This window comes from Serratia sp. 2723 (genome assembly GCF_050434425.1).
Taxonomy (GTDB): domain Bacteria; phylum Pseudomonadota; class Gammaproteobacteria; order Enterobacterales; family Enterobacteriaceae; genus Chania.
Genome location: NZ_JBNDIN010000006.1, coordinates 115343 through 334128 on the forward strand (window position 1 = coordinate 115343; position 218786 = coordinate 334128).

Annotated in this window: 207 protein-coding genes, 1 tRNA gene, 3 pseudogenes and 1 riboswitch (1 of these 212 cut by a window edge); of the genes and pseudogenes, 95 read left to right on the plus strand and 116 right to left on the minus strand. The window is 54.7% G+C overall.

Going from position 1 to position 218786, the window contains the following annotated elements:
• The 7 genes from ABIE29_RS11195 to sanA form a co-directional block, all read left to right on the plus strand.
• A protein-coding gene (locus ABIE29_RS11195) for a sugar ABC transporter substrate-binding protein (protein WP_429618784.1) crosses the window boundary here: on the plus strand, positions 1 to 508 show its final stretch. The gene continues 566 nt to the left of window position 1, outside the view; 508 of the gene's 1074 nt are visible here — the last part of the coding sequence; its start codon lies off the left edge, out of view; its stop codon occupies positions 506 to 508.
• Positions 509 to 643: 135 nt separating this feature from the next.
• The gene (locus ABIE29_RS11200; RefSeq protein ID WP_429618786.1) at positions 644 to 1867 is read left to right on the plus strand and encodes an MFS transporter; all 1224 of its coding nucleotides are present in this window, start codon (positions 644 to 646) and stop codon (positions 1865 to 1867) included.
• 139 nt (positions 1868 to 2006) lie between these two features.
• Positions 2007 to 2414, plus strand: a complete 408-nt coding sequence (locus tag ABIE29_RS11205) for a CidA/LrgA family protein (RefSeq protein ID WP_429618789.1) — start codon at positions 2007 to 2009, stop codon at positions 2412 to 2414.
• On the plus strand, positions 2411 to 3106 hold the full coding sequence (locus ABIE29_RS11210) for a CidB/LrgB family autolysis modulator (RefSeq protein WP_429618792.1): 696 nt from the start codon (positions 2411 to 2413) through the stop codon (positions 3104 to 3106). The genes ABIE29_RS11205 and ABIE29_RS11210 overlap by 4 nt, the downstream gene beginning before the upstream one ends.
• A gap of 137 nt (positions 3107 to 3243) precedes the next feature.
• Positions 3244 to 4128, plus strand: a complete 885-nt coding sequence (cdd, locus tag ABIE29_RS11215; protein WP_429618794.1) for a cytidine deaminase — start codon at positions 3244 to 3246, stop codon at positions 4126 to 4128.
• Positions 4129 to 4284: 156 nt separating this feature from the next.
• On the plus strand, positions 4285 to 5982 hold the full coding sequence (locus tag ABIE29_RS11220) for an NAD-dependent malic enzyme (protein WP_429618797.1): 1698 nt from the start codon (positions 4285 to 4287) through the stop codon (positions 5980 to 5982).
• Between the two features lie 166 nt (positions 5983 to 6148).
• Positions 6149 to 6901 (plus strand): outer membrane permeability protein SanA, encoded by a 753-nt coding sequence (gene sanA, locus ABIE29_RS11225; RefSeq protein WP_429618800.1) that lies wholly within the window; start codon positions 6149 to 6151, stop codon positions 6899 to 6901.
• A gap of 633 nt (positions 6902 to 7534) precedes the next feature.
• Here sanA and mglC read toward each other — a convergent pair.
• The 7 genes from mglC to ABIE29_RS11260 all read right to left on the minus strand — a co-directional run bounded on the left by mglC (position 7535) and on the right by ABIE29_RS11260 (position 16304).
• Positions 7535 to 8545 carry a galactose/methyl galactoside ABC transporter permease MglC gene (gene mglC / locus ABIE29_RS11230; protein WP_429618802.1) on the minus strand — a complete coding sequence of 337 codons (1011 nt, stop codon included), beginning with the start codon at positions 8543 to 8545 and terminating at the stop codon, positions 7535 to 7537.
• 11 nt (positions 8546 to 8556) lie between these two features.
• The gene (gene mglA, locus ABIE29_RS11235) at positions 8557 to 10065 is read right to left on the minus strand and encodes a galactose/methyl galactoside ABC transporter ATP-binding protein MglA (protein ID WP_429618805.1); all 1509 of its coding nucleotides are present in this window, start codon (positions 10063 to 10065) and stop codon (positions 8557 to 8559) included.
• Between the two features lie 127 nt (positions 10066 to 10192).
• Positions 10193 to 11185 (minus strand): galactose/glucose ABC transporter substrate-binding protein MglB, encoded by a 993-nt coding sequence (mglB, locus tag ABIE29_RS11240; RefSeq protein WP_429618808.1) that lies wholly within the window; start codon positions 11183 to 11185, stop codon positions 10193 to 10195.
• Positions 11186 to 11437: 252 nt separating this feature from the next.
• A complete protein-coding gene (galS, locus tag ABIE29_RS11245) occupies positions 11438 to 12475 on the minus strand; it encodes an HTH-type transcriptional regulator GalS (RefSeq protein WP_429618810.1) in 1038 nt (345 codons plus the stop codon).
• A gap of 129 nt (positions 12476 to 12604) precedes the next feature.
• On the minus strand, positions 12605 to 13786 hold the full coding sequence (gene yeiB / locus ABIE29_RS11250; protein WP_429618813.1) for a DUF418 domain-containing protein YeiB: 1182 nt from the start codon (positions 13784 to 13786) through the stop codon (positions 12605 to 12607).
• A 377-nt stretch (positions 13787 to 14163) separates the two neighbouring features.
• Complete coding sequence (gene folE / locus ABIE29_RS11255) at positions 14164 to 14829, minus strand: GTP cyclohydrolase I FolE (protein WP_021180574.1); 666 nt, start codon at positions 14827 to 14829, stop codon at positions 14164 to 14166.
• A 323-nt stretch (positions 14830 to 15152) separates the two neighbouring features.
• Positions 15153 to 16304, minus strand: a complete 1152-nt coding sequence (locus ABIE29_RS11260; protein ID WP_429618815.1) for a YbfB/YjiJ family MFS transporter — start codon at positions 16302 to 16304, stop codon at positions 15153 to 15155.
• Between the two features lie 105 nt (positions 16305 to 16409).
• Here ABIE29_RS11260 and ptrR point away from each other — a divergent pair, with 105 nt between their 5' ends.
• Genes ptrR through fghA form a run of 3 tightly spaced genes read left to right on the plus strand, consistent with a single transcriptional unit; the run spans position 16410 to position 19334 of the window.
• Positions 16410 to 17312 carry a putrescine utilization regulator PtrR gene (gene ptrR / locus ABIE29_RS11265; RefSeq protein WP_429618818.1) on the plus strand — a complete coding sequence of 301 codons (903 nt, stop codon included), beginning with the start codon at positions 16410 to 16412 and terminating at the stop codon, positions 17310 to 17312.
• 39 nt (positions 17313 to 17351) lie between these two features.
• Positions 17352 to 18476: an S-(hydroxymethyl)glutathione dehydrogenase/class III alcohol dehydrogenase gene (locus ABIE29_RS11270; RefSeq protein WP_429618821.1), complete on the plus strand. Its 1125-nt coding sequence runs from the start codon at positions 17352 to 17354 to the stop codon at positions 18474 to 18476.
• A gap of 15 nt (positions 18477 to 18491) precedes the next feature.
• Complete coding sequence (fghA, locus tag ABIE29_RS11275; protein ID WP_429618823.1) at positions 18492 to 19334, plus strand: S-formylglutathione hydrolase; 843 nt, start codon at positions 18492 to 18494, stop codon at positions 19332 to 19334.
• 162 nt (positions 19335 to 19496) lie between these two features.
• On the opposite strand, the gene gsiD is transcribed toward fghA, so the two are convergent.
• The 6 genes from gsiD to ABIE29_RS11305 form a co-directional block, all read right to left on the minus strand.
• On the minus strand, positions 19497 to 20402 hold the full coding sequence (gsiD, locus tag ABIE29_RS11280; RefSeq protein ID WP_429619062.1) for a glutathione ABC transporter permease GsiD: 906 nt from the start codon (positions 20400 to 20402) through the stop codon (positions 19497 to 19499).
• A 12-nt stretch (positions 20403 to 20414) separates the two neighbouring features.
• The gene (gsiC, locus tag ABIE29_RS11285; protein ID WP_429618825.1) at positions 20415 to 21335 is read right to left on the minus strand and encodes a glutathione ABC transporter permease GsiC; all 921 of its coding nucleotides are present in this window, start codon (positions 21333 to 21335) and stop codon (positions 20415 to 20417) included.
• A gap of 165 nt (positions 21336 to 21500) precedes the next feature.
• Positions 21501 to 23036 carry a glutathione ABC transporter substrate-binding protein GsiB gene (gene gsiB, locus ABIE29_RS11290; RefSeq protein WP_429618827.1) on the minus strand — a complete coding sequence of 512 codons (1536 nt, stop codon included), beginning with the start codon at positions 23034 to 23036 and terminating at the stop codon, positions 21501 to 21503.
• A 25-nt stretch (positions 23037 to 23061) separates the two neighbouring features.
• The gene (locus ABIE29_RS11295) at positions 23062 to 24939 is read right to left on the minus strand and encodes a dipeptide ABC transporter ATP-binding protein (RefSeq protein ID WP_429618829.1); all 1878 of its coding nucleotides are present in this window, start codon (positions 24937 to 24939) and stop codon (positions 23062 to 23064) included.
• Between the two features lie 19 nt (positions 24940 to 24958).
• Positions 24959 to 25933 carry an isoaspartyl peptidase/L-asparaginase family protein gene (locus ABIE29_RS11300; RefSeq protein ID WP_429618832.1) on the minus strand — a complete coding sequence of 325 codons (975 nt, stop codon included), beginning with the start codon at positions 25931 to 25933 and terminating at the stop codon, positions 24959 to 24961.
• 340 nt (positions 25934 to 26273) lie between these two features.
• Positions 26274 to 26810 carry a DUF924 family protein gene (locus ABIE29_RS11305; RefSeq protein ID WP_429618834.1) on the minus strand — a complete coding sequence of 179 codons (537 nt, stop codon included), beginning with the start codon at positions 26808 to 26810 and terminating at the stop codon, positions 26274 to 26276.
• A gap of 107 nt (positions 26811 to 26917) precedes the next feature.
• Between ABIE29_RS11305 and moeA the strand changes: the two genes are divergently transcribed.
• A complete protein-coding gene (gene moeA, locus ABIE29_RS11310) occupies positions 26918 to 28156 on the plus strand; it encodes a molybdopterin molybdotransferase MoeA (RefSeq protein ID WP_429618837.1) in 1239 nt (412 codons plus the stop codon).
• 2 nt (positions 28157 to 28158) lie between these two features.
• Positions 28159 to 28968, plus strand: coding sequence for a molybdopterin-synthase adenylyltransferase MoeB (moeB, locus tag ABIE29_RS11315; protein WP_429618839.1), 810 nt, complete (start codon positions 28159 to 28161; stop codon positions 28966 to 28968).
• 245 nt (positions 28969 to 29213) lie between these two features.
• On the opposite strand, the gene ABIE29_RS11320 is transcribed toward moeB, so the two are convergent.
• Together ABIE29_RS11320 and cynR are read right to left on the minus strand one after the other, a co-directional pair.
• Positions 29214 to 30806: an ABC-F family ATPase gene (locus tag ABIE29_RS11320; protein WP_429618841.1), complete on the minus strand. Its 1593-nt coding sequence runs from the start codon at positions 30804 to 30806 to the stop codon at positions 29214 to 29216.
• A gap of 176 nt (positions 30807 to 30982) precedes the next feature.
• On the minus strand, positions 30983 to 31870 hold the full coding sequence (cynR, locus tag ABIE29_RS11325) for a transcriptional regulator CynR (protein WP_429618844.1): 888 nt from the start codon (positions 31868 to 31870) through the stop codon (positions 30983 to 30985).
• A 118-nt stretch (positions 31871 to 31988) separates the two neighbouring features.
• Here cynR and ABIE29_RS11330 point away from each other — a divergent pair, with 118 nt between their 5' ends.
• The gene (locus ABIE29_RS11330) at positions 31989 to 32642 is read left to right on the plus strand and encodes a carbonic anhydrase (protein WP_429618846.1); all 654 of its coding nucleotides are present in this window, start codon (positions 31989 to 31991) and stop codon (positions 32640 to 32642) included.
• Positions 32643 to 32667: 25 nt separating this feature from the next.
• Complete coding sequence (gene cynS / locus ABIE29_RS11335) at positions 32668 to 33138, plus strand: cyanase (RefSeq protein WP_429618848.1); 471 nt, start codon at positions 32668 to 32670, stop codon at positions 33136 to 33138.
• A 63-nt stretch (positions 33139 to 33201) separates the two neighbouring features.
• Here cynS and ABIE29_RS11340 read toward each other — a convergent pair whose 3' ends face one another.
• Both ABIE29_RS11340 and ABIE29_RS11345 read right to left on the minus strand, forming a co-directional pair.
• On the minus strand, positions 33202 to 33546 hold the full coding sequence (locus tag ABIE29_RS11340) for an antibiotic biosynthesis monooxygenase family protein (protein WP_098928001.1): 345 nt from the start codon (positions 33544 to 33546) through the stop codon (positions 33202 to 33204).
• The gene (locus tag ABIE29_RS11345; RefSeq protein ID WP_429618851.1) at positions 33527 to 34411 is read right to left on the minus strand and encodes a cytochrome P450; all 885 of its coding nucleotides are present in this window, start codon (positions 34409 to 34411) and stop codon (positions 33527 to 33529) included. Before ABIE29_RS11345 ends, ABIE29_RS11340 begins: the two co-directional genes overlap by 20 nt.
• Before the next feature lie 172 nt (positions 34412 to 34583).
• Between ABIE29_RS11345 and ABIE29_RS11350 the strand changes: the two genes are divergently transcribed.
• From ABIE29_RS11350 to ABIE29_RS11365, 4 genes are all read left to right on the plus strand, one after another.
• Positions 34584 to 35267: an ArsR/SmtB family transcription factor gene (locus ABIE29_RS11350; RefSeq protein ID WP_429618853.1), complete on the plus strand. Its 684-nt coding sequence runs from the start codon at positions 34584 to 34586 to the stop codon at positions 35265 to 35267.
• Positions 35268 to 35344: 77 nt separating this feature from the next.
• Positions 35345 to 36052 carry a glutathione S-transferase N-terminal domain-containing protein gene (locus ABIE29_RS11355; RefSeq protein ID WP_429618856.1) on the plus strand — a complete coding sequence of 236 codons (708 nt, stop codon included), beginning with the start codon at positions 35345 to 35347 and terminating at the stop codon, positions 36050 to 36052.
• A gap of 139 nt (positions 36053 to 36191) precedes the next feature.
• Entirely contained in the window at positions 36192 to 37604 is a 1413-nt protein-coding gene (gene phoA / locus ABIE29_RS11360) for an alkaline phosphatase (RefSeq protein ID WP_429618858.1), read from the plus strand.
• A 336-nt stretch (positions 37605 to 37940) separates the two neighbouring features.
• Positions 37941 to 38384 carry a helix-turn-helix domain-containing protein gene (locus ABIE29_RS11365; RefSeq protein ID WP_429618860.1) on the plus strand — a complete coding sequence of 148 codons (444 nt, stop codon included), beginning with the start codon at positions 37941 to 37943 and terminating at the stop codon, positions 38382 to 38384.
• Positions 38385 to 38476: 92 nt separating this feature from the next.
• Here ABIE29_RS11365 and ABIE29_RS11370 read toward each other — a convergent pair whose 3' ends face one another.
• The 4 genes from ABIE29_RS11370 to ABIE29_RS11385 form a co-directional block, all read right to left on the minus strand.
• Complete coding sequence (locus ABIE29_RS11370; protein WP_429618862.1) at positions 38477 to 39508, minus strand: fimbrial protein; 1032 nt, start codon at positions 39506 to 39508, stop codon at positions 38477 to 38479.
• Positions 39505 to 42063 carry a fimbria/pilus outer membrane usher protein gene (locus ABIE29_RS11375; RefSeq protein ID WP_429618863.1) on the minus strand — a complete coding sequence of 853 codons (2559 nt, stop codon included), beginning with the start codon at positions 42061 to 42063 and terminating at the stop codon, positions 39505 to 39507. Before ABIE29_RS11375 ends, ABIE29_RS11370 begins: the two co-directional genes overlap by 4 nt.
• A 74-nt stretch (positions 42064 to 42137) precedes the next feature.
• Positions 42138 to 42869 (minus strand): fimbrial biogenesis chaperone, encoded by a 732-nt coding sequence (locus ABIE29_RS11380; RefSeq protein WP_429618865.1) that lies wholly within the window; start codon positions 42867 to 42869, stop codon positions 42138 to 42140.
• Positions 42870 to 43038: 169 nt separating this feature from the next.
• Positions 43039 to 43596 (minus strand): fimbrial protein, encoded by a 558-nt coding sequence (locus tag ABIE29_RS11385; protein ID WP_037412058.1) that lies wholly within the window; start codon positions 43594 to 43596, stop codon positions 43039 to 43041.
• 471 nt (positions 43597 to 44067) lie between these two features.
• On the opposite strand from ABIE29_RS11385, the gene ABIE29_RS11390 reads away from it, so the two are divergent.
• Together ABIE29_RS11390 and ABIE29_RS11395 are read left to right on the plus strand one after the other, a co-directional pair.
• On the plus strand, positions 44068 to 44784 hold the full coding sequence (locus tag ABIE29_RS11390) for an EAL domain-containing protein (RefSeq protein ID WP_429618866.1): 717 nt from the start codon (positions 44068 to 44070) through the stop codon (positions 44782 to 44784).
• Between the two features lie 21 nt (positions 44785 to 44805).
• Positions 44806 to 45396 carry a helix-turn-helix transcriptional regulator gene (locus ABIE29_RS11395; protein ID WP_429618867.1) on the plus strand — a complete coding sequence of 197 codons (591 nt, stop codon included), beginning with the start codon at positions 44806 to 44808 and terminating at the stop codon, positions 45394 to 45396.
• 89 nt (positions 45397 to 45485) lie between these two features.
• Here ABIE29_RS11395 and ABIE29_RS11400 read toward each other — a convergent pair whose 3' ends face one another.
• From ABIE29_RS11400 to ABIE29_RS11410, 3 genes are read right to left on the minus strand one after another with little or no spacing between them, the layout of a single operon-like run.
• Positions 45486 to 45776 (minus strand): pentapeptide MXKDX repeat protein, encoded by a 291-nt coding sequence (locus tag ABIE29_RS11400; RefSeq protein WP_429618868.1) that lies wholly within the window; start codon positions 45774 to 45776, stop codon positions 45486 to 45488.
• Positions 45777 to 45835: 59 nt separating this feature from the next.
• Positions 45836 to 46624 (minus strand): molybdopterin-dependent oxidoreductase, encoded by a 789-nt coding sequence (locus ABIE29_RS11405; RefSeq protein WP_429618870.1) that lies wholly within the window; start codon positions 46622 to 46624, stop codon positions 45836 to 45838.
• A gap of 10 nt (positions 46625 to 46634) precedes the next feature.
• Positions 46635 to 47234, minus strand: a complete 600-nt coding sequence (locus tag ABIE29_RS11410) for a cytochrome b/b6 domain-containing protein (protein WP_429618871.1) — start codon at positions 47232 to 47234, stop codon at positions 46635 to 46637.
• Positions 47235 to 47384: 150 nt separating this feature from the next.
• Here ABIE29_RS11410 and ABIE29_RS11415 point away from each other — a divergent pair, with 150 nt between their 5' ends.
• On the plus strand, positions 47385 to 48098 hold the full coding sequence (locus ABIE29_RS11415) for a winged helix-turn-helix domain-containing protein (protein WP_429618872.1): 714 nt from the start codon (positions 47385 to 47387) through the stop codon (positions 48096 to 48098).
• A 3-nt stretch (positions 48099 to 48101) separates the two neighbouring features.
• Positions 48102 to 49568 (plus strand): ATP-binding protein, encoded by a 1467-nt coding sequence (locus tag ABIE29_RS11420; protein WP_429619063.1) that lies wholly within the window; start codon positions 48102 to 48104, stop codon positions 49566 to 49568.
• A 74-nt stretch (positions 49569 to 49642) separates the two neighbouring features.
• Here ABIE29_RS11420 and ABIE29_RS11425 read toward each other — a convergent pair whose 3' ends face one another.
• From ABIE29_RS11425 to ygbI, 10 genes are all read right to left on the minus strand, one after another.
• Positions 49643 to 51775 (minus strand): fimbria/pilus outer membrane usher protein, encoded by a 2133-nt coding sequence (locus ABIE29_RS11425; protein WP_429618874.1) that lies wholly within the window; start codon positions 51773 to 51775, stop codon positions 49643 to 49645.
• 51 nt (positions 51776 to 51826) lie between these two features.
• Positions 51827 to 52324: a hypothetical protein gene (locus tag ABIE29_RS11430; RefSeq protein ID WP_429618876.1), complete on the minus strand. Its 498-nt coding sequence runs from the start codon at positions 52322 to 52324 to the stop codon at positions 51827 to 51829.
• Positions 52325 to 52738: 414 nt separating this feature from the next.
• Positions 52739 to 53404 carry a LuxR C-terminal-related transcriptional regulator gene (locus tag ABIE29_RS11435; protein WP_429618878.1) on the minus strand — a complete coding sequence of 222 codons (666 nt, stop codon included), beginning with the start codon at positions 53402 to 53404 and terminating at the stop codon, positions 52739 to 52741.
• A gap of 160 nt (positions 53405 to 53564) precedes the next feature.
• Positions 53565 to 54200, minus strand: a complete 636-nt coding sequence (locus tag ABIE29_RS11440; protein ID WP_429619064.1) for a hypothetical protein — start codon at positions 54198 to 54200, stop codon at positions 53565 to 53567.
• A 33-nt stretch (positions 54201 to 54233) separates the two neighbouring features.
• The gene (gene ecpD / locus ABIE29_RS11445) at positions 54234 to 55877 is read right to left on the minus strand and encodes a fimbrial adhesin EcpD (RefSeq protein ID WP_429618879.1); all 1644 of its coding nucleotides are present in this window, start codon (positions 55875 to 55877) and stop codon (positions 54234 to 54236) included.
• Positions 55867 to 58350, minus strand: a complete 2484-nt coding sequence (locus ABIE29_RS11450) for a CS1-pili formation C-terminal domain-containing protein (RefSeq protein ID WP_429619065.1) — start codon at positions 58348 to 58350, stop codon at positions 55867 to 55869. The genes ecpD and ABIE29_RS11450 overlap by 11 nt, the downstream gene beginning before the upstream one ends.
• A gap of 115 nt (positions 58351 to 58465) precedes the next feature.
• A complete protein-coding gene (locus ABIE29_RS11455) occupies positions 58466 to 59134 on the minus strand; it encodes a hypothetical protein (protein ID WP_429618881.1) in 669 nt (222 codons plus the stop codon).
• Positions 59135 to 59211: 77 nt separating this feature from the next.
• Positions 59212 to 59802 (minus strand): common pilus major fimbrillin subunit EcpA, encoded by a 591-nt coding sequence (gene ecpA, locus ABIE29_RS11460; RefSeq protein ID WP_429618883.1) that lies wholly within the window; start codon positions 59800 to 59802, stop codon positions 59212 to 59214.
• 586 nt (positions 59803 to 60388) lie between these two features.
• A complete protein-coding gene (locus ABIE29_RS11465) occupies positions 60389 to 61177 on the minus strand; it encodes a winged helix-turn-helix domain-containing protein (protein ID WP_429618884.1) in 789 nt (262 codons plus the stop codon).
• Positions 61178 to 61899: 722 nt separating this feature from the next.
• Positions 61900 to 62664 carry a DNA-binding transcriptional repressor YgbI gene (gene ygbI, locus ABIE29_RS11470; protein WP_429618886.1) on the minus strand — a complete coding sequence of 255 codons (765 nt, stop codon included), beginning with the start codon at positions 62662 to 62664 and terminating at the stop codon, positions 61900 to 61902.
• Between the two features lie 260 nt (positions 62665 to 62924).
• Between ygbI and ltnD the strand changes: the two genes are divergently transcribed.
• The 6 genes from ltnD to ABIE29_RS11500 all read left to right on the plus strand — a co-directional run bounded on the left by ltnD (position 62925) and on the right by ABIE29_RS11500 (position 68628).
• Entirely contained in the window at positions 62925 to 63839 is a 915-nt protein-coding gene (gene ltnD, locus ABIE29_RS11475; RefSeq protein ID WP_429618888.1) for an L-threonate dehydrogenase, read from the plus strand.
• A complete protein-coding gene (gene otnK / locus ABIE29_RS11480) occupies positions 63839 to 65101 on the plus strand; it encodes a 3-oxo-tetronate kinase (RefSeq protein WP_429618889.1) in 1263 nt (420 codons plus the stop codon). The genes ltnD and otnK overlap by 1 nt, the downstream gene beginning before the upstream one ends.
• A gap of 2 nt (positions 65102 to 65103) precedes the next feature.
• The gene (gene otnC, locus ABIE29_RS11485) at positions 65104 to 65736 is read left to right on the plus strand and encodes a 3-oxo-tetronate 4-phosphate decarboxylase (protein WP_429619066.1); all 633 of its coding nucleotides are present in this window, start codon (positions 65104 to 65106) and stop codon (positions 65734 to 65736) included.
• Between the two features lie 3 nt (positions 65737 to 65739).
• The gene (locus ABIE29_RS11490) at positions 65740 to 66516 is read left to right on the plus strand and encodes an HPr family phosphocarrier protein (protein ID WP_429618890.1); all 777 of its coding nucleotides are present in this window, start codon (positions 65740 to 65742) and stop codon (positions 66514 to 66516) included.
• Positions 66517 to 66627: 111 nt separating this feature from the next.
• Complete coding sequence (locus tag ABIE29_RS11495; RefSeq protein ID WP_429618892.1) at positions 66628 to 67998, plus strand: GntP family transporter; 1371 nt, start codon at positions 66628 to 66630, stop codon at positions 67996 to 67998.
• Positions 67999 to 68097: 99 nt separating this feature from the next.
• A complete protein-coding gene (locus tag ABIE29_RS11500; RefSeq protein ID WP_429618893.1) occupies positions 68098 to 68628 on the plus strand; it encodes a GNAT family N-acetyltransferase in 531 nt (176 codons plus the stop codon).
• Here the strand turns inward: ABIE29_RS11500 and ABIE29_RS11505 are convergent.
• On the minus strand, positions 68611 to 69486 hold the full coding sequence (locus ABIE29_RS11505; protein WP_429618894.1) for a LysR family transcriptional regulator: 876 nt from the start codon (positions 69484 to 69486) through the stop codon (positions 68611 to 68613). The two genes, ABIE29_RS11500 and ABIE29_RS11505, sit on opposite strands and share 18 nt — an antisense overlap.
• Before the next feature lie 93 nt (positions 69487 to 69579).
• Here ABIE29_RS11505 and ABIE29_RS11510 point away from each other — a divergent pair, with 93 nt between their 5' ends.
• Complete coding sequence (locus ABIE29_RS11510; protein WP_429618896.1) at positions 69580 to 70581, plus strand: nitrilase family protein; 1002 nt, start codon at positions 69580 to 69582, stop codon at positions 70579 to 70581.
• A gap of 112 nt (positions 70582 to 70693) precedes the next feature.
• Here ABIE29_RS11510 and ompX read toward each other — a convergent pair whose 3' ends face one another.
• Positions 70694 to 71218 carry an outer membrane protein OmpX gene (gene ompX / locus ABIE29_RS11515; RefSeq protein ID WP_429618897.1) on the minus strand — a complete coding sequence of 175 codons (525 nt, stop codon included), beginning with the start codon at positions 71216 to 71218 and terminating at the stop codon, positions 70694 to 70696.
• A 393-nt stretch (positions 71219 to 71611) separates the two neighbouring features.
• Between ompX and rhtA the strand changes: the two genes are divergently transcribed.
• Both rhtA and nanQ read left to right on the plus strand, forming a co-directional pair.
• On the plus strand, positions 71612 to 72499 hold the full coding sequence (gene rhtA, locus ABIE29_RS11520; RefSeq protein WP_429618898.1) for a threonine/homoserine exporter RhtA: 888 nt from the start codon (positions 71612 to 71614) through the stop codon (positions 72497 to 72499).
• Positions 72500 to 72630: 131 nt separating this feature from the next.
• The gene (gene nanQ / locus ABIE29_RS11525) at positions 72631 to 73098 is read left to right on the plus strand and encodes an N-acetylneuraminate anomerase (protein ID WP_429618899.1); all 468 of its coding nucleotides are present in this window, start codon (positions 72631 to 72633) and stop codon (positions 73096 to 73098) included.
• A gap of 36 nt (positions 73099 to 73134) precedes the next feature.
• Here nanQ and ABIE29_RS11530 read toward each other — a convergent pair whose 3' ends face one another.
• Positions 73135 to 73683 carry a (d)CMP kinase gene (locus ABIE29_RS11530; protein ID WP_429618901.1) on the minus strand — a complete coding sequence of 183 codons (549 nt, stop codon included), beginning with the start codon at positions 73681 to 73683 and terminating at the stop codon, positions 73135 to 73137.
• A gap of 89 nt (positions 73684 to 73772) precedes the next feature.
• On the opposite strand from ABIE29_RS11530, the pseudogene ABIE29_RS11535 reads away from it, so the two are divergent.
• From ABIE29_RS11535 to glnQ, 6 genes and pseudogenes are all read left to right on the plus strand, one after another.
• Positions 73773 to 74024: pseudogene (locus ABIE29_RS11535) on the plus strand (substrate-binding domain-containing protein); the annotation flags it as partial.
• A 364-nt stretch (positions 74025 to 74388) separates the two neighbouring features.
• Positions 74389 to 74892, plus strand: a complete 504-nt coding sequence (dps, locus tag ABIE29_RS11540; RefSeq protein WP_429618902.1) for a DNA starvation/stationary phase protection protein Dps — start codon at positions 74389 to 74391, stop codon at positions 74890 to 74892.
• 153 nt (positions 74893 to 75045) lie between these two features.
• On the plus strand, positions 75046 to 75312 hold the full coding sequence (locus ABIE29_RS11545; RefSeq protein ID WP_429618903.1) for a DksA/TraR family C4-type zinc finger protein: 267 nt from the start codon (positions 75046 to 75048) through the stop codon (positions 75310 to 75312).
• A 337-nt stretch (positions 75313 to 75649) separates the two neighbouring features.
• Positions 75650 to 76393 (plus strand): glutamine ABC transporter substrate-binding protein GlnH, encoded by a 744-nt coding sequence (gene glnH / locus ABIE29_RS11550; protein WP_429618905.1) that lies wholly within the window; start codon positions 75650 to 75652, stop codon positions 76391 to 76393.
• A gap of 114 nt (positions 76394 to 76507) precedes the next feature.
• Positions 76508 to 77167, plus strand: coding sequence for a glutamine ABC transporter permease GlnP (gene glnP, locus ABIE29_RS11555; protein ID WP_021805129.1), 660 nt, complete (start codon positions 76508 to 76510; stop codon positions 77165 to 77167).
• The gene (glnQ, locus tag ABIE29_RS11560) at positions 77164 to 77886 is read left to right on the plus strand and encodes a glutamine ABC transporter ATP-binding protein GlnQ (protein ID WP_429618906.1); all 723 of its coding nucleotides are present in this window, start codon (positions 77164 to 77166) and stop codon (positions 77884 to 77886) included. Before glnP ends, glnQ begins: the two co-directional genes overlap by 4 nt.
• Before the next feature lie 104 nt (positions 77887 to 77990).
• On the opposite strand, the gene ABIE29_RS11565 is transcribed toward glnQ, so the two are convergent.
• From ABIE29_RS11565 to ybiB, 10 genes are all read right to left on the minus strand, one after another.
• Complete coding sequence (locus ABIE29_RS11565) at positions 77991 to 79295, minus strand: methyl-accepting chemotaxis protein (protein ID WP_429618908.1); 1305 nt, start codon at positions 79293 to 79295, stop codon at positions 77991 to 77993.
• 284 nt (positions 79296 to 79579) lie between these two features.
• Positions 79580 to 80545, minus strand: coding sequence for a 23S rRNA (adenine(1618)-N(6))-methyltransferase RlmF (rlmF, locus tag ABIE29_RS11570; protein WP_429618909.1), 966 nt, complete (start codon positions 80543 to 80545; stop codon positions 79580 to 79582).
• Between the two features lie 250 nt (positions 80546 to 80795).
• A complete protein-coding gene (locus tag ABIE29_RS11575; RefSeq protein ID WP_429619067.1) occupies positions 80796 to 81851 on the minus strand; it encodes a glycosyl hydrolase family 8 in 1056 nt (351 codons plus the stop codon).
• A 5-nt stretch (positions 81852 to 81856) separates the two neighbouring features.
• On the minus strand, positions 81857 to 82342 hold the full coding sequence (bcsD, locus tag ABIE29_RS11580; protein WP_429618910.1) for a cellulose biosynthesis protein BcsD: 486 nt from the start codon (positions 82340 to 82342) through the stop codon (positions 81857 to 81859).
• 2 nt (positions 82343 to 82344) lie between these two features.
• Entirely contained in the window at positions 82345 to 86334 is a 3990-nt protein-coding gene (locus ABIE29_RS11585; RefSeq protein ID WP_429618911.1) for a cellulose synthase subunit BcsC-related outer membrane protein, read from the minus strand.
• Between the two features lie 36 nt (positions 86335 to 86370).
• Positions 86371 to 88809, minus strand: coding sequence for a cellulose biosynthesis cyclic di-GMP-binding regulatory protein BcsB (bcsB, locus tag ABIE29_RS11590; protein ID WP_429618912.1), 2439 nt, complete (start codon positions 88807 to 88809; stop codon positions 86371 to 86373).
• Entirely contained in the window at positions 88806 to 90917 is a 2112-nt protein-coding gene (gene bcsA / locus ABIE29_RS11595) for a UDP-forming cellulose synthase catalytic subunit (protein ID WP_429618913.1), read from the minus strand. The genes bcsB and bcsA overlap by 4 nt, the downstream gene beginning before the upstream one ends.
• Positions 90918 to 90934: 17 nt before the next feature.
• Positions 90935 to 91741, minus strand: coding sequence for a cellulose biosynthesis protein BcsQ (gene bcsQ, locus ABIE29_RS11600; RefSeq protein WP_429618914.1), 807 nt, complete (start codon positions 91739 to 91741; stop codon positions 90935 to 90937).
• Positions 91732 to 92265 carry a hypothetical protein gene (locus ABIE29_RS11605; protein WP_429618916.1) on the minus strand — a complete coding sequence of 178 codons (534 nt, stop codon included), beginning with the start codon at positions 92263 to 92265 and terminating at the stop codon, positions 91732 to 91734. The genes bcsQ and ABIE29_RS11605 overlap by 10 nt, the downstream gene beginning before the upstream one ends.
• A 444-nt stretch (positions 92266 to 92709) precedes the next feature.
• The gene (gene ybiB / locus ABIE29_RS11610) at positions 92710 to 93663 is read right to left on the minus strand and encodes a DNA-binding protein YbiB (protein WP_429618918.1); all 954 of its coding nucleotides are present in this window, start codon (positions 93661 to 93663) and stop codon (positions 92710 to 92712) included.
• Between the two features lie 182 nt (positions 93664 to 93845).
• Between ybiB and ABIE29_RS11615 the strand changes: the two genes are divergently transcribed.
• Both ABIE29_RS11615 and ABIE29_RS11620 read left to right on the plus strand, forming a co-directional pair.
• Positions 93846 to 94388, plus strand: a complete 543-nt coding sequence (locus tag ABIE29_RS11615; protein WP_429618920.1) for a LemA family protein — start codon at positions 93846 to 93848, stop codon at positions 94386 to 94388.
• A 4-nt stretch (positions 94389 to 94392) separates the two neighbouring features.
• Positions 94393 to 96486: a DUF2207 domain-containing protein gene (locus ABIE29_RS11620; RefSeq protein WP_429618922.1), complete on the plus strand. Its 2094-nt coding sequence runs from the start codon at positions 94393 to 94395 to the stop codon at positions 96484 to 96486.
• Positions 96487 to 96503: 17 nt separating this feature from the next.
• Here ABIE29_RS11620 and ABIE29_RS11625 read toward each other — a convergent pair whose 3' ends face one another.
• Positions 96504 to 97922, minus strand: coding sequence for an MFS transporter (locus ABIE29_RS11625; protein ID WP_429618923.1), 1419 nt, complete (start codon positions 97920 to 97922; stop codon positions 96504 to 96506).
• Positions 97923 to 98021: 99 nt separating this feature from the next.
• On the opposite strand from ABIE29_RS11625, the gene ABIE29_RS11630 reads away from it, so the two are divergent.
• The gene (locus ABIE29_RS11630) at positions 98022 to 98852 is read left to right on the plus strand and encodes a helix-turn-helix transcriptional regulator (protein WP_429618925.1); all 831 of its coding nucleotides are present in this window, start codon (positions 98022 to 98024) and stop codon (positions 98850 to 98852) included.
• Here the strand turns inward: ABIE29_RS11630 and dinG are convergent, their stop codons facing one another.
• Positions 98853 to 101054: an ATP-dependent DNA helicase DinG gene (dinG, locus tag ABIE29_RS11635; protein ID WP_429618926.1), complete on the minus strand. Its 2202-nt coding sequence runs from the start codon at positions 101052 to 101054 to the stop codon at positions 98853 to 98855.
• Positions 101055 to 101547: 493 nt separating this feature from the next.
• Here dinG and ompC point away from each other — a divergent pair, with 493 nt between their 5' ends.
• Both ompC and ABIE29_RS11645 read left to right on the plus strand, forming a co-directional pair.
• Positions 101548 to 102642, plus strand: a complete 1095-nt coding sequence (ompC, locus tag ABIE29_RS11640) for a porin OmpC (protein ID WP_429618928.1) — start codon at positions 101548 to 101550, stop codon at positions 102640 to 102642.
• Positions 102643 to 102834: 192 nt separating this feature from the next.
• Positions 102835 to 103671, plus strand: coding sequence for a GNAT family N-acetyltransferase (locus tag ABIE29_RS11645; RefSeq protein WP_429618930.1), 837 nt, complete (start codon positions 102835 to 102837; stop codon positions 103669 to 103671).
• 45 nt (positions 103672 to 103716) lie between these two features.
• On the opposite strand, the gene ABIE29_RS11650 is transcribed toward ABIE29_RS11645, so the two are convergent.
• The 4 genes from ABIE29_RS11650 to ABIE29_RS11665 form a co-directional block, all read right to left on the minus strand.
• Positions 103717 to 104028, minus strand: a complete 312-nt coding sequence (locus ABIE29_RS11650) for an AzlD domain-containing protein (RefSeq protein WP_429618931.1) — start codon at positions 104026 to 104028, stop codon at positions 103717 to 103719.
• Complete coding sequence (locus ABIE29_RS11655; protein WP_429618933.1) at positions 104025 to 104732, minus strand: AzlC family ABC transporter permease; 708 nt, start codon at positions 104730 to 104732, stop codon at positions 104025 to 104027. The genes ABIE29_RS11650 and ABIE29_RS11655 overlap by 4 nt, the downstream gene beginning before the upstream one ends.
• 74 nt (positions 104733 to 104806) lie before the next feature.
• Positions 104807 to 104956 (minus strand): hypothetical protein, encoded by a 150-nt coding sequence (locus ABIE29_RS11660; protein WP_429618934.1) that lies wholly within the window; start codon positions 104954 to 104956, stop codon positions 104807 to 104809.
• Positions 104957 to 104986: 30 nt separating this feature from the next.
• Entirely contained in the window at positions 104987 to 106441 is a 1455-nt protein-coding gene (locus ABIE29_RS11665; RefSeq protein ID WP_429618936.1) for an MFS transporter, read from the minus strand.
• Positions 106442 to 106544: 103 nt separating this feature from the next.
• Between ABIE29_RS11665 and ABIE29_RS11670 the strand changes: the two genes are divergently transcribed.
• Together ABIE29_RS11670 and yedA are read left to right on the plus strand one after the other, a co-directional pair.
• A complete protein-coding gene (locus tag ABIE29_RS11670) occupies positions 106545 to 107198 on the plus strand; it encodes a helix-turn-helix transcriptional regulator (RefSeq protein WP_429618938.1) in 654 nt (217 codons plus the stop codon).
• 140 nt (positions 107199 to 107338) lie between these two features.
• Positions 107339 to 108253 (plus strand): drug/metabolite exporter YedA, encoded by a 915-nt coding sequence (yedA, locus tag ABIE29_RS11675; RefSeq protein WP_024527478.1) that lies wholly within the window; start codon positions 107339 to 107341, stop codon positions 108251 to 108253.
• Between the two features lie 99 nt (positions 108254 to 108352).
• Here the strand turns inward: yedA and ABIE29_RS11680 are convergent, their stop codons facing one another.
• A complete protein-coding gene (locus ABIE29_RS11680) occupies positions 108353 to 109276 on the minus strand; it encodes an Rpn family recombination-promoting nuclease/putative transposase (protein WP_429618940.1) in 924 nt (307 codons plus the stop codon).
• 231 nt (positions 109277 to 109507) lie between these two features.
• On the opposite strand from ABIE29_RS11680, the gene ABIE29_RS11685 reads away from it, so the two are divergent.
• On the plus strand, positions 109508 to 109684 hold the full coding sequence (locus ABIE29_RS11685; protein ID WP_166734524.1) for a hypothetical protein: 177 nt from the start codon (positions 109508 to 109510) through the stop codon (positions 109682 to 109684).
• A gap of 6 nt (positions 109685 to 109690) precedes the next feature.
• Here the strand turns inward: ABIE29_RS11685 and ABIE29_RS11690 are convergent, their stop codons facing one another.
• The 6 genes from ABIE29_RS11690 to ABIE29_RS11715 form a co-directional block, all read right to left on the minus strand.
• The gene (locus ABIE29_RS11690) at positions 109691 to 110473 is read right to left on the minus strand and encodes a phosphate/phosphite/phosphonate ABC transporter substrate-binding protein (protein ID WP_429618941.1); all 783 of its coding nucleotides are present in this window, start codon (positions 110471 to 110473) and stop codon (positions 109691 to 109693) included.
• A gap of 5 nt (positions 110474 to 110478) precedes the next feature.
• Positions 110479 to 111249, minus strand: coding sequence for an ABC transporter permease (locus tag ABIE29_RS11695; protein ID WP_429618943.1), 771 nt, complete (start codon positions 111247 to 111249; stop codon positions 110479 to 110481).
• Complete coding sequence (locus ABIE29_RS11700; protein WP_429618944.1) at positions 111246 to 112181, minus strand: ABC transporter ATP-binding protein; 936 nt, start codon at positions 112179 to 112181, stop codon at positions 111246 to 111248. The genes ABIE29_RS11695 and ABIE29_RS11700 overlap by 4 nt, the downstream gene beginning before the upstream one ends.
• Positions 112178 to 113332, minus strand: a complete 1155-nt coding sequence (locus tag ABIE29_RS11705; RefSeq protein ID WP_429619068.1) for an ABC transporter permease — start codon at positions 113330 to 113332, stop codon at positions 112178 to 112180. The genes ABIE29_RS11700 and ABIE29_RS11705 overlap by 4 nt, the downstream gene beginning before the upstream one ends.
• A 291-nt stretch (positions 113333 to 113623) precedes the next feature.
• On the minus strand, positions 113624 to 114553 hold the full coding sequence (osmF, locus tag ABIE29_RS11710) for a glycine betaine ABC transporter substrate-binding protein OsmF (protein ID WP_429618945.1): 930 nt from the start codon (positions 114551 to 114553) through the stop codon (positions 113624 to 113626).
• 29 nt (positions 114554 to 114582) lie between these two features.
• A complete protein-coding gene (locus tag ABIE29_RS11715; RefSeq protein WP_429618946.1) occupies positions 114583 to 115614 on the minus strand; it encodes a fatty acid desaturase in 1032 nt (343 codons plus the stop codon).
• Between the two features lie 288 nt (positions 115615 to 115902).
• On the opposite strand from ABIE29_RS11715, the gene ABIE29_RS11720 reads away from it, so the two are divergent.
• The 3 genes from ABIE29_RS11720 to ABIE29_RS11730 all read left to right on the plus strand — a co-directional run bounded on the left by ABIE29_RS11720 (position 115903) and on the right by ABIE29_RS11730 (position 119050).
• Positions 115903 to 116547 carry a hydrolase gene (locus ABIE29_RS11720; protein WP_429618948.1) on the plus strand — a complete coding sequence of 215 codons (645 nt, stop codon included), beginning with the start codon at positions 115903 to 115905 and terminating at the stop codon, positions 116545 to 116547.
• Positions 116548 to 116622: 75 nt separating this feature from the next.
• Positions 116623 to 117168 (plus strand): antibiotic biosynthesis monooxygenase, encoded by a 546-nt coding sequence (locus ABIE29_RS11725; protein ID WP_065686817.1) that lies wholly within the window; start codon positions 116623 to 116625, stop codon positions 117166 to 117168.
• A 10-nt stretch (positions 117169 to 117178) separates the two neighbouring features.
• The gene (locus ABIE29_RS11730) at positions 117179 to 119050 is read left to right on the plus strand and encodes an amidohydrolase (protein WP_429618950.1); all 1872 of its coding nucleotides are present in this window, start codon (positions 117179 to 117181) and stop codon (positions 119048 to 119050) included.
• Between the two features lie 87 nt (positions 119051 to 119137).
• On the opposite strand, the gene ABIE29_RS11735 is transcribed toward ABIE29_RS11730, so the two are convergent.
• Entirely contained in the window at positions 119138 to 120268 is a 1131-nt protein-coding gene (locus ABIE29_RS11735) for a Gfo/Idh/MocA family protein (protein ID WP_429618951.1), read from the minus strand.
• 245 nt (positions 120269 to 120513) lie between these two features.
• Positions 120514 to 120954, minus strand: a complete 441-nt coding sequence (locus ABIE29_RS11740; protein WP_429618953.1) for an NUDIX domain-containing protein — start codon at positions 120952 to 120954, stop codon at positions 120514 to 120516.
• A gap of 94 nt (positions 120955 to 121048) precedes the next feature.
• Between ABIE29_RS11740 and sseA the strand changes: the two are divergent.
• A pseudogene (sseA, locus tag ABIE29_RS11745) lies at positions 121049 to 121861 on the plus strand (3-mercaptopyruvate sulfurtransferase); the annotation flags it as partial.
• A gap of 102 nt (positions 121862 to 121963) precedes the next feature.
• Entirely contained in the window at positions 121964 to 122434 is a 471-nt protein-coding gene (locus tag ABIE29_RS11750) for a GNAT family N-acetyltransferase (RefSeq protein WP_429619069.1), read from the plus strand.
• Here the strand turns inward: ABIE29_RS11750 and ABIE29_RS11755 are convergent.
• The 10 genes from ABIE29_RS11755 to ABIE29_RS11800 all read right to left on the minus strand — a co-directional run bounded on the left by ABIE29_RS11755 (position 122429) and on the right by ABIE29_RS11800 (position 131379).
• Entirely contained in the window at positions 122429 to 123367 is a 939-nt protein-coding gene (locus ABIE29_RS11755) for a cation diffusion facilitator family transporter (RefSeq protein ID WP_429618954.1), read from the minus strand. The two genes, ABIE29_RS11750 and ABIE29_RS11755, sit on opposite strands and share 6 nt — an antisense overlap.
• Positions 123368 to 123503: 136 nt before the next feature.
• Positions 123504 to 123968: a DUF1456 family protein gene (locus ABIE29_RS11760; RefSeq protein ID WP_429618955.1), complete on the minus strand. Its 465-nt coding sequence runs from the start codon at positions 123966 to 123968 to the stop codon at positions 123504 to 123506.
• Between the two features lie 129 nt (positions 123969 to 124097).
• Positions 124098 to 124985, minus strand: a complete 888-nt coding sequence (gene phnE, locus ABIE29_RS11765; protein ID WP_429618956.1) for a phosphonate ABC transporter, permease protein PhnE — start codon at positions 124983 to 124985, stop codon at positions 124098 to 124100.
• Positions 124985 to 125848: a phosphonate ABC transporter, permease protein PhnE gene (phnE, locus tag ABIE29_RS11770; RefSeq protein ID WP_429618957.1), complete on the minus strand. Its 864-nt coding sequence runs from the start codon at positions 125846 to 125848 to the stop codon at positions 124985 to 124987. The genes phnE (ABIE29_RS11765) and phnE (ABIE29_RS11770) overlap by 1 nt, the downstream gene beginning before the upstream one ends.
• A 460-nt stretch (positions 125849 to 126308) precedes the next feature.
• Positions 126309 to 127241, minus strand: coding sequence for a phosphonate ABC transporter substrate-binding protein (gene phnD / locus ABIE29_RS11775; protein ID WP_429618958.1), 933 nt, complete (start codon positions 127239 to 127241; stop codon positions 126309 to 126311).
• 43 nt (positions 127242 to 127284) lie between these two features.
• Positions 127285 to 128118 carry a phosphonate ABC transporter ATP-binding protein gene (gene phnC / locus ABIE29_RS11780; protein ID WP_021805168.1) on the minus strand — a complete coding sequence of 278 codons (834 nt, stop codon included), beginning with the start codon at positions 128116 to 128118 and terminating at the stop codon, positions 127285 to 127287.
• 208 nt (positions 128119 to 128326) lie between these two features.
• Positions 128327 to 129334 carry a tryptophan--tRNA ligase gene (gene trpS, locus ABIE29_RS11785; protein ID WP_429618960.1) on the minus strand — a complete coding sequence of 336 codons (1008 nt, stop codon included), beginning with the start codon at positions 129332 to 129334 and terminating at the stop codon, positions 128327 to 128329.
• A gap of 203 nt (positions 129335 to 129537) precedes the next feature.
• The gene (locus ABIE29_RS11790; protein WP_429618961.1) at positions 129538 to 130065 is read right to left on the minus strand and encodes a cysteine hydrolase family protein; all 528 of its coding nucleotides are present in this window, start codon (positions 130063 to 130065) and stop codon (positions 129538 to 129540) included.
• A gap of 42 nt (positions 130066 to 130107) precedes the next feature.
• Entirely contained in the window at positions 130108 to 131211 is a 1104-nt protein-coding gene (locus ABIE29_RS11795; protein WP_429618962.1) for a suppressor of fused domain protein, read from the minus strand.
• Positions 131212 to 131217: 6 nt separating this feature from the next.
• Entirely contained in the window at positions 131218 to 131379 is a 162-nt protein-coding gene (locus ABIE29_RS11800; protein ID WP_429618964.1) for a hypothetical protein, read from the minus strand.
• Between the two features lie 194 nt (positions 131380 to 131573).
• Here ABIE29_RS11800 and ABIE29_RS11805 point away from each other — a divergent pair, with 194 nt between their 5' ends.
• Positions 131574 to 132017: an acetyltransferase gene (locus tag ABIE29_RS11805; protein ID WP_429618966.1), complete on the plus strand. Its 444-nt coding sequence runs from the start codon at positions 131574 to 131576 to the stop codon at positions 132015 to 132017.
• A gap of 47 nt (positions 132018 to 132064) precedes the next feature.
• Here the strand turns inward: ABIE29_RS11805 and ABIE29_RS11810 are convergent, their stop codons facing one another.
• Entirely contained in the window at positions 132065 to 132712 is a 648-nt protein-coding gene (locus ABIE29_RS11810; protein ID WP_429618968.1) for a TetR/AcrR family transcriptional regulator, read from the minus strand.
• Between the two features lie 432 nt (positions 132713 to 133144).
• On the opposite strand from ABIE29_RS11810, the gene bhsA reads away from it, so the two are divergent.
• From bhsA to ABIE29_RS11825, 3 genes are all read left to right on the plus strand, one after another.
• Positions 133145 to 133402 (plus strand): multiple stress resistance protein BhsA, encoded by a 258-nt coding sequence (gene bhsA, locus ABIE29_RS11815; protein WP_429618969.1) that lies wholly within the window; start codon positions 133145 to 133147, stop codon positions 133400 to 133402.
• Between the two features lie 496 nt (positions 133403 to 133898).
• Positions 133899 to 135389 carry an alpha-amylase gene (gene amyA / locus ABIE29_RS11820; RefSeq protein ID WP_429618970.1) on the plus strand — a complete coding sequence of 497 codons (1491 nt, stop codon included), beginning with the start codon at positions 133899 to 133901 and terminating at the stop codon, positions 135387 to 135389.
• Between the two features lie 123 nt (positions 135390 to 135512).
• Positions 135513 to 136364, plus strand: coding sequence for a PA4780 family RIO1-like protein kinase (locus ABIE29_RS11825; protein ID WP_021805181.1), 852 nt, complete (start codon positions 135513 to 135515; stop codon positions 136362 to 136364).
• A 354-nt stretch (positions 136365 to 136718) separates the two neighbouring features.
• On the opposite strand, the gene ABIE29_RS11830 is transcribed toward ABIE29_RS11825, so the two are convergent.
• Positions 136719 to 137183, minus strand: a complete 465-nt coding sequence (locus ABIE29_RS11830; protein ID WP_429618972.1) for a methyltransferase family protein — start codon at positions 137181 to 137183, stop codon at positions 136719 to 136721.
• 78 nt (positions 137184 to 137261) lie between these two features.
• Here ABIE29_RS11830 and ABIE29_RS11835 point away from each other — a divergent pair, with 78 nt between their 5' ends.
• On the plus strand, positions 137262 to 138077 hold the full coding sequence (locus tag ABIE29_RS11835) for an AraC family transcriptional regulator (RefSeq protein ID WP_429618973.1): 816 nt from the start codon (positions 137262 to 137264) through the stop codon (positions 138075 to 138077).
• Here ABIE29_RS11835 and ABIE29_RS11840 read toward each other — a convergent pair.
• Positions 138053 to 138646, minus strand: coding sequence for a LysE family translocator (locus tag ABIE29_RS11840; RefSeq protein ID WP_429618974.1), 594 nt, complete (start codon positions 138644 to 138646; stop codon positions 138053 to 138055). The genes ABIE29_RS11835 and ABIE29_RS11840 overlap by 25 nt on opposite strands.
• 291 nt (positions 138647 to 138937) lie before the next feature.
• Here ABIE29_RS11840 and ABIE29_RS11845 point away from each other — a divergent pair, with 291 nt between their 5' ends.
• From ABIE29_RS11845 to ABIE29_RS11865, 5 genes are all read left to right on the plus strand, one after another.
• On the plus strand, positions 138938 to 140122 hold the full coding sequence (locus tag ABIE29_RS11845) for an MFS transporter (RefSeq protein WP_429618976.1): 1185 nt from the start codon (positions 138938 to 138940) through the stop codon (positions 140120 to 140122).
• A 61-nt stretch (positions 140123 to 140183) separates the two neighbouring features.
• On the plus strand, positions 140184 to 141077 hold the full coding sequence (locus ABIE29_RS11850; protein ID WP_429618978.1) for a LysR family transcriptional regulator: 894 nt from the start codon (positions 140184 to 140186) through the stop codon (positions 141075 to 141077).
• A 64-nt stretch (positions 141078 to 141141) separates the two neighbouring features.
• Complete coding sequence (gene yajD, locus ABIE29_RS11855) at positions 141142 to 141483, plus strand: HNH nuclease YajD (protein ID WP_429618980.1); 342 nt, start codon at positions 141142 to 141144, stop codon at positions 141481 to 141483.
• Between the two features lie 283 nt (positions 141484 to 141766).
• Positions 141767 to 142402 (plus strand): division plane positioning ATPase MipZ, encoded by a 636-nt coding sequence (locus ABIE29_RS11860; RefSeq protein WP_429618982.1) that lies wholly within the window; start codon positions 141767 to 141769, stop codon positions 142400 to 142402.
• Positions 142399 to 142704, plus strand: coding sequence for a hypothetical protein (locus tag ABIE29_RS11865; protein ID WP_429618984.1), 306 nt, complete (start codon positions 142399 to 142401; stop codon positions 142702 to 142704). The genes ABIE29_RS11860 and ABIE29_RS11865 overlap by 4 nt, the downstream gene beginning before the upstream one ends.
• Positions 142705 to 142944: 240 nt before the next feature.
• Here the strand turns inward: ABIE29_RS11865 and ABIE29_RS11870 are convergent, their stop codons facing one another.
• The 3 genes from ABIE29_RS11870 to ABIE29_RS11880 form a co-directional block, all read right to left on the minus strand.
• Complete coding sequence (locus ABIE29_RS11870) at positions 142945 to 143868, minus strand: haloacid dehalogenase-like hydrolase (RefSeq protein ID WP_429618986.1); 924 nt, start codon at positions 143866 to 143868, stop codon at positions 142945 to 142947.
• Positions 143869 to 144127: 259 nt separating this feature from the next.
• Positions 144128 to 146425, minus strand: coding sequence for a beta-glucosidase BglX (gene bglX, locus ABIE29_RS11875; RefSeq protein WP_429618987.1), 2298 nt, complete (start codon positions 146423 to 146425; stop codon positions 144128 to 144130).
• 96 nt (positions 146426 to 146521) lie between these two features.
• The gene (locus tag ABIE29_RS11880) at positions 146522 to 147448 is read right to left on the minus strand and encodes a LysR substrate-binding domain-containing protein (protein ID WP_429618988.1); all 927 of its coding nucleotides are present in this window, start codon (positions 147446 to 147448) and stop codon (positions 146522 to 146524) included.
• 140 nt (positions 147449 to 147588) lie between these two features.
• On the opposite strand from ABIE29_RS11880, the gene ABIE29_RS11885 reads away from it, so the two are divergent.
• Both ABIE29_RS11885 and ABIE29_RS11890 read left to right on the plus strand, forming a co-directional pair.
• Positions 147589 to 148743, plus strand: a complete 1155-nt coding sequence (locus ABIE29_RS11885) for a pyridoxal phosphate-dependent aminotransferase (RefSeq protein ID WP_429618990.1) — start codon at positions 147589 to 147591, stop codon at positions 148741 to 148743.
• A 33-nt stretch (positions 148744 to 148776) separates the two neighbouring features.
• Positions 148777 to 149559: an ABC transporter substrate-binding protein gene (locus tag ABIE29_RS11890; RefSeq protein ID WP_429618992.1), complete on the plus strand. Its 783-nt coding sequence runs from the start codon at positions 148777 to 148779 to the stop codon at positions 149557 to 149559.
• 51 nt (positions 149560 to 149610) lie between these two features.
• Here the strand turns inward: ABIE29_RS11890 and ddlA are convergent, their stop codons facing one another.
• On the minus strand, positions 149611 to 150717 hold the full coding sequence (gene ddlA / locus ABIE29_RS11895) for a D-alanine--D-alanine ligase (protein WP_429618994.1): 1107 nt from the start codon (positions 150715 to 150717) through the stop codon (positions 149611 to 149613).
• Between the two features lie 171 nt (positions 150718 to 150888).
• Between ddlA and ABIE29_RS11900 the strand changes: the two genes are divergently transcribed.
• From ABIE29_RS11900 to ABIE29_RS11915, 4 genes are all read left to right on the plus strand, one after another.
• Positions 150889 to 151092, plus strand: coding sequence for a ParD-like family protein (locus ABIE29_RS11900; RefSeq protein WP_429618995.1), 204 nt, complete (start codon positions 150889 to 150891; stop codon positions 151090 to 151092).
• Positions 151089 to 151883: a type I methionyl aminopeptidase gene (map, locus tag ABIE29_RS11905; protein ID WP_429618996.1), complete on the plus strand. Its 795-nt coding sequence runs from the start codon at positions 151089 to 151091 to the stop codon at positions 151881 to 151883. The genes ABIE29_RS11900 and map overlap by 4 nt, the downstream gene beginning before the upstream one ends.
• Before the next feature lie 44 nt (positions 151884 to 151927).
• Positions 151928 to 153625: a D-lactate dehydrogenase gene (gene dld / locus ABIE29_RS11910; protein ID WP_429618998.1), complete on the plus strand. Its 1698-nt coding sequence runs from the start codon at positions 151928 to 151930 to the stop codon at positions 153623 to 153625.
• Between the two features lie 221 nt (positions 153626 to 153846).
• Positions 153847 to 155220: an NAD-dependent succinate-semialdehyde dehydrogenase gene (locus ABIE29_RS11915; RefSeq protein ID WP_429619000.1), complete on the plus strand. Its 1374-nt coding sequence runs from the start codon at positions 153847 to 153849 to the stop codon at positions 155218 to 155220.
• Between the two features lie 58 nt (positions 155221 to 155278).
• On the opposite strand, the gene ABIE29_RS11920 is transcribed toward ABIE29_RS11915, so the two are convergent.
• Positions 155279 to 155869 (minus strand): Yip1 family protein, encoded by a 591-nt coding sequence (locus tag ABIE29_RS11920; protein WP_429619002.1) that lies wholly within the window; start codon positions 155867 to 155869, stop codon positions 155279 to 155281.
• A 207-nt stretch (positions 155870 to 156076) separates the two neighbouring features.
• Between ABIE29_RS11920 and ABIE29_RS11925 the strand changes: the two genes are divergently transcribed.
• From ABIE29_RS11925 to ABIE29_RS11940, 4 genes are all read left to right on the plus strand, one after another.
• On the plus strand, positions 156077 to 156544 hold the full coding sequence (locus tag ABIE29_RS11925) for an acyltransferase (protein WP_024527419.1): 468 nt from the start codon (positions 156077 to 156079) through the stop codon (positions 156542 to 156544).
• Positions 156545 to 157087 (plus strand): GNAT family N-acetyltransferase, encoded by a 543-nt coding sequence (locus ABIE29_RS11930; RefSeq protein WP_429619004.1) that lies wholly within the window; start codon positions 156545 to 156547, stop codon positions 157085 to 157087.
• A 79-nt stretch (positions 157088 to 157166) separates the two neighbouring features.
• Complete coding sequence (locus tag ABIE29_RS11935) at positions 157167 to 158000, plus strand: DUF1460 domain-containing protein (RefSeq protein ID WP_429619006.1); 834 nt, start codon at positions 157167 to 157169, stop codon at positions 157998 to 158000.
• Between the two features lie 117 nt (positions 158001 to 158117).
• Positions 158118 to 158930 (plus strand): MetQ/NlpA family lipoprotein, encoded by an 813-nt coding sequence (locus ABIE29_RS11940; protein WP_429619007.1) that lies wholly within the window; start codon positions 158118 to 158120, stop codon positions 158928 to 158930.
• A gap of 352 nt (positions 158931 to 159282) precedes the next feature.
• Here ABIE29_RS11940 and ABIE29_RS11945 read toward each other — a convergent pair whose 3' ends face one another.
• The 6 genes from ABIE29_RS11945 to ABIE29_RS11970 form a co-directional block, all read right to left on the minus strand.
• A complete protein-coding gene (locus ABIE29_RS11945) occupies positions 159283 to 160203 on the minus strand; it encodes a DUF808 domain-containing protein (protein ID WP_429619009.1) in 921 nt (306 codons plus the stop codon).
• A gap of 172 nt (positions 160204 to 160375) precedes the next feature.
• Positions 160376 to 161305: a D-alanyl-D-alanine endopeptidase gene (gene pbpG, locus ABIE29_RS11950; protein WP_429619070.1), complete on the minus strand. Its 930-nt coding sequence runs from the start codon at positions 161303 to 161305 to the stop codon at positions 160376 to 160378.
• A 156-nt stretch (positions 161306 to 161461) separates the two neighbouring features.
• On the minus strand, positions 161462 to 162565 hold the full coding sequence (locus ABIE29_RS11955) for an adenosylhomocysteinase (RefSeq protein WP_429619010.1): 1104 nt from the start codon (positions 162563 to 162565) through the stop codon (positions 161462 to 161464).
• Positions 162566 to 162793: 228 nt separating this feature from the next.
• On the minus strand, positions 162794 to 163477 hold the full coding sequence (locus ABIE29_RS11960) for an outer membrane protein (protein WP_429619011.1): 684 nt from the start codon (positions 163475 to 163477) through the stop codon (positions 162794 to 162796).
• 109 nt (positions 163478 to 163586) lie between these two features.
• Positions 163587 to 164210, minus strand: coding sequence for a response regulator transcription factor (locus ABIE29_RS11965; protein ID WP_429619012.1), 624 nt, complete (start codon positions 164208 to 164210; stop codon positions 163587 to 163589).
• Positions 164210 to 165529 (minus strand): sensor histidine kinase, encoded by a 1320-nt coding sequence (locus tag ABIE29_RS11970; protein ID WP_429619014.1) that lies wholly within the window; start codon positions 165527 to 165529, stop codon positions 164210 to 164212. Before ABIE29_RS11970 ends, ABIE29_RS11965 begins: the two co-directional genes overlap by 1 nt.
• 155 nt (positions 165530 to 165684) lie before the next feature.
• Here ABIE29_RS11970 and ABIE29_RS11975 point away from each other — a divergent pair.
• Positions 165685 to 166247: pseudogene (locus ABIE29_RS11975) on the plus strand (DedA family protein).
• Between the two features lie 2 nt (positions 166248 to 166249).
• Here the strand turns inward: ABIE29_RS11975 and ABIE29_RS11980 are convergent.
• Positions 166250 to 166876: a LysE family translocator gene (locus tag ABIE29_RS11980; protein WP_429619016.1), complete on the minus strand. Its 627-nt coding sequence runs from the start codon at positions 166874 to 166876 to the stop codon at positions 166250 to 166252.
• Positions 166877 to 167229: 353 nt separating this feature from the next.
• Positions 167230 to 168117 (minus strand): LysR family transcriptional regulator, encoded by an 888-nt coding sequence (locus ABIE29_RS11985; protein ID WP_429619017.1) that lies wholly within the window; start codon positions 168115 to 168117, stop codon positions 167230 to 167232.
• Positions 168118 to 168236: 119 nt separating this feature from the next.
• Here ABIE29_RS11985 and ABIE29_RS11990 point away from each other — a divergent pair, with 119 nt between their 5' ends.
• Positions 168237 to 168674, plus strand: coding sequence for a PACE efflux transporter (locus ABIE29_RS11990; RefSeq protein ID WP_429619018.1), 438 nt, complete (start codon positions 168237 to 168239; stop codon positions 168672 to 168674).
• Positions 168675 to 168911: 237 nt separating this feature from the next.
• Here ABIE29_RS11990 and ABIE29_RS11995 read toward each other — a convergent pair whose 3' ends face one another.
• Positions 168912 to 169664: an SDR family NAD(P)-dependent oxidoreductase gene (locus tag ABIE29_RS11995; protein WP_429619019.1), complete on the minus strand. Its 753-nt coding sequence runs from the start codon at positions 169662 to 169664 to the stop codon at positions 168912 to 168914.
• Positions 169665 to 170649: 985 nt separating this feature from the next.
• Here ABIE29_RS11995 and ABIE29_RS12000 point away from each other — a divergent pair.
• Positions 170650 to 171411: an arylamine N-acetyltransferase family protein gene (locus tag ABIE29_RS12000; RefSeq protein WP_429619020.1), complete on the plus strand. Its 762-nt coding sequence runs from the start codon at positions 170650 to 170652 to the stop codon at positions 171409 to 171411.
• Here the strand turns inward: ABIE29_RS12000 and dusC are convergent.
• The 3 genes from dusC to rhlE form a co-directional block, all read right to left on the minus strand.
• On the minus strand, positions 171408 to 172337 hold the full coding sequence (gene dusC, locus ABIE29_RS12005; RefSeq protein ID WP_429619021.1) for a tRNA dihydrouridine(16) synthase DusC: 930 nt from the start codon (positions 172335 to 172337) through the stop codon (positions 171408 to 171410). The two genes, ABIE29_RS12000 and dusC, sit on opposite strands and share 4 nt — an antisense overlap.
• A gap of 74 nt (positions 172338 to 172411) precedes the next feature.
• Positions 172412 to 173371, minus strand: coding sequence for a D-2-hydroxyacid dehydrogenase family protein (locus ABIE29_RS12010; RefSeq protein WP_429619022.1), 960 nt, complete (start codon positions 173369 to 173371; stop codon positions 172412 to 172414).
• 71 nt (positions 173372 to 173442) lie between these two features.
• The gene (gene rhlE, locus ABIE29_RS12015; protein WP_024530562.1) at positions 173443 to 174816 is read right to left on the minus strand and encodes an ATP-dependent RNA helicase RhlE; all 1374 of its coding nucleotides are present in this window, start codon (positions 174814 to 174816) and stop codon (positions 173443 to 173445) included.
• Between the two features lie 324 nt (positions 174817 to 175140).
• Here rhlE and cecR point away from each other — a divergent pair, with 324 nt between their 5' ends.
• The 6 genes from cecR to ABIE29_RS12045 all read left to right on the plus strand — a co-directional run bounded on the left by cecR (position 175141) and on the right by ABIE29_RS12045 (position 181406).
• A complete protein-coding gene (cecR, locus tag ABIE29_RS12020; RefSeq protein WP_429619023.1) occupies positions 175141 to 175839 on the plus strand; it encodes a transcriptional regulator CecR in 699 nt (232 codons plus the stop codon).
• A 24-nt stretch (positions 175840 to 175863) separates the two neighbouring features.
• Positions 175864 to 176850 (plus strand): secretion protein HlyD, encoded by a 987-nt coding sequence (hlyD, locus tag ABIE29_RS12025; protein ID WP_429619024.1) that lies wholly within the window; start codon positions 175864 to 175866, stop codon positions 176848 to 176850.
• A 9-nt stretch (positions 176851 to 176859) separates the two neighbouring features.
• The gene (locus ABIE29_RS12030; protein WP_429619025.1) at positions 176860 to 178596 is read left to right on the plus strand and encodes an ATP-binding cassette domain-containing protein; all 1737 of its coding nucleotides are present in this window, start codon (positions 176860 to 176862) and stop codon (positions 178594 to 178596) included.
• Positions 178593 to 179729 (plus strand): ABC transporter permease, encoded by a 1137-nt coding sequence (locus tag ABIE29_RS12035; RefSeq protein ID WP_429619026.1) that lies wholly within the window; start codon positions 178593 to 178595, stop codon positions 179727 to 179729. The genes ABIE29_RS12030 and ABIE29_RS12035 overlap by 4 nt, the downstream gene beginning before the upstream one ends.
• A gap of 9 nt (positions 179730 to 179738) precedes the next feature.
• Positions 179739 to 180845: an ABC transporter permease gene (locus ABIE29_RS12040; protein ID WP_429619027.1), complete on the plus strand. Its 1107-nt coding sequence runs from the start codon at positions 179739 to 179741 to the stop codon at positions 180843 to 180845.
• A 228-nt stretch (positions 180846 to 181073) separates the two neighbouring features.
• Positions 181074 to 181406 (plus strand): hypothetical protein, encoded by a 333-nt coding sequence (locus ABIE29_RS12045; RefSeq protein WP_429619028.1) that lies wholly within the window; start codon positions 181074 to 181076, stop codon positions 181404 to 181406.
• A gap of 77 nt (positions 181407 to 181483) precedes the next feature.
• On the opposite strand, the gene ABIE29_RS12050 is transcribed toward ABIE29_RS12045, so the two are convergent.
• The 7 genes from ABIE29_RS12050 to moaA form a co-directional block, all read right to left on the minus strand.
• Positions 181484 to 181915: a DUF2628 domain-containing protein gene (locus ABIE29_RS12050; protein WP_429619029.1), complete on the minus strand. Its 432-nt coding sequence runs from the start codon at positions 181913 to 181915 to the stop codon at positions 181484 to 181486.
• Between the two features lie 197 nt (positions 181916 to 182112).
• Complete coding sequence (locus ABIE29_RS12055; protein ID WP_248946152.1) at positions 182113 to 182820, minus strand: Bax inhibitor-1/YccA family protein; 708 nt, start codon at positions 182818 to 182820, stop codon at positions 182113 to 182115.
• 125 nt (positions 182821 to 182945) lie between these two features.
• Positions 182946 to 183398 carry a molybdopterin synthase catalytic subunit MoaE gene (gene moaE / locus ABIE29_RS12060; RefSeq protein WP_024530556.1) on the minus strand — a complete coding sequence of 151 codons (453 nt, stop codon included), beginning with the start codon at positions 183396 to 183398 and terminating at the stop codon, positions 182946 to 182948.
• 2 nt (positions 183399 to 183400) lie between these two features.
• A complete protein-coding gene (moaD, locus tag ABIE29_RS12065; protein WP_429619030.1) occupies positions 183401 to 183646 on the minus strand; it encodes a molybdopterin synthase sulfur carrier subunit in 246 nt (81 codons plus the stop codon).
• Positions 183643 to 184122 (minus strand): cyclic pyranopterin monophosphate synthase MoaC, encoded by a 480-nt coding sequence (gene moaC / locus ABIE29_RS12070; protein WP_429619031.1) that lies wholly within the window; start codon positions 184120 to 184122, stop codon positions 183643 to 183645. Before moaC ends, moaD begins: the two co-directional genes overlap by 4 nt.
• A 3-nt stretch (positions 184123 to 184125) precedes the next feature.
• The gene (gene moaB / locus ABIE29_RS12075; RefSeq protein ID WP_429619032.1) at positions 184126 to 184638 is read right to left on the minus strand and encodes a molybdenum cofactor biosynthesis protein B; all 513 of its coding nucleotides are present in this window, start codon (positions 184636 to 184638) and stop codon (positions 184126 to 184128) included.
• 67 nt (positions 184639 to 184705) lie between these two features.
• On the minus strand, positions 184706 to 185689 hold the full coding sequence (gene moaA / locus ABIE29_RS12080; protein ID WP_021180395.1) for a GTP 3',8-cyclase MoaA: 984 nt from the start codon (positions 185687 to 185689) through the stop codon (positions 184706 to 184708).
• Positions 185680 to 185822: riboswitch (molybdenum cofactor riboswitch) on the minus strand. (Overlaps the previous gene by 10 nt.)
• A 263-nt stretch (positions 185823 to 186085) precedes the next feature.
• On the opposite strand from moaA, the gene yvcK reads away from it, so the two are divergent.
• Positions 186086 to 187003, plus strand: coding sequence for a uridine diphosphate-N-acetylglucosamine-binding protein YvcK (gene yvcK, locus ABIE29_RS12085; protein ID WP_429619033.1), 918 nt, complete (start codon positions 186086 to 186088; stop codon positions 187001 to 187003).
• Here the strand turns inward: yvcK and ABIE29_RS12090 are convergent.
• Together ABIE29_RS12090 and uvrB are read right to left on the minus strand one after the other, a co-directional pair.
• The gene (locus ABIE29_RS12090; protein ID WP_021180393.1) at positions 187000 to 187245 is read right to left on the minus strand and encodes a VF530 family DNA-binding protein; all 246 of its coding nucleotides are present in this window, start codon (positions 187243 to 187245) and stop codon (positions 187000 to 187002) included. The two genes, yvcK and ABIE29_RS12090, sit on opposite strands and share 4 nt — an antisense overlap.
• A gap of 103 nt (positions 187246 to 187348) precedes the next feature.
• Complete coding sequence (uvrB, locus tag ABIE29_RS12095; protein WP_429619034.1) at positions 187349 to 189361, minus strand: excinuclease ABC subunit UvrB; 2013 nt, start codon at positions 189359 to 189361, stop codon at positions 187349 to 187351.
• 1051 nt (positions 189362 to 190412) lie between these two features.
• Between uvrB and ABIE29_RS12100 the strand changes: the two genes are divergently transcribed.
• Positions 190413 to 191123, plus strand: a complete 711-nt coding sequence (locus ABIE29_RS12100) for an ABC transporter ATP-binding protein (RefSeq protein ID WP_429619035.1) — start codon at positions 190413 to 190415, stop codon at positions 191121 to 191123.
• Between the two features lie 26 nt (positions 191124 to 191149).
• Here ABIE29_RS12100 and bioD read toward each other — a convergent pair whose 3' ends face one another.
• From bioD to bioB, 4 genes are read right to left on the minus strand one after another with little or no spacing between them, the layout of a single operon-like run.
• Positions 191150 to 191830: a dethiobiotin synthase gene (gene bioD / locus ABIE29_RS12105; RefSeq protein WP_429619036.1), complete on the minus strand. Its 681-nt coding sequence runs from the start codon at positions 191828 to 191830 to the stop codon at positions 191150 to 191152.
• Positions 191823 to 192590 carry a malonyl-ACP O-methyltransferase BioC gene (bioC, locus tag ABIE29_RS12110; RefSeq protein ID WP_429619037.1) on the minus strand — a complete coding sequence of 256 codons (768 nt, stop codon included), beginning with the start codon at positions 192588 to 192590 and terminating at the stop codon, positions 191823 to 191825. Before bioC ends, bioD begins: the two co-directional genes overlap by 8 nt.
• Positions 192574 to 193725 carry an 8-amino-7-oxononanoate synthase gene (gene bioF, locus ABIE29_RS12115; protein ID WP_429619038.1) on the minus strand — a complete coding sequence of 384 codons (1152 nt, stop codon included), beginning with the start codon at positions 193723 to 193725 and terminating at the stop codon, positions 192574 to 192576. The genes bioC and bioF overlap by 17 nt, the downstream gene beginning before the upstream one ends.
• The gene (bioB, locus tag ABIE29_RS12120) at positions 193725 to 194762 is read right to left on the minus strand and encodes a biotin synthase BioB (RefSeq protein WP_024530545.1); all 1038 of its coding nucleotides are present in this window, start codon (positions 194760 to 194762) and stop codon (positions 193725 to 193727) included. Before bioB ends, bioF begins: the two co-directional genes overlap by 1 nt.
• 91 nt (positions 194763 to 194853) lie before the next feature.
• On the opposite strand from bioB, the gene bioA reads away from it, so the two are divergent.
• Positions 194854 to 196128, plus strand: coding sequence for an adenosylmethionine--8-amino-7-oxononanoate transaminase (bioA, locus tag ABIE29_RS12125; protein WP_429619039.1), 1275 nt, complete (start codon positions 194854 to 194856; stop codon positions 196126 to 196128).
• Between the two features lie 75 nt (positions 196129 to 196203).
• Entirely contained in the window at positions 196204 to 196686 is a 483-nt protein-coding gene (locus ABIE29_RS12130; RefSeq protein WP_024530543.1) for a kinase inhibitor, read from the plus strand.
• 43 nt (positions 196687 to 196729) lie between these two features.
• Here ABIE29_RS12130 and pgl read toward each other — a convergent pair whose 3' ends face one another.
• Entirely contained in the window at positions 196730 to 197725 is a 996-nt protein-coding gene (pgl, locus tag ABIE29_RS12135) for a 6-phosphogluconolactonase (RefSeq protein ID WP_429619040.1), read from the minus strand.
• A gap of 155 nt (positions 197726 to 197880) precedes the next feature.
• On the opposite strand from pgl, the gene ABIE29_RS12140 reads away from it, so the two are divergent.
• Together ABIE29_RS12140 and ABIE29_RS12145 are read left to right on the plus strand one after the other, a co-directional pair.
• Positions 197881 to 198702 (plus strand): pyridoxal phosphatase, encoded by an 822-nt coding sequence (locus ABIE29_RS12140; RefSeq protein ID WP_429619041.1) that lies wholly within the window; start codon positions 197881 to 197883, stop codon positions 198700 to 198702.
• A gap of 79 nt (positions 198703 to 198781) precedes the next feature.
• On the plus strand, positions 198782 to 199111 hold the full coding sequence (locus ABIE29_RS12145; RefSeq protein WP_429619042.1) for a hypothetical protein: 330 nt from the start codon (positions 198782 to 198784) through the stop codon (positions 199109 to 199111).
• A 126-nt stretch (positions 199112 to 199237) separates the two neighbouring features.
• Here ABIE29_RS12145 and modC read toward each other — a convergent pair whose 3' ends face one another.
• The 4 genes from modC to ABIE29_RS12165 all read right to left on the minus strand — a co-directional run bounded on the left by modC (position 199238) and on the right by ABIE29_RS12165 (position 202094).
• Entirely contained in the window at positions 199238 to 200341 is a 1104-nt protein-coding gene (gene modC, locus ABIE29_RS12150; protein ID WP_429619043.1) for a molybdenum ABC transporter ATP-binding protein ModC, read from the minus strand.
• Positions 200342 to 201031 (minus strand): molybdate ABC transporter permease subunit, encoded by a 690-nt coding sequence (gene modB / locus ABIE29_RS12155; RefSeq protein ID WP_024483123.1) that lies wholly within the window; start codon positions 201029 to 201031, stop codon positions 200342 to 200344.
• Positions 201028 to 201801, minus strand: coding sequence for a molybdate ABC transporter substrate-binding protein (modA, locus tag ABIE29_RS12160; protein WP_429619044.1), 774 nt, complete (start codon positions 201799 to 201801; stop codon positions 201028 to 201030). Before modA ends, modB begins: the two co-directional genes overlap by 4 nt.
• 149 nt (positions 201802 to 201950) lie before the next feature.
• On the minus strand, positions 201951 to 202094 hold the full coding sequence (locus ABIE29_RS12165; RefSeq protein ID WP_024483125.1) for an AcrZ family multidrug efflux pump-associated protein: 144 nt from the start codon (positions 202092 to 202094) through the stop codon (positions 201951 to 201953).
• Between the two features lie 179 nt (positions 202095 to 202273).
• Here ABIE29_RS12165 and modE point away from each other — a divergent pair, with 179 nt between their 5' ends.
• The 9 genes from modE to gpmA all read left to right on the plus strand — a co-directional run bounded on the left by modE (position 202274) and on the right by gpmA (position 211396).
• On the plus strand, positions 202274 to 203065 hold the full coding sequence (gene modE / locus ABIE29_RS12170; protein ID WP_429619045.1) for a molybdenum-dependent transcriptional regulator: 792 nt from the start codon (positions 202274 to 202276) through the stop codon (positions 203063 to 203065).
• 90 nt (positions 203066 to 203155) lie between these two features.
• A complete protein-coding gene (gene modF / locus ABIE29_RS12175) occupies positions 203156 to 204625 on the plus strand; it encodes a molybdate ABC transporter ATP-binding protein ModF (RefSeq protein ID WP_429619046.1) in 1470 nt (489 codons plus the stop codon).
• A 120-nt stretch (positions 204626 to 204745) separates the two neighbouring features.
• Entirely contained in the window at positions 204746 to 205318 is a 573-nt protein-coding gene (locus ABIE29_RS12180) for a cysteine hydrolase family protein (RefSeq protein WP_429619047.1), read from the plus strand.
• A gap of 152 nt (positions 205319 to 205470) precedes the next feature.
• Positions 205471 to 206289: a CPBP family intramembrane glutamic endopeptidase gene (locus tag ABIE29_RS12185; protein ID WP_429619048.1), complete on the plus strand. Its 819-nt coding sequence runs from the start codon at positions 205471 to 205473 to the stop codon at positions 206287 to 206289.
• A 264-nt stretch (positions 206290 to 206553) separates the two neighbouring features.
• Positions 206554 to 207606 carry a galactose-1-phosphate uridylyltransferase gene (galT, locus tag ABIE29_RS12190; protein ID WP_429619049.1) on the plus strand — a complete coding sequence of 351 codons (1053 nt, stop codon included), beginning with the start codon at positions 206554 to 206556 and terminating at the stop codon, positions 207604 to 207606.
• The gene (gene galK, locus ABIE29_RS12195; protein ID WP_429619050.1) at positions 207603 to 208754 is read left to right on the plus strand and encodes a galactokinase; all 1152 of its coding nucleotides are present in this window, start codon (positions 207603 to 207605) and stop codon (positions 208752 to 208754) included. Before galT ends, galK begins: the two co-directional genes overlap by 4 nt.
• Positions 208748 to 209791, plus strand: coding sequence for a galactose-1-epimerase (galM, locus tag ABIE29_RS12200; RefSeq protein WP_429619051.1), 1044 nt, complete (start codon positions 208748 to 208750; stop codon positions 209789 to 209791). Before galK ends, galM begins: the two co-directional genes overlap by 7 nt.
• Before the next feature lie 187 nt (positions 209792 to 209978).
• Positions 209979 to 210317 (plus strand): PsiF family protein, encoded by a 339-nt coding sequence (locus ABIE29_RS12205; protein ID WP_429619052.1) that lies wholly within the window; start codon positions 209979 to 209981, stop codon positions 210315 to 210317.
• Positions 210318 to 210643: 326 nt separating this feature from the next.
• Entirely contained in the window at positions 210644 to 211396 is a 753-nt protein-coding gene (gene gpmA, locus ABIE29_RS12210) for a 2,3-diphosphoglycerate-dependent phosphoglycerate mutase (RefSeq protein WP_429619053.1), read from the plus strand.
• 52 nt (positions 211397 to 211448) lie between these two features.
• Here gpmA and ABIE29_RS12215 read toward each other — a convergent pair whose 3' ends face one another.
• The 3 genes from ABIE29_RS12215 to aroG form a co-directional block, all read right to left on the minus strand.
• Positions 211449 to 212486 carry a M48 family metallopeptidase gene (locus tag ABIE29_RS12215; RefSeq protein WP_429619054.1) on the minus strand — a complete coding sequence of 346 codons (1038 nt, stop codon included), beginning with the start codon at positions 212484 to 212486 and terminating at the stop codon, positions 211449 to 211451.
• Positions 212487 to 212496: 10 nt separating this feature from the next.
• Positions 212497 to 213675 carry a YjgN family protein gene (locus ABIE29_RS12220; protein ID WP_429619055.1) on the minus strand — a complete coding sequence of 393 codons (1179 nt, stop codon included), beginning with the start codon at positions 213673 to 213675 and terminating at the stop codon, positions 212497 to 212499.
• A 363-nt stretch (positions 213676 to 214038) separates the two neighbouring features.
• Positions 214039 to 215094: a 3-deoxy-7-phosphoheptulonate synthase AroG gene (gene aroG / locus ABIE29_RS12225; protein ID WP_429619056.1), complete on the minus strand. Its 1056-nt coding sequence runs from the start codon at positions 215092 to 215094 to the stop codon at positions 214039 to 214041.
• 208 nt (positions 215095 to 215302) lie between these two features.
• On the opposite strand from aroG, the gene zitB reads away from it, so the two are divergent.
• The gene (gene zitB / locus ABIE29_RS12230) at positions 215303 to 216241 is read left to right on the plus strand and encodes a CDF family zinc transporter ZitB (protein WP_429619057.1); all 939 of its coding nucleotides are present in this window, start codon (positions 215303 to 215305) and stop codon (positions 216239 to 216241) included.
• A 32-nt stretch (positions 216242 to 216273) separates the two neighbouring features.
• Here zitB and pnuC read toward each other — a convergent pair whose 3' ends face one another.
• The 3 genes from pnuC to ABIE29_RS12245 all read right to left on the minus strand — a co-directional run bounded on the left by pnuC (position 216274) and on the right by ABIE29_RS12245 (position 218525).
• Complete coding sequence (gene pnuC / locus ABIE29_RS12235) at positions 216274 to 216999, minus strand: nicotinamide riboside transporter PnuC (RefSeq protein ID WP_429619058.1); 726 nt, start codon at positions 216997 to 216999, stop codon at positions 216274 to 216276.
• A 30-nt stretch (positions 217000 to 217029) separates the two neighbouring features.
• Positions 217030 to 218091, minus strand: a complete 1062-nt coding sequence (gene nadA, locus ABIE29_RS12240; RefSeq protein WP_429619059.1) for a quinolinate synthase NadA — start codon at positions 218089 to 218091, stop codon at positions 217030 to 217032.
• A gap of 358 nt (positions 218092 to 218449) precedes the next feature.
• Positions 218450 to 218525 (minus strand) — tRNA-Lys (locus ABIE29_RS12245).
• Between the last annotated feature and the right edge of the window lie 261 nt (positions 218526 to 218786).

The window sequence follows — 218786 nt, forward strand, 5'->3', positions numbered from 1 at the left end:
AAATCCGGGTATTCATGAGTTGGAGTCGATCGGGGCAGTTTCCTCCGACGTCCAGGGCGATACCGCCAATAAAGTCGGCGCTGTGCTGGCCAAATACCCGAAAGGTAAAGTCGATGCCATCTGGGGCACCTGGGATGCCTTCAGCCAGGGAGCCTATAAGGCGCTGCAAGAAAATGGCCGCACCGAAATCAAGCTCTACAGCATCGATATCTCCAACCTGGATCTCCAGTTGATGCGCGAAGCCGGTAGCCCATGGAAGGTCAGCGTCGCGGTGGATACCAAGCTGATCGGCGCCGTCAACCTACGGCTGATTGCCAACAAGCTGGCGGGTGAGCCAACTCCCGCCACCTATCAGTTTAAAGCCGCCGCTATCCCGCAGGCCCTGCTGGTCAGCCAGACCGCTCCGATCAATGTCGCCTCACTGGGCAAAATTATTCCAGGCTGGGGCAGTAGCGAAGATTTCATCCAACCCTGGTTTGCCACCCTGCAGGCCAAATCCGGTAAATAATGCTGTTTTATCGAGGGGCTACAGACGTAGCCTCTTTTTTTTAAACAATTTTTCCGCTCCCCCCTTCTCAGCACCACAAAATAAGCTACTGTAGTTGCATGGGCGTAATAACTGTATGCATCAACAGGTTTGGCTATGAAGGGATTCCCCCCACTGATTAAGATATTGCTGGCTAGTTCGCTGGTGCTGACCATAGGCCGTGGCGTCACGCTGCCCTTTATCACCATTTACCTGACCGAACACTTCCACCTGCTACCCAAAAGCGTGGGTATTATCCTTGGTATCAGCCTGACTATCGGCATCATCAGCAGCTTTTATGGCGGCTATCTGGTCGATCGCTTTAATAAAAATCCGCTGATCCTGCTCGCCATCCTGCTATTTTCGCTGAGCTTTTTTGCTATCCCGTCGGTCTCCCAACCCGCTGGCGTCATCCTGGTGCTGGCCATCTTACATACCGCCTATGCGGTGCTCAACATAGCCATCAAAGCCTGCTTTGCCAGTTGGCTGCCGGTAAATCAGCGTATCAAAGCCTTCTCAATCAACTATACGTTGATCAATGTTGGCTGGGCCGTCGGTTCATCAACGGGCGTGATGGTAGCCGGATACAGCCCATTGCTGCCGTTCTACCTTTCCGGGGGATTAGCGTTATTGACGGTGATAGTCCTGAGCTTCCGCCTGCGTAGCTATCCATCGCCACCGGCAGAAGAAAGCAGCAACACCCCACCGTCAGTACTCAACTTCCGCCAGACGGTGAATGTGCTGCGTGGCGATCGGCGGCTGATTTATTTCACCCTCGGCAGTACGTTAGGCGCGGTGGTGTTTGGCCAATTTACCGGCTACCTGTCGCAGTATCTGATCATCGTTAGCGATGCCGAATTCGCCTACAAGGTGATTGGCGTGGTGATGATCGTCAACGCCTGCATCGTGATCGCCCTGCAGTATCTGCTAAGCCGAGGTATGCGCCAGGACAACATGCTGCGCTGGTTGATGCTGGGCACACTATTTTTCGTCCTGGGGCTGATCGGCTTTATGCTGGCAGGGCAATCGATATGGCTATGGGTGCTGGCCATGGCGATTTTCACCCTGGGGGAAATCATCGTCATTCCGGTCGAATATATGTTTATCGACTTTATCGCCCCGCCGCACCTGAAAGGCAGCTATTACGGCGTGCAAAGCCTGAGTAATCTGGGGGGAGCCATCAACCCGGTGATGTGCGGCTTCCTACTGAGCTATACGCCACCGCCGGTGATGTTCCTGGTGTTGATCGCCGCCGCGTTGTTCAGCCTGCTGTTCTTCTTCCTCGGCCATCGGTTGGCGGAACAGCAAAAGCCGCTTGCCAGCCTAAGCAACGCGGAATAGCCTGGCCCGCTACACTTCAGGCGAGCCGCAATCTTGCCAAAATGGCATGACAGGCATAGCGAGAATTCATGATGCGTTTTGTGGCGTAGCTCACGGTTTAATTGTATGATGAATACGTCAACATCAACGAGAATGCACTATGGGCAACCTATTTAACCTGTGTTGGAAATATGTCAGGGCGATCGTGCTGATCTACCTCAGCCTGTTCGCCGGTAACGCCATTGCGGCGCTACTGCCGATCGCCATCCCCGGCAGCATTATCGGGATGTTGATCCTGTTTGCCCTGCTCTCCTCACAAATTCTACCGGCCAAATGGGTCAAGCCTGGCTGCCATCTGTTTATTCGCTATATGGTGCTGCTGTTCGTACCAATCGGCGTCGGCATCATGAAGTATTACGACCAGATAGTTGACGATCTGGCTCCGCTGATCGTGTCTTGCCTGATCAGTACGCTGCTGGTGTTTGTGGTGGTCGGCTATACTTCACATTACTTCCACCGCGAGCGTCCTATCCTCGGCAAGACAAAAGATGTGGGAGATAAGCAATGATGCAAAATATCTGGTGGTCCTTGCCGCTGACCCTGGTGGTGTTCTACGCGGCACGCAAGCTGGCGCAAAAGCTCAACATGCCGTTGCTGAACCCATTATTGGTCTCGATGGCGGTGATTATCCCACTGCTGTTACTGACCGGTATTCCTTATGAACGCTATTTTCAAGGCAGCAAAATCCTCAACGATCTGCTGCAACCGGCGGTGGTCGCCCTTGCCTTTCCGCTATACGAGCAGATCCATCAGATCCGCGCGCGTTGGAGATCCATCATTACCGTCTGCTTTATTGGCAGCATGACCGCGATGATCAGCGGCGGTGCCATTGCCCTGCTGATGGGGGCCAAACCCGAGATTGCCGCCTCGATCTTGCCAAAATCGGTGACGACGCCGATAGCCATGGCGGTAGCCGAGTCGATTGGTGGCATCCCGGCCATCAGTGCGGTGTGCGTAATTTTTGTCGGTATTCTGGGGGCGGTTTTTGGCCATTCGTTGCTTGGCCTGTTGCGGATCAACACCAATTCATCGCGCGGTTTGGCAATGGGTACCGCCTCGCACGCGTTGGGAACCGCGCGCTGCGTAGAAATTGATTACCAACAGGGCGCATTCAGCTCGCTCGCTCTGGTTATCTGCGGGATTATTACCTCGCTGACCGCGCCGTTCGTGTTCCCGATACTGCTGCGGCTATTTGGTTAACGGCTAAAAACCTGCGATACATCTCGCATTTACCTATTTCATTGCATTAGTTTCATTAAAAAAGAAGACATAAATCACACTTTATTATGGGCCGGTTGCCTAGAATGTTAACCCGTTAACTTGTAGAGAGACTTCTTATGCACTCGCGCTTTCAAACTGCCTACGGCGAATTGCCAACGGCCTTGCAATCTGCCCTGCTGCCTTATTTAGATGCGCCTGATTTCGCAGCCATGTTCAAGGCCGAGCAGATTGCGGCGATCAAGCAACAGTGTGGGTTGGATGACGATGCCCTGGCGTTTGCTCTGCTGCCATTGGCGGCCGCCTGCTCGTTAACGCCGATTTCGCATTTCCACGTGGGGGCGGTGGCGCGTGGCGTCAGCGGCAACTGGTATTTTGGTGGCAACATGGAATTCCTGGGTGCCCCCATGCAGCAAACCGTGCACGCGGAGCAGTGCGCAGTCACGCATGCCTGGCTGCGCGGCGAAGCCAAACTGGTTGCAGTCACCGTCAACTACTCGCCCTGCGGCCACTGCCGCCAGTTTATGAATGAGCTTAACAGCGGCACCGAGTTGGAGATCCACCTGCCTGCACGGGCAACCGCCACGCTGGGTGATTACCTGCCTTACTCCTTCGGCCCTAAAGATCTGCAAATCAGCGAGTTGCTGATGGATCCGGTCGACCACGGTTTCCAACTGACGCTGGATGATGAACTGGCGAAAGCTGCCCTGGATGCCGCCAACCGCAGCCATGCCCCTTATAGCACGTCCCATAGCGGCGTAGCGCTGGAAGCCGAAGACGGCAAGGTTTACGCTGGCCGCTATGCAGAAAACGCCGCGTTCAACCCTAGCCTGCCGCCATTGCAGGCCGCACTGATCCTGATGAATGTCTCCGGTGGTGATTGCCAGAAAATTCGCCGTGCCGTATTGGCCGAAGCAGCAGGCGCAATCCTGACCCAATGGGATGCCACAGCAGCTACCCTGGCGGCCTTGGGCTGCCAAGACGTCCAACGCGTCACCTTCTGATCCCCCAGGCGGAGTCACCGCGCTCCGCCACCATCCGGCTAAAAAAGCAGCAGCAAACGACAATTCCTCATTATTTACTAACAAATGCTGTACATATTTTGCCGATATCTTAGGATCGGCAGTAATAAAGCTTACCCTAGGCAAAGAGTAAAACTGATGGAACTGGAATACGAAAGCAAACGCCCTCTCTACATCCCCTACGCTGGCCCCATTCTGTTGGAGTTCCCGTTGCTGAACAAAGGCAGCGCCTTTTCCGAAGAAGAGCGCAGTAACTTCAACCTGCACGGCCTGCTGCCGGAAGCGATAGAAACCATCGAAGAACAGGTGGAACGCGCTTACCGTCAGTATCAGGATTTCAAGAACGATAATGACAAGCACATCTACCTGCGTAATATCCAGGACACCAACGAAACGCTGTTCTATCGCCTGCTGGATTCGCACCTGAGCGAGATGATGCCCATCATCTACACGCCAACCGTAGGTGAAGCCTGTGAGCATTTCTCCGATATCTATCGCCGCGCACGTGGGCTGTTTATTTCCTACCCGAACCGCGATCGCATCGACGATATGCTGCAAAACGCCACCAAGCAGAACGTTAAGGTGATTGTGGTCACCGACGGGGAACGCATCCTTGGGCTGGGCGATCAGGGTATCGGGGGCATGGGTATTCCGATCGGTAAACTCTCCCTGTACACCGCCTGCGGCGGCATCAGCCCGGCTTATACCTTGCCGGTAGTGCTGGACGTGGGCACCAACAACCCGCAACGTCTGAACGATCCGCTCTATATGGGGTGGCGTCATCCGCGTATTTCTGGCGATGAGTATCACGCCTTTGTGGAAGAGTTCATCCAGGCGGTGAAACGCCGTTGGCCGAACGTGCTGTTGCAGTTTGAAGATTTCGCCCAGAACAACGCCACACCGCTGCTTAATCGCTATCGTGACGAACTGTGCTGCTTTAACGACGATATCCAAGGCACCGCTGCCGTGACGCTGGGCAGCCTGATTGCCGCCAGCCGTGCCGCAGGCAGCCAACTGCGCGATCAAACCGTTGCCTTCCTGGGGGCTGGTTCCGCGGGTTGTGGGATTGCCGAGCAGATCATCGCCCAGATGAAATCCGAAGGTCTGAGTGAAGAAGAAGCCCGCGCCCGTGTGTTTATGGTTGACCGTTTTGGCCTGCTAACCGATAAACTGCCGAACCTGCTCGATTTCCAGAGCAAACTGGTGCAGAAAAGTGCCAGTCTGGAACAATGGCAGGTGGAAAGCGATGCCATTTCCCTGCTGGAAGTGGTGCGTAACGCCAAGCCGACCGTGCTGATCGGTGTCTCTGGCCAGCCGGGACTGTTTACCGAAGAACTGATCCGCGAGATGCACCAGCATTGCCCGCGCCCGATCGTGATGCCACTGTCCAACCCAACCTCCCGCGTGGAAGCCCGGCCAGAAGATATCATCAACTGGACCGACGGTGCCGCACTGGTCGCCACCGGTAGCCCATTCTCACCGGTCACCTATAAAGACCAACTGTTCCCAATTGCCCAGTGCAACAACTCCTATATCTTCCCGGGGATTGGCCTTGGCGTATTGGCTGCAGGGGCAAAACGGGTCACCGATGCCATGCTGATGGCCGCCAGCCGTGCCTTGGCCGACTGTTCTCCACTGGCTACCGACGGCCATGGCGCACTGCTGCCGAATATTGATGATATTCAGGGCGTATCCAAATGCATCGCGATGGAAGTAGGCAAAGCCGCTCAGTTGCAGGGGGTGGCAGTGGTGACGTCGGAAGAGGCGTTGTCCAAAGCCATTGAGCATAACTTCTGGCGCCCGCAATACCGTATCTACAAGCGTACCTCGTTCTAAGTTCCTCACCGGGCCTGTTAGTCAGGCCCGGTTATCACACCAAGACAGGAATATGCTGAAAAATGCAGCGTAACACCTGCGGTAAACGGCTCATTGCTTGCGTCTGCCGGGCAGGTAAAGTAGCCTTGAGGTCTTACTTTAGCCCTCGTTCGCGCAAGGCATCAACATGTGGAAACGCCTGATAATTAGCCTGTCCATCATCATTTCGCTGCTGATGCTGTCGGCTATCGCGCTCGATCGCTGGATAAGTTGGAAAACAGCGCCTTACATCTACGAAGAACTGCAAACGCTACCACACCGTCAGGTGGGAGTAGTGCTTGGCACCTCCAAATATTACCGTACCGGAGTGCTTAACCAATATTACCGCTACCGTATTCAGGGAGCGATCAACGCCTATAACAGCGGCAAGGTGAAGTACCTGCTACTGAGCGGCGATAATGCACAGCAAAGCTACAACGAACCGATGACGATGCGCCGCGATCTGCTGGCCGCTGGCGTTGCGCCAAGCGATATCGCGCTCGACTATGCCGGTTTCCGTACCCTCGACTCCATCGTCCGTACGCGTAAGGTGTTCGATACCAACGACTTCATCATCATCACCCAGCGTTTCCATTGCGAGCGCGCCCTGTTTATCGCCCTGCATATGGGCATCCAGGCGCAATGCTATGCGGTACCTTCGCCAAAAAATATGATGACGGTGCGCGTACGCGAGATCTTTGCCCGCCTGGGTGCCTTGACCGATCTGTATATCCTCAAGCGTGAGCCTCGTTTCCTTGGCCCGCTGCTCCCGATATCTGCCATGCACAAGGTGCCGGAAGATGCACCGGGTTATCCGGCTGTGTCACCGGAACAGGTGGTGGAATTGGAGCACAAGCTGGCGGCAGAGAAAGTTAAAGCTCAGCAGCAGAAGAAGAGCTGAGTTTCACCTCAAGCTTAAGCGATTGCCCCTCACCCTAACCCTCTCCCACAGGGAGAGGGGACAGATCGAACTCGTTGATTTTTCTGTGTAATACCTTGTCTTTAACCACTCGCGTTGACTGACTCACCTTGGTTGAAGGAGTGAGCAAGGTTGCTGAAATTACCCCCCTTCTCCCAACAGAGCTGGGGCTATCAGCTCCCTCTCCCTATGGAATACCTTGTCTTTCTCTTTAATCCCTACTTGCCGTAATCACACAAGCCAACCACACACCTTGACTGACTCACCTTGGTTGAAGGAGTGAGCAAGGTTGCTGAAATTACTTCCCTTCTCCCAACAGAGCTGGAGCTATCAGCTCCCTCTCCCTATGGAATACCTTGTCTTTCTCTTTAATCCCTACTTGCCGTAATCACACAAGCCAACCACACACCTTGACTGACTCACCTTGGTTGAAGGAGTGAGCAAGGTTGCTGAAATTATCTCCCTTCTCCCAACAGAGCTGGGGCTATCAGCTCCCTCTCCCTGTGGGAGAGGGTTGGGGTGAGGGGGTTGTACTGCTCCCCTGGGATGTGAGATCGGCGAGGAAAAATAAACGGCCAGCAGATGCTGGCCGTTAGCGTAAAGCGCAAAACAAACTTATTTTTTCTTGGCGTACTTCAGGGAGTCCAGCGCTACCGCGAAGATGATAATGCTACCCTTGATGATGTACTGCCAGTAAGGATTCACGCCGATATAGGTCAGGCCGTAGTTGATGACGGTAAAGATGATCACCCCGGTCACTACTCCCAGCACCGTACCTACCCCACCGGCAAACGACACCCCGCCGACCACACAGGCCGCGATAGCATCCAGTTCATACATAAAGCCGAGGTTGTTGGTGGCGCTACCGATACGGCCCGCTTCCAGTAAACCGCCAAAGGCATAGAACACCCCGGACAGCGCATAGACCATGATCAGGTTCAGCGGGACGTTGACGCCAGAGACTTTCGCCGCCTCCGGGTTACCACCGATGGCGAAGATATTCTTGCCAAAGCGGGTTTTATTCCACAGCACCCAGACAAAGATAATCGCAATAATCGCATAGAAGGTGATGTACGACAGCTTGAAGTCGCCGAATCGCAAGAACCCTTGGGCAAAGGTGGAAAATTTCGGATCGAAACCGGCCACCGGTGAGGCCCCCACGTAATCGTAATACAGGGAGTTAATCCCATAAACGATGATCATGGTGCCCAAGGTGGTGATAAACGGCGTCACGTTGAGGTAAGCGATAATCAAGCCGTTAACCAGGCCAATCACCGCTCCCACGGCGCAAACCAGCAAGATCACCATTGGGATCGACCAGGTTTCCATTTGTGGGAACACTTTGTTGACGTTATCCATCGATTGCAACAGGGTTGCGGCAATCACCGCGGCCAGCCCCACCTGACGCCCGGCGGAAAGGTCGGTCCCCTGCGTGACGATCAGCCCGGCCACGCCCAGCGCAATGATAATACGCACCGAGGATTGGGTCAGGATATTACTCAGGTTCATCAGGCTTAAGAAGGTCGGATCCTGGATAATAATAATCGCCAGTAACACCAGCAGGACCAGATAAATGCCACCCTCTTTAAAATAGGTGAACAAGGTTTTTTTATTCAGTGCGCTCATAATTACGATCCTTAAAGATGCAAGGAGGCTAGCCGCAATATTTCATTTTGCGAGGTCTGTTTGGTATTCACAATGCCCGCAACCTGACCATTACTCATCACCAATATTCTGTCGGTAATTCCCAAAAGCTCCGGCATTTCGGAAGAGATTATAATGATCCCCTTGCCCTTCTTCGCCAACTCGGTCATTAACTGGTAAATTTCAAATTTGGCCCCCACGTCGATACCGCGCGTTGGCTCATCCATCATCAGGATTTCCGGCTGTGTCAGCAGCCAGCGGCCAATAATCACCTTTTGCTGATTACCGCCGGAAAGCGAACCGATATTGGTATGGTGGCCCGGTGTTTTCACCCGCATGGCATCGATCACCCATTGGGTGTCGCTTTTCATCCGGCGGTTATCCAGCAGGCCCATTTTGTTTTTGTATTGACGGATATTGGAGATCAACGAGTTAAAGCCAATATCCAGATAGGCATAAATACCGGTGGAACGACGTTCCTCCGTCACCAGGGCAAAACCGTGGTTGATGGCTTCGTTAGCACTGTCGTTGTTGATATTTTTACCGTGCAGTTTGATGGTGCCAGCCACCTTCTCGCGGATGCCAAACAGGGTTTCGACAATGTCGGTGCGTTTGGCCCCCACCAGCCCGGCAATGCCCAGGATCTCCCCCTGATGCAGATCGAAAGAGATATCGCGGATGGAAGGCTGGCGTAAAGAGGTCAAGCCTTTCACCTCTAAAATCACCTCACCCGGCGTATTCTGACGATCGGGGAAACGCTGGCTCAGCGAACGCCCAACCATCATCGAGATAATCTTGTCCATATCCAGCCCTTCCAGCGGCTGGGTGGCGATCCATTGGCCGTCGCGCAGAATGGTGATCTCATCGCATAGCTGGAAGATCTCTTCCATCTTGTGCGAGATATACACGATGCCACAGCCACGCTCTTTCAGCTTACGGATAATGGTGAACAGATGATTAACCTCTTTCTCGGTCAGAGAAGACGTTGGCTCATCCATAATCACAATTTTAGCGTTATAAGAGAACGCCTTGGCAATTTCGATCATCTGCATCTGGGATACCGAAAGTGTACCGACTTTAGCGCGGGGATCGATATCGATATCCAGTTCGTCGAAAATTTCCCTGGTGTCTTTGTACATCTTGTCCTGATCGACAAACAGCCCTTTGGTGGGGTAGCGCCCCAACCACATGTTGTCCATCACGGTACGTTGCAACACCAGGTTCAGCTCCTGGTGCACCATCGAAACACCCTGCTCTAGTGCTTCTTTGGAACTCTTGTAATCAACTTCTTGCCCCTGAAACAGAATACTGCCGGAGTCTTTTTTATAAATGCCAAACAGACATTTTAATAAGGTGGATTTTCCAGCGCCGTTCTCCCCCATTAATGCATGAATGGAGTTTGGACGTACGCGTAAATTCACTTTATCTAATGCCTTTACGCCGGGAAATGACTTACTGATATCCGTCATTTCCAGTAGCCACTCACGAGAGTTTTCGGCCATAAATAGTCCTGGCTAATTCTGGAACCAGCCTCCCCCTAGCCAGATAAACAGCACAGGGGAATTAACAGGTTCTTCTAATAAGTTCCCCCATCGAAATACCGATGGGGGCATTTCTGCCTATTTCGGTTTATTTCACAAACTGAGACAGGTTATCCTTATCTACGCCCACGTAAGGAATACGCACGATTTTATCGACGATCTTGTATTGGGTACCTTCAGCGGCAGGTTTGCCCGCGGCCAGGTTCTTCGCCAGATCGAAGGTTGCCTTCGCCTGATTGTCGGCATCGTTCAGCACGGTACCGGCCATCGCCCCGGATTTCACCAACGCCAGTGCTTCTGGCAGGGCATCGACACCAAAGACCGGAATGCTGCTCTTGTTGTGCGCTTTCAGGGCTTCGACTGCGCCCATGGCCATCGCGTCGTTGTTGGCGATCACCACTTCGATTTTGTTGGCGTTAGGGCCAGACAGCCAGGCATCCATCTTGTCTTTAGCCTGAGCGGTATCCCACATCGCGGTGTCCATCTGCAGTTGCTGAGTTTTGTAACCTTTTTCATTCAGCGTTTTGATCACGTAGGTGGTACGCGCTTCCGCATCCGGGTGGCCCGGCTCGCCTTTCAACAGCACATATTGGATCTGGCCGTCTTTGTTCAGATCCCAGGCCGGGCTGGCTTTCCAGTGTTTGGCAATCAGTTCACCCTGGATCACGCCAGACTCTTTCGAATCGGTACCGACGTAATAAGCTTTGTCGTAGCTATCCAACGCCTTACGAGAAGGTTCTTTGTTGTAGAACACCACCGGGATATCGTTGGCACGTGCCTTGTCAATCACCACCGGAGCAGCGGCCGGGTCCACCAGGTTGATCGCCAGCGCTTTTACGCCTTTGGCAATCAGCACGTCGATCTGGTCATTCTGCTTGGACTGGTCATTTTGCGAGTCATTCATCAACAGAGTGACATCCGGAGAGGCCTTGGCATCTTTCTCGATCGCCTTACGCACCACCGACATAAAGTTGTCGTCATACTTGTAAATCGTGACGCCAATACGGGTATCTGCATGCGCAGCAGCGCCAAACATCATGCTGGCGGCCAGCGCGGCCAGGGTGAAAACCTTCTTGTTCATTGTCTGTCTCCGGTTTGTAGAGGGTCGAACTCGGTATTAAGCCCCACAATGCACACAGTTGGGCCTGGCAGTTTCAAATGAATTCCTGTCATCCGTGTTGCTTGTTATTCCTGTGATGCTGTGTCAGCGCCAGATTAAAAGCTTGGCTGGCAAGAGCCTTTGCGCTGGAAAACGACTAGAGCATAGACGGCACTATGTTAATAATCTGTGAATTTTCTCACAGATTGAAAACGGTTACACAATAATAAATGTTCAGAGAGTGACCGAAGCCTCACTTTGCCACGGCGCAACAGAGTGGCGGCGTACCAGCGTCGGCATGAACAGGTGTGAAGCCTGAAGTTCGAGCTGCCCGGCAGCGCCCTTCAGCGCCAGCTCGGTAGCCAGGGTGGCCATTGAAACGATCGGGTAACGGATAGTGGTCAGCTTGGGGCTGGTATAGCGGGCAATGGGGATATCATCAAACCCCACCAACGAGAACTGCTGCGGCACCGTGATACCGTTTTCTTTCAGTACCGCCATCGCACCGGCTGCCATGGCGTCATTATAGGCAAACACCGCACTCAGGTGCAGGTTGCGACCCAGCAGTTCAACCATCGCCGCTTCACCGCCTTGCAGGTCCGGTGAGCCATAGGCCCGCCAGCTATCCGGCGGGGATAAACCTGCTGCGGCCATCGCCTGACTATAGCCTTGCTGGCGCAGCGGACCGTCTTCGATGGGGTGATCGGAGCCCAGATAACCAATCCGCTGATGCCCCTGCGAGAGCAACAGGCGCATGGCAACTTCTGCACCAAACACATTGTTCAGGCCAACGCAACGGTGCTCATAGCCTGTTATAATTCTGTTAATTAACACCATGCCTGGCACCTGATCCATAAAGGCGATCAGCTCCGCGTCACCTAACGCTTTTGCATGAACAATCAAGGCATTGCAGCGTTGACGGAGCAACACCTCGATGGCATGGCGCTCTTTGTCCGCCTGATGGTAACTGTTGCCGATCAGCAGGTATTTGTGGTTTTGCTGCGCCACCGTGTCTACCGCTTTCACTAACGCGCCAAAGAACGGGTCGGAGACATCCATCACCACCACGCCAAGCGTTTCACTGCTCTGGGTAGCCAATGCCTGCGCGTTGGCGTTTGGCCGGTAGCCCAGTTCCGCCACCGCCTTCAGCACCTGTTCGCGAGTCTCTTTGCTAGTCAGGGCACTGTTATTCAGCACTCGCGAGACGGTAGCAACGGACACGCCCGCACGCTTCGCCACATCGCGAATGGTGGTTGAATGCACAGAATTCATGAAACGTCCCGAGGTCGGCAGAGTTGACAGTGGCGCTATCCTACCCCGTTTGTCATCCTCCTCAGCGTGAATTCCGTCACAGGAAAGAAAACGTTTACATACAATTTTTTAACCTACCTGCGCCAGATCTCATTTTGTCGGCTGAGGTTGACTTTCGCCCGCAGCCAGTGAAGTCAGCTTACGCCACAACCATTCCATCGGGCCCTGCGCGAAGTAACGCAGCCACAGTGTGGAAAACAGCAGGTTGGCCAGCCACACCAGGGGAACGACCGCCAATAGCTGCAAACGGTCGAGCTGTTGATAAAGGCCAAAACGGAAGAACAGCGTGCTGCAAATCAGGGTTTGTAGCAGGTAGTTACTTAACGCCATCCGCCCCACCTGGGTTAACCAGTGGCTGATACGCAGGCGGGAAAGCGTTGGCCAAAAACCGTAGACCAGAGCCAGGTATCCAATGGCCTGCAGCGGCGAACCCAACTCACGCGGCACCTGCAGCAGAAAACCACTCCAGCGATAATCCCAACTCAGTTGCCACTGTAGCAGCACACCGGGCAACTGGATCAGCAATGAAAGCGGTATCAGCCAGGCGGCCTGGCGGCGGTAGTCAGCGGGTGAATAGCTGTTACGCAGCCAGCCGCTGCGCATCATGCCAGCGCCAAACAGCATCAGCCCGGCCAGTTGCCAGCCATACTGTGCACCGATGGCTATCAGGCTGGAAGAAAGCAGATCCAGGCGGCTGCGCCAGGCTTCCGGCCCGCCTTGCTGCTTCCAGAACTTCTCATATTGCAATTCGGCCACGCTCGGCTGCCAGAAACTGCCCGGTTCACCGGGAGAGATAAACCCTAGCAGCAGCAACACCGCCACGCCGATCAGATACAGCACCGCACCGGTTTTCAACAGGGTGAAGGTATTCTGTGCGTCACGGATCATGCGCCAACACACCAGGCCGATCAGCCCGTAGGCCAGCAGGATGTCCCCATCCCATAAGAAAATGGCGTGCCCCAGGCCAATCAGTACCAACCAGGATAACCGGGCGCGGATCCAGACTTTGCCCCGCCGTAGCAGCAGTTGCAGACCGGCACCAAACAGCAGAGCGAACATGGCCAGGAACTTGACCTGAGCGAACAGATCCAACAGCGCCCAGGTCCAGACATCACGTGTGGAGGGCATACCAAGATAGGCGGGGTTAAGGTAGGTGGCCTTCGGCAGGCCAAACGCGCTGATATTCAGCAACAGAATGCCAAGGATGGCGATACCGCGTACGCAGTCTAGCGTATCTATGCGTGGTAGCCGGGGTGTTTCGTTAGCGTTCATGTTATTCCGCTGTATTTCAATCAGTAACAAGACCCCTCACCCTAACCCTCTCCTTTAGTGAGAGGGGACCGATCGAGTGTGCTTGAAATTATGGTGATTCACTTTCGATGAGAAGGTTGATTGAGTTTGTATTCTAGTCTAGTAAAAGTAGAAACCCCATTAAGCAGCAGCCCCGTATTCATTTGCTGATATGACCCTTTTGCTTCCAAAAAGAGCAGGGACTATCAGCTCCCTCACCCTGTGGGAGATCGGTCGGGTTCGCTGATTTTTCTACGTAATACTCTACCCATCTTCACGTTCCGAAGTAGCACAGCCTCAACAAAGACGCCGGGCAGCTCCCTCTCCCTGTGGGAGAGGGTTGGGGTGAGGGGTAGCCATCAACCGTGATGGTGACGCACCGCACGCAAGAACTCCTGGCGCGTATTCTGGCTGGACTTGAACAGCCCGCCCAACGACGTGGTAGTGGTGGCACTGGTAGCATCACGAATACCACGCGCCTTGACGCAGTAATGCACCGCATCAATCGATACCGCCACATTGTTGGTGCCTAACAGCGTTTGCAACGCCACCAGGATCTGCTGAGTCAGCCGCTCCTGTACCTGTGGGCGGCGGGCAAAGAACTGCACGATGCGGTTGATTTTCGACAGGCCAATCACCGAGTCTTTAGGGATATATGCCACGGTGGCTTTACCATCAATGGTGACAAAGTGATGTTCACAGGTACTGGTCAGGGTAATATCACGCACCGTCACCATTTCGTCCACTTTCATCTTGTTTTCGATGACGGTGATCTTCGGGAAGTTGGCGTAATCCAGGCCGGAAAAAATCTCATCGACATACATTTTCGCAATACGGTGTGGCGTTTCTGCCAGGCTGTCGTCGGATAGATCGAGGTTCAACAGCTGCATGATTTCCGTCATGTGCTCTTTGATACGGCGCTTGCGCGTCTCACGATCCAACACCTCCCCACATAACGGGGTTTCCAGGCCGCGCGCTTCAAGCGCCGCGTGCACCAGTGCAGCTTCATTACTTAACGATGTCATGGCGATGTATCTCCAGCAGGCTGGCCCCAACAATATACCCGTCGTCTTTCAAATTACAGCGTTGTTATCTGCTGTTGGTTACTCGCACCGATTGATAAGGGCGCAGTATACAGCCCCCCGGCAAATCCAGGGGGAGGAGCTAACTGCAGCTTGAAAGACGACGGATAGATAACGTGAACCCGATCAATATTTTCCCCCACTCTAGATGAGAGTGAGACGTTTATCCAGTGATTGTGTTTCATCCTGGTATGAAAAATCCGCATCCAGCCCGTAGCAGGCTGGCTGCGGCTATTCCACATTTTTTGTACGTATTTTACTCAAGATTACGTTGGCTTGCTGGCCGTGGCCCGAGCTGGGGTATTGATCACCAGCACGCCAGCGATCAACAGCCCAAGCACCGCCACATACAGCGCGGGTTCAAGGCGATGCGTCAGCGCCGTTGACACCGCCGAGAGCATCGGGCCAACCAACTGGCCGATGGCATACCCCGTGGTCAACAGCCCGGCCATATAGCGTGCGTGATTCGGAGCCAACTCCCTACCGTGCTGGATAGATAGTTGGACCACGCTGAGGAATCCACCGCCGGTTAGCATGGCCCCGAGTGCCAGGCCGGTAACGCCGGGCACCACTTCGGCACAAAGCACGCCCAGTGCCTGTACCCACAGCGTGATTGCCAGGCGGGTCTGCGTGGTGAGCCGATGACGGGTTGCAATCCCGATGATAATCCCCAGCACCGCCGCACCGCCAAAAATCGGCCAGACAAACTGGGCGAACAGGCTGGCAGGGAAACGGGTCGCCGCCATCTGTGACAGGAAGGTCGCAGGCAGGATATAGCCAAAGCCCGCCAGGCTGTAGCTCCACACCAGACGCTTTAATGCCGGGGTGAGCACCAGCGGTTCAGGCTTCACATCGGGACGATGCAGCTCCCCTGCCCTTGGCAAATTAATGCTGATCGCGGCAATTAACACCAACGCTAATGCGCCATATACCAGCCAGGCCTGCGAAGCGCTCAAGCCCCAGCTATTGATGGCTACCGCCAGCATGCCGCTGATAAAAATCCCGGCCCCAGGCCCGGCAAAGACCGCTGCACTCAACGCGGGACGGCCATAATGCGCCAACCGCTCGTTAGTCCAGGCCGCCACCAGCACCATCGACCAACCGCTGGCCCAGCCAATCGCAAAGCGCAGCGCACCGTGCAGCCACTCCCCCGACACCAAGGCAGACAGCAGCGTCAGCGCTACCGCTCCCCATACGCCAAACCACAGGCGGCGCTCCACATGGCGGCTGGCACGCATAGCATCATAGGCACCGCACAGGTAGCCCAGGTAGTTGACTGCCGCCACCAGCCCGGCCCCCGTCAGGGTGAACTGGTGTTCAGCAATCATCAGCGGCACCTGCGGGGTAAAGGCAAACCGGCCAATCCCCATCGCCACGATCAAAGCAATAAAACCACTCAAGGCTATTTTTAGCGCCATCGCTGTATCCAACCTGTTAAAAGAAAGTTGCGGCTAGCATGCCGCAGTATTACACTCACAAAAACTGAATAATACTCATCAAGTTCATCACGAAAAGAGAAGGTTATGGATCTCACCCAACTGCGCATGTTCTGCTGCGTGGCCGAAACCGGCTCCGTCGCCCGTGCCGCCGAGCAACTGCACCGCGTGCCGTCAAACTTGACCACGCGCCTGCGCCAGCTTGAGCAGGAGCTGGGCACCGATCTGTTTATCCGTGAGAAGCAGCGTCTGCGCCTCTCGCCGATGGGCCATAATTTTCTCTGCTACGCCCACCGCATTCTGGCGCTCAGTGAAGAAGCCATGAGCATCACCCATGCCGGGGAACCAGCCGGTAACTTTGCTCTTGGCTCGATGGAAAGCACTGCAGCCACCCGGCTACCTACCTTGCTGGCAGCTTATCATCAGCGATTTCCGCAGGTCTCCCTTTCGCTGGCTACTGGCACCTCAGGAGAAATCATCGAACGTGTACGCGCGGGAACCCTGGCTGCCGCCCTGGTAGATGGCCCGTTGCAGCATGATGAACTGAACGGTTGCGTCGCTTTTCCCGAGCGCATGGTGGTGATCACCTGCCTGGATCACCCGCCCATTCACAGCGCCCAGGATGTCAAAGGGGAAACCCTGTTTGCCTTCCGCGCCAACTGCTCTTATCGCCTGCGCCTGGAGTCCTGGTTCAAGCGTGACGGTTCAGTGCCAGGCACCATCATGGAGATCCAGTCTTATCACTCCATGCTGGCCTGCGTGGCCAGCGGTGCCGGGCTGGCGATGATCCCGTATTCGGTGCTCAACCTGCTGCCCGGCTACAAACGGGTCAAAGTTCATTCACTCCCTGCCGACATTGCCGAAACTGCCACCTGGCTGTTATGGCGGCGTGATGCGTTTGGGCCAAACGTCCGCGCGTTAAAACAACTGATTATAGAACAGGCTGAAAGTACGGAGATGGATGCCGAGTCCATCCTCCTGACAGAGTAGCCAAAATCTGCACCACTAGAATTTAATGAGGAGAGAGTCATGGAATTTATCAAAACCCGTGCTGCCGTAGCTTGGGGCCCGAACCAGCCGCTGAAGATTGAAGAAGTCGATCTGATGCCGCCACAGAAAGGTGAAGTGCTGGTGCGCATCGTCGCTACCGGCGTTTGTCATACCGATGCTTATACCCTGTCAGGCAAAGATCCGGAAGGCGTGTTCCCGGCGATCCTGGGCCACGAAGGCGGCGGCATAGTCGAAGCGATTGGCGAAGGCGTGACTAGCGTGGCCGTCGGCGACCACGTGATCCCGCTGTACACCCCAGAATGCGGCGAGTGCAAATTCTGTAAATCCGGCAAAACCAACCTGTGTCAGGCCATCCGCGCCACCCAGGGCAAGGGCCTGATGCCAGACGGCACTACCCGCTTCTTTAAAGACGGCAAGCCGATTTTCCACTACATGGGCACCTCCACCTTTGCTGAACGCACCGTAGTACCAGAAATCTCACTGGCAAAAATCAGCAAAGAAGCGCCGTTGGAAGAAGTTTGTCTGCTTGGTTGTGGTGTCACCACCGGCATGGGTGCGGTGATCAACACCGCCAAGGTCAAGGCTGGCGATACTGTGGCGATTTTCGGCCTGGGCGGCATCGGGCTATCGGCGATTATCGGTGCTCAGATGGCCGGTGCCAGCCGCATCATCGGTATCGATCTCAACACCAGCAAGTTTGAGCTGGCTCGCAAGCTGGGCGCGACCGATCTGATCAATCCAAAAGATTACGATAAACCAATTCAAGACGTTATCGTCGAGCTGACCGACGGCGGCGTCGATTTCTCCTTTGAATGTATCGGCAACGTCAACGTGATGCGTTCTGCACTGGAGTGCTGCCACAAAGGTTGGGGTGAGTCGGTCATTATCGGCGTTGCCGGTGCCGGTGAAGAGATCGCGACCCGTCCGTTCCAACTGGTGACTGGCCGCGTCTGGCGCGGTTCCGCCTTTGGTGGCGTGAAAGGCCGCAGCCAACTGCCGGGGATCGTGCAGCGTTATCTGGATGGCGAGTTCGCACTGAACGACTTTATCACTCATACCATGGGGCTGGATCAGATCAACGAAGCGTTCGATCTGATGCATGAAGGCAAATCGATTCGTTCCGTGATCCATTTTGATAAATAAGCCAGGAGGCAGAGGATGACGATGTCATTAGAACTTCTCGAAGAGCACCGCATGTTCGGTGGTTGGCAACAACGTTACCGTCACGCGGCGCAGAGCCTGAATTGCAACATGACGTTCAGTATCTATCTGCCACCACCGCGCGACGATAACCCGCCGCCGGTGCTGTATTGGCTGTCGGGGCTGACCTGCAATGATGAAAACTTCACGTTGAAGGCCGGTGCCCAGCGCGTTGCCGCAGAATTAGGGCTGGTGCTGGTAATGGCGGATACCAGCCCGCGCGGCGATGAGGTGCCGAATGACGAAGGCTACGATCTGGGCCAGGGGGCGGGGTTCTACCTCAATGCCACTCAGGCACCTTGGGATCACCACTTTCGTATGTATGACTACATCAGCGATGAGCTGCCAGCGCTGATCAAGCAGCATTTCAGCGTCAGCGATCGGCAATCCATTGCGGGCCACTCGATGGGCGGCCACGGCGCATTAATGATGGCAATGCGTAACCCGCAGCGTTTTCGTTCGGCGTCGGCCTTTGCGCCGATCGTCAACCCTTGCCAGGTGCCTTGGGGCCGTAAAGCCTTTGCAGCCTATCTGGGGGATGACGAAACGCAGTGGCTGCAATATGACAGTTGCCATTTGCTGGCCAGCGGGGCGGAGCAGTTGCCGATGTTGATTGACCAAGGAGATGGGGATCAGTTTCTGGCGGATCAGCTGCAACCGGCCAAGCTGGCGGAGTTGGCACGCCAGCGTGACTGGCCGTTAACCCTGCGCATTCAACCGGGTTACGACCACAGCTACTTCACCATCGCTACCTTTATCGAAGATCATCTGCGTTTTCATGCCGAGCATCTGTTCCGCTGATTGAGTTGCCCCCTCACCCTAACCCTCTCCCAAAGGGAGAGGGAACCGCTCGAGCGAGTTTGAAAATGGGGTGACGCAGGAGTGATCGAATTTGCCGAGATAGCCTCTTTAACTTCCAAAAGAGCAGGGACTTTCAGCTCCCTCTCCCTGTGGGGTGAGAGGCTACCCTTTCAGTTTCGGATCCAATGCATCACGTAACCCATCGCCTAGCAGGTTAAAGGCCAATACGGTGAAAAAGATTGCCAGGCTGGGGAAGATCGCCACATGCGGGGCTATCACCATATCCGCCCGCGCTTCATTGAGCATCGCACCCCATTCGGGCGTTGGTGGCTGCGCCCCCAATCCCAAGAACGACAGGCTGGCAGCGGTAATGATTGAAGTACCGATACGCATGGTGAAATAGACCACGATCGACGAGATGGTGCCCGGCAAAATATGCCGCAGAATGATGGTCCAGTCCGAAGCGCCGATGCTGCGCGCCGATTCAATGTAGGTCAGATGCTTCAGCACCAGAGTATTGCCACGCACCAGGCGAGCAAACGCCGGAATGCTGAAGATGGCCACGGCGACAATCACGTTGGCCATGCCGCTGCCCATGATCGCCACCACGCCAATCGCCAGCAGAATACCGGGGAAGGCAAACAGCACGTCGCTGATGCGCATTACGATGCGATCCCACCAGCCTTCGTAATAGCCCGCCAGGAGCCCGAGTACCGTGCCAATCACGCTGCCAACCAGCACCGAGAACACCCCGGCGGCCAAAGAGATCCGCGCGCCCATCAGAATACGGCTGAAAATATCCCGGCCCAGCGGATCCACGCCGAGCCAGTGCACCAGCGAAGGCCCTTCATTGAGCCGATCGTAATCAAAGAAGTTTTCCGCGTCATAGGGTATCAGGTGCGGTGCCAGCAACGCTGCGGCCACCAGCAGCAACACAAACACGCCAGCCACCATTGCGACCTGCTGGCGACGAAAGCGCCGCCAGAACTCATGCCAAGGCGTACGCACCGCGTTGGGATTAATCACCGGCATTGCCTTGAGCGCGGCATTACGCCGCCAATACTTCATCATTGGGTCTGCCTATTGGTAACGAATCGAAGGGTTGATGGCCGCATACAGCATATCCACCAACAGATTAATCAGAATAAATTCCAGCGAGAACAGCAGCACTTCGGCCTGGATCACCGGGTAATCGCGCATTTCTACCGAATCCACCAGCAAGCGTCCCAACCCCGGCCAGTTAAACACCTTCTCGACCACGATCGAGCCACCGAGCAGGAAACCAAACTGTAGGCCCATCATGGTGATCACCGGGATCATGGCGTTGCGTAGCCCGTGTTTGACGATCACCAGTGACTCCGGCACGCCCTTGGCGCGGGCGGTGCGCATGTAATCTTCCTGCATCACCTCAACGAACGAGGCGCGGGTGAAGCGCGCCATCACCGCCGCTACCGCAGCGCCAAGCGTGATTGAGGGCAGGATGTAGTGTTGCCAAGTATCCGCTCCGACCGTCGGCAGCCAGCCGAGATTGACCGAGAACACCTGCATCAGCAGCATCCCCAACGCAAAGGCCGGGAAAGAGATACCCGACACGGCCAGCGTCATTCCCAGCCGGTCCGGCCAGCGGTTGCGCCACACGGCGGAAATCATGCCGATCGCCATGCCAAAAATCACCGCCCACACCATGCTGGCGATGGTCAGCCAGAAGGTCGGCATAAAGCGCGAGGCGATCTCTTCACTGACCGGGCGTTTGGACACTATCGACGTGCCGAAATCACCCTGCAAAATATTGACAAAGAAATGCACAAACTGCTGTGGCAACGGCTTGTCCAGCCCCAGATCCTGACGCACCAACTGGACAACGGCTTCGTCAGCCTCCGGCCCCGCGGCCAAGCGCGCCGGATCGCCCGGCAGCATATGGACAAACAAGAACACCAGCACGGCCACGATCAGCAGCGTCGGGATCAGGCCCAGCAGGCGTTTTAGAAAATAATTAAGCATACCCCTCACCCTAACCCTCTCCCACAGGGAGAGGGGACTGAATGTGCTACTGATTAAGTTCCGTTGTTAACCTCACCACCGGAACAGTGCCATAAATTAACGCCTGTAACTGTTCACAACACCCATCTGCTCCCTCTCCCTGTGGGAGAGGGTTGGGGTGAGGGCTTATTTCAAATCCGCGTTATCAAAGTTAAACGAGGTGTCCGGCATCACATAGAAGCCGCTCAGCTGTTTGTTGTTGGCAGACAGCAGGCGCTCGGTCACCAGGAAAATCCATGGTGCATCGGCCCAAATGCGATCTTGTGCATCTTTGTACAGAGCCTGCTTCTGGGCACGATCGGTGGTGGCCAGCGCGTCGGCCAGATCCTTATCCACCTGCGGATTGCTGTAGAATGCGGTGTTGAACTGCTTAGGCGGTGCGGATTGGGTGGCGAATAACGGCGTCAGCGCCCAATCGGCTTCCCCGGTCGAGGCAGACCAACCGGTATAGAACATCCGCACGCCGGTTTCCTTCACGCCTACGCTCTCAACCTGCGCCGCACGTTGCCCCGCATCCATCGCGGTGACGGTCACTTTAACCCCAACCTGCGCCAGCTGCTGCTGAGCAAACTGCAACACTTTCTGCGCGGTACTGTGGTTATGGGAAGACCACAGCGTGGTAGTAAAGCCGTTCGGATAGCCCGCTTCTTTCAGCAGTTCACGCGCTTTGGCCGGATCGTATGGCCACGGGTTGTAACGGGTGGCAAAATCAATGGCCGGAGGCACCGGGCCTTCCGCCGGCACGGCAAAGCCAGAGAACGCCACCTTGATCAGCGCGTCCTTGTTGATCGCATAGTTCAGAGCCTGACGCACCTTCGGGTTGTCGAACGGTTTCTGCGTCACGTTCATGCTGATGTAGCGTTGCAGGATCGACGGCGCGGCCACCAGATCCAGCTTGCTGTTTTTCTCCAGTACCTTGGCTTGCTCATAAGGGATTGGGAAAGCAAAAGTCGCTTCACCGGTTTGCAGCATCGCCGCACGGGTGTTGTTATCCACTACCGGCCGCCAGGTGATGCTGTCCAGCTTCGGTAAGCCCGCTTTCCAGTAACCGTCGAATTTCTTCACTTTCACATAGTCGGTCTGGTTCCAGGTTTCAAACTGGTAAGGGCCGGTCCCCACCGGATGGAAACCGATCTCCTTGCCATACTGCTTGAGGGCCGCCGGGGAAATCATCGCCGCCGCCGGGTGCGCCAGGTTGTTGATAAACGCCGAGAATGGCGCTTTCAGCACGATCCTGACCGTGGTGGGATCGACCACGTCGGTTTTATCGATCATCTTGAACAGGTTGTAGCGTTTCAGGCGATTATCCGGGTTACTGGCGCGATCCAGGTTAACCTTGACCGCTTCGGCGTCGAACGCGCTGCCGTCGTGGAATTTAACCCCCGGCTGGAGCTTGATGGTGTAGGTCAGCCCGTCTTTGCTGACTTCGTAACTGTCCGCCAATACGTTCACCAGCTTCATATCCTTATCAAAACCAAACAGCCCCTGATAGAAGGATTTGGCGACAGCCTGCGACAAAGTGTCGTTGGCATCGTACGGGTCGAGCGTGGTGAAATTGGACGCTACGGCAATCACCGCATCCTTGGCAGCCCAAGCCGGGCCAGCAGCGGCAGCCAGCAATACGGCGGCCAAAACATTACGCTTGAATGTGTGCTTAGTCATAGTGCTTAACTCTCCTGAGGCAAGACTAAAAGGCACCGGCAATAGGGTGGCGGGCCACAAAGTGCCCTGGCCCTACCTGCACTAAAGGTGCGGTAACGGGTTCATCATCCAGCCCATGGATCGGGCTGGGTATTTCATCCATCAGCAACGGCCGGCGTTTATGCGCATGGGTTGGGTCGGCCACCGGCACGGCGGCCATCAGCTTACGGGTATAGGCATGCTGCGGGTTTTCAAACACCGCACGGCGTGGGCCGATCTCCACAATCTGGCCCAGGTACATCACCGCGACGCGATGGCAGACTCGTTCCACTACCGCCATATCGTGGGAAATAAACAGAAACGCAATGCCCAATTCACGCTGTAAATCGAGCAACAGATTGACAATTTGCGCCTGGATCGACACGTCCAGCGCGGAAACCGCCTCATCGGCAATCACCACTTTCGGGTTGAGTGCCAGCGCGCGGGCAATACAGATACGCTGGCGTTGGCCACCGGAGAACTCATGCGGATAACGCCGCGCATGTTCCGGCTTCAGCCCTACCCGCTCCAATAGCCAGGCGACCCGTTTTTCGGCCTCCGCCCCGCGAGCAACGTTGTGCACCAGCAACGGTTCCATGATGGAGAAACCAACGGTGAGCCGTGGGTCCAGGGAAGCGTAGGGATCTTGAAAGATAAACTGAATATCACGGCGTAAATGCTGCAAGGCAGAGCCTTTCAAGCGGTTGATCTGTTGGCCGTTGAAGGTAATGGTGCCACGTTGGCTGTCTACCAGCTTTAACAGTGAGCGGCCAGTGGTGGATTTGCCACAGCCGGATTCGCCTACCAACCCCAGCGTTTCGCCGGGATAGAGATCGAAGCTGATATTTTCCACCGCGTGCACACGGCGCGTGACGCGGTTGAGAATGCCGCTGCGCAGATCGAAACGCGTAACCAGATTTGCTACCTGCAAGATCGGCGTCGCTCCTGCGGGTATGGTGTCTTGTGGCTGGTCGTTATCGTCAACGCCAGCTAACGGAAATTTTGCCGGGAAGTCTTTCTCTGCCATCGCGCCCAGCTGTGGTACGGCGGCCAACAATGCCTGAGTGTAAGGCTGCTGAGGAGCGGCGAACAACGAGCGCACCTCCCCCTGTTCCACCTTTTCGCCTTGGTGCATCACCAGTACCCGATCGGCAATCTCCGCCACCACGCCCATATCGTGGGTTATGAAGATCACCCCCATGCGCATTTCCTGCTGTAACACGCGGATCAGTTGCAGGATTTGCGCCTGAATGGTGACGTCCAGCGCGGTGGTGGGTTCATCGGCAATCAACAGCGCCGGTTTGCACGACAGCGCCATGGCAATCATCACCCGCTGGCGCATCCCGCCAGACAGTTGATGCGGATAGCGGCCAAGGACGTTTTTGGCCTCGGGAATACGCACCAGGTCGAGCATACGCAGCGCTTCGCGTTTGGCGCTGCGGTGATCCATCCCCTGATGTAGACGCAAGGATTCGGCGATCTGCTCCCCCACCGGAAACACCGGGTTGAGCGAGGTCATCGGTTCTTGAAAAATCATCGCCATATCGGCACCGCGTAAGGTTCGCAAAGTACTCTGTTTCGCCTTGGCCAGATCGAGCACCTGGCCGTTACGCCGACGAAAATGCATCGCGCCGCGGGTTAACTCACCGCCGCCCTGCTCTACCAGGCGCATCAATGCCAGTGAGGTAACCGATTTACCCGAGCCGGACTCTCCAACGATCGCCAGTGTTTCGCCACGGTCGACGTCGAAGTCCAGATGGCGTACCGCCTCGACGATGTCGCCCTCTTGGCGAAATTGCACGCACAGATCTCTCACCGCCAGTACGCGCTCGGGCGGTAATATCAGCCCACTTTCTGCCTGTGGCTGGATGGCCGTATCGGTCATTTGCCCTCCCGGCAAGCGTTCAGCGGTAGATACCTACGGACGGGGCATCGCCGACATAGCCGAAACCGCGATACATTCCTTCACTGTTAAACGGCAGTGCGACGTTGCCAAAACGATCGATAGCAATCAGCCCGCCGCTACCGCCCAGTGCCAACAGCTTTTCCATCACCACTTTATCGCAGGCCTGTTGCAGGGTTAGACCGGCATATTCAATCAGTGCAGACACGTCGTAGGCCGCGACGGTGCGCATAAAGATTTCGCCGGTACCGGTGCTTGAGACCGCCACCGTGGCGTTGTTGGCATAGCAACCTGCGCCAATAATCGGCGTATCGCCAATGCGCCCTGCCGCCTTATTGGTCATGCCGCCGGTTGAGGTGGCCGCTGCCAGATTGCCCAGGGCATCCAGCGCTACCGCACCCACGGTGCCAAATTTACGATCGGGATCCAGTGGGTCACCGCTGAGTGGGTCACCGCTGAGCGCCGCCGCACCGTCGTGATCGAGCAACACCCGGCCCTGCTCTGCCTGAGCGCGGTGCAGTTGGTCAAAACGTTCCTGGGTAAAGAAGAAATCGGGCTCGACCATTTCCAGGCCGTGATGGGCGGCAAATCTTTCTGCCCCTTCCCCGCCAAACAGCACATGAGTGCTGTTTTCCAGCACCGTACGCGCGGCAAGTACCGGGTTACGTATCCGGCTGACCCCGGCGACCGCCCCGGCATCACAGGTACGGCCATCCATCACGCAGGCATCCAGCTCATGAGTGCCTTGGTGGGTAAATACCGAGCCTTTACCTGCGTTGAACAGCGGGCACTCTTCCAGCAGCCTGACTGCCTCCGTTACCGCGTCCAGTGCGCTGCCGCCTGCGGCCAAAATAACCTGCCCGGCAGCCACAATGTCGGAAAGCGCCTGGATATATTCTTGTTCTTTCTCTGCACTCAATGCCGCACGGGTAATTGCGCCCGCACCACCATGAATGGCAATCACTGGTTTGCTCATTGGCCTGACACCTGTATCTATCCGCGGCAATTCAAGCAGGTACCGCATGAAAATGGAGAGAGAATTATTATTTGGTCTTTTTCGACTATATTTAGCCCGGCAATCGATGTAAAGCACAAAGTCGTCGCCAAGCATTAAGCGTAGCCTGCTTAGACTATTTTGTGCATTGAAAGAGCCAAATGTTATAAAAACAGTGGGTTATCTGGATTTTCATTTACCGCTGACAGATTTAACCGGCCTATTGGCGGCAGCAGGAAATAACCCGGTTTGGTTCATGTTTAATAAGCGTTATCCCATGCCCCTCTCCGCTATTCCCCGCTTGCACGCCAATGAAAAATATTTAGAAACCCGATCCCGGTTGTTGCAGAAATTCCTGCTCCTCAAACGTAGATTCCCGACCTAATATCTCGTTGCGATGGGGATAACGTCCAAAACGATCGATTATGGCTTTATGACGTATTTCAAACTCCAACTGATCACCATTATTTAATTGGCGAAACAACGCCAACGCCTGCTGGTGGATCACGGCGGATTCGGAATGCATAAACGGCAAATAGAGGAAGCCGCGCTGCTCAACCGTCAGGTTTTCACATAGCCCAGTGGCGATCGCTTCCTGAGCCAGTACCAGCGCCATTCCGTCACAAGCAAAGGAGCGTGGCGTGTTGCGGAACAGATTACGGCTGAACTGATCGAGCACGATGATTTCCGCCAGTCTTCCCTGGATGGTTGCACGCCAATGCGCCAGTTCCCCTTGGGACGCCGCCTGCCACAGTTGGCCAAAGCGGGTATGCAGCAAACGGTCGAACTCATCGTCCTTCTTAAACCACATGACTGGGTCGATCTCTTCGAACCAAAAATTCAGTACGTGTTGGTGCATGGCTGTCTCCTATAGGTGATTACCAGGGGCCGCTGGCATTTCTCCCCTTCGGCGTTATCTGCCATAATAGCGAAAAATTCGCGCACGCCGATTACGGAGTTTTGTTTATGGATCACTGTCATACTTCTGACCTCATTTCTCTTGAGCAGGCACTGGAGAAAATGCTCTCCCAGATCGCGCCACTGCAACAGAGCGAATCCATCCCCCTGACCAGCGCCGCCGGGCGCATTACCGCCGCCCCGGTGGTTTCCCCTATCGATGTCCCGCCCTTCGCCAACTCGGCGATGGACGGCTATGCGGTACGTCTAAGTGACCTGAACGGCAACTCTCCGTTACCGGTAGCGGGTAAAGCCTTTGCCGGTGCTCCGTTTACGGATACCTGGCCTGCCAACACCTGCGTACGCATCATGACCGGAGCGCCAATTCCAGCCGGTACGGATGCGGTGATCATGCAGGAGCAGGCGGAAGTGAGTGAAGCGGGAGTGCGTTTCAGCACCCAGGTAACCGCCGGGCAAAATATCCGCTTGGCGGGTGAAGATATCCTGCGTGGGGCGAGCGTGCTGCCCGCCGGGATCACGCTGGGGGCCGCGCAACTGCCCCTGCTGGCCTCATTGGGCGTGGCCGATGTCCAGGTGATGCGTAAATTGAAGGTGGCGGTATTCTCTACCGGTGACGAACTACAGCCAGTCGGCCAGCCGCTGCAAGCCGGGCAGATCTACGATACCAACCGCTTTGCCGTACGCCTGATGCTGGAACAGCTCGGCTGCACGGTGATCGATCTGGGGATTATTCGTGATAATCAGGAAGCATTACGTGCGGCCTTTATCCAGGCGGATAGCGAAGCGGACGTGGTGATCAGCAGCGGCGGCGTTTCCGTCGGTGAAGCCGATTACACCAAGCAGATGCTGGATGAACTGGGTAAAGTCAGCTTCTGGAAGCTGGCCATCAAACCGGGCAAACCTTTTGCTTTTGGCAAGCTCCAGCACGCCTGGTTCTGTGGCCTGCCAGGCAACCCGGTCTCTGCGGCTTTGACTTTCTATCAACTGGTGCAACCGCTGCTGGCCAAGCTGGCCGGTCACACCGAATGGCAACTGCCACCCCGCCTGAAAGCTCGCGCCCTGACACCACTGAAAAAGTCGCCGGGTCGCCTCGATTTCCAGCGCGGCATCTTCACCAGCAATGCCCAAGGCGAGCTGGAAGTGAGCACCACCGGCCATCAGGGTTCCCATGTGTTCAGCTCATTCAGCCAGGGTAACTGCTTTATCGTGCTGGAACGCGAACGTGGCTCGGTGGCCGCAGGAGAGATGGTGGAGATCGAACCTTTCAATGCGTTGCTGAGGAACTGAACATGCTGCCGGAATTAACCGATGCACAAGCGCTGCGCTACAACCGCCAGATCGTACTGCGGGGTTTCGACTTCGACGGTCAGGAAAAGCTGCAGGCGGCGCACGTGCTGATCGTTGGGCTTGGTGGGCTGGGCTGTGCGGCGGCACCTTATTTGGCTGCCGCTGGCGTCGGCCATCTGACGCTGGTTGATTTCGACACGGTTTCCCTCTCCAATCTACAGCGCCAAATCCTGCACCGGGATGATCGCATTGGTATGGAGAAGGTCGAATCCGCCCGCATTGAGCTGAGCGCCATCAATCCTCATATCCGTATTGATACCCTAGACACACAGCTGGATGACGAGCAAATGGCGGCGCAGATTGCCGCTTGCGACGTGGTGCTGGACTGTACCGATAACGTAGCGACCCGCGATCTGCTCAACCGCCTGTGCCATGCACAGCGTAAACCACTGGTATCAGGGGCCGCCATCCGCATGGAGGGCCAGCTCAGCGTCTTTACCTATCAGCCGGAACAGCCCTGTTATCGCTGCCTGAGCAGGCTGTTTGGAGAAAACGCGCTGACCTGCGTTGAAGCGGGCGTGATGGCACCTTTAGTCGGCACTATCGGTACGTTACAGGCGATGGAAGCCATCAAGCTGTTGGCAAACTATGGCCAGCCTTTGGTGGGGAAGTTGTTGATGTTTGATGCGATGAGCATGCAGTTTCGCGAGATGAAGCTGCCGAAGGATCCGCGGTGTGAGGTGTGTGGTAAAGATGCTGCCCCTCACCCTAGCCCTCTCCCACAGGGAGAGGGGACAGATCGAGTTCGTTAATTCTTCTGCGTAATACCTATCGTTCTCTTACTCATCACGTTCCGAAGCAGCACGGGCTAACCAAGCACTCTGGACTGCTCCCTTTCCTTATGGGAGAGGGAACGGATTGAGTTCGTTAATTCTGCTGCGTAATACCTATCGTTCTCTTACTCACCACGTTCCGAAGCAGCACGGGCTAACCAAGCACTCTGGACTGCTCCCTCTCCCTGTGGGAGAGGGTTGGGGTGAGGGGCGACTCGAAGGGATCAGTTGATACCCTGGCTACGCAGATAGTCTTCGTAGTTGCCGGTAAAGTCGATCACCTTGTTCGGTGTCATTTCCAGAATACGAGTGGCCAACGAGCTAACGAACTCACGGTCGTGGGAAACGAAGATCAAAGTCCCTTCGTACATTTCCAGCGCCATGTTCAGTGACTCGATGGACTCCATATCCATGTGGTTGGTTGGTTCATCCATGATCAGGATGTTCGGGCGCTGCATCATGATCTTGCCGAACAGCATACGACCCTTCTCACCACCGGACAGCACTTTTACGCGCTTCTTGATATCGTCCTGGCTGAACAACAGGCGGCCAAGAATGCTGCGTACCGCCTGCTCATCGTCCTTTTCCTGCTTCCATTGGCTCATCCAGTCGAACACGCTCAAGGTTTCATCGAACTCGTATTCGTGATCCTGTGCGTAGTAACCGATCTTGGCGTTTTCCGACCATTTCACGCTGCCGTTATCCGGCTGCAGGTCACCCACTAGCGTTTTCAGCAGGGTAGATTTACCGATACCGTTGGCACCCAGGATCGCCACCTTCTCGCCCACTTCAACCATCAGGTTGAGTTTGCTGAACAGTGGGCCAATGTCGAAGCCTTTGGCCAACGCTTCCACTTCCAGCGCGTTACGGAACAGCTTCTTGTCCTGCTCAAAACGGATGAACGGGTTCTGACGGCTCGAGGCTTTCACCTCTTCCAGCTGGATCTTGTCAATCTGGCGGGCACGAGAGGTAGCCTGCTTGGATTTTGAGGCGTTGGCGCTGAAGCGGCTAACGAAGGACTGCAATTCGTTAATCTGCGCCTTCTTCTTGGCGTTGTCAGACATCAGGCGTTCACGAGCCTGGGTAGCCGCGGTCATGTATTCGTCGTAGTTGCCCGGATAGACACGCAGTTCGCCGTAGTCCAGATCCGCCATGTGGGTACAAACCATGTTCAGGAAGTGACGGTCGTGCGAAATGATGATCATGGTGCTGTTACGTTCGTTCAGCACCTGCTCCAGCCAGCGAATGGTATCGATGTCCAGGTTGTTCGTTGGTTCGTCGAGCAGCAGGATTTCCGGATCGGAGAACAGGGCCTGAGCCAACAGGACACGCAGTTTGAAGCCGGGAGCGATCTCGCTCATCGGGCCATAATGCTGTTCTACCGGAATACCTACGCCGAGCAGCAACTCACCGGCACGTGCTTCTGCGGTATAGCCGTCCATCTCCCCATAGGCCACTTCCAGATCGGCCACTTTATAGCCGTCTTCTTCGCTCATCTCCGCCATGGCGTAGATACGGTCACGCTCTTCCTTCACCGCCCACAGTTCGGTGTGGCCCATGATCACGGTGTCCAGCACGCTGAACTGTTCAAAAGCGAACTGATCCTGGCGCAGTTTACCCAGGCGCTCATTCGGATCCAGGAACACGTTACCGCCGCTCGGCGCCAGATCGCCACCGAGAATTTTCATGAACGTCGATTTACCGCAGCCGTTGGCTCCGATCAGACCATAGCGGTTACCGCCGCCAAATTTGACAGAGATGTTTTCAAACAACGGCTTACTGCCGAACTGCATAGTGATGTTGTTAGTGCTTAACACAGCGCTCGCTCTTAATTTGATTGGGAATGTGATTTGGCGCGCATTATGCCATAACGCAACCCAGAGATCGTGGGAAGTTTTGGTGAAGATTTGCTCGGCGCACGGGGAACGGAGATATTCGCCAGCTAAATATCTTCTGCAGAACGAATTAACGGATAACCAAACCAGTCACTTTTTTAGCCCATTTCCTTGACCTGAACTTGCAACATCGCAATCAACGCCCGTGAAGCGGCGCTGCGATATCCCTCTTTGCGTTGCAGCACCACGGCGTGGCGCTCGGGCATGGGAACCGACAGCTTGATAGGCAGCAACAACGGGTTACTCCGTGCGATGGCCTGCGGCAGAATGGTCGCGAGCTGACCGTGGCGCACAATCTCGACGATGGCGCTAATCGCGTTGGCCTCCATGGCTACCAGTGGATGGATAGCGTGTTGCTGGCAATATTCATCCACGTAATGACGCGTGGCGAAGTCGCCGTTGAGTAGCACCAGCGGCACCTGACGCACCTCCGCTACGCTCAAGGCAGTGCGGCGCTTGGCAAGCGGATGCCCCTTCCCCACCATCAGTTGCAGCCGCTCCGTGAACAGCCGGGTAGCGGCTATATCCGCAGAGTGAACCGGCTCGAAGGCAATCCCCAGATCCAATTGGTCATCGCACAATAACGCCTCCATCTTGTCCTGTGTCATCTCCCGGATATTCAGCGTAATACCAGGATAGCGCCGGAAGAAACCGTCCACCAGCGGGCCGATCAGGTAGGAGGTAAAAGTCGGCGTCATCGCCAAACGCAGGTTACCGCGCTCCAAGGTCGCGACATCCTGAATGGCCCGCTTGCCAGCATCCAGATCCTGTAATGCCAGCCGGGCATAGCGCATCCATGCCTGACCCGCATCGGTGAGTTGCACCCTGCGCCCGGAACGGTCGAATAGCTCTACCTGCAACGTCTCTTCCAACTGTTTGATCTGCTGTGACAAGGTGGGCTGTGATACATGCAGCACCTCCGCCGCCCGGGTGAAGTTCCCCTGCTCCGCCACCGCCAGAAAGTAACGAATGTGCCGCAGTAACATAATGCTCCAACTATTGGTTATACCTATTGCGGTAATTATAAATGAGTCTTGGAACCTATAGCTAGAAAAGTCCATTCTTGCCTCCATTGAAAGCAAGCAACACATTGATGGAGTCACCATGCAAGAGGTTATTGACGGTTTTCTGAAGTTCCAGCGCGAGGCTTTTGTAGAGCGCACAGAGCTGTTCAAACGTCTGGCTACCAGCCAGAACCCACGCACCCTATTTATCTCATGTTCCGATAGCCGATTGGTGCCGGAGCTGATCACTCAACGCGAACCGGGCGACCTGTTCGTCATCCGCAACGCAGGCAATATCGTGCCCTCTTTCGGGCCTGAGCCAGGTGGCGTTTCAGCCTCGGTGGAATATGCGGTTGCCGCGCTGGGCGTAGAGGATATCGTGATTTGTGGCCACTCCGATTGCGGCGCCATGACCGCCATCGCCACCTGCCAATGCCTGGATCACATGCCAACCGTGGCCAACTGGCTGCGCTATGCCGATGCCGCCAAGGCGGTCAATCAGGCCAATGAACACGCCAGCGAGCACGACCGCATTAACTCGATGGTGCGTGAAAACGTCATTGCGCAACTCACCAACCTGAAAACTCACCCTTCGGTCGCGCTGGCGCTCGATCGAGGCAATCTGCGGCTGCATGGCTGGATCTACGATATCGCCACCGGCTGTATCGATGCATTAGATGGCAATACCCGCCGTTTCGTCCCGCTGGCAAGCAACCCGAGCGTCACCGCCAGCCCTGCAATCCAACGTTTCTAACCCTTTTACGACCATAGGAGTCAACATGACACAATCACTACATAGCGTTTCAGCACGCCAAAACCTGACCGACATCATCATGGATGCCAAAGTCCGCCAGGGCCTGACCTTTGAGGCGATTAATCAAGGTACTGGCTTAAGCCTGGCGTTTGTTACCGCTGCCCTGCTTGGCCAGCATCCGTTACCGGAACAGGCCGCCCGTGTGGTGGCAGCTAAACTGGATCTGGATGAAGACGCGGTGCGCCTGCTGCAAACCATCCCGGTACGCGGCAGTATCCCCGGCGGCGTACCGACCGACCCGACCATTTATCGTTTCTATGAAATGGTACAGATCTACGGTTCTACCCTGCGGGCGCTGGTGCATGAACAATTTGGTGACGGAGTGATCAGCGCGATCAACTTCAAGCTGGATATCAAAAAGGTCCAGGATCCCGATGGCGGGGAACGCGCGGTGATCACGCTGGATGGTAAATACCTGCCGACCAAGCCATTTTAATCATTAAGTTATCAAATTATTAAGTTAATATAATCCAGCGCCGAAACCTCGGCGCTGGATCATTCAACCATGAAAATGGCGGCTATCCGCCGGGGCCTGCTCACGCGGTTCTAACCCATAATCCCGCACCACCTCTGCCACCCGCAGCCGGTAATATTCCAACACCTCATGCCTGCCACGCGCCTGGGCCTGACGGTGTTGCTCCAGGTTGCGCCACTGCTGTACCGCCGCCTCATCACGCCAGAACGACAGCGATAACAACTTGTCCGGCTCGCTCAGGCTCTGAAAACGTTCGATAGAGATAAAGCCGTCAATTTCTGCCAGCAACGGTTTCAGCTCCGCCGCCAACTCTAGATAGGTTTCCCTCTGCCCAGCGGCAGCCCGTAGTTCAAAAATCACCGCGATCATCATCGTTCTCCTCGGCAGTATAAAATTCAGGTACACGCGCATTTTGCGAAACACGCCAGCGAAAATGGCTTAACAGCTCGGGCTTAAGGTTGAGTTTGGATAAATGGCCGATCCCCACCAAGGCGATCAACCGTGCCCAACGTTCTCCTGGGCAACGATGAGCACCGTGACCAAAGGCAAAACTCTCCTGCGGCGTTTTCAACTGCACCAATACGCTCTGCCCCACCGCCAGCGTTTGACCGTCAAGCAACGTAGCCTGTCGCGCAAACCTCCGGGTAGTATGGATCGGCGGAGTTTGCTGCAACACCGCCTGGATCAACGCCTCTGCCGGTTGATGGCACTGACTTGTCAACAACAGAGTCTGGCCGATTAATCCGGCGGTCCCCTCACAGGCTTGGAACAGTAGCCCGATGGCATTGGCTATCGCCAGAGCACGATCGCCAATGTATTGGCACAATTGACAGAACAGCGGCCCATCGGCCTGCTGCATACGAGTTTGCAATTTTCCGGCGGCAATGGCCCCGGCAGCCATCTGCTCTGCGCTACCGCCAGGAGCAATACAGCGCACAAAGTCCAACACCTCATCCACCAAGGCAGATCGATCCTGATGGGCCACGCCCAATAAGTCAGCCAGCACGCAAATCGGCAAAGCGTAGTTAAACCGGGTGAGTTGCTCTGCCGCTGTCAAATTGGCCGCTAACCGTTGAGCCACGCAAGCCGTAGTCTGGCAGATCTCATCGTCTGTGAACGCGGCCAGAGCCACCTCGATCGCCTCCTTTAATTCACGCTGCCCGGCACCATCATTCATACGTACCAGAGAGGCGAAAATCGATTGAGCGGGCGTCCCAATTAAAGCTGTGGGCACCGGCTCATTCCTGGGGCGAACGCCGAGGTGAGGATGGATTAAGGCTTCACGCACCGCTTGCCGCGATGCAACTGAAAAGGGGCAGGCCGTCATGGCAATTTCCTTCTGATGGTAATAGAGAGTAGCCATTGTCGGGTTAGACGAGCAGCAATACTTCGGTTATTATCGAAGTATGAATGACAATACGCTTGAAGACCGCCTGGCCGCATTGACGGCCGCTATCGCCGATCGCACCCGAGCACGCATGCTGTGCCTGCTGATGGATGGGCGTGCCTATACCGCAACGGAACTGAGTGCAGCGGTGGACGTCGCGGCCTCCACCGCCAGCAGTCATCTGGCACGTTTGCAGGAGCAGAATCTGATCGGCTGTGTCAAACAGGGCCGCAATCGCTTTTACCGTCTGGCGGGCAAACCGGTGGCCGACCTGCTGGAAAGCCTGATGGCGTTGGCCGGTGTAGAACGCCCGACGGTCAAAAGTAGCACTCCGGCCTCATTACGTTATGCACGCACCTGCTATGACCACATGGCAGGCGAGATCGCGGTCCAATTACATCATCAGTTGCTGGCACGGGCCTGGCTACTCGGGGATAACGACTATCAGCTCAGTGAGGCTGGGCAGGCTGCCTTGACACAGTTGGGTATCGATTGCTCCCCAGCCCCGACCCGGCGGCGCTTTGCCTGCGATTGTCTGGACTGGAGCGAACGCAAGGCTCATCTCGGTGGCGCACTGGGCGCTGCCATATTGGTCGCATTTGAAAAGCGCGGATGGGTTAAGCGCCAGCTGGACAGCCGTGAGCTGCAACTGACCAGCGCCGGTAGAAAAGCGCTGAGCGCACATTTTGGCCTGGCGCTTTGAATGCCTGGCGCGCTAGCTTAGCTGCCATACTCAATGGGTTTACCTGTTGACGATCCCGTCATATCCGAGGAGTTATCATGTCCGATATTAACCAATTCCCGATCGCCAAACGTTGGCCCGCCAAGCATCCAGAACGGTTACAACTCTACTCGCTGCCGACCCCTAACGGGGTGAAAGTCTCCATCATGCTCGAAGAGATCGGCCTGCCCTACGAGGCACACCTGATCGACATCGGCAAAAATGAAACCTGGACGCCGGAGTTCCTGTCGCTCAATCCTAACGGCAAAATACCGGCGATCCTCGATCCCGCAGGCCCAGGCGGTAAGCCGTTAGCGCTGTTCGAGTCCGGGGCAATCCTGCTGTACCTGGCAGAGAAATGCGGTAAGTTGTTACCCAGGGACCCCGCCCAACGTTATGAAACCATCCAGTGGGTGTTTTTCCAGATGGCGTCCGTCGGGCCGATGTTCGGCCAGCTAGGCTTCTTCCACAAATTCGCCGGGCGCGAATATGAAGACAAACGGCCATTTGAACGCTACCAGAAAGAGTCCAAACGGCTGCTTGGCGTACTGGAAGAGCGGCTACAAGGACGTGATTGGATCATGGGCTCGGAATACACCATTGCCGATATCTCCCTGCTCGGCTGGGTCCGCAACCTGATCGGATTTTATCAGGCCCGTGAAGTAGTGGAATTCGATAATTTCCCCGTCGTTGGCCAATGGCTGGAGCGCGGATTGGCTCGGCCAGCCGTACAGCGCGGCGTCAATATTCCTGCCCGCCAAGCCTGATAAACCTATTGGGGTAGCCAGCAAAGGCTATCCCTTTCCCCACTTCTCTCGTCATAAAATTGTCACTTTCCTGCTCTACTCTCCCGTGTAACAAAATAATGCCGACCGTATTTTTGTATTACGACAAGGAGCCCTACCCATGCAGCAGTCCGTTTCCCTGATCGCCGGTGCCATATTATCCGCGCTGTTATGTTCCACCGCCCTGGCTGACAACAATCAACTCAACAATCGCGCGGCTCATGGCGATATTACCGAACCCGGCGGTGCGCGCCGCTTGGCAGGCGATCAAACCGCCGCACTGCAAGCGTCGCTGTCGAATAAAACCGCCAAAAACGTGATCCTGCTGATCGGCGACGGCATGGGCGATTCGGAAATCACCGGCGCACGCAACTATGCCGAAGGCGCAGGCGGTTACTTCAAGGGGATCGATGCCCTGCCGCTGACCGGCCAATACACTCACTACTCGCTGGATAAGAAAAGCCATAAACCGGACTATGTCACCGACTCTGCCGCCTCGGCCACCGCTTGGGCTACCGGCGTCAAGACCTACAACGGCGCGTTGGGCGTGGATGTGAACGGCAAAGATCAACCGACGATTTTGGAACTGGCCAAGGCCGCAGGAAAAGCCACTGGCAATGTCTCTACGGCAGAACTGCAAGATGCCACACCGGCCGCGCTGGTTTCGCACGTAACCTCTCGCAAGTGCTATGGCCCGGAAGAAACCAGTGAGCAGTGCGCAGGCAACGCGTTGGAAAACGGCGGGCACGGCTCCATCACCGAGCAACTGATTAAAACCCGCGCCGACGTCACGCTGGGCGGTGGGGCAAAATCCTTCGCTCAGTTGGCGAAAAGCGGTGAATGGCAGGGGAAAACGCTGAAAGCACAGGCTGCAGCATTGGGTTACCAATGGGTGGAGGATACCGAAAGTCTGAACACGATTAACCTCGCCAATCAGCAAAAGCCGCTGCTGGGCCTGTTCGCGCCAGGTAATATGCCGGTACGCTGGAAAGGGCCGAAAGCTTCCTTCCATGGCAATATCGATCAACCTGCAGTGACCTGCGAAACCAACCCAGAGCGCGGTGCCAATGTGCCAACGCTGGCGGCAATGACCGAGAAAGCCATCGAGCTGCTGAAGAACAACCCGAACGGTTTCTTCCTGCAGGTGGAAGGGGCGTCCATCGACAAACAGGACCATGATGCCAACCCATGCGGCCAGTTTGGCGAAACGGTCGATCTGGATGAGGCGGTGCAAAAAGCGCTGGAGTTCGCCCGTGCCGACGGTAATACCCTGGTGATCGTCACCGCTGACCACGCCCACTCCAGCCAGATTATTGCCGCCAAGGCCAAGGCACCGGGGCTGACCCAGGCATTAACCACCAAAGACGGCGCGGTGATGACTATCAGCTATGGCAACTCGGAAGAAGGCTCCCAGGGCCATACCGGTACTCAGTTGCGCGTTGCCGCTTATGGTCCGCATGCCGCCAACATTGTGGGGCTGACCGATCAGACCGACCTGTTCTTCACTATGCGCGACGCCATGAACATCAAGTGAACCAGAGGGGCGTGTTCCCCTCACCCTAACCCTCTCCCAAAAGGAGAGGGGACCGATCGAGTTCGCTGATTTTTCTGCGTAATACTTCACCCATCTTCTTTCTCATCACGTTCCGGAACAGCCCTGCCTCATCAGAGACGCAGGGCAACTCCCTCTCCCTGTGGGTAGAGGAGAAGCTAAACCCCTACCCCTGGCGGAGCATTTTTCGCCACCTCTATTATCCAAGTTTACCCTTGCGTAACTGCCAATGCGCGCCTATTATCAAAGAATAAACTTGGATTATTAAGTCCCATTTGACTGTGACCCGAATGTCGTCGCTGCAGGAGAATTAAACCAATGGATCGCGCCAATATCATTCACGACTTGCTGAACTGGATCGAAAACCACCTGGATCAACCACTGCTACTGGACAACGTGGCGGCAAAATCAGGCTACTCCAAATGGCATCTGCAACGTATGTTCCGCAGTACCACTGGCCATGCGCTCGGCAGCTATATCCGCGAGCGCCGTTTGTCGAAGGCGGCACAAGCACTACGCGCCACGCCGCGTCCCATCCTGGATATCGCCCTGCAGTTCCATTTTGATTCCCAGCCTTCATTTTCCCGGGCCTTTAAAAAGCAGTTTGGTGAAACGCCAGCGGTCTATCGCCGCACGCCGCAGCAAGATGAAGTGGCCCTCACCTCAGAACACGGCTATCGGCACAGCTCACCGAGCCTGCATTCACTGTACAAGCGCCAATGCGTAGATGAAGGCTGCACCAACTGGGTCGGCCAGCGTTAAAAGCAAAAAGGCCAACGGGGTATCAACCCATTGGCCTTTTCAGATCGCGCTAAACGGGCGCAACGCCCCGTACTGAACTGGGTGATGTCTTATCAGTTATATTCGAGGGTAAAGGTAGCAATCGATTTGATGGTGCCGCCCTTCATTTTCGCTGCAGTCTGGTAGTAACGCGCCTTAAGTGGCAAGGTGATGGTATTGGTCTGGTTGGCAATGGTATGCCCGGCATACACCGCCGTACCGCTATTGATTGGCGTTGAGTTATTGCCGGTCAGCAGTTGAACACCGACGCCGCTGGCGGCATTGCTATCCTGTACCGGCTGGAGTACACCCGGCGCATTCGAGGTATCGCGGGTATAGTCAAAACGTACGTTCACCAGCCCTTCCCCTGTGCCACCAGGCAACAGCTCCGTCCCAGTACCACCTACACAATTGATATTAATAGAAAAGTCCTGCTCTGCGGCAGTACTGCCGACGCCTTTAAACGCCGCAGTAGCCACCGTGCTCAGGTTGATCACCTTGTTTTTTGAACCCGCGTCCACCGAGCAGGACGAAGTGACAATAGTGATACTATTAGCTAATACGTGGGAGATCAGGATCGGTCTTGAAGGACCCGTCCCATCCGCATAGTAAGAAGAATACTGCCCGGGAGCCAACGCTCCGGTGCCGGTATTCTGGGCAATTTTGATTACCTCAACCACAAAATACCCCTCACCCAGATACACCCCACCGTTACGGTAGATCTCGTGCGGGTAATAGGCCCCTTCCTGCGTGCCGATCTGGCGATAAAGCCGCAGCCCTACCCCAGGCACGTTGGTGGTCCAGATTTTGTCACTGATGGAGCTCGGACCACCTTGCAAAATTCGGCCATATAACGTGCTGTTACCCCAACAGGAGATATTGTCATCACGACGGATATCGAACTTACCGGTGGCCAGAATATCGCCCACCTTGGTGGTCGGCGTGATCAACACCCGGCCGACGTTCATAATGATATCCTGTGGGCGATTGGTGGTCACCTGGCATTGGGCATAGGCCAACTGCGTCGCCGACATCAGTAACAAAAACAGCATGGCTTGTTTAGGGCGCTGGCGCATGGCAGTGAATTTATGAATAACGTTGATCATTTGCAGCTCGCCTCGATAATTTCGTAATCAGTGCTGTTATGTGTTTTCGCGTGGTAGTTCACGGAACACTGTTGTGTCGGCTGAGTACCCCATTTCACCAACAGCAGCCCCTGTAACGCTTCGGTACGCAGATAGATGCGGCTGCCCTGACCGACGATGCCGATCACCTGGTTACGGGTATCCAATACTTCGGCACCAAAAGGTAACGCCGTGTCATTCGGGCCCAGCGCATGGATAATCAGCGCCTGACCTTTGATGGTCTTGAACTCCAGCTTGGCAATCGCACCGGCATAAGGCGCAACCTGCTGGCTGCTGCTTTCCAGCTCGACATCGTGTGACATGCCGTTAGGATCCAGCGTGACGTTGGTCATGCGGTATGGGGCAACATAAGGCACCACCGCATAGCCGTTCTCATCGATTCGCACCCCAGGAGAGTTGGTGACGATCGCCCCTGCGGCATCCGGCGCTTCAACCAGCACCATGGTTTGGCCACGCTGAGGTGTCATGGTCACGCCACCGCCATGTGCCACCACGCTGCCGGAAGCCCCGATGGACGACTGGCGGAAATCGCGGCCATAGCTGTAAGAACCGTTCATGGTGGCAAAACGACTGCGGTATTCCCCACTCACGCTGGTATTGGTTCCGCCGGTCTGGTCGTTGGCCAAGGTGGCGCTGTAGCTGATGTTGTTATCCTCCCCGGTGGAGCCGTTAATCCCGATGCGGCTGCTGTCGTAGCCTTGGTCGTTGTAGGCCAATGCGCTATTCAGACTGATGTTTTGCGAGCCAATGTTGAACGGGATCGAGAAGTTCAGGAAGTAACGGGTTTCATCATGGTTATAAGTATCGGTGGTACGCATGGCGGACAAACCGTAGGTAACTCGACCAATGAAGTTGTTGTAGCCCACCTGATACTGTTTGGAGGTACCACCACGGTTCCAGTAATCGCGCACCGAACCGGTGATATACAGCGATCCCAGATTGGCACCCAGCCCCTGGTTCAGCGTGAGCTGATATTCACTGCGCTGGCGGTTAACCGCATCGGCACTTAAGCCCCGGCTCTCGTTATCACGGGCATACACCGCATCACGCAGTGACAGGTAGCCGGAAGTCGAGTAGCGATAGGCCGCGATGGTGAAGTTGGTATTGGTTTCCGACATCAGCTTGCTGTAGCTGATCTTGTAGCTCTGGCCGGACATATCCCCCTGTTTCAAGCGGGTGTTGGCCTGAGTCACGTCGACGGCAAAAGCCCCCAACGGTGTTGCCAGCGCACTCCCCAGCAGCACCGCGCTGTAACCATCGCTGATGGTCGCCCCGGTATAGCCGGTCAGAATATTGGTAAACCCGCGCTGATAAGTCGCCTGGAACATCTCGGGCAAGGTATGTAAATTATCATCGCGAACTTGGCCAGCGGTTAACGCATAGCGCTGGATCCCCGGGCGCAGCATCTGTGCCACCGAAGCATAGGGAACGCTGAACTGGCGCACGGAACCATCGGCCTCATTGACCGTGACGTCCAGATCGCCGCCGTAGCCGGTAGGGAACAGATCGTTAATCACGAACTCGCCCGGCGCTACCGTCGTTTGATAGATCAGCTGGTTGTTCTGGCGAATTTCCACCAGGGCGTTGCTTTGTGCCACGCCGCGCACCACTGGCGCATAACCGTTAAGAGAGTCCGGCAACATGCGATCGTCGGTACTCAGTTGCGCACCGCGAAAACCGATCGAATCAAAGAAATCCCCGCTGGTAAACGCATCCCCCAAGGTCAGCATACCGCGCACACCTGGAATGGCACGTTGCGCATAGGTGGCCGTGTTCTGCCAATGGGTACTTTCCTGGCTACGCCAGTTTACGTTAGAGTCATGGCGCAGCTGCCAACCGGCAATGTTTATCCCGGCGTTCATCGTCAGATAAGCGTTGGTCGAATCCGAATTGCCGCCGCTATTGGAGCTGTGCGAATTGAAGGCGTTGAAGTTATAGGACAGAAAACCGGCGGTGATGCCGCGATCCCAGAATTTCGGGTCAACATAACCGCGCGCAGTACGGCGCAGCGCGGCCTGCGGAATGCTGACATCCATACGTAAGGTGCTGGTATTGAGGCGGTAAGACGCTTCCGGCACCCATTCACCCAGCGGCTTGCAACTGCTGGTCGTCACCGCCGGATCGCTGCCCATTGCCGCAGTATCGACGCCAAACTCTTCCAGAGACAGCAGGCTAAAGCAGGTATCGGCACTGTCTTTACCCGGCACACTCTTGAACTCGATGTTCTTTTTACCCTTCCATTCCCCATTGACATAGACATCCAGAGAATATTTCCCAGCCAATATCGGGTTGCCATCACGAAAACGTGAAAGATCCACGCCCTGCGCCTGGCCAACCAGGAAATTGCTGTTGAAAGTGGCTTCGACCGGTGTAGCGGCCTGTTTGGCATCGTTTGGAGCCGCTGCCTGAGAAAATGCCGGCGTGGTCAGGCAAAGGGCACTACCGGTCAACAGCAGGATGGATCTGTAATTGAAAAGTGCCGACTTTACGGCGGCAGAGATAGGTAACTCTTTCATATCCATGCATTCCTTTACCAAATTAAGCGTCCCCGTCGGCTGACTTCACATCGCGGCATGGGGCTTTCCAGGAGTTACTTTTGCTGATTTTTGCTGCGTTTAACCCGGCCACCAAAATCATTGATGGTGGTGTACTCAATATCAGCAATCCGCGAACTGTCACCGGAAAAGGCCAGCGTTTTTTCCTGACCAGGGGCCAGCATGTCGCCATGCGGTGCCAGCATGACTTTCTTGCGGTTGGCAACGGCATTGATTTCGGTGAAGGAAACATAAAACGGCGTGGGATTTTTCACACTTACGCCGCCCGCCACGAAGCTCCATTGCAGTTTTTCTGGCGCGTCATTGGCTACACCGCTCAGACCTTCCGGGCGATAGAACACTTTCACACGGGTTCTGAATGCCACCTGCAGGAAGTTTTCTGGCGTGGTGTCGGTGGCTGTTCCGGTTGGTGCAGGGGGAATTTCCAGCACGTTCAACCAGAACAGAGATTCTTTGTCCTGCGTCAACGCCGTAGTGGTCAGCGAAACACGCAGAGCCTGACCGCCGTTTGGCTCAATACGGCTGATAGGAGGCGAAATAATAAAGGGAGCCTTGCTGTTTTCTGGCGTCGTTTCCGCGTTACCCTCATCGATCCAGGCTTGGATCAGCGCCGGGGAGGTCCCATTATTGGATAATTGGACAGTCACTTCCCGCTGTTTGGCCGGATAAATAACGCGTGTGCCGTTAACAATAACGCTGGCAAAAGCGCTGCTGCTGAAAAGCACGGCCATCAGCAATACGCTGTATTTCTTAAACGATGTTTTCATTTTAATATCACTACTATAGAAATACAGCGGGGGAAACGTTTCCACCCGCCAGAATAAATACCCGATGATGTTCACCCCCTGAAATTAGAGACCATCAGGGCGAAGCTATTCGCCCCGAAAGGTTACAGGGAGGAAACAACATTTAACTAGAAAAGGGACGGGTAATAACTTATTGGTAGATGATGGTGTATTGTACGTTTGAGGTCACATCACCAGCACCCGCCGCTGCGGTTGCGAAATATTCCGCATAGTAGTTCAGGTCAGCTGAATCACCTTCATTGGCAACGGTAACCCACTGGGAGTTAGCCTGCGCGCCGTTGTTGGTGGCAGCCAGAATTGGCAGGAACTGGTTGTTGCTACCCAACAGCTGAATTTGCACGTTGGTAGCAGCATTGGTTTTGGTTTGGTTATTCAAACGACCCGTTTTGAAATCAACGGTTGAACCTGGTTCGAAATAGGTTGCTACCTGGCCTTTAGAGCATTTGGTCAGGTTAATCGCGAATGGAGTACGGCCCGCAGTAGCGCTAACTGCATTCAGGGTAGAAGAAGATACGGTCGGCAGAGTAACGGTAAAATCTTTACCGCCCGGGGTGCTGATAGTACAGGTCTGGTCGGTCACTTTACCGTTAAAAGTAATAGTACCATCGGCAGCCTGTGCTGAAAGTGAAGGAATGGCGGTGGCGCATACAGTCAGTGCTAATACAGCAGACAGCTTAGAGATTTTCATATTTTTGACTCTCGGTGAATTAATACAGCCATTAAGTATATTCAACGATGCTACTCCCTGTCAGGAATGAAGCCCGATGAATCCATTTCTCGGCGAAATATAGACCAAGATCATTCTTATTGATAAATCGTTTAAAACATTCATAACGCCACTCATGATAGGAAAAAACTATCAACAAATACCTATCGATCGATGTTGACGATTTACCAGGTTCGTAATAATCTTAATTCGTCAAGATGAGCAGTCAAAAAATTCAATGAAATGCCGAAAAACCAGTATATAACTCTGTTATTGCGTGTTCGGCCATCTTGAGAGCGACCGTGTTCCCTCTGAAATTTCAATCTTTTAGAGGAATTTACCACCGAATAAGATGATTCTCTTTTTAATAAGATTATTACCAATAAACATCCATTTATTTCTTTGTTTATTGTTTAAAATCATAAAGATAAATTTCAATCAAAGGATTGAGGAATGCGCAGCTCTTTTAACGATAAGAATAACGGCATTAATTATGTTTTTCAGCCCATGTTCGCCAAATCGGGACAGTTGCTGGCCGTTGAATGTTTATCGCGCTTTGCTTTCGATAGTGAATTTGCACATTTCTCTCCTGAACAATTTTTTCAGCAGGCCGACAGGGAAACCCGTGTAGAGATCCTGCATCAACAAATTGAATTGATAGAAAAATACCGTGACTGGTTTCAGCAACACCAGATCATTGCCACCATCAATGTCGACGATCATTCGCTACAGGCACTGGCAAACGGTGCATTAGCCGATAAAATCCGCGCAATGAACTGCCTGCATTTCGAAATCAACGAGAATTCCAGCAGGTTGGTAAAAAACCGCGTCCATAACGATCCCTCTCTGAATAATTATTCATTTTGGCTCGATGATTTTGGTTCTGGCTATGCCGGGTTTTCCGCCTTGTATAACAGCCGTTTCCGTTTCGTTAAACTCGATCGACAGCTGCTGTGGGATTTTATGAAAAAGTCCGGCGGTGAGGGGTTGATGCGCGCCTTGTTGCGTTTTTTTCACCTGAATCATTACCGGGTGATTATCGAAGGGGTTGAAACGCGCGAACAAAAAAAATGGTTAGACGAAATGCCCTATTATGCACTGCAGGGGAAGCTGTGGCAGGAATCCAACATCAAAGATTTAAATCAGCTGCTTACTGCTGAATACTTTTAACTCATTATGGGTGTCCCCAATATGTCTAAAAACAATGTCCTGGTGATTAGTGAGTGTAAGTACAGCTATGTCGGGCTTTCAATGCTGTTGAAAAAGCATTATGGCAAGTACGATATCAAGTTGTTTTCGGACTTTATGCACAGTGGTGCGAAGGCGGAGAAAATTATCAAGCATGATATTGCGCTGATCTTCACCTCGCAAAATCTGGAACAAAGCGTCAACGTGATCGAAAGTCTGGTGTCTATGCATCAGCAACACATGAGCTCAACGCGTATTCTGGTGTTTTATGATGATGAGCGGGTGGCCAAACTTTTGGCGATCCTGGGTATCTCGGTGGAGCTGGTATCGGCACGCATACCGCTTTATCTCTTGCAGGAAAAAGTGGAAAACCTGTTGGCGAGTGAAGAATCGGGACAATTGAAGGTGCAGAAAACCCGTGAACTCAGCCCGGCAGAAAGCGATGTGATCTTCAACCTGTTGCGCGGCGATAGCCTGCTGAACATTGCGGCCAAGCGCGGCACCCATCCGAAAACTATTTTTTCACAGAAATACAGCGCATTAAAGAAGTTGCGCCTGCGAAATATGAGCACCATTTTCGTCGCTGGCAATTGAGCAAAAGGGGCGGACTCAGCCGATTGAGCGCGCCCCTTGCCATAGCAGAGACAGAATAATTAGCGCTCACCGGCGCCGGATGGACATCTTTATTGACTCATTGCGTCCTTCTTCATGCCATCTTTAGCCATGGAGTCTTTCTTCATGCTGTCTTTGGCCATGTGATCCTTCTTCATTCCCTCTTTGGCCATAGAGTCCTTCTTCATGCAGTCTTTATCCATACACTCCTTTTTCATGCCCTGCTTAGCCATCCCGTCGTGAGACATCTGGCTCATACCGTCCTTTTTCATCGCGTCCTTGCCCATGCTATCGGCCGCATTGGCTCCGGTAATACCCAGCATCAGTGCGCTACACATCATCATGGCAAATAACTTTTTCATGGTATTTCCTTTTCTTGTTTATCGGCACACGTCGTGCCATGAAACTGCACTGGCAGTAATCAGCTACCGCCAAACCAGTTGTAGCCTTGGTCTTCCCAATAACCGCCAGGAAAGTGGTTGGTGACTTCGATCGCTTGAATATGTTTGGGATTCTTGTAACCCAGCTTGGTAGGCATCCGCAGTTTCATCGGATAGCCGTATTTACGCGGCAAAATCTGCCCGTCGTAGGTCAGCGCCATCAGCGTTTGCGGATGCAACGCCGTGGCCATATCGATGCTGGTGTAATAGTCATCGGCACATTTAAAACCGATATAGCGGGCGTTAAGATCTGCGCCAATCGCTTTCAGGAAGGTAGCAAACGGCACCCCACCCCATTTGCCGATGGCGCTCCAGCCTTCCACACAGATATGCCGTGTGATCTGGCTGATTTGCGTCATCTGATACAATTGTGCCAACGTCCAGGGCTGCTTGTGCAGCACCAATCCCGCCACTTCCAGCCGATAGTCATCGCCGTTGATATCCGGCGCCTGATCCTCGCTATAGAAAGCATTGAACGGGAATGGCCGAGTGATCATCGATTCGGCATACTCTGGTGCCAGATGATTGGCGTTGAACAGCCAGCCCTGAACCCGATCGTTAAAGCGTGAGATGCGGCTCAAAGCCTGCTCCACCTGAGCGTTATCGCTGAGATCGCAGCCGGTCAGCATCGCCACGCCCCCCAGGGTCAAGCCGTTGCGCAGAAAACGGCGGCGCGACGACGATGCCAACTGGCGTGCTAACAGGCGTTGCGCCTCTTTAACGATATCCTGGCCTTCGCTCAGGCTGAGAGGGGGTTTTTCAATTTTCATCGGTGTCTCCTTAGCGTCCACGCAACATGGCCAGCAACGTACGTGGCACCAGGGCCACCATCACCAGATGGATCACCACAAAGCCAACCAGCGCCGTCATGGCAAAAAAGTGCACATAGCGAGCCGCGTCGTAACCCCCAAGCAAGGTACGTAACAGAGGAAATTGCACCGACTTCCACAGCACCAGCCCGGAAAGCACCATCAGGACGCTGACCACGATGGCCACCAGATAGGCCACACGCTGCACCATGTTGTAGTGGCGCAGATCGGCGTGTGACAACTTGCCGCGCAGTGCGGCCCATAGATCGGCCACAAACTGCCTGGGGCTGAGCGGCCAGAATTGGCGTTTAAAGCGGCCACTGAACAGATTGATCAGCAGATAGCACAGGCCGTTTATGCCAAACAGCCACATGCCAGCAAAATGCCATTGCAGCGCTCCCCCCAGCCAACCGCCTAGCGTCAGCTCGTTGATAAAACTGAAGTTAAACAACGGGGAAGCGTTATAAATGCGCCAACCGCTGGTGACCATAATCAGCATGGCAAGTGCGTTCAGCCAATGTGTCAGCCTTAGCCACAGCGGGTGGATAAGGGTCTGTTTCGCCGTGATCATCGCTTCTCTCCTGCCCCGTCTGGGTTCGTTGCCAGCAGTATTCAACGGATTTGTTCCCCAAGACCTCACGCAAAGTTAAATAAAATGTGATCACTTCCAAGGTGGGGGTTGTGTAGACTTCAGGTAGGCCAGTTAACTGCGGTAGAGAAAATGGAAAAGGCAAAACGAATTTTGATCGTCGAAGACGACGGCCATATCGCCGAACTGTTGCAACTGCATCTGCGCGATGAAGGCTATGACATCAGCCACGCGGCCGATGGCAATCAGGGCATGGCAATGCTGGAACAAGGGGGTTGGGACGCGCTGATCCTCGATCTCATGCTGCCGGGCATCGACGGCCTGGAAATCTGCCGCCGCGCCCGTAATATGACGCGCTATACGCCAATCATTATCACCAGCGCCCGCTCTAGTGAAGTCCACCGGGTTCTGGGGTTGGAACTGGGTGCAGACGATTATTTGGCCAAACCCTTTTCCATGCTGGAACTGGTCGCCCGCGTTAAAGCCCTGTTCCGCCGCCAAGAGGCGATGACCCGTAATCTCCGGATGGAAGCGGGAACGTTAAGCGTGAACGGGCTGGTGATCGATCCCATCGCCCGCGAAGTTTTTCTGAACCAGCAAACGGTGGAACTGACACCGCGCGAGTTCGACCTGCTGTATTTTTTCGCCCGCCACCCCGGCAAAGTGTTTTCCCGCCTCAGCCTGCTCAATCAGGTCTGGGGCTATCAACATGAAGGGTATGAACACACGGTGAATACCCACATTAACCGGCTACGGATCAAGATTGAGCGCAACCCGGCAGAACCCGAGCACATCCTTACCGTGTGGGGCATGGGCTATAAATTCGCGGCTTCGCCGCAAGGGTAAATGATGAAGAATCTCACGCTGACACAACGCCTGACTCTGGTTTTCGCCCTGCTGCTGCTCATCTGCTGTTCGATCTCCGGTTGGTTACAGGTGCGCAGTAGCACACAATATAGCCAGGCGGTGATCCAACGGCTTTCCACCAATCTGGCGCAGCATATCGCCACCAGTAACCCACTATTGAGTTCGCAGGGTTGGAACGATCGGTCGGTGCATACCCTGTTCGATAAACTGATGGCGGTTAATCCGAGCGTTGAGGTTTATCTGCTGGATAAACAAGGCAATATCGTCGGCAACGCGGCACCTGCCGGGCACATGAAGCGCCAAAAGGTCAATCTGTTGCCGATACAGACACTGCTGAACGGGGCCGAAATGCCCCTCTATGGTGACGACCCGCGTAATCTCAATAACCAAAAAGTCTTCAGCGCCGCGCCGCTGCGGGTAAATGGTGAGATTGAAGGCTATCTCTACGTAGTGCTGCTGGGGGAGGATTATGATGCGCTGGCCAATAGCGCCCAGATCAACTCTGCCATTTATACCGCGCTGTGGTCAATGGGGCTGGTGGCGCTATTCGGGCTGCTGGCTGGTGGCTTTGCCTTCCACTGGGTGACACGCCCGATCCGCCGTCTGACCCAGCAGGTTAGTGCGCTGGATAGCGACGGCATCGCAGCACTGCAAACCTATGCCAATACCCCTGCGGAGAGTCACAGCCGTGATGAGGTCAGCCAATTACAACAAGCATTCCGCCGTATGGCGCAACGCATTACCGAGCAGTGGCAAACACTGTCGCAACAGGACCAGCAACGGCGCGAGTTTATCGCCAATATCTCTCACGATCTGCGCACTCCATTGACCTCGCTGCATGGTTATCTGGAAACGCTGTCGGTGAAATCCGCCAGCCTGACCCCCACCGATCGTCAACGCTATCTGGAGATCGCCCTGGCGCAGAGCCGCAAAGTCGGGCGGCTGGCGCAAGAGCTATTTGAGCTGGCAAGGCTGGAATACGGCGTAGTGAAACCTCAGAAAGAGCCCTTCTCCCTCAGTGAGTTGGTGCAGGACGTGTTCCAGAAGTTCGAACTGGCCGCCGAGGCTCGCCAACAGCGCCTGCTTGCCGATATTCAGCCGGGGATCCCACTGGTGTTTGCCGATCTGAGCATGATGGAACGGGTGCTGACCAACCTGCTGGATAACGCGATCCGCCATACGCCAAGCGGTGGAGAGATCGAAGTGCGCCTGTGGCCGCAGGGTAATAAGGTGATGGTTCAGGTCAATGACAGTGGGCCTGGCATTCCCTTGGAGCTGCGCTCGGATCTGTTTATCCGCCCGTCAATTCTCAACCATGCCCGCCGCCATGCGGGGGGTTTGGGGCTGATGATTGTCAAACGCATTCTGCAGTTACACGACAGTGACATTACGTTAGTGGATCAGCAGCATGTTGGAGCCTGCTTTCGTTTCTCCGTGTCGGTACTTTAACTAAGTGCCGACAACCGGTCCCCAGGGAAGGGCTTAAGGCTTGTCGTCATCCTGTACCTCTTCGGCACAGCGATTTAATTGAGCAACTCATAATAGGATAAGGCCCCTAATGTCGGTACCTTAACGACTTCATTTACTGGCTCACCAAACTCTATCTCTTGGCCTATCTCATCATTGACCACGTTGACCTGATAGGGGATGAGATTGGGGATAATGGCATAACCGCGACTGTCGGTAACCACATCAACCTGCTCAGGGATCGCCGCATTGGGATGCTTTTTGCTATAAACCAATGCGTTAGTGTCACCTAACGCTGGTCCTAACGTGATCCCCGCCTGATGGGCAACCAATGAACCTGAGCTGTTCGCCGAGTAGAGCGCATAGTTTCTTCCAGACTGGTATCTGATAGCCGATTCACCAGCAGAATAACGATAATTGGCATTCGCCTGATAACTTGCCTTGTTCTGTTTGCCCCTGCGGCCAGTCACCCGGTAGTTAAGGTTATTATTTAAATGCCTACCACTAACGCCAAGCTCAGTTTGATAGTGATCATAGGGGTTATAGCTGTATCCCAGACTCAGGCTGGTGTTATCAATCCCCATTCTCTTTAAGGGTATCCTGAACGTAATACCAAAGAGTATTTCATTTTTTTGCGTATGATATTGATAGTATGACAGATCAAGATCATAGGATAAGTTGACGGTGTTTTGCATATACTTCAACGAGTAGAACGTCCGCTTGCCTTGATCTTCTTTGTATTTTTCCTGGTTAATATTTAACGACAAGCTTTGTGAAGTACCGATCAATGCATTTACCGAAAAATCAAATCCATATTCTTTTTTATAATAATCACAGCAATAATAATCTGTTTTAGCATTATAGGAGTAATTATTGAAATCATTAAAGTGGGGCTGTAGATAATACTCGCCATTTAACCTGATGCTGGCATTCGCCTTGTTGAAATTAGCCACATATTGTAAACGCAGCTTCTCACCATTTACCTTTCCCTGCTCTGCTGATGTTATACTGCTGTACTGATGATTAAAGGTGACATCACCGTATTGATTGAGTCGTTGACCAATACCTAGTGAATGGCTATAGTAGTTCGGCGATATCAACGCGCCACCAAATAAAGAGCTTTGTGCCGTGAGGCCATATCCAGCGCCCCCCTGAAAGAAAATGGGATTAGATTCTTCCATTCTCTCACTACTCATAAAATTGCCGAATGAGATATCATATTTCCACATATTCTTATCAAGGATATTGTCCAGTCGACTCCAGGGCACGTCATAATAAGCGATGCTACCGTCGCTTTCTCTTACCGTCATGGTAATAGAACCCGATTTGTCAAACAGTTTGATATTTCTCAGCACGAAATCCCCGGCTTGAACCATCGTGCGGTAAACCGGTTTGCCGTTCTGCCGAATCTCAACTTCAGCATCACTGGTAGCCACACCATATACCCATGGCAACACCGGCCCCTGTGACGAAGGAAACATATTATCGTCCGAGGACAGTTTTATCCCGCGATAGGGGAAAGGATCCAGATAGAAAGTATTATTGTAGCCCTCACCAAAATGCAGACGAGAGTTTATCACGGGGATGTCTCTTTCAGCGTAGAGATCGGAAAACCTTACCCGTTTCTGTGGCATATCCTCATTATCATGAAACTGCCGTGATCTTAATCGCCAGTGTTGATAGTTGATGCCAGACTCTAGCTCAACGACCAAGTTATCTTTTCTTTTCCTCCTGACATAACGCTCTCCCTGATATTTTTTATAGTTAACATCATAGTTTATCAGAATCGCTGGAATACCCTCATCTCTATACTCGATAGCCAGGCGAGGATCGACCTTTACCTCTGTCGACTCTAAGAATGTAAAAATGAGAAAATTCACCTTGTCAATTAAGGTGACTGAAATATTTAATGGATAGAGATCTTTAACTTTGATACAGCCGGTTTCTTTTACCTCAGACATGTTTGCTTGTGAGAGGATTTCCCATTCTATAAGCTTTTGTCTATCAAAACACGGAAAACCGTCGTCCGCCACCTCCAATTCAAGATGACCGATATCCCGCTCCCCTTGGGATATATAAAAATACTCCCCTGCATTGGCAAAGCAGGCTGCCATTAATAGAATAGGAGAAACGAATAAACTTTTATTCATATTGCGCGGGTGGAAGTAATCGAATTTATAAAAATGCACCGGCAGTCATAATATAAATATGCCGGTACATTATTATTTAATTAAACAGTTTTACTGACCTTCGACAGAAGGCAGAATCGCATCCAATTTATCCAGTTCACGCATCATAGCACGATAAACATAGAGTTTGGACTGAGCATGGCGCCCATCCAATTTATTGGTTGCGGCAAGGTCACGAAGCTTTTTAACCAATTTAATGGTATTTGGTTTGTTGGCATCAGCCTTAGGAATGGCGCTATATTCTGCAAATAGATCCTGCCACTCTGCTTCCCAGGTCTCTTGCTGGTTATAGCCTGCCGTGATTGCACTTCTGGTTTTAACAGCAACTGAACTACAATACTTATGTGCGCCACCGCGTGTACCATAGATAACGTCAAGAGGCGTTCTATTGCCATTAACAGATTCATTATTGGCATAAGACTGGATATCACTGAGGCACTTGGTGACTTCATTACGCATCTTTTGCTCTTGACTGCTGATACCAGCAAAAGAATTCGCTGAGAACATCAGGGCGCCGAGCATCAAAAGGCCAATTTTACCTTTATTCATCTATATAGATCCTTCTAGTATAATTAATAAAAAATATGAATGCGCCTTTTAAAGGCAGAAGGACCTTAATTTATAGCGTTTATTAAAACAAGAAAATTCATCTATAAAATTTTAATTTAGGATATTTCATGACTAATTCTTTATCTAAATCAGTAAATTCTCAGATAAATATAAGAAATGATAGTATTATCACGCTATTAATAATATCCATGACTGGTTGTTTTATGATCAATCGTAATGCAAAACAGCTACCTACTTCGTTCACAAGTGAAACCCATTCATCAGTAATAAAAACCAAAAAATTAAGAATTCACTCAAAATAAAAAAAGAACAAGCTTATTTAAATCAGTCAAACTACAGAGGAATTGTTTGAACTGGCGCTGCTGGCGTAACCTCAGAAAGAACCCTTCTCTCTTAGTGAGGTGGTGCAGGATACATTCCAGCAATGGCCGTTTGATCCCAGTAACGGGTTCTGAACGCCAGCACCAGCTGCATAAAGCCAACCTGATTCAGCCCCAGTTTGCGCATGATATTCAGCTTATGGGTACAGACGGTCTTATAACTGCGTCCGATAACCTGAGCGGCATGCTGCGCATTGGCTCCGGCGACCATCAACCCCAGGATGCGCCATTCGCAACCAGATAATGGCCGCTGTCTCTGCAACAGCAGCTGCCGCATCGCTGGGCTGCGATAACTGGTTGTGGGGTAGGCCGCCGAAATGGCTGCCAGCAAATAATTCACATTATCGCGCTTGGCCACTAATGAGAGGTGGTTTTGCGCGGCAAGCAGCGACAAAATATCGGGGTTGATAAGGTCGGTGAAAACCACCAAAGATGCCTTTGGCCAAAGTTTACCGGCGGTCAACACGAATCGCACTACCTGATAAATGTCTTCGGTATGATGGTAGAGCTCCATAATAACCGTTTGCTGTTCATTATCATTGAGTGACGAGATAATATCTTTCAGTCTACTTAGACGGCTGATTTTTTTATTGCTCGGGTCAATCAATGCCTGCAGGCCGATATTCACTAAAGGATGGGGATCAAAGAGAATATAACTCTTGTTATAAAAGGCATGCATAATTAATTATCCTATTGAAAATGTTATATTTTTTAAAATCCAGAAACACCCCCAATCAGCCTTCCCTGCCGAACGGTCAATGAAATCCAATATGGCTAATGGCTGTTTTTAAAACCGCCACACCCTAATAAGCTGTGGCAGGTGAGTCACAGCTATTTGGCTAATGACAACTTTTATCCACGTTGATAAACCTATCGTTATAAATAATAAACTTCTGGCCTTGCAGTTTGATACCCGGATGCGACAGCGTATCCCCCGGGCGTAAATACTCGGTGATCCCCTGTTCATCGGTGCTATCACAACCCGGTTTCAGCAGAAATTTAAAAAAGGTATTACCGGTGTTTTTGAGCGTACCGTGCTGCTTGTCGAGCTGGTAGGCAAACTGGGTCACGCGCGGTCTGACCACCAGAATGGTATCCATCACTACGATCGGCTCCAGGTTGGCGCCGGCTTTCTTGCTCTGCCCGGTGGTCAGCAGGTCAGTCGGTACCTCGCGAAATGAGACGCGATAATAACGCTCTTTATTATCCTTCGGCCCATGGTAATAGAACTTGTAATATTCCCCCTGCCCCGCCCGCAGCGTCAGTTGCTTGGGAGCAAACAGCAATTCCCCCTCTGCCGGGCTAGTACGCACCTCCTGCTCTCCTGGCCGATCGATGGCACGAATGGCAACCTGATAAAACCGGGCGCTGGCGTTATTGTTCAGCACCCGCTTGGCGACAAAGGACTGATCCTGATCCATTGCAAACGTCATGGTACCCACGTTGATCGCCCCAGCGGTAAAGGGCAGGCACATAAGCCAAAGCAGCAGAGTTTTCACATCATCCCCTTAATTGATATTGCGCCAGGTTGCCTCAACGTGTATTTCACCGGCGGCATGCACATCGCCATACCAGGCATTACCTTCCACCGTTCTCAACGAGATCGGAGCGTTCATCGGGATCCTGAACTTGACCTTGGTTTTGTTCATCACCCCGACGTCGCCGGAAATATCATTCCAAGGCGTGCTGCTCCACAGGGCGTTGGTCATATCGTGCCACTGGCTGTCACAACCGGCATCAAACACCTGCTCCGTCCCCGTGCTGGTGGTGATACTGAGCTGGGCCGGAAATGGAACTTGCGTGGTATTGTCAGGCGAGGAGAAAATACAATAGTTGATCCCCCGCAGTGACTGCGTTGGGCCACTCGCCATCACCCTGACCTGATCGGCATTGGTCTTGGCACTGGTGGTAACAATATAGCCAAACTCCAACGGTGGCTCTGAGGGGCCAACATACCCTTCCCGATGCGGGTTGTTATCATAATCTTCGGAAATAATGCTGATACTGAAATCACGAGGCTTGATGATCAGCTGGTTAGAGGTCGAGAACTCATACCAACCCGATTCCGGCGAAGTGGTGTTCTGGAAACGGAAGTTAATCAGATCGTGCGTGCCACCGTCGGTGATCCCCAGTTTGACCATCTGTTTGAAGAAGTTACTGGCAAAAAACACGTAAACGGCATTACTGCTCTTCAACTCATTAAACGTATAGTAACTGCCGGTACCCGAGGTATTTTTCCAACTGTTGCCATTCAAACTGAATTGCAGATCGGCCGCATTAACCGCCGATGCCAGCGCGGCATGGTTAATCGACGGGAAAATATGGATCGAGGTGTTACTGACGCTGCCATCCGTTTGCAGGTCATAGCTGACCATCTTGCACATGATACCGCTGCGGGCACCGACGGTTTGGTTCTTGCAGTCCGCATTGCCTTCACCGATGATCGGTATCCCATCGCTGTTGACGAACACTTCCGACACCGCATTGGTATTGATAAAACGCAGGTGCGCCGCCTTGCTATGGGTGACGGTACGGCGATACCAGGTGCCACGAGCCTGATCCTGGCAACGTTCACCGTTGCTGGCATTGTAGACAACGTTGGTCTGACAACCGTTGATCTGCATGCTGAACGAATTGCCCGCTCCCATCTGTTTCAGATACTGATAAAAACTCGGTGACATCATGCCATGCATCCATTTGGCCCCACCGGAGGTGACAACGGCACCGTAAAACCCTTTCTCATCGGTGGTTTCTGGCAAGATCAGGCTGGTATCCATATTGCAGCCGGCGTACCAGTTAATGCAGCGCAGGCCAAGGAACGGATTTTTAATAGGCGCATTTTCCAGCCACATATCAAAGCGGTTGTTAGCCGTCAGCCCATAGTTATAGCCATTATCGACATAGCCCAGGCTCTGTTGATAAATAGTGCCGGAACCACCATATTTCAGGCCGGTCCATTTATTGGCACCGGTCATACGCGGATCTAGCCCCCCTGCCGGGGTCACAAAGAAGTTATCGTCCGCGTTGTTCTCAACAAAGACAAACTTCATCGTTGCGGCATCTCCCAGGTTGGTCGGGTTCACCGCCTGCGCCGGGGCGATGCTCAGCAGGCCGCCGACCAACAACGCCAAACGTATGCTATTAGCCTTCATTGCTCATATCTCCTGGTTGGCCCACTTTGGCGTAGGACTTCAAGCCGCGGCAAACCACGTCGCCGACCCAGATGGCACCCTGTGCCTTGCTCAAATCCAGCGCCACCTCACAGCTTTGATTGTGACGATAGGTAAAATCGATCACCGGGAATTTCTTATCCACATCCATCACGAACTCCCCTTTTTCATCCGTACGGGTACGCCCGATATGGTTATTGATATTGGCGTTGGCCAGCAGCGTGCCGTCCTCGGCCTTGATGCGGCCAAATACCGTGACCATCTGTTTGATTTGCGGTTCGATGACCGCCACGTTGCCCGGGTACAACGTCAGGCTGCTCTTACGGTTGGTGACGATGTCGAAGCTTTCCGCCGAGTTTTTGTTGTTCATCAACTCCACCACATACTGACCATAAGGCGACAGTGGCAGATAGTTCTTGTCGCCGGTCAGCTTGACGACGCGGCCATCCACGCGCGCGGTCAGCATGCCTTCATTTTCCAGGCCGGTATTGATAATGATCCCTGAGTTGCCTTCACTGCGCCCACTTGCCGCGATGTGACGCCCCTGCCAACCGACGCTGCCGTTCGCGGTCAGGCTGGTATTCACGTAGCCGTCTGCGGAGCTGCTAACGTTGACGGTGCCGGTAGAATACTTGGTGTCAAAACGCGCGTAGGCACCACCGTTAAAGCTGTTATCCCCGTTGGTGTCCCCTGAGACAGCACGCGACAGGTTTGCCCCTACGGTACGGATCGGTCCATCGGCGATCTCTTTACGTGCCGCAATATTGGCCGTGGTGTAGCCATTCTGATTAGAAACCCCGGCGCTGAACCAGTTGCCCAGCGGCAAGGAGAAATCGAGCGCAATGTACTTACCGGTATTGCCGCCGGAATGGCCATTATTGTAGCGCTGTACCCCAGCACGCACGCCCAGCGTGCCGTAACGGCCGGTGAACAGATTCTGGTAGTAATCCACGTTGTAGTAATGGCTGCTATTTTTCTGGTCATCGTTATAACTGACGCTAAGCGTGCCGAGGTGAGGCACGATCGCCCCCAAGTTCAGCGAACCGCCAATAGCTCGGTTATGGGCATCGTTTTGGCGCAGTTTGTTGCCGATCACCGTTTTTTCTTCGTTGGCCCACAGCGTACTGAAACCACCGGGCAGTGTGGCGCTCACGGTGTTGATCAACGTCCAGGATCGGTCGGTAGCCACCATACTCTGCGAGCTAACCTGCACAGCATCGATGATCGGTATGCTTAAACGGGCCTCCGCCACTGAAGTGCTGTCCAGGGAATAACCGGACAGCGCCCAGTTAAAACGAGACAGATAGCCAGAGGCAGAAGCCCCCAACAGGTAGCTATCTTTAGCCTCAGCGTAGCGATCGTTGTCGCCACGCCACTCATCCATGCGCACCATGCCGCCCCAATACTGCCAGAACATCGGTGCACCCGCGGCGTGCAGCGGACTATAAAGTTTGTTAACCCGCTGCATACGGCGGTTGATCACCTGACCATTGACGACCACCTCAACCTGCACATCGTAAATACCAAAAGGCAGCGTGCCGGTATCCACTTCATGGTTACCCATGGCGAAATTCTGTACGCTGAGCAGGCGGCCATCACGCGACAGATGAACCTCACCCGCCGAGGGGAAGAAGGCGACAATCGGCGTTAACGACTGGGTATTATCAAACACCGTCGAATTGGCCCGGCTGCCATAGGACATGCCGTAGATTTTGCTCGAATTGATGGTGGTCACTGGCCCCAGCGATTGCAGGTTCCAGCTGTCGAGCATGCCTGCGGCAAAGCGTCGGCCAGCGAAGTCACGCTCATACATCACCTTATACAGCGTCGAATCCTGGTTGCTGCTGCCAATCCCATAGACAGAACCGTTCACTTCCACATGATGTTCACGCAGAGAAGTGACGTTATTCAGCGATAAATAGCTGGAGGTAAAACCTTCACTGGCTTTGGTGCGATTGTCGTAAACGCCCAGGTTATAGGTCAGCGTACTGCTTATCGCATCCACACTCGACACACCAATATCGCTGGCGCGCTCACGCAATACCGTCCCCAGGGCCGATTGCTTCACCACCAATTGCAGGTTCAACTGGCGGAAATCCAGCGCCAGCCAGGCATCATCCGACAGCGCAATGCGTTGCTTATCGTCAAAGTTGGCGTCATTGAGCGCATTGAGCTGCTTGGCGATCGCGGCCGTTAGCTGCGCGCCACCCTCGTTATCTTCCAGGGTAATTTCGCCGATTTTCAGATGGTTATTATCAAGCACCAACAATGCTCGCCCAATGCGTTGATCGTCTTTCAGGGTGCTGTTTTGTTCAAAATGCAGCAATAACGGGATGCTCATCCCCTCACGCAGTGCCATGCTGAACGTCTGAGGGATCAGTACACCGTCAATCTGGGTTAACCCGGCAGCCACTGCGGACTGCTCAGGGAGCATAACTGCCGGGATTACGCTCATCCCCACCGCCACTGATATCTTGAGTAATGCACTATCCAGTGCTAGTTTCACGTCTAACTCCTTGAACTATTATGCATCCCTTTACTGCAACATCCCGTGGCAGCCCAGCTCGGTGTTATTTGACTTGAATAAATTGCTCTCCATACCAAAGCGCAACGTGGCTTTTCTTATCAAGGATATCCACTTTGGACAGGCCACGATCTTTACCTGGCATGACGAAATAGTTTTCTTTGCAGTCACTGCCTTCTTGCTTGTTCTTGCAGGGGCCGTAGGCCACCATTTTGAAGGTGGCATTGCCGGTATTGGCGACTTTGTTATTGGCAAACTGATGATTAAAATTAACCTGGCGTGGCGTAACCACTAAAATAGTGCCAATACGCGCCGAGGTGGTGGCCACGCCATTGCGTTTGGCGGTATTCTGCCCCGCATCCGTTAATGCCTGATCGAACCAGACAATCCGGTAATAGCGTTCTTGATTATCTTCTGGCCCTTTATAATAAAAACGGATCACGTCCCTGGCATTAGCGGGCATCATCAGGCTGGCCGGTGACAAAAGCATTTCGTCTTTCATCGCCATCGGGATCACCACGCCGGATCCCGTCGGGTCGGAAATCCTTTCTATTTTGATATTCACCAGTCGGCCGCTATCCGTCGTATTTTTAATTTCTTTACTTAGCGTCGCGCTATTACTTGGCATAAAGGAACTGACCGCGCCAACATCCAGCGCTAATGCGCTTTGGCATAAGGACAGCAACAGGGGAATAGAAAAATAGAAACGATTCATAGCGGTATTCCAAACTCTTTAGCTGACAAAAACAGGGGGTTTCCCCCCTGTTAAGACGCGTTACTCTGGGGAAACGATTATGCGGTAGTCCAGGTAGCGTTGAACTCTACGCTCACGTCGCCACTCCAGATACCTTCAGGCAGGGTGCTGAAGTCAGTCACCGCAGTCGCGCCATCAGCAGTTGCGCCAATGATGCTGAAGGTGAACTGGTCTTGCGCACTGGTACGAACAGCTTTGTCGTAGGCGCCAGACAGTGCGCTCAGGTTGCCACCCAGAATACCGCCATTAACGTCAATCATGGTGGTTTCAGCGGTTTTCTCTACTGCTGCGCCGTTGAAGTTAACGCCCACTTCCAGGGTAGAACCGGAGGTGTCGAGCTGAGTCAGAGTATTAGCCACCAGCTTGGAGGTCAGTTTAAAATCGGTGGCGGTTCCTTCGCCCTCGATGGTCACGTCGAACAGACCCTTCTGGCTGTTGAAGCCTTTGATGCCTTCAGCATATTGGAAAGACAGGCTGCCGATTGGCGTCACAACCAACTTGCTGGTGGTATCTTTCTTGGCAGTAGCTGACCAGGTAGCCAAGGCTTGTGCGGTAACGTCTGCTGCCTGAGCGGTGCCCACTACTGCGAATGCTGAAACGATTGCCAGAGCAAGTGTGATCTTTTTCATGGTAAAACTCCCTAAGTTATAGATTTCTATTGTCCGTTAAATGTACCGATCTTTGTCATCTCCACTCACTCCGGTATTGCCAGTTGCTAGCGGGATAACGCCAAGTGTTGATAAGCAACGTGAGTATGCCTCTCGTCCTACCTGGCGAGAAAAATCTTAACCCAAATAAATATCAAGATAATCATTAACTGCTAAATGTGAAATATTTAGATTTAAATCCTGCACTTAATCTTTTTAATACTCAATTAAGGATAAAAATCCCATCCATGCAGGGCGGGCAGCAGAATTATCCTAGATTAATTTGATCAAACATCGACCACCTTATGACTACCGTTATTCAGCGACCTTTCAGGTAAAAAAATCAGGCTATACAGGTCATGAGCGGTTTAAAAATCGTGTAAAAACCCTCTAAGCCAAACAGGCGCAACCGCGGTATACATTGCGAACCGTTTGAATGTGAGCTGGCGGAATAATGAGGGGGATAAATCATTGCAACGATCGTACTAAAGGGGGGAGTAGTTTAATCTAAAGTCACGATGCTCTGGCTGTCGGTCGTCTATCCCGCCAGCCAATCAGCATCATTCAATTAAAGGGAGGATTCGCTTTCCAGGCCAGAGCAAAGTTCAATCTTATGCTCACGCAAAATCTTGCAGCGGAGAAAAAATAGCCGTGAGATGCCAGAAATATACGACTTGACATGATTGCCACGCACCAGCAACAGGTATTCATCCGGCTGGCATGGGATTTTTTGCCTTGCCACCTGCGCCAACACATCATCGCTGAAGGCCGGATCTGCCCGAACCGTGGAGGTCGACATAAATACCGCGCAGTTACCCGATTTGCCCAGATAGCTCTCTTGCCGGATGCTTGGATTGAAAATATAGGCCGCAATACTGGCCAACACCACACACACAAAGCCCACCATCCCCCAACCATAGCGAAAGGTAGCGCGGGAGAACATTTTTCCGGCCACCACGGGTACAGGTTCAGCGGTTGATGCAGGTGGTTCGGCATCAAGGATCGGCGTATCCTTTTTATCCTCACAAGACACGACCTGGATTTCGCTGTGCAGCATAAAACCCACCTTGGGAACCGTGACGATCACCTCCTCATCAATTCCCAGCGCTTTGATCACCCGACGTAACTTGCTCACGCACTGGTTAAGATTATTGTTGCTGGAAATCATCCCATAATCATCCCACACCTTTTTGAAGATCACTTCACGGCTCACGGCATCGCCCTGGTGGACAATCAGTAACTGGAGCAAACGCTTGGCTGGGTTAGAGATGGTGACAGTATCGTCAAACAGATCGCTCAAACTCAGCGTTCCGCTATCGACATCGAAGATAATACGGTCATTAAATTTATATTTCATTATATTCACGACTTTCACTATAAAAACAGACAGCCCAGGCATTAATCGTTAATAAAATCATTTAATTAAAAAAAAGCCTTCGTGAACGTTTTTATCGCTAGCAAATAGACCGCGGGTAATTGTCATTAACTGTGGCATTTTTCCTTCTCCCTGGAATAAGAATTTTCTCATGACCAAAACAAAGATTATCGAAACACGCTGATTATTGATATATTGATTCGTTAAATTTCACAAGGTTAGATTTTTATGTTGATAAAAATTAATTTTAAGAGAAAAACACCACAAAAACATCTTGCAGATCCTGTTTTAATGTAAAAATATCGCAGATTTAATCCTCACCAAAAGCTTACATGACTGGTAATGCAGGTATTTTCGGCTTGCGTTGATAATCTTCATCATTTAAATCAATGGATTTAACCTGTCACACTGCCAGATAACCGCCTTAGCATGACACTGACTTTACATAGCGATATGACCTGGTATTACCCATACTAGTTAGGATGTACGCCAACCCCCATTGAGGTTAATCCTTAAAAATAACTCATTAACTTTTTATAGGTAAATATTATGTGGTAGCAGGCTGACGGTGCCACCGGTTGGCACCTGGACGTGATGGAATTATTGTGGCTCAATGCCTGGTATTATCTGCTGTGGAGTCTGTGGCCACGATCTTGGGGCAGCGATAACCGCCCCGGTGTTTATCAGATTAGCGGGATTGAAGGTCACTGCACCGCAGTAAGCAACGTAATATTTGCCTGCATAATCGCCTCACGCGCCGCTTCCGGCAGGTGGTCGTCGGTGATGATCATCTCAAAGACCGAAATCGGCAACGCCAGATAGGTGGCTACCTTGCCATATTTGGAAGTATCACTCAGCAAAATGCAGCGGCGGCTGGCCTCAACGATGGCGTTTTTCACCACCACCTTATCCTCGTTCGGGGTAGACAAGCCACGCATACTCCATGAAGAAGCAGAGATAAACGCCAGATCGATAAACAGATTACGTAAAGCCTCCGCCGCAGCGGCCCCCACGCAGGAACGGTTTTCCCGGCATACCGTACCGCCAGTGTGGATCAGCTTGCACTGGCTATGTTCGAGCAGATAGGCGGCGATAACAAAATCGTTGGTCACCACGGTGATATCGTCACGCTCGCCGAGCTGGCGAGCCAGAGCCAACGTGGTGGTGCCTGCGTCCAGATAGATGCAGCTGTTGGCCGGGATCTGCCGCGCGGCCAGTTGCCCAATGGCGGCTTTCTGCTGGCTGAACATCCCTTCCTTATCCTGATGCGAAGGCTCAATCGCCACCCGTTCGGCCGACTGCACGCCACCGGAAACGGCCAGTACGCTGCCCTGCTCTTCCAGTTTTTGCAGATCGCGCCGGATGGTCATGTGCGAGACCCCCAGCCTTTCGGTCAGTTCAGCTATGCTGACTGCGCCGCGCTCGGACACCAGCGCCAAAATTTTTTGGTGGCGTTCAACAGGTATCACGGTTCCCCCTCTGTGACTACGATGATAATAATTGTGATTTTACGTCAATTTTCGTGCGACGGTAGTAAAGCTTTTCAGGCTGTGAAGCCGGTCATAATCATAAAAAACATTTAAAAGCATTGTGTTAGCAAGAGTAACCGTTTTTTCTACCGTACGTTTCATTGTTAATAATTGTGAAGACGATCACCGATATCCGCGCCGATAACGCTTACATTTAACACATCAAAACAAATAATCACTAAAATTAACAGAGGTGCATTATGGCACAACCAGGAAACTACGCGGTTTGTATCGTCGGTTTGGGCTCTATGGGCATGGGTGCGGCAACATCCTGCATCAATGCCGGGCTGACCACCTATGGCGTCGATCTCAACCCACAGGCATTGGCGGCGCTACAGCAGGCCGGTGCCAAACAGGCCGCCACCAGTGCCGCAGGCTTTGCTGGCGAACTGGATGCGGTGCTGCTGCTGGTGGTCAACGCCAACCAGGTGAAACAGATCCTGTTCGGGGATAACGGTCTGGCGGCACAGTTGAAACCGAATACGCCGGTGATGGTGTCCTCCACCATTGCGGCTGCGGATGCCAAAGAGATCGAACAGAAACTGTTGACGTATAACCTGCCGATGCTGGATGCCCCGGTTTCCGGCGGTGCAGCCAAGGCAGCGGCTGGCCAAATGACCGTGATGGCCTCGGGCAGTGAGAGCACCTTTGCTCAGTTGCAACCGGTGCTGGATGCCGTAGCCGGGAAAGTGTACCGCATCGGCGACGAGATCGGCCTAGGTGCGACGGTCAAGATCATCCATCAATTATTGGCGGGCGTACATATTGCCGCCGGTGCCGAAGCGATGGCGCTGGCCGCACGCGCCGGTATCCCGCTGGACGTAATGTACGATGTGGTCACCAACGCCGCAGGTAACTCCTGGATGTTTGAGAACCGTATGCGCCACGTGGTGGATGGTGATTACTCGCCAAAATCTGCAGTAGATATCTTCGTCAAGGATCTGGGACTGGTGGCCGATACCGCCAAAGCGCTGCACTTCCCGCTGCCATTGGCCTCCACGGCGCTCAACATGTTCACCTCCGCCAGCAATGCGGGTTTCGGCAAGGAAGATGACAGCGCAGTGATCAAGATCTTCGCCGGGATCGAACTGCCGAAGAATAAGGAGAACTCATAATGTTACTCGGAGTGATTGCAGACGACTTTACCGGCGCTACCGATATCGCCAGCTTCCTGGTGGAAAACGGTTTGCCTACGGTCCAGCTCAATGGCGTGCCGCAGGATGATACCCCTGTCGACTCGCAGGCAGTGGTGATCAGCCTGAAATCGCGCTCTTGCCCGGTTGACCAGGCGGTCGAGCAGTCGTTGCAGGCTTTAGCCTGGTTACAGCGCCAGGGTTGCCGCCAGTTCTACTTTAAATATTGCTCCACCTTCGACAGCACCGCACAAGGCAATATCGGGCCGGTAACCGATGCTTTGCTCGACGCACTTGGCGAACAGCAAACGGTAATTTCCCCTGCGCTGCCGGTGAATGGCCGTACGGTGTATCAAGGCTACCTGTTCGTCATGGACCAGTTGCTGTCGGAATCCGGTATGCGCAACCATCCAGTGACGCCAATGACCGACAGTAATCTGATGCGGCTGATGGAGGCTCAGGCCAGCGGGCGCTGCGGGCTGGTCAACGCGGCAGAGATGGATCGTGGAGCCGGTGCGGTGCAGGACAAATTGCAACAGTTGGCACAGCTGGGCGTGCGCTACGCGGTATTGGATACCCTGAACGAACAGCATCTACTGACGCAGGGCGAAGCGCTGAAAACCATGAAGTTGGTTACCGGCGGTTCAGGGTTGGCGATCGGCATTGCCCGCCAATGGGCGCAGCCGGGTCAGGAAAAGGCCCAATCCGCCGGAGCGCCGCAGGGGCAGAAAGCCGTGGTACTTTCCGGCTCCTGCTCCACCATGACCAACAAGCAGGTAGCACGCTATCGCCAACAGGCTCCGGCACAGAGTATTGATGTCTCGCGCTGCATCACCGCAGGCGATCGCACCGCTTACGCTGCCGAGCTAAGCGCCTGGATTGAACAACAGGCCGCACAGCCACTGGCACCGCTGCTGTACGCCACCGCCGAGCCAGAACAACTGCAACAAACTCAGCAGCAATACGGCACCGAAGCCGCCAGCCAGGCGGTAGAAGCGCTGTTTGCCGAGGTGGTTAAACGCCTGCAACAACAGGGTTTCAGCCGCTTTATCGTTGCCGGTGGTGAAACCTCTGGCGTGGTCACCCAGGCGTTGGGGATCCGTGGCTTCCATATCGGCCCTTGCATTTCTCCAGGCGTGCCTTGGGTACGCGCCATTGAACAACCCGTATCACTGGCCCTGAAATCGGGCAATTTCGGCGATGAAAACTTTTTCGCCAGAGCACAAACGGAGTTTCCACTATGACGATGACCGTTGACGCTGAACGGCTGGCAAGGGAAGAAATAGTGCGCCTGGGAGCTTCGTTCTTCCAGCGCGGTTACGCTACCGGTTCAGCAGGCAACCTTTCGCTGTTGTTGCCAGACGGAAACCTGCTGGCCACCCCCACCGGATCTTGCCTCGGGGAATTGCAGGCAGACAAACTGTCGAAAGTCAGCCTGAGCGGTGAATGGATCTCCGGCGACAAACCCTCGAAAGAGATCAGCTTTCACCGCGCGCTGTACCAGAACAACCCGGCGTGCAAGGCGGTGGTACATCTGCATTGCACCTATCTGACCGCGCTTTCCTGCCTGCAAGGGCTGGATACGGCAAACGCCATCAGGCCGTTCACCCCTTATGTGGTGATGCGCGTCGGCCAGGTGCCGGTGGTGCCTTACTACCGCCCCGGCGATCTGCGGCTGGCGGAAGATCTGGGCAGGCTGGCCCCAAGCTACAAGGCTTTCCTGTTGGCGAACCACGGCCCCGTGGTCACCGGCGAGAGCCTGCGGGAAGCCGCGAACAATACCGAAGAAATGGAAGATGCGGCCAAGCTGATTTTCACCCTCGGCAACCGCCCAATTCGCTATTTAACCGATGATGAGATTGCCGAGTTACGGAGCTGAACCATGCCAAAATTTGCTGCCAATTTATCGATGATGTTTACCGAGCACTCGTTTCTGGATCGTTTTGATGCCGCTGCAGCGGCCGGATTTAAAGCGGTAGAGTTCCTGTTCCCTTATGATTATCCCGCCGATCTCCTGGCGGAGAAACTGCAACAGAATGGTTTACAGCAGGTGCTGTTCAACACCGCGCCGGGCGATGTGGGCGCAGGCGAATGGGGGCTGGCGGCGTTGCCGGGCCGCGAGCAGGATGCCCGTGCGGATATCGATCGCGCGCTGGAATATGCCATCGCCCTTAAGTGCCCTAGCGTTCACGTGATGGCTGGCGTAGTGCCACCAGGGGAAGATATTGCCCGCTATCGGGAAACCTTTATCAGCAATATCCGTTACGCCGCCGACGCCTTTGTCCCTCACGGCATCAAGGTGCTGATCGAAGCGCTCAGCCCACCGATCAAGCCTAACTACCTGTTCTCCAGCCAGCATCAGGCGGCGGAGCTGGTGGCCACCATCGATCGCCCGAACGTGTTTATTCAGTTCGACTTCTTCCACGCGCAGTTGGTGGACGGCAATATCGGCAATCTGATCGCGTCGCTGGCCGGGCGCTATGCCCATATCCAGATCGCCTCGGTGCCAGATCGTAATGAACCCGATGACGGTGAACTGAATTATCCCTGGCTATTCGCCCAACTGGACAAGGTGGGCTACCAAGGCTGGATCGGTTGTGAATATAAACCTCGTGGAGAAACGACAGCGGGTCTGGGTTGGGTGAAACCTTACCTGTAATCAAGAACTCGTAGCGCCAACACCAGTTTCAATAATATAAAAAATAAACGCACCCGTATCGCCCCAGGGCGATCGCGGTGCCGGACTCTTACCTGAATTAAAGGCTATGCTATGTCTCCAACTATGCTACTGATCATTGCCGTACTGGGTGTCGTACTGCTGCTATTGATGGTCATCAAGGCGAAGGTTCAGCCGTTTGTCGCCCTATTGGTCGTTAGTCTACTAGTCGCACTTGCCAGCGGGATCCCAACCGGCGAAGTCATGAAAGTGATGACCGCCGGTATGGGCGGTGTACTCGGCTCGGTGACCATTATCATCGGCCTGGGTGCCATGCTGGGTAGAATGATCGAACATTCGGGCGGCGCTGAATCTCTGGCGCAGCGTTTCAGCAAAGCGCTGGGGCCAAAGCGCACCATTGCTGCGCTAACCAGTGCCGCATTCGTCTTGGGCATTCCGGTGTTTTTCGACGTCGGCTTTATCATCCTGGCGCCGATCATCTATGGCTTTGCCAAAGTGGCAAAAGTCTCACCGTTGAAGTTTGGCTTGCCGATGGCCGGCGTGATGCTGACGGTCCACGTAGCTCTGCCACCACACCCAGGCCCGGTCGCGGCTGCGGGGCTGTTGAATGCCGATATCGGTTGGCTGACCATTATCGGCCTGGTCATCTGTATCCCGGTGGGCGTTATCGGTTACTTCGCGGCAAAATATCTCAACCGTAAAGCCTACCCCCTCTCCATTGAGGTGTTGGAACAGCTGCAACTGGCAGCCCCTGAGCCAGCACCTGAGGGCAAAGCCCCACTCAGCGATCGAATCAATCCTCCGAGTGCCGGGTTGATTACCGCGCTGATCGTTATTCCTATCGCCATCATTATGCTGGGCACCGTTTCTGCCACCTTGCTGCCACCAGGTTCAGCGCTGCGTGATGCCTTATCATTAATCGGCTCACCGGGCGTAGCGTTAATGATCGCCCTGGCGTTGGCCTTCTATCTGCTGGCAATCCGTCGTGGCTGGAGTCTGCAACACACCAGCGATGTGATGGGAGGGGCATTACCGACAGCGGCAGTGGTCATCATGGTTACCGGTGCAGGCGGGGTGTTTGGCAAGGTACTGGTTGAGTCTGGCGTGGGTAAAGCGCTGGCAGATGTGCTGACCACCATTGGTCTGCCATTGATCCCGGCGGCATTTATCATCTCGCTGGCACTGCGTGCCTCGCAGGGGTCGGCTACCGTTGCCATCCTGACGACCGGCGGGTTGCTGTCTGAAGCGGTTATCGGGCTTAACCCGCTGCAACTGGTGTTAGTCACGCTCGCCACCTGCTTTGGCGGCCTGGGGTTATCCCACGTTAACGACTCCGGCTTCTGGATCGTCACCAAATACCTTGGCCTGTCAGTGGCCGATGGTCTGAAAACCTGGACGGTATTAACCACCCTGCTTGGCCTCAGTGGTTTTGCGTTTACCTGGTTACTGTGGCTAGCGGTTTAATTGGCCGGTATTGCTAGAGCCAAAGCAGTTCGGCTACAGTGGTTATCTTTTGAGGCGTTGCTCCGGCAGCGCCTTTTCCCTTGTTCAGGAGGCTGAGCCATGACCACTCACACCGTTGCCCCCACCTTGATCACCGAGCGTCTGATCCTGGATGCCCACCGGCTGGAAGATTTTGATGATTTGGCCGCCATGTGGGCCGATCCTGCGGTAGTGCGCTATATCGGCAGCACGCCACGCGACAGGGAGGACAGCTGGGGACGCCTGCTGCGCTACATCGGCCACTGGCAATTGCTGGGTTATGGCTACTGGGCGGTGCGGGAGAAAAGCAGCGGCAGGTATATTGGCGGGATTGGCTTCGCGGATTTTCACCGTGATATCCAACCCGCACTCGACGTACCGGAAATGGGCTGGACGCTGGTCACCTCCGCGCATGGCAAAGGCTATGCCACCGAAGCCTTGAACGCCGCGCTGGTCTGGGCCAAAGAAAATTTCTCACAGGACAAAGTCGTGTGTATCATCTCGCCGGATAATCGCCCTTCGCTTGGCCTGGCGAAGAAAGTCGGCTTTGTGGCAAGCCACCGCAGCGAATACCACCAGTTGCCAACGGTGGTGTTATACCGACCGCTCTGAGTTCAAGATACCCTGGATAAAATTATCCCGTAGCGCATCAGGCCGCTGCGGGTTCCACGCCAGCCCAACCTGCCACTGCGTCTGCTCGCCGCTTAACGGCAGAATATCGACCCCGGCCGGGGCAATAAACGCAATGCTTTGCGGCAACAGCGCCACGCCTATCCCCGCGGCCACCAGCGCCAGCAAGGTCTGGATGTCCTCTGCCTGCTGCACCACGTTGGCCCGCAGCCCCTGAGCGGCAATAAAACGCAGCGCCTGCTCACTCAACCCTCGGCCACGCGAAGGTTCCAGCTGCAACAGAGGATAACGGTGGAAATCCGCCAGCAGGTTCTCCTCCTGCAATGCCATCGTTCGCGGCGCGGCCAGCACCAGCCGATCGTTCAACAAAGGCTGTACCTGCAAGGGAGCAACAACGGGCAAGCGTACAAATCCAGCCTGTAGATCGCCGCTTAGCAACAATTGGCATTGCCGTTCCGAAGGAAGATCCTCCAGGCCAACCACCACCGCCGGAAAGCGCTGACGAAATGCCGCCACCCACTGTGGTGCCAGATGAAAACTGGAAAGCCCAAAACCTAAGGCCAGACGCCCGGTTTCCCCCTTCACCACCTGCAACGCATACAGATGAAACTGCTCGTGTTGGCTCAATAATTCCCGCGCTCTGGGGAGCAGAGCTGCACCGTTGGCCGTCAGTTGAGCACCTTGGCGGCCCCGTTCAAACAGGCGGGTGCCCAGGTGTAGTTCGATGGCTTGAATTTGCTTACTCAGCGCTGGCTGAGTGATGCACAGCCGCTCGGCAGCCAGGTGATAGCGCCCCAGTTCGGCCAATGCGACAAAGGCGCGTAGTTGACGATTATCCATTCCAATAGGTTATCAAAAGAGGATTTTAATTGATTATACAGTAATCGATGCGGCTGCTGTAATTAGCGAACAAAAACCCCACAGGAGCTTGCTATGACCACGACCCTTCGTGCTGCGTCGGTACAATTTCAACACCGCGCCAACGACAAGAACTACAATCTCGGCGTTATGGAAAACTTTATCGTCCAGGCCGCCGCCGACAACGTACAGGTCCTCGCCTTCCCGGAAATGTGCATTACCGGTTATTGGCACGTACGCCATCTGGCCGACAGCGAAATTACCGCGCTGGCTGAGCCTATCGCCACCAGCCCCTCGCTGGCACGCATCCGCCCGCTGGCTGAACGGTATCGGATGGCCATCGGCGTTGGGTTGATTGAGCTGGGTGAAGACGGCCAACTGTACAACGCTTATGCGGTTTGCCTGCCGGATGGCCAAACCCATGTTCACCGCAAACTCCATCCTTTTGAACATCCACTCATCGTTAAAGGCGATAGTTATACCGTGTTTGATACCCCTTGGGGCGTACGCATGGGGATCCTGATCTGCTGGGACAACAACCTGGTGGAGAACGCCCGTGCCACCACGCTGTTGGGTGCCGATATCCTGTTCGCCCCTCACCAGACCGGGGGGACAAATTCACGCAGCCCGCACGGCATGAAGCCGATACCGCTGGCGCTATGGCAACAACGTAAAGAAAATCCGGCGGCGATCGAAGAGGCTTTTCGCGGCGAAACTGGCCGCGGTTGGCTGCTGCGTTGGCTACCCTCCCGCGCCCATGATAATGGCCTGTTTATTTTGTTCAGCAACGGCGTGGGACGCGACGATGATGAGGTGCGCACCGGCAATGCGATGCTGCTGGACCCTTATGGCCGTATCCTGTCAGAGACCTGGACGGCGCAGGATGCCATGGTCACCGCCGATCTGGATCTGGGCTTAATCCCCATGAGCAGCGGGCGGCGTTGGATCCATGGCCGTCGGCCAGAGCTCTATGGGCTGCTTACCGAGCCACAGGGATATGAGCGCGCTCCCCGTACGGCGCGTTTTTCATTGCAACCGACCACGGTTTTGGGCAAGCCAAATAAATCAATGGATTAATTACGCAGTCGGATGTCGGTTACCGGCAAAAAAAATCCGCCCCTAAAAGGCGGATTTTCATTGGGCATGACCAACCAGGCCACACGCTCATGCCCGAAGGCATGGGGAAATCTTAGAAGCGGTAACCTACGCCCACGTTCCAGGTGCCAACGTCAACGCTGCGGATACGGCTCTGCTCGTAACCCACGTCCAGAGCAACCTGTTGCATTGGGTTGAACTGCAGACCAGCACCGTAGCTGAAACCGTAGTCGCTGGTGTTGTTGTTGTTGTTGTTGTTACCGTTTTGAGCGTTGGAAGTGAATTTACCATAGCCCACACCGATCACACCGTAGATGCTCGCCCAATCGTTGAAACGATAAGCCGGGCCAGCAGTGATGGAGTTGTATTGTGCTTTGTTGTAGAAGCCGTCTTCAGAACCGTTCTTTTCCAGGTGGGTGAAAGAACCGATCACACCCAGTGGATTGTTGTCGAACTCGTAACGGTACTTCAGGTTGAAACCGTCGGCCTTGTTGGCAACGCCTTGGAGATCGCCCTGGGCATAGCCAGCTGACACGGTGCTCTCACCAGCAAATGCGGTACCTGCTGTTACGGCCAGTACACAAGCTGCTACTGCGGAAAGACATGCAATTTTTTTCATAACCACCTCAAACGCGTTTTATTATTAAAGTGCTTCAATTTCTCATACATTGAAAATATAGCAAAAATTAGCGTGAAACTCTGCCTTTAAATGAGTGTCTAAATCTTTGTATCGTGTAACAGAAGATTTCAAGAACACTATAGCACACTAATTTTACTGCATTTTTCGCGGATTTTACTCCTTTTTGTGACGTTAATCACCTACCCAAGTTACAGAATACTCTTAAAAAAAGCGCACTTATTGGTTGTTTGCACCCGGTTGGCGCATATTTTTGACCGATTCATCCCAGCCCCTCGTTTTTCGCCAACACCTTGCTGCCAATTCCTTTACACTGTGCAACACCTGTTCTCAATACCTTCCCAGGCGCTGGGGAGTTCCATAAGGCCAGAAAGGATGTCTTCGTCTGTAACCACTAAAGCGTCTTCCGCGCTGGTGCCCGTGTGTTTACTGATCATTGCAATGATCTCGATCCAGAGCGGGGCTTCATTAGCCAAAAGCCTGTTCCCGCTGGTGGGTGCCGAAGGCATCACCACCCTGCGCCTGAGCATCGGTACGCTGATCCTGTTTATCATTTTCCGCCCGTGGCGCATGCGCTTCGCCGCCGGTAGTCGGTTGCCATTGCTGATCTATGGTCTGTCACTGGGGGCGATGAACTACCTGTTTTATCTTTCATTACGCACGGTGCCGCTGGGCATTGCGGTGGCGTTGGAATTTACCGGCCCGCTGGCGGTAGCGATGTTCTCTTCCCGCCGCCCGATCGATTTTATCTGGGTGGCGCTGGCCATTGCCGGTTTGTGGTTCCTGCTGCCGCTTGGCCACGATATGGGCAGTATCGATCCCGTGGGGGCCGCCTGTGCGTTGGGTGCCGGTGCCTGCTGGGCGGTATACATTATTTTCGGCCAGAAGGCCGGGGGAGATCACGGGCCGGGCACGGTAGCCGTGGGATCGTTGATCGCCGCCATCGTGTTCTGCCCGATCGGTGCCTGGCAAGCCGGCAGCACGCTGTTGAACGTGGATATTCTACCGCTGGCATTGGCCGTCGCGGTGCTGTCTACCGCGTTGCCTTACTCGTTGGAAATTATCGCATTACCCAAGATCCCTGCCCGTACCTTTGGCACCCTGATGAGCCTGGAACCGGCAATGGCCGCCCTTTCCGGCATGATCTTCCTCAACGAACATCTTAACCAAACGCAATGGTTGGCATTGGCCGCCATCATTACCGCCTCCATGGGGGCCACGTTAACCATCAAACCCAAGCCACAGGTTGAAAGCCTCTCGTGATCCCGCTGGCGTCTGGTGGCAAATCCCCGGCGCCGCGTTCAAAAGATTGCATGATTGCAAGCCAGTTAACTTTTTTCCTGAACAATAATAGACATACTCAAAGCAGGTCTATTATATTTGGGAGAATCAGGATGATCTATGGCAGTTTGTACAACCCCCGCTTCGGACGCGGCCTCTCACCCGCTTTAGCCAATATCCTCAATACCGTGCGTCAGTATGATTTGCCTGGCCTGCCGTTAGGGCGGCATGAAATCGATGGCGATAGGGTGTTTATGAACGTGATGGAGCTGACGACGGAACCGGCGGAAAGCAAACGCGCCGAGCTCCACCAGGAGTATCTGGATATCCAGATCCTGATCGGCGGCGAAGAGCGGATCGATTTTGGCCTGCCAGACAGTTGGGACAGCAGCGATCCTTATGATGAAAGCAAAGATCTGCAATGGCTGGATATCAAACGTAACCCGCAAACCCTGAACCTGACGCCGGGCATGTATGTGATCTTCTTCCCGCTAGAGCCACACAAACCCGGCTGCCAGATAGCGGAGCCAAAAAACATCAAGAAAGTGGTGGTGAAAGTCCACTACGAACTGCTGTTGTAACCTTCCTGGAGCCGGTCTGCCGATCGGCTCAATAGCCTATTTTCCAGCCACCTCTGGCAAACTGGCCAAGAAAGCGGCCGTTTCTGCCGGAGAACGCAGTTGGATAAAACGGATATGGCGATTGGCTGCATCTTGCTGGTCTGCAAGATACCGCATACGATTCTTGCGGTAGGTTTTGATGGTCCACAGGATGATCGACTCACGGCTAAAGAAAGAGCGGCGAAAGCTCTCGCAATTGCCGGTGTCGGACCAAAGCTCAGTCTTGTGCCAAGCCCGCACCGATGCACGGCGAACCGCCTGCCACAGTGTGCGACAGAATCCGTAGTCAACCCAGACAACCCAGTCAACGTCCCGCCACTTCACGGCTTTGGTCCGGGTATAGTTGCCATCCAATACCCATCCCGTACGCGCTGATATCAACGCCTGTTCGACCAGTTGCAAGAACTCGTCATCTGAAGCATTTTGCCAGTTTGGCCGCCAGTAAAGCTTATCCATCTCGATATAGGGTACGGCCAGCTTTTGCGCCAATTGGCGGGCAACGGTGCTTTTACCGCTGCCGCTGGTGCCCACCACATTAATTTTCATGCTTTCCGTCGATATCCATTTTAACTGACTGATAGACACCTGATATTACAATAGGTCTGCTAAATTTCACTCATGAAGGTTTATAGAATATCGCCTTTATGGTCTATCAGACGCTACTGGCGCAGGGCCTGCGCATCCCGCAAGATGTGGCCGTCGTGGGTTACGACAATATGGTCGGCATTGGCGAGCTATTCTTACCGCCGCTCTCGACGGTACAACTACCGCATTACGAAATAGGTCGTCATGCTGCGCTGCATATTATCCAGGGCAAGACGCAGACCGATACGGTCAAAATACCCGCGCCCTTGCTCAACAGAGACTCGATCCATAGCAACCTGTGATTGTACAAAAAATAGTTCCGGCGCATACCCTGGAAATAATTGGCTATCAATATGAATTAATGGAAAAAACAAGCCCTATTTTAACGCCAAGAAACACCCTGCAATAATTGCACACTGAAATATCCCTCCAATCGGTGTTTATTATAAACCGGGGGTTCTTAACCTCCCCTCTAACATCTTGAAAAACGTTTATTATCAACACCTCATAAATCATAAAATATGCCAAACACCTTTCTGCGCAAAATAGCCAGTGGTTATTACCTATTTATTTAATCGCCCTTTTCGCCCTGAAAAATAAAATTAATCTGCTATAATTTCTCCCGTAACAAAATAGGATTACACCCATCAAGAAGAGGATATCTATATGAGTACCGCTAAACTGGTGAAAACGAAATCTTCTGACCTGTTGTACACCCGTAATGACGTGGATGAGCAAACCAAGCAGGCCGCAATCAAGGCGCTAAACCATCAGGTTGTGCAGTTTATCGATCTGTCGTTGATCACCAAGCAGGCGCATTGGAACATGCGTGGTGCCAATTTTATTGCCGTACATGAAATGCTCGATGGCTTCCGCACCGCCATCAACGACCATCAAGATACATTTGCCGAACGTATCGTACAGCTCGGTGGCGTAGCGCTGGGTACGGTACAGGTGGTGAATGACAAAACCCCGCTGAAAAGCTATCCGACCAATATTCACAGCGTGCAGGATCACCTGAAAGCGCTGGCCGATCGTTATGCAGCCGTCGCCAACGACATCCGCCAAGCCATCACGGAAGTTCCGGATGAAGACACCGCAGACATGTTCACCGCCGCATCGCGCGATCTGGACAAATTCTTGTGGTTTATCGAATCCAATATCGAATAACACCAGGCATCTTTGCGCGAAACAACGGGTTGTGGGCCTTGCCCCAGCCTGTTTTTTTATCTGCAAGCCGAGTTGTATAAAAAACAGGCTGGATTACACTGAAGATGATCCAATCGGAGTTGCAAACATTCACAGGTTAATAGTGAGGTGAGCATGGCAGGCGGATGGACAGCGGACGGCGCGGTGCAGGATCAAATTGACTCAACGGTAGATGATGCCGTGCAACGTGCTCGTCAGGCACTCGGCCACGGCGAAAGCGAACGCTATTGCCAGGAATGTGGCACAGAGATCCCCGAAGCCCGGCGTCTGGCGCTGCAAGGGGTGCGTTACTGTGTCAACTGTCAGGCGGAGATGGATAAAAAACAGGCTAGCAGCAGCCTGTTCAATCGTCGGGGCAGCAAAGACAGCCAGCTGCGTTAACCCTACTTCCCTTCCAAACACCTCAGTTTGCACCAAATGAAATCGGACTATGGCTATAAAGTTAGAGTTAGTTATCATTATTGATCGATAATTGTTAATTATCGGTTGTTTCCCGGCTATTGTTTAGTTGATGATAGCGCAGTTGCACCACCACGGGCGCGATGCACCATTTTGGTGCCCACCAATGGTGCATAAAAATTATAATTGGCTATGCAAACCCAACATCACAACACAACCCCTTGTTTTTATAATGATTGCAAACTTGGCACGATTCTTCCATAGCACAAAATGCAACATAAAAAATGGGTAATCCGCAACCTGTACAGGAATTCCTCTCATGAAGTCTATTTTTAAAGTTTCCCTGGCCGCACTTTCCCTGGCCTTCGCCGTTAGCTCTCACGCTGCTGACAAGCTGGTTGTCGCCACGGACACCGCTTTCGTGCCGTTTGAATTCAAACAAGGTGACCAATACGTCGGTTTCGATATCGACTTGTGGGCGGCGATTGCCAAAGAGCTGAAGCTGGATTACACCCTGAAGCCAATGGACTTTAGCGGCATCATTCCTGCGCTGCAAACCAAGAACGTCGATCTGGCGCTGGCCGGTATCACCATTACCGACGAACGCAAAAAAGCGATCGACTTCTCCGATGGCTACTACAAAAGCGGTCTGCTGGTGATGGTCAACGCTAACAACGACAGCGTGAAAGGCATTCAGGATCTGGATGGCAAAGTGGTGGCAGTGAAGAGTGGCACCGGCTCGGTGGATTACGCCAAGCAGCACATCAAAACCAAAGATCTGCGCCAGTTCCCGAACATCGACAACGCCTATATGGAACTGGGCACCAAGCGTGCTGACGCCGTGCTGCACGATACGCCAAACATCCTGTACTTCATCAAAACCGCAGGTGCTGGCAAGTTCAAAACCGTAGGCGAATCCCTAGAAGCCCAGCAGTATGGCATCGCCTTCCCGAAAGGCAGCGACGAGCTGCGTGAAAAGGTCAACGGCGCGCTGAAAACGCTGCGCGACAACGGGACTTACAACGAAATCTACAAAAAATGGTTTGGTACCGAACCTAAGTAATTGATGAAGTTAATAAGCCAATAAGTTATTAATTGAGCACAGGGGAGGTGTACCCGCCCCCTGTGCTTTGTTGTTTATTGATCCCCTTGCTTGGGATCACCGGGAGATAACACTATGCAATTCGACTGGAGCGCCATTTGGCCCGCCATCCCAATTTTGTTAGAAGGCGCCAAGATGACCCTGTGGATTTCGGTCCTCGGTCTGATTGGTGGCCTGATCATCGGCCTGGTTGCCGGTTTCGCCCGCACCTATGGCGGCTGGATCGCCAACCATGTGGCACTGGTATTCATTGAAGTGATCCGCGGTACGCCGATTGTGGTACAGGTGATGTTTATCTACTTCGCCCTGCCCATGGCCTTTAGCGATTTCCGCATCGATCCTTTCACCGCCGCCGTGGTCACCATCATGATCAACTCGGGCGCCTACATTGCGGAAATTACCCGTGGTGCGGTGTTGTCGATCCACAGCGGTTTCCGTGAGGCCGGGCTGGCGCTGGGGCTGTCACGCCGCGAGACCATCCGCTATGTGATCATGCCGCTGGCACTGCGCCGTATGCTGCCGCCACTGGGTAACCAATGGATCATCAGCATCAAGGATACTTCGCTGTTCATCGTGATCGGGGTAGCGGAACTGACCCGACAGGGGCAGGAAATCATTGCCGGTAACTTCCGCGCGCTGGAAATCTGGAGCGCCGTTGCGGTGGTGTACCTGATTATTACCCTGATGCTTAGCTTCGTGCTGCGTCGTCTGGAAAGAAGGATGAAAATCCTGTGATTGAATTTAACAACGTCTCCAAGCACTTCGGCCAGACCCAGGTGCTGCACAATATCGACCTGAACATCAAACAAGGTGAAGTGGTGGTGATCATCGGGCCTTCTGGTTCCGGTAAATCAACCCTGCTGCGCTGCATCAACAAGCTGGAAGAGATCACCAGCGGTGAACTGGTAGTCGACGGCCTGAGGGTGAACGATCCGAAGGTGGACGACCGCCTGATCCGTCAGGAAGCCGGTATGGTGTTCCAACAGTTCTACCTGTTCCCGCACCTGACGGCGCTGGAAAACGTCGCCTTTGGCCCGATCCGCGTACGGGGTATGAAGAAGGCAGAAGCCGAGAAGCATGCGCGCGTGCTGTTAGCCAAGGTGGGCCTGGCCGAACGTGCTCACCACTACCCTTCCGAGCTTTCGGGTGGGCAGCAGCAACGTGTAGCTATTGCCCGGGCGTTGGCGGTGAAGCCTAAAATGATGCTGTTCGATGAGCCAACCTCGGCGCTCGATCCGGAATTGCGTCACGAGGTGCTGAAGGTCATGCAGGATTTGGCCGAAGAAGGCATGACGATGGTAATCGTGACTCACGAAGTCGGCTTTGCCGAAAAAGTGGCCTCACGCCTGATCTTTATCGACAAAGGCCGGATCGCCGAAGATGGCAACCCTCATGACCTGATCAACAACCCGCCAAGCCCACGCCTGCGCGAGTTCTTGCAGCACGTTTCCTGAAGCAACATAAAAAGCCCCGTAAGGGGCTTTTTATTGATGGCAATGTTGCTCAATCACATGCTCGCTCGCTGCGCCCGTTTAACAGTATGCAACTTTACAGGGCCTCAGTGGATCACATCGCTCTGTTTTACCGAGGTAAACGCCTGCATCAGCTTGACCACGTCCTGCATACCCACATTGACCTGATTGATCACCTCACCGGCATCCTTGGCCAGCGCCACGCCGCCGCCCGCCTGCTCCACACAGGTCACCATCTTGTTGATCGCCGCCGTTACCCCTTGCTGAATGGTTTTGGTGACTTGCTCAATCTCGCTGGCGGCTTTACGGGACTGCTCGGCCAAGGTACGCACCTCATTAGCCACTACCGAGAAACCGCGCCCATGCTCACCCGCATGCGCCGCTTCGATCGAGGCGTTAATCGCCAGTAGATTGGTCTGGGCGGCAATTTTGCGGATCGCCTCAACCATATTGCCAATCTGTTGCGAACAGCGCCCCAGGTCGCTGACCACGTCCGAGGTCTGCCGCGCGGCCACCTCTACCTGCTGCATGCCCTGCACCGCCTGCTGAACAATGATCGCCCCTTGAGCAGCGGTTTTATCGGTCCCCATGGAGAGATGGTGGACATTTCGCACCATTTCCTCTTCATGCTGCTGTTGGAAAGTCTGGCGGGTGATGTCCTGGGCGATTTTCACCACCTTTAATACCCGCCCTTCATTGTCGATGATTGGGTTATAGCTGGCCTCCAGCCATACTCGCTCCCCACGCCGGTTGATGCGCTCGAAACGCCCGGTCAAAAACTCCCCCTGGGCCAGCCGTTGCCAATGCTGATGATATTCGTCAGAGTCGGCGAACTCCGGCGTACAAAGTATGCTGTGCGCCTGGCCGCGTGCCTCTTCCAGCCGATAGCCCATCAGATCGAGCATATTGTCGTTGGCATCCAGAATAATGCCGGTTGGCGAGAAGGTGATCATCGCCATTGAGCGATTCAGCGCCGTTAACAGACTCTGATGCTCCTGGGCCTGAGTGATACGGCTGGTCACCTCGCTGGCGATCTTGATGATCTCCACCACCTCACCGTGCTTATTTAACACCGGGGTATAAGTTCCCTGCAGCCAGACCACTTCACCGTCCTTGCGAATACGCCTGATATTATCGGTAATGGACTCGCCGCTATTTAACCTTTGCCAATGCCGCTGATAGGCCGGGCTGGCGACATAGCTTTGATCGCAGAAAATACGATGATGCTGACCAATGACTTCCTGGCGCTCAAACCCCATAGTTTGCAAGAACAGATCGTTGGCACGTAATACAGTGCCGTCGGGTTTAAATACGATCATCGCTACCGCATCTTCAATGGCGTCCAATTCGGCACGCCACGGGCTGCTTGTCTGACGGAGGTTTAAAAACATCGGGTGAATCCTTCTGGCAGATGGAGTTAACGGCAAGCACTCTCTATTTTTTCTGCATCTATTGCTCGCCAGTAAGCGCGCTATCGCCCTGAACATTGCGCACGACAATGCTCCAGATTAACTGGATAAAAACGGTTGTTAAGCTAGGTAATTATTGTTTTTTTAACTAATTATAAACTTGGGATTTTATTAACAGTATTGAGGATAACGCAAGCCAGACAGAATGAAAGGAATGACAGAATAAATAATCGTTGCCAGCCCGATCGCTGGCAACGGTCGGGCAATTACTGCCAGCGCTCTGCCGCCCAGGCGGCTTGCTGTTCGGCATCAAGGAAGGTCCAGGCCACAAAGCGGCTAATCTTCTGCCCCTGTGCCATTTCGATGGTGCGCACCTCCGCGGCCCCGGCCTGCTTGAGCGCATAGTAAATGGCAGGCAGCGTGGTGTTTTTCGAGATCAGCGAGGTGAACCACAGGCAGTTCTTCGCTTTGCCGACGCTCTCTTCCACCATCTTGCGCACAAAGGCCTCTTCACCTCCTTCGCACCACAGTTCGTTGTTCTTGCCACCGAAGTTCTGTACCGGCTTTTCTGCTACATTCCCTTTGCCCAACTTATGCAACTTGAGGCGGGTGCTGGCGCGCGCTTCCTGCTCGGAACCGTGGAACGGTGGGTTACATAAGGTGGCATCGAAGCGCTCGGCAACGCCGATAATGCCGTTGAAGATACACTCCAGCTGTTTCTGCTGGCGCAGGCGCACGGTATTTTTTAACGTCGGGTTCATGGCCACAATCATCTTGGCAGCCCCCAGCGAGACCGGATCGGTTTCCGAGCCGGTAAAGCGCCAGCCATATTCGCGCTGGCCGATGATCGGGTAAATACAGTTGGCCCCCACGCCGATATCCAGGATCGCCACGCCTTTACCACGCGGGATCTCACCGCCGTTGCTGGTCGCCAGCAGATCGGCCAGGTGATGCAGATAATCGGCACGACCCGGGATCGGTGGGCAAAGATAGTCGGCCGGGATATCCCAATGTTCGATGCCGTAAAAGTGCATCAGCAAGGCACGGTTGAGCATTTTCACCGCGGCAGGATCGGCGAAATCCACCGAGATATCGCCCCAGGCGTTGGGCTTCACAAAGGGTTCCAATCCCGGGCAGGTGGCGATCAAGGTAGGGAAATCATAGCGTGAGCGATGGCGATTGCGCGGATGCAGGCCGCTTTTCTGCTGCGGGAAACTTTTCTTTTTTTCCACCGTGACGGGCTCTCTGAAAGGGTTTTCTGGCGCGTAAGATAGCATAAAGCCCGGCGAGGCGCTTGCCGCTGAGGTGAAATGCGCCAAAATGGTAGGATTACGGGAGCGGTGCAACGCCCCTCACCCTAACCCTCTCCCCAAGGAGAGGGGACCGATCGAGTTGGCTTGAAGTTAGAGTGACTCACCTTAGATGAGGGGGGAGATCGAGTTTGCTGAGGCTACTTCTTTACTTCCAAACGAGCAGGGGCTATCAGCTCCCTCTCCCTGTGGGAGAGAGTTGGGGTGAGGGGACAAGCTGGCTGCGCTGTGCCCAGTAGGCCAGCAGGTGCAGGCTGGCAGAGTAGTAATCCTCATCGGGTGCCAGGCGATCTTTCAGCGGCCCCCGATCTCCCACCGTCAGATCCCTGACCGCCCTCATTCCCGGGCTTTGATTATACTCGGAGCGCTGGCCGCTAAGCACATCCAGCCAGGCCGGTGTCGCCCGGCGATCAAAGCCGCGCCAAAAGCTGGCAAAGGGACTCAGTGACAGGCTGTCGGCCTTGTCCCAATAGAGATAGAGCGGAACCCGCACCGCATCAAACCCAAATCGCGGCGCCCAGTCGCTGGCCGGAGCCATTTGCCCATTGGCCTGTAGCGTGACCCAGTCGCTGGGCAGATGCTGTTTGCCAAAGCGCATTCTGCTGACCATGGTCATGCTATCGTCGATGAGCTTTTTCCACACCGGCAAATGGCTTTCCTGGTAAAATGCGTGCCAGGCGGGAAAGATAAAATAGGAAGGATTAACGATCACCGAACCGCTCTGCCTGAAACCGCTAGCACCAGGCAACATCACTCGATAACCGGCGTAGTCGATCACGGTATGTTTGAGCAGGGCTTGCTGTATCTGCGCCGAGGAGGCTAGGTAGGCAGGCACATTCCAGCGTTTCCCCGCCTCCAACAAGGCCCAGGCGATTAGGATATCGCCATCGGTGGCATTGTTTTTATCGGCTATCGGCACGGTCTTCTCCGGCTCATAGCGCCAGGAAAACAGGCCGAGATCCTGGCGATACAGGGTGTTGCGGGTCCATTGCCAGAGGTTGTCAAATGCGGGACGGTCGTTATTGTGGACCGCCAACAGCATGGCAAAACCTTGCCCTTCGGTATGGCTGACGTTGTTATTGCCGGTATCGACAATCCGCCCGTCAGCTAATAGAAAACGCTGTTTGTATTGCGCCCAACCGCTGTCGGCAGCTTCGGCACCAAGGGACAGCACCAACCCCAGCCAAAGCAGGAATACGCGGAGCCTACCAAACCTGCTTTTCATCATCATATTTACCTTCGCTGCTCGGTTCTATAGCAAAAGACCAGGGTGTTATCCTTGGCCGGGCTGCGCCAGCGCAGGGAAACATGCGGTTCACCGCCCTGAGCCAGCAACCAGGCGTCATATGCCCCCTCGAGTACCGTGGCAAAAGAGAGTGCCCAGACGTCCTCGTTGGCCGGATCGGCACTGTGCGGGTAAGCATAATGGGTCAGGATCATCTGTTCGCCACTCGCCTCAATCTGCACCCTGCCCCAGTCAAACTGACGTAGCAGGGTATTGAGGGCATCCTCCAACTCGCCCAGCGTTTCCACCTCCGGCAACGGCTGCTTCTTCGCCAGGTTGCTGCCCATCAAGCGCAGAAAATCCCGGCTGTCCGTATCATCGGCAGAAGCCAGAATGCCGGAGAACACCACTTCGATCAGATCCTGCCAACCCGCCTTAAACTGACGCTGGCGATAATAATCAAGCTCATACCAGGTAGTGTTAATATCTTGCATGGTTATTTTCCATCTAACAGATATTTAAAATAGAGCAAAGCCGTGCTCTCGGAATAGCTGCCGAAAGTGTCATAACCCAACTGCCCCCCAACCAACACGCTTGGCGTGACCTTATAGGTTCCCCCCGCCTTCAGGCTGTAGCCAATGCCACTCTTGTCTTCGCTGGCATATCTGGCCTCTTTGCCGTAACCCTGGCCGACCAGACTTTCCAACTGAGACTGGAGATCCGGATCGTTCGGGTAATACAGGCTTTCCTGATTGTTATAGGTCTGATAGCCGACGTTGCCGCCCAGAATATAGGTGAAGTTATCCTGTGTTTTGGTGTATTCCACCGGCAGCGAGATGCTGAGATAGTCCTGCGGGCTGAAGTAACCCCCTTGGCCGTAGCTGAAGTAGCTGAGGTTTTTGTCAAAATCCATATAGTTGACGTTAACGCCCACCTTCAGCTCGCTATCATCATCCTTATAAGGGCGGATGTAGGCTCCCAGGATACCGGTTACGCTATGGTTATCGGCCACGTTATCACCCATGTAGCTGTAATACCCCGCGCCACCGTAAGCTCCGAGCACGCCATCATCGTAGCCAAGATTGACGCCACCGCCGTTTTTGGTCACCGCCCCCCATTTCTTGCCGGTGATGGTATCTTCGGTCCCGACATAAGAGAGCAGGCTATCTTTTACCGCGCGGCGTTCAAGCGTCACATCCAGCGTTGAATGCTCGGTCAGCCTGGGCGACCATTTCACCCCACCCACTACCGAGCTGATGCTGCTGCCCATCGGCGTACTGCCCACGTCCAGCTTATAGCTGTCACCGCTTAATGCTAACGCCAGCTCTACTCCGGTATCTTGCTGCTGACCCGGTGAATCGGCATAGATATCGTTCGGGCCAAAGGTCTTCGGCTGTGTCACCAGGCCAGCCAGCGTCTGCCTTTCGGCAAAGGCCTGATCCTGCGCCACCGTTGCGGCAGCACACTCTGGCGAGGTGGCGTCAATCGAACACAGGCTATCGCGGGTAGCATGCAGTTGCTGATAACGCAGATCGGCGGCCTGCGCGGCAGCAATCGAGGTCTGTGAAGCAACGACGGAGGCCTGAGTCGCGGCCTCGATAGCCCTGGCCTGTTGCAACGCCCCGGTACCAAAGCGGCTGTTGGCACTGTCGGATGGCGTACCGGATTTCAGCATCACCGGCGTCACATCAACACTGAGCCTGCCATTATCGAACGGCATGCCTGACAGGGTGATCGGGCTTCTCACTTCCGTGATGTTACTCAGGCCGTTTTCACCACTGCTGTTATCGCGTAGCGAAATATTCCCCTGAACCCAGGTGGCGGTCTTGCCCTGCACCTCGTCCATCAACTTATCAATCTGCTGCAAGGTCGGGTCTTTCACCACCGCAGCTGGAGCGCGGGCGTAACCCGGGGCGGCAACCTGCCAAGGCAGCACCTCACCGTAAGCCGAGGAAGAGGTATTCACGCTCGACGACGCCGTGCTCTGCGCGGCAAACGGGTTATCTGCCAGCCGCAAACCGCCAATCACTGCCGGCCCCCCGCCTGGCGCACCGGTTACGCCATTGACCCGGTTTTTCGCCTCGCGCAAAAACACCATCGCCTGTGGATAGTTACCGTCCGCTTGAGCCACGCGCGCCGCCAGCAGCAACTGATCCGGCGTTTTAAGCGCAGGCAAGCCGCGCAGCAACTGTTTGGCTCGATCAACATCGCCATCGGACAATGCGACCCCAACGGCGCCTTCGCGCGCCCCCTGGTTCAGGCTGTCACGGCTGAGCAGGTAGTTGTAAACCTGCCCGGCCTCTTTGTTCATATTGCCAGACTGATAGAGACGCCCCATCGCCAGCATGATATCGGTATTTTGCGGATCGTTTTGCAGCGCGCCGATCAGCTTGTCATACGCGGCGCTGTACTGCCCCTGTAAACGCAGTTTATCCGCCTCATTGATCACGCTGCCGTTGCGCAGTTGGCCAATCTCGCGGGTTGAACTGCGCGCCCGCAACGCCGGGTTATTCAGCCAAGCATCGGCTTCCAGGCTTAATCCGGCCTGATTGAGCACCGCGATCTGGGCCGCGTAATCACCCGCATTGCCTTTAACCCCCAGGCGCATGTTGTCACGCACCAGTTGCACCGCCGTTGAGGTATCCCCCACCGTCATCAAATCTTTCGCCAGTTCCCCAAGGGCTGCGGGTTCCGTAGGCGGTTTTTGCGCCAACTGCCGCAAGATAACTGCCGCGCTGGCCGTATTGCCCTGACGAAGATAGTTCTCTGCGCTGGCTCGCTGCCGGTTGGCCGACGCGGTGGCCGCCAATGTCCGCATGCTGCTGTTCTGCCTCCCTTGCGGGATACGCGCCATCAGGGTGGAAACGTTCAGCCAGTCATTGCGTTCTGAGGCAAACAGCGCTGCCGCGTACAGGCTGTCTGGCGAAGCGCCAACCTGCATCAGCGGAGAGATCAGGGTTTGCGCCTGCAACTCTTGGCCCTGTTTGTTCAGGATGCGCGCCATATCCAGCCGCACCCAAACGTTGGAGGGCTGCTTTTCCAGGGCCTGTTGCAGGATCATCATCGCACGCTGCGGATCGCCATTCTGCATGGCGGCCTCAGCCTGCCGGCGCTGGGGATCGACATTCACCCCTACCACCGCCTGCGGGACTTTAGGCCGTTGATCGGCGGGAATTGTTTGCAGTATCTGCGCAGCTTGCGGGCCTTTGTCACGCTGTTGCTGCAACAGATAATACAGCCCCAGCCTGGCATCATTATTCTGCGGATTTTGCGTCAGCAAGCCGCGATACATCTGCTCGGAAGCGGTGAAATCTCCTTTCTTACGAGCCAGATCGGCCCGGAACAGCGTCGCCGCGTTGCCTTTATCCCCTGTGGCACGGCTCAGGGGCGCACTGATCGCCAGGGCTTCATCCAATTGCCCTGCGTTGGCAGCCTGCTTGGCTTTGTCCAGTGTCGCGTAAAACGCCGCTTCCTGAGCCAACGCTCCCCACTGCGCACTCTGTGGGCCGCCCTGTTTTGCCGCCTGGGTGAGGTAGTTTTCTGCCTGCGCAAAATCGCCACTGCGCATCGCCGTAAATCCCATCCCTGCCAGAGCATCCGCATCGTTCGGGTTGCTGGCCAGGATAGCGGCAAACTGATCCTTGGCGCCGCCCAGATCCCCTTTATTCAGTTCGGAGAACCCAATGCCTTTGGCCGAGCCGGCAATATTCTGCTGATAATAGGCCGCCACAGCCTTGTCCGCCGGGTGACGTTGCTGATAGGCATCATACAGCGGCTTGTCCGCCGGTTGCGGTGCCAGCCACAGCAGCGCCTGTTTCAACGCCTGATCCGCCTCATTATTGCTTGGGGCCATTGCTGCCAACATATCGATCCCCTCGCGGCGGGTCGATTCCTGATAGGTCAGCACCTTGCCCAGCACCACGCGGGTTTGTGTGTCATTGGGCTGAATGGCCAGCCTCTGTTTGAGGCCGTCAATCGCCTCCTGCCTGCCCGCCGGTGACCCCGCCAGGGTGAGGTAATACTCATTGGCAAGGTTATCGATCGGTGTCTTGCCGTTGAACACCGTCTGATAGGCCGCAGCCGCCTGGGCAAACTCCCCCTTGGCCGCCAACTGCCGAGCCTGTGCTAACAGATTCTTGGAAACCGACGGAGCGGCTTCGGTGTTACTCAACGCCTGGAGACGAGGATCGTTAGGCGCGACGGCGCTCAGTTTTTTGCGCCAGATTTCGGCCTTGGCCTTATCCCCGCCCTGCATGGCATACAGGGATAGCAGATACATTGCCTCGGCGTTGTTCTCGTCGATCAGCAGGACTTTCTGCAACGCCCCCTGGGCCAGCTCGTCATGCGATTTGTCATGCCAGTAAGCCGCCTGTTGAAACAGGGCTTTCAGCGCCGGGTTATTGTCATCCGCCAACGCTGACACCGAAAAAATCGTCAGCCCGGCCAGAGAGACCCAATACAGTTTCTTTTTCAGCAATAGGTTCATTGGTGGCTCCTGTCTAGCTTCTGGTCGAGACGTGTTTTACCTTTCATCTTCTGCATCTCTCCCCAGGCGTTTGGTGGCGTGCTTGCGTAGCAAAATATACAACCCCAGCCCCAACACCACGGAAATCCCCAACCCGGTCAGGGATAGAAGCACCACATGTTTACTGGCATACCAGATAAAGATCAGATACCAGGGCAGCTCCCCGCTCGGGAACTGTTCGCCAACCTGGAAACTGCGCACACCGTTCTGATCGGTGATCACCGCCAGATCGCCACGCACCCCGGCGTTGATCCGGGCCAATTTCAGATCGCCATAGATCTTGTTCAGGCCATCGTCGGAAGAGGCGCTGGCCACCACCACCACCCGTTGCGGATCCCAACCGGAACGGAAGCTGAAAAATCCACGCCAGTCCGACAATGAGGAGAGATAACGATCGGCGTCAATGCCCTGGGTCCGCCAGTTGCCTCTCAGGTAGGACTGCAGTTTTTCCAGCGTAGACTGCGCCTTCACCACCAGCCCACCACTATCGTTTAGCGCAAAAGGCACCTGTTGCAGCAGCCGCTGATAGAAGGCGCTCTGAGCCAGTGAGGCGACCACCAGCACGTCCTTGCCCTTGAAGTCGTCCAACTCGCTCTCGTTGCCCCGCAGGCCAAAGCGGATATCCACATTGCCAATCGAGCTGCCGGTAGCCGCGCCTGAGCGAGCGGTTAGGTTCAACAGCGCGCGCACTTCGTTGGCCGTGGGTTTTTCCGCCATCAGCATCACGGTTTGCGAGAAATCCGCCAGCTTGGAGAATGGGAAAGAGGCCCCGACGTAATAAGAGAGATTGGGCAACTCGGTGAAATGGTAGGTATCGCTCAGATCAATATACGAGTTGGGCCCGATATGGCTCTTGAGAGTGTTGCTATCCGCCGGATCGCAGGAGGTGCCATTTTTCGGCACGATAGAGAAATAAAGCTCCAGCATGTTGTCGCCGTAAATCAGATACGGTGGCAGAGCCAAGGGGTAACTTTCCTGGCGAATATCGCCGCCAAACTGGTGCCACAGCAGCTCCAGCAATCCGCGTTTGTTCACAGAAAGGTTACGCAGGAAGGTGCCGTTCAGCGTGGCACTGAGCTGGGATTTATTCTCATCGATCCAGTTGTCGGTGGGGAAACGGTAGTTGATTTGCAGCGGGACGTTTCTGCCATCCCACATAAACAGGTCCGGGGCGGCACGGAAAGCAATGCGCACCGCGTCATGATAAACGCCGGTGACGGTCAGTTCCTCATTACTGGCCACCAGCTTATCAAAGCTGACCGGTTTGCTGGTATCGATCCAGCGCGGTGCATCGTAGGGCTGACGCAGCGGAATAGTCACCGGCTTCACCGCCAGCAATGCGGTTTTCTCCGGCAACGGTTGGCTGACCAGACGATAGGCGGCCTGGCGCATCTCGGTGGCGTTATGTCCCATCACCAGCAGCAGCTTGTAAACCGGGTTCAGCGGGTTATCAATCATCTGAATGGTCGGACCATCGGCCTGCGGCAGCGTCAACTGGCCAACCTGCTCGCCGGGGCGCGCAAAGATAATGCCGTTCTGCTCGGGCAAGCTATCCTGCAATACCTGAAAGGCCAGGTTATTATGGCGCGTGACTTTCCCCAGATATGAGCTGACGATGGCGGCTGCGGCCACCTCTTCAGGCCGTTTTTCCTGGCCGAAGATCACGTCCACCTGGGTGGGCTGCATGGCCTGAGGATCGAAGAACGGATTGGGGAAACGGCCAAGGTTCGGGCTGATATTCAGCACCTGGTTTTCCAGATGCAACTGGCTGGTTGGCAGCACCTTGAGCCAATATTTATTAGCCGCCCCCTTTTCGCACAGCATGGCTGCATTGCTGCCGTTGCCAATGCTGAAGCTCAGGTTGTTACGCGCCACAATCATGGCGGCCGGGATCGGCACCTGTAAACTCACCTTGGCTTCCTGCAATTGGTTAAGCTTCTGGCTGCTCAAGGGTTGCCCATTGAGCATCAGTTGCAGTTCGGTATCAGTCCCCATCAGGGCCGGTGAGACTTCGATATCCAGCACCAGATTACCCTCCGTTACCACCCAATCCGAGGGTAAGGTAAAGGTGAAGCCGGACTGCTGCTGCCAGTTGCTCAACGTCAAGCCAGTGGTCTGCCCCATCTCGCCCACGCTGAGCGTGGAAGCGAGCGACTGGTTGAAAACGGTAACCGGCGGCATAGCGATATCAAGTGGAGCTGTTTGCGTAGCAGGTTGCTCAGTACTGCTCGGCACCGAATCCGAAGGTGGTGCATCTGTTGGCCGTGGCAAGGTAGGAAAACCTGGCATCTCGGCACCATCGCTGGCAAAGGACGGTGCGGGCTGCGGATCGGCCGCAATCGCGAGACCAGAAAGCCCCATCCCCAACAGCAGGCCGCTAATCAGGGCAATGAGCGTAGATCTGCCTGTTGGTAATTTGGTTATCACCCGGCTCATAGGGCCTGTTCCTTATCCCGCTTTAGCTCAGGCATTTTCTGCTGCTTCTTGGCCCGACGATCGCGCCAGGAAAAATAGAACAGCTCGAAAATGCAGCGCAGGACGCCCAGCAACGAACGCAGTGGCCGATCCTGTGGGAAAGGTTTGGTACGGATCCAGGCATCGGCTCGCGCCAATACCACCCGCACCAGTTCCCGCCGTTTTTCAATCGGCATCTCTTTGAACATTAAGCGGGTCACCGACTTGTCGGCCTCGATCAACTCTACCGGGAAACTGACGGCACCGGACTTGAGCGCTATTTCCACCTCTTCGATCGGATCGTTGAGGAAACGTTCGTCCGGCGTTTGCAATTTGACCCCGCCCATCGAAAGATCCAGGGTTTCGGTACGCATCGCCGCGCCGCTGGCAAAATACAGCACCGCAGGCAAAGTGGCATCGATACGGATGGTTTTTCGGACCTGACGCGTTTCCCGCGCCACCGCAATGGCAGCCAGCAGGATAATCATGCTGAAACTGGCCCAGGCGATGTTCAGCATAATAACCTGCGGGTTGGCGCCGTAGTGATCCGGCATCAACAGGCGGATCACGCCCCAGGCAGTACCGAGTAGCAGCAAGGACACGGCGATAATATGCGGCCGTACGATATGGGAATCGAAATAGTTAACGTCCAGCAACGCACCCTTATCCGTCACGTTGAACTTGCCGTGTTTTGGCGAGATCATCGTCAGCAGGGTCGGTATCACCAGATGGAAACACATCACCGTTTCATAGATTTCACCCCAGAACGAATAGCGATAACGCCCGTTGGCTCTGGAGTTGATATAGATCGACATCACCAGATGCGGTAACACATAGGCGAAAATCAGCCCGGCAGAGGAGGCGATGATATTGAGGTTGAACAGCAGATACACCAGCGGTGCCACGCAGAATATCACTCTGGGTAAGCCATATTGGAAATGCAGCATGGCGTTCAGGTAGCATAAACGCTGCTGCCAGGTCAGGCCGCGCCCCAGCAAGGGGTTATCCACCCGGAAGATCTGCGTCATGCCACGCGCCCAGCGGGTACGTTGGATCACGTGTAGCCCCAGCCGTTCGGTGGCCAGCCCGGCTGCCAATGGCAACGCCAGGAATGCCGTATTCCAACCCCGGCGCTGCATCTTCAAGGCGGTGTGGGCATCTTCGGTCACGGTTTCTACCGCAAAGCCGCCCACCTCTTCCAACGCAGAACGGCGGATCACGGCACAGGATCCGCAGAAGAAGGTGGCGTTCCAGTTATCATTACCCTGCTGCACCGGCCCATAGAACAGCGCGCCTTCGTTAGGAACTTTGCTCGCCTCTGACAGGTTGCGTTCAAATGGATCCTGGGAATAGAAATAGTGCGGGGTCTGGATCAACGCCAGGCGCTCATCCACCAGAAAGCTGCCGACCGTCGCCTGCAAGAAGACACGGGTTGCCACGTGATCGCAGTCAAACACGGTGATCAATTCACCCTGAGTCACTTTCATTGCATTATTCAGATTGCCCGCTTTGGCATGGTGGTTATTATTGCGGGTAATATAGCCCACGCCCGCATCGGCACAGAATACGGCAAATTCATTGCGCTTGCCGTCATCCAGCACGTAGATTTTCATCTTGTCTTTTGGGTAGTCAATGCACTGTGCCGCCAGAATGGTGTCGCGCACCACGTCCATACTTTCGTTGTAGGTAGGAATATAAACATCTACCGTTGGCCATAGCGAAGTGTCGTCGGGCAACGGTTCAATAGTGCGTTTTAATGACCAGGTAGTCTGAATATAACCAAACAGTAATATCACCAGGGCATACAGCTCGGTGATAAACAGGGCAATACCCAGCACCGCCTCCAGGGTACTGTTGAAATGCAGGGTTTCTGTCGCGCGCCAATAGATATAACGTAATGACATCAGGGTCGACATGACAATCATTATCAGGGTAACTTTTTTGCTTTTACTTACCCCTAAAATAAACACGATCGCAATACAGATCAGACCAAAGATATACTGGTTATCACTGCTCATCGGGGCAATGATAATCAACAGGATAAAAGGTAAGGCCAACAGCAGTAAGAAATAAAAGAGTATTTTATTCATAACTATCCAGACAATCCTTACGAAGAGCCATAAATAGACGTAGTATGATGATACGTACCATCTCCAACACTAAGCCCTAAAATTACTGCGACCTTTTTACTGATCTGCTCAATATCAAATGCAGCAGCCGACACCGGGCTTATATCCATGATCGCCCGTTGCGATGCGTTGGCCTCTGGAACACACTCATCGCGGTGAATGGTACCCAGCAGTTTGTCTTGCAAACGCTGCTCGAAGAATTGCGTCACGTCCCTGCTCAACGTGCGCCGCATGTCACTCTGGTTTACCACGTAATACTCGCCGACTTCATTGCTGGCGGGCGCAGTCATAAACTTATGCTGCTCGATAGTGGGCAATAAACTGAGCGATGCGGTATCGGCCAGCAATACCATAATGCGCATGTCCGCCGCGGTCTGCATGGCCTGTACTGCCGCGTTGCGCCCCGGCGGCATATCGGCGATCACCACCATGCCGGGGATCTTCAGCACCGCACTCAGGCCGCGTTGAATGAACATTGGCTCATTGAGCAGATTGTCATCGAACTGAATGCGCTGCTCATCGGTGACGTCACCGAAAGGTAAAACGAACAGGTTCGGCCCGACCTTGAGAATAAACTGACTCCAATCGGATAAACTTGCCGACTGGGCAACAAAACCTCGGTTATCGGAAATAGGAACGCCAAAATGCAGCCGCAGCGCATTCTGCGTGTCGAAGTCGACCACCAATACCTTACTGCCGCTACGGGCCAGTGCATAAGCCAGATTAGCGGTAACCGTGGTTTTCCCTACCCCTCCTTTCGGAGAACAAACACAGACTAACGGCATGAGGCAATAGACTCTAAAAGTGGTTTGAGTAATGTATTGCGACCGGCGTCCATCACTTCACCGGCAGAGGACGTTTTCCTGCTGAACATTTGCTTAAAACGTTGGTTCTCTGGCTGCGGAGCGGGCGGCGGAACGCTGGCAGGGGAATGAAAAGGATTACCCTGAGCAGGAGCGGCACGCGGGCTTTCCGGCTGGGTGGTTTTGGTGAGTTTAGGCCCCACCGGCGGAGCGAAACGATCAAAATCATGAGGAATGTGGCCAGGCAAGGCGGTATTTTCGGCTATCACCGTCTTGGGTTGTGCAGGCGGCTCGGATCCTAAAGGCGCACTGGAAGAGAGATCCGAACTAGTGATCGGCCTTGGCTGCGAGCTGCTGGCAAGGATACTGTCATTGCCAGCCACCTGATCAACAATAGACCAGCGTTGCGTGGCCGATGCCACATCTTCACGAGGAAATTCTTTATAATCAAGCTCTTTAAGATTTGTCTTGTCTTTAAATCCTTGGACATCATCATATTTACTCATAATCCAGACCTATAAGATTACACTTGGCACTGTATGAATACATACAAATCACGAATGCAAAATAACGTGATCTATAACCCAAATACATAATGGAAAACCGTCTATGTATTTTAAGCGCTTCTCTTCTTATGGTTTAGATAGAGTAGCTTACAAGTCCTTTTTTACAACCAAGACGGAGCAAACCTCCGACATCGATGGAAAATCATGCAAGACCCCAAAGCTGATGGGCTGAGTGTAATCTACTTCTTTAAAGTTATACACTGAGTTTTAAACGCTTTTACCTCGTCTTATGACATACCCCACCTGTTTATGTCATAATTTATATAGTTAACAATATATAGTCTGGCATTTGGGATTTTTTTTTACTAAAAATAACCAATACAACAGTGATAAATACTCGGGGCAAAGGTATTCGCCCCTGGTAATAGAAGGTAATAAGGCAGATTATCGCAACCTGACCAACCCCTGCTCCAATGTCTCCACCAGGCCGGTAGCGACCAGACAGCAGGCAACCTGCCGGGCGATAGGCTCGGGAATGGCAACCTCGCCAGCCAGACAACGTTCCGTCCAACGTGCCGTGGTTGCAGCATCCTTGGCGGCGGGCACCTCAGCTAACGCATCCTGTTCTGGCCGTTCCAGCAAAATCTGCTGCTCACCACCGACGATATAGTGGATTTTTGGACAGCGTTGCGGATTGGCGTAAGCCTCCCCTTCGGTGCCATGCATCAGTAATCCCCGCGCACCGATCTGGCAGAAAAATGAGGCAACGCGCTCGACGTATTCCGGATGAGAAACGCTGGCAATGCGCAACACGTCCTGCTCACCAAACGGCGTCGCCAATTTTGCCAACGTGTGGGCGCTGTTACGCACGCCCATCTTCCAGCGCAGGCCAAGCTGGCTTTCCAACGCTGGCGCAAGCGCCGACACCGGGATAAACACCGCATCTCCGCCGTCCAAACGCCGTTGGGCAGCCTGAGGATCTTCAGACCACGGCACCCCAAGCTCACGGAAAATCTCTGCGCTGGTGACGCGCGTGCTGTCATTCACCACGCCGTGAACCACGACCGGCAAGCCCACCCTGGCCAGTAATAGCGCCAGTAACGGCGTCAGATTAGCCTGTTTACGAGCGCCATTGTAACTGGGTAGCACCACCGGCATCGGGTGGCCCTGCGGGGGTTGCAGCCGCATCACCTGCTGTTGCATCGCCTGATAGAAGCCAAGCATTTCCTCCTCGGCCTCTCCCTTGATACGCATGGCGATCAGGATGGCTCCCAACTCCAGAGGCGGCACGGCATCGGCCAGCATTGCCTGATAGAGCTCAAAAGCCGTTTGCCGATCCAGATCGCGCGCATGGTTCTTGCCACGGCCTATTTCTTTGATAATTTTACTGTAATCCATCGCTCGCTCCGCGGATAAGGTTTGCGATAAGCATACCTTATCCGCGACGGCGCTCAACCCCGGTAGATTGGCCCGCGCCAAGGCTGTCAGACATAGCAAGATTTACCCGCCATAGCGGAATAAGGTAGTATGCGTAAACATACAATGGAATGATGTATTCCCCGTCAAACATGGAATGAAAAATGGAGATCTATCTCGTTCTGGCCGCGATCGCCGTGGTGCTGATCTGGGCCGTGATGACTTATAACCGCTTTATCTCACTGCGCCGTTTCAAAGACGAAGCCTGGAGCGGTATAGCGGTGCAGCTCAAACGCCGCCACGATCTGATCCCCAACCTGTTAAGCCTGGTGAAGCGCTACGCCCTGCACGAAAAAGAGCTGTTTGAAGCCCTCTCACACCAGCGCAGCGATCTGGTTGGCAACACTCGGCAGGTTGCCGAGAATGAAAGGGAACTCTCAGGAGCCTTGGGCCGCATTTTTGCGCTGGCAGAAGCCTACCCGGAGCTGAAAGCCAACGAGAACTTCCTCTCCTTGCAACAATCCCTGGCAGAGATCGAAGAACAGCTGCAAATGGCACGCCGCTATTTCAACGGTACGGTGCGCGATTTCAATATTCTGGCGGAGTCGTTCCCCAGTTTAATCCTTGCTCGCCTGTTTAATTTTAAAGCGGATGCGTTCTTCGAACTCGAAGATCCCGAGGAAGCTAAAGTTCCACGGATGGACTAGCACTATGGCTGCATTATCTGGTTGTGTACTACGCGTTGTATGGGTGTTATCGCTATTGATGACGGGAGCCGCGCAGGCTGAGGCCGATGTGGTCCCTGTTGGTGCAGCCCCCGTTGCCGAGGTACCCGACAGAGAGGTGGCTCCAGCAAGTGCTCCCCGTTGGGTGCGCGCCTATGAGCATATTCTCTCATTCGATACCCATGCGCACTTTAACCCGGACGGTAGCATGGAGATGCGGGAAAACCTCAAGGTGCTGGCTTTAGGGCAAGAGATACGCCGTGGAATTTTCCGCACCCTGCCGCTCACCTGGAACCGCCAGGACGGCAAGATTTTCAGCGTCGATTATCAGGTCAAAGAGGTGTTGCGCGACGGGATCGCCGAGCCCTATAGCCTGGATAAAACATCGAAGACGCTGACCGTGCGTATTGGCAGCGCCAAACACACCCTGCAACCGGCGATCTATAACTATCAGATCCGCTATCAGGTCAGTAACCACTTCAGCCGCTTCCCCAAGTGGGACGAGCTCTACTGGAACGTCACGGGTAACGATTGGGCCTACCCGATCACCAAGGCCAGCTTCCAGCTGGAACTGCCAGACGCCAGCAACTCTGTGGATCGCGAAGGCAGAGATACCCGGCTGCGCTCTATTGATGTCTATACAGGAGTACGGGGAGCGAAAGAGCACCACGCCAGGATACTTCCCAACGGCGGAGTGCAAACCACACAACCACTCCGCCAAGGCGAAGGGCTGACCGTTGTCTATACCTGGCCACGCGATATTCTGGCTGATGCCGCCGCCCCGCAAGCCTCTTCACCGTTGGTTCACCTGCTCTTGCCCTCGCTGGCAACCAGCACAATCTGGCTACCGGTACTACTGCTCGTGATTTATTGCCTGTGGTGGTGGCGTAAAAACGTCACCGCCATCGGGTTGCAGATGCCAACGGTTGTACCGCTGTATGAGATGCCCGCCAACATGTCGCCAGGTTACCTGCGGTTTATTACCCAGCGTAAGTACGACGATGTGGCCTTCAGCAGCGATCTGCTGGGTCTGGTCGCCAAACGCGGCGCGGCGATCACACCCAAAGCGAGCAAATCCAAAGGCTCGTGGTTTGCCAGGTTTCAGTCAGCGGATGAGCTGTGGCTCTCGTACCGGGCGGATGACAAAAACAAGCGGTTGACTATCAGCGATAAGCAGGTGCTAGGTCTGTTGTTCAGCAACAATCGCAAAAACATCAACCTCGGCCTGGCCCATCAGCGGCCAATGCAGAATGCGCGTAAACGGTTGGAAAAACGCAGTGAAGACCAGCGAAAGCGATTATTCAGCAAATGGGGTAAACCAGTACGCCGCGCAGTCTATATAACACTCATTATCCCATTGATTTGCGGTGTGTTTTTCAACTTCAGCGCGGCAATGGTCACCATTCCTGCCCTGATTTTCCTGCTGTTCGGGATCTCGCTGCTCTCTTTACCGCTGAGATTTTTATTTAGCCCAAGAAAAACCTGGAATACTTTTGGGTTCATCCCCTTGGTTATTGCGCTACTATTTGGCCCGTTAATCACCTTTGGCGGTGGCTCTTTCTTATTTGACATATTGCCCCTGACTCAGTTTCCAGCCGGGTATATTGGCGCGCTGCTGGTCGCCATTCTGCTATGCATAGCTTTTGGCTGGATGATCCCGCGATACACCCAACGGGGGCTGAATGATTTAGCCACAGCGTTTGGGCTGAAACTGTACCTGGGTACGGCCGAAAGAAATCGCTATCAGGCACTTTACCCACCCGATCAACTGGTTGCCCATTTTGAGAGCTTGCTGCCGGCGGCGCTCGCGCTCGGTGTAGGCAAGACCTGGGCCAATACCTTTGCCGAATATCTCAATAAATCCGGGGCTATGTCGGATGTCTTCATCGACGCAGACTGGAAGCGCGTGAATCGCTTTAGTCATTCCTGTATTGCATCGTCTATGGCGACATCCAGCAGCAGTTTGGGTTTGGGTTCTTCTGGCTCCAGCTCATCAGGTTCCAGCTATAGCGGCTCAGGCTCGTCCGGCGGTGGCTCATCCGGAGGGGGTTCCGGCGGCGGAGGCGGCGGTGGCTGGTAAATCGGCGCGATGATGCCTTAACCGCCCCTGCCTAGCTTCCTGTGGGTGCAGAGCAGCAGGACCAAGGCAACCAGCATCGCCAGCAGGTTGTAGCTCATAGCGCCAGCAAAGGCCCTGGCATAGTGCTGTGACTCTGCGCCCCCGGCCAGCAGCGGAACAAAGAACATGCCGCTGGCCGCTATCCCCAGAGCACCCCCTACCTGCTGAACCGTTGACACCAAGCCGGCCGCCATACCGGCTTGATGCTCCCTTGCCAGGCCAAGCACCCAATTAAGCAAAGGCGTCATACTCAACGCCTGACCAAACCCCAAAATCATCAGGCCGGGTAAAAGTTGTAACGGATGACTGAACGCGCCTCCCCATAGCACCTGCACCACCAGCAATACCATGCCACCGGCGTAGACCACCACCCCGCCAGCCAACACAATATTCCCCCAGCGTTGCACCCAGCCCGGAGCCAAAAAGGAGGCTAGCATAAAGGCGGCGCTGGCCGGAGCGAACAGGCAACCTGCCTGGAACGGCGTCAGCCCTATTCCGGCCTGTAACAGCAGGGCAAAACAGAGGAAGAATGAGGATGCGGTGGAGTAAATCGCCAGCACAATCACCGTGCCGCGGGCAAAATGACCTTGGCGAAATAGCGCCGGATCCAGCACCGCATCACCGGAGTGACGGGCAAGTTGCCGTTCCCAACGCACAAACCAACCTAACAGCACCACCGCTAGCACCATCATCGGCACAATCCACCAAGGCCAGTGGCGCGCTGGGCCTTCCAGTAACGGGAACAGTACCAGCAGCAAACCGCCAGCGGCCAGCAGCAGACCTTTAGCATCCAGCCGCTGCGCCTGCGCCAGTCTGGACTCAGGAATACGTCGCGCCGCCATGACCGCCAGCACGCCAATCGGCAGGTTGATCAGAAATATCATCCGCCAACTGCTGCCCAGAATGTTGACCTCAATAATAAAACCGCCCAACACCTGGCCACAAATCGCCGCCAGCCCCAGCGTCATCCCCAAACGAGCAAAGGCTCGCCGCCGCTGCTCTTCGCCATACAGTACGCGCAATAAGGCATAAATTTGCGGGAACAACAGTGCCGCCGCTGCACCTTGCAAAAAGCGGGCAATAATCAACACCCACAGCGAACCCGCCAGGCCGCAAAGCATCGAGGTCAGCGCAAAAGCCAACATACCGTAGCTAAACATACGCCGCCGACCGAAACGATCCCCCAACCGTCCACCGGCAATCAGCAAGATGCCGAAGGCCAGTTCATAACCGGCGACAATCAGCCCAACCCCGGCAAAGCTGGCGTTGAACTGCTGCTGGATCACCGGCACCGCCACGTTAACCACAAACAAATCGAACATGGTGACGAACCCACCGAGTAGCAACACCGGCAGCCCCGGTAATCCAGCCTTGCTGTTAGACAAACTCTGTTCCATAACGCCCCCTGATATCATTGATGACGGCAGTATGGAACATGCTTTAAACTGTTACTATATAGCCAGTTATACTATTACTAAAAGTAACAGGACCCGCCGATGCCACCACGTACCCTTAACCGCACTCGCCAAGAGTTGGCAGACTTTCTGCGTATGAAGCGTGAAAAACTCTCTCCCCAGGCCGTTGGCCTGCCGAGCGGTACAAGGCGGCGTACGCCTGGGCTAAGGCGTGAAGAGGTTGCCGCATTAGCTGGCGTGGGCCTGACCTGGTACACCTGGCTGGAACAGGGGCGGGAAATTAACGCTTCGGTGGAGTTTCTGGAGGATCTGGCGCGGGTCCTGAAGCTGGATGCGACCGAACGCTATCATCTGTTTTTACTGGCGCATCAGCGGCCACCGGTGGTAGCAGGCCATCAATGGTGCCAGGTTACGCCATTGGTACGCCGCTTGCTGGACGATCTCACCCTGCGCCCGGCCTATGTGATGAACCTGAGCTGGGATATTATCGCCTGGAACACGGCGGCAGACCGCCTGTTTGCCATCGCAGAGCGCCAGCCGCAACAGCGCAATATGCTGTGGATGCTGTTTGCCGATCCCGAACTTAATCAACGGTTGATGGGGTGGCAGGAGCAGGCCCCGCAAATCCTGGCCAGCTTTCGTCGTGATTACGCCCGTGCCCCGCAAGATGCCACCATGTTGCAACGCATTCAGGCTCTGAGCGATGTCTCCCCCCAATTTCGCCAACTGTGGCAACAGCACGATATTCATGGCCGCTGCCAGGGGCAACGCACTTTCCTGGTTGAGGGGGCTGGCGAGGTGACGTTTGAGCACGCCTCGTTTATTGTCGATGAAGACAACCACCTGCGGCTGGTCATGTACAGCGCACAGCCTGATTGCCCTGCCAGCGCCGCCTTTGAGACAATGCTGTAATCAGCGGGTACGGCGGCGAGCAAACGGATTTTTGCGCTTTTTCTCTTTTTTGGTGGCCTCTGCCGCAGATTTTAACGCCGCCTTATGGGCTTTGTCCGCTTCCGGCACCTCGCGCTGTTCAATCGGGAACACCGGCAGCGCCGCCAACAACCGTGAACCGTAGCTCTTGGTCAACAGGCGGCGGTCATAAATCACGATCTCACCGTGGCACTCGTTGCTCCGGATCAGGCGGCCCACCTGTTGGATCAGGTTAAACGATGCGCTTGGCAGGCTCTGCACCTCAAACGGATAACGATTGAGGGATTTAAGCCATTCGCCCTCGGTGAGGATCACCGGGCTGTCGATCGGCGGGAAGGCGATCTTGTGGATATGCACCTGAGTCAGCAGCTCACCTTTCAGATCCAAACCTTCAGCAAATGACTGTAACCCGACCAACACGCTGGCTGTGCCCTTCTCTACCCGTTTACGGTGCTCTTCCACCAGCCGGTAACGTGGCTGATCGCCCTGCACCAGCAACATCAGACGCAGATCGGTGACATAGCTGAGGAAGGTCTGCATCGCACGGTAGCTGCTGAACAGGATCAGCATCCCTTTATGCTGGCCGCTGGCCTGCTCGCCACGGAAAAAGCGCGCCATCTCTTCCAGATGCTCGGCCTCGTTGGCCATCGCCGGTTCAAAACGCATCTTGGGAATGACGATTTTACCCTGTTCGACGTGATTAAACGGCGAAGACAGCGTTTCGAAGCGATCGCCCGCCTTTTCGCTCAGCCCGCTCATCTCTTGCAGCCGTGAAAAGCTATTCAATGAACGTAACGTTGCCGAGGTGATCACCACGTGCGGCACCTTGCGCCACAGCAGTTTTTCCAACTGATCGCTGACGCGGATGCCCACGCAATGCAGATAAAGATGGGTGACGTTATCGCGTAGCTCACGCGCAATCCATTTGGAGATCGGCGCATTGGAGGATTTATCCATTGCCGCCAGCCGCCACAGTTTGCTCATCGCCTCCAGATAGCCTAGCGTGCGGCTCATCTGGATGATGGTGCGATGCAGCCGCACAATATCGTGCTTGCCGGTCTGCTCGGTGAGATCGTTAAGAATAAATTCGGCCAGGCCGCGCAGGCCGTCCGTCAGTTTGAACAGGCGCGCGCAGATCTCGACCATCTCCGCAGGCAGTTCGCCCATTTCGAAGCGATATTCGGCGTTGCCGCTGTCTGGCGGCAGATAGGCGTTGGCCTGATGCTCAACAATCTGGATCAGCTCGCGCAATTCTTCGCAGTGGTTTTTTAGCCGTTCGCTATTGGCCAACCCTGGCGGGTTCTTTGGCCGATACTGCGTCATGCACTGTTCTACCTGGCGCACGATCATATCGAGCTGGAGGTTGGTTGACAGCGCGGTGATCTCACCGTCAATCTCCAGCGCATCCCGCGCCACCTCCGGCAGATGATGGCCTTCGTCCAGCACCAGCAGCAGCTCTTTCGGGTTCGGCAATACCGACTCGGTTTCCAACGCCGCCATCACCAACGCGTGGTTGGCTACCACCACATCGGCGGTTTCAATTTCTTTACGGGCGATATAGAACGGGCATTCACGAATATAGTGGCAGTTGCGCCCCAGGCAGTTGGCCTTGTCGGTACTCAGCTTGCCCCATAGAGGGTCATCGATCGATAGCTGGTAGTGATCGCGCAGGCCATCCCATTCATGGCGCGCCAGGGCTTTCGCCAGCTTTTGGCACAGCGCCTGCTCTTCGCCGCTGGACGGTGCCAGCTCGTCTTCGTCCAGGTACAGCATCAGATCGCCCTGTTCGACCACGTCGGTGCTCATCGCCGCCAGATTGCGCGGACAAACATAGCGCCCACGGCCAAACGCACCGGTGAATTTCAGATCGGGAATGATCTTTTTCAACAGCGGTAAATCTTTGCTGTAAATCTGATCCTGCAACGCCACGTTGGCGGTACTGACCACCAGCGGTTTGCTTTCGGCACGGCCAACGGCAATACCCGGTATCAGGTACGAGAGCGTTTTACCCACGCCGGTTGGCGCTTCGATCGCCAGATGGCGCGGGTAATCCCCGGCCAGGGTCTTCGCCACTTCGGCAATCATCTGCCGCTGAGGGGCACGCGAAATAAAATCCGGTATTTGCTGCTGCAGGGCTTTGTACCACTGGCCGATTTGATCTTTAACTGCGGGGGAAAGCGCCATTCAACTCTTATCTAAACGAAATGATGGCGCTATTGTCCCACAGACCGCCCGCGGCGTCAGCCCGAGTTACGGTTGGCTGGCCAACATTGCGAAACGCACCACAAGGCCCCCCCCTTCTCTCACTGTGTGACACCAGATTTTTTGCGTATAGCCTCGCATGTTTACACAACAACACCCCGCCCATCTGCAACAAAAAACGCGCCACCTGGGTTATTTTTCACCATTCGATATCCATTCACCTGATCTGTCATAAATACATCACACAACTGCGGTAAAAAATCTGCGCTGCGCTAACTCTGGCAGCAAAGTAAAACAGTGATACAACTGATGATAAGCGTCTTTCAATCGTATACCCGTCATCTTTCAAACTGCCGCGTTGTTACCGGCACTATCTCACCCCGGTCACTTACTATAAGTAAGCTCCTGGGGAGGAGATAGATTGGCGCCTAGCCGCAGTTTGAAATCTATAGGGTATATTAAATAAGGGAACACCATGAAACCTAATCTTCTTGCCGTTATTGCGGCACTTTTCATTGCCCAGACCGCACAGGCAGCAGAGATCTACAATAAAGATGGCAATAAGCTTGATTTTTATGGTCGGGTCAAAGCAATGCACTATTTCTCTGACGATACCAGCAATGATGGTGATAAAACCTACGTGCGTATCGGCTTTAAAGGGGCAACCCAGATTAACGATATGCTCACCGGCTATGGCCAGTGGGAATATCAGATCGCCGCCAACCATAGCGAATCGGATGGCACTAAAGACACTAAAACCCGTCTTGGTTTTGCTGGCCTGAAAGTGAAAAACTTTGGTTCATTCGACTATGGCCGTAACTACGGTGTTATTTACGACGTTGCAGCCTGGACGGATATGCTGCCGGAATTCGGCGATGACACCTATATCAAAACCGACAACTTTATGACCGGGCGCGCCAACGGCGTGGCTACCTACCGTAACAACGACTTCTTCGGCCTGGTCGATGGCCTGAAGTTCGCGTTGCAGTACCAGGGCAAGAACGAAAACGATGCCCGCGCCAACAGCAAAGCTAACGGCGACGGCTTCGGTCTGTCTTCCAGCTACGAAATCATCGATGGCGTCAGCGTTACGGCCGCCTATGCCTCTTCTAATCGGACTTCCGGCCAGAAACAGAGCAGCTATGGCAAGGGCGATAAAGCCGACGTGTGGGCAACCGGCCTGAAATACGACGCCAACAGCGTGTATCTGGCCGCCACCTATGCCGAAACCCATAACCTGACGCCAATTTCCGGCACCGCGACCATTAATAATGCCCCTACCTCCGTAAGCGGCTTTGCCAATAAAACTCAGAACGTGGAAGTGGTTGCACAGTATCAATTCGACTTTGGCCTGCGCCCGTCACTGGCTTATGTCCAGTCCAAGGCCAAAGACATTGAAAATATCGGTGATACCGACCTGGTAAAATATATTGATGTGGGTACCTACTATTACTTCAATAAAAACATGTCCACCTATGTGGATTATAAAATCAACCAGCTTGATGACAACAATAAGCTAGGTCTGAAAACCGACAATGTAATTGCCGTGGCTCTGACCTACCAGTTCTGATTTACGCTGTGACACATAACCACTACTGCAATTTATAGCTCCGGCTATTTCTGAAGTGACTTCGCCGGGCGAGTTCGCCCGGTTTTTTCATCACCACTTTTGCTCACAAATCCGGCACAAACGGCTTAATACTTGCCTGATTGGCCGATCGCAGCTAGATATAGAGGTCTCATCGCTGCCTTTGGAACCGCCATGTCTATCGATAGCCAGTTCGAGTTTCACACCGCCTTGTCCTACAGCAGTATGCAGCTGGCACAAATACTCAGCCACTGTTTTGAGAACTACATTGTTCCCTTTGTGATCGACGGCGAAACGTTTAGCAGCCGCTTTGCCGCCGAAGACCTCAGCCTGAATCACAGCATTATCGTCAGCCACCAGCAACACCCGGTGGCGCTGGCCCTGATCGCGCGCCGGGGCCAACATAGCCGTGTAGCGGCCTTATCTATCCGCCCGGAAATGCGTGGCAGAGGGTTAGGCAGGACGTTGATGCAACGCATTATCGCGGATACCCATACGCGAGGCGATCGCCGGCTGTCGCTGGAGGTGATCGCCGGTAACCAAGCGGCCCTGGCACTGTATCAACAGGCTGGCTTGGCCATCACCCGTACGCTGTTGGGATTTCACGCCCCCTTGGCAACCCCGGAACCCTCGGCAGCCTTGCAACAGCTCGACCCGTTGGCACTTGCCCAGCGGATGACCGCCGACGGCCAACGTGGTTTGCCGTGGTTGATCGCCCCAGAATCGCTGTACAAGCTGCCCGGCACCCCGCGCGCCTTCACTCTGGATCAGCAGGCTTTTGCTTTGGTGATGCCGGGCGCACAGCAGTGCCATCTGCGCATGATTTATGTGCCGCCAGCGCTTCGTGGCCAAGGCCAGGCGCGCCGTCTGTTGCAAGCGCTGCAAGCACGGTTTGCCCCACTGGCGCTATCGGCCAATGTGTTTGTTCCGGACGATGTCGCTCCCTTCTTCCAGCACCTTGGCTGGCGTGAAGATCCTTTGCGTCAGTTTGAAATGACAATGGCGATGTGATGTTCTCCCCCTGAATGATTCAGGGGGAATATTTTGCGGCGCGGGTTAAAGCAGTGTGCGCAGCAGAATAAATATCAGCATACTCAGCACCACAACCGCCAACGTATTGCGCAGGAAAACGGCCAGAACAATGGCGAACACGGCCCCCCACAGATAAGGGTTTTCAGGCAGTGCGCGCCACTCATCCCCGTTGAAGGCGATGATTGGCCCGCAAATGGCGGTCAGTACCGCAGGTACCGAGAAGCTCAACAATGCCCTCATCCGCTGCGATAGGCGCACCGGCAGGCCAGGTGCCAGGAAACAGTAACGGTTGAAGAAGACGATCACGCCCATCAACACAATGGTCAGCCAGATCATTCTTTCCCCCTACTGCACAGCAGCCCAACCAGCATCGCCAGCACGGTGGTAATAATCAAAGCGCCCGGCACCTGATAATGGTGCAAACCAATCGACAACACCAAGGATGTCAACACACAGGCCAGCACCGGCAGATTACGTACCAACGGCACAATGATGGCGATAAAGGTCGCGGCGATCGAGAAATCAAGCCCGTAACGATCAAGATCAATGCTGCTGGCCGCCACTACGCCAAGCAAGGTGGCAAAGAACCAGCTCAGATAAAACGCCAGCCCGGCCCCCAGAGCATACCAGCGGTTGAAACGCGCCGGACCATGATCCCCCGTCAGGGCAAACAGCTCATCGGTCAGCAAAAACGCCAGCGCGACACGCCACCTCAGCGGTAGCGGAGCGATACATTCCCGCAGGCGCAGGCCGTAGAGGAAGTGTTGGGCGGTGACAAAAAAGGTGGAGACCAGGATCGCCAGCATACCGGCACCGGTCTTGATCATCCCCATTGCCACCAGTTGGGAGGCCCCGGCAAAAACTATCGCCGACATCCCCAGCCCCTCTGCCGCCGTCAGGCCACTCTGGATCGCCATTGAACCCGCCAGGATCCCCCAGGGCAATACCGCCAGGCACAGCGGCAGGATCGCCAGCGCACCTTGCAAGGCCGGGCGCAGGCGCAACGTTGGCGGCTCCGTGAGTGTTGATTGGTAAGTCATTATTTTCTCCTTCGAACGAGGGAGTAGAATAGCGCAGGTAAAGAGGGCGAGTATTGTATTCGCTTACGTATTTATCAGGTGCGTCGTAAAACCCCGACCTTCAGGGCGGGGATATAAGGCGCGGTTTTCCGACTAATCTGCAACACTTCCAGCCCACCGAGATCGTTGACGTGCATGAAATTAGCCTGTTCCTGACGCCCTTTCCTGCTCACGCTCTCTGCCATACCTACCTTCCCCGCTGAATGAAAAGCATTCTAGCACTCACCTGAACCCGGCGTTTGTACAAAATTGCTCGACTCCCCGGCTGGCTGGTTAATGGCCGCACTGCGCCAGGCGCTGTAGATCGCCAACAGCGGGGCCAAGGCGAACAGCAGGAACAGCCAATGGGCAGCGGAGGCCGCGCCCTCAATGCCACCCGGCGTGGTAAATCCGGCCAGATTGGTAACCATCCCCGCCAACGCCGCGCCAAACGCCGTGGCGAACAACTGCACCGTGGTAATGGAAGCCCCGGCGATATCTTTATCGGCCTGAGGGGCCACCTGCAAAATGCGCGTCAGCAGGTGCGGCCAACCAAAACCGATCCCAAAACCGACCAACGTCAAAGCCAGCACGATCGGCCCCAGTGCCTGCCAGTGGCCATTAGAGGGAATAGGCATCAGCACTGCCAACCCCAGCAAACCAAGCAGCACCAAAATCGGCCCGCTGATAATCGCCAAACGGATCCCCACGCCGCGCCAACCGGAGCTGAGGATTTCCGACAGAGTCCAACCCGCCGCCATAGTGGCAGCAATATAGCCGGAAATCAGCGGTGACTGACCATGCAGAGTTTGCAGGAAGTAAGGCACAAAGATCTCGCTGGTCATGCCGATCACCAACAGAGTTACCGTAGCGTACAGCGAGGCCAGAGCCGAACCACGACGCAGTGCCTGGTGTGGCAGCAGGCGGGCGCGTGAATGTCCCTCACGCCGGATTAACCCAATCAGCAACAACAACGCCAGCACGATGCCGCCCACGTTTAACCAACCGCTATCTGCCAGACTGCCAGCCGACACCACCAATACCGCGCCAGCCAGCAGCAGTAACTGCATCAGCGGTAATGGCGTTGGCCGCTGCTGTGATTTGCCCTTCGGCAGAATACGGAACGTAAAGGCAGCGTACAGCACCATGATCGGCAGCAGGATCCCGAACGCCCAGCGCCAGGCGTTCAATTCGGCAAAAATCCCGCCGACGGCAGGCCCCACCAACGTAGCAATTCCCCACATTGCGGAGATCAACGCCATGGCGCGTGGCCAGAGTTTCTGTTCAAACACCAGGTTGATCATCGCGTAGGACAGTGCAAAAATCAGGCCGCCGCCAAACCCCTGTACCGTGCGGCCAATCAACATCACCGACATGGTAGGGGCCAGTGCGCACAGCATCGCGCCCACGATGAAGAACAGCGACGCCACCAGATAAGCACTACGTGCCCCGTAGCCACTCAGCAAACGTGCCGACAGCGCCGAGCCTAGTATCGAGGCCACCACAAACAGGGTGGTGTTCCAGGCATAGAGATCCAACCCACCGATGTCCTGCACCACCGAAGGCAAAATGGTGGTCGCCACCAGAATATTGATCGCATGTAAAGCGACGCCGAGCGAGAGTGCGATAGCACTGGCGGCATTTTTGCCGGAAAAAAGATCGCTCCAACGGCTGTTATCATCGGTTATCACGGTTATCGTCCTGTTTTCAGAGGAATGGCATTGAGTTGATCTGACTATTAGGCTAAATTTAACAAGCAATATCTTGGAATAATTAAGGGCGAGGCGCTGTAATATGTCAAGAATTAACTTGGAAAATGGCGAATGCACCGCACATTCGGTCAGTGACCGCTTGCTGAAGCTGTTGAAAACCCAGGGTCCGCAGCAAGCCTCTGAGGCGGGAAAAGTGCTCGGCACCACCGGTGAAGCCGCCCGTCAGCAATTCGTCAAGCTGGCAAAAGAAGGTCTGGTGGAAGCCAAGGCTGAAACCCGCGGCGTTGGTCGCCCGGTGCAGCTTTGGCAGTTGACCGCCGCAGGTAACGCCCACTTTCCCGACGCCCATGCCGAATTAACCGCCCAACTGCTGCGCACGGTGCGTGACAAACTGGGTGAACAGGCGATGGGCCTGCTGATCGACAGCCGAGAGCAGGAGACCCGAATTAATTACCAACAGGCAATGATCGGTGCAGCCGATCTGCGTGAACGTGTTGCTCGTCTGGCGGCCATCCGTTGCCGTGAAGGGTATATGGCCGAATGGAGCGAAGGGAAAGATGGCGAGTTTCTACTGGTGGAAAATCACTGCCCCATCTGCAGCGCCGCAGCGGTTTGCCAGGGATTTTGCCGTGCCGAACTGAACGTATTTACCGAGGTGCTGCAAGCCAAGGTTGAGCGCAGCGAACATATTCTTACCGGTGCCCGCCGCTGCGCCTATCAGATCTCCCAATCATAATCCCTTGATTTTGGCCAGGGACTGGCAGCCTCCCCCGGAACCACAACACCATTCAGCGGGCAAAAAAGCATTGCTTATCGGCCATGCCTTAAGGTTTACTGAGGGTCCTAACGATTTTTCACCCTACCGAATAAAAACCCATGCTGAGCCAACAAAATCGTCATCTGCTGCCGTTAATCGGGGCGCTGTTTACGTTATATATTGTCTGGGGATCGACCTACTTCGCTATCCGAGTGGGGGTGGCAAGCTGGCCCCCTTTGATGATGGCGGGCATTCGTTTTCTGATTGCCGGTATCATCCTGTTCGTTTTCCTGTTGCTGCGGGGTCATGCCCTGCCCACGCTGAAACAGTGGGTCGCCGCTGGCACCATCGGCATTCTGTTGCTGGCCGTGGGTAACGGCCTGGTCACGGTAGCCGAGCATCAGGATGTGCCTTCCGGCATTGCTGCGGTGATGGTCGCCACGGTTCCGCTGTTCACCCTATGCTTCAGCATGTTTTGGGGTATCCGCAATACCAAACTGGAGTGGACCGGCATCGCCCTTGGCCTGGTGGGCATTGTGTTGCTCAATACCGGCAATAACCTGGTGGGTAACCCGACCGGCGCGCTGCTGATCCTGTTGGCTTCCGCCAGTTGGGCTTTTGGTTCGGTACTCGGCTCACGCATTTCGCTCCCTGCCGGGCCGATGGCCGGTGCCGCAGAAATGCTGGTGGCCGGCGTGGTGCTGACCATCGCCAGCCAACTGAGCGGTGAGCATTTGGATAAAATGCCCACCTTCAGCGGCTTTATGGCGCTCGGTTATCTGATTGTTTTCGGCTCGATGCTGGCGATCAGCGCCTATATGTTCCTGCTGAAAAACGTACGCCCGGCGGTAGCGACCAGCTATGCCTACGTCAATCCGGTGGTGGCGGTACTGCTCGGCGTCGGTTTTGCTGGCGAATCCCTGGGCCCGCGCGAGTGGCTGGCGTTGGTGATTATCGTCTCGGCGGTGGTGTTGGTGACGCTGGGTAAATATCTGTTTGCCCGCCCGGCCAAGGTGCAACCCGCCGTGAAGTAAGGCATTTGTACCACACAAGGAAAGGGAAGCAGGCATTCTTCCCTTAGCCTGTCTGCTGGGGAATAAAAAACTGGTGTCACTATGTCACCAGCCCGGCCGTCAATGTGAGTGGTGAATTTGTGCCAAATCGTTTTCCGAAAGACCGGTCAACTTCATCACCATGGCACGTTCAAAGCCTTCAGCCAGCATAGAACTCGCTATTTCCAACACGGTTTCCCGCCCTTTTTCCATGCCTTGCTTTATCCCTTTCTCGAAACCTTTTTGCTCAAGATATTCTGCAATAGTCATCAATTCCTCCTCATGCCGCGGCGCGCGTCTGGCCAACTCACGGAGCAACGTCTCCGGTTCGGTTGCCTTCCCCACCAACAGTATATAGTTCACCAATGATATGAGTTGCTCTTTGGTAGTGTATCCGGCCAACAACAATGTGACCAGTTGTTCTAACAGCTCAACCAGGTCACGCTGGCGTACATGCTTTTGCAACAACTCAAGAATGGCCATGCGGCGGTGCTGCATGATTTCATCGTCCGGAATGACGGTAACGTCAACCAACGGAAAATGCCCCGCATAGAGCTGCCTCGCTAGTTCAGGCTCACTGAATTCCTCTAACCAACTCATTGAGTAGGGATAAGGCGCCACCTGGCCGTGATAAAAGAGCACAGGAATAACCAGAGGAAGCTGGTCGTGTCCTGCCTCAAGGTGGCGTTGCATTGCCGCAATGGCATAGCGTATTAAACGAAATGCCATATGTTTGTCGGGCGAGCTTTGATGTTCGATCAAAACGTACACATAACCATCCCCTCTCTCGGTTCGCAACGAGTAAAGTACGTCAGAGTAATGGGCACGCAGGTCGCTCTCGATAAAACTACCGGGTTCCAGCTTTAGCGTGTTCAGATCGCAATACTGCAGTAAGGCAGGCGGCACATGTAATTCCAAGAAATCACGGGCCGTGTCTGGATGGGTGAGGAACTGCTTAAATACCGCATCATGCGGGGTGGAGGTGGCTTTTTTCATGTCGGTCATCCTTGGACTTAACATAAAAAACCTACCATAGGCTGTCATCGGCGCACATTATGAACGAATGGGTTCTGAACCCGCCTCGCAAAACCTTTGAACATCAGTTGCGAACCAGATCCCGCCCCAAAAGACGAGAGGATCGGTGCAGCCCGCATACCCCCAATTAAACGAGTGTTGTTTCACCCGGTGAAGGGGCTATAATTCCCGCTGTTCTGGACAACCTGCGAAATCATCATTATGCGGAAAAAAGCGTTCCTCATCGTCATCGCCTTATGCGCCTTCGGCTCTCTGGGCGGCGTGTTCCTGGCCGGGCTGAATATGTACACCCGTTCCACCACGCCACAAGAAGAAACCACAACCACCAACGATGCCGCAGCCGATAGCGCCCCAACGGCCACTATCCAAGCGAAATAACCCGCTTTATAACGCCGTTACGCCAGCGTTGGCCGCCAGCCTTTCAAGCTCGACCACCCGCTGATAAGCGGCACGCGGCACCAGACTGAAATCGCCGATCAGCAGGCTTTCACTGGCCGTATGGTTGACCATGGCGCTGGCCGCAGTGCGCAGGATTGCCAATTGTGAGTCTGGCGTTCCCGCCGCCGTGATCAACGGCAAGCCCGGTACCGCAGCGGTACGGCCAATAATCTTCAGACCAGCAACGGCCTGTGGCCGTGCCCGTTTCAATAGGGCAAAGCTGATGCAGTCGATAGCCGCAATATCCGCCTGCCCCTCCAGGATCATCTCCAGTGAGCGATAGTGGCCGCCAGAGGCGAGCGCCTGGCGGAAAAAACGCCCTTCCCGCGCCAGCGGTGCAATCAACGCCCGCAGGCTGTTATAGCCCGACTGTGAATCCCGGCTGTTATACGCCACCACGCGATCGCGGAAATCTTCCAGCCGTTCAGCCGGTTCATCCTCTCGCACCACCAGCCAACTGCTGTAGTTCGCTCCGCTGCAACCTTCCACGCGGTAATGGTAAGTGCCCACCAGCTGTACCTGTGGTAGCACCGTCACCAATGGATAACCGCAGGTTTGGCTAAGTAGCAGATCCGGCCGCTGCCAGTGTTGCGGCAAATCCTGCGGCCAACTCAGCTCCTGGGGAACCTCCGCCATACCCAGTTGCCGCAGCTTATCGCGTAGCGCCTGCCAGAACGGTTCCACCTGTTGGTGGCTAACGCCGTACATCGGTAAAGAGATTATTGCCATAATCGTTACCCCGCAGAAGATGAGACAGTCAGCCGCTGCTGACGCCAGGCGGTGAGGTAGCATACCCAGCGTTCGAACAGCATGTCGGTAATGATCGCCAACAACGCCACTACCACCGCTCCCTGGATCACATACGCCGTATTGAAGCCACTCAGGCCAATAATGATCGGCGTTCCCAACGTTTTGGTGCCCACCGTCGAGGCTATCGCCGCCGTGCCGATATTGATAATCACCGAAGTACGGATCCCCGCAACGATCACCGGGGCCGCCAACGGCAACTCAACGCGCCACAAAACTTGCCAGCGGTTCATCCCCACCCCTTGAGCCACTTCACGCGTCCCCGCCGGAACCGACTCTATCCCGGTCAAGGTGCCTTGCAGGATCGGTAATAACCCATACAGCACCAGCGCAATAATCGCTGGCTGCTCACTAAAGCCCATTACCGGTACCGCCACCGCCAATACCGCGACCGGTGGAAAAGTCTGCCCAACGGCAACCACGGTTTCCACCAATGAGCGAAACTCCCGCCCGGCATCGCGCGTCACCGCAATGCCAGCGGTTACGCCAATCATTACCGCAATCAGGCTCGATACGGCTACTAGCGATAAATGCGCAACAACCAGCGAGAAGAAGCTGTCCTGCTGATACACCGGCCTGTCCAACTGTGGGAACCAAGCGGCAAACAGGCCGTGCAAATGGTTCATGCCGAAGACCAACGCCACTAGCAGAGCAAAAGTCCAGGGTAGCGGATCGCGCCACCAACGCGTGATGTTCATGATAGCGCCTTATGTGCGATCAAATCGCTGAAATGCAAAACGCCAAGCGCTTGCCCCTGATCGCCGACCACCGGTAAACGTTCGCTGCCTCGGGCAACAAACACCGACAGCGCCTCACGCAGGCTCATCATGGCCTGGATCGGTTCCCCTTCCGCCTCGCCCGGCCGCACCCTTTCGGCTACCGTGCCCAACGCCAACAGCTTGATCCCCCGATCGCTGCGGCCAAAGAAGTCACGCACAAAATCATTCACCGGGTTGGTTAACAGCTCCAACGGAGTGCCCTGCTGCACCACTCGCCCCTGATCGAGCAGCACGATCCGATCGGCTAGCCCCAGCGCCTCATCGATATCGTGCGTCACCAATACGATGGTGCGGCCAGAAAGTTGATGAATGCGGGCAATCTCAGCCTGCAACGAGGCCCGGGTCACCGGATCGAGCGCTCCAAAGGGTTCGTCCATCAGCAACACCTCAGGATCGGCGGCCAGCGCCCGTGCCACCCCAACCCGCTGCTGCTGTCCGCCGGAAAGCTGATGCGGATAGCGCTGGCGGAACTGTTCCGGCTCCAGTTGCAGCAGCTCCATCAGCTCAGTCACCCGATCGCGGATCCGTGCCCGTGGCCACTTCAGCAACTGCGGCACCGTGGCGATATTCTCTTCTACCGTCCAATGGGGAAACAGGCCGATCGACTGGATGGCGTAGCCCATTCGGCGGCGCAAATCCTGCGGCTTGAACTTATGGATCTCCTCACCGGCAAACCTGATCTTGCCTTTATCATGCTCGATCAGGCGGTTGATCATCTTCAAAGTGGTGGATTTGCCAGAGCCGGAAGTGCCGATCAGCACGGTAAACTCCCCTTCCGCCATGCTCAACGAGAGATCGTCCACCGCCGGTTTCCCCTGAAAAATCTTGCTTACCCGGTCAAAGTTAATCATCTGGCAGTCACTTCCAACATTGAAATTATGAATTTAAACAGCGAATCGACGATCACCGCCATGGCAATCACCGGGATCACCCCGAGCAGCACCAGATCCAGCGCACTGCTGAGTAATCCTTGAAACACGATCGCACCAAAACCCCCGGCCCCGATCAGCGCGGCCACCACAGCCATTCCCACTGTTTGTACCGCCAGGATCCGCACGCCGGTCAGGAACAGTGGCAATGCCAGTGGCAGCTGTACGCCAAAGAAAATCTGCCCGCGCGTCATTCCCATGCCGCAGGCGGACTCAATCACGCTGGCGGGCACGCTTTGCAAACCGGCGACCACGCTACGCACCAGTGGCAACAGGGCATAGAGCACCAACGCCACAATCGCCGGGGCCATACCGATACCGCTGATGCCTAAGTTAGCCAGCCAAGGTAGCGCCGCTGCCAACCCGGCCAACGGGGCGATCAACAGGCCAAACAGCGCAATGGAAGGTACGGTCTGGATGATATTCAACGTAGAAAAGATCGGGGCCTGCCAGCGGGTTGAACGAAAGCACAACACGCCCAACGGCACACCAAGCAGCAATGCCGGTACCAGGGTGGCCAGCAAGATGGTCAGATGCTGTAGCAACGCGGCGTCAAATACCTCTTGCCGGTTGTGGTACTCCTTCAGCAGGGAAAGCTGGTCCAACTGATGGGTAAACAGCAACAACGCGGTAGGTAGCATCACCAAGGTGTTACCCAGAATGCGCCACAGATGCGAGGGAGTGATCCGCGTCATGGCATCTGCGGCGATCAGGCCGCTCAATGCCACCATTAGTGCACAACCGCTGCTCCAGGAAGTCCGTGCCAACGGTGAGCCCTGCAATGCCAGTTGCTGAGCGGTATAGCCGCTCAACCAAAAGATCATCGCCAATAGAACAGCGGCAACGCAGGCGGTCAGCCGCGCCCGATTGCGCGTGGGGGTCAACAGGCTGAGCACGGCCAACACCAGTAACGGCAACAGCAGCCATAGCGCTGGACCATGCAATAGTGAAATCAGAGAGATACTCTTGCCAGACAGCAGGCGATTTGGGGCATAACTGAGAAACGGCAGGCCAAAGGCCGCAAGCAACAGCAAAATAAACAAGGTCAGTAATACGCGGTTTTTCAAGACAATAATCAAAATCACTCCCAGGGTCTAATCAGCCAGTTAAGCGCAGAATGCAAAGCTACGCGTAAGCTGCCTCCCTCACCCTAACCCTCTCCCACAGGGAGAGGGGACTGAACGTGCCACAAATGGGCTCCTGCACCTAACCCCAATGCCGCTCCGTTCCATCTCCTGCGGGGAGGGGATTAAACGTTCTAAAGCTTGAATCCTGCCCTTAATGGCTACTCCATATCCGCTCCCTCTCCCTATGGGAGAGGGTTGGGGTGAGGGGCAATATCAGATTCAGTCGTCGAATCAAGGTTACTTAATCAACCCTTTCTGTTTCAGGTAATTGACCGCCACCTGTTTGGCATCCTGGCCTTCTACGGCGATCTGCGCGTTCAACTGCTGCAAGGTTGGGCCGTCGAGCGTGGCGAATACCGGCTTGAGCAGTTCGGCGATATTGGCGTGCTGGTGCAGCGTTGCCTCACGAATAATCGGTGCTGGTGCGTAGATCGGCTGTACGCCCTGTGGGTCTGCCAACGTTTGCAGGCCCAGCGCGGCTACCGGGCCATCGGTGCCATAGGCCATTGCCGCATTCACCCCAGAGGTTTGTTCCGCCGCCGCTTTGATGGTCACCGCCGTATCACCGCCAGCCAGTGACAGCAACTGATCCTGATTCAGCTTGAAGCCATAAGCATTCTGGAAGGCCGGTAGCGCGTCTGGACGTTCGATAAACTCTGCCGATGCCGCCAGTTTGAACTTACCGCCGCCGTTGATCCACTTGGCCAGATCTGCCAGCGTTTTCAGCTGGTTGGCCTGCGCCACATCCTGACGAACGGCGATCGTCCAGGTGTTGTTTGCCGGGGCGGCATCCAGCCAGACGATCTTATTCTGGTCATAGTCGAGCTTTTTCACCTTCTCAAACCCGGCCTGAGCGTTTTTCCACGCCGGATCTTTTTCATCTGAGAAGAAAAAGGCACCGTTACCGGTGTATTCCGGGTAGATATCAATCTCGCCGGAAGTGATGGCACCACGCAGTACCTTGGTGGTACCCAATTGCAGTTTGTTGGTGGTTTTGATGCCGTTGGCTTCCAGCACCTGCACAATGATATTGCCAAGCAACGAGCCTTCGGTATCAATTTTAGAACCCACGCGTACCGTATCGGCCGCCTGTGCAACACCGCTGGCTCCCGCCAGAACGGTCAAAGCCAATGCCAAAAAACGTGCGCGTAATGGGGTAATAGCCATGCTTTATCCTCTTTGATGATGCTTTCCGGCTATTTCGCCAGATCGATTGGAAAATCCTGCGCGGTATGAGTCCAGCCTATCACATGCTGCTTCCCGACACTCTCCTGTTCAAACGGGTGTACTTCAACGGTAATCGGCGTCACGGCATAGTCGACAAACCAGTTACCATAGCCCTGCACCACAAACCCCTGGCTGCGTTGCCGATAGGCCAGTTGCTCTGCCAAATAGACTTTTCGCAGCCCATACCATGGCAAACCGGGTAAATCATGATGGACTAAATGATAGTTCAGATTGAGAAACAGCAGCCGCCACGGCCAAGAGGCCTCATTAATAATAGAACGTGCCTGTGGAGCGTCCACCGCGCGATGCTCATAAAACGAACGGATCTTGGTCAGCCCCAGCGCCGGGTAGCTGACCGCCAGCAGATAAAAGGCGGCAGAAATGCCCCGGGTTTGCAGCCACGCCAGCAGCACCACCAGCAGCGCTCCCTGAACCAGCCACATTGCCAAGGTCCGCAGATCACCAGCCAGTATGGCTTTCAGGGCGTTGGACAGCGTAGCGATAATATCCCATGCCGGGCCAAGCGTGACTCGCCCAATCAGGGTATTACGTACCTTGGCCAACAGAGGCAGCAAAACAGGAAACCGTTGCCACTGCGCCTGGCTGAAATAGTAACTTTCCGGATCTTCGGCAGGTTGGGTCAGATGATCGTCACGGTGATGCTGAATATGGCTGTCGCGGTACAGCCCGTAGGGATACCACACCGCCAGGGGAAGCAGGCCGAACAGTTGGTTGAGCCGTGGCCAGCGGGTAGGATGGCCGTGGATCAGCTCATGCTGCAACGAGAGATACCAGGTAGTCGCCAGCGTCAGCAGTGGTGCGCCCAGCCAGGGGCCAAGCTGCTGCCAGTAATGCACCACACCGAACCAACTGCCGTAAACCAGCAGCATAATGCCCCAGGTCGGCAGCTCCAGCCGCCAGACCCAATGCCGGTTAAGCTGTTGGATCCAGGCACGTTGTTCGCCGTGCAGATAGTGGCTATGGGGTTTGGCTGAGGGCATTTTTCGGCTCGCTGAGGCTATTTTTCTCAGTATCGGCGAAGCGTATCGGCGCTCAAAATAACAAAAGTGGTAAAGCAAAGTTAAAAATCAGCATCATGACGTTAGCTGCATGGATAACGATCCTGGCAGTCTTCCAGGTTTAGTCTCACCCCTTTCTCCCATAGATAAAAAAACTTAACAAGAAGGTAAAAATTCTACGCTATCTTTGAAAACGGCACCTACCTACCATTCACTCCATTGATACAGTGCATCTATCTTATTCACGGTAATTCTATTGGAAGGTACATTATGTCTAAGTTTCAACTGCTTGATCCGAAAAACTCCGCACTCATCTTTATCGATCATCAACCGCAAATGGCTTTTGGCGTAGCCAATATCGATCGCCAACAGCTGAAAAACAACGTGGTAGCGCTGGCCAAAGCCGGCAGCATCTTTAATGTTCCCACTATTTTTACCTCGGTCGAAAGCGAAAGTTTCAGCGGCTATATCTGGCCGGAACTGCTGGCGGTGCATCCAGAACTCACCCCGATTGAGCGTACCTCGATGAATTCCTGGGAAGATGCGGCATTCGTTAAAGCCGTGGAGGCCATCGGCCGTAAAAAACTGGTGATCTCCGCCCTGTGGACCGAGGTCTGCCTGACCTTTCCGGCATTGATGGCACTGGAAGCCGGGTATGAGGTTTATGTGGTCACAGACACCTCTGGCGGCACCTCGGTGGATGCCCATGAGCGCGCTATCGATCGCATGGTGCAGGCTGGGGCCATTCCGGTAACCTGGCAACAGGTGCTACTCGAATACCAACGCGATTGGGCACGTAAAGAAACCTACGATGCGGTGATGGATCTGGTACGTGAACACAGCGGTGCCTACGGAATGGGCGTTGACTATGCTTACACTCTGGTGCATCACGCCCCGGCTCGCAGCGGCAAGTAAAACCGCGCAAGGCTCACCTTGACTGACCGCATTACCCTCCCGGCCGCGCGCCGGGGTTTTTCAGGAGCTGGATCCATGTCCCATCAGCAACACGTTACGCTGGTGATCACTCACCATCTGGCTCCAGGCCAGGAACCAGCCTATGAAGCCTGGTTAAAACGCATCATGCCCGATGCCGCCCAGTTTGACGGCCATCTAGGCGTTAACGTCATCCGCCCCTCCGGTAATCAGCAGGCTTATACGGTGCTGGTACGCTTCGATAATCTGGACAATTTATACCGCTGGATCCACTCGCCACAGCGACTGAAATATATCGAAGAAGTCACACCACTGCTGCAGGGGAGCGATCATATTGAGATCCGCCCCGGAGCCGAGTTCTGGTTCACACCTGCCAGCGCCAACGTACGGCCACCGGCCAAGTGGAAACAGTTTTTAATCACCCTGCTGGTGATATTCCCTTCGACCAATCTGGTGCCCTGGTTTTGGGGCAAGCTGCTGCCGGAACTGAGCGGCACACTGGCTGGGCATTTACTCAATGATGCCAGCGTTGTCGCCCTGGTGGTATTCCTGTGGATGCCGTTGGTTACCCGTCTGTTTCATCAATGGCTCACCCGCCATTAAGGAAAACGCTATGAGTCACACCGCTTCATTGATCATCCGCAACGGTAAATTCCATACCGTCGATCGCGAGAATCCCACCGCTCAGGCCGTGGCGATCAAGGACGGCAAGTTTCTGGCCGTCGGTAGTGAGAATGACGTCATGCAACACGTCGGGCCGGAAACCCAGATCATCGACTTACACGGCCATACGGCGGTGCCCGGCCTGAATGATTCACACCTGCACCTGATCCGGGGGGGATTGAATTACAACCTGGAACTACGCTGGGAAGGCGTACCTTCGCTGGCCGACGCCTTGCGTATGCTCAAGGAACAGGCACTGCGCACGCCTAGCCCACAGTGGGTCAGAGTAGTCGGCGGTTGGACCGAGTTCCAATTCGCCGAGCGCCGTATGCCTACGTTGGATGAAATCAACGCCGCCGCCCCAGACACGCCGGTCTTTATTCTGCATCTGTACGATCGCGCCCTGCTTAACCGCGCTGCGCTGAAAGTAGTGGGCTACACCAAAGACACGCCAAACCCGCCGGGAGGTGAAATCCAGCGCGACGGCAACGGCAACCCAACCGGGATGTTGATCGCCAAGCCCAATGCCATGATCCTCTATGCAACCTTAGCCAAGGGGCCGAAGCTGCCGCTGGAACAACAGGTGAACTCCACCCGCCAGTTTATGCGCGAACTCAACCGTCTGGGCCTGACCAGCGCGATTGACGCAGGCGGCGGTTTCCAGAACTATCCCGAGGACTATCAGGTCATCGCGGAACTGCACGATAAAAAACAGCTGACCTTGCGTATCGCCTACAACCTGTTTACCCAAAGGCCAAAACAGGAGCTGGAAGACTTCCAGCTATGGACGGATATGCTCAAACCCGGCCAGGGAACGGACTTTTACCGCCATAACGGCGCGGGGGAAATGCTGGTGTTCTCGGCGGCCGACTTCGAAGACTTTCTGCAACCTCGCCCGGATTTGCCTGAAGGTACCGAGGATGAGCTGGAACGCGTAGTACGCCATCTGGTGGAACACCGCTGGCCGTTCCGTTTGCATGCCACTTACGATGAATCCATCAGCCGAATGCTGAACGTGTTTGAGAAGGTCAACCGCGAAATCCCCTTTGCTGGTCTGCACTGGATTTTTGACCATGCGGAAACCATTTCTGAGCGTAATATCGAGCGAGTGAAAGCCCTCGGGGGCGGTATCGCCGTACAGCACCGCATGGCGTTTCAAGGGGAATACTTTGCCGAACGCTATGGCATCGAAGCCACCAAACAGACTCCACCGGTCGCCAAAATGTTGGCGGCAGAACTGCCGGTTGGACTAGGCACCGACGCCACCCGCGTCGCCAGTTACAACCCTTGGACAGCGCTGTACTGGCTGGTTTCTGGCCGCACGGTCGGCGGTATGGCAATGTATGACGATCAGGCTCGTCTGGATCGCGAAACGGCATTAATGCTTTGGACACAGGGCAGTGCCTGGTTCTCTACCGAACAAGGGAAAAAGGGCCAGATCAAGGTGGGACAGCTGGCGGATATGGCCGTGTTGTCACAGGATTACTTCAGCGTACCGGAGGAGCAGATCAAGGGAATTGAGTCGGTCATGACCGTGGTGGATGGTAAAGTTGTCTATGCTGCGGACAGTTTCTCGCCGTTCTCTCCGCCGCCGTTACCGGTACTGCCTGAATGGTCACCGGTGGCCAATGTACCGGGGCATTATCGCTCAGCACCGCCCGCAACCACCGGCAAGGTAGGTGCATTAAGCCAGCCGCACCAGTGTTGCGGCCCTTGTGGCGTTCATGCTCACCAGCATGATATTGCCCGCCGTTCCAGCATTCCCATCGCCAACGAGAATGCCTTTTGGGGTGCCTTCGGCTGTTCTTGCTTTGCGTTTTAAGCGTCCAAGGGCCTTGCATGCTGCCAAATGGGCGCAGCATGCAAGGCCCTACGGGACAGCACAGTTAGCGGCCTCCCGGTAACAGGGTCAATCGCAGTTGATGTCTAACCAGCGGCGCTGTTCGGCAGAGGCGGCAATCGCATCCAGCACGCAGGATACCTTCCAGCCTTCCTCAAAATCTGGCCACAGCCGATCACCTGCGGCAATGCCATTGACCAAATCACGGATCTCCACCGTTTTCTGATCGTTAAAGCCGATGCCATGGCCGGCACTGACGCAGAATGCGGCGTAATCCGGGTGCTTTGGCCCTACCATGATGGTTTTGAAGCCCTGCCGCTCGGCCGGTTCATCATGGCGATACAGTTTCAGTTCCGCCATGCGTTCCTGAGTGAAACTCAGCGTGCCCTTGGTGCCGGTCACCACATAGGTCAGGCCCATTTTGCGCCCGCAGGCAATGCGTGAGGTTTCTATGGTTCCCATCGCGCCATTGGCAAAGCGCACCAGCGCGCTGGCCTGATCTTCGTTTTCGACTTCACACATCTTGGCCGGATTGCCCGGATCGGGCCGCTGTTTGATCAGGGTTTGCATATCGCCCGACACCGCGACAATATCCCCCACCAGATAATGCGCCATGTTCACGATGTGCGCCGCCAGATCGCCCAACGCCCCCAACCCGGCGGTGGCTTTACGGCAGTGCCAGTCGATCGGCGTACGCGGATCGGCCAGATAATCTTCATTATGCGTACCGTAAAAATGTACCACCTCGCCAATTTCACCGTTGGCGATGATTTCCCGTGCCAGCTGGCTGGTCGGGTTTTTCATATAGTTGAACCCAACCAGGGTTTTGACCCCTTTGGCGCGCGCGGCCTGCACCATCTCGGTGGCATCTTGCGCATTCAGCGCCAGCGGCTTCTCGGAATAAACATGCTTGCCCTGTGCAATTGCCGCCAGAGCCATCTCTTTATGCAGGAAGTTCGGAGCACAGATATCCACCACGTCTATGGCAGGGTCGGCCACCAGTTCACGCCAGTCGCCGGTTGAACGCGCGAAACTGAACTCCGCCGCCCGCTGAGCTGCCAGTTCGGATGTCACTTCCGCCAGCATCTCCAATACCAGTTCCCCTTTCAGCGGGAACACCGTGCCAGCCTGTGCATAGGCGATAGCATGACAGCGGCCAATATAACCAGTACCGATCAATCCAACGCGCACCTGTTTCATCGTTTTCTCCCTTGCTTATTTTTGGAAAATAAAAATCATTATGTATTTATATGAAATTTAAATTTCATTAACAAGCCGATAATCAACTTTGACCCGGATCCGTGACTGCCTTCATAAAACGCGGTGGATAAAAAACATGCGTTTATAACGCATTCAGTGGCCAACCCCATCCCGGCAGCGGTATTACCGCAGAGCCATTACGCCAACATGGTTTCGAGGTGTTTTGCGCGCACCAGCTCGACGCGTTAATCGAGCATGTCCGGCCAGCCGAGCTGGGCCAGGCGATCCGCTAGCCGCTGACGCAGATGGGCAATACCCTGTGGGTGACGCACAAACTCATCCGTAGGCATCATTTGCCAGCACTGTCCTTCATTGCCAAAGCGGATCGCTGCAATCTGCGCAAGGGTGATTTCCCCCACCATAAACCAGGTGGGCGGCGAGCCAGGCTTGATCCCGGCGTAACGCTGCTGCCAGACAATTTGCCGTGCGGGCAATAGAATACCGAACTCCTCCCCGGTTTCCCGTTGCACACATTGCACCGGAGTTTCGTCCCCTTCACGCCCGCCGCCGGGCAAGTCCCAGCAACCGGGCCAGGGGATCGCCGGGTTGTCATCACGCTGGTAAACCAGCACCTGGCCACCGTACAGCAAGGCGATTTTCGCCCCGCCAAAGTCTTGGTCAATCATCTGCCCTGCTCCCTTTCAAACCACAGCATACCAATATGCAAGATCGTTGAGGTATAGTGAAAACCTTCTTTGTCCTGACAGGCGAACAATGACCATGAACTCTGCTTTTTTAGTGACCGCGCAATGGCTTGAGCAACATATCAACGATGAAAATCTGACGCTGGTTGATGTGCGTATGGCACCTGTCGGTCAGGTGCCGAAGCAAGACATGTTGGCCGAATTTGAGCGGGGCCATATACCAGGTGCGGTATATTTCGATATTGACGACGTCGCGGATAAAAATACTACGCTGCCGCATATGCTGCCCACGGCAGAAGCCTTTGCCGCTGCCGCAGGTAAACTGGGCATTAATGACCAACAGACCCTTGTTTTCTATGATGAAGGCAATCAGTTTTCTGCCCCACGCGGTTGGTGGACGTTCCGTAATTTCGGCGCACAAAATGTATTCGTGCTCGATGAAGGTTTGCAGGGTTGGACATCACGCGGTAACGCCTTGGAAACCGGCCCTGCACAGCCTACCCCCGCGACCTTCCGCGCGCACTTTAATGCCGAAGCGGTGGTGGATATGCGGCAGGTTGAGCAGGCGATGAACGACCAGCGGCAAATCCTCGACGCCCGTGCCGCACCTCGTTTCTATGCCCAAGCCCCGGAACCGCGCCCTGGCCTGCACCGTGGCCATATTCCGGGCAGTATCAATATTCCGTATGGCGAGCTGCTGGAGAACGGACGTTTCAAATCGCTCGAGGCGCTGAAAAAAACCTTCGAAGAAAAAGGGGTCGATATCGACGCGCCCACCATCGTCAGCTGTGGTTCTGGCGTCACCGCCGCCGTGCTGGCCTTTGGCCTGCAATCACTGGGTGCCAGGCAGGTGAAACTCTATGACGGTTCCTGGAGCGAATGGGGCGCACTGAGCGGCAAGCAGTCGATCGCCCAAGATGAGTCAACTAACCATTACAAAGAGGCTATCGTGTTCACGATCCGTCAAGCGTTGCCCGCTGATTTAGCGACCGTGCGGGATATCGGGATTGCCAGCTACCTCGCTCACTTTGCTGAACTTTGGCAAAACCAGCAGGAGTTGCAGGCGTTTCTGACCAAGGATTTTGCCGAACAAGCGTTGGAGCCCTCATTGCGAGACCGCGATACTTGCTGGCTGCTTGCCTATGAGGGGGAGACGCCGGTAGGCTTTGCCAAGCTTAATTTCGACAGCCTGCAGGCAGCGACCGCAACCCTCGGGGCCGAGCTGCAAAAGATTTATTTCCTGCCGCAGTTTGCCGGGCGCGGCTATGGGAAGCAGTTATTTGCCGAAGTACAGCGACGAGCCGTTGAGAGAGGGCAACCAATCCTGTGGCTGGACGTGCTGAAAAGTAACGTGGCTGGCCAACGCTTTTATCAGCGCCAAGGTATGGCGATCGTGGGTGAGGAGAGCTATACCAGCGTCAGCCAATCCGTGGCCATGTGGGTGATGGCGAAAAACCTATAGCCACTTCGCATTATGGGTAAAGGAGATGGTCAGCCAGCGGTGCGGGCTATCTTCACCAATGGCGTCGGCTATCTGGTCACGGATTTTATCCAGCTTGTGGACGCCGCTGTGTTCCATCTCTGGCGGGATCACGATGTGGATCTCAATAAACAGCCCACGGCCAACGCGGGTGGCGTAATTGGAATAATCCAGGAAGCCATACTCCAGCGTCAGCTGCGCCATAATGGATCCCACCTTGGCATCCAGGCTGTCCGGCGTCATCTGCAGCACTTCCTGAATGGCAGATTTTACCGTTTTGATTGGCACCGGGATCAGGACCAGCGTCAACAGTGCCAGTGCGACAGGGTCGGCATAGACGTTGAGATATTCATAACGGGTGCCTTCCATTAGCCAGGAAAGAATAAAAGCCACCAATAACGCCGAACTGATGCAGGCCGACATCAGCCAGCTTTTGTTATCCAGCGCGATCAGCTCCGATTTGACCTGCTTATTCAGCCGGCTTTGCTTAACGTAGAGGGTAAAGCAGAAAATACTGACGGTAACGGCATAGACAATCGCCCAGCCCAGCTCAAGCTCGCGCCCTCCGTCGGCAATCCCTTTGACGGCGTTTACAAAGGCATACAGACACAGCAACGTCAGTAAACTGCCGTTAAATGCCAGCACCAGCGGCTCGACATGCCAGAAACCATACTGAAAACGACGGCTATGGGGTTGCCCCAGCAGGCGGGACACCAGCAGGGATAATGAACACATGCCCGCGTCCAACGCCGAGAACATGCCATCAAAAACGATCGACATCGAACCGCAGACAATCCCAAACACGATCCCGGCACTGGCGATAAACAGCGTACAGAAGATCGATCTGCGCAGTATTTTTTGTTCTATTGCCGTGCTGGTTAACACCGCTGGCAACGTGGTGGGGGCTGTCGTCATAATTCCCTTATTTCACACGGAAAGTTCGGACATGTTCTACCGTCAGGCGGCATAGTACTGAGTATGATCGACAAATGCAGGGCGCACAAAAAAAAAGCGCCCTCGATGAGGACGCCTGATGCCGTGATACGCAACATTATGCGCCGCGTATGCGCTGGGTCAGCCCTTTCAGGAAATAGCGCAGCATCTGATCGCCACAGGGGCGGTAGTTTTTAGTGCCTTCTTTGCGGAACAGCGCGCTCAGCTCAGGCTTGGAGATACGAAATTCCACCGCGGTAAAAATCTGGTGCAGATCGACATCTTTCAGTTCAAACGCCACACGCAGCTTTTTCAGCACCAGGTTGTTGGTGATCGGCAGCTCTACCGCCGGTGCCGGGAATTTATCGTCTTTGCCACGCTTGAAGAACACCAGGCCATTGAGGAAATGGGCCATCACTTCGTCGGGGCAGTGGGCAAAGCCCGGCTCGCCTTCCTTGATCATGTAGGTCCCCATGGCTGCGACATCGACGTCAAAACCGTCCAGCTTGACGATCTCTACCATCTTCGCGTCATTAATAGCCAGCATGTAGCGCACGCTGCGCAGCACATCATTGTTAATCATGGAATACCTTTCGCTTGTCAATCAGGAGAGGCGTGCAGCGCTGCACACCTTGCATGGCGGCAGTATAGGGATCCGGCGGGGGTTTCTCAATGGAATTTCCACGGGCAAACCTGGGTTTACCCGCAGAGGTTAATGATTTTTCGGGTAAAGCGGAATTTCTTCACCAACGATATATTTGTTACGCAGGATGGCGGAGATCTTGTCCATCAGCATCACGATAACCACCAGGATCAGGGTGATAAACATCACCACGTCCCAGTTCCATAGCCGCATGTTCTCGGCGTAGACCAGGCCGATCCCCCCTGCTCCAACAAAACCGAGCACCGCCGCCGAACGGGTGTTGGACTCAATCTGGTACAGGCTCAACGCCAGGAAGGTCGGGAAAGACTGGGTGAAAATGCCATAACGGTGTTTTTGCAGCCCATTGGCCCCCACCGCCGTCAGCCCACGGCTGGGGGATTTATCCACCGCTTCGTGGCCTTCGGCATACAGTTTGCCAAGCAGGCCGATATCCTGCATCACGATGGCCAACACCCCGGCCAGCGGCCCCATACCCACGGCACGCACAAAAATCAGCCCCCAGATGGCCATATCAATCCCCCGCAGCATATCCAGCAGGCGGCGTACCAGCGTTGCTACAGGCCGTAGCGCCGGTGAGGACATCACGTTGCGCGCGGCAAAAAACGACAGCGGTAAGGCGATCAACGATGCCGTAATCGTGCCGGCAAACACGATCGCCAGGGTGATAAAGATCTGTTGGAAATAGTAGCCAAACGGCCAGTTGGCAAAGTCATGCCAGACAAACATGCGCATAAAGTAGCGGCTAATCTGTTGGCAACCGTTGGCAAATTGCGGCCAGGAAATGCCAAACACCAGGAAAAAGAAGACGTAATACAACACAATCGCTACGGTAATCATGCCGAGGGTACGCAGATAGCGCCCTTGGCGTGAGAATATTTCCGGGTTCTGCTGCTTAAGTCGCTGCAAATTTTCGCTAGAGATTGGCTGAACGGACATTAGGCTTTCCCCTCGACAACGCGTTTACGTAATTCACCGGAAGCGTAATCCAGCAGCGAAACCACCACGATAATCAGCAGCAGCGTCATGCTGACCTGATCGTAACGGTCGAGCTTGATATTGGTCATCAGTTCCTGACCAATCCCGCCCGCCCCTACCAGGCCGAGGATGGTCGACTGGCGGAAGTTGATTTCCAGCCGCATAAAGCTGTAGGACAAGAAGATCGGTTTGACCTGCGGCCACAGGCCGAAACGCATGCGCTGTAACGGCGTGGCCCCACAGGCGACCAGCCCACGCACCGGCTTGTTGGAAGCGGTTTCGATCGATTCATAGAACAGCTTGGTCAGGCTGCCGATGGTGTGCAGCGCCAGCGCCATAAAACCGGGAATGGCACCGATGCCAAACGCCATCACAAACATCACCGCCCAGGCCAGCTCCGGCATGGTGCGCAGGAACGCTACCAGCGTGCGGATGGCAAAGCGCAGCGTCGCCGGGCTGTGGGTATTATTGGCTGCCAAAAAGGCCAGCCCGCCCGCCACCAGCACGGAGAGGATAGTCGCCGCCAGCGCCAGCTGTAAGGTTTCCCAAATCAGCGGTAATTGGATATGCAAGCGGTAGCCCCAATAGGCGAAGGAGCCTTCGGTATGGCCGTCGGCGAACAGCAGCGGCCAGTGCAGCACCGGGATGGTTTCTGCCAGATAGTCAAAGAAATGGGGGATCGACACCCAGACGGTATGCAGGTTGAACTCGGCGATATTGCCTGCGCCAAGATAGAGCGCTACCAGCCCGAGTGACCAGAGCAGGGTTTCACGCTTCTGCTTACTGCGGATCCGTTGGTAGTAGTGTGCAAAGTCGGTATTCAAAATCGCTTTCCATCTTCTTGTAGTGGAGAGTATTGTCCCCTCACCCCTACCCTCTCCCACAGGGAGAGGGAGCTAGATCGGTGTTATGGGCAAGGACATGAAGCCAATCTGTAGCACGTCCAAGGTACAGGTTGAATACAGTCATTAATTTGTGACTCGGTCAGTCCCCTCACCCCTACCCTCTCCCACAGCGAGAGGGAGCTAGATCGGTGTTATGGGCAAGGACATGAAGCCAATCTGTAGCACGTCCAAGGTACAGGTTGAATACAGTCATTAATTTGTGACTCGGTCAGTCCCCTCACCCCTACCCTCTCCCACAGCGAGAGGGAGCTAGATCGGTGTTATGGGCAAGGACATGAAGCCAATCTGTAGCACGTCCAAGGTACATAATTTGTGACTCGGTCAGTCCCCTCTCCCTGTGGGAGAGGGTTAGGGTGAGGGGCCGGGAACGTAGCCAGCCTTAGCGATCGCCCTTGGTCAGCTCACGCTTCATATCGATAATGGTCTGGTATTCCGCCAGCTTGACGTCGCCAATATGCTGCTTGCCGCCCATCGCCTTGATAAAGCACTGATGGTTGTCGGTATCCAGCTTCTTGATGGCGGTGACCACCTTGGCTTTGAAATCCGCAGGCAGAGCATTGCTCACCAGGATCGGGCCATTCGGGATCAGCGGCGACTGCCAGATAATCCGGATCTGCTTCATCAAATCCGGGTGATCCATACGGATCATGCGGTTGAAGGCTCCGCTGGTATAGCCGGTGTTGTAATCTCCAATCATCGAGGCCCAGGTGACCGCACCTTCAAACTGGCCGTTCAACACGCCAAGCACGTCCTGCTCATGGCCACCGGAGAAGGTGACGCTGGAGAAGAAGTTGTTGTATTTGTTATCCGGCGTGCCGCCAAACTGTTTCTTGAACACCTGGTTTGGCACCAGGAAACCGGAGGTCGAATCCGGATCCGCAAAGCCGAAGGATTGACCTTTCAGGTCTTCCAGCTTTTTGTAAGGGCTGTCGGCTTTCACCACCACCACCGAGTGATAACCGCGTGACTGATCGGTATCATCCACCGCGATCCCCACCAGATCGACTGCCTTGGGATCCTTGATATACACCGAAGCAAATGACGAAGGTGACATGCTCAACACCAGATCGATCTTGCCCCCGAGCAGGCCCTGGATCACGCCAGAGTAGTCGGAAGAGTTACGTAATTTGGTGTCTACGTTCAGCTCTTTATCGAGAAAATCTTTCACACACTGGTTATCACCAATCTGTTGGGTGGCGTTCTGCCCGCCCAGGATCCCCAGGTTCAACTCTTTCGGCGCATCCGCTGCACCTGCATTAAATACCATCATTACGCCGGCCATCATGGTGGTCAGTGTGAATATTTTTTTCATTGCGCATGCCCTGTGTGTAAAGGTAAAGGTGACGTTCAAGTGATTAATGGATCTGATTGGCTTCTTCGCCATACAGTTGCTGCAAAATACGTTCGTTAAGCTGCGACGGGTGGCCATCGAAAATGATTTTGCCCTGGGCGATGCCAATCACCCGGGTGCAGTATTCCCTCACCAGTTCGACCGAGTGCAGGTTCACCATTACCGCGATATCGTTCTCGCTGACTTTCTGTAGCGCATCCATAATGCGGCGGGTGTTTTTCGGATCGAGCGAGGCGACCGGTTCATCGGCCAGCAGGATTTTGGGGTTTTGCATCAGCGCACGGCAGATGGCGACGCGCTGCATTTGGCCACCGGACAGGTTCTCGGCACGTTGCAGCGCATGTGGCAGCATATTCAGCCATTGCAACAGCTCGATGGCCCGCGCACGGTCAGCATCGTCGAACACTTTGAAGAAGGATTTCAGCGTTGAAGTGTGGCTGAGGCGGCCAAGCAGCACGTTGGTGATCACATCCAGGCGGGGGACCAGGCAAAAATCCTGGAAGATCATGCCGCAACGGGCGCGCCACTGGCGCATCTGGCGGGCCGAGAGCTGCGCGATATCCTGTGCAACTCCATCGTCCTCAAAATGCAGCATCTCGCCACAGCTGGAAGGTATGGTGCCGTTCAGCGTATGCAGCAGGGTAGATTTCCCAGCCCCGGAGCGACCTATCACCGCCACAAACTCCCCGGCGTGCAGATCAAAATTGATGTCGTCGAGGACGCGTTGCTGGGATTGGTAAGCCTTACCCAGCCCTTTTACCGCCAATACCTTGCGTAAAGGGATCGGTTGCTGCCCTGGATAGTCGGTCGGTGCCAGTTTTAACAGTGCCTGCGCCATATGATTTCTCTGATTTCAGTGGCTAATCTTATGGGCACCTATTAACGAATAACTGTATGACACGCAGATGATGGTTTTATGGCCGGGAAATGACGCGCAACGCCATTTCCCGTGATAGAACGGTATTGAGATTTTCCCCTCACGGCCAGCACGCTTTCTATCAGCACCGCGAGCATCAGGTTTTGCTTCTCCAACCGGAGAGGGGCCTTCAATCCAGGGCAAAAAAATTCAGACCCAGCGCGGATTTGACCTGTGCCAAAGTGCTCTGGGTGACCTGATTGGCCCGCTGGCTGCCCTCTCTCAGGATACGCATCAGCTCGCCCTTATCGGCGCTGTACTCGGCCCGCCGGGTGCGGATAGGCTCCAGCAGGGTTTGCAGGCAATCCTCCAGCAAGCGTTTAATCTTCACATCCCCCAATCCGCCCTGACGATAGTGATCCTTCAACTGTGCCACCAGCGCCACATCCTCGCAAAATGCGTCCAGATAGGTGAACACCATATTGCCTTCCACCTGGCCGGGATCGCTGACGTTCAGGTGGTTAGGGTCGGTAAACATGCTCATCACCGCCTTATGCACTTCGTCGGCACTGGCCCCCAGCATGATGGTATTACCACGTGATTTCGACATCTTGCCCTGCCCATCCAACCCCGGCAACCGACCCACACGACTCAGCAGCGGCTGGCACTCCACCAGCACCTCACGTTCGACGATGCGGTTAAAACGCCGGACAATCTCGTTGGTTTGCTCCAGCATCGGTAACTGATCTTCCCCGACCGGCACATGGGTAGCCCCAAAAGCGGTGATATCCGCCGCCTGGCTGACCGGGTAAATCAGGAATCCGGCAGGCAGGCTGCGCGAAAAATCTTTCTCGATGATTTCGCTTTTCACCGTAGGGTTACGTTCCAGACGGGCGACGGTGACCAGATTCAGGTAATACATCGTCAATTCTGCCAGCGCCGGGAGCGCCGATTGCAGGCACAGCGTGGTCTTGGCAGGATCGATTCCCACCGCCAGATAATCGGCCACCACGTTTAGCACATTGGCACTGATTTTTTGCGGATTGCTGCCGTTATCGGTCAGCCCTTGCAGATCGGCCACCATCACCGTTTGCTGGTGATGATGTTGTAGCTCAACGCGCTGGCGCAGTGACCCGACGTAATGACCCAAATGCAGTGAACCGGTGGCGCGATCGCCAGTCAGAATGGTGTAACTCATAGCCTTGCTCCTGGAAGTAAACAGACCGCCGGATCAACGCTATAAAAATGCCGCCAAAACCGGCGGCATTAAAAAAGAGGGATGAATACCCGTGCCGCCCTTAGAAAAGGCGCCACCAGCTAAAACAAGATGTGAACTGCGGGAAGATATTCATCCGGTTACGTTACACCCCGCTCAGAACCGCGTCAAGGGCGGCATCCGGCTCAGAAACTCACTTCGGCTGTAGGCACCGCGCGGATCGCCACGCCAAAACTTTCGATACTCGACAAGGTGGCATTATGATGGGTACGGATCTGTAGCCCGCTGGCGTGGGGTTTGTCGTGGCTGGTATGTGCATCAGCCGCCAGCACCACCGGGTAACCCAGGCCAGCAGCCCGGCGGGTAGTGGTATCGACGCAGTATTCCGTGGAATAGCCGCAGATCACCAGCTGTGTCACTCCCTCGGCAATCAGCAGTTTGCCCAGATTAGTGCGTAAAAAGGAGTCCGGCGTGGTTTTATCAACCCGATGATCGCCGTTTTTCAGCTGTAACCCGGCATGAATTTGCCATGCTTCGCTGCCGTGCGGCAGTTCCTCATGAGCCGTCTGATGCTGAATAAAAATCACCGGGGCGCCAGCCTGCCGGGCACGTTCACTCAGTTGATTAATCCGCATGAGCACCTGCTCGGCCTCTGCTGGCGGGGGATTAAACAGCCCCTGCTGCACATCGATGACTAACAACGCTGACTTCATGGGTGGCTCCAAAAACGATCGTTAAATAGACAGTAGCACTCGTTAAATCAGAGGCTGGCGTGGGCGGAAGATATGGTCAACGCCCTGTTCACGCAGCCTTTTTACCAAATCGTGACCCCCGTTCGGTGTGGCCTGCGCCAATTCTCGCTCGGCGGCAAACACCGGGCTGGCCCAGAAAATATTCACCGGATCACCATGCTGTTCAGGCAACACCAGATGTTCACCGTAAGGATAGAACGATGAAGAGAGAATATAGCCTTCATAGCCCTGAGGGGCCACCGCCGACGCCAGCGTATGTCCTTCGCCAAACCAGGTGATGTTCGCCCAGGGTACATGGGCAAACCCCGCTAGCGCGCTGGCCATCTGCACCGCGTTCTCTTCGGTCATAAACTGCCCATCAATGGCTATCGCCATCTCCATCCGGCGGAACCTGGCAGCATCGTCGTTGAACAAAATCTCTACCCACGGCATCGGCCGGATGCTGGCCCCCATGGTCAGGAAATAGTAAACCCCGTCGCGCTCATGCTGGGTGATGGCCATCGGCGGCCATTTGCCCTGATCGATAGCGTAATACTTCACCGAAGGGCCAAAGTGTTGTTCGTATTGTGCCTGATAATCGCTCTGCATTTTTGGCCAGGGATTCCCCTCTGCCCGCTGCCAGCTACGCCAGAACTGCCGGGTATTTTCCGCCAGCGCATATTGCGTATTGGTGGATGCAGAGCCGAGCGGATAGGCCAATGGATTCTCTTTGATGCAGCTGGCGGAATAGCAGACCGAGTGATCGATGTATAAACTCCAGCCGGGGATCACGGCTAGCAGTTGCCCGTGATACCAAAGGGCAGCCCCGTCGTCGCTTTCCGTCCAGATCACCATCAACCCTGCGGGATCCAATGGCGCTTCGCCTTCCAGATTACGGCAATATTCGGCTGCCAGCATTGGGGGAAGACCGGCCTCCAGAGCGGCACGATCCTCCTGCTGCGGAGCCGTAGCCAGGTTGCGCAGCCAGCAGGCACGCACCTGAAAACGTTCACTGTACTCTTCCGTTGGGTAGATATAAAAATAGGCGGCCCGGCTATCTTGCTGAACCACCGCGACCAGCGTTTGGTTCTCGTTATTCACTTCAGCAAGTACGTTTGACTCGTTCATATCACCTCAAGGGGTTGCTGGCGCACAAATAGGCTGTACGCTAAAAATAGAATATTTCTCTGGGCCAGTGTAGAACGCATCATCAATCGGGATCACGGGCAATAGTCTCAAAAGTGCTTTTTGCAGGCTGGGCAGCGGTATTTCTATCGCTGCACGCATCGCTTCCATCTCCCCCACCGCCAATGACGCAGTTTATCATGCTGCGGGGCAGTTTTAATCTTGCCCCCCGCAACCACCAGCACGCGGTCATTCGCCAAACTGATGCCAATAATTCACCGAAAGTTGATAAACTCTGTATCTCAGAGCGCTATCATGGCGCATAACGCTTTGATAGCTGAAATGACAATAGATTGAAAATTTCGATGATAACGATAAGAACGCGTGTGGCTGCGGATAACGCGCAGCTAGTAGAAATCTGGCAGCGTTCGGTGCACGCCACCCATCACTTCCTGGCCGAAGAGGATATTGCGCGCTTGTATCCGCTGATCCTCAACGACTATCTCCCGGCGGTAAACGTCTGGGTTGCCGAAGATGCTGCAGGGCAGCTATGCGGTTTTATCGGCCTGGACGGCAACAAAGTGGAAATGCTGTTTATTGATGCCGATCGGCGTGGCGAAGGTATTGGCAAGGCCTTGCTGGCCGAGGTTGAGGCCATGCATCAGGAACTGCTGCTGGACGTCAACGAGCAGAATCCGCAGGCATTGGCGTTTTATCAGCATTACGGTTTTGTGGTGACGGGCCGCAGCGAGCTGGATGGCCAAGGCAAGCCTTTTCCATTACTGCATATGATGCTGACTGCGCGGTAAAAACCGGCCCCTTTCTCACAATGAGAGAGGGGCTGTCTAGCGGCAGATCAAACTTTATTGCCAACCTGGCTCAAGCGCGGCCACACCATCATGGTGGTCTCCAGCAGCCGCAGCAGATCTTCACGGCTGGCCCCTTCACGCGCCTGGGCGGACATCCCTTCAATCAGGCAAATAATGTATTTCGCCAACAACGCGGTATCGGTGCGAGCCAGCAATTCCCCTTGCTGCACCTTACGGTCAAAGCAGGCTTTCAGGCTGGTTTCCTGCGCAAAATGCTTGTTGCGCAGCATCTCGGCCAGATCGTTTGAAGAGGAGGACAAGGCGGCGTTGGCACAAACCATAAAACAACCGCTAGGGTTTTCCGGATCGGTAAATACCTCTGCCGAGGTGCGTAAATAGGCTTCGACGATATCGGCGATCGGTAACTCCTGGGCCAGCAGGCGGTTGTAACATTCCACGTAGCGGCTCAGATAACGCTCAACCGCGGCGCGAAACACCCCTTCTTTGTTACCAAACTCCGCATACAGCGTTGGCGCTTTAGCCCCGGTCGCTTCCACCAGATCGGCCAACGAGGTGGATTCATAGCCATGGCGCCAGAACAGCTCAAGCGCTTGCTCAACGGCCTGATCGCGATCAAACTGCTTCGGCCTGCCGCGTGATTTCTTCGCGCATGCGTCTTCATTATTGATACTCATAGACCCCTCACTTTCCCGGTGGCCCAACGCGGGCACAATCATTAAATTATCGATCGGTACAAAAAATACTACGCCGCCGATGATAAGCGAGCAACTTTTAATTAGCGATCGGTAAGCAATATGGCCAATGGTGCCCCTGCTGGGCAGAAAACAGCGGTTAAACCCGGGAGACTTCTGGTACAAGGCAGGTAGAAATCATCGCCAAATTTTAAATAACCATTGAATAACAATTAATTAAACAGAAAATAGTCATTAAACGCCTTACCCGGCAGCCAGCAGCCTGAACGCAATAGCACGAATTAATTAACGAACACTAAAAAAATATTTGCAATCGGTTAGGCAGGAGCCTAACATTAAGTTATCGACCGTTAAGTAATTAAACGGGATAACACAAAAACTTTTATTGCTCATCTAGAGATAGGAAACCACATTATGAAAAACCTGAAAATGACCCTCGCCGCCATTGCACTAGCTTCCGTATCTTTCGGTGGTTTCGCCGCAGAGTTGGTCAGCAGCCAACCTGCCGATCTGCAAAAATCCGGGGTGATCTCCGTGAGTGGCGCTTCTGACCTGACCTCGCTGGAAAACAAACTGGCAGCCAAAGCGGATGCAGCAGGGGCTAAATCCTTCCAGATCATCGCAACAACCGGTAGCAATAAACTGCACGGCACCGCGATTATCTATAATTAATCGTTAAACGGCTTTATGCAAAGAGGCGGCCTTGGTGCCGCCTTTTGCTCGTCAAGCAAACCAGCCAAATAGCCGAACCACAGATAATCCAGCGGTACCAACAGCCCAAAAGGTTAACAGGGCCTGCTGGCCGAAAGCTGGAAGGTGCCAAACCCTACCACCAACGCCACGCGATCCTTCCGCCAACCCGGCACGTTCAGCTAGCGCCATGATGATCGACATCAGCAGGGTAATACGCCCATCGGGTAATCCCTACTCCCTGTCATAGTTGGTTTTTTGTTATCAACTGGTTATAAGTTTATATAACGGAAACGCCCGAACGGTGAAACAGCTCACAGTTCACGGGCAGAGGGGAAATCGGCCATACTCTCCCCGCGCCAAGAGGCTACTCTGCTTGCAGGCTAGCGCCAGCTATTTTCCCTTTTGCCAAAAGTGGCCCATGCTTAGCAGGGCGAGCGTTTGGCGCACGTTTACTGACGAACCGGGGTACTGACTGATGACGAAAAAGACCACACTGTTACAGTTTTTCCATTGGTACTACCCGGATGGCGGCAAGCTATGGCAGGAGGTCGCCGAACGAGCCCCCTCCCTGGCCGAGATAGGCGTGACCGACCTATGGCTGCCACCAGCCTATAAGGGGGCTGCTGGTGGCTATTCGGTGGGGTATGACAGCTACGATCTGTTCGATCTGGGGGAGTTTGATCAAAAAGGCACCCGCGCCACCAAATATGGCGACAAAGAAGCGTTGACGCTGGCCGTTAATAGCCTGCGCGCACAGCAAATCCGGGTGATCTATGACGTGGTGTTCAACCACAAGATCGGCGCCGATGAAAAAGAGCAGGTACACGTCTATAAGGTAGATGAAGATAACCGTAACCATATCGCAGAGGTTGGCATCGACGCGCTGGCCTACACCCGCTTTACCTTCCCTGAGCGGCAAGGGACCTATTCAAAATTTATCTGGGACTACACCTGCTTTAGCGGCGTCGATTATATCGAGCAACCGGATGACAAAGGCATCTTCAAAATTGCCAATGACTACGGTGAAGAGGGGTGGAACGATCAGGTTGACGACGAAAACGGCAACTTTGACTATTTGATGGGCGCTAACGTGGAGTTCCGTAACCAAGCCGTCGTCGAGGAGCTAAAATACTGGGCGCGCTGGTTGATGGAAAACCTGCCCTGTGACGGGTTCCGGTTGGATGCCACCAAACATATCCCAGCCTGGTTCTTTAAAGACTGGGCAGATCACGTGCGCGATGCGGCACAGCGCGATCTGTTTATCGTGGCCGAATACTGGTCACACGATCTGGCCGCATTACAACAGTATTTAACACGGGTCGATGGTAAGGTGATGCTGTTCGACGTACCGCTACAGCTGAAATTCCATCTGGCGTCAAAACAGGGCGATGGTTACGATATGTCACAGCTGTTTACCGATACGCTGGTCGCCGTCGATCCTGCCCATGCGGTAACCCTGGTGGCAAACCATGACACTCAGCCGTTGCAATCGCTCGAAGCACCGGTCGAACCCTGGTTCAAACCGCTGGCCTACGCCCTGATCCTGCTGCGTGAGCAAGGCGTTCCTTGCCTGTTTTACCCGGATCTGTACGGTGCCAGTTATAGCGATCAAGGCAACGACGGCCAGGAATACCAGATTGAAATGCCGGTGATTGCCGAACTGGAGAAGCTGATCCAGGCGCGTCAACGTTTTGCTAACGGCGAGCAGCGCGACTATTTTGACGATCCGCACTGCATCGCCTTCAGCCGCAGCGGCACTGCCGAGCAGCCGGGTTGCGTAGTGGTGATGACCAACGGGGCCGAAAGCAGTAAAACCATCGCGCTGGGCGAAAATTTTGCGCATAAATCCTGGCGTGACTTCCTCGGCAACCGCGAGGACGATATCATGACGGACGAGCATGGTAGCGCGGCCTTCCCGGTCAACGGCGGCAGCGTTAGCGTCTGGGTCATGGCCGAAGCAGAGTAAGGTCCTCCGGGGAGGCAATGTACCACCCCGGCGGCAAAACCCATTTTTGCCTTTTTGGTCTGATTTTTCATTAAGACCATAAGCAAATATTCACAGCGGAGCCTAAATAGGGTACAAGGCTGCATGAAAATTCCAAAACGACTCCAGCCATTGGTAGATGATGGTTTAATCGACGACGTCATCCGCCGTTTGAAAAGTGGCAAAGAAGCCGACGTATTTATCGTGCGTTGCGGTAAAGAGATCCGCTGCGCCAAAGTGTACAAAGAAGCCGATAAACGTAACTTCAAGCAGGCCGTGAACTATCAGGAAGGCCGCAAGGTGCGCAATAGCCGCGACGCTCGCGCCATGAGCAAAGGCTCCAAATTTGGCCGCCAACAGCAGGAAGAGGCTTGGCAGAATACCGAAGTGGACGCGCTATACCTGCTGGCCAAGGCCGGCGTGCGTGTGCCACAGCCGGATATCTGCCTGGACGGTGTATTGCTGATGGAGCTGATCACCGATGAAGAAGGGCTGGTAGCCCCACGCCTGAGCGACGTCACGTTAACGCCGGAACAGGCGTTGAACGATCACGCCTTGATGATGAACTATGCCGTGCGCATGCTCTGTGTTGGGCTGGTTCATGGCGATCTGTCAGAGTTCAACGTGCTGATGGATAAAGACGGGCCGGTAATTATCGATCTGCCGCAGGTGGTAGATGCCGCCGCCAACAACCATGCCAAAAGCATGTTTGAACGCGATATCAACAATATGACTCACTACTACGGCCAGTATGCGCCGCAGCTGCTGGGCAGCAAGTATGCCAAAGAGATTTGGGCGCTGTACCAGGAAGGCAACCTGACGCCGGAGACGGAGTTGACCGGTAAGTTTGTTGAAACCAGCAAGCGGGCCGACGTGGACTCGGTGCTGGAAGAGATCCAGGCGGCCAGCGATGAGCACCAGCGGCAACTGATGGCGCGTAACGAAGAAGAAGATTGATATTCAACATCAAAATTACCCCTCACCCTAACCCTCTCCCACAGGGCGAGGGGGCCGATCGCGTTCGCCATCAAGATGGAAATTTACCTCATCACGGCACTAAATCAGTTCGCTGTTGCAGTGAAATAACTCGCTCGCAGTACCTGATGACAATGCCGAATCAGCTCCCTCGCCTTTTGGGAGGGGCCGGTAGAGTGGGTCTGAAAACTCAGTGACGCACCTTGGCTGAGGGGCGATAAAATTTGCCGAGATGACTAAATTACTACCAAATGAGCAGGGGCTAGTAGCTCCCTCTCCCTGTGGGAGAGGGTTGGGGTGAGGGGGCTCAGACAAGCTGTGGGATGGATTAACAACTCAAAGCCAACGCCTTACCCGGCTGCAAAACGCATGGTAGTCTTGCCCAAAGTTAGCTCGTAGAAACGCCTCTTCACGCGGGATCTGCACGCGATCCAGATAGGCAAAAAACAGCCCCCACCATAACCAGACGTAGATCCCTCCCAGCAATAATCCCCAAGCCGCCAACAGCAGGAGCTGCCCCAGATACACCGGATTACGGCTGAAACGGAAAACTCCGTTAACCAGCAGCACGCTGACCCGCTGAAATTTTTGTGGATCCAGCGTGGTACCTGCCCGGTGAAAAGCATAACTGGCACTAAACATGATTATCACGGAAGCCACTACCAATAGGCCAACGACCAAGAGCATAGACAGGCTATCTTGCCAGTCCCCCTCGGTTAGCCTGCGGGTTACTGCCATCCCCGCAGCACAAACTGCCATCACTACCGGCGGCAAAACCAGCCGCTGCAACCACGCTACCATTTTCCTTCTCCCTCTCGACCACGTAATGCTATTTACGCTATAACAAGCTCTCCCTGTAACGACGTCAGAGAAGAAACGATGAGCCAATATGCCCCACAATTCTGGCGTGATGAACGCCTGCCGTTCGTTGAGGCCCGTGCCGTCGAAGATGGCCGCAAGCTCTGTTATGCGCTGCATAGCCACGAGTTTTTCTGTATTGGCACCATCACCGCCGGTACCAGCACCTATGTTAACGGCGACCAGCACCTCCAGGTTAAAACCGGTGACGTGGTGATCATCAATCCGCAGCAGGCGCACGGCTGCAACCCCATTGGCAACCAGCGCTGGGCCTATACCATGTTTTATATCGACCAGCACTGGTTGGCAACGTTTCAGCAGACCCCTGGCAGCGGCTTTGTGCCGTTCAAGCAGATTATCAGCCAGGATAAGGTGCTGTTTAACGGCCTGAATCAGCTGTATGGGGTACTGATCGATCCGCTCTGTTGCCATCTGGAAAAGCAGATCGCCCTGGTGGATTACTTCAGCAATCTACCGCAGTTACTCGGCGAGTCTCCGATCCCACAGCAGGATATGACCCCAAAACTGGAAATGGCCGCGGCGTTTATCCGTACTCATTGCACCCAGTCGCTGACGCTGGAGGCGATCTGCCAAGCGTCGGCCCTCTCCCCTTCTTACCTGATCCGCGCATTCAAGAAGCGCTACAGCATGACACCCCATGCCTATCTGGTCAATCAGCGCGTCCAGCACGGCCAGCGGCTTCTGAAACAGGGCTTCTCCATTGCAGCCGCCGCCAACGAAAGCGGGTTTGCCGATCAGGCGCACTTTCAGCGCACCTTCAAACAGCTGCTGGCAGCCACCCCCGGCCAGTATCAGATCCCCTCAGCCAGCAAGTAACAGGCGCTGAACGCCAGCAGCAGCGCCATCAGGCGATTAAAGCGCCGCAGATTGTGCGCCCGCTGCAACAAACTGCCAAGCATCGCCCCAGCGTAGGCCCAACAGGCTATCGACAGGTAGCAAATCACAAAATAGAGCCCGGAAAATTGCCACAGCAGCCGCATCTCCCCATCACCGACAAAGGCCCCCATACTGGCAACCGAAGCCAGCCAAGCCTTGGGATTCAACCATTGCAACAGGGCCCCATACCAATAAGACGGTGTTTGCTGCCGCTTGCCCTGGCTCAGTTGCCCGTCATCCGCAGCAAGCTGATAAGCCATATAGAGTAGAAAGGCCACGCCGGCCCAGAGGATCGCGGTGGTCAGCCCCGGCCACCAGGTAAGCACTTCATGCATTCCCAAGCCAACCGACACCAGTAATAACGTGAACCCCAAGGTCGCACCGGTCACATGCCGCAAGCTGGTCGTAAAGCCAAACTGCGCGCCACAGCTCAGTGCCACGATGTTCACCGGACCGGGAGTAATAGAGGAGGCCAACGCAAAAGCGGCCATGGAAAGGTAAAGCGTCATAGTCAGCACCTGTAAAAGTGGGTTACAGGTGCCAGCGTGCCGGGTTACAGCGGGAGTGTATTGAAAGAAATTGCCCTGCCCGCGCCTTAGAGCCATCAAAGTCTATGGGGTGGGAACCAGTTGCCCCCCGCCAACCCGCGCCAACAGCTGATCCATGTGATTATTCCCCTACAGAAACAGTGTAACCACCACAGATGGATTTATTCACCGCTCATCGCTGCGTAAATTGTGATCCCGATCACTCGTACAGCTGTCGTACGACGTGTTTATTCACCTGAGATGAGTGCTATTATGCTGAATTATAAAGATAAATCTGCATCATCACCGTGGCTGGCGATCTTCTCGCTGGCGGTCGCCTGTTTTGTCATGGTCACTACCGAGTTCCTGCCCATCGGGTTACTCACCAACATCGCCCCTTCTCTGGACGTCAGTACCGGTAACGCTGGCCTGATGGTCACCATCCCTGGCCTGGTTGCCGCCGTGGCTGCACCGGTTCTAAGCCTGCTGTCTGGGCGGCTCGATCGGCGGTTGCTGATGCTGGGCCTGTCCGTACTGCTGATTATTTCCAATCTGATTTCCGCGCTGGCGGTAAACTTCCCTATGATGCTGCTAGGCCGCGTGCTATTGGGCGTCTGCGTTGGGGGATTCTGGTCTTTCGCCGCCAACTATGGCCGCCATCTGGTGCCGGTTGCCAGCCAGGGCCGGGCGACCGCGCTGATCCTGAGCGGCATCTCGGTAGGTGCCGTCTGTGGCGTGCCCGCCGGGGCATTGATCGGCGATCTGTTTGGCTGGCGTGCGGCCTTCTTTGGCAGTTCAGTGTTAGCGGGTATCGTGCTGTTGGCACAAATACGCCTACTCACGTCGGTGCCAGCAAGCCGCCCAGTGACCCCGAGCGATCTGCTGTTGCCGCTGCGCCTGCCAATGGCGCGCATCGGGTTAATCGCCATCGTGTTGCTGTTTGTCGGCCATTTTGCCGCCTATACTTACCTGCGCCCACTGTTGCAGCAGGTGTTTGTCCTCAGCCCTTCGGCGATTTCGTTGCAACTCCTTGCCTATGGAGCCATCGGCCTGCTTGGTACTTTCCTGGGTGAGCGTTTGGCGGAACATAACCTGCGCGCCACCTTTATCCTGATCACCGCCATGCTGGCCAGTATCCTGATGGTTTCCCCTTTTCTCAGCGGCATCCCAGGAGCCACCCTGATGGTGTTGGTCTGGGGGCTGGCATTTGGCGCGGTGCCGGTCTGTGCCACCAGTTGGATGTTTGCCGCTGTACCCCAAGCACCGGAAGCGGGGCAAGCATTATTGGTGAGCGTGGTCCAGATTGCCCTGGCCTCTGGCGCATTGCTCGGCGGAGAAGTGGTTGACTGGCAAGGTGTCAGCAGCGCAATGCTGTTTGGTGGTGCCCTGATCCTTTCGGCTATGCTGGTGTTTGGTTGGTCATTACGCAACGACATGATTAGCGTCAAGCAGCCATAATCATTATTCCCCTTGAGAAACATGCCCCGGAAAATTGCCGGGGCAACCGATTGAGAACGTTATGGACCACCATTTGCTAGCTATTCGTGTGTTTAATCGCGTGGTGGAAACCGGCGGCTTTACCCGTGCCGCCGATTCGCTGCGTATGCCAAAAGCCACCGTCACCAAACTGATCCAGAACCTGGAAAACCATCTGCAAACCAAGCTGTTCAATCGCACTACCCGCAGCGTTTCCGTCACTTCAGAGGGCGAATGTTATTACCGCCGCACGGTAAAATGGCTAGCGGAGTTGGAGCAGATGGAAGGCTGCATGACCGAATCGCAATCCGCACCTCAGGGCGTATTGCGCATTGATGCCGGAGGTTCCACTGCCCGGTTGGTGCTGCTACCCGCACTGCCTGAGTTTATCGCCCGCTATCCCCAGATCCAGATCGACCTCGGCGTAGGCGATCGCAACATCGATTTAATCAACGACAGCGCAGACTGCGTGATCCGCAGCGGCCCGTTGGCAGATTCCAGCCTGATCGCCCGGCGGTTGTTCGCATTACAATGGGTGACCTGCGCAACGCCAGCCTATCTTGCCCGCCACGGTACTCCGCAACACCCTTGCGATCTGGAGCGGGGATACCCTCTGGCGCACTACCGCCACGCACTCAACGATCGCATTCAGCCGCTGCAATTTGTTGTTCAAGGCAAAACCATTGATATCCAGCACCGCTATCAGGTTAGCGTTAATGAAAGTAACGCGCATCTTGCCTCCGGGTTGGCGGGCCTGGGCATCATTCAAACGCTGCGTTTTATGGCACAGCCGCATCTGGACAACGGCGAATTGATCAGCCTGTTGGATAGCTGGCAACCGCCGGATGAACAGATGTACGTGGTTTACCCTTCAAACCGCCATCTCAGTGCCAAACTGCGGGTCTTTATCGACTGGGCGGTAGAACGATTCCGCTAGCTTGTCTGCATGCGGTTTGTGGTAATATTGAGCGCAATATTATTCTGATCCTGTAGGTGCCCACATGGCATATATTCCAAAAAACTACGCGAGACTGGAAACCGGTTACCGCGAAAAAGCACTGAAAATCTTCCCGTGGGTCTGCGGGCGCTGTTCACGCGAATTTGTTTACTCCAACCTGCGTGAACTGACGGTGCATCACATCGATCATGACCACAGCAACAACCCGGAAGACGGTAGCAACTGGGAAATGCTGTGCCTGTACTGCCACGATCATGAACACTCCAAATACACCGAAGCCGATCAGTATGGCTCCACGGTGGTCGCCGGTGAAGATGCACAGAAAGACTTAGGGTTAGCCACACACAATCCCTTCGCCAATCTGAAAAACATGATGAAAAAGTAAGACCGTAGGATCTTCATATGTAGGGGCGCTGCTGCGCCCGTTTACCTGCTTTACCCCCATTCTGACTGCCTTTTATCTCAACAATAACTTATCAAGTTAATGAGTTACTAAAAAATCAAACCCACAAGTTAAGACCTTCACTACTTGGCAAGCCGCTGCCAATGGGGCATATTGTCGTCATACGCACTTGTTAACTCATTTAACTACCAACCTAACAAGCGAATTAACTTATTAAGTTAATCATTTAATAAGTTATCCGCTTGGCAACTTGAGAGATGGCAGCATGATTGTTTTGATTGGTTCGCAGAAAGGCGGCGTCGGCAAATCGACCATGGCGGTAAACATCGCCGGATATCTGATCCTCAAAAAGAAAAAAACGGCCATCATCGTCGATGCCGACGACCAGAAATCCATCATGACCTGGTTCAACGACCGTCAGAATGTCGAAGGGGTTCCGCAGATCCCGGTGGTGGCCGCCTCAGGCAAGATCAAAGAAACCCTGCTGGAACTGAATCGTCACTACGATTATGTGATTGTCGATACCGCTGGCCGCGACAGCGCAGAATTACGCTCCGGGCTGCTGGCCGCCGATTTGTTTATCTCGCCGTTGCGCCCTTCGCAGATGGACCTGGATACTGTCGGCTACCTGTCCGAGATGTTCTCCACCGCCCAGGAATACAATGAAAAGGTAAAAGGCCACATTGTGCTCAACCTGTGCCCAACCAATATCTTCATTAACGAGGCTAACGAAGCGGCCGAAGTGCTAAGCGAATACCCGGAACTGAAGTTGGTACACAACCGCCTGTGCGATCGCAAAATTTATCGCGATGCCTGGGGCGAAGCGCTAACCGTGCACGAAGCGCACAATGAAAAGGCCCAGCACGAAATCGAAAGCCTGGTAACCGAGGTGATCCTGTGAAAAAACGTACGCCAACCCATCGCATGTCGGAAGATGAATTTATCAACAGCGCCACTTCGCATACGTTGATCGTTCCCGCCCCCGCCGCACCTGTCGAAAAGCCCCAGGGCCGTAAGCGCATTTATAAAGCGCTGTCCGTCAGCCTGACGGATAACCACGTGGAGATGATCGACGAGGTGATCGGCCATGCGGCGCGTAATGGTATCGTACGCATCACACGTTCCGATGTGATCAAGTTGGCCATCGACAGTTTGAGCGACAAGAGCGAGGCGCAGCTGCTGGCCCTGCTGAAGAAGATCTAAGTAACTTAATAACCTACCAGCTTATTAAGCCAATAAGCTGGTGGCGCAGACGATAAATTAACAACCAGGTAATTTGATAACTAATCAAGTCATTAGGTTATTAAGTTAACAATCAAATCCCTTTGATATTACTGAAATTAATCTGTCGGTAATAAACCAACCTGCCGAGTTACCCCTTGCGGGAAAGGGCTACAGTGAGTGGGACTTAACGGGCCGCAGATTGAGTACGGCCCTGAAACATTAGCGGTTAACGGAGCGGGCAATGCGTGTGTAAGTGTGCCGTACGCCGCGGATTGCCACGCTGTAGGCAAAGATATTCTCCGGCAACGCCAAGCCAAGATAGCCGGTATCGCCGATATGATGCAGGTCTGCTCCAGCCATTTTGCTCATCAAGGCAATCTGGCGAATGGTTTGCACATCGGCCCCCTCCTGTGAAGTGCCGATGGCGGTCATCGCCAGCCCGCCCTGTTGCTGAGTAAATGCAATCAGCGCAGCGACCTTTTCCTGCGACATTCCAGGGATGGTGCCCGGTGCAGGTAATAGAACAATGTCAGCCCCGTTTTCAATGAATAGTGCAATATCTTGCTCGGTGATCAACTGACTGCCGCTTTCACGCACAATCCCGGCACCGTGCATTTTGCCGGTCACCAGCACCAGCTTATCGCCCACTTCATCACGAATGTGCTTCAGCGCCTCGGCAATCGCCTGGTTGCTGACGCCGTTATTCGGGTTACCGGTCAAGACCACCATGCGAGCGCCAAGCTCATACAATTTTCGGGCGTTTTCCGCCGTGGCTGCGCGCCCCGCCGTCATCTGCCAGAACTCATTATGCGTGGTGGCAAACGCCGGATCGACGGCTTCCAGATTGACCCCAATGACGCGCCCGGTCAGCCGTTGTAGCTCACGTATGGCTTCTTCTGGCGGCACATCGGCAGGCAGCCCGGCAATGTGCGGCTGATTGACATCAAACAGGTTCAGCAACAGGATGTCGGCCCCCTGGCTGGCAGCCAGTTCGGCATTGGTGACGTTATTGAGCAGCGGCTGAGTGACCGCGATGGTCTCACTGACCAGAATGCGCCCTTCGCTGGCACGGATGGCGTAGATCAGATCGTCTTTGCTGATGTTGGCCAGATCGCTGGCGCTACAGTCCAGATATCTTTTCATGATGGGATCTCCGATGATGGGTACTCATAGAAAAGGGAGAGCAGATCTTTAAGCTGGTAAAGATCCCCTCACCCTAACCCTCTCCCCCAGAAGAGGGGATTTAACGTGCCACAACGTAACTCTAGTATTTGATTTTCGCTCTAGATTTAAAGTGCCAAAAATTGACTCCGGCACCTGACAACGGCTCCATACCTGCTCCCTCTCCCTGTGGGAGAGGGTTGGGGTGAGGGGTCAGTAACAAAAGTAAACGCTCACAAACTTATTTCAGGATAAAGCTCTGCTGTTGCAGATTGTCCGAGTCCAGGCCAACAAACACGTTGAATTTACCCGGCTCCGCGCCCCATTTCAGGCTGGCGTTATAAAACTTCAGATCGTCCTCGGTAATAGGTAGTTCCACCCGCTGTTCCTGTCCGGCACGCAACGTCACCTTCTTGAAGTTACGCAGCTCCTTGATCGGGCGGCTGACCGAGGCGCTCACATCCTGCACATACAGCTGTACCACGGTGGCACCGTTATATTTACCGGTGTTTTTCAGCATCACGCTGGCGGTAATTTTGCCGTCGCGCGCCATCTCGGGGCTGGAGAGTTTGAAATCGGACAGGGCAAACTGGCTATAGCTCAGACCATAACCAAACGGATACAGCGGGCCATTTGGCGAATCAAAGTAGCGCGAAGTGTACTTGCCCGGGTTTGCCTTGCCGAACGGTCGGCCAGTGTTGAGATGGTTGTAGTAAATCGGGATCTGCCCCACCGAACGTGGGAAAGTCATTGGCAGCTTACCGGAAGGGTTGTAGTCACCAAACAGCACGTCGGCGATGGCATTACCGCCTTCGGTGCCGCTGTACCAGGTTTCCAGCATCGCATCTGCCTGTTCACTTTCCCAGCTCAATGCCAACGGACGGCCATTCATCAGCACCAGAACCAGCGGTTTACCGGTGGCTTTCAACGCCGCGATCAGGTCACGCTGGCTTTGCGGAATGGTGATGTCCGCCCGGCTAGAGGCTTCATGAGCCATTCCCTGCGCTTCACCCACTACCGCCACTACCACGTCGGCCTGTTTGGCGATCTTTACCGCTTCATCGATCATCTGTTGTGGAGGACGCGTGTCAAAGGCCACCGCAGGTTCATACTCGTTGAGATAATCAACAATGTTCTTGTCCTGAGTAATGTTGGCCCCTTTGGCGTACAGGATGCTGGCCTTATCGCCCACCGCATTCTGCAGCCCTTCACGCACGGTGATCGACTGCTTCACCACGCCCGCCGCCGACCAGCTTCCCATGATATCGCGCTGGCTGTCGGCCATCGGCCCGATCAGCGCTATGGTGCCCTGCTTTTGCAATGGCAGCGTCTGCTTGTCATTTTTCAACAGCACCATCGTTTTACGGGCAATCACGCGGGCCTCCGCACGGTGCAGACGGCTTTCGGCATTGGTATCCAGCGGATCGGAGCCTACCGGGCCAAGGTGGTTGTACGGATCTTTAAACAGGCCCATATCATATTTGGTGTTCAGCACGTCGCGACAGGCTCGGTCGATCTCGCTTTCGGAAACCAGGCCATCCTTCACCAAACCCGGCAAGTATTGATCGTAATACTCGTCGCTCATGCTCATGTCGACCCCGGAGGTGATCGCCAAGCGCACCGCGTCACGCGCATCCTCGGCCACACCGTGCTTAATCAACTCTTTAATTGCGCCGTGATCGCTGATGGTGATGCCTTTGAAGCCCCACTGGCCGCGCAGCAGATCTTTCAGCAGCCACGGGTTGGCCGTCGCCGGTACGCCGTTGATCGAGTTCAGTGAAACCATCACGCCACCGCTGCCAGCATCTACCGCCGCCTTATACGGCGGCAGGTAATCCTGATGCATACGTAACGGGCTCATATCGACGGTGTTGTAGTCACGGCCCCCTTCAACTGCGCCATACAGGGCAAAGTGCTTCACGCTGGCCATCACCGAACCCGGCTTGGACGGATCGCCATTCTGGTAGGCATCCACCATCACTTTGGCAATCTTCGATACCAGCCAGGTATCCTCACCAAACCCTTCAGAGACCCTGCCCCAACGCGGATCGCGGGTAATATCCACCATCGGTGAGAAGGTCATGTTCAGGCCGTCATCGCTGGCTTCCTGCGCTGAAACACGTCCACTCAGGGCGATGGCCTCCAGATCAAAGCTTGCCGCCAGCCCCAGGCTGATTGGGAACACGGTACGCTGGCCGTGGACCACGTCATAGGCAAAAAACAGTGGGATCTTCAGGCGACTGAGCTGCATGGCCTGATCCTGCATTACGCGGATATCTGGGCGGGTCACGGTGTTGAAGATCGCCCCGATCTGGCCTTTACTGATGCCGTCACGAATGGCCTCTTTCGGGTTATCCGGCCCAACGCTGATCAGGCGCAGCTGGCCGATTTTCTCTTCCAGCGTCATCTGTTTCATCAGGTTGGAGATAAAGGCATCACGCTCCTGAGCATAGATCCCTTGGGTTGCACTGCTTTCCTGTGCAAAAACCGGGCTGATTGCCAAGCCGGACAACATACTCACCACACAAAGCCATTTCATAGTTGGATTCTCAGCCACGTCCCCGCCAACAATGTCGGCCAGGAGGCATTAATAGATGTGAGCAGGCAGTTTGCCATACTCTTTTTGTTTGCAGAATCAATTCGTCTGCGTTGTGGTTAGCAGATGGTGCAATCTGGTCCGGCTGGCTTGCGCCTCTGCCCCCAGCCACTCCACCAGCCGGGTTAAGGCCGCAGGCACCACCGCATGTTCGGGGTAAACCAGATAATAGGCGGCACCGCTCTCCACGCTGATAGAAAACGGCGTAATAATGCGATTGGCCTGAATATCTTCCTCCAACAGGCACAGATCGCCAATGGCGATACCACAGCCCTGTAATGCGGCGCTCATCGCCAGATCGAGCGTATCAAAATGCTGTGACTTGGCTGAGGGCAAAGCCGTCTGCCCCGCCGCTTTCAACCATAGCAACCAATCACGGCGATCGCGCGTAGGATGCAGCAAGGTTGTCTCCGCCAGATCGGCTGGTTCTGGTGACCGAACCAGGTCAGGCAGATAGTTCGGCGTGCAGACCGGCGTCAGGATCTCATCAAACAGGTGGTGCACCACCAGCCGTTTGCCCTGAGGTTTGCCAAACACCACCGCCGCATCGAAATGTTCGCTACCAAAATCCAGCCCGTGCGATACCGACGCGGTCAGTTCGATATGCATCTCTGGCCGTTCATTCTGCAGGCGAATAATGCGCGGCAATACCCAGCGCATCGCACAGGTTGGGCATTTGACGCGTAGCGTACCCGGCTGTTCCCCGGCCTTGGCCAGCGCTTGCGCCAATTGCTCTAACGCTAGCTGCACCGGCACCAACAGCAGCGCACCCTGTGGCGTCAGCGTTAGCCCACGCGCGCGGCGGCTAAACAGCGGGTAACCCAGCTGCTGTTCCAATCCCAGGATCTGGCGGCTGACCGCGCCCTGCGTCAGATGCAGCGCCTGAGCGGCATGGGTGAAATTGAGACGTTCAGCGACCACCACAAAGGTTTTCAGCACGTCGAGCGACGGCAGCGATGTTTGCATAATAAATCCCGATACCTGCATTTATTTTCACTGTCAGCCATGATCTGGCTGCATGGCAAGCATGACGAATTTTCTCTTGTTAGCCCATCCTAACTGATGCTTAATCATTCGACACTCGATTCTTTTGCCAGGAGCCCACCATGCACAGCGCCTGCTCGCAACGTTCGAAACTGCCGGACGTTGGCACTACCATTTTCACCGTGATTGGCCAACTGAGCGCCGAACATCAAGCCCTGAATCTGTCACAGGGCGCACCCAATTTTGCCTGTGATGTGCAACTGGTTGAGGGCGTCGCCCAAGCCATGCGTGCAGGTCATAACCAGTACGCCCCAATGAGCGGTGTAGCAGCATTACGTCATGCACTGGCGGAAAAAGTTGAGCGGCTGTATGGCGCCCGCTATGACGCCGACGACGAAATCACGGTGATCGCCAGCGCCAGCGAAGGGTTGTACTCCGCCATCAGCGCGCTGGTGCATCCCGGCGATGAGGTGATCTATTTCGAACCCGCCTTCGACAGCTACGCCCCGATTGTACGCCTGCAAGGGGCAACTCCGGTTGCCATCAAGCTTTCGCTGCAAGATTTAACCATCGATTGGAATGAGGTGGCGGCGGCAATCAACAGCAAAACGCGAATGATCATCGTCAACAGCCCGCATAACCCTACCGGCAGCGTATTCGATGAACACGATATCGAGCGCCTGACCGCCCTGACCCGCCATACCGATATCGTCATTCTTTCCGATGAAGTGTATGAACACGTGGTCTTCGACGGCGGCATTCACCACAGCATGGCCTGCCATCCTGCTCTGGCAGAACGCAGCGTGATCGTCTCTTCCTTTGGCAAGACCTATCACGTCACCGGTTGGCGCGTCGGTTACTGCATGGCACCGGCAGCGCTGATGGACGAAATCCGCAAGGTGCACCAATTTATGGTGTTCTCTGCCGATACGCCGATGCAATATGCCTTTGCCGCCGCCCTGAATAATCCACAAAGCTACCTGGGGTTGGCAGAGTTCTATCAGCAGAAGCGCGATCTGCTGGCAGCCGCGTTGCAAAAGTCACGCTTTGAGTTACTGCCTAGCCGTGGCAGCTTCTTTATGTTGGCCCGCTTTAGCGGTTTCAGTCATGAAAGCGACAACGACTTTGCGGTGCGCTTGATCCGCGAAGCCAAGGTGGCCACCATCCCGCTGTCGGCGTTCTACAGCGACGGCACCGATACCGGCATTATCCGCCTGAGTTTCTCGAAAGATAATGACACCCTGCAGGAAGGCGCTCGCCGTCTGTGCCAGGTGTGATCCATTGATTTTTACCATGGGGAAGCAACAACAATGAAAAAAACACTGAAAACGCTGATCGCGGCGGGATGTTTACTGGCTGCCGGTTCCGCACTGGCGGCTGAGAATAGCCTGCGTTTTGGGCTTGAAGCGCTATACCCACCTTTCGAGTCCAAATCCGCCAGTGGCCAGTTGGAAGGGTTTGATATCGATCTGGGTAACGCCGTGTGCGCCGCCGCGCAGGTCAAATGCAGTTGGGTAGAAACCTCGTTCGACAGCCTGATCCCGGCGTTGCAGGCCCGCAAATTTGATGCGATTAACTCGGCGATGAACGTCACCGAGCAGCGCAGACAGGCGATTGCGTTTACCGATTCGATCTACCAGGTGCCAAACCGCCTGATTGCCAAGGCCGACAGCGGCCTGAAGCCCGATGCCAAATCGCTGGCGGGTAAGCACGTCGGCGTGTTGCAGGGTTCCATTCAGGAAAACTATGCCAAGGCACATTGGGCACCGGAAGGGGTTGATGTGGTGTCCTATCAGGATCAGAATCAGGTCTATCTGGATCTGACCGCTGGCCGCCTGGATGCCACACTGATCATGGCTCCTGCCGGGCAGAGCGGTTTCCTGGCGCATCCGGATGGTAAAGGCTTTGCGTTTGTGGGCGAGGCGGTACAGGACGACAAGATCCTCGGCGAAGGCATCGCCTTCGGCCTGCGCAAAGACGACACCGCGACGCTGAAAAAACTCAACGACGCCATTGCCAAGGTGAAGCAGCAAGGCACCATTGGCGAACTGTCCAAGAAATACTTTGGCGATATCGATGTGACGGTGAAATAAACCGTTGTTCTCTGGCACTCTTCAACTCGGAGAGTGCCAGGAAAACGCCATTTACTTGCTGTCAAACACCGAACTGTTCAGCCCGCGATCCTGCTGATGGCGCTCCAGCGCCAGCTCAATCAACGCAGTAATCAGCTGGGTATAATTCACCCCGCTGGCCCCCCACAGTTTTGGATACATGCTGATATTGGTGAAACCAGGCAACGTATTAATTTCGTTGATAATCACGTTATTGTCCGGCGTCAGGAACACGTCGACACGTGCCATACCCAAGCAATCCAGCGCTTTGAAGGCTTGCAATGCCACCTCGCGGATTTTATCGCTGACGTCCTGATCGATCGCCGCCGGTACCACCACCTGCGCGCCTTGCTCATTAATGTATTTGGTGTTGTAAGAGTAGAACTCATCGGTCAGGACGATTTCGCCACAGACGCTGGCCTGCGGATTATCATTGCCCAATACCGCGCATTCGATCTCACGGCCAACAATAGCCGACTCCACCAGCACTTTATGGTCGAAACTGAATGCCAGGGCGATAGCCTGTTCGAACTCAGCCTGGTCATGCACCTTGCTGACACCAACCGAGGACCCCTGATTCGCCGGTTTAACAAACAGCGGTAGCCCCAGGCTTTCACTTAATTGAGCAAAGCTGTACTTGTTGCGGTTGGAACGCGTCAGCGTGACGAACGGAGCTACTGACAGCCCGGCATCTCGCAGCAGACGTTTGGTAACGTCTTTATCCATACTGACCGCGGAGCCCAACACGCCCGCCCCCACGAACGGCATATTCGCCATGCGCAGCAGCCCTTGCAGCGAACCATCCTCCCCCAAGGTGCCGTGGACAATTGGGAATACCACATCAAGCTGCCCCAACGCACCAGCACCATCGGCTTCAATCAGTTGCTGCTTCTCATACCCAGGGACCAGCGCCACGTTTTTATTCGAGTGGTTCAGCGCGATCAACGCCGGGTTTTCCGCATTCAGCAGGAAGTTGGAGGCATCGTTAAGGTGCCATTGCCCCTGCTTATCAATGCCCAGCAGCGTGACGTCAAACTTCTCTTTGTCGATGGCATCCAGAATATTTTTTGCCGACTGCAGCGAAACCTCATGCTCCGCCGATTTGCCCCCAAAGATCACCCCAACACGTAGTTTAGTCACGCCCTAAATCCTTCTTTAAAATGTCATGGCAACAAAGCCGACGATCACAATAAACGCATTGTGCGACCCCGGCAATGACCATTGGCCCTAAAATGCCTGCACCACAGAATGCCAAACCCATAGCATCCAAAACGTATACACTCCGTATATTGTTCACTGACGGAGTCGGCTATGGGGATAGTAAAAATCTCGGAGACGCTACATGACGATCTCAGGCTCGCCAGCCTGACCATGTCGCGTTCTATCAACGCACAGGCGGATCACTGGATCAGGATCGGTATGCTGGCAGAACTCAATCCGGAGCTGACCTATCCGCAACTGGTAAAGAAAATGATGAAAGAAAACGCGCTGACGCTGAAGGAGATTGTTGGGTGAAAGAGATTGTGATTAAAACGCCGCAGGAGATTGCCATCATGCGCCACTCCGGCGCGCTGCTGGCCAAGGTGTTTGCGATGCTCGATGAGGTGATCGGCGAAGGGATCACCACCATGGAGATCAATGACCGTACCGAAGCCTTTATCGTCAATGAGCTGAAATCACGCCCTGCCAGCAAGGGCCAGTATGATTTCCCCTACGTGCTCAATACCTCGATCGACGAAGTGATCTGCCACGGCATTCCGTCGGCCAGCAAAATTCTGCGTTCCGGGATGATCGTCAATGTCGATATCACCTTGGAAAATAACGGGTTTATTGCCGATTCCAGCAAGATGTACTGCATCGGCCAAACCACCCCGCTCGCCAAGCGGCTGGTCAACAATGTCTACGAGTCAATGTGGCAAGGCATACGGGCAGTGAAGCCCGGTGCTACGCTGGGTGACATCGGCCACGCCATTCAGCAGCATGCAGAGCAGGCGGGTTACAGCGTGGTGCGGGAATATTGCGGACATGGCATTGGCCGTGAAATGCACGAAGGCCCAGCGGTGCTACACTTCGGCCAGCCCGGTACCGGCACGGTATTGCAGGAAGGGATGGTGTTTACCATCGAACCGATGATTAACCAGGGCGAGCACCGCATCAAGCAGAAGAAAGATGGCTGGACCGTGGTCACTCGCGATAAAAAACTTTCCGCCCAATGGGAACACACCGTGGCGGTTACCGCTGACGGCGTGGAGATCCTGACGCTGCGTGCAGAAGAACGTGAGGCGGGATATCAGGAACGCTATTAAACCTTAAACTCCCGTTGCAGCCAGACGGGGACATGGAGATGGGCATGACGCAGGCATTTATCACTCAGTTGAAGAATATCGTCGGCAACGCGCAGGTGCTGACCGGCGAGCGTAGCACCGAACGTTATCGCAAAGGTTTCCGCTCCGGCGGAGGCAAGGCATTGGCCGTCGTGTTCCCTACCCGTCTGCTGCAACTATGGCAGATCCTGCAAGCCTGCGTCGCCGCCGATAAGATTGTCATCATGCAGGCGGCCAACACCGGCCTGACCGAAGGCTCCACCCCCAGCGGCCAGGATTATGACCGTGAGATTGTCATTGTCAGCACCCTACGGCTCGATCATATTCAGGTGTTGGATAACGGCAAGCAGGTGGTCGGCTTCCCCGGCAGCACACTCAATAAGCTGGAAAGGCTGCTGAAACCTTATGGCCGTGAACCGCATTCGGTGATCGGCTCTTCCTGCATCGGCGCTTCAGTGATCGGGGGGATATGCAACAACTCTGGAGGGGCTCTGGTCAAGCGCGGCCCGGCCTATACCGAAATGGCGTTGTACGCCAAGCTGGACGCCGATGGCCAGTTACGGTTGGTCAATCATCTGGGGATTAACCTGGGCGATACGCCGGAAGAGATCCTCACGCGGTTGGAAAAGGGCGATTACCGGCCAACGGATGTTGAACACGGCGAGCTGCGCGCTTCGGACAACGAATACGCCAGCCGGGTGCGCGATGTCGATGCCGATACCCCTTCCCGCTTTAACGCCGATAAACGCCGCCTGTTCGAAGCCTCCGGCTGTGCCGGTAAGCTGGCGGTGTTTGCGGTACGCCTGGATACCTTTGCCAAAGAAGACAAGGAACAAGTGTTCTATATCGGCACCAACGATACCGCAGTATTGACCGAGCTGCGCCGCCATATGCTGAGCCAGTTTGAAAATCTGCCGGTGGCCGGGGAATATATGCACCGCGATATTTTCGATATTGCCGAGGTGTATGGCAAAGACACCTTTATGATGATCGACAAGCTGGGCACCGATCAAATGCCGCGCTTCTTCACCCTGAAAGGCCGGGTGGATGCCACGCTGAACAAACTGCCACTGTTACCGCACAACCTCACCGATAACCTGATGCAGAAGTTGAGCAAGCTGGCCCCTAACCATTTGCCGCCACGAATGAAAGAGTTTCGCCAACGCTTTGAACACCACCTGCTGCTGAAAATGGCCGGGCCGGGCGTGGCAGAGGCCGAACAGTATCTGCAAGGCTACTTTGCCCAGGCCGACGGCGGCTTTTTCGTCTGCACGCCTGAAGAAGGCAAGAAGGCGTTCCTGCACCGTTTTGCCGCAGCGGGCGCCGCAGTGCGCTATCACGCGGTACATGCCGACCAGGTCGAGGATATTCTGGCGCTGGATATCGCCCTGCGCCGCAACGATAGCGAGTGGTTCGAAACCCTGCCGCCGGAGATCGACAACCAACTGGTACACAAGCTGTATTACGGCCACTTTATGTGCCACGTGTTCCATCAGGATTACGTGGTGAAAAAAGGCGCGGACAGCCATGCGCTGAAAGAGCAGATGTTGGCCATCCTCACTCAGCGTGGTGCGGAGTATCCGGCCGAGCACAACGTCGGCCATCTGTATCATGCCAAACCGGATTTGCAGGCGTTCTATCAGGATGCCGATCCTACCAACAGTTTTAATCCCGGCATTGGCAAAACCAGCAAGCAAAAAAACTGGGGTAACAACATCCAGTAACATTTTATCCTACTCCCTCTTCCACAGGGAGAGGGAGCTGGTAGAGCTTGCCCTTTTGAGAGCAAAGGATCATCTCAGCACACTCGTATTAAGCCTCTGCATGCGGGGCACTGGCGCGCTATCGCCCTTTATGCCCCCTCTTCTGCTGCCCTGTCGTCTAGACTTAAGGTTCTGATAAGGCGTCTGTCAGGCGTCAACATGAGCGATGAAAGGAGCACTTCATGCCATACCAGACAGTAAACCCCTTCAATAATCAGCTAATTAAACAATATACCCCGCATAACGACGATCAGGTGGAGCTGGCGCTGGCGCAGGCCGATGCGCTGTATCACTCTGACTGGGCCAAGGGCGAAATCATCCAGCGCCTCCCCGTGTTGCATAAGCTGGCCGATCTGATGGAGAGCAGAGTGGAGGAGCTGGCGAAGATTGCCAGCGTTGAGATGGGCAAGCTGATCGCCCAAAGCCGTGGCGAAGTGAAGCTGTGTGCCCAGATTGCCCGTTACTATGCCAACAATGCACAGAAATTCCTGGCGCCGGTAAGCTATGAGTCCAGCCTGGGTGAGGCCTGGGTCGAGCATCATCCCATCGGGGTGCTGATGGCGGTCGAGCCTTGGAACTTCCCCTTTTACCAACTGATGCGCGTGTTCGCCCCTAACCTGGCGGCCGGGAACCCGGTAGTGGTCAAGCATGCCAGCATCGTGCCACACTGCGCCGAAGCGTTCGAAAAACTGGTGCATGAGGCCGGGGCGCCCAAAGGTGCCTATACCAATCTGTATATTTCCCAGGATCAGGTGGCAAACATCATCGCCGACGATCGGGTACAGGGCGTGGCGCTGACCGGTTCGGAAAAAGCGGGCAGCATCGTGGCGGCTCAGGCAGCCAAGAAGCTCAAAAAGGCCACGCTGGAACTGGGTGGTAATGACGTTTTCGTGGTGCTCGACGATTGCGATCTCGATAAGGCCGCTAAAGTGGGTGCACAGGCGCGGCTCAACAATGCCGGGCAGGTCTGTACCGCCGCCAAGCGTTTTATCGTGCAGGAAAAAGTGGCGAAAGCGTTCCTGCAACAGCTCACCGAGCATTTCAAGAATGTGAAAATAGGCGATCCGCTGGATGAAACCACCACCTTAGGGCCGTTATCCTCCAAATCTGCCTTGGAAGGGCTGACCGAGCAGGTCAATGAGGCGGTGAAGCAAGGGGCCAGACTGCACCTGGGCGGCAAGGCGTTACAGCACGAAGGTAACTTCTTTGAACCCACCATCCTCACGCATATCAGCCGCGATAACCCGGCCTATTTCACCGAGTTCTTCGGCCCGGTGGCGCAGGTCTATGTGGTGAGCGGTGACGAGGAAATCGTCGAGCTGGCCAACGACTCCCACTACGGGCTTGGCGGGGCCATCTTCAGTAGCGATATTGAACGTGCCAAAAAGCTGGCCTCACGCATTGAGACCGGCATGGTGTATATCAACTCATTGACCGATACCGCACCTGAGCTGCCGTTCGGCGGTGTGAAACGCTCCGGCTTTGGCCGTGAACTGTCAGATCTGGGGATTAAGGAGTTTGTGAACCAGAAACTGGTGGTGGTGAGCAACAGCTAACCCATTAAACAAAAGCCCCCCATACCACAAGGTATGAGGGGCAACGATCACGCTAACTTCAGAATAACCAGAAACCATACCCCCACAGCAATACAGTCAGTCCAAGTAGCAATTCAAGTAACAGGATGCCAATCGCCAAGGTTGAGCTGGAGAAGATAAATCCCTCTTTGCGATCGATATTCAGGAAGTGTGGAATGCCGAGATACAGCAGATAGCCCGAATACGCCAGGCCGATAATGCCGACAAACAGACACAGCCAGACCAACGGGTAGAGCGCCACTAATCCGCTGAGAAACATCGGGGTCGCAACATAGCCCGCAAAGACCATACACAGATGCAAGCTTGGCCGTGATTCATAACGCCGCGCCATCCAGTGGATCACCTTACCCATGATCGCCACACCGGCCAACATCAGCAGATAAAATGCGACGGCGGTATAGAAAGCGGTGAACATATCCAAACGGATCGTCTGCCCTTGACCAGAGAGCCAACCCAGCTGTGTGGTACCGATAAACGCACTGACCACCGGTATCAACGCCATTAGCAGCACGTGGTGGGTATACAGGTGCGAGACGGATTCATTCTCGCTTTTGATCTGTTTCAACTCGACGTTGGGATGGGCCAGCAGACCCCAGACATGATTGACCATGAGACACCTCCTCATTTCGCCGCCAACCGCGATCGGCGAACGGAAAACACACCACTGGCGGCTCAGACACCGCGCAAGGGTTGCGGCTATCAGGCTCTCTGCCTTGGATCAATTATAGCCTTTGGCTGAAAAAACGTACGCTGTCAGCAATTTGTAAGTTACTCTGCACTATAATCAATATGTTGCGTTATTTGATGGAGGGAGACCATGACAACCAAGATCCGCACCCGCCAAAGCGGGATTAATAACGTGCAGGCCGGCCAGAACGTGATGGTGATCGAACCCAGCAACCTGTATGGCTGCCAGTTGGGGGACGATGTGTTTGTCGGCCCGTTTGTCGAGATCCAGAAGAACGTCTGCGTAGGCGCTCGCAGCAAGATCCAGTCGCATAGCTTTATCTGTGAATACGTAACCTTGGGCGAAGATTGCTTTATTGGCCACGGCGTGATGTTTGCCAACGATCTGTTCAAAGGGGGCGCCCCTAACGCCGACCCGGCAAGCTGGGGGCACACGCGGCTCGGCAACCGGGTTTCTGTGGGTTCCGGTGCCACCATACTGGCCGTGGAAATCTGTGATGACGTGGTGATTGGTGCCGGTGCAGTGGTCAGCAAGAGCATTACCCGTAAAGGCATTTATGCAGGCAACCCCGCCAGGCTGTTAAGGGAGCTGGAATAATTGCATCAGACGATCGGCATTGAAATTATCAGCGAACTCCCCTTCGGTTACCTGGAATACGGTGATTTTTCCTTTGCCGTCGCCTGTTATGCTCAACCCTGTTTTGATAAGCCGGTCGAGCAGTGGCCAACCCAGCCAGTGGTTCCTTTCAATAAAGTCTATCCGCTGGCCCCGTTCCTCAATGACGATGGGGAGACCTTCCTCGCTCGTTACCAAGGGGAAGCCGTGGGGCATATCACTCTCAGCAAAAACTGGAACGACTATACGCTGATCGAGGAGATTGCCGTTAGCCGCCCCGCTCGCCGCCAAGGCGTAGCCACAGCGCTATTGGATGCCGCACGTCATTGGGCACGAGAGCAGGACACCGCCGGGCTGATGCTGGAAACGCAAAACAATAATCTGACCGCCTGCCGCTGCTATCAGCACTATGGCTTTGTGCTGGGCGGCATCGATCGTTTACTCTATCGTGGGCAACCAGACATTGCCGATCATGAGATCGCGCTGTTCTGGTATCTGCCGTTCAATAATGAAGTGGGCTATTGATTTAGCGCTTTTTGGGTGACACTGGATTTACCCTGCGCACGCCATACTGACCAAACCAATGATCGCTAGGGAGAGAGGGATGCGTTACTTGGCCCTGATAATATTAAGCACGGTGCTGATGGGTTGCAGCGGTAAACAACCGGCCAAAATCCCGGTAGAATCGCTACCGCAACAGGTGAAACCTCTGACAATGGCGATAGCAATGGACGATGACACAGTAAACAAACTGCAGGCAGCGCTGGCCCTGCATGCGGCGGTACCGGAAATTGATAAAGGGCAGACGATCGAGCTGCTCTCGCAGATTTTCCTGGAAACCCCTTACTTAGCCAACAGGCTGATAGGTTCCGCCACCACCGCGGAACAGTTGGTGATCGATTTCCGTGGGTTAGATTGCTTTACCTATCTGGATTACGTGCAGGCGCTCAGAACCGCCACCAGCGAAAACGAATTCGTCGAAAATGTGATTCAGACGCGCTATATCAATGGCGATGTCAGTTTCCCGCAGCGCAAGCATTTCTTCACCGATTGGGCACACGCCCACCAAATCCTTACCGATGACGTCACCGCACAACTCAGTCCGCACGCCGTCACCGTGGCCAAACGGCTCAACCGCAAAGCGGATGGCGAACTCTATCTGCCTAGCGTAGCGGTCACCGAACGCAACATCACCTATATCCCCAGCGAATTTATTGATGAGCAGGTGATTAGCCAATTACAGACCGGCGACTATATCGGCATCTATACCAAGCTGGCTGGGCTGGACGTTACCCATACCGGCTTCTTTATCCTGACCCAGGATGGTCCGGTGCTGCGCCATGCTTCCTCACGCCTGGAAAACCACAAAGTGATGGACTCGGCGTTTGCCAGCTATGTGCTGAATACGCCGGGCATCGTGGTGCTACGGCCACGCTGATCGCCGGTTATGAGCTAGATGATTTTATGCTTAACAACAATTTGACTTGGCTTGGACCATAGGTTTAGCTGTTGCTACAACACTGACCGATCTTATTGTTTTTACAGGGAGTCACTCATGGCAATTGTTTGGCGCTGCACCGTCTTGGCCGCAGCACTGGCAGCAACACTGTTATTACAAGGGTGCGATCAGCAGCCCGATCAAAACCATATCAAGGTTGGCGTAATTAACGGTGCCGAGCAGGACGTGGCGGAGGTCGCCAAACGGGTGGCCAAAGAGAAATACGGCCTGGACGTTGAGCTAATTGGCTTTAGCGGTTCGTTGCTGCCCAATGATGCCACCGACAAAGGGGAACTGGATGCCAACGTATTCCAGCACCGCCCCTTCCTGGAACAGCAAAATAAAGATCACGGCTACAAACTGGTGGTGGTAGGCAATACCTTTGTATTCCCCATGGCTGGCTATTCAAAGAAGGTCAAATCGCTGTCAGAGTTGCAGGACGGCGCGGTGATTGCCATCCCGAACGATCCCACCAACCTGGGCCGCGCCCTGTTGCTGTTGAAAAAGGTTGGGCTGATCGAACTCAAGCAGGGCAAAGGCCTGCTGCCAACCTCGCTGGATATCAGTGCCAACCCGCACAACTACCAGATTATGGAGTTGGAAGGTGCGCAACTGCCCCAGGTATTGGACGATCCTAAAGTCGCGGTGGCGGTGATCAGCACTACCTACATCAACCAGATTGGCCTGACGCCGACCAAGGACGGGATTTTTATCGAGGATAAGGATTCACCGTATACCAATATCGTGGTGGCACGCGAAGATAATAAAGATGCGCAGAACGTGCAGAACTTCGTGAAAGCCTACGAGTCTGATGAAGTTGCCAAAGCGGCGGAGAAGATCTTCAACGGCGGTGCCGTCAAAGGCTGGTAGTTTCCCCGCGATCTGTTACAGGTGCCGGTTGTTGGTGCCTGTAACGCTTCACAAAAATTCTCCACGAGACTGCAGACCTTCCTCACCCACTCACGGCGTAGAGGCAGCTGATGCTGCGCTCGTCTGGATAATCAAGAGGTTAATTGGGTCGATGCGGGGGCATCACCAGCATCAGCATCCCAAGCGGCATCGGGTTTAAATTCCCTGAACCCCACAATCCGCAACTTCACAGCGAATGCTAAACCTGCCCTGTTGCCAACAGCGCCAACGTTATAAACGCCCAATTCTTATGCGTTCGCGCTGCCAACACCCGAAAAAACACATTTCGGGTGTTGGTCATTAATCCGCAGTATCAAGCCTTAAAACGAGCCCGCACCGAACTAATCCCAGAGACCACCAGCATCACAACGCCACCGGCGATCAGGCCGAACACTGCATTCAGCAACGTAGGGGTCAGCCCCCCCAGGATCGCACCTACGCCAGGTACCACCATAGAGTAACTCGCCCAGTCGGTGAACAGATGATGCACCGGCGGTAACCCGTGGGTCAAAATTCCGCCCCCCACCATAAACATGGCCAAGGTCCCCACCACCGACAGCGTTTTCATCAGATAAGGTGCCGCACTGACAATACCTCGCCCTAACGATTGCGCCAGCGCGCTACGCTTACGGGCCAGGTAGAACCCCAGATCGTCCAGCTTGACGATGCCCGCCACGATGCCGTACACCCCTACCGTCATCACAATGGCGATACCACACAGCACAATCACCTGCTGGCTAAAGGTGGCTCCGGCTACGGTCCCCAGCGTGATGGCAATAATCTCGGCGGAGAGTACAAAGTCGGTACGAATGGCACCTTTGATTTTGCGCTGTTCATAGACTGCAACGTCCTCGCTGGTATCCAGTTCCGCTTTCTCTTCTGCCTCTGCGCCCTTGCGGTGCATCAGGCTGTGGTAAACCTTTTCAAACCCTTCATAACAGAGGTAAGCCCCACCGACCATCAGCAGAGGCGTAATCGCCCAAGGGGCAAAAGCGCTGATCAGCAATGCCAGCGGTACCAGGATCGCCTTGTTGATAAACGAGCCCTTGGCCACCTTCCACACCACGGGGATTTCACGATCGGCCTTAACACCACTGACCTGTTGGGCATTGAGCGCCAGATCGTCTCCCAGCACCCCGGCGGTCTTTTTAGCCGCCATTTTCGTCATCAATGAAACATCATCCAGTAACGAAGCGATGTCGTCGATCAGGGTTAATAAGCTACTGCCTGCCAAAATGCACTTTCCTTATCAAAGGGTGAGATAGCCATACGGTTTAGCATAGCGGGTTGAAAACTTTAAGAGGGCAAATCGTGATGATTTTACTGTAGCTGCGGATTTAAGTCGTGAATTTTGCAGCATGGGAAAACGATAGCCTGCCGCGACTGGCGGCAGGCCAAGTAACGCTTTATTCCGTGTCGTTCTTCGCCAGGGCGGCATCTTTCTGGCGGCGATAATCCCGTGCCGCCGCCGGGATCGGTGTTACTTTGCCGGTTTCAATCCAGGTACGCAGGCGGCTAGCATCCGCAAAATGGGTATATTTGCCAAAGGCGTCCAACACCACCAGCGAAACGGAGCGGTTGCCGATCACGGTACGCATCGCCAGGCAATGCCCGGCCTGATTGGTAAAGCCGGTTTTTGTCAGCTGGATGTTCCATTTCTGGTTATAGACAAGATGATTGGTATTGCGAAACGGCAGCGTATAGTTGGGATCCTTGAAGGTCGCCATCCGTTCGGTCGTGGTGCTCAACTGGCCGATCAGCGGGTACTGCTTGGTCGCCAGCATCAGCTTGGTCAGGTCACGCGCGGTAGACACGTTATGAATCGATAACCCGGTCGGTTCAACATAATGGGTATTGGTCATGCCAAGCGCTTTCGCCTTGGCATTCATCGCCTTGATAAAAGCGTTATAGCCTCCTGGATAATGATGCGCCAAGCTGGCCGCAGCCCGGTTTTCAGACGACATCAACGCCAACAGCAGCATATCCTTGCGGCTGGTTTCGCTGTTCAATCGCACCCGGGAGTAGACCCCTTTCATTTCTGGCGTCTGGCTGATATCTACCGACAGCATTTCGTCCAGCGGCAGGCGGGCATCCAACGTCACCATCGCCGTCATCAGCTTGGTGATCGAGGCGATAGGCACCACTTCATCGGGGTTACGTGAATAAATCACCCGATGCGTTTGCATATCCAGCACCATGGCACTGCCAGAAGCCAGCTCAGGCTGGGTAGCGTGCATTGCGGCGGTTGTATTGCTGGCTAATGCACTCGGCACCAGTCCAGCACCGGCTTGCAACGCGAGCAGGGTTAGAACCAAAACACGGATTTTCACATGTATTACTCTGTAACGGAGGAGAGAACCGACTGCGTTGAATTATAAGTGAGGGGTATAGAATTGCACTGTGATTGTGAGTAGCTATTTGTGACAAAATCTATCGGCGCAAAATTTATGCAACCCGCGAGCGTACTGGGTTGTACGCCCGCGAGGTAAAAGTTACAGCGCTGGCTGCCAGGCAGATTGCGGCAACAGGTACAATCCGGCAGCATGCTGCTCACCGGCCCCCACGATATGCCCAATCCCGGCGGCCATCACGGCCAGGGTCACATCGAAGGCATTCAGGCTGTCGCCGTAGCCTGCCGTCAGGTTGAACATCGACCCGTTGGCCAGTAGATACAGCGTTTTGTCTGCCAGTTGGTAAGCATTCACAAATGGCATTGGCTCGCTGTGCGGCAGGGCCTGCAGGAAACCGACGTCGATCTCTTCCGCCACATGCCCAACGTTGAGGATAAACACCCCATCCCTGGCCCGCTCCAGGTGCCGTGCTGACAGCACGTTCTTGGCTCCGGTGGCTGTGGCAATCACGTCGGCCTGCTCTACGGCAGTGGCTAAATCGACTACCGCCCAACCATCGTAGCGCGCTTGCAAAGCTCGAGCCGGATCGATTTCCGCCACGATAACTTGCCCGCCATAAGCTTTGGCAGAGGCTGCTACGCCTTGGCCTACCAGCCCATAACCAATCACCACCACACATTTTTCATGCAGCGTCAGATGGGTGGTCTGGAAGAAAGTATGCCAGGCGGTCAGCCCAACCATATGGCGATTATGCAACCCTTCTTTTACCGGCAGGTCATCCCAGTTAAAGATCGGGTAACGTGGCGCAATGCCCCCCAAACGGCTGATACCTGAACCGGTCGCTTCCAGCCCGGCCTTGATCTGCGGGCCGTTGGCCGATTGATGCAGGCGAGTGGTCAGATCGGCTCCCATCTCGCACAGATGAGTCGGCCCCCAGGCCAGCGCGCGGTCGAAAGATTCGGACCAGTCGGCATCGCTCATATCACGCCAGGCGTGCGCTTGAGCACCATGGCGCTCCAGCCAGGCCACGACGTCATCCTGTACCGTCGTCGGGTTACAGGTGGTGAGATAAATGGCCGCGCCCTTATCCAGCAGCCCGGCTACCAGCGGGGCCATTTTCAGATCCAGGTGCATGTTACACGCCAGGCGTACGCCGTGCAGATCCGGTAAAGCCGCTACTGCCGCGCGGGTACGTGGCATATGGCGCATGGCCCATTTCAACTCACTGTCAAAATCCTGATACATCGGTTACTCCTCTACTACGCCACACCGCCAGGGCATGGCAGAATGATTAATCTCCATCGTATGGCGGTTATTATCACTTATCTCACAGCAAAAAACCGAGGTGGCTATCATGGCAGCAGCATGAGTGATGGTTTTTCCGATCGATCAGGGGGGAGGAACCTCCGAACGGATTGTTCAGCAGGTATAGGCCGCGATGACGCAACTCACGGCCCGGTATCAATGATAAGGCTAGAACAGGTAACGCACGCCTAAAGCAAACTCACTGGAAACCAGGCGTGCTTTCATTTGCTCATCTTTCAACCCACGGGCATTGGTGAAGTTATTGTAGCCACTTTCAATCTTGCCCATATCCACGTAGCGATAGCCTAAATCAAGATTCAGCCGCTCCATGGCCGCATAGCTGATCCCTGCGCCAATGGAGTAAGCCAGATTATTTTGCGTGCTTGCCGCGTATTGGCGCGAGGTATTACCCTGCCAGCCGTCGGATTTCACTTTGGCGATACCCAGGCCAACCGTGCCATACAGCGAGAAGTCATACCCTAGCGCGTAGTCACGATAAACATTGAGCATCAGGCGCTGAGCATCCACTTTGTGGTGATTGTAGCTGCTGGCAAAGGTGGTGGAGCCGCTGGTGTATTCGCTTTTCTTTTTGAACACATACTCCGCCTCACTGCGCCAACCATTGCCAAATTGATAGCCTGCGGCGATAGCCCCGTTATAGAAATTATGTTTTTCGTCGCCGCTGACAAAATCACCGACGCCTGGGCGACTGCTGGTATTCATATCTTCTGCCGATTGTCTGGCATGCAATAGTTTTATCGCCCCATAGTATCCGGCTAAATAATCATCGGCTAAAACATTACCGGAAACAACGGAGAGAGAAACCAGCAGTACCAGAGGTTTAATATTCATGCATTCCTCGCTTGAAAGGTTATTTATAATGAACAATGAAGATTCAGCTAAAATAACCAGCGTACAGCGGTGTCGCAATTCGGTTGAATACCTAAGGCTCTAGGTATTTTTACTTAACTCTTACTGGAGAAAACAGCTCACCATAGACTTTCATTAACTTCACCGACGAATTGATCGCCAATTTGGCAAATAAATTGGCACGATGGGCCTCTACCGTGCGCGGCGAAAGCTCCAGCTCCTGAGCAATTTCCTTGCTGGATTTCCCTTGCATAATCAGCCCGGTGACCTCCAGCTCCCGTGCTGACAGCGCATTGAGCCTCTCTTGTAGCTCGGCGGTTGCTTGCCGCTGTTGTTGCAACTTGCGCTGATGTTCCAATGCCCCGGCGACCGTTTCGATCAACAGATCGGCATCAATGGGCTTGGTCAAGAATTCAAAAGCCCCGCTTTTGAAGGCCCGCCGGCATAAATCAATATTCCCGTGACCAGTCATGATGATAACGGGGATCTCCAGGCCCTGTTGTTGCCACTCTTCCAGTAGCGTGATGCCGCTTTTGCCCGGCATGCGAATATCCAGCAGCAAACAACCGCACAGCGCCTGCGGCTCCCCCATCTGCTGTTGAAAATCCAGACTGTTTTCGTAAGCCTGCGTTTGCCAGCCCATGGTTGCCAATAGTGCACTGAGAGAACTACGGATGGCTCGATCGTCATCAATCAGATAAATAAACTGTTCCATTACTCCTCCTGAGTGTTCAACGGAAACCACAGGGTAAAACGCGCTCCCTGACCGGCCATATTTTCTACCGTAATAGTGCCGTTCAGGCGCTGAACCAGAGTTTCTGTCAGCGCCATGCCCAGCCCCAATCCCTCTTGGCGAGTGGTGAAGAAGGGAATAAAGACCTGTTGCAATGCTGGTTCAGAAAGCCCTGGCCCACCATCGGTAATCATCAGCCGGATCCCTTGAGCCGAGTATTCAGCATCGATTGTCACCCAACCTGACTCCGGCTGATTGGGCTGTTGCGCCTGAATGGCGTTGGTTACAACGTTATGGAAGATTTGTTCAACCCAGAGAGGATCGGCTCGCAGAGGGGGTAACGTATCGGGCATCCGGTTAACGATCCTGACCTTGCCCTTGTTGATCTCATCTTCCAGCAGCATAGTGACACGCAACCAGACCTTATGCAGATCGACCTCTTGCAATATCACCTGCTCATGCGCCAATTTTTGCCGAAATTGCAGCAGCAACGTACTGATGCGTTTGATTTGTATCACAGCCGCATCAAGCAGCGGCATAGCTTTATCCTGCTGTTGTTGGTCTAACAGGCGCAGGGCGGCCTGGTTATAACTTAACACCGCAGTCAGCGGTTGGTTGAGTTCGTGAACCATGCTGGCCGTGATTTCCCCCATGGCGTTAAGCCGCGTCAATTGCGAGAAGTGTTCACGCAAAACGGCAATATTGCGTTGGCGTTTTTGAATACGATACTGGGCGATAAAATAGACGACACCAGCCCAGAAAACTGGCAACAGCAATAACAGTAACCAAGGCAAACGCGCCCAATCAGGGTCGTTTCGAGCGGATAATTCAAAGGGCTGTAAGGTATTGTTGATCCCCTTATCCCATTGCCAATACGCCGGTTCAGCATGATCCCCCTGCTCAAATAAAGGCTTATTTTGCCAACTCAGGCCGATATGCCGGAAATCATGACGCTGGGGAATGTCCGCAAATAACAGCGCAGGATCGATCAACAGCGCAAAATGTTGGTGTGCCAGCCAGTAAGTTCCCTCTCCCGTTGGCGTTAAAGTCGGGATTGGCTGTGCCTGTGGCATACGTTTCCATGCCACAATCTGCGGGAATTTTTGCTGGACGATGGCGGGATCGCTGGACACCGACAGTAAGGAAAGCACCGTCTCAAGCTGGGATAATTTAACCGTCACCTCACGATATAAAATACGATAGGTGACTGATTGCTCTTCATATTGCTGTTGCAAAGCATAAATTATCACCCCGCTCCCTGAAAACAGAGATAGCACCAACCAGAGAGCCACCTTGAGCATAATATCTCCATGTCATTGGCAGACGAGTTTATTAATAGCGGATTAAACACTATGCGAATACAAGAATCTATTATTAAGTTCGGGCCGTTTCAATTCACCTCCCACAGCCGGGACAGGGTGTTATAATCCTATTTCATCGCGATAAAGGAACAACAATGACGGATTTGGCCCACTACATTACCCAATACGGTTACTGGGCACTGCTGATTGGCTGCCTGCTCGAAGGGGAAACCATCACCCTGTTGGGAGGAATTGCGGCACACAACGGATTGCTGCACCTGCCGCTGGTGATTGCGGTGGTCGCCATTGGTGGCGCCTTGGGCGATCAGGTGCTCTATTTTGCCGGGCGCCATTTTGGTGGGCGGGTGCTTGCCCTATCGAGAGCCAGCAAGCACGCATTGAACGCGCCCAAAAGCTGATTGCCCGCCACCCGATTTTATTTGTGATTGGCGTCCGTTTTATGTACGGATTCCGTCTTATCGGCCCGGTGCTGATCGGTGCCAGCAAGCTGCCCCCCTCACGCTTTATCCCGCTGAATATTCTGGGGGCTATCCTGTGGGCCACGCTATTTGTGTTGCTCGGCTATTTTGGTGGCCAGGCCATCAGCAGTTTTGTCAGCGGTAGTGACAAAAAGCTGTATAGCCTGCTGTTCTGCGTGGTGGTGATCGCCGCTATTCTGCTGCTTCGCTACTGGTGGCGGCGGCGTCACGCACAATAAGACTATTTGTTGAGCATCAGCTTCAGGCCCAGTAAGGCCAGCACGCTGCCGCCCAGACGATCGAACCAGGCTTTGAAACGCAGGTAGACGCGGCGCGGGCGCGGTGATGACAGCACAAACGCCACAAAGGCATACCACAACAGATCGACGGCCAGAGCAATCAGCGGCAACACGATATACAGCACCATGGGGATATTATGGCTAAGCAACGCCGCAAACACGCTGCCGAATACGATAGCGGTGTTCGGGTTGCCCAACTGGGTTAGCAGGCCGGTGGTGAACGCCCGGCGAAAGCCTAGCTGCTGGCCGCCAACCGCTTCGATCATCAACGGCTGATTAGCTCCGCGCAGCATTTTGAACGCCAGATAGATCAGATAGGCGCCCCCCAGCATTTTCAGCGTGGTATACAGCCAAGGCAGCGCAAGCAGCAGCGATTGCAGCCCCAACAAGGCAACGAGTGCGAAGATAAAACAGCCGATCCCCATCCCCAATGCTACCGCCATCCCATCGCGCCGTGACGAAGCCACCGCCGTTCGCGCTACCAGAATAAAGCTTTGCCCTGGACTCATCGCGCCAAGTGTAATAGCCCCGGTAATGCTGAGTACCGATAATAACGTTTCGTTGATCATGCCCTTTCCCCTTGCCTGATTACGTTATTCAAATTAACGCGCTGGACAAAATAAAAGCAATAGAAACGTAAGGATACGTGAGTATAACTTCAGCTGGGGCGGCAACAATTTCCCCTCACCCCAACCCTCTCCCACAGGGAGAGGGAGCTAGCCCGGTGTTGCCGTCAGGTACAGAGCTTAGGTTGATATTGAGCTAGTTTGGTACTGTCGTCAGGTACAGAGCTTAGGTTGATATTGAGCTAGTCCGGTGTTGCCGTCAGGTACAGAAGCTAGTCTGTGGCATGGCTGATATTGAGGATGAATGCCGCTGTTAATTTGTGGCTCGATCGGTCCCCTCTCCCTGTGGGAGAGGGTTAGGGTGAGGGGTCCATCATCAACGCCAGCAACTCCCTGGCCGCCTTCTGTTGCGGCTGGTTCTTCAGCCAAATCAGGTGCACCGGCAGACGCAGCTCGTTTTTGGTATTTTTAAATTTCAGGCGGATCAACCGCCCCTGCGCCAGCAATGGTGCAGTCAACGACAGCGGAAAGTTGCCCCATCCCAGCCCTGCTTCCACCATGCTTAGCGCCATCGGCAAACTGTCAGTACGCCAGAAGGATTCCGCTACCTGTGGGCGTTTATCGGCCATAGGTAAGTCACGGCTAGCCACCATGATCTGCCGCACGTTGACCAGTTCCTCCAAAAACAGCTCGGCACCGCTAGTGCTCAGGGCCGAATGTTGCGCCGCAATGGTCGCTACCAACGACTCGCTACCCACATAGTGAAAATGTTCCTGGCTGTTAACCTCCAGCCCGCCGAATGCCAGACACAGGCTGACCCGCTGTTGATGCAGCATATGCAAAACATCATCTTGCGGAGCGGTCAGCACCTCGATATCCAACAATGGGTAGCGTTCCGCCAGCGCTTTCACCGCCGCCAGTAGACCGCTGCTGTTGATATCAGACGCCACACCGATCGACAACCTGCTTTCCAACCCCTGAGAAAGCTCAATGGCGTGGATCTGCAGTTGCTTGAGCTGTTCGGCAATCAGGCGTGCGTGGGGAGCCAGCGCCAATGCCAGCGCGGTGGGCACCGGTTCGCGGTGCGAGCGGTCAAACAGCTGAAAGCCCAGCTCCGCCTCCATATTGGCGATCCCCATGCTAACCGCCGAAGGCACACGCCGCAAGGCCCTGGCTGCCGCCGAGAATGAGCCGCGATCCAACACGGCCAAAAACAGTTCAATATTGTCACTGGAAAAATTCATCGCCTAACCTATCAGAAAAACTGACAGCTTCTGACTTTTTCTATCAATAGCATTGACGCTATCTTACGCGTCGGGTTGCCGGACGTCATCAGGCACGGAAAATAAAGCAGGAGAAAAGTATGCAAGGCGTGAAACGCAAACTGGTCTATGTGACCGCTTATGAAGTTATCGGTATGGTCATTTCGGCCCTTGGGCTGGCACTGCTTTCCGGCACCGCCCCGAGCAGCACCGGGCCGTTGGCGGTGATCATCACTACCATCGCCGTCAGTTGGAACCTGATTTACAACTATCTGTACGAATTCTGGGAAAGCCGCCAGGCTTCACGCACCCGCACACTGAAACGCCGCATTCTGCACGCGGTGGGCTTCCAACTGACGCTGGTAGTTTACCTGATCCCGCTGATCGCCTGGTGGATGGGGATCTCTCTGGTGCAGGCGTTGCTGTTGGATATGGCGCTGATCGTGATTATTCCCTGCTATACCTTTGTGTTTAACTGGGCCTTCGACAAAATATTCGGGCTGCCGACCTCTGCCCTGCCTGTTGCCGGATCAGTCTGATCGATCGTGCCTGCCGCGGTAGACGGAGGGCACGCTATCAAAACCGGGATTTCGTCCATTCGCGCAGCCGTTGAATATGCAGGTACAGCGCAGGAATAAAGAAGATCCCGACCAGCGCCGGTGTCGCTGCACACGTTCAGGCGATTAATTTGAATGAGTCCTGCTAAGAAGTCCTGCAAAAACGCAAGCTCGCTTACACCTTTGCCCGAGGGCGCAGCATGCAGCGCCCTCTGTGGTTTACTGTGCCGTATACCCCCCATCAATGCTGTAAAAGGCCCCGGTGGTGAAACTGCTGTCTGTAGAAAGCAAAAAAACCACCGTTTTCGCTACTTCTTCACGCGTAGCCATACGCCCCATCGGATGAGAGGTAGCCATTTTCTCCCGCACCCAGGCTGGCAATCTGGCCATCGAAGGCGTATCGACATAACCAGGCCCGACGGCGTTGATGCGTATCCCCCGATCGGCAAACTCCAGAGCGGCGGCCCGTGTCAATCCGATAATGCCATGCTTGGCTGCAGTATAAGGCGCAATGCCCGCAATGCCGACCATGCCATTAACGGCTGAGAGATTCACAACCGCGCCACCGCCTGCCGCAGCGATAGCGGGTAATCCGTACTTCATCCCATAGAAAGTGCCGCTGAGATCGGTTTCAATCACCGCGTGCCAATCATCAATGGAATATTCATTCAGCGGCACATCGTGTGGCCCGGTAATACCGGCATTGTTGACCAGCAGATGCAATTGCCCGCCAAGGGCCAGCGTCTGCGCTACCGCACTGCGCACCGATTCAGGATCGCGAGCATCCATAACCAACGGAAATACCGATTTGCCTGTCGGATCGATACGTTGCGCCGTTGCTGCCAGCCTTGCGCGATTTCTGGCGGTGATCGCTACCTTCGCCCCTCGTTCGACCAACTCTTGAGCAATAGCTTCACCAATACCGGTGGAAGCACCGGTCACCAACGCCACTTTACCCGTAAAATCTTGCATAACGCCTCCCGCTCTCTTTAGTAAGGCGTTCAGGCTAAGGCTCGAGCATGACAGTTTCTGGCAGTGGTTATCCTCCAAAGGGCACTGGAGCAACACCACCAAAGTCATCGTCTGGCAAAGGGATCAACGAAAAAGCCCTGACAATATTTGCCAGGGCTTTTAGGTTACTGCAGATTTAAAATTCAACATTAATCAACTTACTAACTGGGTACTACTTTCGATACTGCTTAAAAATGTACTTGTTTATCACAGATAATATTGGGTATTAAAAAACTAACTACGTCCTCCCCTATACTGGCTGATTTACAAATTTCGACCTACCTACCTCACAATAATTAACCGAGGTAAAGCAAGCTAAACTGGTACATTCCCCCTCGCGATATAAACTTTTGACGCATGGCCTTACTTTCATTGCAACATACTTACAGGATAAAATTAACAAGTTGCAACATTAACACTTGAAAAACATAGCCTTACATCATCGCGTTATGGTACACACCCTGCGATCGTCGGTACTGACTACGTGGCCTTAGAGCATTGTCGTGTAAGCCCAAATTGCTACTCAACGACGACTTCCCCATACAACAGAACTTCGTGGCCTTTATCGCAATATCGCTAAACAACTTATTAAAAATAATCTTTCAATCTGTTATTTAGCTAAGCAGCCAACTATCAATTTCCCGCTGCTGAATACTAATCTACGGCTTTTTCAAACTATGTCAATACTGTTTTTAACAACATACTTTTATTCTCTAAATGGCTCATTTTAAACGGACTGAAATCGATACGCATTTGTCTTTCTGGTTAATTACAGACGGCTTTCACATGCTTGTATGATGGTGGTCACGGCCTGTCTGGATGACGAGTATGATGCATTGGCAGAAGCGACTTTACGTCGGTAATTTTCAGCACCGCACATATTGCTTCCCCGAGTGCCGTAATTCCCGCTAATTTATGCAAAATTTCCCGTATAGCGAGAATTCTGGTGGACATACTACGCTATCTGCAACACATCGGCTTCACAGGCACACCACAGGCCGATCTGCAAACTCTGCAACAGTTGCATCGCTGCCATATGCTGGCGGTTCCCTTCGAGAATTTGAGCATTATCTATCATCAGGGGATCGATCTTGGCGAGGCCGAACTGTTCAGCAAAATCGTCGAGCATAATCGCGGGGGATTTTGCTATGAATTGAACCGGATATTCGCCCTGCTGTTGCAGCAGATCGGCTTTCAGGTGGCGTTTATCTCCGGGGAAATCCACGCCAAAGACGGCTCTTTTGGCCCGCCGTTTGACCATATGGCGCTGGTGGTAACCCTGGATCAGCCGTATCTGGTCGATGTAGGCTTTGGCGATTCCTTCCTCGCCCCGCTGAAAATCACCACCACCGAGCAACAACCGCAAGCCAGCGGGACTTTTCATCTTGAGCAAGACGGCGAGTGGTATCACCTGGAGCGCCGCAATGGCGATCGAACCTCCCGCGCCAAGACGCTGTATCGCTTTACCCTGCAACCCCGGCAGCCGGAAGAGTTTAACGGCATGTGCCACTATCACAGCACTTCGCCACAGTCGCACTTTACCCAAAAGCTGGTGTGCTCTCGGCCCACAGAGGATGGCCGCATCACCCTCAGCGAGTTAAAGCTGATCGTGACCCAAAACCATCACCGTAAGGAGTCGACGCTACATTCAGAAGAGGAACGGCTGGAGGCGCTGCGGCACTATTTTGCCATCGAGCTCAGTAGTTAGCGGCAAATCACCCGCGCAATATCCCTGGAGTTGTTTAACGTGCGGATCTCGGTAAACAGCTCCGTGGCTTCCTGATACTCTTTGCGCAGGTAGCTGAGCCACTGTTTGATGCGGGCGACGTGGTATAAACCGGTATCGCCCTGCTTTTCCAGATGCACGTACTTTTGCAATAGCTGCACCACCTGCGGCCAAGGCATACGCGGTTCGTTATATTTCACCACCCGGCTCAGGTTGGGGATGTTCAACGCGCCGCGCCCCAGCATTACCGCGTCGCAGCCGGTGGCCTGCATACACGCCTGCGCACTTTGATAGTCCCAGATTTCCCCGTTGGCGATCACCGGGATGCTCAAACGCTGGCGGATCTCACCGATCGCCTGCCAGTTGATGCGCTCGGCTTTATAACCGTCCTCTTTGGTACGGCCATGGATAGTGATTTCGGTCGCGCCCGCTTGCTGCACCGCATCGGCAATTTCAAAGCTGCGGGAATCTGAATCCCAACCCAAGCGCACTTTTACCGTCACTGGCAGATGCGCTGGCACCGCGGCGCGCATCGCTTTGGCACCCTGATAAATCAGTTCGGGATCTTTGAGCAAGGTAGCCCCGCCGCCGCTGCCGTTGACATGTTTGGACGGGCAGCCGCAGTTCAGATCGACACCGTAGGAACCCAGCTCGACCGCCTGAGCGGCGTTTTCCGCCAGCCATTCGGGATACTGGCCAAGCAGTTGCACCCGCACCTGGGTGCCAGATGGCGTTTTGCTGGCATGGTGCAGTTCCGGGCACAGCCGGTAGAAGGATTTGGCCGGCAGCCGTTGATCGACGACCCGCAGGAATTCGGTGATGCAGAGATCGTAATCGTTCACCTCGGTGAGCAATTCCCGCACTAGAGAGTCGAGTACCCCCTCCATTGGAGCCAATAATACGCGCATGCCTACCCCTGCAATCAAAGAGGGCGCAATGATACGGGCGAAAGGCGGTGCCAACAAGCCTCCCGCCGATAAAATTACCCTAGCTTACGCACCGGCTCACCGGCAATAAACGCCTGGATATCGGCAATCGCTTCCCGGAAATAGGTGCGGTAGTTATCATCCGCGACGTAACCCACATGCGGCGTAGCCAGCACGTTGGGCAAGCGGCGCAATGGGTGATCGGCGGGCAGTGGCTCTACTTCAAACACGTCCAGCCCAGCACCGGCGATCTGCCCGGTTTGCAGCGCTTCAACCAAAGCTTGCTGATCGACAATCGCTGCGCGCGAGGTGTTAATCAGGAAGGCGCTGTTTTTCATCTGTGCCAACGCCTGGCGGTCGATCAGCCCACGGCTGCGATCGCTTAACACCAGATGCACCGAAACAACGTCACTCGCTGCCAACAGCGCCTGTTTTGACTCGGCAAGTTGCACCCCGAATTCCTGTGCCCTTTCAGCCGTCAGATTTTGGCTCCAGGCCACGACGTTCATGCCAAACGCCTGCGCCACCTTTGCCATCTGGCCGCCGATCTTGCCCAGCCCCAATAAGCCCAACGTTTTGCCATGCAAGGTGATGCCAACATGTTGCTGCCAAGGCCCGTTGGCACGTAATCCGCCGCTTTCAGCCACCAGATGCTTGGCCAAACCGAGGATGAGCGCCCAGGTCAGTTCCATTGGCGCTTCGGAACCGCTGGCTGTGCCGCAAACGATGACGCCTTGCCGGGTTGCCGCTGGCAAGTCGATTGAAGCGTTACGCATGCCTGAGGTGATCAGCAGTTGCAGTTTCGGCAAACGAGCAAGCAATGCGGCGGTGAACGGCGTGCGCTCTCGCATAATCACCACGATCTCGCAGTCGTTGATGCTGCTCACCAATTGATCTTCATCGTCAATATGCTCACGCAGGGAGAAGACCTCAACCTGCTCGCCCAGGACGGACCAATCCGCCATCTTCAGCGCTACACCTTGGTAATCATCAAGAATTGCACACTTCAATTTCATCTGGATCTCCTGAAACAGGCGAAAAAAAACCGCCAATAAATGGCGGTTCAGTATAGATCATCAATCGAGGATCACTCAGACGGTTTACGGCTATGCGGACGGCGCGATGGAGCACCTGAACGTGGTTTGCCTTCACCCTGTGGGCGAGCACTACCGCCGCCGCGATTTTCACGCTGACCGCCACCATTGCCACTACGCTGGCCGCCACCGTTACCGGTACGCGGAGCGCCGCCGCCGTTGCCACGTGGAGCACCACGGCCACCACCAGCCTGACGGCCATTGATGATCGGCTCGGCCTTGATGCTTGGATCCGGCTCATAGCCTGGCAGGGCAATGCGCGGGATCTCACGTTTGAGCAGGCGCTCAATATCACGCAGCAGTTTGTGTTCATCCACGCAGACCAACGAGATCGCCTCGCCGGTACGTTCGGCACGGCCGGTACGGCCAATACGGTGAACGTAATCTTCCGGTACGTTTGGCAGTTCGTAGTTCACTACGTGTGGCAACTGATCGATATCCAGGCCACGCGCAGCGATGTCTGTAGCGACCAGCACGCGGATTTTGCCGTCTTTAAAGTCTGCCAATGCGCGGGTACGTGCGCCCTGGCTTTTGTTGCCGTGGATAGCCGCAGCGGTGATGCCATCTTTATTCAGCTGTTCGGCCAAATGGTTGGCACCGTGCTTGGTACGGTTAAATACCAGCACCTGCTTCCAGTCCCCTTCACCGATCATCTGGGAAAGCAGTTCACGCTTGCGCTTCTTATCGACAAAGTGAACGCTCTGTTCAATTTGCTCAGATGCGGTATTGCGGCGAGCCACTTCTACCGAGGCCGGGTTGGTCAGCAGTTTACTGGCCAGCCCTTTGATCTCATCGGAGAAGGTCGCGGAGAACAGCAGGTTCTGACGCTTGGCAGGCAGCTTGGACAGCACGCGGCGGATATCATGGATAAAGCCCATATCCAGCATGCGGTCGGCTTCGTCCAGCACCAGAATTTCAATTTTGGACAGATCAACCGCATTCTGATGTTCCAGATCCAGCAGGCGACCCGGCGTTGCCACCAGGATATCGACGCCGCCGCGCAGTTTCATCATCTGCGGGTTGATGCTCACACCACCAAACACCACCAGCGAACGCAGGCGCAGGTGTTTGCTGTAAGCCTCAACGTTTTCACCGATTTGTGCAGCCAGTTCACGGGTTGGCGTCAGGATCAACGCGCGCACCGGACGACGGCCTTTGATTGGGTGATCGTGTTTGCTCAGCAGCTGTAACAGCGGCAAAGTAAAACCGGCGGTTTTACCCGTGCCGGTCTGGGCGCTGGCCATCAGGTCACGGCCTGCCAATACCACCGGGATTGCCTGGCGTTGAATTGGCGTAGGTTCGCGATAGCCCTGTTCTTCAACAGCGCGCAGAATTTCAGCACTTAAGCCGAGGGTTTCAAATGACATAGTAGAGAAAAACTCCAGATCCCCCCTAACCAAAACAAACGTTCGGTGCAGTTTCCGGGAGGATGATCAGACGGGGCATAAGGATAATACTCGCACTTTTTTGCGGCATATCCTTGGCATGACCTCGAGGGATTGGCACAAACTGCAGTGCACCAAGCGCAAGATTGTAGCAGAAATCGAATAAGAAAAGGCAATTTTACGTGTTCACAGCACTTTTCGCCGAGCAAGTTCACGGAAAAGCAAAATGTTCTGGCCTGTGGTTTACTTTTTATCCCACTCGGCCTAAAGTTAATCATATGATTGATTAACTTTTTAGGTCAACCCATGTTCGCTGCAGAAAACCCGCCGCCAAGCCCTCTCAAGCGGGGTGATCAAGCCCGCCAACAGCTGCTCACCGCCGCCATTGAAGTGTTCGGCGAATATGGCATTTCGGGTGCCACCACGCGGCAAATCGCCCAGCGTGCCGGGCAGAACATCGCCGCCATCACCTATTATTTCAACTCGAAAGAGGGGTTATATCTGGCGGTAGCCCAGTGGATTGCCGACTTTATCCAACAAAGCTTCCGCCCGCTGAGTGAAGAAATCGAACGTTTCTACCTGCTGCCCGCGGAGCAACGCCAGCCGGAACACTACCTGTACCATCTCAAAAGCGGGTTGCTGGCCTTCAGCCAACTGATGACGCAGCCCCACACGCTCAACCTGAGCAAGATCATGTCTCGCGAACAGCTTTCGCCAACCGATGCCTATCCGCTGATCCACCAACAGGTGATAGCTCCGCTGCATCAGTTATTGTGTCGCCTGTTGGCGGGATATACCGGCATCGATGAACGCTCCAGCAAAATCGTTTTACATACCCATGCGCTGCTCGGTGAGGTGCTGGCATTCCGCGTTGGCCGGGAAACCCTGCTACGTCAGGCTGGCTGGCATCAGATTGCGGCAGAAGAAGCCCAGCAGATTAGCGAAGTGCTGGCCGAACATATCGACATTCTGGTTAACGGGCTACGCCAGCGTTACGCCGTCTAACTTTCCGTCTTGGTAGGGAGTGTTATGAACAAGAAAAGAGTTGCCATTGTGGGTGTAGCGATCATGCTGATCGCCGCTGCGGCCTATGGTTTCTGGTATTACCAACGCCAGCAGGATAAGCCCCTGACGCTGTATGGCAATGTCGATATCCGCACGGTCAATCTGGGCTTCCGCGTTAATGGCCGGTTGGCCTCACTGGCGGTAGACGAAGGGGACAGCGTGCAACAGGGGCAACTGCTGGGCAAACTGGACGATGCCCCTTACCAGAACGCGTTGCTGCAGGCACAGGCCAACGTTGCCAGCGCCAAAGCCAAACTGGATTTATTGCAGGCAGGCTACCGCAACGAGGAGATTGCCCAGGTGCGCTCCGAAGTTGCCCAACGGCAGTCAGCCTTCAGTTATGCCGACAGCTTCTTGCAACGCCAGCAGGGGCTATGGGCGAAAAAGGCCACCTCAGCCGACGCCCTGGAAGATGCCCGCACCGCGCGTAATCAGGCGCAGGCAAATTTGCAGGCGTCGAAAGACAAACTGTCGCAATACCTGACCGGTAACCGCCCGCAGGAAATCGAAGAGGCCAACGCCAATCTGGCACTAGCCGAGGCGGCACTGGCGCAAGCCCAGTTGGATCTGCATGACACCACCCTGCTCTCTCCGTCCGTTGGTACGGTTATGACGCGAGCCGTGGAGCCAGGCACCATGCTCAACGCTGGCAGCACGGTATTTACCCTGTCATTAACCCGCCCGGTGTGGGTTCGTGCCTACATTAATGAAACCAGCCTGGGTAGCGCCACACCGGGTACTGAAGTCTTGATCGAGACCGACAGCCGCCCTGGCAAGCCTTATCACGGCAAGATCGGCTTTGTTTCCCCCACCGCGGAGTTCACTCCCAAAAGCGTAGAAACGCCGGATCTGCGTACCGATCTGGTCTACCGCCTGCGGATCATCGTCAACGATGCCGATGACGCCTTGCGTCAGGGGATGCCGGTTACCGTCCATTTCACACAACCGTAAGGAACCGTGATGGCACAGGCACATACGATTGAACTGGTGGCGTTGGAAAAACGCTTTCCATCACTCGATAAACCGGCGGTGGCCAGCCTGACGACCACGTTGCGCAGTGGCGCAGTCACTGGGCTGGTTGGCCCAGATGGTGCGGGTAAAACCACCCTGCTGCGCATGTTGGCAGGTTTGCTGCTACCCAGCAGCGGCAAGCTGACCGTCGCTGGGTTGGATCCAATCGCACAGGATCGCCAGTTACACGCCATTCTCGGTTACATGCCGCAGAAGTTCGGGCTGTATGAAGATCTGACGGTGATGGAAAACCTCACGTTGTATGCCGATCTGCGCGGAGTCACTGGCGATCTGCGTAAGCAAACCTTTGAGCGGTTGCTGACGTTTACCGATCTGACCCGCTTTACCGAACGGCTGGCGGGCAAGCTTTCCGGCGGGATGAAGCAAAAGCTCGGGCTGGCCTGTACGCTGCTTGGCCAACCTCAGGTGTTGCTGCTGGATGAACCCGGCGTCGGCGTCGATCCCATTTCGCGCCGCGAGTTATGGCGAATGGTGCATGAGCTGGCCAACGACGGCATGTTGATCCTGTGGAGTACCTCCTATCTCGACGAAGCCGAGCAGTGCCGCGAAGTGCTGCTGATGAACGAAGGCGAGTTGCTGTTCAGCGGCGCGCCACAGGACCTTACCCAGCGCATGGCAGGCCGTACCATTTTGATCGATACCCCAGTCGGTAGCCACCGGGCGCTGTTGCAACGAGCGATCTGTCTGCCAGCGGTCAGCGACGGCGTGATCCAGGGGAAATATCTGCGGCTGATCCTGAAACCGGATGAAGATCATCAGCAAGTATTGCGAGATCTGGATCTGCCACAGGCCGAATTAACCGAGGCCGAACCACGTTTTGAGGATGCGTTTATCGATCTGCTGGGCGGCGGCCCGAACAGCAAATCCGCCCTGGCCGAGATCATGCCCACGGTCACGGGCGACAGCTCGGAAACGGTGATCGAAGCGCAGGGCTTGACCAAAAAATTCGGTGACTTTGCAGCCACCGACCATGTCGATTTCAAGGTGCAGCGCGGCGAGATTTTTGGCCTGCTTGGCCCCAACGGCGCAGGCAAGTCCACCACTTTCAAGATGATGTGTGGCCTGCTGGTGCCTAGCGATGGCAAAGCGCTGGTGCTGGGGATGGATCTAAAAACCAGCTCGGGCAAGGCGCGCCAGCATCTGGGCTATATGGCGCAGAAGTTTTCGCTGTATGGCAACCTGACGGTGGCGCAGAACCTGAAATTTTTCTCCGGCGTTTATGGACTGAGCGGCAAGAGCCAGCGCGATAAAATCGACGAAATGTCTCGTGCCTTCAACTTCGCCCCGATCCTCAACCAAACGCCGGATTCGCTACCGCTCGGTTTCAAACAGCGGCTGGCTCTGGCCTGTGCGCTGATGCATGAGCCGGATATTCTGTTTCTTGATGAGCCCACCTCGGGTGTCGATCCCCTGACCCGGCGCGAGTTCTGGCTGCACATCAACGGCATGGTGGATAAAGGCGTGACGGTGATGGTCACCACCCACTTTATGGATGAAGCGGAATACTGCGATCGCATCGGCCTGGTATATCGCGGCAAAATCATCGCCGCTGGCACGCCGGACGATCTCAAGCAGCAGGTAGCCAGCGAGCAAAATCCCAACCCTTCGATGGAGCAGGCGTTTATCGAACTGGTGCAGGGCTACGATCGGGAGGAGACAGCATGAGCAGCGACAACGGCTTTTCCTGGCGGCGGCTGCGGGCGTTATGCCTGAAAGAAACCCGGCAGATCCTGCGCGATCCCAGCAGCGGGCTGATTGCTTTTGTCATTCCACTGATGCTGCTGTTTATCTTTGGCTACGGCATCAACCTGGATTCCAGCAAGCTGCGGCTGGGGATCCTGATGGAACAGCAAAGCGAAGAGGCCCGCGATCTGGCCAATGCCTTTATCGGCTCACCCTATATTGAACCGACCGTCAGCGATAACCGCCAACAATTGATCCAAATGATGCAGGCTGGCAGCATTCGCGGCCTGGTGGTGATCCCCAGCGATTTTGCCGAGCATTTGGCAAGGCCCAACGACCGAGCACCGTTGCAGGTGATTACCGACGGCAGCGAGCCCAATACCGCCAACTTTGTGCAAGGCTATACCCAAGGGATCTGGCAAATCTGGCAGCAACAGCGTGCCACCGATCTGGGGCGTGATGACAAGCCGCTGATTGAAGTTCAGATGCGCTATTGGTTTAACCCGGCGGCCATCAGCCAGCACTTTATTATTCCAGGAGCCATCACCATTATCATGACGGTGATCGGTGCCATTCTGACCTCGTTGGTGATCGCCCGCGAATGGGAGCGTGGCACCATGGAGGCACTGCTTTCCACCCAGGTCACGCGCAGCGAGCTGCTGCTGTCCAAACTGGTGCCGTACTATTTCCTGGGCATGATCGCCATGGTGCTGTGTATGGTGGTTTCGGTATTTGTGCTCGGCGTGCCCTACCGTGGCTCCCTGCTGTTGCTGTTGGTGATCAGCAGCCTGTTCCTGGCCAGCACGCTCGGCATGGGGCTGTTAATCTCGACCATTACCCGCAACCAGTTTAACGCGGCAATGGTGGCCCTGAACGCCGCCTTTTTGCCTTCAATTATGCTGTCTGGCTTTATCTTCCAGATCGACAGCATGCCCGCCGTGGTACGTGCGGTGACCTATATCATTCCGGCGCGCTACTTTGTCAGTACGCTGCAAACGCTGTTCCTGGCGGGCAATATCGGCACCGTGCTGGTGATTAACCTGCTGTTTTTGATCGCCTCGGCGGTGGTGTTTATCGGCCTGACGGCCTGGAAAACCCAGCGGCGGCTGGATTAAGGGGAAGCCATGTTTCACCGTCTCTGGACGTTGATCGTTAAAGAAATGCAGTCGCTACTGCGCGATCCGCAGACCCGCGCGATCCTGATTATGCCGGTGTTGTTGCAGGTGGTGCTGTTCCCATTCGCCGCCACGCTGGAAGTCACCAACGCCACCATCGCGGTGTACAGCGAGGACAGCGGCCAGCACTCCATTGAGCTGACTCAACGCCTTGCCAAGGCCAAAGCCTTTTCTCACGTGCTGTTGCTGCGCAGCCCGCAGGAGATAAGAACCACCATTGATAATCAGCAGGCGCTGCTGCTGGTTCGCTTCCCGGCCAACTTCTCACGGGATATCGCCAGCGGTAATACCGCCCCGTTGCAGTTGATCCTCGATGGCCGTAACTCCAACAGCGCGCAGATCGCCGCCAACTATGTGCAACAGATCGTGCAGGACTATCAAAATGAGCTGATCGGGCAGCGGGCCAAACCCAACAACAGCGAACTGGTGGTGCGCAACTGGTATAACCCGAATCTGGATTACAAATGGTTCGTGGTGCCTTCGCTGATCGCAATGATCACCACTATCGGTGTGTTGATCGTAACCTCGCTTTCCGTGGCGCGGGAACGTGAGCAAGGCACGTTGGAACAGCTGTTGGTTTCGCCTTTAACCACCTGGCAGATTTTTATCGGCAAAGCGGTACCGGCTCTGATCATTGCCACCTTCCAGGCTTCGATCGTGCTGTTAATCGGTATCTTTGCCTACCAGATCCCGTTTGCCGGTTCTTTGCTGCTGTTCTACGGCACCATGCTGGTTTACGGGCTGTCTTTGGTGGGCTTCGGGCTGCTGATTTCTTCGCTGTGCGCGACGCAGCAGCAGGCGTTTATCGGGGTGTTTGTGTTTATGATGCCAGCGATACTGCTTTCCGGCTATGTCTCACCGGTGGAGAATATGCCGGTTTGGCTTCAGCATCTCACCTGGGCCAACCCTATCCGCCACTTCACCGATATCACCAAGCAGATCTACCTCAAGGATGCTGGCTTCGGCATTATCTGGCACAGCCTGTGGCCGCTGTTGGTGATCACCGCCACCACCGGCAGCGCGGCCTATGCCATGTTCCGGCGCAAGATTGCCTGAATAGCAGACGTAAAAAAACCGACGGGTGAGGTCGGTTTTTTTTACTTTCCGGCACTGAGTTGGTGACTCTAGCCAGAGTGAGGCAGCCCACATCTAACAATGAAGGGCAACCCCTATAAAGTTCTCATCATTCTGAAAGCGCTGGTTACGCTGCTGGAACTGATGTTAAACCGTAAAAAGAATGCGTAGAATATGCGTACTGTAATTTAATTGCTTATGGAGGGCGATTTGACGGAATCGGCGATAGTGAAGGACAACACTTTTGACAGCATGGTGCGTTTTGGGCTGAAGATGGCCTGGTTCAATCTGTTAGCCTTGGTCATTATACTCATGGTAGCCTCTTTCGTGCCTGACGAAACGGCGGAGTGGATCGATCTCACAATAAGTATCCTCTGCTTCATCAATATGACGATCAATATCCTGGTATTTTGCTTTGCTTTGGTTGGACTATTTAAATCCAGATTAAAGTGGTCAGCATTGCTAGCAATGTTTATCGTTTTAGTAAGCTTTGCACTTTATCTTATTGTAATAATAGCGTCTTTTCAAACCAGCCAGGTTTAAAATATGCAGGGCAATATCTGGTTGATTGCCCTGCCCGCTTAACCGTTCAAATATTCATTGACCAGCAATGTCTATAATCAGGATTTTGCGATTTTTGCTGCTGATTTCTTGGTAAAGCCTTCAATAGGATTCCAACCATCCAACCCTTTGACTTCTTTGAGATAGTAGGCGTAGTTGGCCACCATGGCACCAGTAATTGCATAGGAAATATTGATAGCGCGGATCGCAGGATCAAGATTCGTTGCTGTCCCTGCCTCAATAATTATAAATATCACATTTAGCGCTATAGCCGTACCAAACAGCACCAGGCCCTTCTTCCATAGGCCAAGAATACAGAAATAGATGACACCAAAGAAAAACGCATAAAAATTAAAAGCATACTTATTGCGACCGAAAAATTTTATTTTCTTGAGTTCCTCTCTGTATTGTGCAGAGGTAATATCCCCACCTACGCTGTCAAAAAAAGCAAAACGATCCTTCCATTTTTGACTTAATTCGGTTTTATCCATGATAATTTTTCATAATCCATATTGTTGTCATTCTAAGTAAAAGACATATATGACTTTTACCCTCCCTATCGAGCGGGTATTCAACAAAAAAACCTTATAGATGTCAAGGTTATAATTTTCAACCCGTGACAAGAAAAATCCTGAAAAAAAGCCCCGTGTTAAAACGGGGCCAGATATTTATTGCTGAGCTTAGCGTATTAGCGGCGGTTACCGAAGATACGTAGCAGCATCAGGAACAGGTTGATAAAGTCGAGATACAGCGTCAATGCGCCAACGATAGCGTATTTGCGGAAGCTGTCTTTATCATCGGCATTCAGCTGTTCACCCATCGCTTTCAGCTTCTGGGTGTCATACGCCGTCAGGCCCACAAATACCAGCACGCCGATATAGGTGATCGCCCACATCAGTGCCGGGCTTTTCAGCCAGATGTTCACCAGTGACGCCAGCACAATACCAATCAGCCCCATAAACAGCATGCTGCCGAAACCGCTCAAATCGCGTTTGGTGGTGTAGCCGTACAGGCTCATTGCACCGAACATACCCGCGGTGACCACGAAGGTGCTGGCGATCGAACTATAGGTGTAGGCAATAAAGATGCTCGATAGCGTCAACCCGGTCAACGCCGAGTAGAGCATAAATAGCCCGGTCGCCACGGTGCCGCTCAGGCGGTTAACCATGCCGGAAATCACAAACACCAGCCCCAACTGCAGGATAATCAACCCAAAGAAGGTGATCTGACTGGAGAAAATAAAGTTGATGATCGCAGGCGTATGCGCTGCATACCAGGAAACAAATGCGGTCAACAGCAAGCCACAGGTCATCCAGCCATACACCTGTGCCATATAAGCCTGAATGCCGCTGTTGGCACGTTCAACGATCGAACCATTACGTGGATATCGGTCCATGACGGTTACCTTTTACATGTGAGCCAAGTTTCGGGGAACTTCCCCTGCCAATAATAAGCGTACCACAGAAAACACCGCGCGAAACGGACAAAGGTATTGATTTATTTCCGCTGTTGAGGCGCGATTTACCACCGCTTGGCGGCTTGTTTATCCGTATCGCGGGCCTCTACCCAGCGCTCTCCCTGCCCGGTCGCCTCACGTTTCCAGAAGGGAGCTCGGGTTTTCAGGTAATCCATAATAAATTGTGCCGCCTCGAAGGCCATGCTGCGATGAGCGCTGGTCACGCCGACAAACACAATTTCATCACCAGGAAAGAGATCGCCGATGCGATGGATCACCGTTGCCCGCTGTAATGGCCAACGAGCACGTGCTTGTGCAACGATCTCTTCCAGGGCTTTTTCAGTCATGCCAGGGTAATGCTCCAACGACAGCGCACTGACGTCATCCCCCAGATTGTGATTGCGTACCTTGCCGGTAAAAGTCACCACTGCGCCGTCATCATCACACTGTGCCAGCCACTGGTACTCTTCACCTACGCTAAAGGTTGCCTGGCCAACGCGGATACGAGTATTTTCCACTGTTAACCTCCGGTTACCGGTGGAAAGAAAGCGACTTCATCACCGGCATGCAGCGGATGCTCTGCGTCCACCAGCGATTGGTTTACCGCCATCAGCAATTTTCCGGACTCCAGCGCCAGCGCCCAACGATCGCCACGCTCGCACAGCGACTTACGCAGCTCTTCAACCGTAAGGTACTGCGCCGGAAGGCTCAGCGTGCTGGTGCCGACCAGTTCACGCACCTGCGCGAAAAACAGAATAGTGATCATGATCCCACCTTAAAATCACCGGACTTGCCGCCGCTTTTTGCCAGCAGCCGCACCGGGCCAATTACCATATCTTTCTGTACCGCTTTGCACATGTCGTAGATGGTGAGCGCGGCCACTGAAGCGGCGGTCAACGCCTCCATTTCAACCCCGGTTTTCCCGGTCAAACGGCAGCAGGTTTCGATACGCACGCGGTTAAATTCCGGCTGCGCTTCGAGCTGTACTTCCACCTTGCTCAACATCAGCGGGTGGCAAAGGGGGATCAGTTCCCAGGTGCGCTTCGCCGCCTGAATTCCGGCAATACGCGCCGTAGCGAATACGTCGCCTTTGTGGTGGCTGCCGTCGATAATCATCGCCAGCGTTGCCGCCTGCATTTCTACAAAGGCCTCGGCACGGGCTTCACGTACCGTCTCCGCTTTGGTAGAGACATCGACCATATGGGCCTCGCCAGCGGCGTTAATGTGGGTTAGCTGCGTCATGGATTATTTCTTCAAATGGGGTAAGAAGTTGCACGGGCGATGGCGCGCGTCCAACTGTTCTTCAATAATGCGTTCCCAGGCGGTACGACAGGCGCGGGTAGAGCCCGGCATGGCGAAGATCACCGTCTGGTTGGCAATACCGGCCAAGGCGCGGGACTGGAGGGTCGCGGTGCCGATCTCTTCGTATGACACCATGCGGAACAGTTCGCCGAACCCTTCTACTTCGCGGTCAAACAGCGGCAATAGCGCTTCTGGCGTATTGTCCCCGGAGGTAAAGCCGGTGCCACCGTTAATCAACACGGCCTGCACGTCATCGCTGGCAATCCATGCGGAAACCTGCGCACGGATCTGATAAATATTGTCTTTGACCAAGGCACGCGCCACCACCTGATGGCCGGTTTCCTGTGCGGCTTCCTGTAGATATTGCCCGGAGGTATCTTCCGCTTCAGTGCGGCGATCCGAAACGGTCAGAATGGCAATCTTTGCCGCAATAAATTCACTGCTGGTTTGGCTCATGGTGTATTTTGCTCCTTATTGTCGAAAGCCCCTCCCCCTGAGGGCGTTGGGACCGTTCGAGTCAAGTCTAACCACCGATAAACGATAGGTTCTGCGTGAGACCGCTATTACCCTGATGCAGGAAGTGGGTCTGCTTTTTGGTTTGCAGCCCGCTTTGAATGCGCATTTTCAGCTGTTCCAACTGGCCGTCATCCGCCAGCAGATCGCGCAGGGTAATCCCTTGCTCACCAAACAGGCACAGATGCAGATTGCCGATGGCGGAAACCCGCAGGCGGTTGCAACTGGCACAGAAATCTTTTTCGTACGGCATGATCAGCCCTATCTCGCCCTGATAATCCGGGTGGCTGAATACCTGCGCCGGGCCATCGCTGCGGCCACGGACTTGCCGCTGCCAGCCCTGCTGCTCCAACTGCAGGCGGATCACTTCGCCAGACACATGGTGCTTGCGGAACAGATCGCTGCCATCGCCGGTTTCCATCAGCTCGATAAACCGCAGCTGGATTGGCCGATCCTTGATCCAGTTAAGGAAGCTGCCCAGTTGCTGGTGATTGACATCACGCATCAGCACCGCATTCACCTTCACCTTGCTGTAACCGGCGGTAAAGGCGGCATCGATGCCCTCCATCACCTGGCGGAACTTGTCCTGGCCGGTGATGGCATGAAACTGGCGTGCGTCAAGGCTGTCTACGCTGACGTTAATCGCCGTGAGGCCCGCATCGCGCCAACTGGCCACATCACGCGCCAGACGATAGCCGTTGGTGGTTACAGCCAGGGTTCGGATCGCCGGGTTTTCGCGCACGGCGGCAATAATGTCGGTAAAATCGCGGCGTAGAGAAGGCTCACCGCCGGTCAGGCGTACCTTTTCGGTACCCAGTTCGGCAAAGGCACGGCTGACGCGCCGAATTTCATCCAGAGAGAGGAAGGTCTTGGGGCTGCCGCTCGGTTTATAACCATCCGGCAGACAGTAGGTGCAACGAAAGTTACACACGTCGGTGATCGATAGGCGCAAATAGTAGAATTTGCGCTCAAAAGCATCAATAAGTTGCGGCACCTGTAACACCTTCCAAATACGGGAGATGCGAGCGTTTCCACTCTGCACCCTGGTGGCTGACTTCGCCACGGCCAGGATACCCTATCGCTCCAAAGAACAACGTAGGTACCAAGGCTAGGAGTTTTGATCCCATCCCCACTACCTCAAGTAGCCGGGACGAAACCGTGGTTTTCCAGAGAATTCTAGCGCTAAACAACCGCGATAGCCAATGTGGATTCACGCTATATAGTTGTGTATACAGCGATTTTTCACTTTCTCAAGTCTGGATAACCATAATAAACAACCGTTACGCCAACGAATTGACCAGAATCACGCAAATCGCACTCTTTATCGCGTTTTTGTGCCAAATACGCTACTTTATGCAGGCAGTCTACCTACCCAGAGTTAAGGAATTTTATGCGCAACCGTACCCTGGCCGATCTTGATCGCGTCGTGGCATTAGGTGGTGGTCACGGTCTTGGCCGTGTGATGTCCTCACTGTCGTCGTTGGGCTCTCGCCTGACCGGCATTGTCACCACTACCGATAACGGCGGTTCTACCGGCCGCATCCGCCGTTCTGAAGGCGGCATTGCCTGGGGTGACACCCGTAATTGCCTCAATCAGCTGATTACCGAGCCTAGCGTCGCCTCGGCGATGTTTGAATACCGTTTTAGCGGCAACGGGGAGCTGGCGGGACATAACCTGGGGAATCTGATGCTGAAAGCCTTGGATCACCTGAGCGTGCGCCCGCTGGAGGCGATCAATCTGGTGCGTAGTCTGCTGAAGATCGACGCGGCGCTGATCCCGATGTCGGAACAGCCGGTCGATCTGATGGCCCACGATCATGAGGGGCACCAGGTCTACGGTGAAGTCAATATCGATCAATTGAGGATCATGCCGCAAGAGCTGATGCTCTCCCCGCCGGTACACGCCACCCGTGAAGCGGTTGAAGCAATCGCGCAGGCCGATCTGATCCTGATCGGGCCGGGCAGTTTTCTTACCAGCCTGATGCCACTGTTGCTGCTTGAGGATCTGACTCAGGCCCTGCGTCGCAGCAGCGCCAATATGGTGTATATCGGTAACCTGGGCCGCGAGCTGAGCGTCGCCGCAGCCGCACTGACGCTGCAAGACAAACTGGCGCTGATGGAAGAGAAGATCGGCCGTAAAATGATTGACACGGTGATCGTTGGCCCGGCTGTGGATACCAGCGCCATCCAGGATCGCATTGTGGTGCAACAACCGCTGGAAGCCAGCGATATCCCGTATCGCCACGATCGCCAGCTATTACGTCAGGCGCTGGATACCGCGTTGGTGCAGCTAGCTAGCCGCAATTAATCTTGACCACGGAGCCAAGGATTATCGCTAACGCTGTCGATGTAGAGATCTTCCACCTGCTTACGTGCCCACGGGGTGCGGCGCAAGAACTTGAGGCTGGATTTGATGCTCGGATCGCTGCTGAAGCAGTTGATGCGAATACGCTCTGCCAACCCGTTCCAGCCATATTGGGCTACCAGCTTGTTCAGCAGTTGCTCCAGCGTAATGCCGTGTAACGGGTCTTTGGATGGGGTTGCGGTCATGGCGGCTACTCGTCTCGATACTTGGGGCGCACACCTTAATCAGCAAACGGGCGTACGGCAAGAAAATTTACCGGGGCGCGCTTAGCACGCCCCCTCAGGTTCACTATGATAGCGCGATAAACTGCTCGCGCAGCTGGTGGATTTCATCACGCACCGCAGCGGCCTGTTCGAACTCCAGATTCTGTGCATGGGAATACATCTGTGCCTCCAACTCCTGGATTTTATGTTCCAGCGCTTTGGGGGTGAGCAACTGGTATTGCGCCGCGCTTTCTGCCGCTTTGCCCTTCCCTTTATGCTTACCACGGCTGCTTGGTTGCCCAAGCTGCAGAATATCCGAAACCTTCTTGTTCAGGCCCTGAGGTACGATACCGTTGGCTTCGTTATGCGCCTGCTGCTTGGCACGGCGGCGTTCCGTTTCGCCGATCGCCTTGGCCATGGAATCGGTGATCCTGTCGCCATACAGGATTGCTTTACCATTGAGGTTACGCGCCGCTCGGCCAATGGTCTGGATCAGTGAGCGCTCGGAACGCAGGAACCCTTCTTTGTCTGCGTCCAGGATAGCCACCAGCGACACCTCAGGCATGTCCAGACCTTCCCTTAACAGGTTGATGCCCACCAGCACGTCAAACTCGCCCAGACGCAAATCACGGATGATTTCGACACGTTCTACCGTATCGATGTCCGAGTGCAGATAACGCACCCGCTCCCCGTGTTCTTCCAGGTATTCCGTCAGGTCTTCTGCCATGCGTTTGGTCAACGTGGTGACCAGTACGCGCTCGTTGATGGCAACGCGCTTGCGGATCTCGGAAAGCAGATCGTCCACCTGAGTGGCGACAGGGCGCACTTCCACGATCGGATCCAGCAGGCCGGTTGGGCGCACCACCTGATCGATAATATCGCCGCCGGATTTCTCCAGCTCATATTTGCCCGGCGTGGCGGACACGTAGATGGTCTGCGGTGCCGCAGCGGCAAACTCTTCAAAACGCATCGGCCGGTTATCCAGCGCCGAAGGCAGACGGAAGCCGTACTCCACCAGCGTCTCTTTACGCGAGCGGTCGCCTTTGAACATGCCGCCAATCTGCGGGATGGTGACGTGGGATTCATCCACGACCAGCAATCCATCTGCCGGCAGGTAGTCGAACAGGGTTGGCGGTGGCTCGCCCTCGCCGCGCCCGGAAAGATAGCGCGAGTAGTTTTCGATACCGGAGCAGTAACCCAACTCGTTCATCATTTCCAGATCGAACTGGGTACGCTGCGTCAACCGCTGTTCTTCCAACAGTTTGTTGTTTTCCAGCAGCACCTTGCGCCGCTGAGCCAGTTCCACCTTGATCTCTTCCATCGCCTGCACGATACGTTCACGCGGGGTGACGTAGTGAGATTTGGGGTAGATGGTAAAGCGCGGCACCACCTGCTCAATCTGGCCGGTTAGCGGATCGAACAGCGACAGGCGTTCGACCTCTTCGTCGAACAGCTCAACGCGCAGCGCCAGCTCGTCCGATTCCGCCGGGAAAATGTCGATCACTTCACCACGCACGCGGAAGGTGGCGCGCTGGAAAGCCTGATCGTTACGGGTATATTGCAGTTCGGCCAGACGGCGCAGGATCGAACGCTGATCGATGATCATGCCCTTGGTCAGGTGCAGCATCATTTTCAGGTACAGATCCGGATCGCCCAGGCCGTAGATCGCGGAAACCGAAGCCACTACCACCACGTCACGACGCTCCAGCAGCGCTTTGGTGGCCGACAGGCGCATCTGCTCGATATGCTCGTTGACCGAGGCATCTTTCTCGATAAAGGTATCGGAGCTTGGCACATAGGCTTCTGGCTGGTAGTAATCGTAGTAGGAGACAAAATATTCCACCGCATTCTCGGGAAAGAACTCTTTCATCTCGCCATACAGCTGCGCCGCCAGGGTCTTGTTGGGCGCCAGCACCATGGTAGGCCGGTTGAGATCGGCGATCACATTGGCGATGGTAAAGGTTTTACCCGAGCCGGTCACGCCCAGCAGCGTTTGATGCGCCAGGCCGTCTTCCAGGCCCTCTTCCAGCTTTTGGATGGCTTGCGGCTGATCGCCGGCCGGTTTGAATTCGGAATGCAGTTTGAAATGTTTGCTCATATCCCCATCATCTTTCAGGTTTGTGGCCAGACGGTAGCGGCCTAATTATGGAAAGACCGGAAGATTTCCGCCAGTGCCCATGATACTGGATATAAAACCAGCTTCAAGCGGATTTACGCTATCGCGTACGTTAACGGGGCGCGAACGCACCGGCAAGGTGACAATACCATGACATTTTTATTGTCAATCACCCTGTTATCCCCAGATTGCGTCACGAATTAACTTTTGGCCGTGATTGCGCTGAAAAATCGCTTATCGACGCGTTAACGATATCCATTGGCTTGATTTTAATTAACCTGTTGATATTAAATTTATTTAATAAAAAGACGAGAATGCGGACAACCTGCGCACAACCCGCGCCCGCTCTCTGTTCACACCGCTTTTCTAAGTATAATGCACAAGGTTATCCACAGGAATAGTGGATAACTCTCACTACCCCAATGGGGACGGGAGTTGTGGAAAGAACGCTTTTCCCAATGAAACGTCAACGGAGCCGGTTTTTTAGTTATTTTTTTACAATAATTCTGCTTTGGTTATGCCGATTAATGCTAAAAGCCATGATAACGAAAACGCTCTTTTAGCTATTTTGCTTTTCAGGGGTTGCAAGTTGCGGCAACAACCTTTAGGGCTTGCACCAACAGCTTGCCATGCCGCACGGTAACGGTGCAAAAAACGCCCAAGTTAACCTTGTTGCCCTGTCTGAGCCCTTGTGCATCGGGTCCAAATAAGTTAACAAAACAATAACAAGCCGCCTTTTTTGTTGCGCAACGCCTGATGGCCTGGGAATTGCATTTCCCAGTTCGGGGCATCACCTTGCGGAAGAACCGGCAAATTCTGACTAAAACCGGCCGGAACCAGCCCGGTTATCTTCTCATTGCATACCAAAAATCCCCCTTAGAGCCACCAAACGACCGGTAGCGGCCGTTTTATAATTTTTAGCCTGAACCGCGATCAGGATAATCAGCACGGCATTTGCCACACCCGGGAAAGACACCGCTTGCTGCGGTCAACGTTATCCATAAGTGAATATCGGTCTTGGAGGAGATGCCAAATGTTAAGCTTACGAGCGGTAAATCAGTATTATGGGCAACGGCATACGCTGTGGGATGTCAGCCTTGAGTTGCCTCGCGGGCAATGTACTTTGTTGCTTGGCCGCAATGGGGTGGGCAAAACCACGCTGATCAATTGCATCATGGGACACCTGCCGATCGTCAGCGGCAGTATGACCTGGCAGTTGGCGGATGAGCCACCGCAAAACCTGTTGCCACAGCCGGTAGAAAACCGGGCGTTACTGGGCATTGGTTACGTGCCACAAGGGCGGCAAATATTTTCCCAGTTGAGCGTAGAAGAGAACCTGCAGGTGGCCTTGCTGGCCGGGCGTGACAAAACTCGCCGTATTCCGCCCATCATTTACAGCCTGTTCCCCCGGTTGCAGGCGATGCGTATGCGCCGTGCGGGCGACCTGTGCCAAAGTGAGCAACAACAATTGGCATTAGGCCGCGCTCTGATGCTGGAACCGGAACTGCTGATCCTGGATGAGCCAACCGCCGGTATGTCACCTTCCCTGGCGACGGAGATCGGCCAGGTGCTCCGTAAGCTGAATCAGGAGTTGGGCATGACCATTCTGCTGGTTGAGCACCAACTCCCCTTTGCCCGCCATCTGGCTGACCGCTTCTGTCTGATGGATAAAGGCCGTAACGTGGCCAATGGCACGCTGGGGCAGTTGGATGAGGGGCTGATTGATGCCTATCTGACGGAGTGATCCTGGCCCCTCCGTGGGCCATCAGGCTAAGGGTTCAACCTGGTTAAATCGAGATACTGTCCCAATGCCTGCTGCTCTACCTGCGGTAAATGTGGGATCTCGCCCAACAGGGGCGCGGGCAATAGGCGGCAAAGAGTGGCAAGGTACTCTTGATGGCGTTTTCCCGGCGGAGTGACGTCATTGGCGATCCAGCCTGCCAGGGTCAGACCTGACTGTTGGATCGCCAGCGCAGTCAATAGAGCATGATTGATGCAGCCCAGCTTGATGCCCACCACCAGGATCACCGACAGTTGCTCCTGCTGTACCCAGTCGGCAAAAGTGTCATGCTCAGAAAGCGGGGTGAACCAACCGCCTGCACCCTCTACCAACAGCCAATCGGCTTGCTGTTCAAGATGACGTAAACCAGCAGAAAGCCGTACCAGCGAGATGGGCCGCCCTTCGGCCTGGCTGACGATATGCGGCGAGGTCGGTTCGGCAAAGGTGTAAGGGTTCACTACGGCGTAATCCAGCGCTACGCTGCTATTCCTCTGTAACGCCAACGCATCGCCGTTGCGTAACCCTTCATCGGTCATCTCACTGCCTGACGCCACCGGTTTATAGCCAGCACATGTCCATCCCGCCGCACAGGCGGCCTGTAGCAAGGCACTGCTGGCCACGGTTTTACCCACTTCGGTGTCGGTTCCGGTAACGAACCAGCGCTTAATCACGATAAATCACTCCATAAACCAGATGATAACTGAGGGGAAACTGCCCGTCCCGACAAGGATAGGCAGCCTGCAACGCGGCAAGCCGCTGGCGGGAAAGCAGACCGGCCTCACGCCCTTGATGCAGGTGAGTCGCACCGATGCCCTTTAGCGATCGCATCAGCGTCATCACGTCGGGATAACTGAGCGTTTGCCAATCTGCCGTAAGCTGGTGCCGGTAGGGATGACAGGCGGCAGCGATCTGAGTTGACGGCAGGAAATCATTAACATGACGCTCGCCATCCACTTGCTGCCAGGCGTCGCCTAACTCGTGCAAAGCCCCTTGCGCCAGAGTAGAAAACAGGATCAGTCCACCGGGCCGCGTCACGCGATACAATTCAGCCAGCGCAAGAGGGAGATCGCTGCACCACTGCACCACCAGACTGCTAAAACAGATATCCACCGAGGCGGTTGGCAAAGGAATGTGTTCGATATCCCCCAACAGATAGCGATCCGCCGCTTGCTGCTGGCGGGCAAAAGCCAGCATGCCCGGAGCCAGATCCAGCGCACTGACCTGCTTGCCCAACTCACGCCAGCGACGGCTGAAATAACCCGTACCACAACCGGCATCCAATACCTGTTGGCCTGGATGAGACAGCCCCATACCCAGTAAGCGTTCACCAACCTCCCGTTGCAGCACCGCTGCGGCATCGTAGCTCGCTGCTGCCCGGCTGAAGGCTGCCGCCACCGCCTGCTTGTTCACCATTTCAATGGCAGACGTCATGCAATACCTCCAGCAAGCGATCGATATCCTGTGGCTGATGTGCAGCGGTGAGCGTAATACGTAACCGCGCACCTCCTGGTGGCACCGTCGGCGGACGGATGGCACTGACCCACAACCCCTGCTCGCGCAAGCGCTGCGCCAAATCCAGCGCCTGTTGGTTATCCCCCACCAACAACGGTTGGATAGCGGTATCCGACGCGGTTAGCGTTAACGGCAGACCCGCCACCCCGGCACGAAAATGCTGGATGTGTTTCTGCAGCCGATCACGTAATCCATCTCCTTGCTGAATACAGCCTAACGCCGCCTGCAAGGCACAGGCTTGAGCGGGCGGCATCGCGGTGCTGTAAATCAGATGGCGGGCGAATTGCAACAAATACTCCGCCAACGGTTCATCGCAGAGGATCGCGGCACCGCTGACACCGAATGCCTTGCCAAAGGTCACGACCAGCACCTCCGGGCGCACCCCTTGTTGCCAGCAGCTGCCGCGTCCCTGTTCGCCACGTACGCCAATACCGTGCGCATCATCCACCATCAGCCAGGCACCCGCCTGCTGCGTTAACCGATGTAGTTCGGCCAACGGTGCGCTATCGCCGTCCATGCTGAACACCCCTTCGGTGATCGCCAACTGCTGGCCTGCACACTCTTTTTGCAGCAAGGTGGCCAACGCCTGGGGTTGGTTATGCCGAAAACGCCGCAGTTGTGCCGGTGAGTGAGTGGCCGCTTCCAATAAGGAGGCGTGGCTGAGCTTATCCGCCAGAATGCGATCGTCGGCCTGCATCAGGGCTGCCAGCAATGCCTGATTGGCCGCATAGCCGGAAATAAACAACAGCGCACGCGGGTAGCCGAGCCACTCCGCCAGTTGCTGCTCCAACTGACGATGAGCATGGCAAAAACCGGTGACGTGGCCGGAACCGCCGCTGCCCACGCCGTAACGTTGTGCCCCCTGCTGCCAGGCGGCAATCACCTCGGGATGCTGGCTAAGGCCCAGATAGTCGTTGCCGGAAAAATTCACATAGCGCTGGCCGTCAAGTTGCAGATAGCGGCCATTACCGCCCTGATTCACCTGCCGTTGCCGATAAGCAGCGGCTCCTTGCCGCTCCTCCAGCGCCTGTTCGATCCGTTGCTGCCAGCTCATTACAGCGCCGCGTTGTAGAATTCGGCGGTATCGGCGTGCAGCAACTGCTCGGTCAGCACCTGCTGCTGCTGATTGTCACCCTGTTCGGTGGCGGTTTGCTGCGGATTCAGACCCAGCTTGCGGAACAGTTGCAGATCCTTGTCCTCTTCCGGGTTGGGCGTGGTCAGCAACTTGCAGCCATAGAAGATGGAGTTGGCCCCGGCCATAAAGCACATCGCCTGGGTCTGCTCGCTCATCTGTTCACGGCCTGCCGACAGGCGGACGTAGGACGTGGGCATCATGATGCGGGCAATGGCAATGGTGCGGATAAAGTCGAACGGATCGACGTCGTCATTATCGGCCAACGGCGTGCCTTTCACCTTCACCAGCATATTGATCGGCACGCTCTCCGGCGGCTTGGGCAGATTGGCCAGTTGCACCAACAACCCAGCACGGTCACGTACCGTTTCACCCAATCCGACAATCCCACCGGAGCAGACTTTGATCCCGGCGTTACGCACCTTATCCAGGGTATCCAGGCGTTCCTGATAGCTGCGGGTGGTGATGATGTTGCCGTAGAATTCCGGCGAGGTGTCCAGGTTATGGTTGTAATAATCCAGCCCCGCTTCGGCCAGCCGTTCTGCCTGCGCGCCATCCAGCGTACCCAGCGTCATGCAGGTTTCCATCCCCATCGCTTTGACGCCCTGCACCATCTGTTGCAGATAAGGCATATCGCGCTCGTGCGGGTTTTTCCAGGCCGCTCCCATACAGAAACGGCTGGAACCAGCCGCTTTGGCCTTGCGCGCCGATTCCAGCACCTGTTCCACCTGCATCAGCCGTTCGGATTCCAGGCCGGTTTTATAGCGCGAACTTTGCGGGCAGTACTTGCAGTCTTCCGGGCAGGCACCGGTTTTGATCGACAGCAGCGTGCTGACCTGCACCTGTTGCGGATCAAAATGTTGGCGGTGAACGGTTTGTGCTTCGAACAGCAGTTCGAGTAAGGGTTTATCAAACAGGGCCTGGGCTTGCCCCACTGTCCAGCGAATGCGGTCGGCCATTTACGGCGTCTCCAAAAGGGAAAAAAGTGTCGTCAGTGTAGAGTTTGCGATTATACTGTCAACCATTCTATTAAAATTTGGTTTACGGTTAATGTCTGTTTCTCCCTGCGATATTGAATTCGATCGACGCCACATCTGGCACCCTTACACCTCCATGACCCAACCCTTGCCTTGCTATCCAGTGGTGTCCGCCAGCGGTGTCGAACTGCAACTGGACGATGGCCGCCTGCTGGTGGATGGCATGTCTTCCTGGTGGGCGGCGATCCATGGTTACAATCATCCACAGTTGAATCAGGCGGCCGTACAGCAGTTGGAGAAAATGTCGCACGTGATGTTCGGCGGCATCACTCATCCCGCCGCGATTGAACTGTGCCGCAAACTGGTAGCAATGACGCCGGAAGCCTTGCAGTGCGTGTTCCTGGCAGATTCTGGCTCGGTGGCGGTCGAGGTAGCTCTAAAGATGGCGCTGCAATATTGGCAGGCCCGTGGCGAAAGGCGGCAGCGGATCCTGACCTTACGCCACGGCTATCATGGCGATACCTTTGGCGCAATGTCGGTCTGCGATCCGGACAACTCCATGCATAGCCTGTATCAAGGCTATCTGGCCGCACACCTGTTTGCCACCGCACCGCAGTGCCGTTTTGACCAGCCTTGGGACGAACAGGATATTGTGCCGTTTGCCGAGTTGCTTGAGCAGCACGCCGGGGAGATTGCCGCCGTGATCCTGGAGCCGGTGGTGCAAGGAGCAGGTGGGATGCGCATCTATCATCCAACCTATCTGCAACGCGTGCGGGAACTGTGCGATCGCTACCAGATCCTGCTGATCGCCGACGAGATCGCCACCGGTTTTGGCCGCACCGGCAAACTGTTTGCCTGCGAACATGCAGACGTGGTGCCGGATATTCTTTGCCTGGGCAAGGCGCTGACCGGTGGCTATATGACCCTTTCCGCCACCCTGACCACGCGCCACATAGCAGAAACGATCAGCAACGGGGCGGCAGGCTGCTTTATGCATGGGCCAACCTTTATGGGCAACCCGCTGGCCTGCGCCGTCGCCTGCGCCAGCCTGTCCTTGCTGGAGGAAAATCGCTGGCAACATCAGGTCGCCACCATTGAGGCACAGCTTAAACAGCAGCTCTTACCGCTGGCGGCATCACCCAAAGTAGCCGACGTGCGGGTGCTTGGGGCGATTGGCGTGGTGGAGATGCATCAGCCGGTGGATGTAGCGTTGTTACAGCGGGGATTTGTCGAACGCGGCGTGTGGATCCGGCCCTTCGGTAAACTGATCTACCTGATGCCGCCTTATGTCATCACGCCAGAACAGCTCACCCGGCTAACGGCTGCGATCGCCGCGGCGGTGGAGTAACGGTTTTAAGGTTGTATTGTGTCGGCAAACCGATCTAGCTTAGGGGTTCGGTATTTCAGACAACTGGGAGTCATTATGGCTTTTCGTTTGTACAGCAACGATCTGCAAGACGGCGCAAAAATGCCTGAACGGCAGGTATTTAACGGCATGGGCTACCACGGGGACAACCTCTCCCCTCATCTGGCCTGGGAAGATGCACCTGCGGGCACCAAGAGCTTTGCCATCACGGTTTACGATCCCGATGCCCCTACCGGCTCCGGCTGGTGGCACTGGGTGGTCGCCAATATCCCGGCAAACGTGCATGAACTGCCGCAAGGTGCGGGTTCCGGCAAACCGGGGCTACCGGCTGGCGCAGTACAAACCCGTACCGATTTTGGTAAGGCCGGTTACGGTGGCGCGGCTCCGCCGCAGGGTGAAAGCCATCGTTATCAGTTCACCGTTCATGCATTGGACGTGGAAAGCATTCCAGTGGACGCGGAAGCGAGCGGTGCAATGGTCGGTTTTAACATCCACTTCCATAGCCTTGGCAAAGCGACGCTGACGGTAAAATACAGCTGAGAAACGTTGAGGGGCGAAGCACCTCGCCCCGATTTTTAACCCGCTATTTTGCCAGCACGCTCACCCACATAGGGCCTTTGCCCACCGGATAACGCGCCAGGTCCGTCAGCTCACCGCTGTCTTGGTCAATCTGATACACGCCGATATGGCCAGATTTCTGCCCTGCCGCAATCACGAAACGACCGCTGTGATCGATGTTGAAACCACGCGGCTGCTCTTCAGTGGCATGGTGGCCAACCACCGCAATCCTGCCGCCGTCTGCCGAGACGCTGAATACGGTTAAAATACTGGCGGTGCGATCGCTGGTATACAGGAAACGGCCGTTTGGCGTGAGGTGGATATCTGCCGCCCAGCGGGTGCCGGTGAAATCGGCAGGCATCATGTCCAGGCTTTGCACCAGCGTATATTTGCCGCCGTTGGCTTCGATAGCGAACACGTCCACCGTGCCATCCAGTTCATTGACGCAGTAAGCGAATTTATCGTTGCCATGGAATGCCATATGGCGCGGGCCTGCACCGGTTGCCGTCGCTACGGCTTCTTGGCCGTGTGGTGTCAGTTGGCCTTGCTGGCTCAGATTGAACAGGCGGATGCGGTCCTCTTTCAGGCATGGCACCAGCAGCAATTGATTGGTGGGGTCGATATTGGCCGAATGCGGTGCGGTCAGACCATCGATTTGCTGGATGGGGGCGAGCACTACGCCATCATGGCCAATCGGACTGATGCTGGCACAGTTGCCGCTGTAGGAAGCGGAGAACAGGAAACGGCCCTGCAAATCGGTGGAAATATGGGTCGGGCTGCCTGGCAGCGGTGCCATTCCCGCCTCATGCAACGTGCCATCTTCCGCAATACGATAGCTGACTATGCCAAACGCCGGGCGTACCCCAACATACAGATGAGTCTTGTCCGGATGGATCGCCATCGGCTGTACCTGCCCCGCCACCTCGACCGTTTGCAGCAGCGCCAGTGCGCCCTGGTCGTCTAACTGCCACACGTGGATCTGTTGGCTTTCCGGGCTGGCGACATAAACGATTTGCTTCATTTGCTCTCCTTAATGAGAAAGGGTAACCGGTTTCAGTTTGTTCTAGCTTACGCGACATTTGTGACATGGCAACCCTGCTCGGCTACGTGGTTTTATCAAATGGTCATCCGGTGTACCATCGAGGTAATTTTCTTGCTAACTATAATGAGACCGCTATGAGCTACCGTGTTATTGCCCTCGATTTAGACGGCACTTTGCTAGACAACCAGAAACGTATCTTACCGCAGTCGCTGGCCGCGCTGGAGGAAGCCCGTGCTGCCGGGGTAAAGGTTGTGGTGGTCACCGGCCGCCATCACGTGGCTATCCATCCGTTCTACCAGGCACTGCAAATCGATACGCCAGCCATTTGCTGTAACGGCACCTATCTGTACGACTTCCAGCAGAAAAAGGTGCTGGCGTCCGATCCGCTGGCAAAAGAGCAGGCCAAGCAGGTGCTGCAACTGCTCAAGCAAAATGCTATTCACGGCCTGATGTATGTGGACGACGCCATGCTGTATCAGGAGACAAGCGGTCATGTGATCCGTTCTCTGGCCTGGTCGGAGACTTTGCCGGTAGCCCAGCGCCCAACGTTGTTGCAGGTCAACAGCCTGATGCAGGCGGCGGATGACGCGCAGGCCATCTGGAAATTTGCCACTTCACACAACGATCTCCCGGCGCTGCGCAGCTTTGCCGAAATGGTAGAAAAAGAGCTGGGCCTGGCCTGTGAATGGTCCTGGCACGATCAGGTGGACATTGCCAAAGGCGGCAACAGCAAGGGCAAACGCCTGCAGCAGTGGGTGGAGTCACAGGGGTTGAGCATGGATCAGGTGGTCGCCTTTGGTGACAACTACAACGATCTGAGCATGCTTGAAGCCGTTGGGCTGGGCGTCGCCATGGGTAATGCCGATAATGCCATCAAGGAACGTGCTGATCTGGTGATTGCCGATCATCTGCAGCCGGGGATTGCCGAGGTGATCCGTTCCCACGTGCTGAATTAACAGAAGAGGCCCCTCACCCTAACCCTCTCCCACAGGGAGAGGGAACCGATCGAGTGGGCTGAAAGTATCGTGATTCTTCATGAGCACCGGCAGATTCAGCTTGGTTGAGAGGGCGATCGAGTTTGCTGAGGTGACCTCTTTACTTCCAAAAGAGCAGGGGCTAATAGCTCTCTCTCTTTTTTGGGAGCCGATCGAGTTTGCTGAGGTGACCTCTTTTTTTCCAAAAGAGCAGGGGCTAATAGCTCCCTCTCCTTTTTGGGAGCCGATCGAGCTTGCTGAGGTGACCTCTTTATTTCCAAAAAAGCAGGGGCTAATAGCTCCCTCTCCTTTTTGGGAACCGATCGAGTTTGCTGAGGTGACCTCTTTATTTCCAAAAGAGCAGGGGCTAATAGCTCCCTCTCCTTTTTAGGAGCCGATCGAGCTTGCTGAGGTGACCTCTTTACTTCCAAAAGAGCAGGGGCTAATAGCTCTCTCTCCTTTTTGGGAGCCGATCGAGCTTGCTGAGGTGACCTCTTTACTTCCAAAAGAGCAGGGGCTAATAGCTCCCTCTCCCTGTGGGAGAGGGTTGGGGTGAGGGGCCATCGCGGCTGATCGACACGCTCTTGACCTGTGCATACAACCACTGACCGGGCCTGATCGCCAGATCGTCACGTGCCCATGGGGTGATCCGCGCCCAGAGAATGTTTTCCCCGACCGTCAGCTTCACCTCAACCTGCCCTGCCACATCCAGACACTCCACCACCTTGGCGGGCAGAATATTACGGATGCTGCTGTTGGCTGGCGGTTGCAGCACTAAAGAAACGTCGGCGGCGTTGATACGAATACGCATTTGGCTGCCCACCGGCGCTTCAATGCCGCCGACCCACAGCCGCTGATCGCCCAGTGCCAGCGCGGTCATGGCATAGCGTGGGTGATGCTCAATCACGCTCACACTCAACACGCTGCTCTGATCTTCACGCTGTAGCCAAGGCCGCAGCGCGCTGCTGGCCCAAACCTCCTCCAACCCGCCGTATGCCCGCACCTGGCCGCGGTCCAACACCATCACCTGCTCTGCCAGGCGTAAGATTTCGTCCATGCTGTGGCTGACATAGAGAATGGGGATGTTAACGTCCTGCGCCAGCCGCTCCAGATACGGTAGTAGCTCGCGCTTACGCGGCATATCGAGCGAGGCCAACGGTTCATCCATCAGCAACAGTTCCGGCGCGGTCAGCAGCGCCCGACCAATCGCGACGCGCTGTTTCTCACCACCGGAGAGGGTCAAAGGCAAGCGGTTGAGCAACGGCGCAATCCCCAACAGCTCGACAATGCTGTCAAACTGGCCGCGCATACTGGCCGCCATACCGTATTGCAGATTGCCGCGTACGCGATAATGCGGGAACAGGCGCGCATCCTGGAAAACATAACCAACACGGCGTTTTTCCGGTGGTAAACAGACACCGCTGGCGGTATCCACCAGCGTACGGCCATTAAGCACAATACGCCCCTGCTGCACCAGCGTCAGACCGCCAATGGCATTGATCAAGGAGGTTTTACCTGCCCCGGAAAGCCCGAAGATCGCGGTGATCCCCTGAGCCGGCAGATTAGCCTGCACGTTGAGATTGAGATCGCCAAGCTGCTGGGAGAAATCCAGTTCTAACATCTATAGGCCCATTCGCTTGCGGCCCCAGCGGGCCAGCCATTCGGAAACCATCAGGGCAGCCAGTGCCAGCACGATGGCAATCACGCACAAACGCGCTGCCGCCGCTTCGGCCCCTGGCGTTTCGATCAGGGTGTACATTGCCAGCGGGATGGTGCGGGTTTCACCAGGGATATTGGAAACAAAGGTGATGGTGGCGCCGAACTCGCCCAAAGAGCGGGCAAAGGCCAACACCACGCCAACGATCACACCGGGCAGCGAAAGCGGTAAAGTGATGGTGAAAAATACCCGCCACGGATTGGCGCCCAGGGTACGAGCCGCCTGTTCCAAACGGGTATCCACCGCTTCCAGCGACATGCGGATAGCACGCACCATCAGCGGGAATGCCACCACCGCCGAAGCCAAGGCAGCACCACGCCAGCTGAAACTGAAGCTGAAACCAAACCAGTTGTACAGCCATTCGCCGATGAAGCCGCGCCGCCCCATGGCGATCAGCAGCAGATAGCCCACCACCACCGGTGGCAGGACTAACGGCAGATGAATAATGCTATCCAACAACGATTTACCGGGAAAATTGCAGCGAACCAGGATCCAGGCCATCAAAATACCCAGCGGCAAACTGCAGATCACCGCCAGGCTGGAGACTTTCAGGCTCAGTTCAACCGCCTGCCATTCATACTCACTTAATATCATTTACGCGGGGTGAATCCATAACGTTCGAAGATAGCCGCAGCGGCCGGGGTCTTCAAGTAATCGTAGAAAGCCGTCACGGCTGGCGTCTGGTGATCTTTAACGATGGCCATTGGATACTCAACCGGCTTATGGCTGTCTTCCGGGAAGATGGCAATCACTTTGACCTTGTCGCTGGCAACGGCGTCAGAGCCGTAAACGATACCCAGCGGGGCTTCTTCACGCTCAACCATGGCCATGGCGCCGCGCACGTTATTAGCCCGCGCCAGCTGAGGTTCCAGCGCGGTCCATGCCCCTAGGTTCTGCAACGCTTCTTTGGCGTAGATGCCCGCAGGAACATGATCCGGATCGCCTACGGACAGGCGGCCACCATTAAGTAATTTGGCCCAGTCGGTTTGCTTGCTGATAGTGATTTTATCTTGTCTGGCCGCTTTGGCGGCGATCAGCACCAATTCGTTGCCTAGCAGGGTATAACGGGTGTCTTTCACCATCTGCTGCTTATCGATGGCGTAATCCATCCATTGCTGATCGGCAGAGATAAACATATCCGCAGGCGCCCCTTGCTCAATCTGGCGTGCCAGCGTTGAGGAGGAAGCAAAAGAGGAGACGACTTCGACGTCTTTGCCTTGCTGGTATTCGGTGGCGATATCTTGTAAGGCGTTGGTCAGCGAGGCAGCGGCAAACACGGTGATTTTCTCCGCCGCAGAAACCTGCGCCACCAGCCCGCAAGCCAATGCCACACCGCCAACCCAGTTAATCCATTGCTGTTTCATTGTTTTCTCCGCAAGTTAACCATCATCACATCGCTATGTAAAAAATAATATAACGCAGCGAGAACGATTGTCATGCGGTTTATCGGCAAAGCGGGAGATAACTTGAGAAATACCCGCCAAGAGAGCTCGGCGGGCATTTGGGAGGGGGATTAGCTGCGGTTTTCTTTAGGATGGCCAACTTTGGAGAAGAGGTTGAACACCTCACCCAAGCCATAAATCAAGCCTAAAATAATGGCCATCACTACCGGCACCATTACCACGGCAAACAACAGACTTTTCAATAATTCTAACATCGTAGCCTCACTTGACTGCTTTAAACCGCTGCGTAGGCTTCACTGTAAACCAAAACGCAGGCGAAAACGCGGTTATTTTACCGACTGCGGGAAATTTGTAACCGGCTAAACGTGCTCAGTTGGCGCTTTGCGGCAAATCGGCGACAATAGCCTGACTTACTGCCTTATAAGGACCCATCATGCAGGCCGAGATCCTCCTTACCCTAAAGCTGCAACAGAAGCTGTTCGCTGACCCACGCCGCATCGCGCTGCTCAAGCAAGTGGTGCATACCGGCTCGATCAGCCAGGGAGCCAAACTGGCGGGGATCAGCTACAAAAGCGCCTGGGATGCCATCAACGAGATGAATCAGCTGGCCGAGCAGACGGTGGTCGAACGCGCTACCGGCGGCAAAGGCGGCGGCGGCGCGCAGGTGACCCGTTATGGCCTGCGGCTGATCCAACTTTACGATCTGCTGGGCCAAATCCAGCAGAAGGCCTTTGACGTGTTGCAGCAGGACAATCTGCCATTGGACAGCCTGTTGGCCGCCATCGCCCGTTTCTCGTTGCAAACCAGCGCCCGCAACCAGTTTTTCGGCAGCGTGATTGAACGCAACCACCAGCAGGTCCAACAGCATATCAGCCTGCTGCTGGCCGACGGCCACACCCGCCTGACCGCTGCCGTGACTCAGCAAAGCGCCGACCGGCTACAGTTGACGCCGGGCAAAGAGGTTTTGGCCCTGATTAAAGCGCCTTGGGTGAAGCTGAGCACCGATCCGGCTTCGACCGGCCTGGCCGATAACGCGCTGGCAGGTTGCGTTGCCAGTATTCAACCTGGCAGCGATCACAGTGAGGTGCTGGTGACGCTCAATGGCGGAGAAACGCTGTGTGCTACCGTCAGCAACCAGGAACTGGCACAGTTGAAACTGAGCGTCGGTACTGCGGTACACGCCCTATTCAACGCCGATCGGGTGATTGTCGCGACGTTGTGTTAAACGCAACGTCACGTTGCAGTATTGCCGATTGACATCTTTTCCGCTTGCGCCTATTTCTAAGGAAGGTAATTGCAGAATAAGGTACAGAGGATGTCGTCGTTGCACATTTCGCAAGGTTCATTTCGTTTAAGCGATACCCGCACGCTGGAGTTGGATCGGCTCAGCATTCAGTCCGGTGACAGCTGGGCATTCGTCGGAGCTAACGGCAGCGGGAAATCCGCCCTGGCCCGGGCGCTGGCCGGTGAGCTGACGTTGCTGAAAGGCGAATGCCACAGTGATTTTCACCACGTGGTGCGGCTCTCCTTTGAGCAGTTGCAAAAGCTGGTCAGCGATGAATGGCTGCGCAACAACACCGACCTGCTCAGCCCGGACGAAGACGACACCGGCCGCACCACGGCGGAAATCATTCAGGAAGAGTTCAAAGATCCCGATCGCTGCGCGCAACTGGCCGAGCAGTTTGGTATCACGCCCCTGCTTTCACGCCGTTTCAAATATCTCTCTACCGGTGAGACCCGCAAAGCCCTGCTGTGTCGTGCCCTGATGGCCCAACCCGACCTATTGATCCTCGATGAGCCATTCGACGGGTTGGACGTCAATTCACGCGCTCAACTCGCCACCCTGCTTGGCGAACTTTCACAGCAGGGTTATACCATGATCCTGGTGCTCAACCGGTTTGATGAAATCCCAGACAACATTCAGCAGGTCGGCGTGCTGGCCGATTGCACCCTCACCAGTCAGGGGCCACGGCAACAGGTGATGGCCGATGCGCTGGTCGCCCAATTGGCACACAGTGAAAACCTCAACGGCTTGGCGCTGCCAGAAACCGAAGATCCCACCCAGGTCATCAGGCTGCCGGACGATCGGCCATTGATCGTTCTGCGTGATGGCGTGGTGAGCTACAACGATCGCCCGATTCTCAACCAACTCAGTTGGCAGGTTAACCCCGGTGAACACTGGCAGATCGTCGGCCCGAACGGGGCAGGAAAATCCACCCTGCTCAGCCTGATCACCGGCGATCATCCGCAAGGCTACAGCAACGATCTGACGCTGTTTGGCCGCCGGCGCGGCAGCGGGGAAACCATCTGGGATATCAAACGCCATATCGGCTACGTCAGCAGCAGCCTGCATCTGGACTATCGGGTCAGTTCCAGCGTACGTAACGTGATCCTGTCCGGCTTCTTTGATTCGATCGGCATTTATCAGGCGGTTTCCGATCGTCAGCATCAGCTGACCTCGCAATGGCTGGCGCTGCTCGGGCTTGACGCTATGGGCGATGCCCCCTTCCATAGCCTGTCCTGGGGCCAGCAACGCTTGGCGCTGATCGCCCGGGCGTTAGTCAAACATCCGGCGCTGCTGATCCTCGATGAGCCACTGCAAGGCCTGGATCCGCTAAACCGCCAGTTGGTAAGGCGTTTCGTTGATGTGCTGATACAACAGGGCGCGACCCAGTTGCTGTTTGTTTCACACCACGCAGAAGACGCGCCGCAATGCATCACCCATCGTTTCTCCTTCATCCCTGAAGGCGATGGCTACCGCTATCAGCAAGACGTCCTAGCTTAAAATACTCGGGGTGAGTGCTACAGCGCTCATCCTGGGGACATATCCAGCAACACTTCCTCCACAACGCATCACATTTGGCCTTTTATCATTAAAGGGTACAGAGACGTTTTTGGAGAAGGTATGTCCGCCGCGCTGATTATTATTGACCTGATTGAAGATCTGGCTGGCCCTAAAGGGCGGGCGAATCACTGCCGCGAGCAGATCGTAACGCGGGATGTGATCGCGCACGTCAATACTGCTGCGGCCTACGCGCGGGTGCGTAAAATCCCGGTGATTTGGTTACGCACCGGTTTTGCCGACAATTACCACGATATTCCCCGACACTCGCCGCTGTTCAATCAGCTCAAACACATCGGCGCGCTGCGTTTAAGTCACGAGGGATGCCATTGGCTGGCTGGCCTGGAGGTAAAAACCGAGGATCTGTGCCTGGAAAAGAAAGGGCTTAGCGCCTTTGCCGGTAACAATTTGTTAGCCTGGTTACAGCAGCATCGCTGCCACCACCTGTTATTGGGTGGTATCAGCACCCCGCTGGCCATTGAGAGCAGCGCCCGGCAGGCGCACGATGCAGGCTTACAGGTGACGATACTACAAGATCTGTGCGCCGCCCCATCGGAAGAGATCCACCAGCAAAGCCTGGAGAACTTGCAGAATCTGGGGGAGGTTACGCGTTCACCAGCGTGGATGAAGGGTTAAAACCGTTTCCGCACGATTAACTACTGTTCCGACCTTTAATTTCATCCTGTTGTGCTACTATCCCATTTAGTGCTCATTTTAATTTAACCAGACATTAACACGCCGGATTTCCGGCATTGAGCGCCGTGTGTCTATTTTAAGGGATAGCTATTATGTGGGGCGTACTTTCGGCTTCGTTGTTTTTTTTGCCATTTAACCGGCTGATTGCCTCGGTGGTATTGGCTGCGGCCGCCGCAATGGGGGTTTACCATCATATCCTGACACCTGTCGGCCTGGGTTATTTGGCGGTTATCGCCATTGCCATCTGGCTTCATCAACACTATCGCCAGCAGCGCAGCATCACGCTGGTGCTGGAAGTGTTTTTAGTCGCCTGCTCAATCGCTCTGTTTTACCACCTGATACCGGGCTTCAATAACCAGCTGATGGTCGATCAGGACAAAGTTGGCCCGATGAGCTCGCCGTTTTCCATGTATTACAATTTCGATAAGGCACTGGTGCCCTTTCTGCTGTTAGCCTGCCTGCCAACGCTGTTTAACACAGGCAAACCCGACAAACAGGTTGGCTTCAGCGCCTGGTTACTCCTGGTGCTAAGCATCCCTGCGGTGCTGCTGTTGGCAGTGGCGCTCGGTGGATTGAAAGTTGAGCTGCATCTGCCCTCCTGGATCCTGGCATTCATTATGGCCAACCTGTTTTTTGTTTCGATGGCCGAAGAAGCACTGTTCCGTGGCTATTTGCAGCAGCGCCTGCGCCAGTGGCTGGGTGCCTATCCGGCACTGATTATCACCGCCCTGCTGTTTGGTGCCGCCCACTTTGCCGGTGGCATGTTGATGGTGGCATTTGCCACGCTGGCGGGAGTGATTTATGGCCTGGCCTGGATGTGGAGCGGCCGCCTGTGGGTACCCATTCTCTTCCACTTTGGGCTAAATCTGGTCCATTTGCTGTTCTTTACTTACCCGGTTTATCAGTATTAGTCCTCCTCCAGGCCGGCAGATTTCTCTGCCGGCCTGGGTTGTGTAATCGTTACCACTTAACACGTTCTACCACCTCACCGACCTCAACAGGTTTAAAGCCTCAATCAATGTAAGCGATTCCATTCTTCGCGCTAGATCACCTTTTTATCACCGCGGTCGTGCTATCTTCTAGCCATTATTTTCCAAAATGCACTCGGCTATAGTCGGTCACACAGCAGGTGAAAGCGATTACAATTAGCCCCGTCGCTAGATAAAGGAAGCGCTATGCCTGATTTCAATCCTATCGATCATCCACATCGCCGTTTTAATCCCCTTACCGGCCAATGGGTGTTGGTATCTCCGCACCGGGCCAAACGCCCGTGGCAGGGCCAGCAGGAATCCCCCGCACAGGAAACGCTGCCAGCCCACGCTCCCGACTGCTTCCTTTGCCCCGGTAACACGCGCGTGACCGGTGATAAAAACCCTGACTATCCGGGTACCTACGTGTTCACCAATGATTTTGCCGCCCTGATGCAAGATACCCCACAGGCACCGGAAAGTGACGATCCGCTGATGCGTTGCCAGAGCGCCCGTGGCACCAGCCGGGTGATCTGCTTCTCCCCCGATCATAGTAAAACGCTACCGCAGCTGACGCTACCCGCGCTGGAACAGGTGATCGCCACCTGGCAGGAACAGACCGCCGATCTGGGACGCAGCTACCCCTGGGTACAGGTGTTTGAAAATAAAGGGGCCGCAATGGGCTGTTCCAATCCTCACCCGCACGGTCAGGTATGGGCCAACAGCTTCCTACCGAATGAAGCCGAACGAGAAGATCGCCTACAGCTGGAGTATTTCAACCAGCATCAATCCGCCATGCTGGTGGACTATGCTCAGCGCGAGCAGGCCGACGGCAGCCGTAAGGTGGTGGAAACCGAGCACTGGTTGGCGGTGGTCCCTTACTGGGCAGCCTGGCCGTTTGAAACGCTGCTGCTGCCAAAAGCGCCAGTGCAGCGCCTTACCGAACTTGGCGCAGCACAAAGCCGCGATCTGGCCATCGCGCTGAAGAAACTCACCAGCCGCTATGACAACCTGTTTCAATGCTCTTTCCCTTATTCCATGGGTTGGCACGGTGCGCCCTTCAACCAGGCCGATAACCGCCACTGGCAACTGCATGCCCACTTCTACCCGCCGTTACTGCGCAGTGCCACGGTGCGCAAATTTATGGTGGGCTATGAAATGCTGGCGGAAACCCAACGCGACCTGACCGCAGAACAAGCCGCTGAACGCCTGCGAGCGGTCAGTGATATCCATTACCGCGAAGCCGGAGTGAAACAATGAGTCTGAAGCAACTTACCCAAGCCCTGTTTACCGAACACTTTGGCTATACACCTACCCTGACGATCCAGGCACCGGGCCGGGTCAATCTGATCGGTGAGCACACCGATTACAACGATGGCTTTGTCCTACCTTGCGCAATTGATTATCAAACCGTGATCAGCGGGGCTCCACGCAGCGATCGCCAAATCCGCGTATTAGCCGCCGATTACGAGAACCAGCAGGATCAGTTTTCGCTGGATGAGCCGATCGTCAGCCACGCCAGTCTGCGCTGGGCCGATTATGTGCGCGGCGTGGTGAAACACCTGCAGACCCGCGATGCCAATTTTGCCGGTGCCGATCTGGTGATCAGCGGCAACGTCCCACAGGGTGCCGGGCTTAGTTCTTCCGCCTCACTGGAAGTGGCCGTCGGCCAGGCGTTGCAGGCACTCTATCAATTACCGCTGGACGGCGTAGCGCTGGCGCTAAATGGCCAGGAAGCGGAAAACCAGTTTGTCGGCTGCAACTGCGGCATTATGGATCAGCTGATTTCTGCGCTGGGCAAGAAAGATCACGCCCTGCTGATTGACTGCCGATCTCTGGAAACGCGCGCGGTGCCGATGCCAGCCGATATCGCGGTAGTGATCATCAACTCCAACGTCAAACGCGGCCTGGTCGACAGCGAGTACAACACCCGCCGGCAACAGTGCGAAGCGGCGGCTCGCTTCTTCGGCGTCAAGGCGCTGCGCGACGTCAGCCCGGATCTGTTTTTCCCGATCCTGCATGAACTGGATCCGATCGTGGCCAAACGGGCGCGCCATGTGATCACCGAAAACTATCGCACCTTGGCCGCTGCCGATGCCTTGGCCGCTGGCAACCTGAAGCTGATGGGCAAACTGATGGCCGAATCGCACGCGTCGATGCGTGATGACTTTGCCATCACCGTGCCCCCTGTCGATACGCTGGTCGAGATTGTTAAAGAGGTCATTGGCGATCGTGGCGGTGTGCGCATGACCGGAGGGGGCTTCGGGGGTTGCATCGTGGCCCTGATGCCGATGGATCTGGTAGAGTCGGTACGTACGGCGGTAGCTCGCGAATATCCACTGCGGACCAACGGCCTGCAAGAAACCTTCTACGTCTGCAAAGCTTCACAAGGATCCGGTCTATGCTGAGTGCTAACTCCGCCGTTGCCCCAGACGGCCAGCCCTTTATTCTCACCACCCTGAAAAATGCCGCAGGAATGGCGGTCACGTTTATGGATTGGGGCGCAACCTGGCTTTCCGCCGTGCTGCCGTTGAAATCAGGGGAACAACGTGAGCTGCTGCTGGGATGCCAAACCCCGCAGGACTACCTGCATCAGGGGGCCTATCTGGGGGCCACGGTCGGGCGCTATGCCAACCGCATTGCACATGCCAGCCTGAACATTGATGGCAAGCCACACCCGCTGATCGCCAATCAGGGGGAGCACCAACTGCACGGCGGGCCAAACGGCTTTCACGCTCGCCGCTGGCAGATCGTAGAGCAGGATGAGCAGCAGGTGATTTATCAGCTCCATTCGCCGGACGGCGACCAAGGTTTCCCTGGCAACCTCGACGTGACGCTGAGCTACCGGCTAACCGCCGATCACCGGCTGGAGATTGAATATCAGGCACAAACCGATCGCGCCTGCCCGGTCAATCTGACCAACCATGCCTATTTCAATCTGGATGGTGCTGGCCACGACGCCCGGCAACAGCGCTTGCAGCTGTTCGCCGATCATTATCTGCCCGTGGACAGCGATGGCATCCCCAATGCCGATCTGGCGGCGGTTGCAGGCAGCGGGATGGATTTCCGCCAGCCGAAAACCCTGCAGCAAGATTTATTGCACGACCGCGATCAGCAGCGGGTTAAGGGTTACGACCATGCCTACCTGCTGCACGACACCTGCCACCGGTTGGCAAGCCCGGCGGCTCACCTGTGGTCTGCCGACGGCAAGGTCGCGATGACGGTGTTTACCACCGCGCCAGCAATCCAGCTATACAGCGGCAATTATTTGGGTGGCACACCGGCGCGCGACGGCGGTAGCTACCAAAATTACGCCGGCGTGGCGCTGGAAAGCGAGTTCCTGCCGGATAGCCCGAACCACCCAGAATGGCCGCAGCCGGATTGTTGGCTACAACCTGGCCAGCGTTATCAGAGCGCAACGCACTATCAGCTTATTCCTATCTGAGCCGCCACGCCCCTTGTCATGCGGTAAGGGGCGTGATTGTTATAATTGCTTACATTGCCCCCCCAGGCCGTTACCTTTCATTATTGCCAACCCCGCACTAGAATCAGGCTACCGTGGTATGCACCAGCCCGTGAGTGATATCACAATTTTCGGCCTGCTGGCCGTTCAATAGCTGAAGGAACACCTAATGCGTCTGATTACTGCACTTCCATTACTGGCAGGTTTACTGCTGAGCACCAACCTGATGGCTGCCGACACCGCGGCAAAAACGCCTTCTCCGGCGCAGGCTGCCCAGCAAAAACGCATGACCGATTGTAATCAACAGGCTACCACCCAATCGCTGAAAGGTTCTGACCGCACCACCTTCATGAGCACCTGCCTGAAGGCTGAAGGCCACAATACCGAGAAGGCCCTGACGCCGCAGCAGCAGAAAATGAAAAGCTGTAATGCCGACGCCGCTAAAAAGAGCCTGAAAGGTGACGAGCGCAAAACCTTTATGAGTAGCTGCCTGAAAAAAACCGCCTGAACGCATTAACGCGGTGGCGCGGGTGAATAGCTCTCATTCGCGCCCTGTTACCAGCCTGAACGATTCAGCTCTTTCCTTCGCGCCCCTCTTACCTTGCGGCCAAAAATTGGCTATGGTTAATCACAATCTCCAGTAGCGGTAAGAGTTAATCCAGCTCTGTTCAAGTATGAAAGCGGGTACCGTTGGTAAGGTCATTCACCGGTATATCTTAAGGATTTCAAGCTGCAGCTTGAAAGACGACGGGTATACCGATTGCCGAGTGAATGGCCGCAGATTATAATGATATTCGTTATCATTAAACCTTCAGATTATTAAGGAGTTAAGCTATGGCTGTAACTAAGCTGGTTCTGGTGCGCCACGGCGAAAGCCAGTGGAACAACGAAAACCGCTTCACCGGTTGGTATGATGTCGATCTGTCCGACAAAGGCCGCACCGAAGCAAAAGCAGCGGGCAAGCTGTTGAAAGACGAAGGTTTCTCTTTCGATTTCGCTTACACCTCCGTACTGAAGCGTGCTATCCACACTCTGTGGAACATTCTGGACGAGTTGGACCAGGCCTGGCTGCCTACCGAAAAGTCCTGGAAGCTGAACGAACGCCATTACGGTGCGCTGCAGGGGCTGAACAAGGCCGAAACCGCAGAAAAATACGGTGATGAGCAGGTTAAACAATGGCGTCGCGGCTTCGCGGTCACACCACCAGAGCTGACCAAAGAAGATGAGCGCTACCCTGGCCACGATCCGCGTTACTCAGCGCTGAGCGAAAAAGAGTTGCCGCTGACCGAAAGCCTGGCGCTGACCATCGATCGCGTTATCCCATACTGGGACGAAGAGATCCTGCCACGCATCAAGAGCGGTGAGCGCGTGATCGTCGCGGCTCACGGTAACTCCCTGCGTGCGCTGGTAAAATATCTGGATAACCTGAGCGAAGACGAAATCCTCGAGCTGAACATCCCAACCGGCGTGCCGTTGGTGTATGAGTTCGATGAGAGCTTCAAGCCAATTAAGCGTTACTACCTGGGTAATGCCGATGAGATCGCAGCCAAAGCTGCAGCCGTCGCCAACCAGGGTAAAGCGAAGTAAGTTTTCGCCCCTGAAAAGCAACAAGCCCCCGGTGTTGAGCCGAGGGCTTTTTTTATTGCTGCTCTTTGATCCTGGCCGCTTCGATGGCCTGCAAACGCGCCTGCATCTCTGGATGGGTACTTAACCACTCCGGCACCTCTAGTGCCACGGTTGACGTGCTTGCCGCCTGTTGCAATGCACGGTAGAGATCTTCCATCGCCGATAACGAACGCCCCTGACGCTGCATTTCTGCGATTGCCCAGTCGTCTGCCTCACGCTCCACGCTGCGAGAGAACTGCATTTCATGCATAAACGAGGCCGATTGCAGCAAGGTATCACCGATGCCGCTGACGTCACCGGTCATCCACATAAACGTCAGTGCCACCAGGGATGAACGCACCACCATGCGCATTGGGTGACGGTAAGCATGATGCCCCATTTCATGGAGCATCACCGCAGCCAGGCCGTCGTCATGGGTCGCCAACTTGGCCAGATCGTCGGTGATCACCAAAGTCCCATCAGGTAACATGAACGCATTGGCAACCTCTGGCATCGCCAGCAATTTCAACTTGAGCGGAGTGCGCTCGTGCCGCATCTGCTCCGGCATCACCTGCAAGAACAGTTTCTGTAGCGCCTGCTGTTTCTCGGCGGGTAATTGCGAAGGCTTGAAACCACTGGTTTGCAGGAAATCGAGCGTATGTTTACCCAGCTTCTGTTCGGCCACGCTAGGAATACGCATGGCGATTTCACTGCTCGCCCAAGGGAGAATCAGGAAAACATAGGCCAGGGTCAGCAGAACGGTTAGTAACAACGTCAGCAACACGCCACGCTTATATCGCTCTAAGCGGTGCACCAACCCCGGTGAACGGCGTTGATAAAACCACTGGCGGAATGACGCATCATCGGCGGGCACAAACCGGCCACCGTCAGGGAAGGTCAGGGTTAGCGGAATGCGGCCCAGTGACTCGGAAACCGCGACCTGCGGTAAAGAAAAATAGCGATGTTCGCCATCATATTGCAGCGTCACCCCATCGCCCATATCGTTTAACAGCAGCCGGGCCGCCTGTTGGGCGGCCCGGCCAGGGCACTGATAGTGTCCTTCAAGGATCATCAGTCTTTACTCAAAAACCGGTGCCCAGATCGAGCGCCTGTACGGCTTCTTCAGCGATAGCGGTATTGGCCGTATCATGGTGAGCCTGCACAGACAACAACGACAGATCGCCTTCAACCTGAGTTGACTCAGCAATATAGCGAGCATGGCGTACGTGTGCCACCGGAGTAGCAAGGCCCAATGAGAAGACGGTGATCAGGCTGTTGGTAATCAATAGCCCCATATACGGCAGCGTCTTCATGGAAGAACGCAGTTTAACCTCGCCTTGCAGGGTGGTTTGGTTAAACACGTAGTTACGCTGAGCGACAACCATATAACTGCTGGAAACCATCACACCTAGCAGCAGCACCAACATCATCATCAACAGGCTACCGATATTACTTGCCATCTGGGCTTGCAACATTGCATCGGACATACCGCCAAACAGCGCCATTTGGAATAAGGTGACAAAGAACGAGCCAACCAATACCAAGGCGACGATCAGGAATGGCAAGAAGATCAACAGACTGAACAGCGCAATCTTAATGAACTCCGCTTTCTTGAATTCGGCCACAAATGGCGAAGTGCCAAAACGCAGGTTGTTCACATACAGATCGTGTTGCAGAGTAGCCAAGATACCATTAATAGCGGCCAACATCGGCACAAACAGGACAAAAGCAATAGCGGCCAGCAAGATCATTACAGTCGGGCTACCCAGATTGCTGGCAATCAGACCCAATACGGTAATCACCGCATACAGGCCAATAACCAACAGTATTGGACAGAACAATAATACCCAGTAGGCACGCCCGGTTTGGCACAGATAATTGAAGCGAACGCCACGATAGCTAGACATAATAGCGTTATAACGCCAGCTACGGATAATAATCCAAGGGATCAACGCAAAGAATGCCAGCATGGCGACCATACCAAGCAATGGGTTGATAAATAAAAGAATATAGAACAGGATCACGCCACCGATCACCAGCAGACGGCCCTTGAGGATTTGCATTGGCTGCGCGTGATAATCAAAGCGGTCGCCATTCAATTCGGTATTACCATAAAAATAGCGACGACGACGCACCGTTGCCCAAGCTGAGTATATTCCCAACGTAATAGCAGTCAGTAATATGTTAACCAGCCAGATCGCGAAATACTCCCCGCCCGTACCGCGAAAATACACTTGATGCCGAGTACTATTGTTTTCCATTAGCTATCATCCTGAAAGTAAAGTCATTCCCCATAATACCCTTATTTTTACATTGGGTATTTTGGTTGTAAAAAACACACCATCATAATCATACCGCGCAGCAAGAGCAAATTGTGTTTAACTAGTAACAGTTCCGCGGGCTGAAAACAGCGGCGAGAAAATAAGATAATTCCTGGAAATAAAAACATGGCCGGTAACACCAACTTATTACCATCAGAAAGGAGCGACCACAACGAGGAAAAATCTATAAGATTAGTTTAATGTCATATTTTATTCTGGTGCTATCGTAACAAGGGCTAATTCTTAAAATCACCGCCAGGGTTGGCCCCGCAACAGCGTTACAGGGCCACAAACGCGGGTAGCTTATCGGCTACGGCGCGCCTTCACCGCTGCGGCCAGATCGCGCAGTACGGTTTCAGTATCTTCCCAGCCAATACAGGCATCGGTGACGCTTTTACCGTAAAGCAGCGGCTCGCCGCTTTCCAGACTCTGATTGCCTTCCACCAGGTGACTTTCAATCATCACACCGATAATGGCTTTTTCACCACCACGCAGTTGCTGGCAAACATCCGCGTTCACCTCCAACTGTCTTTTAAACTGTTTGCTGCTGTTGGCGTGGCTGAAGTCGATCATCACCTGAGCAGGCAAGCCCGCTTTGGCTAGCCCTTCTTTCACTTCTTTCACATGGGCCGCGCTGTAGTTTGGCTCTTTGCCACCACGCAGAATAATGTGGCAGTCACCATTGCCGCTGGTATTAACAATCGCGGAATGACCCCATTTGGTGACAGACAGGAAGCAATGCGGTGCGCCAGCGGCGTTGATGGCATCGATAGCTACCTTGATGGTGCCGTCGGTGCCATTTTTGAAGCCCACCGGGCAGGACAGGCCAGAGGCCAGTTCACGGTGTACCTGGGATTCCGTGGTGCGTGCGCCGATCGCTCCCCAGCTCATCAAATCTGCCAGGTATTGCGGAGTGATCATATCCAGGAACTCACCCGCGGCAGGCAACCCGCTGTCATTGATATCCAACAGCAGCTTACGCGCCAGGCGCAGGCCTTCGTTAATCTGGAAGCTGTTATCCATCTGCGGATCGTTGATCAGCCCTTTCCAGCCAACGGTAGTACGCGGCTTTTCGAAATAAACCCGCATCACCACTTCCAGCTCACCGTTGAGTTCCTGGCGCAGGGCCATCAGGCGCGCGGCATACTCTTTTGCTGCTTTGGTATCGTGAATGGAACAAGGCCCAATCACCACCAACAGGCGATCGTCATTGCCACGCAGGATGTTGTGGATCGCTTGGCGAGCCTTTGACACCGTCTCTGCAGCCTGAGCTGAAGCCGGAAACTTTTCCAACAGGGCCACCGGCGGCAGGAGTTCCTTGATTTCTTTAATGCGTAAGTCGTCGTTTTGGTAATTCATCACTTTTCCATTCGGTATCGGGTGTATCGCACAACGCGTAGAGTAGATTTTACCAATCTAGCCTGTGAGGCTGGCGCTGTAAATCACCTTTAGACCCCATATTCGCCACCGGCAAATATTCAGCTCTCTACCAAGGCCGCCTATAATGTCCTAAGTAACGACCAAACTTAGACTTTGGCACCCGACAAACTTTGCAAAAGGACAACGAATGACTGGAGCTTCCCATGTCCATCGGCCCAAAGACGGCAACAGTAAGCGCCTACTAGCCGCATTTTTGGTCACCACTCTCTTCATGGTTGTCGAGGCCATTGGCGGGTTGGTTTCCGGTTCGCTGGCGCTGCTGGCTGACGCCGGGCATATGCTGACGGATTCCGCCGCCCTGCTCGTCGCGCTGATGGCAGTTCACTTTTCACAGCGTAAACCCAACGCCCGCCATACTTTTGGCTATCTGCGCCTGACCACGTTGGCCGCTTTTATCAATGCTGCCGCATTGCTGCTGATCGTCGTATTCATCCTGTGGGAGGCCGTACGGCGTTTCTTCGAACCACAGCCAGTGATGGGTACCCCAATGCTGGTGATCGCCGTAGCGGGTCTGCTGGCTAACCTGTTCGCTTTCTGGCTGCTGCACCGTGGCAATGAAGAGAAAAATATCAACGTGCGTGCCGCCGCCCTGCATGTTCTTGGCGACCTGCTCGGCTCCGTCGGGGCGATCGCAGCAGCCGTCATCATTCTGACTACCGGCTGGACCCCCATCGATCCGATACTCTCGGTCCTGGTTTCCTGCCTGGTGTTGCGCAGCGCCTGGCACCTGCTTAAGGAGAGTTTCCATGAACTGCTGGAGGGAACACCGCAGGAGGTAGATATCAATAAGTTGCAAAAGGATCTGTGCCTGAATATTCCGGAAGTGCGCAATATCCATCACGTGCATGTCTGGCAGATTGGCGATCAAAAGCTGATGACGCTACATGCCCAGGTGATCCCACCCCACGATCATGACGGACTGTTACGCCGCATCCAGGCCTATTTGCTGAAGCATTACCAGATTGGCCATGCGACGATCCAGATGGAGTACCAACATTGCGATACCCCCGACTGCGGCATTGCGAGTGACCACTCACACTCCAACCATCTGGGGCATCATCATTGACATCCTGGGGCGCTTGTCGCGCCCCAGGGGTACTAAGGTGCTGAAGAAAGCGGCTGGGAGCGATTCTTCGCGGCGCTGCGTATCCATAGCCAGGAGCCATTGAGCGCAATCAGCGTCAAAATGACGTATTCCAACGCCATGGCGTACACGCCCTGGTAGGCAAAGATCGCCACGCTGATCACATCAATCACTACCCACAGCAGCCAGTTTTCGACGTACTTGCGCGTCATCAGGATCATGGCGACGATAGACAGTACCATCATGGCTGAATCCCAGAACGGGAAGGCGTCCGGTTGCAGCTCTGGCATCTGTACGTTAAGACCCAGCCCCTGCATGACCGCCACCGCAATTTGTGTCAGGTAGGCAAATACCCGGTCGATATTAAACGTCATCAACGCGATACCAACCACACACGCGGTCCCCCATGCCAATGCTTTAGGCAGCGGCAACCAACGGATCTGCAATTCAGCCTGATTATCCTGCGTCTGGCGGCTCCAGGCGTACCAGCCGTAAATATTGGCCACGAAGAAAAACAGTTGCAGCAACAGGCTGGCGTACAGTTGGATCTGAAAGAAAATCACCGCAAACAGCGTGACGTTGATCAGGCCAAACAGATAGTTGATGATTTTCTCTTTGCTGGCATACCAGATACAGAGTAAACCAAACAGCGTACCGATGGCCTCAATCCACGACAGGTCATAACCCCCTGCACCAATCGGAATGTGAACCAGAATGTTGCCGGTGCTGAAAAAGTTCATGTGTCTTCCTTATAAAAAGTAAGCCTGGATTCAGGCGTTGCCTTTAACCTGCATTTTCAACTGCGCTGCAAAGTCCAGCATACGGTTGAGCGGGATCAACGCCTGATCACGCAGTGCGCCATCAACAAAAATCTCATGCTGTGACCCCCCTTGTTCCAACCCTTCGGCAATAGCCTTCAGGCCGTTCATCGCCATCCACGGGCAGTGGGCACAGCTGCGACAGGTGGCCCCCTCACCGGCAGTAGGGGCTTCAAACAGTTCTTTATCCGGGCAAGCTTGCTGCATCTTGTAGAAGATACCGCGATCGGTGGCCACGATCAGTTGCCGGTTGGGCAAGGTTACCGCCGCCTGGATCAGTTGGCTGGTCGAACCGACGGCATCAGCCAGATCGACTATCGCCTGCGGTGACTCTGGATGCACCAGTATCGCGGCCTCCGGGTATAGGGCTTTCATACGTATCAGCGCCTGGGTTTTAAACTCGTCATGGACGATACAGGCCCCCTGCCAGCACAACACGTCTGCACCGGTCTGCTTTTGTACATAGTTGCCCAGATGGCGATCCGGCGCCCAGATGACTTTTTCCCCCAGGCTATCGAGATGCTCAATCAGCTCAACGGCAATGCTGGAAGTGACCACCCAATCGGCACGCGCTTTGACCGCCGCCGAGGTATTGGCATAAACCACCACGGTCCGATCTGGATGGCTGTCGCAGAATGCGGCAAACTCCGTCTCAGGACAACCAAGGTCCAGCGAGCACTCGGCATGCAGCGTTGGCATCAGCACCTGTTTTTCCGGGCTGAGAATTTTGGCCGTCTCCCCCATAAAACGTACGCCAGCAACCAGCAAGGTGGACGCAGGATGTTGGCTGCCGAAACGCGCCATCTCCAGTGAATCGGCAACGCAACCGCCAGTCTCCTCGGCCAGCGCCTGGATCTCCGGATCGGTATAGTAATGAGCTACCAGGACCGCATCACGCTGCTTGAGCAAGGTTTTGATCTTCTGCCGATAAAAAGCCTTCTCTGCGATATCTAACGGCACCGGTTTCGGTGGGAATGGATATATCGCCGCATTGACATCAAACATTTCACTCATCGCTGTATCTCTATGCTAGGCTGCGGGTCTGCTTTTCTGGCTGTATCCTGCCGCTTGCTCAACCGCCTCGTTTTATATACTAAACAAAATACCTAATTTTTAGCTAAAAGTCGCTGAACATTTCTTGCTATGGGCAGATTTGTTTAATGGGCTGAAATTATGGTTGAAATGAGGAACTTTGGGATTAAAAGATAACGGCTAGGAGCAGTGATTTGTGGGAGAGTGGGCCTGGCAGGATGACCGGCTGCCGCCGTTGTCTCGCAAGCGAGACTCGAACCTGAACGCAGGATCTCACCCGCACGACTGATGCGATATGCGATTTTGTTGTTGGGATTTTATTACTGAGAATTCTTTGAGATGGTGGGTCGTGCAGGATTCGAACCTGCGACCAATTGATTAAAAGTCAACTGCTCTACCAACTGAGCTAACGACCCACTGATGTGGTTTACTACTGAACCGCGCTAGCAACGAGAGAGACTCGACTGCAATTCTTTATCAACTCATCTAGAATTGGTGGGTCGTGCAAGATTAGCGGCCATGCCGTGGTCTCCCTACGGTCGGCTCGAACCTTTGACGGTTCTCATCCCTCACGATTCCAGCTTTACCAACTCATTAAGAATTGGTGGGTCGTGCAGGATTCGAACCTGCGACCAATTGATTAAAAGTCAACTGCTCTACCAACTGAGCTAACGACC

Bases quoted from the DNA above. Each gene is read 5' to 3' on its own strand.
- ABIE29_RS11355 (WP_429618856.1), top strand. From the start codon at position 35,345: ATGTCCGATATTAACCAATTCCCGATCGCCAAACGTTGGCCCGCCAAG.
- rhtA (WP_429618898.1), top strand. From the start codon at position 71,612: ATGTCTTCGTCTGTAACCACTAAAGCGTCTTCCGCGCTGGTGCCCGTG.
- ABIE29_RS11835 (WP_429618973.1), top strand. From the start codon at position 137,262: ATGAGCCAATATGCCCCACAATTCTGGCGTGATGAACGCCTGCCGTTC.
- ABIE29_RS11370 (WP_429618862.1), bottom strand. From the start codon at position 39,508: ATGATCAACGTTATTCATAAATTCACTGCCATGCGCCAGCGCCCTAAA.
- ABIE29_RS11660 (WP_429618934.1), bottom strand. From the start codon at position 104,956: ATGGCAGAGAGCGTGAGCAGGAAAGGGCGTCAGGAACAGGCTAATTTC.
- dld (WP_429618998.1), top strand. From the start codon at position 151,928: ATGACGCAGGCATTTATCACTCAGTTGAAGAATATCGTCGGCAACGCG.
- mglC (WP_429618802.1), bottom strand. From the start codon at position 8,545: ATGAGCGCACTGAATAAAAAAACCTTGTTCACCTATTTTAAAGAGGGT.
- modC (WP_429619043.1), bottom strand. From the start codon at position 200,341: ATGTTAGAACTGGATTTCTCCCAGCAGCTTGGCGATCTCAATCTCAAC.
- ABIE29_RS11795 (WP_429618962.1), bottom strand. From the start codon at position 131,211: ATGAACGAGTCAAACGTACTTGCTGAAGTGAATAACGAGAACCAAACG.
- ybiB (WP_429618918.1), bottom strand. From the start codon at position 93,663: ATGGATTACAGTAAAATTATCAAAGAAATAGGCCGTGGCAAGAACCAT.
- bioA (WP_429619039.1), top strand. From the start codon at position 194,854: ATGTCTGTTTCTCCCTGCGATATTGAATTCGATCGACGCCACATCTGG.
- bcsQ (WP_429618914.1), bottom strand. From the start codon at position 91,741: ATGCCGTTAGTCTGTGTTTGTTCTCCGAAAGGAGGGGTAGGGAAAACC.
- ABIE29_RS11920 (WP_429619002.1), bottom strand. From the start codon at position 155,869: ATGGTCAATCATGTCTGGGGTCTGCTGGCCCATCCCAACGTCGAGTTG.
- ABIE29_RS11385 (WP_037412058.1), bottom strand. From the start codon at position 43,596: ATGAAAATCTCTAAGCTGTCTGCTGTATTAGCACTGACTGTATGCGCC.
- ABIE29_RS11935 (WP_429619006.1), top strand. From the start codon at position 157,167: ATGCGTTACTTGGCCCTGATAATATTAAGCACGGTGCTGATGGGTTGC.
- ABIE29_RS11715 (WP_429618946.1), bottom strand. From the start codon at position 115,614: ATGCCCTCAGCCAAACCCCATAGCCACTATCTGCACGGCGAACAACGT.
- cynS (WP_429618848.1), top strand. From the start codon at position 32,668: ATGACACAATCACTACATAGCGTTTCAGCACGCCAAAACCTGACCGAC.
- ABIE29_RS11405 (WP_429618870.1), bottom strand. From the start codon at position 46,624: ATGAAAATTGAAAAACCCCCTCTCAGCCTGAGCGAAGGCCAGGATATC.
- ABIE29_RS11350 (WP_429618853.1), top strand. From the start codon at position 34,584: ATGAATGACAATACGCTTGAAGACCGCCTGGCCGCATTGACGGCCGCT.
- ABIE29_RS11305 (WP_429618834.1), bottom strand. From the start codon at position 26,810: ATGCACCAACACGTACTGAATTTTTGGTTCGAAGAGATCGACCCAGTC.
- ABIE29_RS11430 (WP_429618876.1), bottom strand. From the start codon at position 52,324: ATGAATAAAGGTAAAATTGGCCTTTTGATGCTCGGCGCCCTGATGTTC.
- ecpA (WP_429618883.1), bottom strand. From the start codon at position 59,802: ATGAAAAAGATCACACTTGCTCTGGCAATCGTTTCAGCATTCGCAGTA.
- ABIE29_RS11620 (WP_429618922.1), top strand. From the start codon at position 94,393: ATGGCTGCATTATCTGGTTGTGTACTACGCGTTGTATGGGTGTTATCG.
- fghA (WP_429618823.1), top strand. From the start codon at position 18,492: ATGACGATGTCATTAGAACTTCTCGAAGAGCACCGCATGTTCGGTGGT.
- ABIE29_RS11985 (WP_429619017.1), bottom strand. From the start codon at position 168,117: ATGAATTTTTCCAGTGACAATATTGAACTGTTTTTGGCCGTGTTGGAT.
- ABIE29_RS11465 (WP_429618884.1), bottom strand. From the start codon at position 61,177: ATGAAATATAAATTTAATGACCGTATTATCTTCGATGTCGATAGCGGA.
- ABIE29_RS11830 (WP_429618972.1), bottom strand. From the start codon at position 137,183: ATGGTAGCGTGGTTGCAGCGGCTGGTTTTGCCGCCGGTAGTGATGGCA.
- yvcK (WP_429619033.1), top strand. From the start codon at position 186,086: ATGCGCAACCGTACCCTGGCCGATCTTGATCGCGTCGTGGCATTAGGT.
- ABIE29_RS12050 (WP_429619029.1), bottom strand. From the start codon at position 181,915: ATGGATAAAACCGAATTAAGTCAAAAATGGAAGGATCGTTTTGCTTTT.
- ABIE29_RS11685 (WP_166734524.1), top strand. From the start codon at position 109,508: ATGCGGAAAAAAGCGTTCCTCATCGTCATCGCCTTATGCGCCTTCGGC.
- ABIE29_RS11760 (WP_429618955.1), bottom strand. From the start codon at position 123,968: ATGATTAACAATGATGTGCTGCGCAGCGTGCGCTACATGCTGGCTATT.
- ABIE29_RS11695 (WP_429618943.1), bottom strand. From the start codon at position 111,249: ATGAACATCACGCGTTGGTGGCGCGATCCGCTACCCTGGACTTTTGCT.
- sanA (WP_429618800.1), top strand. From the start codon at position 6,149: ATGTGGAAACGCCTGATAATTAGCCTGTCCATCATCATTTCGCTGCTG.
- ABIE29_RS12100 (WP_429619035.1), top strand. From the start codon at position 190,413: ATGTTAAGCTTACGAGCGGTAAATCAGTATTATGGGCAACGGCATACG.
- moaB (WP_429619032.1), bottom strand. From the start codon at position 184,638: ATGAGCCAAACCAGCAGTGAATTTATTGCGGCAAAGATTGCCATTCTG.
- ABIE29_RS11725 (WP_065686817.1), top strand. From the start codon at position 116,623: ATGTCCCATCAGCAACACGTTACGCTGGTGATCACTCACCATCTGGCT.
- dinG (WP_429618926.1), bottom strand. From the start codon at position 101,054: ATGGCGCTTTCCCCCGCAGTTAAAGATCAAATCGGCCAGTGGTACAAA.
- ABIE29_RS12215 (WP_429619054.1), bottom strand. From the start codon at position 212,486: ATGATCCTTGAAGGACACTATCAGTGCCCTGGCCGGGCCGCCCAACAG.
- ptrR (WP_429618818.1), top strand. From the start codon at position 16,410: ATGGATCTCACCCAACTGCGCATGTTCTGCTGCGTGGCCGAAACCGGC.
- pgl (WP_429619040.1), bottom strand. From the start codon at position 197,725: ATGAAGCAAATCGTTTATGTCGCCAGCCCGGAAAGCCAACAGATCCAC.
- ABIE29_RS11220 (WP_429618797.1), top strand. From the start codon at position 4,285: ATGGAACTGGAATACGAAAGCAAACGCCCTCTCTACATCCCCTACGCT.
- ABIE29_RS11735 (WP_429618951.1), bottom strand. From the start codon at position 120,268: ATGAAACAGGTGCGCGTTGGATTGATCGGTACTGGTTATATTGGCCGC.
- modA (WP_429619044.1), bottom strand. From the start codon at position 201,801: ATGAAACAGCAATGGATTAACTGGGTTGGCGGTGTGGCATTGGCTTGC.
- mglA (WP_429618805.1), bottom strand. From the start codon at position 10,065: ATGGCCGAAAACTCTCGTGAGTGGCTACTGGAAATGACGGATATCAGT.
- trpS (WP_429618960.1), bottom strand. From the start codon at position 129,334: ATGAGTTACACCATTCTGACTGGCGATCGCGCCACCGGTTCACTGCAT.
- folE (WP_021180574.1), bottom strand. From the start codon at position 14,829: ATGACATCGTTAAGTAATGAAGCTGCACTGGTGCACGCGGCGCTTGAA.
- ABIE29_RS11980 (WP_429619016.1), bottom strand. From the start codon at position 166,876: ATGATCAACGAAACGTTATTATCGGTACTCAGCATTACCGGGGCTATT.
- ABIE29_RS12040 (WP_429619027.1), top strand. From the start codon at position 179,739: ATGTTTCACCGTCTCTGGACGTTGATCGTTAAAGAAATGCAGTCGCTA.
- ABIE29_RS12055 (WP_248946152.1), bottom strand. From the start codon at position 182,820: ATGGACCGATATCCACGTAATGGTTCGATCGTTGAACGTGCCAACAGC.
- bioC (WP_429619037.1), bottom strand. From the start codon at position 192,590: ATGACGTCTGCCATTGAAATGGTGAACAAGCAGGCGGTGGCGGCAGCC.
- ABIE29_RS12030 (WP_429619025.1), top strand. From the start codon at position 176,860: ATGGCACAGGCACATACGATTGAACTGGTGGCGTTGGAAAAACGCTTT.
- gpmA (WP_429619053.1), top strand. From the start codon at position 210,644: ATGGCTGTAACTAAGCTGGTTCTGGTGCGCCACGGCGAAAGCCAGTGG.
- moeB (WP_429618839.1), top strand. From the start codon at position 28,159: ATGCTGCCGGAATTAACCGATGCACAAGCGCTGCGCTACAACCGCCAG.
- ABIE29_RS11505 (WP_429618894.1), bottom strand. From the start codon at position 69,486: ATGGATAATCGTCAACTACGCGCCTTTGTCGCATTGGCCGAACTGGGG.
- osmF (WP_429618945.1), bottom strand. From the start codon at position 114,553: ATGGCTATTACCCCATTACGCGCACGTTTTTTGGCATTGGCTTTGACC.
- ABIE29_RS11450 (WP_429619065.1), bottom strand. From the start codon at position 58,350: ATGAGCGTAATCCCGGCAGTTATGCTCCCTGAGCAGTCCGCAGTGGCT.
- ABIE29_RS11365 (WP_429618860.1), top strand. From the start codon at position 37,941: ATGGATCGCGCCAATATCATTCACGACTTGCTGAACTGGATCGAAAAC.
- ABIE29_RS11825 (WP_021805181.1), top strand. From the start codon at position 135,513: ATGAAAATTCCAAAACGACTCCAGCCATTGGTAGATGATGGTTTAATC.
- amyA (WP_429618970.1), top strand. From the start codon at position 133,899: ATGACGAAAAAGACCACACTGTTACAGTTTTTCCATTGGTACTACCCG.
- ABIE29_RS12185 (WP_429619048.1), top strand. From the start codon at position 205,471: ATGTGGGGCGTACTTTCGGCTTCGTTGTTTTTTTTGCCATTTAACCGG.
- glnH (WP_429618905.1), top strand. From the start codon at position 75,650: ATGAAGTCTATTTTTAAAGTTTCCCTGGCCGCACTTTCCCTGGCCTTC.
- dps (WP_429618902.1), top strand. From the start codon at position 74,389: ATGAGTACCGCTAAACTGGTGAAAACGAAATCTTCTGACCTGTTGTAC.
- bglX (WP_429618987.1), bottom strand. From the start codon at position 146,425: ATGAAATGGCTTTGTGTGGTGAGTATGTTGTCCGGCTTGGCAATCAGC.
- hlyD (WP_429619024.1), top strand. From the start codon at position 175,864: ATGAACAAGAAAAGAGTTGCCATTGTGGGTGTAGCGATCATGCTGATC.
- phoA (WP_429618858.1), top strand. From the start codon at position 36,192: ATGCAGCAGTCCGTTTCCCTGATCGCCGGTGCCATATTATCCGCGCTG.
- ABIE29_RS11680 (WP_429618940.1), bottom strand. From the start codon at position 109,276: ATGACCGACATGAAAAAAGCCACCTCCACCCCGCATGATGCGGTATTT.
- phnE (WP_429618956.1), bottom strand. From the start codon at position 124,985: ATGTCCGTTCAGCCAATCTCTAGCGAAAATTTGCAGCGACTTAAGCAG.
- gsiB (WP_429618827.1), bottom strand. From the start codon at position 23,036: ATGACTAAGCACACATTCAAGCGTAATGTTTTGGCCGCCGTATTGCTG.
- moeA (WP_429618837.1), top strand. From the start codon at position 26,918: ATGGATCACTGTCATACTTCTGACCTCATTTCTCTTGAGCAGGCACTG.
- gsiC (WP_429618825.1), bottom strand. From the start codon at position 21,335: ATGCTTAATTATTTTCTAAAACGCCTGCTGGGCCTGATCCCGACGCTG.
- ABIE29_RS11420 (WP_429619063.1), top strand. From the start codon at position 48,102: ATGAAGAATCTCACGCTGACACAACGCCTGACTCTGGTTTTCGCCCTG.
- glnP (WP_021805129.1), top strand. From the start codon at position 76,508: ATGCAATTCGACTGGAGCGCCATTTGGCCCGCCATCCCAATTTTGTTA.
- aroG (WP_429619056.1), bottom strand. From the start codon at position 215,094: ATGAATTACCAAAACGACGACTTACGCATTAAAGAAATCAAGGAACTC.
- ABIE29_RS11755 (WP_429618954.1), bottom strand. From the start codon at position 123,367: ATGACGACAGCCCCCACCACGTTGCCAGCGGTGTTAACCAGCACGGCA.
- ABIE29_RS11880 (WP_429618988.1), bottom strand. From the start codon at position 147,448: ATGCAAACATCGCTGCCGTCGCTCGACGTGCTGAAAACCTTTGTGGTG.
- phnC (WP_021805168.1), bottom strand. From the start codon at position 128,118: ATGGCGCAGGCACTGTTAAAACTGGCACCGACCGACTATCCAGGGCAG.
- cynR (WP_429618844.1), bottom strand. From the start codon at position 31,870: ATGTTACTGCGGCACATTCGTTACTTTCTGGCGGTGGCGGAGCAGGGG.
- ABIE29_RS11545 (WP_429618903.1), top strand. From the start codon at position 75,046: ATGGCAGGCGGATGGACAGCGGACGGCGCGGTGCAGGATCAAATTGAC.
- nadA (WP_429619059.1), bottom strand. From the start codon at position 218,091: ATGAGTGAAATGTTTGATGTCAATGCGGCGATATATCCATTCCCACCG.
- dusC (WP_429619021.1), bottom strand. From the start codon at position 172,337: ATGCGCGTATTATTGGCTCCAATGGAGGGGGTACTCGACTCTCTAGTG.
- ABIE29_RS11850 (WP_429618978.1), top strand. From the start codon at position 140,184: ATGGACCACCATTTGCTAGCTATTCGTGTGTTTAATCGCGTGGTGGAA.
- modE (WP_429619045.1), top strand. From the start codon at position 202,274: ATGCAGGCCGAGATCCTCCTTACCCTAAAGCTGCAACAGAAGCTGTTC.
- ABIE29_RS11585 (WP_429618911.1), bottom strand. From the start codon at position 86,334: ATGAACCTATTGCTGAAAAAGAAACTGTATTGGGTCTCTCTGGCCGGG.
- ABIE29_RS11490 (WP_429618890.1), top strand. From the start codon at position 65,740: ATGCCAAAATTTGCTGCCAATTTATCGATGATGTTTACCGAGCACTCG.
- ABIE29_RS11810 (WP_429618968.1), bottom strand. From the start codon at position 132,712: ATGAGTATCAATAATGAAGACGCATGCGCGAAGAAATCACGCGGCAGG.
- ABIE29_RS11495 (WP_429618892.1), top strand. From the start codon at position 66,628: ATGTCTCCAACTATGCTACTGATCATTGCCGTACTGGGTGTCGTACTG.
- galS (WP_429618810.1), bottom strand. From the start codon at position 12,475: ATGAATTCTGTGCATTCAACCACCATTCGCGATGTGGCGAAGCGTGCG.
- bioF (WP_429619038.1), bottom strand. From the start codon at position 193,725: ATGAGCTGGCAGCAACGGATCGAACAGGCGCTGGAGGAGCGGCAAGGA.
- ompX (WP_429618897.1), bottom strand. From the start codon at position 71,218: ATGAAAAAAATTGCATGTCTTTCCGCAGTAGCAGCTTGTGTACTGGCC.
- ABIE29_RS11720 (WP_429618948.1), top strand. From the start codon at position 115,903: ATGTCTAAGTTTCAACTGCTTGATCCGAAAAACTCCGCACTCATCTTT.
- mglB (WP_429618808.1), bottom strand. From the start codon at position 11,185: ATGAACAAGAAGGTTTTCACCCTGGCCGCGCTGGCCGCCAGCATGATG.
- ABIE29_RS12165 (WP_024483125.1), bottom strand. From the start codon at position 202,094: ATGTTAGAATTATTGAAAAGTCTGTTGTTTGCCGTGGTAATGGTGCCG.
- ABIE29_RS11435 (WP_429618878.1), bottom strand. From the start codon at position 53,404: ATGCATGCCTTTTATAACAAGAGTTATATTCTCTTTGATCCCCATCCT.
- ABIE29_RS11390 (WP_429618866.1), top strand. From the start codon at position 44,068: ATGCGCAGCTCTTTTAACGATAAGAATAACGGCATTAATTATGTTTTT.
- uvrB (WP_429619034.1), bottom strand. From the start codon at position 189,361: ATGAGCAAACATTTCAAACTGCATTCCGAATTCAAACCGGCCGGCGAT.
- ABIE29_RS11415 (WP_429618872.1), top strand. From the start codon at position 47,385: ATGGAAAAGGCAAAACGAATTTTGATCGTCGAAGACGACGGCCATATC.
- ABIE29_RS11965 (WP_429619012.1), bottom strand. From the start codon at position 164,210: ATGGAACAGTTTATTTATCTGATTGATGACGATCGAGCCATCCGTAGT.
- ABIE29_RS11870 (WP_429618986.1), bottom strand. From the start codon at position 143,868: ATGAAAAGATATCTGGACTGTAGCGCCAGCGATCTGGCCAACATCAGC.
- ABIE29_RS11340 (WP_098928001.1), bottom strand. From the start codon at position 33,546: ATGATCGCGGTGATTTTTGAACTACGGGCTGCCGCTGGGCAGAGGGAA.
- ABIE29_RS11995 (WP_429619019.1), bottom strand. From the start codon at position 169,664: ATGCAAGATTTTACGGGTAAAGTGGCGTTGGTGACCGGTGCTTCCACC.
- bcsD (WP_429618910.1), bottom strand. From the start codon at position 82,342: ATGCAAGATATTAACACTACCTGGTATGAGCTTGATTATTATCGCCAG.
- ABIE29_RS11410 (WP_429618871.1), bottom strand. From the start codon at position 47,234: ATGATCACGGCGAAACAGACCCTTATCCACCCGCTGTGGCTAAGGCTG.
- yeiB (WP_429618813.1), bottom strand. From the start codon at position 13,786: ATGAACGCTAACGAAACACCCCGGCTACCACGCATAGATACGCTAGAC.
- ltnD (WP_429618888.1), top strand. From the start codon at position 62,925: ATGGCACAACCAGGAAACTACGCGGTTTGTATCGTCGGTTTGGGCTCT.
- rhlE (WP_024530562.1), bottom strand. From the start codon at position 174,816: ATGTCATTTGAAACCCTCGGCTTAAGTGCTGAAATTCTGCGCGCTGTT.
- ABIE29_RS11900 (WP_429618995.1), top strand. From the start codon at position 150,889: ATGGGGATAGTAAAAATCTCGGAGACGCTACATGACGATCTCAGGCTC.
- moaC (WP_429619031.1), bottom strand. From the start codon at position 184,122: ATGACGCAGCTAACCCACATTAACGCCGCTGGCGAGGCCCATATGGTC.
- ABIE29_RS11670 (WP_429618938.1), top strand. From the start codon at position 106,545: ATGTCAAGAATTAACTTGGAAAATGGCGAATGCACCGCACATTCGGTC.
- ABIE29_RS12140 (WP_429619041.1), top strand. From the start codon at position 197,881: ATGAGCTACCGTGTTATTGCCCTCGATTTAGACGGCACTTTGCTAGAC.
- ABIE29_RS12010 (WP_429619022.1), bottom strand. From the start codon at position 173,371: ATGAAATTGAAGTGTGCAATTCTTGATGATTACCAAGGTGTAGCGCTG.
- ABIE29_RS11655 (WP_429618933.1), bottom strand. From the start codon at position 104,732: ATGACTTACCAATCAACACTCACGGAGCCGCCAACGTTGCGCCTGCGC.
- cecR (WP_429619023.1), top strand. From the start codon at position 175,141: ATGTTCGCTGCAGAAAACCCGCCGCCAAGCCCTCTCAAGCGGGGTGAT.
- ABIE29_RS11940 (WP_429619007.1), top strand. From the start codon at position 158,118: ATGGCAATTGTTTGGCGCTGCACCGTCTTGGCCGCAGCACTGGCAGCA.
- ABIE29_RS12145 (WP_429619042.1), top strand. From the start codon at position 198,782: ATGAGCACCGGCAGATTCAGCTTGGTTGAGAGGGCGATCGAGTTTGCT.
- ABIE29_RS11955 (WP_429619010.1), bottom strand. From the start codon at position 162,565: ATGTATCAGGATTTTGACAGTGAGTTGAAATGGGCCATGCGCCATATG.
- galT (WP_429619049.1), top strand. From the start codon at position 206,554: ATGCCTGATTTCAATCCTATCGATCATCCACATCGCCGTTTTAATCCC.
- ABIE29_RS11925 (WP_024527419.1), top strand. From the start codon at position 156,077: ATGACAACCAAGATCCGCACCCGCCAAAGCGGGATTAATAACGTGCAG.
- bcsB (WP_429618912.1), bottom strand. From the start codon at position 88,809: ATGAGCCGGGTGATAACCAAATTACCAACAGGCAGATCTACGCTCATT.
- ABIE29_RS11845 (WP_429618976.1), top strand. From the start codon at position 138,938: ATGCTGAATTATAAAGATAAATCTGCATCATCACCGTGGCTGGCGATC.
- ABIE29_RS12090 (WP_021180393.1), bottom strand. From the start codon at position 187,245: ATGACCGCAACCCCATCCAAAGACCCGTTACACGGCATTACGCTGGAG.
- ABIE29_RS12035 (WP_429619026.1), top strand. From the start codon at position 178,593: ATGAGCAGCGACAACGGCTTTTCCTGGCGGCGGCTGCGGGCGTTATGC.
- ABIE29_RS11300 (WP_429618832.1), bottom strand. From the start codon at position 25,933: ATGAGCAAACCAGTGATTGCCATTCATGGTGGTGCGGGCGCAATTACC.
- ABIE29_RS11510 (WP_429618896.1), top strand. From the start codon at position 69,580: ATGACCACGACCCTTCGTGCTGCGTCGGTACAATTTCAACACCGCGCC.
- modB (WP_024483123.1), bottom strand. From the start codon at position 201,031: ATGATATTAAGTGAGTATGAATGGCAGGCGGTTGAACTGAGCCTGAAA.
- ABIE29_RS11690 (WP_429618941.1), bottom strand. From the start codon at position 110,473: ATGGCAATAATCTCTTTACCGATGTACGGCGTTAGCCACCAACAGGTG.
- ABIE29_RS11700 (WP_429618944.1), bottom strand. From the start codon at position 112,181: ATGATTAACTTTGACCGGGTAAGCAAGATTTTTCAGGGGAAACCGGCG.
- ABIE29_RS12205 (WP_429619052.1), top strand. From the start codon at position 209,979: ATGCGTCTGATTACTGCACTTCCATTACTGGCAGGTTTACTGCTGAGC.
- bioB (WP_024530545.1), bottom strand. From the start codon at position 194,762: ATGGCCGACCGCATTCGCTGGACAGTGGGGCAAGCCCAGGCCCTGTTT.
- yajD (WP_429618980.1), top strand. From the start codon at position 141,142: ATGGCATATATTCCAAAAAACTACGCGAGACTGGAAACCGGTTACCGC.
- otnK (WP_429618889.1), top strand. From the start codon at position 63,839: ATGTTACTCGGAGTGATTGCAGACGACTTTACCGGCGCTACCGATATC.
- ABIE29_RS12130 (WP_024530543.1), top strand. From the start codon at position 196,204: ATGGCTTTTCGTTTGTACAGCAACGATCTGCAAGACGGCGCAAAAATG.
- modF (WP_429619046.1), top strand. From the start codon at position 203,156: ATGTCGTCGTTGCACATTTCGCAAGGTTCATTTCGTTTAAGCGATACC.
- ABIE29_RS11860 (WP_429618982.1), top strand. From the start codon at position 141,767: ATGATTGTTTTGATTGGTTCGCAGAAAGGCGGCGTCGGCAAATCGACC.
- ABIE29_RS11565 (WP_429618908.1), bottom strand. From the start codon at position 79,295: ATGTTTTTAAACCTCCGTCAGACAAGCAGCCCGTGGCGTGCCGAATTG.
- ABIE29_RS11990 (WP_429619018.1), top strand. From the start codon at position 168,237: ATGCAAGGCGTGAAACGCAAACTGGTCTATGTGACCGCTTATGAAGTT.
- otnC (WP_429619066.1), top strand. From the start codon at position 65,104: ATGACCGTTGACGCTGAACGGCTGGCAAGGGAAGAAATAGTGCGCCTG.
- ABIE29_RS11645 (WP_429618930.1), top strand. From the start codon at position 102,835: ATGTCTATCGATAGCCAGTTCGAGTTTCACACCGCCTTGTCCTACAGC.
- ABIE29_RS11970 (WP_429619014.1), bottom strand. From the start codon at position 165,529: ATGCTCAAGGTGGCTCTCTGGTTGGTGCTATCTCTGTTTTCAGGGAGC.
- ABIE29_RS11210 (WP_429618792.1), top strand. From the start codon at position 2,411: ATGATGCAAAATATCTGGTGGTCCTTGCCGCTGACCCTGGTGGTGTTC.
- galK (WP_429619050.1), top strand. From the start codon at position 207,603: ATGAGTCTGAAGCAACTTACCCAAGCCCTGTTTACCGAACACTTTGGC.
- ABIE29_RS11740 (WP_429618953.1), bottom strand. From the start codon at position 120,954: ATGATTGACCAAGACTTTGGCGGGGCGAAAATCGCCTTGCTGTACGGT.
- ABIE29_RS11915 (WP_429619000.1), top strand. From the start codon at position 153,847: ATGCCATACCAGACAGTAAACCCCTTCAATAATCAGCTAATTAAACAA.
- ABIE29_RS12220 (WP_429619055.1), bottom strand. From the start codon at position 213,675: ATGGAAAACAATAGTACTCGGCATCAAGTGTATTTTCGCGGTACGGGC.
- ABIE29_RS11205 (WP_429618789.1), top strand. From the start codon at position 2,007: ATGGGCAACCTATTTAACCTGTGTTGGAAATATGTCAGGGCGATCGTG.
- zitB (WP_429619057.1), top strand. From the start codon at position 215,303: ATGACTGGAGCTTCCCATGTCCATCGGCCCAAAGACGGCAACAGTAAG.
- nanQ (WP_429618899.1), top strand. From the start codon at position 72,631: ATGATCTATGGCAGTTTGTACAACCCCCGCTTCGGACGCGGCCTCTCA.
- ABIE29_RS11455 (WP_429618881.1), bottom strand. From the start codon at position 59,134: ATGAATCGTTTCTATTTTTCTATTCCCCTGTTGCTGTCCTTATGCCAA.
- ABIE29_RS11395 (WP_429618867.1), top strand. From the start codon at position 44,806: ATGTCTAAAAACAATGTCCTGGTGATTAGTGAGTGTAAGTACAGCTAT.
- ABIE29_RS11260 (WP_429618815.1), bottom strand. From the start codon at position 16,304: ATGGCGCTAAAAATAGCCTTGAGTGGTTTTATTGCTTTGATCGTGGCG.
- pnuC (WP_429619058.1), bottom strand. From the start codon at position 216,999: ATGAACTTTTTCAGCACCGGCAACATTCTGGTTCACATTCCGATTGGT.
- ABIE29_RS11400 (WP_429618868.1), bottom strand. From the start codon at position 45,776: ATGAAAAAGTTATTTGCCATGATGATGTGTAGCGCACTGATGCTGGGT.
- ABIE29_RS11840 (WP_429618974.1), bottom strand. From the start codon at position 138,646: ATGACGCTTTACCTTTCCATGGCCGCTTTTGCGTTGGCCTCCTCTATT.
- ompC (WP_429618928.1), top strand. From the start codon at position 101,548: ATGAAACCTAATCTTCTTGCCGTTATTGCGGCACTTTTCATTGCCCAG.
- ABIE29_RS11330 (WP_429618846.1), top strand. From the start codon at position 31,989: ATGCAAGAGGTTATTGACGGTTTTCTGAAGTTCCAGCGCGAGGCTTTT.
- galM (WP_429619051.1), top strand. From the start codon at position 208,748: ATGCTGAGTGCTAACTCCGCCGTTGCCCCAGACGGCCAGCCCTTTATT.
- ABIE29_RS11270 (WP_429618821.1), top strand. From the start codon at position 17,352: ATGGAATTTATCAAAACCCGTGCTGCCGTAGCTTGGGGCCCGAACCAG.
- ABIE29_RS11500 (WP_429618893.1), top strand. From the start codon at position 68,098: ATGACCACTCACACCGTTGCCCCCACCTTGATCACCGAGCGTCTGATC.
- ABIE29_RS11200 (WP_429618786.1), top strand. From the start codon at position 644: ATGAAGGGATTCCCCCCACTGATTAAGATATTGCTGGCTAGTTCGCTG.
- ABIE29_RS11375 (WP_429618863.1), bottom strand. From the start codon at position 42,063: ATGAAAGAGTTACCTATCTCTGCCGCCGTAAAGTCGGCACTTTTCAAT.
- ABIE29_RS11625 (WP_429618923.1), bottom strand. From the start codon at position 97,922: ATGGAACAGAGTTTGTCTAACAGCAAGGCTGGATTACCGGGGCTGCCG.
- ABIE29_RS11800 (WP_429618964.1), bottom strand. From the start codon at position 131,379: ATGGAAGCGATGCGTGCAGCGATAGAAATACCGCTGCCCAGCCTGCAA.
- ABIE29_RS12180 (WP_429619047.1), top strand. From the start codon at position 204,746: ATGTCCGCCGCGCTGATTATTATTGACCTGATTGAAGATCTGGCTGGC.
- ABIE29_RS11605 (WP_429618916.1), bottom strand. From the start codon at position 92,265: ATGAGTAAATATGATGATGTCCAAGGATTTAAAGACAAGACAAATCTT.
- gsiD (WP_429619062.1), bottom strand. From the start codon at position 20,402: ATGAAGTATTGGCGGCGTAATGCCGCGCTCAAGGCAATGCCGGTGATT.
- ABIE29_RS11440 (WP_429619064.1), bottom strand. From the start codon at position 54,200: ATGTGCCTGCCCTTTACCGCTGGGGCGATCAACGTGGGTACCATGACG.
- moaD (WP_429619030.1), bottom strand. From the start codon at position 183,646: ATGATCACTATTCTGTTTTTCGCGCAGGTGCGTGAACTGGTCGGCACC.
- bcsA (WP_429618913.1), bottom strand. From the start codon at position 90,917: ATGAATAAAATACTCTTTTATTTCTTACTGCTGTTGGCCTTACCTTTT.
- ABIE29_RS11650 (WP_429618931.1), bottom strand. From the start codon at position 104,028: ATGATCTGGCTGACCATTGTGTTGATGGGCGTGATCGTCTTCTTCAAC.
- ABIE29_RS11885 (WP_429618990.1), top strand. From the start codon at position 147,589: ATGCACAGCGCCTGCTCGCAACGTTCGAAACTGCCGGACGTTGGCACT.
- ecpD (WP_429618879.1), bottom strand. From the start codon at position 55,877: ATGAAGGCTAATAGCATACGTTTGGCGTTGTTGGTCGGCGGCCTGCTG.
- ABIE29_RS11380 (WP_429618865.1), bottom strand. From the start codon at position 42,869: ATGAAAACATCGTTTAAGAAATACAGCGTATTGCTGATGGCCGTGCTT.
- ABIE29_RS11790 (WP_429618961.1), bottom strand. From the start codon at position 130,065: ATGAAGTCAGCGTTGTTAGTCATCGATGTGCAGCAGGGGCTGTTTAAT.
- phnD (WP_429618958.1), bottom strand. From the start codon at position 127,241: ATGAAAAAAATATTCACACTGACCACCATGATGGCCGGCGTAATGATG.
- ABIE29_RS11730 (WP_429618950.1), top strand. From the start codon at position 117,179: ATGAGTCACACCGCTTCATTGATCATCCGCAACGGTAAATTCCATACC.
- ABIE29_RS11630 (WP_429618925.1), top strand. From the start codon at position 98,022: ATGCCACCACGTACCCTTAACCGCACTCGCCAAGAGTTGGCAGACTTT.
- ABIE29_RS11295 (WP_429618829.1), bottom strand. From the start codon at position 24,939: ATGACCGATACGGCCATCCAGCCACAGGCAGAAAGTGGGCTGATATTA.
- yedA (WP_024527478.1), top strand. From the start codon at position 107,339: ATGCTGAGCCAACAAAATCGTCATCTGCTGCCGTTAATCGGGGCGCTG.
- ABIE29_RS11960 (WP_429619011.1), bottom strand. From the start codon at position 163,477: ATGAATATTAAACCTCTGGTACTGCTGGTTTCTCTCTCCGTTGTTTCC.
- bhsA (WP_429618969.1), top strand. From the start codon at position 133,145: ATGAAAAACCTGAAAATGACCCTCGCCGCCATTGCACTAGCTTCCGTA.
- ABIE29_RS11530 (WP_429618901.1), bottom strand. From the start codon at position 73,683: ATGAAAATTAATGTGGTGGGCACCAGCGGCAGCGGTAAAAGCACCGTT.
- ABIE29_RS11890 (WP_429618992.1), top strand. From the start codon at position 148,777: ATGAAAAAAACACTGAAAACGCTGATCGCGGCGGGATGTTTACTGGCT.
- ABIE29_RS11575 (WP_429619067.1), bottom strand. From the start codon at position 81,851: ATGATGAAAAGCAGGTTTGGTAGGCTCCGCGTATTCCTGCTTTGGCTG.
- ABIE29_RS11615 (WP_429618920.1), top strand. From the start codon at position 93,846: ATGGAGATCTATCTCGTTCTGGCCGCGATCGCCGTGGTGCTGATCTGG.
- cdd (WP_429618794.1), top strand. From the start codon at position 3,244: ATGCACTCGCGCTTTCAAACTGCCTACGGCGAATTGCCAACGGCCTTG.
- ABIE29_RS11805 (WP_429618966.1), top strand. From the start codon at position 131,574: ATGATAACGATAAGAACGCGTGTGGCTGCGGATAACGCGCAGCTAGTA.